Raw genomic sequence first — 208339 nt, 5'->3', positions numbered from 1 at the left:
CGCGGCTTGCGAGTGAAAGGTCGCCGCACAGTGGCCGGATGGCGCGTTGCGCCATCAAGGAGCTGACAGCTGCTTCGCGGCGTCGGAGTCCGCGTTGCGGGACTCCTGGTCCCGCTGCGCGGGACCCCGACGCCACCCGCTTCGCGGGTGCCTGGTGGGCCGCTGCGCGGCCAGCTGGCAAGTGGGTCCGGGCGTTGGCTTGTTGGTGGAGTCGACTTTGACGTAGGCGAGTTGCCGAAGTGGGCTTCCGTATACGGGGGTTGACGTCTCTTGTCTTTCCCTCGCTGGTGCGACGGAGCCCGGTGCCGGGTCCACCTCACCGCCACGGCCTCCCTCGGCGGCCGAATCCTCCGGGCGCGTCACCGTTCGAGACATCTCGAATCCAACATTCAGACACGTTCGTACGGAAGACAGGGACTAGCGGTGACTCAATTCTTCCACAGGTAAGATTAGACATGTAGCGGGCACCCCGGCAGGTACTCCGGAACCGAATGGAGAAGGTCCATGCGTAATTCCACACCACGGCTTCGACCGCATCAGGTCGAGGCCGTCGACGCCGCCGTGCGAGGCCTGGAAGGCCCTGTGGGGCCCGGAGGAAACCGCGGGCTCCTCGTCTCCGCCACCGGGACCGGCAAGACCCTCATCGCCGCCGAGACCGCCAGATGCCTCGCCCCCACCGGCGGCACCCTCGTCCTGGTCCCCACCCTCGACCTCCTCACCCAGACCGTCACCGCCTGGCGCACCCTCGGACACGACGAACCCATGCTCGCCATCTGCTCCCTCGAAGGCGACACCGCACTCGGCGCAGCGGGCGTGCGCGCCACCACCAGCGGACCCAGCCTCGCCCTGTGGGCCCAACAACACGCCCGGTACACCGTGTTCAGCACCTACGCGTCTCTCGGCGCCATCATCCACGCCCACACCGGGCCCTACGGAATCCCCGCCCTACCGGCTTGGACCCTCATCCTCAGCGACGAAGCCCACAGAGCCGCCGGCCACATCGACAAGACCTGGACCGACGTCCACGACAACACACTCGTCCCGGCGCAGCGGCGGTTGTACATGACCGCCACACCCCGCATCTACGAACCCTTCAAAGGCCGGCGCAGGCGGCGGCGTGGCGAGCGGCGGCGCGGTGGCGCCGGGCGTCCGGGTGGTCAGGAGGCGCTCTTCGAGGCGGGACACGTGCCCAGGGCCCCGAGCCTCGGTCTCGGGGCGGGAGACCACACCGAACCTCACACCCGACCTCACATCGAGCTCCCGCCGATCCCCGACGATATCGATCCGGAAATCGATTCGGAAGACGAGTATTTCTCGCCGGAACTGCAAACGGAAATGATCTACGAAACCGGTGAAATGTCCGCTTTCGCTGACGGTGCGTCAGATGACGACGGCGACGGCGATACGTCGCAGACCCGGGGATCGCGACGCTCGCGCGTCCCCGCACTGCCCGAGGAACTCGCCGTGTCCATGGACGCGATCGAGATCTACGGGCCGCGTTTGTTTCAGCTCGGGCTCGCCGAAAGTGTGCAGCGCGGTCTGCTCGCGAGGTTCGTGGTGCTGGTGGCCGACATCAGGGACAAGGAACTCAACCAGGCCCGGCGCGACGCGCGAAAGGCCCTCGACGACGAGAGCCCGAACGCGCCGAAGCTGGTCGAGGCCTGGCGCGGCAAACGCCTCGCCGCGTTGCAGACCGCGCTCCTCAAGACCGCGCGCGAGAACAACCTGCGCACCGTCATCACGTTCCACCACCGCGTCGCCGAAGCCAAAGCCTTCGCCCTCGGACTGCCCGACGTCGGCCGACGGCTGCGCGCCGAACTCCCGGACCAGGCGCCCGCGGACGTGCGGGCCCAATGGCTGCATGGCGATCACCCGGCCGAGCATCGGCGGCGAGTTCTCGGCCGGTTCGCCGAACCCGGCACACCGGGCGACCTGTCCGTGGTCTCGAACGTGCGGATCCTCGGCGAGGGGATCGACTGTCCCGCCGTCGACGCCGTAGCCATTTTCGACGAAATGTCAAGTATTGTGAGTATCACTCAGGCCCTGGGTAGGGCTCTGCGGCAGCAACCGGGGCAGGGCAAGGTCGCCGGCATCGTCGTCCCCGTCTTCCTCGACGACCACGAACACCCCGACGACATGCTCCTGTCGGATGGCCATCGCTACTTGGTGACGGTGCTCGAGGCCCTGAGGGCCCACGCCCCCGAGCTCGTCGAAGCCCTCGCCGTCCCCCAGGCCACCGCACACGGCGCAGCCAGGGCGGTCGTCGAGGACGAACCCGACGACGACGCGGACAGCGCGGCCGACGGCGGTACAGCGGAAGCCGGCGCAGCGGCGGGCGGCGCGGGGGCCGCCGAGGGCGTGGGAGGGGTCGTGGGAGGGGTCGTGGAGGGCGCGGCCGGGCCGGTGGGTCCGGATGTGCCGGGCGGCCCGGGCGGGGGCGTGGAGGCGGAGACACGGCCGTTCCTGCGGTTCTCCAGCCCACGGGACCCCGCGATCGTCGCCGACTTCGTGCGGCTACGGGTCATCGACCCCGACGAACGCGACTGGAACCGCGGCTACCTCGCCGCACGCCGCTTCCTCCGGACGCGGGGCCACCTCAGAATTCCGCTCGATACACGCGACGAGCACGACCACGACTACCCGGTCGGGCAATGGGCGGCAGTACAACGGAGGGAGTACGCCGCCGGGCGGCTCGACGCCGGCCGCGTCCGCAAACTCGTCATGCTCGGCATGGTCTGGTCACACCCCGACGCCGCCTTCGACGACGGACTCGCCGTCGCACGACGGTATGTCGAACGCGTCGGACACCTCGCCGCGCCACCGGGAGCCGTCCAGGACGGCATCCGCGTCGGCCAATGGCTCGCCAACCAGCGACGTGCCGGGGTTCTCGACGCGCACCCCGAACGCCGCCGGGCCCTGGAGGAGTTGGACCCGTGGTGGCAGCCCGACGGGTGGACCATCGCCTGGCAGCGGGCCGCCAACGAAGTACGCCTGCACCTCGCCCGCGGCGGAGCCCTCGAGGAGCTGACACCCGGACACGTCGCCGGCGGCCAGGACATCGGCAGATGGGCGCAGCGGCACCGGCGAGCAGCCGTGCGGGCACGGCTGGGGCCCGGACAACTCGAACAGCTCGACGCACTCGGCATCCGCCCCGAACACGACGGCGGCGCAGCGGACGGCGACGTGGCGGTGGCTGCGGGCGTCGATGTCGGCGGGTCTGCGGCCAACGACCTCGCGGACGGGCAGCGGCGCGCAGGCGCGGTCGGGGCGCGTGGGAGACGGCGTTTGCGGCGGCCGTCGCCTACCGCGAACGCGAAGGCGATCTCGAAGTTCCCCGCGCACACGTGGAGACCGTGGCGACACAGACGGCGACCGGACTCGGTGGTGGCGCGGGCAAGGGTGGCGGTGCCGTCGAGGTCCGGCTCGGCAAGTGGGTCAACAACCAACGCACTCGGCGCGGATCGCTGACCGAGGAACGGGTGCGGCTGCTCACCGAACTCGGCATGCGGTGGTGAGGGGCGGTGTCGGCCGGGGGGGGTCGTGTTTGGCGGGTGTGAGGTTCGGAGTGAGGTCGGGGGATGTCGGTGGGGGGTGTTTCGGGTCGCTCCGGTCGGGGGTGAGACGACGTGGTCGTTCATGGGCCGGGTCGCCGGGTGTTACGGGGTGGACGCCGATGCCCTGGCGGGGCACTGGGGGTGGCTCAACCACCGTCCCCGGCACCGGGGTGGAGGGCTGCGGGCGGACGCGGAGGTGGTCCTGGACGCGGCGGGGCGGCGGGTGTTGGTGGAGTTGTGTGGGGTCGGGGAGGAGGTGCTCGGGCGGGCGTTGCCGTCCTGGGGCCGGGAAGAGGACGAGGTTGCCGGGTGGGGCACGGCGGGGATGCCGCAGGGGATGTGGCGGGTGGGCGGCGCCGTGGTGGGCCCGGTGGCGTTCGGGTGTCGATTGTGTGCGGCGCGGCGTACCGGCGGGCCGGTGCGGGTGGTTCGCTACGCGGCGCGGTGGGAGCGGGTGTGCGTGCGGCACGGGCGGTGGGGTTTGGACGCGGACGCGGGTGGGGTTCCGGAACACCTGGACTTGCGTGAGGTGCCGGAGGTGGTGGCGCGGCGGCGGTGGGCGGGTGTGGCGCGGCGGGCGGCGCGGGCGGGGGTGGGTCCCGGGAAGGTGTTCGGGGTCGCGTGGGCGGTGGTGTGCCGGTGGTGGGAGTCGGCGTTGCACTGGGAGCGGGAGGAGGTCTGGCCGCAGCGGCTGCACGCGGTCGCGGGCGGGGACGCCGGGGGTGATTTCGGGTGGTGGCGGGTGGTGGGGCGGGACGCGGTCGTCTTCCCGGAGGTGGTCGCGGTGGCGGACGCGTTGCTGGATCCGGGCATGGTGGAGCGGTTGTGGCGCGACAGTGGTGCCGGGCGGCCTCGGATGTTGCGGGTGGACGGGGCGTTTTGCCGTGAACTCGGGGAGCGGGTCAGGCGGGCGTGGTTGGGGTCGGTGGTCGTGGTCGAGGACGGCGGGCCCTTGATCGCGTGGATGGGCGCCGTCGTCCGCCGTCGGCGTGGGGGCGCGGGTGCGGGTGTGGGGTTGGGGTGGGTGGACGATCCGTGGCGGGTGCGGCAGGAGGATCGGCCGGCGACCGCGGCCGCGCTGTTGCGGTCTCCGGGCAGGGAGCGGAAGGCGGGCGGTTCGGGGACGCTGTGGCGCACGATGGTGCCGGCGGAGGAACGCATGCTGATCGACGAGCTCGTGGGGGAAGCGGAGGAGCAGCTGCTCCCGTTGCGCGGGGCGCAGACCGGCAGCACCGCGGACGCGGCCCGGCACCTGCTGGGGAACCTCTCCTGGGGTGTCGAATTCCTCGAGCGGGCTTTGTGGCGGACCGCTGTCGCGGCGTTGAACGCCGGGGTGCCCGTGCAGGACGTCGCCGGCTGGGCCGGGTTGTCGGCCGCGGAGTTGACGGATGTGCTCACGGCCGGCCGGGACGAGAACGACGAATAGGCGCGTGGCCGGCCCGGGTCGGGTCGGACCGAGGTGGTCGGCGCGTAGGGGCGGGGGCGGACCTGTTGCGGCGCAGCGGTTATCACGGGCTCGGTGTGTGCGTGGGGTGTTCGTGCGGGGGTGCGCTCGTTCGGGTGGTGGTGGGGTTCTCTGTCTTTCTGAGGATTTCTCGCGTACTTGACTACGGGCATGGATGAGCGGTTCGCGGTGGGCGGGGCGGGGGTTCGGACCCCGGCGGTTGCGGAAGTGGCCGGTGTCGAGGCGGAGTTCGTCGACGCGGTGGGGGGCGTGGTGCAGCGGCCGTGGGTGGAGGCGGCGGGGTCGACGCGGTTCGAGGAGTTGGCGCCGGTGTCGGCGTTTGCGGTGGTGCCGGGGCGGCGGTGGGGGCCGGGCTGGTGGTGGTCGGCGACCACCGGCGGCCATGTGGTGCACGGGTCGGCCGTGATGCGTGATCGGTTGATGTTCTTGGATCGGGATCCGCGGGTGGTCGGGTTGGCGGGGCGGCCGGTGCGGTTGGTGTGGCGCGACGCGGCGGACGGGCGGGTGCGGTCGTGGGTCCCGCAGGTGTTCGCCCGGTACGCGGACGGCACCGCGCTGCTGGCCGACTGCCCGGGTTCGCCCGGTGCGGGTGGGGTGCGGGCGTTGCGGGCCGGTGGGGTGGTCGCGGCGGCGTGCGAGGCGGTCGGCTGGTCGTATCGGCGGCTCGAGCCACCGGACCCGGTTCTCGTGGCGAACGTGCGGTGGCTGGCCGGATACCGGCATCCCCGTCATCGGGGCTCGCCCGCCGTGGAGGCGGCCGTGATGGACGCGTTCGCCCGGGCGCGGCCGTTGATCGAGGGTGTGCGGGCGGTGGGTGATCCGATCGTGGTGTGGCCGGTGGTCTTTCACGCGTTGTGGTCGGGGCGGTTGTCGGTGGTGTTGTCGCGGCCGTTGCACGAGCGGGTGCCGGCCTGGGCGGGACCGGGGGTCGAGGCGGTGGTCGGCGCGGCGGCCGAGGGTGGGGTGTCGTGGTGAGCGGCGGGGGTCGGCGGCCGGTGGTCGCGGTGGGCGCGCATGTGGTGTTCGAGGGGCGTTCGTGGCAGGTGGTCGCTCTGGAGGGTCCGGTGGTGCGGCTGGTGGACGAGCGGGGTGTGGTCGGGTCGATGCTGGTCGGGTACCTGTGCGCGGCCCCGGACTTCGCGCTGGTGGGTGCGGCGCCTGTGGCGGGGGTGCCGCGGTGGGGGCTGTTCCAGACGGTGCCGTTGCGAGAGCGCGCGAGCGGGCGCTCGCGTGGCAGCGGCACATCCACGAGATCGAGTGCGGGTTGCCGGACGGCCCGGGCGGTGTGGGGGTGGCGCGTGCGCAGTACGGCCCGGGTCGGTCCATGGCGGAGCGGGAGCGGGCCAAGGTCGAGGAGATGCGGGCGTCGGGGTGGGCGGTGAGTGTGGCGACGGTGCAGCGGATGCGCGGCCGGTATCGGCGGCAGGGCCTGTGGGGGCTGGTCGACAAGCGCGCCACGCGCGGCGCGAGTGCGACCGGGCGCAGCGACGAGCGGGTGGTGGTGGCCGTGTTGGAGGCGTTGCGGCGGCAGCGGGGGCGGTCGAAGGGGACGGTGGAGGGGTTGCGGCGGTTGGCCGGGGAGATCCTGGACCGGGCGCATGGGCCGGGTGTGGTGGCCTTGCCGTCGCGGGCGACGTTCTATCGGTTGGTGAACGCTTTGGCCGATCCGGCGGAGTTGCCGGGGCGGCCGGCGCGGACCGCGAGCGCGACGACGCCGCCGTTCGCTCCCGTGGGTGCGTCGCGGCCGGGTGAGCAGGTCCAGGTCGACAGCACCCGCTTGGACGTGATGGCCGTTTTGGACGACGGGCGGTTGGGGCGGCCGGAGTTGACGATCGCGGTGGACGTGGCGACGCGGAGCGTCGTGGCGGCGGTGTTGCGGCCGGAGGGGACCAAGGCGGTCGACGCCGCTTTGTTGCTCGCGGAGATGGTGGTGCCGCATCCGATGCGCCCGCACTGGCCCGAGGCGTTGGAGCTGTCGCGGGCGAGCGTGCCGTATGAGCGGCTGGCGACGGTGGATGGGCGGTTGGAGGGCGCGGCGGCGCGGCCGGTGATCGTGCCGGAGACGATCGTGGTCGACCGGGGCAGGGTGTTCGTGTCCGAGGCGTTCCTGGCGGCGTGCGAGACGTTGGGGGTGAGCGTGCAGCCCGCCCCGCCGCGCAGGCCCGCGGCGAAAGGGGTGGTGGAGCGGACGTTCGGCGCGATCAACACGCTGTTCTGCCAACACGTGGCCGGGTACACCGGGTCGAACACGACCCGGCGCGGACAGGGTGTGGAGGACGAGGCGTGTTGGACGGTGCCGCAGTTGCAGGACCTGCTCGACGAATGGATCACCGTCGGGTGGCAGGGCCGGCCCCACGAGGGGCTGCGGCATCCGATGATGGCCAGGGCGGCGCTGACGCCGAACGAGATGTGGGGCGCCCTGGTGGGGGCGTGCGGGTATGTGCCGGTGCCGCTCACGGGGCGGGACTATGTGGAATTGCTGCCGGTGCGGTGGCATCGGGTCACCGACCGCGGGATCCGCATCGACCACCGCACCTACGACCATCCGGTCCTGGGGGCGTGTCGGGGACGGTCCTCGGGAGTGACCGCGCGGCAGGGCAGGTGGGAGGTGCACCACAATCCCCACGACGGCCGCCAGGTGTGGGTGCGCCTGCCCGGCGGGGAGTTCGCCGAGGTGCCGTGGATCCACCGCGACCACGTGAACGCGCCGTTCGACGTCCACGCGTGGAGGCACGTGAGGGAGAGCGTCGAACGACGCGGGGACCGTGAGCGGCACGAAGCCGACCTCGCCGGCGCCCTCGCGGCGCTCCTGCGCGAGGTCCGCCCCGCCGTGGGGCGCCGGCCCGGGCGGCGGGAGCCGAAGAAGTCGTGGACGCGAGGACACCGCGGGTCGGGCGGTTCCCGGGGCGCCGCGTCGTGGAGCAGGCGGGCACCGGGCACGACGGGCATGCCGCGAACTCGGAGGGGGTCGCGGGATTCGTCTTCCCGGGACGCGTACCGGGCGCGGCGGCGCACGACGGTGCCGGTGTTGGTGTGGAGAGTCTGGACGACCTCGACGGCGGCGGCGAGTTCCTCGACGAGGACACGGACTCCGAGTCGAAGTCGGGTGGGGCGTCCGGCGGAGCGGGCGGGTTCGGGTTGTACGACGCGCACGCCGAGGCCGAGTTGTGGTGACCGGCGCGGAGGCGGCGGAGGGCCGGTGGCCGTCGCCCGTGACGTGGGACGGGTTCCGGGACTTCGTCGAACGGCCGCCTGTCACACCGCCCGAAGCGGGCGAGGCCGGGCGTGGGGTGGAGGAGCGTTTGGCGTATCACTCGCGGTTCGCCGTCGTGCGCACCCCGACGATCGACGCGATCTCGCGGACGGTGCGCACCCTGATGATCCTGGGCCGCCACCAGGAGACGGGCGCGCGGCCGTGTGTGATCGTCACCGGGCCGCCGACCACGGGCAAGACCACCGCGCTGTTGCAGGTGGGTCGGGCATGCCACCTCGCCGAGGCCGCCCGACGCGGCGGAAGGGCGTTGGAGGGGTGGGTGCCGGTGGCGTACGTCCTGGTCCCGCCCGGTGCCAGCGCGAAGGCCCTTTCCACCGAGTTCGCGCGCTTCCTCGGGGTTCCGGTGACCGCGAGGGCGACCCAGGCGCAGATTGTCGACGCGGTGTGCCACACCTACCGCGAGGCGGGGGTGAGGTTGGTCGCGATCGACGAGATCCACCGCCTCAACCCACGCACCACGACGGGGGCGGAGGCCGTCGATTTGTTGAAGGATCTGACCGAACGCATCGGCGCGACGTTCGTGTTCGCGGGCATCGACGTGGTCGCCACACCGTTGTTCGTGCGGCAAGCGCACTCGCCGGGCGCGCCACGGTCGTCGACTGCGGGCCCGTCCCCCTCGGCGGCGGGGGCGGGCGGACGCCGTTCCGTGACCTGGTCGCGGCGATGGAAGCCTGTCTGGACCTGCGGGCACACCGCGCGGGGACACTCCCTCGCGCGGCGTCGTATCTCCACGCCCGCACCGGCGGACGCATCGGCAGCCTCGCCCGCCTGCTCCGCCAGGCCGCGATCGCAGCGATCCTCGACGGCACCGAGAAAATCACCAAACCGGCCTCGAGGGGATCGTGCTGGACCACACCGCCGAGGACCACTACCGCCCCCGCGTCACCGGACGCACCCGCACCGGTGGCCGCACACGGCGACACGACACGTGAAGGCGACCGGGACCGGCCCGCTCCCGGGAGCAGGGTCGGGGTCGGGAGCACTTGCAACACACGATGGCGCGAACCCTCGGGGCCCGGCTGCCGAACCCGCGTTGTGGGGCCGGACCGACACGCGACCGGGCGCGTTCCGTGTGGCTCCCCTGCCTTACGAGTCCACCGCCTCCTGGCTCGGTCGCGTCGCGGCGACGTATCGGCAGAGCGTGCCCGAGTTGCTGGACGGCATCGGCATCACCACCACGGGCGCGCGAGGCGCCGACGACACCGACACGACCGAGATCCACCTCGACGACGCGGCACGACACCGACTCGCCGTCTTCGCCCGAGTCCCCCACCACCACCTTGCGCGGGCGCTCCCCCACCTCGAACGGCCCCGGACGCGAACCCGGCCCGAACACCGGACGCCGTCGGGGCAACCGGGGCGGGCAGCGCCGCGTGGTATCGCCCCGACCCGTACGAACAACCTCGGCGTGCTCGGCGCCTCCCCTGCGCCACACCGCAGGCGCCACCGCACGCGCACGGATGTACCTGCCTGCCCATCGGGTGTGGTGCTCGCGGCATTCGTGTTGGAGCACCTGGGTGGGCGATCGCCGTGCTCCTGGACACCCGCCTGCCCGAACTCGCCCACGACACACCGGGAACAATTGCGGCTCCTGCGCCGGCCGAACGCGAACACCGCCTACACGTGGGCACAGGCCATCGTCACCCGCTGGTACGACCACCGGCTGTATCTCACCGGCCGGTGGAAGGCGCGAGGGCGCCGCCTGGCCGCCTTCAACCCCGACCACACGACCACGCAAGGCAGTTCCTGGGAACTCACCGCCCGGCCCGTGATCGTCCATCCCGAAACGGTCGTCCTCGCCCGCGTCCTCGCTCGTACGCGCCTACCGGCGACACCCCGGCCCGACCGGCACCCGGCCGTGACCACATTCCTCGAACACACCGCCCACACACTCGGACTCGCACGCCTGGCACCCGGACCCGACGACCTTTTGCGGTCCTGGATCCGCCACCACACCCGACCCTGAAAACCCCGGGCTGCGGGCCGATCCCCCGGGACCACCCGAGAAGAACCGCCAAACGCTGCCGCCTACGGCATTCCCATCCGAACCGCACAAAATCTCAGTGCATCCCACAACACCCGCGAAACCCAACGGAAGTGAGAAAACCCCAGCTCACAACCCCGCCCGAGCCCACCCGAACACCCCACCCGCACCCCGAAAACCACGCCCACCAACCCCACGCCCGGAACAACCATCCCAATACAACTGCGAAACCCCCGGCCCACACACCCCACACCACCCCACAACCAACGACCACTCACACTCGGACTCACACGCCTGGCCCCCGGACCCGACGACCTTTTGCGGTCCTGGATCCGCCACCACACCCGACCCTGAAAACCCCGCCCCGGGCCGAGCCCCGGGACCACCCGCAAGACAAGGCCGGCAACCGCCGCCTATGGCATTCCCATCCGAACCGCACAAAATCTCAATGCATCCCACAACACCCGCGAAACCCAATACAAGTGCGAAAACTCCCAGCTCACAACCCCGCCCGAGCCCACCCGAACACCCCACCCGCACCCCGAAAACCACGCCCACCAACCCCACGCCCGGAACAACCATCCCAATACAACTGCGAAACCCCCGGCCCACACACCCCACACCACCCCACAACCAACGACCACTCACAAACACGACCACGACTACCCCGTCGGGCAGTGGAGTGCCGTTCAACGACGGGAGTACGCCGCCGGGCGGCTCGACGCCGGGCGGGTGCGCAGGCTCGTGATGCTCGGGATGGTGTGGTCGCACCCCGACGCCGCGTTCGAGGACGGACTCGCCGTCGCCCGGCGCTGGGCGCAGCGGCACGGACACCTCGCCGCACCACAGAGTGCCTTCCAGGACGGCGTCAGGGTCGGGCAGTGGCTCGCGAACCAGCGGCGCGCGGGGGTGTTGGACGCGCACCCCGAACGGCGCCGGGCCCTCGAGGAATTGGACCCGTGGTGGAAGCCGGAGGGGTGGTCCATCGCCTGGCAGCGGGCCGCCAACGAGGTACGACTCTTCCTGGCGCGGGGCGGGTCTTTGGAGGAGTTGGCGCCCGGACACATCGCCGGCGGACAGGACATCGGAGCCTGGGCGCAGCGGCAGACCAGGCCCACCGTGTGGGCCAAGCTCAGGCCCGGACAGATCGAGCAGCTCGACGAACTCGGCATCCCGGCCGATGGCGGCGCGGCGGCGGACGAAGGGGACGCGGCGCGGGTCGGCGGCGGGGACGGCGTGGCGGTGGCCATCGGGGCCGGGGAGGCGATGGACGGCGCAGTGGTGGCTGTCGGCGACGGTGGCGCGGAAGGTGGCGGCGGGAACGGTGTGGTGGAGGGCGGTGCGCCGGTGGGCGAGGGCGGCGGGTCCCGGGCACCCAGGCGTGGCCGGGGCGCGTGGGAGACGGCGTTCGCCGCTGCCGTCGCCTACCGCCAACGCGAAGGACACCTGGAGGTACCGCGGGCGCATGTCGAGACCGTGACGACGGAGAACGACGCGGACGGACGGACCAGGCGGCCCGCCGGCGCCACAGCGGCGTCGAGGCGCGGTTCGGGAACGGACCTCGCCGCGGCGAAGGGCGGCGAGACGGTCGAGGTGCGGCTCGGCAAATGGGTCAACAACCAACGCACCCGGCGGAGTTCGCTGTCGGTCGAACGCGGGCGACTCCTGACGGAGCTCGGCATGCGCTGGTGAGATGGCGTGGTGTCCGGATGTGAGATCCGGGGTGAGGTTCGTGGTGGGGTCGGGGTTAGCCGAGTCGGCTGAAGGCCCAGCGGAGGGTGTCGCAGTCGACGGTGGTGCGGCCGGTATGGGTCAGTGCGGTGAGCGTGTGGGCAGTCAGGCGTGCCCAGGCGCGGAAGTTGCCGTGGGTGGCGTGGCGGTCGGCGTAGGCGATGTCGTCGGGGTCGGCGCTCGCCCAGAGGGGGTGGTAGGACGGTATGACGTCCTTGACCTCGGTGGGGGTCAGGCGGGTGACGTGCTGCCAGATGAAGATGCGTGAGGCGAGCATCGGCTGTTTGCGCAGCGTGGTGTGGCAGCCCTCGCCGCCGACGAAGACGATCGCGAAGTCGGTAGTGCGCTCGTCGTGGAGGAAGCGGAAATACTCCACCGCCTCGCCGTTGAGCCATTGGGCCTCGTCCACGAGAAGGGTGCGGGGATGTCGGGCGAGGGCCTGTTTGAGGAGATGGTCGAACTCGCTGGGGTGGCGGGGCGGGGTGCCGGGCAGGCCGAGTGCGGCGTGCAGTTCGTGGCGCACCGCTCGGGCCGTGGGCCGGGCTCGGAACGTGATGCGGCGGACGTCCTCGTCGGGTTCGAGTTCGCGCAGGCAGGCGTTCACGGCGAGGGTCTTGCCGACGCCGGCGCCGCCGTGGATACAGGTCATGGCTCTGGCGGCGATGGTGTCCCGGATGTTCTCGCGGGCGGTGAGCAGGGCGCGGGTGGCCACGATCCGGGCGTCGGGCAGGGGCACGTACTGGTCGGTGTCGGTGTCCGTCGGTGGGGTGGGCGGGTTCGCGGTCACGGTTGTTCCTCGGGTTCGGCCTTGTGTGTGGTGGGTGTGGCCCAGTGGGCGGGCGGCGGGGTCGGTGGAATCAGGTCCGGCAGGGCGAGGGTGGCCAGGTCGACGTGGTCGGCGTGGTCGAGTTCGCGATCGGCATCGAGAGCGGTGAGTGCCTGCAGGCGGCGGGCGTCGTCGGGGGTGGTGGTGGGGGCGAAGCGTTCGCGGCGCAGTTTCTCGGCGGCTTTGGTGTCGGCGCGCAGGCGGCGGGCTCGGGCGGCTCGGGCGCGGCGCAGGGCGTCGAGTTGTTCGTCGGTGGCGGCGTTGGCGAGGTATGCGGTGCCCAGGTGTCGGCCGGTGGTGGGATCGCACAGTTCGATCTCGTGGAGGTGGTGGGGCATGTGACGCACCCGGACCGTGCGGCCGAGGTGGCCGGTCATCCACGCGGCGACGTAGTCCCGCTTGCGGAAGCGCACCCCGTGGCTGGTGATCGGGCGGGGGCGGCCGTCGTCCTCGAGGGTCAGGGACCACAACTGGTCGGCGGGGATGTCGGTGAGTGGGGTGGGATCGGCGTTCCAGGCTTCGAGGGGGGTACGACCAGCGAGTGCCTGGGGGCGGTGCTCGGTGTTCCACCAGGTCACCCACCGCAGCACCTCGGTGGTGAAGTCGCGGAAGGTGAGCGGAGGTTGGGTGGGTCGCCGATCGCGGCGGCGGGGCTGGGGCGTGGGTGTGTAGCCGGGCAGCGCGGCGAAGAGCATCCGGTCGACGGCGCCGTTGAGGTTCTCGACGGTGCCCTTGAGGTGGGGGCTGTAGGGCGGGAGCGCGCGGGTGGTGACACCGAGCGTCCCCAGGGCGGTGGTGACCGTGGTCGACAGGAAGTCCTTGCCGCGGTCGATGCGCAGGTTCTCGGGAATTCCCCCGGCCGGGCCGTACGGGTCATGGCGCAGCACTGCGGCGCGCAGCGCGGTCAGGATGGACGCGCGGGTGGGGTGGCCGGGGGTGACGGCGACGCCGGTGACGACCTTGGTGGTGGTGTCGATGAACCAGGTGATGTGCGGGCGCACGGGGGTGCCGTCGGCGTCGACGGGCAGGGGGGCTTGGACGTGGTCGGCTTCCCAGGTGTGGTTGCGCCACGTGGGCGGGCGCCGGGCGAACACGTCCAGGGCGCGAGCGGCCTCGGGGCCCGCGCGCAGACCTGCCCGCTCCCCCGGGGTCAGGTCCCGACGCACCGCGCGAAGCAGCGTCGGGAGCGAGGGGACCGGGTCCAGCAGTGGCACGGCGGACACCGGGGCACCACCCGGAAGGGCGGACGACGTGGTTCGGGCGTTGGGGTATCGATCGGCATGGGTGGTGTGGGAGCACCGTCGGGGGTCGTTGTGGTCGAGGGACGGGTGGTGTGCGCTCGGGCTCGGGCGGTGAGTTCGCGGTGGACGGCGGAGACGTTCCCGTGCCAGTACGCGAGCAGGACTCGCAGTTGCGAGGTGACCTCGAAACGCGCGCCACGGCGCGCGCCCGGCGTGGCGGCGGCCTCGGGCGAGTGGGACGCGTCGGCGAGCCAGCGCCACATCGTGCGCTCGGACACGTCCAGACACTGCGCGGCCAAGCGCACGTGACCGCGGGTCAGGCGGCGTTGCGCGCGGAGAGCAAGCAGGCGCTGAACGGCCGGGACGCGCAGCGCGGTCAACGAAGCCGCGTCGAGCACGGGTGATGCGGATGCAGGGGTGGTCGAGTGCGCGGTGCCACTGAGAGTCATCGCCGGTCCTGTTCGATGAGGCGAAGGTGGGTGTGGTCGTGATCGGCGTGGTCAGGGGTGGGAGCCGAGGCGGGCGCAGGCCTGTTTGAGGAATTCGCGGTCGACGGCGGTATCAGGACGGCGGACGAGGGTGGCGTGTAGGTGGGAGGTGATCTTGGCCCAGGTACGGAAGTTGCCCGTGGCGACGGTGTCGTCGAAATGCCGCACGTCGTCGGGGACGGCGGTGTGCCAAACGTGGTGGAACAGGGCCAGGGTGTGCGGGAGTTGGGTCGGGTCCAGGCGGGTCACCTCGTGCCAGGTCAGGACGCGGGAGGCCAGCGCGGGGGCCTGGGCGAGGACGCGTTCACACCCGGCACCGCACAGGATGAGCGTCGCGATGGTGGTGGGGGCGTCCCACAACAGGCGCAGGTAGTCCAACAGCGGCGGTGGCAGGCGTTGGGCGTCGTCGAGGAAGAACACCCCTGGTTGTCGAAGCGCCTCGATCAGGGCTCGGTCACAGGCCTGCGCCCGGTGTGTGGGGGCGACGGACGACAGGTCCAACGCGGCGACCAGGGCCGCCCGCAGGTGCGGCAGCGTCGCCTGGACCGGAGTGACCGCCCGCCAGACCGGGACCCGCGAGGGCAACAGACGCAACGCGCGTTCCACCGCCACGGTCTTGTCGCGGCCGGCGTCCCCGAACACGCACAACACGCCCCGGGCGGCGGCGACATGCCCCACCGCCTCCACGACGGCGGCGACCTGGGTGGTGACGACCAGGCGGGCGTCGGGGGTGTACAGGCGCGCGCGCGAAACCACGGCGGGGACATCGGGGGTAGTGTCCGCATCGGCGGGTTCGGGTGGCCGGTCGTCGAAGAATTCCTCCAGACGCAACTCGGCCAGCGCACGGTCGTAGTGACCGGAGGGTGTGCCGGTTCGGGACCTGGGGGCAACCTCCAGCAGTCGGCCGGCGCGTATGTCATCACGGACCGCGCGATGCAGTGTGCTCGCCGACGGCACCGAGACGGCGTCCCACACGGCGAGCGTGCCCGCCGCCTGACGTTCCAGCATCGACCGGCGCAGGCCGGCCACGTTGCCACCCATACGGGCGAGTTCGGCCCACAACGCGTCGGAAAAGGTGAAGCCGTTCTTCCGGGGGCGTGCCTCGAGACGCCCTCCGCGTGCCTCACGCAGCCACCGCCACATCGTCCGTTCGGACACCCCGGCCGCCTCGGCGATGATCCGCACGTGCGTGCTGGTCACCGTCCCGGAGGCGTCGATGTCGAGCAGACGCCGTACCGCCCATGGGCGCGGCACCGAGGCGGCCCCGGGGCCCGGAGAAGAGGCGTTCCTGCGTGCGTCGGCCATATCCCGAGCACACCCCCGCTCGCGGGTACGTGACACAGGAACGGTCAACCATCTGACAAACCCCCGCCAGCGTGTTACAAGGCCCGCGGCACTGTCCTGATCACTTCATGACAGCCGACAACAGCGCCACCACCACGCCTCAAACACCCTCTGAACCCGCCGGACACTCCCACCGAGCGATGCCGACCAACACACCGCCACCACACCACCCACTCACAGTGACGGTCTCGATGAAGTCGCAGGCCAGGACGGCTTCTGCCTGGGACCGCAGGAAGGCGGCCCACGTCGTGGCTCCACGTCCGGGCGCGGGTTCGATGCCTGCGGTCTTGAGAATCTCCCAGACCGTGGAGGCGGCGATGCGGATGCCGAGCGCGGCGAGTTCGCCGTGGATGCGGCGGTAGCCCCAGGTGGGATTCTCGCGCGCGAGACGGACCACCAGGACACTGATGGAGCGGACCGTGGGAGGTCGTCCGGGGCGTTTCGGGCGGGATGCGGCTGCGTGGCGTCGGCGGACGAGGTCGCGGTGCCAGCGCAGGACAGTGTCCGGGTGCACGGTCAGCCGCAGCCGGCGCAGCACGTCGCGCGGCAGCGGGTGCAGCAGCGCGGCGAGCAGGGCCCGGTCGGGCGGGGTGAACCGTGGCCGCCGGTTCCCGAGTTGCCGTTCGAGGACGGTGACCTGGTGGCACAGGGCCAGGATCTCGGCGTCTTTGTCGCGGTCGGTCATGGGAAGCAGCCGCAGCGCGGCGAGCGCATTTGTGACGGCGAGGTAGGCGAGTCGGAGCAGCACGGACATCACATGCTGCCGCGGCCGTGACCACGCCCACGAGGCGGGCGGGCTGGCTGGCTGGATCAGTCGCGCGTAGTCCCGCAGGGCCTCCCACCTGCACGGATAGAATTTTCGGCACCCACAGGGGCAGGTTGGTGGCGAGATACCAGGTGGCCTTGGCCGGCAACGTCGCCGGGTCGGCGGTCGCCACCACCAGCCGGGTCGTGCCGTCCGGTCCCCACCAGCCCAGCGTCGCGTCGGCGGCCCACCAGGTCTCGGTGTGGCCGTCGCGGAAGGTGCGGGGCACCGCGCGCCAGTGGCCGGGATCCCGCCATCCGCCCCAGGTCAGGATGCGGGCGGCGTCGACGGGAGTGTGGGCCTGGTCGGCATGTGCCCAGATCCCGCGCCGTGGCTTCAGTGCCATGACGAACGGCATTCCCGCCTCTCGGAGTTCGCCGCGGAAGCCGTCCTGGTCGCCATACGCGCAGTCCGCGGCAACCGCCCGGAAGGACACGCCCGCCTGCTTCGCCTCACGGGCCAGAGCGGCTCCGATCTGCAGTTTCGTGCGGAAATCGGGGTCGGCCTTCCCCTTCGCGAAGTGATGGGCCGGCGTGTAGGGGACAGCGTGCAGTGGATGGTAGAGGCGCTCGTCCGCCCAACAGGTGGTCACCGTGACGACGCCGCGGTCAATCTTCCCGACGGATCCCAGGTACTGCTTGCCCACGTGCGCGGTCGCCGTCCCGTCCTTGCGGTCGCCGGAATCGTCGATCACCAGGACCCCGCCCGCGTGCGGCGCGGTCGCCGGATCCGCGAGCAACAACTCCACGCGGCGGGCGTTGACCCGCTCGAGGTCGGAAGAACTGGAGCCGCTGCACCGCCGGGTGTTGCGCGCCGACCACCGGCTCGGCCCCCGCCAGACAGGTCAGCGTCTTGTTCCGATCCCGCGGCGCCAACAAACCGACCAGATACTCCCGGAACCCCCGACGCTGCGCCAGCGTCCCGAACAGGTCGTCGAACCGGGCCGCATACCCCTCCAACGACCCCGGAGCGGGCGGACACGGCACACGAGCGGTCACGGCGCACCCCCGAACGGGCCGACAAATACTGCTACTTCACGGCATACTGCTAATCAGAACCGCCCTCAACAAACCACCGGTAAGTCTCGGCGGCGTCGGTCAGCCAAACCCCTGGTGGGCGTGATACACGCCCACCAACACTCCCCTGATCACCACATGGCAACCGCCAACAGCACCGACGCCACCACCACCGAATGGCCCTTTGAACAGGCCGAACACGCTCACGCGACGATGCCGACCTACACCGACACCACACATTCTTTACAACCAGCCCGCACAATCTGCGACAATTCGTGCAACTTCCACTCGCCGAGGCACATTGGATTGGATTTTCGCCAGGCGATCAAGAAAGGCAATACGCGGATCAGCTTGCGAAGCAAGAATTTCGAAATCCCTATCTCTCCAAATATCCTCCACGCCTCGAAGAGTTGTCTTGATGCCTACAAGTTCACCCCTCGAATACCCCTCGGTACGATGAAGAATATCATCACACGAGTCCCAGAAATTTGCGACGCTTGAAGAAATCCTCCAATTAACCTCCGTAGGGGTTATCTCGTGCGGCTCTGCAACAAGAATCGCAATCCCTGCCGCTGTCGACTGAAAATACTCCCGGGCCAGAGAGTCATCGAGCATCCCGATTCGACAACGCCACTCTCTCAGTGAACCCACTTCCGCCGAGAGATCTGGCGCTTCATGCATGCTGCATGCCGCAACGATAGAGTCAATCTCTACCAGAAAAGGCGTTGAGGCCATCTCAAGGATAGGCTTCATCCGCACTAGGCAAAGCGCTCCCCGGAGTTTCACGAGGTTCATGATCCACCTTCCACCGATCCGCCACCGAGAACCACACGCCATGGCGTATTTCCAGTCGAGGAAATCCCGTTACCTTTACCGATATCGCTTTGGGTCAGACCTCTCTGTCTAGCTTGAGCAAGGCAGCCCGGGCACATACGCGTCGAAGATGCCATTCCGATGATATTCCATTGACCATTCGTCGCGTTGATAATTGTTGCCTCCGCATGTCCTTCGCCAGGAATATAGCGCTCCCCGCGCAGAGGGGCCGCACCACCTCGCCACTCGTTAGGAAGCCCGGTGCGTTCAGTTGCCACCCAGGTTTCAATCTTATTCGGATCACGCACATTCTGCACTCGAGCAACAGCAACGGTAGAAACCTCATCTGCCCTCGTCCCATGAAGCTGGCGAGCCCTGGATAGCAGCTCGGCCCCGCAGTTATGAACGAGGACGTCTTGGTCTCCAACCCCGACATAGTAGGTGTGATCTGTGTCAACGGTCAGGTTGTACGTGCGGGCCGGCTGTCCGAATAGGCGAACAGCACTCACTCGAACCCACGTTCCGCCGGAGGCCAGGAGCCATTGGCCGGGCTTGAGGTCGCTGGCATCGACCCATTGCTTCAGGTCTGGGACCCAAAAAACGTGGTGCGCGGTGGCGATGATGGATGCGTCACCCTGGTCTGTCATGACAGTGACGTCGGCGAAATCCTTGTCATCCTCCGTGGTGATCGACGCCAGGACAGTACGAGGTTTGCTCTCTCCGGTTTCGGGGTCGGTGGCCAACACGACGTCGCCAGGTTTAATGTCTTGAATTGGCTGACGAAGTCCGTCCGCCATCAGAATCTGGGTTTCAGGCAAGAAGCTGTTGCAGGGGATACGAACGACAGTGTTCCCCGAGAAACTGGCCGCACCAGCCATCAAACTCAGGACACTGAATAGCTTCTTGCCATTACCGTAATCGTCTTCACAGTCCATGACACCGTCGCATCCGTACGGCGATTCATTCAGACCATTCCGAGCAGCCCAGTCATCGACCATATCGGATCCGCAACGTTTACCTACGAAATACCCGCTTGTCAGGGCGCATGGATCAAAGGCTCGATACCCACCCGCCAGGAGTCCAGCGCCTATTTGCACGTAGTCGTTGCGGTCTGGAGTCTTGGTGCCCTTCTTGAACTCCGGTGGCACGATGACAGTCATACTGGTGGCTGGTTTGCAAATCTCTATGTACTGCCTACACCCGCTGCCGCCGCCGGTCCTATCGGTTCCGCCGCCGGTTGTGACCGGTGCGCTATCACCGGTGCGCTCGTTCCGCTGCCTGTTTCCCAGGCTTCCCCCACCACCGGACTTGTCCCGCCGCCTGTTCCCCATCTGCCCCGCAAGCAATCCGGTCGGATCGCTCAGGGTTACCGGGGAATTGTTGCTGTACGTGTACCCGTGCATTTGTTGGGTATCAGACAAATCCATGAGCGGGTCGACGCTGATGAAGCGGCCAAGGGTGGGGTCGTATTCGCGGGCGCCGATGTGGGTGAGGCCGGTGGCGTCCATGGGCTTGCCGAGGAAGCCCTTGTCGTCGGGCCATTGGCCGTTGGCCTGGGTGGGCTGTGCGCCGCGGGGTTCGCCGAACGGCTTGGACTGGCGGCGGGTCGCGGTCAGGGTGGTGGCGTCGAGGGTGCTGTTTGCGGTGCCGTGGTTGTCCGCCGCCATGTAGGTGAGCGTGCCGGTGCCGTTGCGGATGACGGTGGCGCCGCCAGCTGTGGGGTAGTAGCGGGTGCCGATGACCGGGCCGGTGCCGTTGGTGTTGGTGGTGAGTTCGTCGCTGCCCAGGTAGAGGGTGGTCTTGCCGTTCTCGCGGCGGACGATGCGGTTGCCGTCGGCGTCGTAGAGGTAGCTGCTCGTGCTCGTCGCGGTGGCGACGGTGGTGAGCTTGTCCTCTTCGTTCCAGGTGAGGGTCTGGAGGTTGGCGTCGGTGCCGGGTCGGGTCTTGGTGTTGCCGTTCGGGTCGTAGGTCAGGTTGGTGGTGACGGCTTCGCGGGTGCCTGTCTTGACGGTGACCGTGTCCAGGCGGTGGGTGCGGTCGGTGGGCTTGGCGCCGGCGCGGTAGCCGTATTCGGTGGTGACGTTCTTGGCCGGGTCGTCGGTGACGTCGTGTTCGACGAGTTTGGTGCGGTTGCCGACGGCGTCGTAGTCGAACGTCTGCCAGTACGGGTCCGGGCCGCCGACCGTCGTCTTGGTCGGGGTCTGGGTGACGCAGCCGCCGATGCCGGGGACCTTGGGCGCGGGTTCGGTGGTGGTGCCGGCGGTGTCGGTCCAGGCCTGCTTCAGGCGACGGTTGCCGTCGTAGGTGAAGCATTGGGTGTCGGTGGTGTTGGTGTCGCGTTTGGTGCTGATCGAGGTGACGTCGCCGCTGGGCTTGTAGGTGTAGGAGGTGACGTCGACGGGGGTGTCGGCGGTGGATTTGGCCCATTCGGTGCCGAGGAGGCGGCCGGTGGCGTCGTCGTATTTGCTGGTGAAGGAGGCGAGGGTGAACTCGGAGCCCAGGTAGGCCCGGGTGTTGCGGCCGAGTTCGTCGTAGTCGGCCCAGAAGAGGTAGGGATCCTGCCCGGCGAGGCCGCCGAGTTGGCCGGTGGCCAGGTAGCTGTAGCCCAGGTCCTCGGCGGGCAGGCCGCCGTGGGCGGGCAGGGTGAGGGAGGTGGGCCGGCCGGTGAGCTTCTCGTAGGTGCTCGTGGTCTGGTAGACGCCGGCGAGCTTGCCCTCGGCGGCGGGGATGGTCACGCGGGTGCCGGTGGGGCGGTAGGAGTCGGCGTCGAAGCCGGTGATCTCGCTGACGTACTGGGCTCCGGCGGCGCCGCCGACGTAGCGGATCGACTTGTCCTGTTGTCCCTTGGCCAGGGTGTCGTAGAACCATCCGGCGAGGAGGTTCTCCGGTTTGGCGGTGGCGCCCTTGTACAGACTCGTCTTGCGGCCGAGTTGGTCGTACGCGTAGTGCAACTGTTGGCCGCGCGCGTCGGTGGTCGTGAGGACTCGGCCGACCTTGTCATAGGCGGTGTCCGAGGGGCCCTTGTCGGGGTCCTCGGTGTGGGTCCTGCGGCCGAGGAAGTCGTACGTGTAGGTCCAGGTGTTGCCGCCGGCGTCGGTGACGGACTTGAGTTCCTCGCGCGGGGTGTACGTGTAGGTGATCGCGGTGAAGTCGGTGCCCGTGGGGTCGTCGTTGCGGTACTCGCGCAGTTCGGTCGGCTTGCCGCGGGCATCGTTGGTCGACATCGTCTTGACGCCGCCGGCGGGGGGCGTGACGGTCACCTTGTCCGCGCCCTGGTAGGCGGTGCGGGTCTCCCATTGCTTGATCGTCTTGGAGGAGAACCCCTCGGCCGTCTTGCGGCCCTGCCCGTCGTAGGTGAAGGTCGTCTGCGCGGGAACCTGGGTGTCGGTGGCGACGAACACCGAGCCGTTCGGCTCGGCACCGGACTCGTAGTACGGCTGGTTGGTCTTGAGCGGGCGGCCGAGGCTGTCGTAGAAGGTGTCCGCGACCAGGCGTCCACCGGCCTCGTTGCCGGGGCTGGTCTGGCTCTGGCGCGGCTGCAGGAAGGCGCCCAGGATGCTGTTGGCGATGGTGTAACGGCCGTTGATCCGCAGTGTCCTGGTGGTGACCACCGAGGGCGCGGTCTTGTTGACCTGGTAGGCGAACTGGAGGTCCGCGTCGGCGGTCTTGGCGTGTCCGGGCTGCCACACCGCGATCAGGCGGCCGAGGGCGTCGTATTCCTGCTGCATGACGAGGCCGTTGGCGTCGACGGTCCTGACCGGCAGGTTGCGCGGGCCGGCGAACTCCTGGACGGACGTCCAGCCCTTGGCGTTGGTGACCGTCGTGCGGGTCGGCAGCGCTCCGGCGGCGGGTTCGTACGCGGTGGTGGTGACGTTGTTCTCGGCGTCGGTGGCCTTGACCACGCGTCCGTGGGCGTCGTACTCCGACTTCGCGGTGGTGAGCCACTCCGGGGCGCCGGCCTTGTAGTCGGTGGCCGCCTCGGTCGCCGTCACATCACCGACGGCGCCGACCTGGCCGAGGGCGAGCCCGTCGTAGTAGACGCGTGATTGGGCGTAGACGGTGCTCTGGGTCGGGGTCGTCGCGCAGTCGCCGACGACGGAGACGACCTCGGTGGGCTTGCCGATGATCCACGCGGTGGTGTTGTGCGCGTAGGTCGTGGTGGTGCAGAACGGGTCGAGGTTGTCGGCGAAGTCCGCGACCTCGGTGGGCAGCCCGTAGGTGGGGTCGTACGTGGTTTCCTTGCGGATCTTGCGCCAGGTGTCGTCGGCGAGGAGGTCGCGGGTGTGCGTCCGGTCGGTGCGCGTCATCTGCGCGGTGAGGTCCGGAAGATCGCGGGCGCGTTTGTGGGTCGCGGTGGTCGCGGACGTCCACGGCCGCAAGGAGGTGGTGGAGACGACCTTGTTGCCGACGTCGTTGCCGTCGAAGGTCTGCGTCTCGTAGGCGAAGCCCTGCAGGGGGTTCGCGTCGGTGATCACCGTGCCGGCGGAGTCGGTGACGGTGACCTCGCGCTTGGAGCCGTCCTTCCTGACGTCGCCGTCCATGCCGCGCAGGTACAGCGACTTGGACTTGGTGACCTTGTCCGGGCCGGCGCCGGAGCGGGTGATCACCTCGGCGTAGCCGCGGTAGTCGTTCCAGGTGCGGCGGTCCTTGGACTTGGGCTTGGAGGCTTCCTTGTCCTCGGTGAGTTCGGAGTCGTCGCGGTGCCAGGCCGCGCCGCCGAGGTATTCGTAGCGGGTGGAGGTGTCGACGGCGCCGTGGGTGGTGGGGTCGTGTTGGGTGACCTGGGCGACGGTGTACTTGTGGAACCAGTGCAGGACGGGTTCGGAGTCGCCGTAGCTCCACCATGTGGGGTGGCACGCCTTGGTGTTGGCGTCCGGGGTGGGCAGCGCGGCGGGGGTGCATTCGGGGTCGTTGTAGTCGACGGTCGTCTGGCCGCCGGTCTCGTTGGTGATGCCGGTGATGCGGCGGCGGTTCATCGGCGGGGCCATGTCGCCGCCCGCGTCGACGCGGTTGGGCTTGAACTTGCCGGTGAAGTCGACGGAGGGTGTGTCGATCTTCTTGGTGCCGTCGTAGGCGGTGTGGGTGATCGAGTTGAGCCACAGGGTGGCGGTGGAGCCGTCCTGGGGGTCGGGGTAGTCCTGGTCGAGGGCGTATTCGTCGACGGTCCGGTAGCCGGTGCCGACCCGGGTCTGGGTGGTGATCTTGGTGAGGCGGCGGGTGGAGAAGAACGTCTGGCCGTACTGCTCGCAGGTGCCGGTGGCGGCGCAGACCTTGTCGACGGGGACGTCGGGCCATTTGGCGGCGTTGGCCTTGGTCATCTTGGCCGGGTCGCAGTCGAAGCCGTCCTTCTTCAAGCAGCGCTCCGCCGTGTCGAAGAGGATCTGCGCGGTGGGCTCGGTGGTGTCGGTGGTCTTGGAGCCGTAGGTGATGGCGGCGAGGGTGCCGCCGCGGGTGTAGGGGGTGAGGGTGCCGGAGCCGACGAGGACGGCGCCGCGGGTGTAGTTGTTCTTCTCTTCGTTGTAGGTGAAGGTGACCAGGCCGCCGCGGGCGTCGACGACGTGGTCGAGGTTCCAGCGCCAGGCCTGTTGGCACCAGGAGGCGTCGAATCCGGATGCCTTGTTGCAGGGTTCGCCGGTGTTGTTGCCGTAGACGGGTGAGGTCCAGGTGGCGTTGGTGGCGGGGCCGGTGTTGCCGTTGCCGGGTTTGTGGCCGGCGCCGAAGTAGTACTGGACGCCGTCGGTGGCGGTCAGCCTCCAGTGTTCGCCGTCGTCGTCGCCGTTGCTCGCGCCGGTGAGGAGTTCGATGCGGGAGCCGTCGTCCTCCTGCAGGCGCCAGGTCTTGGAGACGTCGTCGCGAAGGAGGGTGGAGGAGCGGCCGTTGAGGGAGAGGGTGAGGGAGTTCTGGTCGGACCAGCACATCTCGCCTGATTTGTCCTGGCCGTCCTTGGCGCACGCCTGGTAGGAGCGCTCGACGAAGCCGGGCGAGTACTCCCAGCCCTCGCCGATCCAGGAGGCCTGGTTGTTGGTGGAGGTGGTGCGGCCGTCGACGCCGCCCGAGTTGTAGGCCAGGTTGATCTGGGGGGCGGTTCCGCCGATCGCGGGTGGGACCGGGATCGGGTAACTCCAGTTCAGGGAGCCGGAGTTGCCGCCGGCGGTCCAGGAGCCGGAGGCGGACAGCGAGGTCGCCTTGAAGTCGCCGGAGGGGCCGGCGTCCGCGGCGGTCGCGGCCAGCACCATGCGGCCGGTGGCGGCCGGGTCGGCCGCGGTGCGGGCGGGGAGGTCGATGTCGGCGGTGACGCGCTGGGTGATGCGGTCGTTGCGGGAGTTGTCGATCGGGGTGCGGGTGCGGCACTCGGCGCGGTCCGGGGTGGTCAGGGCGCATTCGGGCAGGGCGAACAGGCGAAGGCGTGTGGACCAGTCCGCGCCGAAGGCGTCGCGGAAGGCGGAGTAGTCGATGGAGACGGTGACCCGGCCGGTGTCGGTGCGGCCGTCGGTGCGGCCGATGCTCAGCAGGACGCCGTCGACGCCGGCGCGGTCGGTGGCCGCCCGGTCGGCGAGGGTGACCTTGACCTTCGCGGGCGCCGGGGCGGTGTTCGGGGCGAGCGCGGTGCGGGGCTTGAGCGGGGAGGGTGCGCCTCCGGCGGGGGTGGTGACGCGGATCGGGCTGTCGCCGACGCGGCCCTGGCCCGGGGCGGCGAGCAGGGCCGCCAGTCCCGAGGATCGGGTGGCCGATTCGGGAGCGGGGACGGTCTCGGCCTCCAGCGGCGCGGGCCACTGGGCCTTGGCCGGTTTCCAGGCGGGGCGTCCGTCGCCGGTCAGCGGTTGGATCTTGGGTTTCGGTGCGTCCGAGCCGCCGACCGAGGGCATGTGGTCGAGGGGGCTCGGGGACCAGGCCGGTTTGTTCCTCGGGTCGACGAGCAGGCCCTGCGCCTGGGCCGGGCCCACGGACGCGAACAGCGCCAGGACGGTGCCGACCACGACCAGAGGCCGGGCGATGCCCCGGCGTCCGCGCTTGTTTGTGCCGCCGATCCTCCAGGACCCCACGCTCATGCCAGCCACCCTGCGTCCCGCCGTTCCCGCCCCCGAGGAACGGGCGAAAGACCAAATGAGAGGCGCAGGCTATGGGCCAAGCGTTTTATTGACAATCAAGGTTCCGGCGTTGGATGAGATTTGAATCACTACAACGAAAAGGCGTCGTGGATGGTCGCAGGGCTGTGAGAAGTCGCGATCATCCCTTGCATCCGAAAGGCCTACCAGCGCGAATAACGGATCGTGATCACGGGATTGCATTCCGAATGAGTGTGAGTCGGGTCACATAAACTTTTCGGTTGTGGTTACTCGCCGTGACCCGCTACTTTCCCTCCGCCTATGCGCACTCGCGCCGGGCTCCCCGGCCTTGCAAGGAGCAGCCGCGATGGGGCTTCCACCCCGCCACGCCCGAATACGACCCCGAATCTCGGCCGCCGTGTGCGGCCTGGTCGGCCTCACCCTCACGTGCGGCGTGCTCGCGCCCGCCGCCCGCGCCGCCGTCCCCGACACGTCCGGGAACGTCCGGGCGTCCGCCGCGCCCGAGCACGCCGAGGCCTTTGGAGCGAACGTCGCGGGCGGTTCGACGAATCCCGCTCCGGCGGGCAGGCCGAACGCGCGGGCCGAGGAGAGCGCGGCCGCGACGGCGCGGAGCACGGGCAAACCCGTCGCGGTCCCCGCCCTGACGACCGACACCGACACCGTCACCGCGATGCCCGACGGGACCCTGTCGCTCAAGCGCACGGTCGAGCCGTCCCGCACCGACAAGACCGGGACCTGGGTCGACCTGGACCCGACGCTGAAGGTCTCCTCGGACGGGAAGGTGCGGCCGGTGGCCACCACCGGCGACCTGGTCCTGGGTGGCGGCGGGGACAACGTCCTGGCGTCGATGACCAGCGAGGGGCACGCCCTCTCGCTCAGCTGGCCGACGGTGCTGCCCCGTCCCGTCCTGGACGGCGCGGGCGCGTTGTATCCGGGGGTGTTCGCGGACGTGGACCTGAAGGTGACGGCCACAGAGAAGGGCGGCTTCTCCCACACGCTGATCGTCAAGACCCCCCAGGCCGCCGCGAACCCGGCCCTGGCCACGCTCAGGCTCACCGTCGCCACCGGCGGCGTCACGCTCGCCGAGGAGGGCGACGGAACGCTCGTCGCCAAGGCGGGCGACGGCTCCCCCGCCTTCATCGCCCCGACCCCGCGCATGTGGGACTCGCGCACCGTCCCCAAGGCCGCGGGCTCCGCCGCACGCACGAACGCCCGCTCCGCGTCGACCGCCGACGCCGAAGCCACGACGTCCGACACCGCAGGCGTGCCGCAGGGCGAACTCGTCTCCGACGCACACCGTCCCGGCGCGTTCGCCGAGACCGCGAACCTGGACACGAAGCTGGTCGGCGCCTCCCTGACGCTGGGCGCGGACACCTCGCTGCTCGCGGGCGCGGACACCGTCTTCCCCGTCTACATCGACCCCAGCTGGACACCGGTGAAGAAGACCGCCGGCATGTGGGGGTGGGTGCAGTCCGCGTACGAGGACACTCCCGGCTGGGGTCGCACCGACTACCAGCCCGGCATCGGATACCAGCACTGGCGGATCAAGACCGGCCTGGAACGCAGCTACTTCCGGGTTCCGGTCGGCCTTGACGGCAAGGTCGTCAAATCGGCCACGTTCAACGCCAAGCAGGTCTACTCCGCCATCGGGGAATGCGACAAGAACCCCCAGCCGGTCTACCTCAAGGAAGTCTCCGACACCCTGACCACGCAGACCACGTGGAACAACCAGCCCACCGCCGCCTCACAGTGGGCCGCTGGTTCGTACGCCTGCGGGAATCAGCTCCTGGACTTCGATGTCACCGGCCAGATCTCCGCGCGCACCCACTGGACCTCGGTGACCTTCGGCCTGTACGGCAACGAGACCAGGACCGATTCCAACAACGGTTTCAAGCGCGTCTCCCGCGAGGCCACCGACACATTCCTGACCGTGGTCTACAACACCCGCCCCGACCCGCCCACCAACCTGCGCACCGACCCCGCCCCCGTCAACGGCGCCGGGTCCGAGTCCGGGAACTGCGGCTACATCGGCCGCCTCAACCCCCACGTGGGCCGGCTCGACCTGATGGCCGACCGCAACGACCCCGACGGTGACGACGGCGACCTGTGGTTCGCCCTCAACGACCTCTCCGACGGCGGCAAGGAGGTGTGGAACAGCGGCTGGGTCGCCTGGGGACAGAACGGCGCCACCGGCCACGGCTACGCCCCCGTGGACGTGCTCGTGTCCGGGCACGACTTCCGGTGGAGCGTCAAGGGCGGCGACGGCAGCGGCGGCATGGAGTCCGCCTGGTCCGACAGTTGCGCCTTCACCGTCGACGGCACCGTGCCCGAGGTCACCGGCATCACCAGCACCGACTATCCCGCGAGCGGCAGCAACAAGCCCGCGGGCGACAAGGGCACCTTCACCGTCACCGCGCGCGACGGCGAATCGGGCGTGGACCGCGTCGAGTACGTCCTCAACGCCGTCATGCCGGTCGGGCCCGCCAACCAGGCCACCTGGAACGAACAGAAGCACACCTGGGAAATCGTCGACCTCCCGGTACCGGGATGGTCCGGGAACACGCTCACCGTGCGAGCGGTGGACCGCGCCGGAAACCAGACCCAGAACGCCACCTACGACTTCTACGCGCCGATGAACCCGGCCGCGACCATCCGCCTGGGCGACATCACCGGCGACACCCGCGTGGACATGCTCACCGTCGCCGACACCGGCGACCTGGTCATGTACGACGCCGGATCCGACCCCAGGAAGGGCGGCCGACTCGCCTCCCGCGCGGCCACCGGCCCGATGAACCCGGCCGCCCCGACCTGGCAGGGCGCCCTGTTCACCCACCGCGGCGGCGCCGGAGCACAAGCCGACGACCTGTGGGCGCTGGCCGACGGCCACCTGTACACCTACCGCAACAGCGAGACCAGGGCCATCCCCAACGCCAACCCCAAGGGCCTGGCCGCCAACGACAACCAGTACTACGGCCCCAGGAACCGCCGCGAGGTCACCCGGCCGCCCCACTGCGACAACCCCGCCGCCGCCGACCGGGTCTGCCCCGGCTACGACGCGAACACCTGGAACGCCGTCCGGCAGATGATCGCGGCCGGCGACGTCGACGGCGACCGCACCATGGACCTGTTCGTCGTCGAACAGACCCCCGCCGAGAAGACGGCCGGAACCTCACGCCTGTACCTGATGTCGGGCAACGGCGTCCCCGGCCAGTTCCGAACCACCGCCCGCTTCCTGGGCACCGGGGACTGGACGAACTACGACCTCCTCGCGCCCGGCGACGTCACCGGCGACCAACGCCCCGACCTGTGGGCCCGCGACCGCCGCGACGGCGCGCTCTACCAGTACCCCTCGCGCGTCACGGCCGGCGTCACCGACCCAGCCGCCCTGGCCGACAACTCCACCCGCGTACGCATCGCCTCGGACCTGACCGTCACCGCCTACCCCACCCTGCGCGCCGACGGCGACCTCGACGGCGACGACCGCGCCGACCTGTGGGCCCAGGCACTCGACGGCGGCATCTACATCGTCCTGGCCAACAAGCCCGGCAGTTCCACCGCGTTCGCTCCCGGCATCCTCCTCGCCAACCGCACCACCCCCGACGACACCTGCCGCACCTACCCCTCCGCCACCGCACGCACCACACCGGACGCGGTCAAACTGTGCGGGCCCGTCCTCGCCAAGTACATCGCCTCCGGCGAACTGACCGGCGAGCTGGGCTACCCCGTCACCGGCACCGTCCGCGACGGCGACGGCGACGGCTGGTGGGCCGACTTCGAAGCCGACAGCGGCGACGCCACCGCCGCCGCCTCCATCAACTACTCCCGCTACACGGGCGCCTGGATCGTCCGCGGCACCGTCCGCGACAAGTGGCTCGCAGGCGGCGGAACCCGCGGCATCCTCGGATACCCCGTCAGCGACGAGACACCGCTCCTGGACGGCGCCGGCACCAGATTCGGCGCGATCAGCCGCTTCACCGGCACCCCCGCCAACGGAGCCGGCGCCATCACCGCCGGCAACGCCGGCGTCCACGAACTCCACGGCGACATCTACGACCACTGGGAATCCCTCGGCGGCGCCCGCGGCTTCCTGGGCCTGCCCTCCACCGACCAGACCACCACCCCCGACAAACCGGGCGCATACAACCACTTCCGCCTCCCCGGCTCCACCACCGACGACGCCTCCATCTACTGGTCCACCGCCACCGGCGCCCAAGCGGTCTACGGCGCCATCCGCGACCGCTGGGCAGCCCTCGGCTGGGAGAACGGCTACCTCGGCTTCCCCACCAGCGACGAATACACAGCCTTCGGCGGACGCCGCTCCGACTTCCAGGGCGGCTACATCCACTGGACCCCCGGCGCAGCCGTCGACACCCCCTACGCGCCGCAGCGCGACATCGCCACCGCCGACCTCACCGGCGACGGCCGCACCGACGTCGTCACCATCGACGACAGCGGCTCGCTGTGGCTGCACGCCACCAACCCCGACGGCACCCTCAGGCCCCCCACCGGGCTGTGGCCCGACGCCGGATGGCAGGGCATGGCCGCCGTCACCGCGGGCAACTTCAACGGCGACGCCCACGACGACCTCGTCGGCCTCAGCATGAACGGCTACCTGTGGCTGTACGCCGGCCACGGCGACGGCACCCTCGCCCCCGGCGTCCCCCTGTGGCCCGACAACGGCTGGCAAGGCATGGGCGCCATCACCGGCGGCGACTTCAACAACGACGGCAAAAGCGACATCGCCGCCATCTGGGACGACGGCAGCCTCATGCTCTACCCCGGCGACGGCAACACCCACCTCGGCCCCGCCATCTCCATGTGGCCCGACCAAACCTGGAAGGGCATGCGCCTGACCGCCGGAGGCGACTTCAACACCGACGGCAAAGCCGACCTCGTCGCCGTCAGCGGCGCCGGAAACCTCTACCTCTACACCGGACGCGGCACCACCACCAACGGCGCCGCCCTCAACCCCGCCATCCCCCTATGGCCCAACAACAGCTGGAGCACCATCCGCGACATCACCGCCGGCAACCTCGACGACAACCCCCACGCCGACCTCATCGCCATCTGGGACGACGGCACCCTCCACACCTACCCCAACCTCACCCCATAACGGCTCAAGCCTGTAGCGACACCACCTCACACCGCGGCCCCTCACCCACACCGGGTGCGGGGCCGCGGTGCGACAGGCGACAGGCGCCAAACAGCCGCATGCCGGCAGCAACACCGAGTACGCCGACGCGCACACCGACCACCCCGCCGCGGAAACGGTCGAATGTGTCCACACACCGCAGAACGCGGCAGCCGGACGAGACAGCAAGCACGGGCGAAACCACAGAACCTTGCGGGGTCGATGGCCGAGGGGTACACCACCGTGGTGCGCGGCGAACGCGTCGCGCTGACAGGCGGCAGCGCCACGATGCGGAGTCGGCGCTGCGTCAAGCGACGCTCGCTGCCGCGAGCGGCGACGGCGGCGGGGTCGTGGTGGCCAACGGGAGTGGCTTGGGCCGGTGGCCGGCCGTACTGTTCGATGGTTGACGGCCATCGGGGCCGTTGCGAGGGGGCGAAATGAGTACGACGACGACGGCTGTGGTCGCGTGCGTATTACTGGTGGTGGTGTTGGCCATGTCCACGTCCTGGGTGGGCGTTTTGATCGGGCTGGCGCCGCTGCTTGTGCTCGGGGGGCGCGAGTTGTACGCGCGGTACCTGGTGGCGCAGACCGAGCGAGCCAAGAAGTAGCCGCCACGGGCCCGCCTCCCCAGTGGGTGGAAGTCCCCAGGCAAGGGCGTGAGCCGGTCCGGCGCCTGGATGGTGATCCGAGGCAGTGGGTGGTCCCGGGGCGCCGCGCGTAGTCCGCGATCGGGATGGGGCCTCGAACCGCGCCAGCGGTGGCTCGGGCCTCATCCGCCGCCAAGCCGTCGGAGAGGGCACAGGTCGGAAATGACACGAACGGCCACCGAGAGCGGCCCCGACCAACGAACACACCACCCACCACAGGGAATTCCCGATCGCGCTGCGCGGCCTTCTCAAACCCTGCGGCACCACAGGCCAACCGCCCGTCACCGAGCAGGCACCCATCGGGGCGCAGGTGGTCGGCAGCCCCTCACGCTCCGAACGGCATTCCGATGACGCGGGCACGACGTTCTGGTAAAAGCCGGACAACGGGCGACGCAAGGGGAAGTTGCAGGACGCCGACCTGCGGAACGTCGTTTCCATGACGCCGCGAAACCGCGCCGAAATGACGCGACCAGGACCCTACGTGGCTGTGACCAGGCAGATCTGTCACACCATCGACGACATACTCACGCGGCCACCACGACACCCAACCGCAACTTCACAACCGGACCCGGCCCGCTCCGCGGCCCCACCACCCGCACCCAACGGCGAACCGGCACCGACCCGCAGGCACATCGAACCAGTCCTCCACAGCTACCACAAGCCCGGCCCGGCAACCACCAGTAACCACTCCACAAGCGGCCTGGACGCCCTCCTGTGGCCCTCACGCCCCGATCCGCCACATACCACCAGAGACGCCTGGCAACACCACACAGCGCCATCGACAGGCCCGGGGCGTCATATCGACAACCCGACCCGAAAGTCGTGAGGAAAACCAGACAGGAAAACTCGACAGAAAACCGAGATGGCGCCGCAGGAACCGTCGCGCCCGCGACACCGGTTCGGCTCAACCGCGCCAAGACCCGTCGACCGGGCGTTCCAGGCCTCACCCGCCGGGGTGGCCATCGGAAAGAGGACACCGATCAGGAACGACACGAACGGCCACCGATAGGGCAACTTCGTCCTCCGTCCACGGGTTTTCCCAACGGAACTGAACATCCGTCCCAGATTCTGCAAAGCCTCGGGCCAGAGGTCAGACAAGGTCGAGCAAGGCAGCAAAACCCAGGCCACGCAGCCAAGATCCAAAGTCCCAGATTCTGCAAATCCAATGGTCAACACATGATCAATCGACAAGAGGCTTCAAAACAGCCAGGACGGGGCAGGCGACAGCCGGGCCGAGCCCGGTGGAGAGGTTGATGCAACGAGCGCCACCGCGGCCTCGGTGGGGACGCGCTCCACGAGTTCGCGGCAGGGAAGTCGGCTCGGACAGGATATTCACGAGTTGATGACGGGGCGTCACCCGAGTGCTCAACCGAAGGTCCAGACGCCGCCACCGAGTAGGTGGTCCAAGTCATTCGCGACCTGCTCGATGAGGTCCTCTCCGAAGACGACGAGGGTTTGTTCGGCGTAGTGGGCGAACGTGCCGAGGCGGGCGTCCGCGGTGGCGAGGAACTGGAACTCGTCGTCGGCGATGGCGCCACCCGGCCAGGGCGGCTGTCCCGGGCCACCGACGCGGTGCGGGTCGAACTCCCAGCCATTGAGATAGGGGCGACACTCGTAGACCCATTCGCCGGGCCGGACGCAGGCGCGCAGGCCCCGCTCGATGACGCCTTCGGCGGCTGCAATCGCCGGAGTGCCGCGGTCGAGCATGCCGTAGAACCAGCGGCGCGAGTCGAGCGGCGCGGTATACCGTCCACTCCCGCCGGCGTAGTCGAAGCCGACGCGGGCCTCACAGCGACGCGCTATCCGTCCGGACCCGGCGTCGTGGAGGGAATGCCTCGCGGGCGGGGCCGCAGCGGGTTCGCCCGGCGGGGTCCAGTGGTGGGACCGGACCGTCGTGACGTCCCGAAACCCGACGGCCGTGAGGGCACTGCGCAGCTGCCCGTCGGCCTCGGCGACCACGAACCCCTTCGCCGGCGACTGGAACCGCCAACGTGGCAGCTCGGCGAGCAGTTCGGGACGTGACGCGGTCAGGCCCCCGACGGCAGCGAACGCGGTGCCCCGAACGGACTCCAGCCAGCAGGCCGCGGTAACCCTTCCGCGGTGGGTCAACACACGGACGTCGACGTCCCAGTATGGGATCGAGCCCATCGCGTGCCAGGCCGACAGGGGAACGCGGTGCGGCCCGGAACCGGCGGACAGGTCCAGCGCCTGCCGCGCCTGCGGCTCGTCCCACCGGACCGATTCGACTTTCCACTCCGGCTCCGGCCGGGGAAGGTCGAGCTCGGCGACTTCGCCGACCAGGACACTGCGCTCCCATCCCGCGGTGAAACCCGCCGCTTCGAGCGAGGCCGTCAGCTGCGACGCTTCGGCGTCGTGGGCGAACACACGCCACTCCACAGGTTCCACACGCGCGGCCGCGCTCCGCCGCACTTGCGCGGCAAGCCGCGCGACCGAGGTCGAGGCGTCCAAAGCGCGGTGCTCGACGATGCAGTGGGTGCCGTAGTGAGTGAGGGTCAACGGTCCGATCCGCTCGACCACCGTGCCGAACCGCGGATGCGCCGAACCGGAGCCACGCAGGACGCGATCGTGCGCTGCCAACAGTTCCCCCACGTCCAAGACCACCGCGGCATTCAAGCACCGTAGTTCCCGCGAAACCATCGGTTAAATGCGAACGGGCCTCGTCGAACGAACGTCATTCCGCTCGGCCGGGATGATCGCGACCCGCACCGGCGGCGTCTCCGACGAAGCCCGCGAAGCCTTCGAGCACAACGCGTACCGCCGGGTGTTCTTCGCACGCGGGTCGGCCTCGCCGACGCCCCACAGGTCGGATCGGAGCCTGCCGACCCCGTCACGGCAGGCATCCAAGGCGTGCTGCGGTGCCCTGCGCAACCAGTCCCGGGACCGGAAGAGGATGCCGACGGCGTAGGCCACGGTGCACTCCGCGAGGTCGATGAAGCCATGCCGGGAGGAGGTCGGGTGGCGGTGCGGGCACGGCCTCCACCGACAGGCCGGCGTTGATACGGTCGATCACCTCCTCCATCTGCGGCCAGTGCGGGTTGCGGCGGTGGGTGAGGGCGACGGGCCGGCCCCCGACACACCGGGCTTCCCCGGCAACCACGGCCGACCCGCCGGGGTTGCGCCACGACCGCCGGGAACCGGCGACGAGGTGAGCGCCCGCAGCGTCGTGGAGAGCGGCGCGGGCGGTGATCGTCATCCACCGGGCGATCGGTGTGGTCGGTTGGGACAGGCGTCGGCGACGCGGCGCACCCCGCCGTGAGCCTCCTCGACCAGGGCGACCAGGAGAGAGCGATCGAACGCACCCGAAGTGCGGCCTCGAGGAGACCCCGGAGACGATCCGCAATCCGACCCTCGACGGCAAGACATGCACCATGGACCGAACCGGCCCTGACGCCCCCGGACCGAGGTCGGCCGAACCAGCAACCGACGCGAGAAGAACCGACCGCAGGTAAACGCCGCATCACATCAGGATCAGCATCCTCAAGGCGACCTCATCCCCCGTCTACGGGTTTTCCCAACGGAACTGAACATCCGTCCCAGATTCTGCAAAGTCACAGGCCACACAGGCCAGACAAAGTCGAGCAAGACAGCAAAACCCAGATCACGCAGTCAAGATCCGAAGTCCCAGATTCTGCAAATCCAATGGTCCACACATGATCGATCGACAAGATCTTTCAAAACAGCCGGGACGGAGCAGCCGGACGAGCCCCGATACGCTCGGGCGATGACCAGGTTCGACGATGCCCAGCGAAGGCAACTCCTCGTTGTGTTGCACGAGTACGCCGAACACGCCCTCGACGAGACGACCATGCTGCGGGCACGGACGAAGTACGGGAACGTGTACCTCGAAATGTTCCGCACGCTCCCCCCGGACACGACCGACGGCTACTTCCGCTCGATCGACCACCTGCTGCCCCCGCTCGGCGCGCGGGAGAACCGGTTCACCCCGGCCCACGAAATTCGACTCGCCGTCCTGGTCCACGCGTACGCCGAACACGACCTCGACCAATGGACCGCACTGCGGACACGAACCACACGCGGACCCGTCTACATCGGAATCCTCAACTCACCGCCCCCAGGCAGGACCCACGACGACTTCCGGTCGCTCGATCACCTCCTCCCCGCACTGGGTGCCGAGGACCGAAGCGACACCGGCTGAGCCCGCGGGAACGACACGGACCACGGGGCCGGGCGGAGAGGCATCAGGAGCACGAGTCGCCGCAGGGGTCGGTCAGCCGGCGGGTGTCCCGTCCCGGCGGAGAGGTCGTCCCAGGACGTGTTGCACGTCCTGTTCGATCTCGTCCAGGAGTTCCGCGCCGAACACGCAGAAGGTGTGTTCCCAGGGGTGCCCGAAGGTGCCGAATCGAAGGTCCTCCGCGAGGAAGACATGGTAGTCCCCCTCCGGGTACGGGCCGAACGGCCAACCCTCGCGCGAGCGCCCCTCAAGCACGCGCGGCAAGAACATGTCGGTCTCCGGGACGTCCGGGCGCAGCCGGTAGCAGGTGTGCTGCCGGTCCAGGATCCACAGCGACTCCCCCGGCCCGCAACGGTCGGCGAGCCCGTCCTGGACGACGTCGACCAGACGGTCGAGGTTCCGGTCGCCGGGGTCGTCGCGCAACGCGTCCAGGCTCCACGTGATCGACGGCGAGGGTTCCGTGATCCCCGGGAACTCGCACACACTGGGCCTGAAGGCGAACCGGGCACCGAGACGGTCCCAGATATCGGAGTATTCGGGACCGGACAGATGGCGCAGGCGTTCGACGGTCACCCGGCGAACCTATCGCCACGCGGCCCGTCCGCCGGTGGCGCCGGCGCCCCGGCCGGTCACCCGAACACGACTCGGTGCGGCAACTGACGTTCCATCGTTGACCATCGACCGGCCGCCGGGCGGCGCAGGACAACGCGAGGAACTGCCGACTGCCGTGTTGTCCCGGGTGCTCCAGGCAGGGTCGTAGTCGTCGTACTCGGGATCATCGTCGAAACCGGGACCCATGACAGCCATGGCCGAATCCTCTCCACAGCCGCGGCGGCGTACGCCAGACCCACTCGAACGAGCGGCACCCCGACCACCCGGCGCGCGGCGTACCGCGAGAGAGGGAATTCTCAAGGCGTTGCCCGACCTTCTCAAACCCTGCGGCACCCCAGGTCAACCGACCCCTCGGCCACAGGCACGCCCAACACCACACGCCAAAACCCCAGGCCACAAAACACAACACGACATTCTCAATCGGTGCCGCATCCCAGGTCGGAACACCGCACCCCTGACCCGCCATTGAGACGACGCAGACTCAACCGCGCCAGGACCCGCCGATCGGGGCTCGGTCGCGAGTACGTCGACATCGCCCTCCCCATGCGTGCGTTCACGGGTTTGTGATGGCGTCGATGATGTTCGGGTCGGAGGCCAGGCGCAGTTGGGCGGGTCGGAACTCGCCGGGTCCGGGTGTGGTGTAGCCCAGGACCACGACCCGAAGGCGGGTCCCGGCCGGGTACCAGCCGTCCGTGTCCCGCCACACCGGCTCCGCGTACTCCGGCTCCAGCAGGCCGACCTCGCCGTTGGGCATGTCGACCATCATTCCGAAGGGGCGGTGACGGACCACGACCGCCTCCGCCACCGCGCCCCGCGAGTACCCGTTCGCCATCGGTCCCCCAGCCCTCGTCGGAATCCCTCGCCGTACGATCCGCGAACGCCGCGACGGGCCCGGGACGTTCCCGGAAAGGGAATCCTCAATCGCGACGCGCAGCAGGTGATCACCGCCTCACGTCAAGATCAGCACCCTCAAGGCGACCCCAACCTCCACCCACGGGTTTTCCCAACGGAACCGACCATCCGTCCCAGATCCTGCAAAACCACAGCCCACAGGCCAGACAAAGCCGAGCAAGACAGCAAGACCCGGGCCACGCAGCCAAGATCCAAAATCCCAGATCCTGCAAACCCAACGGTCAACACATGATCAATCGACAAGATCTTTCAAAACAGCCGGGACGGAGCACCCAACCCGAAAGTCGTGAGGAAAACCAGACAGGAAAACTCGACAGGAAACCGAGAGGCACCACAGGAACCGCCGCACCCGCGAACACGCGAGGCCACCCGGTCCAAGAAGGTCCGCCGCTACCCCCTCTGCGTCGAAGGCACCGCCGTCTTCCAAGCTCGAACTCGCGTGCCGAGCCGGGTTATCGTCCGGTGCCCGTAGCCTCCCCGAGGGCGTGCGCGGATCAGCAGCGCGGCTGGAAATCGTCACACAGGCAGCGGAAGTTGGCGTAGGAACGGACGTGTAGGGGCGTGCAGGAGGAGTCGGAGCGGATGGTCTGCCCGTTCGCCCCGTTCGAGCACGTGGGCCCGCTGAGATTCGGCATGACCCACGAGCAAGCACTGGCAGCGGTCGACGGCGCCCTGAAGGCGATCGGAACCAGCTGGGACAGCCGGGGACGGGTGACAAACGCCGATCTGTGGCCCGCGCACGGCACCACGCGGGTGGGGCTGCCCGGAGCGCGGCGAACCCCCGGGCCTTCCGATCCTACGAGGAGCCGGAACGACCCACTCCAAAGGCTGTTGAGAACGCTCAGTCACACGGCGGATCAGCCGAATAGAGCGGCTTCGCAGGCCAAGGAACCACAGAGCCATGGAACGTCATTGCGGCACCACTTCCTGATGCCATCTGGGCAGCAAGAGCATCTGCCAAGTCGCCGCACGACAGCGAAGGATCGAAGTCAGGTAGGAATACTGTGTATTCCCCGACGCCCACCCGGACACTACAGAACTCCGACGGATCAGTCACGATCATTATGTCTCGCCGATCGTCCGAGGCGTCCGGCTCTTGCGCACAGATGGGCGGAGCAACGGCGTCGTGGTTCAGCGCATCCCTGATGGGGTCGAGCACGGTTCGAAGTATGTAGCTCCAGCCGAAAGCAGAAAAAGCGGCCAGGTACGCTGAGCGAGTGTAGGAGGTTATCGCCTTCGCCCTGTCAGCCCGATGCCCGCGCAAGCTCAGCTTGAAATTCTCGGGGAACATCCCCGCATCCAGCGCTATCAGATGGGCCTCCCAGTCCGTGGGATTGCTCCTCGTGGAAGCACCCTCCATCACAAACCCCTGTTCGAAGCGCCTGACCACCCCGCTGACGGTGAAATCCTCACCTGTAAGCGTGGCGTCTGACTCGCCCTGCCCTTCGAGGAACCGCATAAGTCGCGCTCGACCCGCAGCATGAGAGTCAAACTTTGATCCGGACGTGTTGTTGCACCTGCTGCATGTGAGAAGTAGAACCTTTCCGCCGACTGATCGCGGCGGAACGTGCTCCTTGCTCAGTTCTCCGTTGGCGATCGACTCCACACCGAACACATTCAGACAACACGGGCACGCGTAGTAGTCCCGGTCATCGGGTAGCGCATCAGTCCACCCACGAGCTTCGAGTACCGAACGCAGACGGGCTGCTCCTTCGCGAAACCAAGCTTCTTCTCGCTCGTACATACCTCAAGTCTGGAGCGGCCAGCAGCCAAATGCCTCCGCAGCCTACGAGCAAGCACCGTCACGGCCTCATACCACGCGCTGCCCTCCCAAGAATCTCCGACCGCAACGCGGCCTCCGGCACCCGGAAACGGGCCGTGTGAGCTCGTGAGCCGGTGGTGCACGCGGAGCCGCGTCTGCGTACGCGTCGTCGTGTGCCTGGCCTGGTCCGTGTCCATCGGATCCATCTCAGCTGGGGCAGGCTCGCGCGTCGATGATGAGGCGTTTGGACTTCACAACCGACTGATTGTCAGTTTTGCGCAGGTTTGATCACTGATCCGAGGCATGGCCGAAACCGCCCAGTGGAGGGGTGGCAGCGCGTCGAGCACCAACTCAAGGGAGGTGGCGATGTCATCGTTCTCCAAGGCCCGTAGGAGTGGAGTGCGATCGCCCACTCGCAGGCGCACGGGAATGGCCGTGGGTTCAGAGTCGGTGTCGGTCAGGCGGTATCGCGATCCGGCCAGTACCTCGAGGCCCTCGTAGAGAAGCTGCAGATCGGCCTGGTCGAGGCCGATCAGAGCCAGGCGCTGGCCCAAGTAGGCCACGAGGTCTTCGCCCGCCGGATCGGATTCCTCCAGCTTGTACGTGAGGATCTCCCAACCCAGGATCGCCCGGTGCTCGGAATCGGACAGGGCAAGTTGCGTCTGGGTGGCGCGGATGCTGGAGAGGCGACCGTTGTCGCGGGTCGATCGGCTCATCTCGCGCAGCATCAGGGCGGCGGCGGCCCATTGGGTTCCTCCGTCGGGTGTCGCGAGTCGTTCGAAGGTCATTTGCCGGTGGCGAGTGCCGGTGATGTGCAGCAGCGCCTCTGCAAGGCGGGTCAGTTCGACGGCGGGCGGTTGCTTGAGGACTGTGAACACGCTTTGGATCAGGGCTCGTTCAAAGCCGGGTCGGTTGTGGCCTGGAGGATGTCCGCTGCCAACGTGGGCGCCGTGGGGTAGCGGGCGTTGAGGCGGCGGGGGTCGGTGTCGAGGGACTTGAGCAGGTCGATGATCTGCTTCTCAAAGCGCTCCGAGGTCGTGAGGAGATGGCCGACGGCGAGCAACCAGGTGTTACGCCAGTGCGGGGGGTGGGCGATGAGTCGAAGTCGGGTGGCGATCTGGGTGTCGTCGCCTTCGGTCAGTGCCCGGGCAGCCATCAACTCTTGCAGCGTGCGGATGTCGAAGCCCACTCCGCCATCACGGGGTACGAGGAGGACCAATCGTTTCGTGGTGACGTCGACGAGTTCGGCGGCGTGGGTCTGGGCCTGGTCCGCGTCGAAGCCGCGGCCGATGAATCGCGCGGTCGCCAAAGCGTGAAGGTCCTCGGGGCTCAGGGACGCCTCGGCGCCGTTCGCGCTTTCCGACGCCGCCTGCAGGGTGATGCCAACCTGCGAACCACCGGATTCGCCTATGTACATGCCCGCACAGGCGTGAAGGGCACACCGAAATCTTCTCTCCGGCAGGGATGCTGGCGCACCACGACCAATCTTGGCTCAACCGCCCGATGATGACGGGTGCTGTGTCGGGTGGCCGAGTGTGATCGTGAGTAGGACTTTGTCCTGAGCGGAGAGTCGCCTCTTGCCTTCCGGCCGGGCCAAGGCGCCCGTGTCGGTGGCGAGACTGACGTGCACCGTGGGAGTGGGTTCCTCATCCAGGACGAGCGCGAGCGGGCGGGCGACCTCGCGGGCGATCCAGCCGAGGAAGATGCCCCGGTGCTCGACGTGAATCGCGTTTTGATCGGCGGGGTTGCTGCGATCGCGAACGAGATCGAGCGGGGTGCCGACGGGAATTGTGGTGAGGGTCTCTGCGCTGTCCGCGTGCCGAACGCCCCGAAGGGGACTGGTGAAGGTTCCGCGGCCGTTGAGGATGGCTGCCTGGGCGATTCGGGGGCTTCGGTGTTCGGCGCTGCGAATGAGGAGGGCCGCAACGGCCGGCGTCGTGATGGTGGTGATTTCGTCTGCGGTGAGGTGGCTGAGCCAGTCAAGAAAAACTGTGAAGGTGGGTTCGGGGTGGGGGCAGTGGCTGGCGAGGGATATCGCGGCGGTCCGATCGTGGACGCCGAGGCTGGCGGCGTAGCACGCGGCCGGGGTGTCGACGCCGTATTTGAGCATGGCCGGCAGGGCGGCGAGGTTGCCCTCGGCGGGGGTGTCGAGGCGGAGTTCGATGATCTGTAGGAGGGCCGAGACCACCCAGGCGAGGTCGTGGCAGACGACTTTGTCGATGACGGTGATGGTTTGGGTGATGTCGTTGGTCGCGAGCGTGTGCTGGTGGGTGGTGTGGATGTCGGTGGGTGGCATGCCCTCGATCCAGTCGAGGGCGGCTGGGGTAACGGATGATGGTGGGACGCCTTTTTGGTCGGCGCCGTGGCGAAGTTCGTGGACGGCGGTGGCGGAGGTCAGGATGTGTTTGCGTAGTTTCGGCCAGTGTTGTGGGTCGAAGAGTTCGGGGTGTGTGTGGAGGGTTTCGATGATTCGGTCGGCTGCGGCGAGTGCGTCCGTGCCGCCTTGGACGCTCAGTCCGGTGCGGACGACGGCGGCGCGGTCGCGGGGGTCGGGTAGGCGTTGGGCGATGGCGGCGACGCGGCGGGCGGCGAAGCGGACCAGGGGTTCAAGGGACCAGTTCTGCGCGCCGATCTGGTGGCTGCCGAGGGTGTCTGCGAGGAGGTTCTGCGCGGCCTGCTCCAGGAGGTGCTGGTCGGGTGTGTCGACTACTTCCTCGGCGAGCGCGGCCAGGAGTTGGATGTCCAGCCCTTCCGCCCACAAGGCGTGGTCGCCTTCGGGGTCGGCCAGATCGAGGTCGGTAAGGTTTTGCCCCTTGACGGGTCTGGTCCCGAGACGGGCTTTGACCAGGTCGTGGTAGAGCATGGCGAGGGTGGACAGGACCGGTTCGATCTTGTCCCGGTCCAGGTAGCGTTTGCGTAGTTCGCGTGCGTGGTGCGAGTCGCGGGCGATGAGGACGACGTGGCCCTCGGTTTCGAGGAAGGCGCGGCCAGCCCGGCCTGCGGTGTTCCAGAACTCCCGAACGCTGATCCGGCTGTCCTGTCCGCGGAAGGTGTCGGGGACGAGGACGGTCTTGACGGGCAGGTTCATGCCCTGGGACAGGGTGCTGGTGGCGCACAGGATGTGGAGTACGCCGTTGCGGTAGGCGCGCTCGAGGCAGTGGCGGACGGCCTGCGGCACCTCGGCGTGGTGATAGGCGTAGCCGTCGAGGATCATGTGGGCCAGTTCGTGGTCCGCGCCGACGTGTCGGGCGATCTCGTCGTGCGTCTCGCGCCGACGTCGGAGAAGTTTTGCTTGATCGGTGGGGTTGCCGATGTGGGATCCGAGTGCGGGTACGTTCGGCTTGCGGAGGGCCTGTCCCAGGGCAACGGCTGCGGCGCGGGCTTTGATTTTGGTGGGTGAGGCGATCAGGACGGGTCCGAGGCGTTCGAAGTGGAGGGCCAGGGCGGCGGCCACGTCTTTGGGCGCGGTGGGGAAGTACTTCGTCCTCTTGCGGTGGCGGGTGAGGACACGGGGCAGGAAGAATCCGTCGTTGTCGGTGGTGCCGTAGTCGATGGCGCCGTTTTGGCCTTCGTCCTCGCGTCCGCGCCATGAGAAGACGCCCATGCGGAGTTGGGACGGGGACCAATCGATGTGGGCGTGGTTCGTGCCGTCGGCGGTGGGGTCGAGCCAGCGGGCGAGGGTTTCCCCGTTGGGCAATACGGCCGACAGCAGCAGGATTCGCGCTCGCGGGGTGACACGGCGAAGGCGGGTCACGACCATCTCCAGGCGCAGTCCACGCTCGGATCGATCGAGGGTGTGTCCCTCATCGACAAGGACGAGCGCCAAGCGGGTGGCAAGTTCGGGCACGTTCCGCAGGAGGAGGTCCAACTTCTCGCTGGTTACAACCAGAACGTCGGTGGAGTCCAGGAGCTGCGTCTCGTAGCGCACGTGTTCGGCTCCGCCGAACAGCGACGACACGCGCAGTCCGACGAGTTCCAGCGTCTCGCTCAGATGACGCTCGACTTGGGCGGCCAGGGCCCGGGTGGGCACCACGTACACGGCCAGGTCGGGCGCGGACCACCACAGGTCTTCCTGGCCCGGGTGGGGGGCGAGCGCGTGCAGGATGGCCCATTCCGCGATGTGGGTCTTGCCCGCCGATGTCGGCATGGTCACCGCCATGTTCCGCGCCCGGGCGTCGACCAGGCCGGCGTTCAGTGCGGTGCGTTGGGAGGGCCAGACCTGGGTCATCGGCCGCTCCGCGACGATCAACGCTCTCAGGTAGCGCTCCCACGTTCGTCCCCAGGTCGAGGCGCGGCGCAGCAGCCGCCAGGGTGAGGTGGCGACGATGTCCTCGACTGCGTGGGCGAGCGAGTCGATCAGGGTCCAGGTGTCCACCACCGAGGCGTCCAGCAGAACGGACGCGGCCGTGCGCAGATCGGTGACCGCTGCGGCGCCGGCCGCGCGGTCGCCGTGGCGCCACAGGTTCGCGACGGAGCGGGCGGCGCGGCCGGCGAGTCCGTAGGCCGCCAGTACCGCCAGGTCTTCCCGGTCCGCGGTTCCTGCGTCGGCGGCGGAAATCAGTGCCCGTCCGAGTTCCGGCAGGGACGATGCGGCCTCCGCGCCCAGGCGCGCGACCTCGTCGATGTCCCGGCGCAACACGGCGCCGGTCAGCGCCGCGACGCGGTACGGGGCGGTTCCCGTGACCGGGGTGGTCTCGCCCCGAACGAAGTACTCGTTCACCTCGTCCAGGAAGGTGGTGGCCAAGGTGGCGGAGTTGGCCTGGTATCCGGCCAGGCTCCACATGGTCGCCGCGACGGCCAGCAGTTCGACGCGGGTGGGGTCCCCTACCCGCAGGCGCTGCGCGAGGTCGGCGTACGCCTCGGCGATCTCGGTGAGCGGGCCCGGGTCGGCGCGGCGCTCGCGTGGGGTGCGGGTCAACTGCCCCAGACGCGCCAGGGTCAGGCCGCGGCGCAGATCGTGGGGATCGTAGGTGTAGGCGGCGGTGGTCCCCTCGCTGTCGATTTGTTCGCCCAGGACGTGCGAGCGCAGTTGGGCGCGCAGTCCGGGGCGGGCGTCTCCTGCGGCGAGGGCCTCTTGGCCGAGGCGGTGCACCGCGCCGTTGTAGTCCCTCACGCCGCGCCGTCCTTCCCTGTTTCCTCACGGCGCCCGAGAGGTCCCGCCTCGGCGGCCTTGTAGACGCGGGCGATGAATTCCTGCAGGTCGAGGACCTTGACGACGGTCAGTTCGGTGCGTTCGGTGACCTTTTGTGCCAGGAGGTCGACGACGTCGTCCTTCCAGGTCTTCGCGTCGTGGAGAAAGAGCATGTGCCGTTCCACGGCCCGATCCGCGGACGGGCGCAGCAGAGCGGCAAGGTGCTTGGCGAGGAAGCGGTGGCCTTGTTCGGCACAGCGGTTCATCGCGAAGGCGATGCTCTCGTCCAGCCGGTCCAGGACCTTCTCCAGGCTGTCGTAGGCCTCCTCGCCCAGTGCACGCTTGCGGGTCGCGCGGGTCTTGACCTCCGGTACCGCGATCACCGGGGGGTTCTGGCGGAAGCGGAACGCCATGACGTCCGTGCCCTGGACCGCCTGTTCCGCTGTCTGCTTGTAGCGCAGCTTGAGGATCGGCACGCACCAGCGGCGGACGCGCCGGTACAGGGCGGCGGTAACGATCTCCCCGAAGTCGCCGTGCCGCACGCGGGTCGTGGACGGGAACTTGGAGACCCGCAGATAGTCCGCGACTTCTGGAGCGCCGAGGTCGTCGAAGATACGCGCCAGCTCGCCGGGAGTGAGGTAGTTCCGGGCGACCTCGCGCCCGAGCTGTTCCATGACGTCCGTGTCGGTCATCCGGCCCGACTCGGCGAGAGCCTCGTAGCGGAGCTCCCCTTCCGGTTGCTCAACGTGCTGCTGCTCCAGCCATTTGTCGATCACTCGTACCTCGCTCTCCCACCATCCCGAGTACTTTCGGGTCGTCGAATGATCACATCCCGCGGTTCGGCCCCAGGCTTGGTAGGTCGATGACTACTGCGCGAACTCGACCTCGGATCCGTTCGGTTCGGGATCCGGCGCCGTCGAGGTCGGTCGTGCGGGCTTCAGGTTCGGGTTCGGTCTACAACGTTCGCGCGGCGCACTCGTGGACCGTGGTCAACGCACGGCCCTGCCCTCGGGAGAACCGCCGTGTGCGCCGCAGGGCGGAGGTTGGCGGGCGCATTGGTGCGGAACGCGGGCGTGGGTGAGGCGTCGGGGTCAGCGTTGGACTGCGTTCAGGCGTTGTGCGTGGGTCGCGCGGGCCGGGATGCCGCGGGGTGTCACGCATCCGTTTTCCCCCTGTGCTCGGCATTTCGGGCAGGGCACCGCCCACGCCGGGTCCGGGCCCACGGCCACGTGTTCGGCCGACGGCACGAGGAGGTCCTGCAGCGCGGTGCGCAAATCGCACAGGGATGCGGTGGCACCGAGAAGCGGCAGGAACTCGTTGACGTGCCAGCCCAGCATGGCGCCCTGGCGGGACAGGTACAGGCTCACGAAGCGGATCCGGTGGTGGTCGTCGAAGTCGAGCAGGAGGTATCCGGCGAGTTGGTAGAGCTCGCGGGTGCCGAGGCGGGACGGTGCCACGGTCGCCTTGCAGTCGATCAACTCGCCCGCACACACCAGGTCCGCGTCGGCCCCGCCTACGTGCGCGCTGCCGGCGAACACCGCTCCGCACTCCACCTCCCGGCCGACCAGCCATCCCAGCGCCTCGCGCGGTTCGGCCAGGCGCAGTTGCGCGGTGATGTCCTCGACTGTCTCGTGCGGGACGTCGGCCAGGAGGGAGGAGAGGGTCGTGTGGGCGCCGGCCCGGTCCAGGAGGTCACCGCGGTCGCACCCTCCGGAGCGGTAGACGTGTTCGAAGTAGGAGGCGACCGCGCACAATCGGATCAACCGGTCGCCGTCCGCGCCGTCGAGCAACAGGGGTGCGCCGGTGAAGCGGTCGAGTTCGGTGAGGAGTTCGGCCCCGGCTCGCCCGATTGCGTCGCGCACGCCCGGGTCGTCGGGTCGAAATCGTTTGATGCCGAACCGGATGGGGTCGCCGTAGGGGGCGCCGAGCGAGACGCGGACGCGGTGGTCGATCGTGAGGCCCAACGCCCAGGGCGGTGTGGTGCAGCCGGGCGGAGGCCGGATCGGTTCCGGCAGGTGCGCGGTCCAGCGCCGCAGCGCCGCTTGCGCCCGGGCGGCATCCGGCAGGCGCGCGGCGAAGAACCGCGCGACCTCGGAATCGGTGTGCTTCAACTCGCCGGTCAGACTCATCCCCGGCATTGTGTATTCGTCGCCGCCTCCGCGGGGCCCTTTCGCCGTAACCGGACCCGGCGGACCAACGAGGACGCTGGCAGACCCCCCGGAGAATCGCCCCCGCCGGCCGGCGCTTTGCGCGACGACGAGGCGTCGTCTTCACCGCGCTCCGCGCCGCACGGGCAGCCGCTCAGCCGGAGGCCTGCTTCCCCTGGCAGAGCTTCGTTTCGATCGCGGTGAGCATGCGCCCTGCGACGACCGCCGCGGTCGCTTCGTCGTCCACCTGCTTGTCCTTGAGCATGTCCTTCGCCAACTCGTTGACAGACAGGTCGCGCATCGTCGTGAGGAGGCTCCCGGGCGCCCAGCGGCCTTGGCCGTCGCGCGTGCACAGACGTTCGCGCGTCGCCTTCGCGTTGAGCACCTGGTCGTCGAGGGTGCGCTTCTTGCCCTCTTCGGTTGCCCTGACCTTGTATTCAAGGGAGACGGCGATGGTCTCCCGGAGAAAGTCGGCGAGGGCCGGTTCGATGTCCGGCCGGGCCGCGATCTCCGCGAGACGCTGGTCGGCCTTGGTTTGGATGTCTGCATCGGATGCAGCAGGCACGGCCGATCCTCCGTCGCGGCTGCACGCCGTCGCGGCAAGACTGAGCACTGCGCACAGGACTATCGCGGCCGTGGTCGCTCGGTACTTCATGGTCCCCACCCCCTGGGTGCCGCCACGCGGTACGCCGACGGCTCGATATCCGCCCGATCGTAGGGCCGCGAGGCCGTCGGTGTTCCGGAAACACACAACCCAAACGTCCCAGTTGCCATGGGGCCGACTGGCCACAGTCACGCCCTTACCCTTGATGGCACCCAACGGGGCTCCCGGCCTTGGGAATCGGCATGACTGGCAAGCGGGTGGCCACGGCGTCGAGCGGTGCGCCGGGCCGAGCGTCCCGCGTGCGGGGCCGTCGGGCGGCGAGGGCTGCCGGCCGACCCGGGATGCGCCGCCGATCCCGCCTATCCCAGCCAATTCCTAAAAGCGGAAGCCGAACAGTCCGCCGGTTTCGAGGGCGTCGGTCAAACGCGCGCGAATGTGTGGCTCGGGGTCGAAGCCCCGCCGGGCGGCTTTGCCGAGGTCGTCGGTGTTGAGGGTGGCGATGTACTGCATGCGCTCCTCGTGGGCGACTTCGGCGGCGAGGGTCAGGGCTGCGGAGAGTTGGCGGTCGTCGACGCCGTCGAAGAGGTGGCTGTCGTGGATGAGGAAGTCTGGGGCGCGTCCGTGGCGGTGGGCCAGGACGGCGAGGGTGAGGTCGAAGCAGAACATGACCATGTTCCCGATGCCGCGGCTGTCGTCGCTGTGGATGCGGGGGAGGATCTTGAGGCTGTTGCGTCCGGCGTCGATGGCCAGGTACGCCTCGCGTCCCTCTCCGTACAGGCGTTGGGCGTAGCGGGAGAACAGCAGGGTCGCTTCGGCGGTCTGTTGGGCGCGTTCGTTGAGGTCGGTGGCGACGGCCTGTTCGAGTTCGAGTCGTTTGGTGGTGATCTGGCGTGAGCTGGCTTCGAGGGTTTGGGCGGCCTCGTAGCGGTGGCGCAGGGCTTCGAGGGTGGCTTGTTCGCGGGCGAGTGCCTGTTGGAGGGCGGTGAGTGCCTCGAGTGCGCCGCCTTCGTTGAGGGTGCGCAACAGGTGGGCTTGTTCCTCGCCCAGGCGGGCGCGTTCGGTGCGGCGTGTTTCGAGGCGTTGGGTGAGTTCGGTGATTTCGTCGTCGAGGAAGCGGCGTCGGTTGCGGACGACGGAGTGGTGGAAGGTTTGGACGTCTTCGAAGCGGCGGCGGACCTGGTCGTTGAGGATGATGCCGAGTTCGCGGTAGACGGATTCGAGGTAGTCGGTCTCGACGTCGGCGGTCTCGGTGACGGCCTTGTGGAGTTCCTCGAGGTTGTTCTGGTCGATGACGTCGTCCTGGGCGAGCTGTTTGATGGCTCGGGCGATCTCGTCGGCCTGGTTCTTGACGTGCTCGTACTGCGGGACGATCTGGAAGTCGGCGATCTGGGCGCGGAGTCGGTCGACCTGGGCTTGGGCGAGGGTGATCTGGCCGCGGAGGTCGGCGGTGGAGCCGACGATGCGTCCCCAGACGGGGTCGTTGACGGCTTTGCTGAGTTGGGTGCGGGTGGCTTGGCGGGCGGCGAGTTGGCGGTAGCCGTCGGCGAGTTGCCAGTCCAGGCCCAGGAGGTAGGCGAGGTTGGTGGTGGCGTCCGCTTCGGCTTGGCGGGCGAAGGTGCGGATGGGTTCGTTGAAGCCGTGTGCGGAGTCGCGTCGGGCGAGGAAGGAGAGCATCGTGCGTCCGCTGACGCCGGAGTGTTCGCCGCGCAGGCCGAACAGGTCGCGTTCGATGAGCCGGTTCCACTCGTCGACGCCCAGCTCGGTGGGGCCTTCGCTTGGGAACAGGTGGTCGCTGTCCGCGCCGGTGACGTCGGGGTCGATGCGGACGGTCTTGGGCTGGCTGCCCCGGCGGGCCACGCTCAGGGATTCGACGCCGGGCCAGTCCATGTCCAGGCGGAAGGTGGTGTTGCGGAGTGCCTTGTTCATGGCCACGGCGTTGGTGTCGGCGCGTGCGCCGAGCAGGAAGTGGACGAGTTCGATCAGGCTGGACTTGCCGGCGCTGTTGCGGCTGTCGGTGTCCGTGGAGTTGTCGGTGATGTCGGCGACGACGAGGTTCAGGCCGCCGGTGAGGGTGACGGTCTTGAACCTGGGGTCGTCAGCGCTCAGACGCTTGAGCATCGGCACTCCTCGCGACCAGGACATCGCGGCGCAGGTCCACGGCGCCCATGCTGTAGAGCACGTCCAGGGCCAGGACGAACCAGGCGAACGATACCGGGGAGTGGTGACCGTGTTCGGTGCGCCATGCCTTCAGTCGGGACCATGCCTGGCTGATGGAGCGGGGTTCGTCCAGTTGGAGGATGATCTGTGCGCCGACGGCCAGGAGGCAGCGGTCGGGGGCGATGCCCTTGGTGGGAGTGATCACGCCGGTACCCGCAGGGGTGTGTCCGGGTGCCAGTCGGGAGGTGGGGCGTCGAAGATGTCGCAGCGTTCGAAGAAGTGCGCCAGGACGACGCGTGCGTTGCGTTGGACCCGGCGGGGTTGTTGGCCGTTGCCCAGGACGTACATCTCCAGTTGCCACAGGACGTCCTCGGGGTCGTCCCACTCGGCGCGTACCTGTTCGTAGTACAGGCGGAAGCCGCGGGCGACCTCGTCGTGTTCGACGGCGAGCATGCCGCCGTCGTAGAAGGCGTCGACGAGGTGGCTGTGGCGCATGCCGCGTTGGAGGTCCTCGCGGGCCTCGCCGTGAAGCGCGTTGAAGTCGAGCTTGTCCTGAGGCACATCCGGCAGGTCCATGAACGGGTCCGCCGGAGTGCGCAGCTCCTGCAGATGCTTGAGGAGTGGGGCGAGGTCTTCCAGCCCGACGCCGTAGACGAGGTCCTTGATGGGGATCTCGCAGCCCAGGACGTCCTCGGCCAGGACTTGGTCCAGGCCGAGGCACTCCTGCCACAGACGGCGGCTGCCCATCTGTTCGAAACGCAGGGGTCGGTGGTCGACTGTGGCCTTCGCGAGCGCGCCGGCGATCTCCGGGTGCATTCCGCGGCGGTCGTTGTGGACGAACACGAACGTGTCGAACTGACCCCCGCGTTTGTCCTTCGCCTTCTTCAGGTCGGAGGCGAGCTTGGCCTGGACCTTCGAGGCGTCCGGGGTCTGGGGCGCGTAGCAGGCGTAGAGCTTGCGCGAGTGCAGGGACAGGCCGTCCGAGCCCTGATCGCCGATGTTGCCGTGGGTGCGCACGTCAAGGAAGTCGGGGTGACGGGCGCACATCAACTTGTGGAAGAAGTCCTCGAACGCGGCCTCGTACAGGTCGTACAACACGTCCAGAAACCGGATACGCGCGTACATGCGCTGTTCGAACTTCACAAGCGCCGCCCCCCTTGCCGCTCGGCCGCAAGCCTAGCGCTCACCGCCAACGCACCGGGACGTCCTTCGCGCGATCGAAGGATCGGGTTCGTTTCGTCGTCTGGTGGCGCGCACGGTGTAGCGCATGCGGGTGTGGTTCAGCAGGGTCAGGACGGGGTTTGTCAGGTTGGCGAGGTGTTCCTCGTCGAGGACCAGGGCGACCATGTGGCCGTTGTTGTTGGCGATCGCGCCGACGGGGGCTCCGACGCGTACGAGGGGCCAGTGGCGGCCGTGGGCGAATCCGGAGCCCACACGCCAGGCCGCGCGCACCGCTGCGGGGTCGAGGCCGGTCTCGGAGGCGGCGGATTCGATGATCTTCCTGACCTCGGGGCGCGGCAACGGTGAGAGGCCCAGTGTGGTGGCGAGGGCGTGGATTTCGTCGCGTCGCTGTGTGCCCGTCCTGGCGTTGGGGCCGGTGGGGGTGTGGCCGGTGTCGTCCTCGTACTGGCCGCGGTTGTGCATGTCCTGGGCCCACGATGCCAGGGCGCGGGTGCGGCGTTCGTCGCGGCCCGTGCCGGCGAGGAGCCAGGTCGAGGTGGCGAAGTTCTCCAACGCGCCGCGCAGGAGCGTCCACGGACTGTGGGGGTCGATCACGCGGGCCACGGTGATCTGCCGGGCGAGGGCGTCCACGTGGGACAGGCCCGCAGCGAAGGAGTTGCGGATCAACGTGCTCGCCGTCCAGCCGCCCAGGGGCCGGTCGTCGGTCGCGAGGCTGGAGCGCGGGGCCGGCTCGGGGAGCGGAGTGTAGGCGTGGGGGCCGTGGTGGGCGGCGACCGCGTCGAACAGTGGTTTCAGGAAAGCGAACTTGCCCTCGTTGTCGGGCTTAGTTGTCGTCATCGCGGATGCCACGCTAGGCCACGACGGCGGGCGCGCGCATCCGAATACCGGTGCTGTGCGTACTCGGCCCGGAAACGGTCACCGGGCGTGTCGTCGTCCGGAACTCACGATGCCGCGCCGGGTCGGTGTGGCGACGCCTACGGCGCACCATGACGCACGTCAAGCGTCCGAGGGCCGTCGCGCGGGAGGTGTCGCATTGAAGAAGTTCCGCAAAGGGGTCTCGACGAACGTTGTGCGGTCCGGGCCCGGGGTCATCGTCGTGGGTAGTCGCGGCACGATGTCGCTGCCGAGAGCGTGGGAGGTCACGAGCCAGCGCAGGATGGTGTCCCGTAGAAGGGTTCGTGCTTCCAGGACGGCGGTCTCGTCGAGGCCGACGACGTCGTCGCCGTGTGCGTACTTGCAGCGGAGTCCGTAGACCTTGTCGAACGTCGCCTCGGTGGTGTTTTGGGCCGCGGCGCCGAGCCACAGGGCCTTTCCGTTGTTCTTCATCGGACGTGAATTCATCTGTTGGCCGCCGGTGAGGATGGCCTCCAGGCCAATGACGCAGCGCAGCAGCAGTTCGTCGGCCTCGTGAGGGTCGACGTGTCCGGGGCCGTGGGTTCCGGCCGTGGCGAGGACCAAGTGGTCCATTGCCCTGCGGAATCGCCGCTTGCGCCCTTTGACGTCGGTGGTCTGTGCGTCTTCCGGCGCGACAGCGTCCACCATGTCCCACACGCGTGCGCAGAAGGCCGTGAATTCTGCGATTTCGGTGTCCCGGACGTTGAAATAGCCGCGCTCGTGAGCTTCGCCGACCTCGTTGCCTTCGTGGTCGGTCCTGATGCTCGTGTTGTAGGTGTTCACGAACATGTTGGTGCGGACGCATCGGCGGGGTTCGACGTGGAAGATGGCCTCTGCGTGTAGGGGTTCGTCGCGCCACAACATCAGCGGGGCGAGCGCTTTGACGTGCTCGAGCACCGGCCGGATGTCGAAGGACAACCTCAACCCCCCGCGCGCCAGGCGACGATCGGGACGAGGGAGGACCAGAAACGCGGATCCGCCCAACTCTCCGGGGTTCAGTGTGCGAGAACGCAGGGACGGCAGCGGATGCGCACGGCGCAGCTGTTCGACGGTGAGTGTCCGCAGCGTGTAGGGGCCGATCGGCACGTCCGTTCCGGCCGGCAGGTCCGCGTCGAGGAGGATCCAATCCTGTGCCTGGGGCGTGGGAGCCGCGCAGAGGTGCTCAAGATCGGCGGCGATCGCGTCGACGGGCACGGCCGCCCCCGACGCAGCCAGAGTGGCCACTTCCGACAGGCCGATGACCTTCAGGAGGATGTCGTGCGACGGCAACTCCTGCCCGTCGTAGAGATCCGCGCGCCTTTCGGGTGGGGCGGCAAGGGCGATGGCGGCACGCAATTCCTCGAACGCGGGGGTGTCAGCCGCCCGGGACCCTTGGGTGTCCGGGGAGATGGAGTCGATCCAAGCCTGCACAACGGAGCGCATGTCTCGACCGTAGACCTGCTAAGGGCGCGCTGCCTGCCGATGGTCGAGCTCCTGGGCGCAACGTCGCGCCATGTGGAAAGGCTGGGGTACGTCCAGTTGTCGTCTGTCGCGCGGAATGACGGGCGGCCCGGGGTATCGGGCGGGCGGGGGTCGGGGCGCAGCACGCCGACTGTCGCGCTCTTGCCGTCGCTCGTCGTGTGCGGACCGGACGCGACGTTCGCCGAGGTGGTCGTCGAAAGGCCCTCGGCGTCCAGTGTCGCGACGACGCGGTAGGTGCCCGCCCTCCCCACATGGCGGCTCGCGAACCGGTGCCTCCGCTGATGGTGGAGCAACAGTCCGGTCCGTCCGCGACGTTCAGCGCGGTCATTGCCCAGGCCGAGATCACCGCCTCCTCGACGACCCGGCCGACCCGGGAGTCGGACTCGTCCAGCGACGTCCGTCCTGGCGGAACGCCTGGTCCACACGTTCGGCATCCCCGAAACCGTCCCCGTCACCGCCGACGCCGGGGTCCGGCGGACCCTCATGGTCCACGGACTTGGGGGAAGTCGTGGGCTCCCGGGCCGACGAGCACGGCGTGCCGATCATCTCGACGTGTACGTCCACGTCGATCAAGCCGTAGCCGTTCGAGCGTCCCGGAAGAGTGTCCGTTTCGCCGAGGGTTCGGCCGGGCGACGTCAACCCGCGCGAACACAGACCGTTGGCACAGGCGCTGTGGTCGGTGGGGTGTTGCTTCGGAAGTTCCGGCGCGCCATGCTCGGATGACTGTCGGTATTCGAGGGGGTCGTGATGGGTGAGCACGAGAAGCCGAACGACGGGAAGCCGGACGACAAACCGCAGCCGACCCGGGACCAGGACGGGCAGAACCCGGACGTGCAGAAGCCCGGCGGCGGCAAGCACAAGAAGCCGTGAACGGTCACCACGAGGCGATGCGCGAACTCGACGCGGCGGGCGCGTTCTCCGGCGCCCCATGGGTGCGGGAGGCGATGCAGGCGGTGCCGCGCGAGGCGTTCGCGCCCAACGTGATCTGGCGCGACGACGGCGACGTCTACACCCGCGTGGACCGGCGCACCGACCCCGCCGGGTGGTCGGCGGTGGTGGGTGGGCGCGGGCCGGTGGTCACCCAGGTCGACGACGGCACGGACGCCGAGCGCGGCGAGGTGGCGACCAGTTCGATCAGCGACCGTCTCGCCGTCGTCAACTTCCTGACCGCCCTCGATGTCCACCAGGGGCAGCGGGTGTGGGAGGTGGGCACCGGTTCCGGCTGGACCGCGGCTCTGCTGGCCCACCGCGTCGGCCCGAGCGGGCGCGTGGCCACGGTCGAGATCGACCGGGCCCTCACCGACGCCGCCCGCACACGTCTGGCCCCCTGGGCGGCCGCCGTCGAGGTGATCGCGGGCGACGGCGAGGACGGTGCCCCGCCCACCCGTGTGGACGGGCCCTGGGATCGTGTCCACGTCACCGCCGCCGTCACCCGACACGTCCCCCACGCCTGGATCGAACACGCGGCGCCGGGCGCGGTGTTGGTGTTGCCGTTCTCCCCGCCGTTCGGATCCGGGAGCCTGCTGCGCCTGGTCGTCGGCGAGCACGGCGTGGCGAGCGGGCGGTTCGTCAAGAGCGTGGCGTTCATGCCCCTGCGCGGGCAACGCAGCCATGGGCACGACGTATTCGAGGAGATCCGTACCGCGCATCCGGACCACGACAGCACTGCTGTGGACTGGCACCTCGCCGGGCTGAGCGCGGACGGCAACTACAGCCAGGCGCTCGCTCTGAGGTTGCCCGACGTTCACCGCGCCACGAGCGCCGGCGGCGCGAAATGGTGGCTTCACGACGGCAAGGACTCCTGGGCCCTGGTCGACGACACCCCCGGTGCCGGGCACGCCCTCCAGGGTGGCCCCAGGCGGCTCTGGGACGAGGTCGCCACGGTCATCGCCTGGCAGGACGACGCCGAAGTGCACGCATACGACTTCGGCGTCACCGTCGAACCCGACGCCCAATGGGCCTGGGCAGGTTCCCCCGAGGAGCGCTGGAGGACATGAGGAACCGGGTACTCCGGGTATCGGCGTTCCGACAGAACGGCCCCGGGGCGGTCAAGGCCTGTCGTCCTGCGCCAGTGCGGTGAGCGGTCGGCGGGGGTGGGCCCAGTGGGCAGCGGGGCGCTGTCGCTGGCGCATCGCAGGGTTCGGGTGTTGCGTTTTTCGGCTCCGGTCTTGAGCCACGGCATGCGGGGTGTCCTCCGAGCTGGTTCAGTGCGAAACAGGCGGATCAGCCGTCCGTGGAGAACGGATCGGGCAGCGCTTGGAGGCGTATCACTTCGTCCACTGTGGTGAGGTAGTCGCCGAGGTTCGTGTTGGTGTCGAATCCTGCTTGGGCGGCGGCCAGGACGATCGATTCCGGTCGGTATCCGGCCACGACCGCAGCGTTGACCTGGCTGCGAAGGGCCTCTCGCTGCCCCTCGGTGGGAGGCGAATCCGCGGCTGTTTTGATCCAGTGCGTGTACCACTCCACTTGGGCGTTTTCGTGTACCGCTTCCGAGTCGGTGGTGCACACTTCCGCCAGTGCCTGGGTCGGGTCCGTGGACTCGTTGCGCCCGGCCTTGACGGCGGCCGTGAAGAGGTGGTCCGTGCGGATGGTGTCGTCGACTTCGACGATCTCGAAGGCGGCTTTGCGGAAGGCGACGTCCTGGTCGAGGGTCGGGCGGCTGCCGGAGCTTCGGGTCCAGGCGCGGGACCATTCTCCGGCGAGATACTCGATCAGGCATTCCACCGGGTCGTGCTCCTCGCATGCCTCGCATTCGACGTTCCGTTGGCGAGGGATGGGTGTCGCCGATTGCTGTACGTCGTGGCCGGGCAGTCCCCAGGCGAGTTCGCCGGTCTGGTTCCAGCCGGCGATGACCGCGGCGACGGCAACGTCTGCGGGCTTGGCCCCCGCCTCGAAGAGCCGGTCGCAGTGGTCGGACATCACCTCGTGTGCGGCCGGATCGGGCAGGTCATCGCCGCTGGAGAGTTGCCACGCCCTCCACCACGCCATGGGCGGCACTCGGCGCTCGTGGAGTTCCATGTCTTCCATGGTCAACACCGTCGACGCGTCCGTGTCGGCCACGCCCGGGTCCTGCCTCGGCGCGAGGGTTCGGGCGATTTCCTGAAGTTCGTGGACCTGCTTCCAGGCGATGCCGCACACGTACCGGAACTTGTCCTGGGGCTGCACCTTGTCCCGGCTCATGGCGGTGTCGACGATGTCCGCCCAAACGGTGGCCGGTAGCCCGGACAGGCGGAAGTTCTCGATGCTCTGCCTCCAGTCGTTGGGCAGCGGAGCGTCGCTGCGGCCGCCCCTCCACTGGGCCCACTGCGCATGGAAGGCGTCGCGGTACGCCTGTCTGGCTTCTCCCTTCGCCGCGAGAAGTCGGACCGCCTGCTCCATCGCGACCGACCAGCGCAGCGCGTCCTGGGCGACGTCGGCGACGAGCGGCGCGCCCGGGGCGGTGGACGTCTTCCCGCTGTTGCACGGCTCACAGGCGGTGACAAGGTTGTCGGGGAGGTCGGTGCCACCGAGCGCGACGGGGATGACGTGGTCGATGCGCAGCGGGACGTCCGGGGCAGCGGCGCCGCAGTAGCGGCAGGTGTGGTTGTCGCGGCGAAATATCTCGTAGCGCAAGCGCTTGCCGACTGCCACGGGTTCTCCGTTCTCGTGAGGCGATGTGGTGCTCGGACAGTGGCCGCCGAGACGACCCGGCCGCGAAGGCGGGCACTCGGCCGGGGCCGGCCGCAGGATCGGTGGTCAGCCTGGGAAAGAGAATGAACCGGGTCGTCCGTTCTCGGGCGGTCTTTGACGCCACCGGGCGGCGGAGGCGAGGTCGTCGGGGGTGAACACGTTGTGGAGGAAGCCGTCCGGGCCGAGTGCGACGTCCGCGGCAAGGCCGAGGCAGGCGATTCTCGGGGACGGCACTTCGTCGGTGAGCGCGAGTGGTTCCCCTGGTCCCGCGTCGACCGGCGGGCACGCGTCCAGGACGGTCCACTTCCAGTGGTCGCGGTAGAGGTCGATCAGATCCGTGCGCGGTGCCGCGATGAACGCGGTCATCAGCCGGTAGCCCGCCCGGCGGTGGACGTCGACGGCCGTCGCCATCAAGGCGGAGCCGATCCCGAGCCCGCGTCGATCACCCCGCACTCCCACAGCCCTGACGTGGACGACGCGGCGGGGTGCGAGCCGCGAGGCCGCGGGAAGACTCAGCGGGGCCGCCAGGAGCGCGCCGATCGGCCCGTCGCCATGGACGTCGTCGACGACCCAGGCCCACGCGAGGGGTGATCCGCCGGCATGCGTGGCGATCGCTTTGGGGTCGGCGATGTCGAAGTCCTCGGCCAGCCAGGCATGGACAGGTATCGCGTCGTCGAGGGCCATCCGCCGGACCGTGCCGTGGGCTTCGGGTGTAGGACGAGGGGCGTTCACGTGGACAGTGTGCCGTCCGGGCGCAAACCGCGTGTCGCGTTGCCTCGCACGCTGGTTCGTCGTGGCTCTCCCGCGCGCCGATCGGGACGGGCCCGCGGACCGCCCTCGGCATGGAACCGGCCCGCCGCCCCTGGCAGACCTCGTCGACGACAGACAACGGCAGCGGCAGCGGCAGCGGCCCGGCCGTCTGGGAGGAACACCCCGTCGTCGCTTTCGCTTCGGACGTCGTCGCGGGCGGACCACGAGCACTCGCGGGCTCAGCCCTCAGCGGCCCATGAGAATCGCTCACAGACTGCGGGCCGGGTTCGGCTTCGTCGACGGCGTCGAACCGGATACGTGCCCGCGGCAGCCGGAACGTCGGGTTGTACCGGCCACCGACGCTATTGGCGAGCGTCTGCGGCCGAGACGGCCAGGGAGCGTCCAGGCAGTCGAAGAACACCGACCACCGAGTGTGGAACGGGGCGTCGAAACGGGGCTTGACCACTCGGCCCGAGAAGGTCGCCGCGCGCCTGGGGCGTTGAGGCACCGAGAAGCCGTCGGCGTTCCGCACCGGTCGGGCCTCGGGGCCGGCGGCGGTTCTTTCCCGTCGACTGCCGGGACCGGGACACTCCGTTGAGTCCGCCGGTCCTTCGGCGTAGCTGCCAGACCGTGTATCGGCGTCCCGGCTCCGTGCAACCGCTGTGTAGTGCCGGGGGATCTGCCCGCGGCGTCAGTGACGGCGCGGGCCGCGGCACCGGACCCGTACAGCGCGCGTCCTCGCGGCACTGGGGACCTGCGCAATTCACTCGGTCTCGTCCTCGTTCGGAATGAGGTCTAAATCCGGTTCCCAGTCCGCGTAGAAATTCTCCGGTGACTCGTCGAGGACGATTTCGTCGCTGAGGTCTCCCAATTCCCAGAACTCCTCGCTCTCGACATCGAGGTCGCATGCGGAACAGGCGAAGATGTAGGGGGTGAACACCACGACGGGCTCGTTCGTCGCGTCGATGCGGGTATCGCCCATGAGCCAGCCCTTCGAACCACAGGCAGGGCAGGACCTCGCCTGGTCATGGTCCATGTACCGCAGCGGCCGGCCGGTGACCGTGGCGAGCACGATCTCTCGCTCTTTGGACGTCAGTTGACCGTAGCGCTGCTCGAAGGCGGCCCGCGCGCGGGCGAGTCGGGCCTCCAGCCGAACGCGGGCGGCTTTGACACGTTCCTCGATCAGCCTGTCGTGCAGCGACGTGTATCGGCCCCAGTAGGTCTCCGGGGTGATGCCCAGTTCTGTGAGCAGCGGGTCGATCAGCCTCAGGCATGTGGTGAAGACGGCCTGGACCTCGGCGAGCTCGTGGATGCCGCTGTGCGCGACACCGTTGCGTGCGTTCGCCACCGGCGCGAGGGCCCGTTGGTCGATCGGAATCTGATTGCGCAGGATCTTGTGGACTCGTGCATGGGCTTCCACGAGGCCGATTGTCTTCGCGCGGCTCTCGGGTGCGGACGCGTGCGCGCCGTGGCCGGTGGCGTGAAGGAGTGAGTCGAAGTCCCTGGCCTCGACTATGAGTGCCGGGTGCAGCGTCGCCAGGAACGCTTTGAGAAGGTGCTCGGCGGCGATCCCGGCGTGATGGACGGCGAAGTCGTACGACTCGGGGCCCTGCGAGAACGCTGTGAGCGCCGCGGTCATCCACTTCCGGGAGGAGAGCTTGAGTTGATCGGCATGCATGGCAGGACCCTAGGACCGCTGGGGCGGCGGTGGGACCCGATATTCGACACCCATCGAGAGACGCCGACGACGAACCACTCCGCCGCAGAGCGCCGAATGGGCGAACAGCCCTATCTGGTGGGCGGATCGGGTTGCGGCCGAGGGTCCGTGAACAGATACGCGTCGACGGCGACGAGCGCTCGTCGCCGCGAGGCCCGGGTTGCTCGCGCCCGTCCTCGAGAAGCCTCCGGGTTGAGAACCGTCCGCACCGAGCGAATCCTTGATGAGTCAGAGCTGTCGTTCGGGGTCACCGGGGTCCTGCGTCACGGTGTTGCGCTTGGTCCCACCCTTCGACTGACCCCACTACGGCACATGCTTCGCTCCCGCGCGGATCTCTGACGCGGCCTGTTGAGGCTAGGGCTGTCGTGCGCAGAGTGGACGTTCAGCGGTGGAAGGTGTCGCCGAGCTTTCCGTGAACGAAGGCCCGGATGGCCTCGGCGACCTGGTGGGCGCCGGCGGGGGAGGACGGGGCCATGACCGGCATACGGCGGAAGTGCGTGTCACTGAAGGCGAAGTACCAACCGCGGTCGTACGAGATGGCGACGAGGACGTCGGAGTCGCCGCTCCGTCCACCTCGCGGGGTGGCGGGGCCGCGGTTTACGACGACATGGTCGCGGCGTGCGCCGAGCTGGGCCCTGAGGCCGATCTCCTCGGAGACCAGAGCCCCGAACAGGAAGCCCGTCAGGGAGGTGACCTCCGCGTCGGTGCGCTCGGTCTCCAAGTCGCGCTCGTACGGGCAGGCGGCGAGGTCGAGCACGCCTTCAGCCATGTTCCCCGTCCAGCTCCACTGGGCGGGCGGCACGGAGTGGCGATCGCCGATGGCCCACAGGCTGGTGAGCAACTCGGCGGCGTGCTCCAGGACGCTCGGCACGTACAGGGCGGGGAGGCCCTCGGCTGCGGCCTCGACGGCGGCGTACGCCTCGGCGGAGAACATCGGGTGGTCGTCGGCGATGGAGCTGTAGGTGATGCTCATGCTTTCCTCTCATGTGGCCCGGAGCCGGTGCGGCGGCCCCGGGCTTCATGCTGTCGTCCCAGGGCCCCCGGGCGGGTCGAAATGCCCGCACCAGCACGATTGGGAGCGTTGGGTTCAACGGCCCCACCATGAGTGGTCTGGCGGAACTACAGCAGGCGGGGCCAGCGGTCGACGACTTCGCGGTGGACAGCACCCGGGCGAGGATGTCGTGTGGTCGAAAGTCTCATTCGGAGAGCATGTCGTCCACGAAGCGGCTGCGGCGGGTGTTCCATCGACGGTTGTAGTTGTCGGTGTAGTGGTCTCCCGTGAGGAGGATCATCTCTTGGCGGGCTCGGGTGACGTAGAACATTTGGCGGTCTGCTTCGAGGGCGCGCGGGCTCTTGTCGGCGGAGTAGCTGGGGACGATCCCGTCGATCAGGCAGGGTAGGACGACGAGGGTGAACTCGCGTCCCTTGGCGCCGTGGTAGGTGGTGAAGGTGACGCGGCCGGGAATGCGTCCGCCCGCCATTTCGGCCATGGTGATGCCTTCGCCGCATGCGTCCCGGAGCAGGGTGACGATGTCTTGGTCGCGTTGGTCGGGGCTGTCGGCGGCCATGCGTTCGAGTTCGATGGCGGACGCGAGGGTTGTGACGAACGCGGTGGCGTCGTCCTCGGCTCCTTCGCGATGGGGTGCGTCGATGACGTTCAAGAGGAGCCGGGCGGTGGCGCGGGGGTCGTCTGTGGCGAGGCTGTGGCCGGCTGCAGCGCGTTTGCGGTTCCAGTCGCGGGCGAGTGCGCCGAGTGTCGGGGCCCCGGCCGTGGATCGGTTCTGCGGTTCGGTGGGTTGTGGGTTGGTGATTCGTAGGGCCGCGCAGGCCGCCACGAAGTCGGCGAGGGGTCCCCTGGGGATGCGGCGCGCGATGGAGGTGTCGTAGGCGATGCCGGCTTGTTCGAACGCGTCTTTCATTCGGGGTGGGAAGGCCGCGCCGCCTCGGTGGAGAACGGCGATGTCCTCGGCCGGTGTCCCGGTGGCGATGCGGTCGGCGACGTAGCGGGCGGCGGTGTGGGCGTGGTCGTCGTTGCCGCCTTGAACGTGTTCGACGGTGATGCTGCCTTCCCCGTCTCCGGCGGCTCGGTGGCCTCGGTCGCGGCCCAGGGTGCGGTCGGCGGCGGCGACGAGGGTGCTGCCGCTGCGGAAGTTCACGCGAAGGCGGATCGTGGTGAAGTCGTCGCGGTCGCGGAGTCGGCGGAAGTAGCGCTTGTCGGCTCCTTGGAAGCCGTAGAGGGTCTGGTAGGGGTCTCCCACGGCGGTGATGCCCACTCCGGCGCTCAGGAGTTCGCCGACGAGGGCGTGGAGGACCGGTCCCAGGTCCTGGTACTCGTCGACCAGCACGTGCGGAAAGCGGGCCGCGAGCGTGCTCCGGGTCGGGGCGCTGGAGCGCAGCACGGCGAGGGCGCGAGTCGCCATGGCCTCGAAGTCGATGACGTCGTTGTCGATCAGCGCCTGTTCGTACAGCCGCACGGCCTCAAGGTATTGCGGAGGTGATTCCTCGAGGGATTCGCCTGCGGCGGACAGGCGACGGATCTTCATGAACTCGTTGGTGTCGGGCGCGACGCCGGCTCCATATGCGGCGTCCTTCCAGAGTCTTGCGGTGCTCGTGTCGTCCGTGTCCACCGGCCCCGGCGGTCCCCGGCCTGGGCGGCGGCTCTGGCGGTGTGCGTCGCGTCGCTCGTGACGGACGCGTTCCCGCGGTTTCCGGCGTGCGGTCGGGGATGGTCGGTGGCCGGGCGGTTGGTGTTCCGCCCGGCCCCGGTTCGCCCGGTGCTTCGGTCAGCAGCTGGTGGTGGTGTCTCCGGCGTCGGCGGTGCAGGTGTCGGAGCCCAGGCCGCCGTTGGCGGTGTCTCCGCCGGCGCCGTCCTGGACGTTGATGGTGTCGTTGCCGAGGTTGCCGCTCATGGTGTCGGTGCCGGAGGTGTCGACGAGGGTGTCGTTGCCGTTCTGGCCGTCCAGGTCGTCGTTGCCCGGGCCGCCGTAGATGTAGTCGTCGCCGTTGTCGAACAGGTACAGCAGCGAACCCAGCAGCGTCTCCCCGTAGTTGGTGTCGTTTCCGGCCTCGCCGTAGAGGTAGTCGGCACCGTTGCCGCCGCCCATGACGTCGTCGCCGTCACCCCCGTACAGCGTGTCGTCGCCGTTGCCGCCGTCGACGACGTCGTTCCCGGGCCCGGCGTGGATGAGGTCGGTGTTGTTGCCGCCGTTGAGGTCGTCGTTGCCGGTGCCTCCGTACAGCGTGTCGTTGCCGTTTCCGCCGTTGATGGTGTCGTTGCCGCCGAGGCCGCAGATGACGTCGTTGCCGTTGGTCCCGTTCAAAGTGTCGTTGCCGGCCGTGCCGGTGACGGTGCAGCCGTGCCCGTTGTCGACGGTGGTGTTCTCCACGGCGGTGTTGTTGCCCGGGGTGGAGTCGGCGACGGCTGAGGTGGTGGTGCCGGTGGCGGTCAGCGTGCCGGTGGCCTGCGGTTCGACGACCACGGTGATGGTCGCGGACGCGGCGTTGGTCAAGGTGGCGAGGGTGCAGTTCACGGTCGGGGCGCTGATCGTGCACGAGCCCTGCGAGGTGCTTGCCGAGACGATGCTGCGCGCGACACCGGACAGCGTCAGCGCCGACGTCGTCGAGGTGGCGGTGGCCGGGCCGTTGTTGGTGACGGTCTGGGTGTAGGTGACCGTGTCGCCGAGCGCGACCGGATCGGCCGAGTCGGCGACGGCGGAGGCCAGGTCGGCGTTCGGGGCCAGGTAGGTGAACCGGTCCGCGGCGCCGGTGGCGCTGGTGCCGGCCGGGGTGGTGACCTGGACGTCGACGACTCCCACGGCGTGCGCGGGCGAGGCGGCGGTGCAGGACGTTGCCGAACACGTCACGCCGGTGGCCGCGTTGCCGGGCCCGAAGGTGATGCCGGTGGCGCCGTTCAGGTCGGTGCCGGTGATGGTGACGACGGTGCCGCCCGCGGTCGGGCCCGTGGTGGGGCTGATGCCGGTGACGACCGGCGCCGGCGGCGCGACACTGCCGGGGGCGAACGCGATCGCGTACGGGAACGTGCCGAGCGGGAGGGTCGCGGTGACGGTGTTGGTGGCGGTGTCGATCACCGAGACGGTGCCGGCGTAGCCGTTGGGCACGTAGACGAAGGCGCCGTCGGGGGTGACCGCGGACTCGAACGGGCCGTTGCCGACGCCGACGGTGGCGACGACGGTGTTGGTGGCGGTGTCGATCACCGACACCGAACTCGCGCTGTTGTTGCTGACCCAGGCGCGGGTGCCGTCCGGGGACAGGGAGAGGCCGAACGGGCCGATCCCGACGGGGACGGTGGCGGTCACGGTGTTGGTGGCGGTGTCGATCACCGAGACGGTGTGCGAGTTCTGGTTGCCCACGTACGCGCGGGTCCCGTCCGGGGTCACCTTGATGACGTTCGGTTTCTGGCCGACGCCGACGGTGGCGACGACCGTGTGGGTGGCGTTGTCGATCACCGAGACGGTGTTGCCGTCGTTGTTGGAGACGTAGGCGCGGGCGCCGTCCGGGGTGAGCGCGACACCGAATGGGAGGGCGCCGACCGGGACGGTCGCGGTGACCGTCGCGGTGGCGGTGTCGACGACCGAGACGGTGTTGGCGTTCGAGTCGGCGGTGTAGAGGGTGCCGCCGTCCGGGGACACCACGAGCTTGATGGGGCCGGCGCCCACCGCGATGGTCGCGGTGACGGTGTTGGTCGCGGTGTCGATCACCGACACCGAATTGGAGCCGTTGTTGGCCGCGTAGACGGACGCCCCGTCCGGGGACACCACCACACCGAGCGGGGAGGAACCGACGGGGACGGTCGCGACCACCGTGTTGGTGGCGGTGTCGAGCGCGGTGACCGTGTTGCCGAACAGGTCGGCGACGTATGCCACCGGGACGGGCGGCAGCGCCTGCGCGGCGGGGGCGGCCAGCGTGACCAGCCCGGTCGTCGCGAGCGCGCCGGCGGCGACCAACGCGGAGAACCTACGCCGCAGACGCGACGGACGTAACGCGGAGCGTGAGGACATCGGGTGTCCTGTCCCTTCCTCGAGGTTCACCCCGCGTCAGGGTGTCGGAGGGGCGACCTCGAGGACGCCGCATGGACGCAGACCCCCCGGTCACCGCCACCGGGACGTACCCGCGACGGAGCGAACATCCCTGGCGGCCAACGACATTGGCCCCCTCGACCCGCCCAGCATGACAGCCCCGAGCACCCCGGAAGACCCGAACCGGCACATCCTCGAACCAACGCCGAAAAACGGGTACCGGTCTCCGCCGTCCGGGGGTGCATACAGGCGGCCTGGCCTGCGGTGATGTGGGCGGGAAGATCCGATTGGAACAGCCCCCACGGTGGCCCCGTGTCGCGCCGAGGCAAAGCCGCGGTCGGCTCGCCCGGCGTCCTGGGCGGGGACCTGTTCCGAGTGCCGGTCCACGTGCCGGTCGACGTGTGTGGGGTGTGGGCGCGGCCCGGGCGGCGGTCGCCCGTGCGCGTCCGCGCGATGCCGACCTGCGCGGTGCGAGGCTGCGCGAGGCGAAACCGATGGGCACCGACCTGGGCGTCGTGTGACGAGAACGTACGGCGCGGCACCCGGTGGTGCGGCGCCGTACGTGTTTCGCCCTCGACTACGGGGCGGGCCGGCACGGCCGGTGCCGGCCCGGAGGCGGGATTCCTCCGGGCGGGCCGACCGCTAGGCCTTTTCGAGGATGAACTTCTCGTGTCCGCCGCCGTTGGCGTTGACCTGGCCGTTCACCGTTCCGCCGGGGCCGGTGGCGGACGTCACTCCGCTGTCGGTGACCAGGCGCAGGAACGTTCCGGGGAAGGCCACCGACTCGAAGGAGAACGAGCCGTCGGCCTGGGCGCGGGCGTTGAACTTCTCCCAGGGGAGGGAGCCGTACTGGCAGTTGACCGTCCCGCCCCCGGCCTGGTTGGCGGGGACGCCGGTGCCGTCCATGCGCAGGAACACGTTCGGGAAAGCCGCCGACTCGAAGGAGTACGAGCCGTCGGTTTCCGGGTGGACCTTGAACGTGGTCCAGGGGCCGGTGCCGTACTGGCAGTTGACCTTCCCGCCGCCGTTGTCGGCGAAGGCGGTCACCCCGGTGCCGTCCATGCGCAGGAAGATGTTCTGAAAGAACGTCGAACGGATCGTGATCGTGTTTCCAGGCCTGGCGAGATCGGTCGCGGACAACGACACGATGCCCTCCTTCTTCGTCTGGGAGAATCGCGGACACGTTCTGGGCGTGCTCGAGCCGGAACACCCCGTCCGGACCGGGCACTTCGACGGGACCACCCCTACGGGGCAACCTGCGCGGCCAGGCTGACACGGCTGGCACACCCTCTGTGTCCGAACAGGTGAACTGGCCCGAATCCCCGACACATTGGCCGCAAAACACCGCCGAACCCGGCATGCGCGGGCGGTGTCCGACCCCGGAACGGAGCGGCGCGTTCTACGGACGTCGGGGAGTTCGCGATCCCCACCGCGACCACCATCACAACCAGGCCGACCGCCCACCCGAGCACCGCGCCGTAGCGCAGTGCCCGCACCCTGGTGAGGATCGCCGCCGTCCAGGCCACGGCGAGAATCGGCCCGCCGAACCACGGGATTTGCCAACACAACGCCGGGAGCTCATGGCCCGGCTCAACCGCGACCCGGACCGACGGTACCGAAGATGCAGCCGAGCCCGCCTCTCAGGACCGCAGAACCAGGCCGTCCCCGACCGGCATCGGTGGTGGTCACCCTGGCGATTCTTCCCCGCGATGGGTGGCGCTGCGGCGAAAGAAGGAAACGGCGGTCGGCCCCGCGTTCGGTGTGCCGGCTGTCGGACCCGCTCGCGGCGGGGCCGGCACAGCGGGACGGGGACCGGTTCACGAGTGGTCTCGGATGCGGTCCAGGTCGGCGTCGAGGACGGCGAGGTCCGGGTGGTCCCGCAGTTCCTGCTCGCGCGCCCAGTCCTCGAGGTCGGCCTTGTGCGCGGCCCGCACCCTGTCGGCGGTGGTGTCGGTGAGGATCGCGAGCAGTTCCGCGTCGGTGTCGTGGACGGTGATCGAGCCGTCCGGCCACCACCGCGTTCGGCGAGGCCTTCTTCGTCTCGGCGGACAGCCCCACGCGGCGGGCGAGTTCGGCCCGGGTGCGCCAGAGGCGAGCGGCTCGACGGTCCCCGCGGCGGCAACAACCCTCTCGTACGCATCCGCGACGAGGCGGAAGGCCGTGTCGGCCTCGACTGCGCGGGCGATCCAGGCCCGAGGAACGCGGTCGACCACGTAGGTGGCGATGAACCGGTCGAAGGCGGCGACCGGGGCCCAGCCGAGGGCGCCGTCGCCGACCCGTCCACGCGGGCTCCGGCACGGGTCACGGTCGCGGCCGCGGTGGTGGCGAGGGCGGGGTCGGCTTCGACGCTGGTGACCTTCCCAAGGGGTCCAGTCCGGTGGGCGAGAAGGGCGGCGTTCCATCCCGTACCGGTGCCCAACTCGGGGATCCGATGGCCGGGTTCGACGTCGAGGGAGTCGAGCATGTCCGCCAGGATCGACGTGCACGGCAGGCTTGAGGAGGGCCGGTCGTCGGTGATCTTGGTGATCGCCGCGTCGTACGGGCCCGCGTGGACCAGGCAGGCCCACCGGTCGGGGTCGACGGCCCGGTCCACGGGCGTCCAGGCGTGGCCGTCCCAGTCCCACAGCCGGTCCGGCGCGAACACGTCACGCGGCAAGGCGTCCATCGCGGCACGCACCCACGGAGAATCCTTGGGCCAGGCGCCGCTCGCGTCCATCACCGCGGCGGAGCGGCGGCGGTGCTCGGCCATGTCGTCGGGGCCGTCGCTCGACAGCACGGCGGGCCGCGGCACTGGCGACCGCTTGTATGCATGGCAAAGCGATGGCCCGTCCGGCCTCGAACTGCGAACCTGGTTCGGTGACTCCGTGGAACCCCGAGAACGCCGATCCCAACCAAGGCGTCGGTGCCCGACACCATATTCTCCCGAAGTTCCTCATCGAGAACTTCGCCGATCGGGGCCGGGTGTGGGTTCGGCAGCGATCCGCTTCCGTCGCCCCCGGCCTGCGGACGCCCAAGGACCTCGCGGTTAAAGACTTCTACACGTTCGTACACGTGAACGGACACGCCGATGGTCGCTTGGAGCAACAACTCTCCCAGATCGAGTCTCGCGCCGCGGCCTCCTTGAAGCGGATCACCGACCCGAGCGAGTGGGGTCGGCCGTTCACATACTTGGAGTACGGCGACATCGTCATGCTGGTGGCTTGTCAGCGCGTACGCGGGATGCGCGAACGTCGCAAGATCGAGTTGCTGACCGACGCAACGACTCGCATCATGGCCGTACCGCAGCCCGCCCCCGGACGCAAACTGACGCCGGCCCAGCGGGCCACCCGCAACGAGTTGCGCGACCTCGTGATCATCCCGACGCCCGAAGCACATCTGGGTCAACTGCTGCCACTGACCAAGGCGACCGCCAAACACTTGGCGCTGCGCCCGCTGACGGTGGTCGAGCTGACCGCCGGCGCCTTTCTGACGTGCGACGAACCGGTGACGCTGCTCTTCCCGGACGACTGGCGACCGACCCCGATGCTGCCGCCCCGGCAGCGAGTTCGTAGCCGTCGAAGAGACGGTGTCCGCGTACCTCGGACCAGGTCCGAGATCATCCATGTGCAGAACACCCAGGGCGGGCTGGAAGAAGCTGCCGAGATCGTGATGCCCATCGGTCCCCGAACCGCGTTGGTCTTCGGGGCGATCAACGGGACAGAGCCCACTCACGAACGGCTCGACGAGCAGGAGTCCCTCCATGCCGCCGCCGAACTCAACGCCCTACTGCGTGGACAGGCCCACTTCTTCGCGCTGTGCCGACCCGACGACCGCGACCTCCTCGATGACGAACTCCCCGCCATCGGGCCGCTACTGAGGATCGGTGGCGTGACCCCGGACCAGGCCCGGGTCGCCGCATCCGCAACCCCTTACCTCAAGCCGATGCTCCATCGCCATCGAAAGCCGTGAACGGCCCTGGGGCTCTCCGGGTGCCCAGCGACGGCGGGCGAGGTCCATCGGGCCGCCGGCTGGGAACCAGGCGAGGACCGGTGACGGCGTCCGGCGCACGCGCCCACGATCCCGGTGTCCGAAACCGTCCAGGCCGGAAGCGGCCACTGAAACCCTGGCCGCGTGGACATCACCGAGAACATCGTCGAGAAAGTCGTCGCGGGCCTCGTGCTCGCCGGGCTGCTCCGGCTCGCCCGCCTGGTGCGCGCCCGATGGCGCCTCCCGGTACCACCGTCCCCCCCTCCGTGTCCGTTGTTGGAGCCGTCGATGAGCAAGCCCCTGCACAAACGGGATCTGCCTCCGGGCGCCCCCCGCGAACTCAACGAGCTGCTGCACCGGCTGCACAGCCGGGCGAACCACCCCTCCATGCGCTCTCTCGAGAACGCGACCGGGCTGGGACACACCACCTTGAGCGACGCCATGACCAACAAGGCGAAACCGGTCACCAAGAACACCGTGGTGAGGCTCGCCCTCGCGCTCGCCGAGCAGGGCGTGCGCGGGTCCGAGGCCGATGCGGAACTCGACGAGATCGACCGGCGGGTCGCCGACCTGTGGGACCGGGCGGACCGCGAGGCCCGACCGCCGGAGCCCGACAGTGTCGAACTGGCCGCGCGGACGACGTGGGAGTCGTTCGCCGGCGGCCAGGGGCCCTGGCCCCGGGTATCCCACGAGGTCACGGCCGCGATGAGCAAGGCCACGTTCACGTGCACCAGCGTGCGAGGGAACGCGGTGGAGGTGTTCGTGACCGCGGACGACCAGGACACCTGTTGGGTCCTGGATTGCGAGACCGACGAGACGTTCGACTCGATGTGGCGGGAGGAGTTCGCGGCGCACCTGTGCCACCGGATCGGGAAACTGGTGGACGTCCATGTGCAGGTCCTCGAGAACTTCGAGATCGATCACCGGCCGCACCCGCTCCGGGTGACGTAGAAAGCGGCCCTCGATGTCACCGTTGCCCGGCCGTGGGGCCGCTTCGGGCGTGTCGCGAGGTCGACGACGCGGTCGAGTTCTCACCCATGGTCGTCAGTCCCGGCCCCCGGACACCGTGCACTCGCGAAAGCACCCCGACACGCCTACCGCGCGGGTACGGGTCGACGACGTCGCGTGGCGAGGTGCGTCGTCGCGTTCTCGACGAGGTCTTCGAGTTCCGGGGCCGGCCATGGGCGTGCCCGGGCCAGGGGGACGCGGTGTCGGCCGGAGGCGATGTCCTCCATGATGTCGGGGCGTCGACGGCCGCTTCCATTCCTCGGGTGGTCGCCGGGTTGCGGCCGGTCCAGGCCCAGCGGAACGCGGCGGCCCAGGCTGTAGATCGCAGCCGCGTCGTCCAGATCGACGTTCGCGTCGGGCGGGGTATCGATGAGTCGGCGGGCGATCTCCGGGGCGGTATGGAAGGGCAACGGCGCAGCGGGGCGAGCCTGACGCCGGCGTAGCGAGAGGCGCTGGCGAGGGTGGGCGTCGAGGTGGCGGAGGTGCCGGCGCAGCGCGTGGCGCCGGTGGATCGGTGGGCGCTCGCCTTGACCGCTGCGGAGGCGTTCCGGGAGCTGGAGGGGGCATCTGACCGTGCCGCGCAAGGACTCGAGACGGTCGTGGTGGGCGGCGAGGGTCACGCGGTGAAGTTGGGTGTGGCGTTGGCGAACGCGCGGCAGCGGCGGGCGACATGGTCAGTGGAGCGGCTGGAGGCTTAGACCGGGCTCGGGATGCGGTGGGCGTAGCGGGGTGTCGTGTTGCTGTGCCCCGCGCGCGGACAACATGCCTGGAGGCCGCCGGTTCCGCATCGGACCACTCGCCGGGCCGGGGCCTGGCAGGCGTAGCCGGCTGGGATCTCCTGGCTAGCTCGCGGAGGATTTCGCGGACGGCGGGAGGGCCATTTCGAGGAGCGCGTCGATGGTTTCCTTACCGAGCGCGCTGTCGAGGTGGAGGGATCGGCGGATGAATCGACCCACGATCTTTGGGTCCAGGTCCAGGCGCATGCGGGCGTCCAGGCAGATCTCGCTCAAGAGTCCTGCGGTGTGGTCCGGCTTTCGCTGGACGTACCAGTCGAAGACCTCGACCACGTCGTGGCGGAGGGTGCCGAGCCCGATCCCGCTCCTCTCCTCCTCGACGTCTTCGGCCAGGTGGGAGAGCACGGCCTCGATCAGGGTCGTGCGCAGCGCCCCCATGGGGACGAGGCTTTCGGTTCCCACGGTGAGGGAGGCCGCGGGCCACCAGGCGAGGGTCTTGGCTGCCTCCTCGGTCTGCTCCCCGTCGGCGTGGATGATCTTGGTGAGGCGATTGTGGTCGGCGACGAGCCCCCGGGGTTGCGGGGTGCCGAAAGAGGTGGTGGCGGACAGGAGGACGCCGGGCCCGTGGGTACGGCGATGCTCCTCGGCCCAGTCCCGGGCCACGGGCTGCGACCACAGGGGTCCGTTGGCGCCGCGGGCCTGTGGTTCGGGCATCTTGTGTTGCTCGTACTCGGGGTCCGGGAGATCGTCCTCGGCGATGTTCGCGATCTTCGCCAGCCCGGCGCGGTCCACCAGGAGGCCCGGCTCGAGTTCGGGGGCTTTCAGGTCGACGACGCACCGGTCCAACGGCCGTGCGTCCGGCACGCGCCGGCGGCGCTGCGCCCACAGCGCCAGATGATCACGCCAGTCGGGCAGGGTCGTCTTGGGCGCGGTGAACCCGGCGATGGTGGCCACGGTCGCGTTGCCCGGGTCGGCGCGGTGGAACAGGAGGTCGGCGGCCGTGACGGTGAGCGCGTCCCGGACGGGGCGGGCGTCGTAGCGTTCGTAGGCGCCGTCGAGAACCATGCCGGGCCGGTGCCACGTGGTGCCGTCCCACCAGTAGCCGCCGTGCCGGTAGAGGAAGCCGATGCGCCCATACACCCAGTCGTGGTGGAGCCCGCTCCAGCTGCCGTCGGTGACCAGCACGACCGTGCGGCCGTGATCGGGGTGAAAATGGACGGCCCACGCGTACGCGCGGTTCTTCGGCTCGGTGGTGAACGCCACCCAGCCGCCCTCGCGTAACCGGTCGGTGCGGCCCCACAGACCCTCGCCCTGGCCCCGGCCGGTGCGTTCGATCGCATCCGGATTGTCGAGCGGCAGCCGTTCATCGTTGATGAACGGCAGGCCCGGAACGGGATGATCGGTACGAAGTCCGTTGGCCACCGGACGGAACTCACCCAAGATCGTCTCTCCCTCGCAGCATGAGCCCCACAGCGCGGAGGCCGACCGGCGCTCGCGCCCCGGGCGCAGGACGTCGGCCTGCACCTCGGCACAGCATGCCGCGCCCGACGTGGAACCGGGAGTGGATTCGCCCAACGAGGGACGACGGCCGGCCGTGAGAAGAGGGCGCGCGACTCCTCCGTGCGGTTCACGGCGCTTCGGCCGCGAGGGACGACTGTGTCGTGGTGCCGTTCTTCTTTCCCGCTGAAGGCAGCGTCGCTGCGCTGTGCTTACCGCTCCTAATGGTGATGCGGAACGATGAGCCCTGTCGGATGATCACATTCGGGCTCCGGAACCGATGGGCACCCAGTAGAAGTTGGCTGTGGCCCAGCCGGCGCCGGTACTTCCGTACATCCATTCGGCCTTGATCGTGAATTCTGTCGCCGCGGCGACCGCTACCATCACGGTGTTATTGCTGGTGAGTTCGTTTCCCTGCACATCATCCGTGAAGTGTTGGCCTCCGATGAGAATGGTGATGCGGACGCGTTCCCGACCACCTTTCGCATAGCCGGCACCGATGACGAATCCGGATGTCTGGTACCGGAATCTTTCCTGCTTGGCCGTGCCGCGGAGGTCCCAGGAGGCGATTCGCACCGGGGTGCCAAGGATTCGTGTTGGCCCTTCCGCGCTCAGGGGCCCCTTGACTGCGAGCCCGCTCACTTCCGCCGAGCCCTTGACGGTGAGATGGGCGGGGGTTCCGGCGGGGAGGGCCCCGTCTTCAATCCAGACGGGGGCGTTGAACACCACGTGCTTGCGAGCACCCTGGGGGTCGGGGATCCGGATCGTGTCCACCACGAGCGGCTTCTGGGAGGGAATGGTGATCCCGTCATTGGCTTTGAGGGCATTGGCCACTTCCGCCGAGCCCTTGACGGTGAGATGGGCGGGGGTTCCGGCGGGGAGGGCCCCGTCTTCAATCCAGACGGGGGCGTTGAACACCACGTGCTTGCGAGCACCCTGGGGGTCGGGGATCCGGATCGTGTCCACCACGAGTTCCTTCTGGGAGGGAATGGTGACCCCGTCCATGCAGGTGACCTTTCCGGTGACGACGAGGTCTCCGACGATCTCTACCGTGCCCGTGTGGAAGGTGGCGCTGTCGGGGGTGATGGTGGCGCCGCGGGGGGTGGTGGTGATGTCGAAGGAGCGGATGGCGATGCGGTACGCCTGCGGGTTCGTCATCGTCAGACGCAGGTAGCGGGCGGTCCGGGCCGTGGTGCCGCAGTACTCCGGCCGCCCCGCCGGGATGGTGTCGTAGTGGGTCCAGGTTGTGCTGTCCGCCGATGATTCGAGAGTGCAGGTTGGCAGGGTGTATTGCCCCGTGTCGATGCCGAGGCAGAGGTCGATGTCGGTGATGTCGCGTTGGCTGCCGAGGTCGATCTGGACCCAGTCGCCGGTCTTGGGGTGGAGGTTGCTCCAGTAGTAGGTGTTGCGGTCGCCGTCGGTCATGTTGGAGGGCAAGTAGCGGACGGGGGGCAGGGCTCCTGCCGGCACGGTGGTGAATCCGAGGTTGGTGGTTGCGGTGCCGGGGCCGTTTCCGATGTCGAGTGTGCGGTGGACGGTGACGTCGCGTGTGGTGAGGTCTTGGTTGGCGACCATGACGGCGGTGGTGAGGGTGTGCGTGAGTGTCCTGTTGTTGCCGATGGCGACGGTTGCTTGGAGCATGAAGCCGGTGGAGCGTTCGAGGGGCGGGGAGAGCCACTTGATGGTGTTGCTGACGGGTTCGGATTCCCGGTCCCAGTACATTCGGTAGGTCGTGTTCGGGCCTCGTGATGTGTCCCAGTCCAGTTGGACTCGTTCGCCGTTTTCGACCATGATCCGGTCGGGCATCAGGTTCCGCATGAAGAAGCCGTCGGGGAACTTGTCCATCCGGAGCGGGGGGACGGGGCTTCGGTCCTCGAATTGACCGTTCGTCGGTGAGGTCCGCTCGGTGGCTCCGATGACCGCGGAGCCCTCCCGTTGGTTCACCTTGAATCCGGCGATGCGCATGGTGAGCTTCCAGCCGCTGTCGAGCCGGGAGACCAGGAACGGTGTGAAGGTGATCGCGAGGACGCTGTCGCCGTCCTCCAACCTGAGCCGTCCCTCCCAGCCGCCGGGCCCGCCTCCGGTCTCCTCACTGCTGAACGTGACCGCCTTGTCCGCCGTCAGATCTTCCGTCTCCTCGCCGATGGGGAGGCGGATCGTGATGCTCTGGCAGAACACCGAGGCGTCCTTGACTTCCACGGTGATGTGCAGTTCCCCGGGGCTGTCCTTGGAGGGGGTGCTCACGGTCAGGAAGTCGGGTTCCAGCGCGTAGGAGAGCAGTGTGTCACCGTTTTGGGCGTGGACGGCCATGGGGAGGTCTCCTCCGGGTCAGGGTCGGCGGGGGCGCAGTTGGAGGTAGCCCGCTCGGGCGGTGGGGGTGGGGTCGTCGAAGGAGGCGGAGGTGTCGGCGGGCAGGATCGGCAGGCGCGCCCAGCTGGGGACGGGGCCGCTGTGGTCGTTGGGTTCGGCCCAGGTCCAGTCGCCGAACCAGGCGGCGGGGCGGGGCATGACGAGTCCGTTGTCGCCGGCGTCGGTGGTCGCGGTGAAGGAGCGGATCGCCACCTGGGCCGTGGAGTTGTCGGTGAAGCGGACCCTGATGTGCCGGGCGGTCACCGGCTCTGCCGGGGTGGCGTGGATGTCCTGGCCGGCCGGGTGGCTGCCGAGCGGCGTCCACTGTTCGCCGTCGGTGGAGGATTCCAGATCGCAGGCGGGCAGCCGATGCGCGCCGATGGTGTCCGTGGGGTAGAGGTCCACGCGGCTGATCGCGCGTTCGTCGCCGAGGTCCAGGGCGATCCAGTCGCCGGCCGTGGCGGGGGCGTGGCTGAGGTAGTGGGTGCCCAGGTTGCCGTCGAGGAGGCGGGCGAGTGGGTGCCCGGGGGCTTCGCCGAGCAGGGGGGAGGCGGTGGCGGTCTGGTCGCCGGCCCGGGTGGGGGCGAGCAGGGGGTCGAGCCGGAAGGAGACTTCGATGCGGTCCAGTGCCTGCTGGACGAGGTCGGCGTCCAGGGCGAGTGCGGTCACGGGGAGGATGTCGGTGGTGGCGTGCACGGCGGTGTGCGGGTCGGCGAGCAGGGTGAGGCGGTGGACGACCGCCTGGTCGCCGGGTTTGGCGGGCAGGGCGAGGTCCGCGCCGTTGGTGATGGGGCGTAGGTAGGGGTCGGTGGCGAGGTCCGCCTCGACGATGTTGAGGGTGTCGTAGTCGGTGTCGCCGCCGGGTCCGTCGGCGCTGGCGTAGTAGCCGATCAGGCCGTCGGTGAGTCGTTCGGGGGCGCCGAGTTTGACCGGCCATTCATGGCCGGGGTAGTCCGCGGGTGGTGGGCTGAGGATCCGGTCCCAGGCGGGGCTGGCCGGTGGCGGGCCCTGGAGCTGGATGGCGAGTTCGGCGCGGATCAGGGCGAGGGGTCGGCCGATGAGGCGGGCGGGGCTGCGGTCGGCTTCGGCGCCGGGGTCGGTGACGGACTGCAGGCTCTGGTCGATGGCTGTCAGGAGGGCTTCGAACGCGCGTGGCCCGTGGCCGTCGGGTGGGAGGAGCGCGGTGAGCATCTTGGACAGCTGCGGATAGGCGCGGGTGAAGCCCGGGTCGTCGGGCCCGGGGTGGGGCGCGTGTGGCAGTACGTTCCAGGCGAGGGTCGTGTCGGCGGCGACCACGCGCAGTTCGCCGAGCGGGGAGCCGTCGGGGGCGTAGACCAGCAGGGTCCGGTCGAGGTGGTTGAGCATCAGCCAGCCGACGACCGGGGTTGCCGCGGGATCGGTGGCGGGTGGCGCGCCGGTGTAGCGGGTGTTGTCGGCGGCGCGGACGGGCTCCAGGCGGACTCTGGCGGGTTGCAGGAGCCGTGGTGGGAGCTGGATGAAGCGGTGGGTGTCGAGCGGGTCGGGGTAGAGGGGCTTGGTCGGGTCGGGGCGGACGCTGGGGGCCGGCCAGTGCCGCAGGGAGCCGGGTTCGTCGGGGTTGGACATGAACTGGCTGGTGCGGCCGAAGCGGTCGGTGATCCGCAGCTTGTCGAAGAAGAACTGGCCGGCGCGTACCGGCTGGAAGCGGCCGGGGCCGGGGGCGGCGTCCGGGCGGCCCGGGTCGGGCACTCGCTGGGGGTCGCCGAGCAGTTCGGGGTCGGCGCCTGTGGGGATGAGCCGGGCGGAGCCGTCCAGTTCGAGGAGCCAGTCGTTGAAGCCGTCGAGGGTCTGCGACAGCACGTCCAGCTCGGCGTAGTCCTCCAGCAGGTGCGCCAGGCCCTCGCTCTGGTGGCCGGTGAAGGTGTCCAGGTAGCGGCGTACCTGCTCGCGCAGCACGTAGGCGGTGGTGGGGGTGAGGTAGGAGCGGCCGTGGAAGGCGGGCCACCGGCGCTCGTTGCCGTCGTGGGACTGGGCTCCGGTGCCCTTCCACCGGTAGGTGTTGGTCGTGCCGTCGAAGGTCCAGTGGTCGGTGTCGTCGCTGCGGAAGGGGGTGGGGCAGTAGCGGATCTCCCACTGCAGGTACATCGGGGTCCAGGGTTGCTGCCACATCCCGGTGTACTCGGGCAGTGCGCCTCGGATGTGGGTGTCCGGGTTGGCGAGGGCGGTTTCCAGGGCGTTGGCGCCGCCGGCGGCGGGGGTGTTCGCCGCGGTGTCGAGCAGCGCGAACTCGCCGACGAGCGTGGCGCAGACCGCGGGCAGGTCGGTGAGGTTGGGTGTGGGCGCCGTGCCGGGGTCGGGGGTGGTGGGGGTGTCGTCGATCAGGATGGAGGTGAGCAGTGCGGAGGGGAGGCGGCAGGGCAGCGGGTCGTCGAGGTCGCGCCCGAGTGCCTGATCGCCGCCGGCGCCTGTGATGACCACGACCGGGTCGGCGGGGCTGTAGTAGGGGTCGCGGGCGGTGCGTTTGAGTTCGAGCCCGGCGGGGAGGTCGTGGTCGTCCGCGTACCGGTGGATGGCGGCCTGCAGGTCTTCGGGGTCGTCGCCGTGGGGCAGGCCGTCTTCGCCTCGCGTCAGTTCGGCGAGGCGGTCGAGGCAGCCCTTGACCTCGGCGGCCGGGGTGCCCTCGTTCGCGGGGTCGAGCTGCCGGTCGGCTTCGGCGTCGAATCCCTCCGGGCGTTTGCCGTGGGCGTCCTCGGGCAGGTTGCGCATCCACCACAGGTCCCACAGCCGGGGCCGGGTGCGGGCGAGGCGCTCGGTGAGGTCGTCGTACTCGGCTTGGGCGCGGTTGAGGGCGTCCAACCAGGCCGGGGTGGGCGGCACCGGTTCCGGGTCCTGGGAGGGGCCGGCGACGATCTCCCACAGGTGGCCGCCGTCGCTGCCGGCGTACCAGGCGCGGCGGGTGGCCTCGTCGAGTTCGACGGCGCCGTCGGGGAGGCCGTACGTTTCGATCGTGCCGTTGAACAGGGCTTTGACCAGGTCGCCGGTGAGGTTGGAGCGGGTCTGGCGGCGGATCAGCTCGGACGCGGCGTCGGCGGTGCTGTGGCCGACGGCGAGCTTGAGGGCGGCGGGGCCGACGGGCTGGGTGGACTCGGGGGGGTTGCCGTCGGAGCGCCATGCGATGCCCAGGGAGCTGCCGAGGTACCGCGAGTGGCGCAACGCGGAGGTGTCGCCGGGTGTCTTCCACTCCAGCGCGTGCAGCAGGTCGTCCATCGTGTCGGAGCCCGGCGGCAGCAGGCCGGGGATGTCGCGGGCGCGGGTCAGGAAGTCCGCGCCCACCTCGGAGTACCAGCCGACGACCAGGTAGCTCAGCTCGTTATCGGCGGGGTGGTTGAAGCCGGGCTCGACGAGGTCCTGCAACGTGTCGTGGAAGCAGAACACGTTCTTGTGGTAGGAGGCGAACGCGGCGAAGGCGGGCAGACCGGGGCCGATCGCGGTGAGGAACGGTTCGCGGCGCTCGGGTTCGATCCACGGCGCGGTGGAGCTCAGGGTGTGGTGGCGCCCGATCAGGTCCAGGTGCAGGTCCACGCTCGAACCGCCCGGGCTGCGGTCGGTGAGGTACCTGCTGGTTCCGGGGCCGAGTGACGGGTCGTAGTCGCTGAGCTGGAGGTAGTCGCTGTGCACGACCCAGCCCGCCGCCTGCCGCGTGCCCTGGCGGGTGTCGGAGTAGCGCACGACCAGCCAGCGGTTGGGTACCAGGGGGAAGGTCGTCTCGCCGCCGGCGGCATCGTAGTGGCCGCGGGTGAGGACCTCGGGCAGCTCCCACTGGACGTGGACGCCGAACATCTTCTCCCGCTGCTGGGTGGGGTTCGGCGGTTCGGGGTTGCCGGCGTCGTTCAGCATGGCCCCCAGATCCGGGTACCAGCGGTCGAACGACTCGTCCGGGACACGCTTGTTGGCGACGAGGGTGTGCAGGCGGATCGGGACGATCAGGTCGGTGTCACTCAACGCGGGAACCTCCGGGGGCGGGCACCAGCTTCTGCTCGAGTGGCGCGTTGATCATCTCGATGGCGAACTCGCTGGGACTCAGCCGCTCGGTGTGCTCGAACTCGCCGGACAGGGCGGGAACGAGACCGCCTGGGCCGAGCAGGTTCAGGACACCGTGCGGCCCTTCCCGCAGGAAGCTGTCGTGGATCGAACCCGCGTCGGGCCAGGCGCGCTCCAACGGCGCGCCGAGGTCGCCGTCGTCGGGGTCCAGGCGCCGCAGCGCGATCCTGCCGTTCGGGTCGGTGCCGAAGTGGATGCCCTCGCCGGGTTCGCGGATCACGACGGTCTCGGGGACGTCGTCGAACAGCAGCAGCAGGACGTCGGGCGCGGGGTGGGCGCGCCGCAGCTCGGTCAACACCCGCTCGCCCCGGCGGGCGACGAGGTCGAACTCGGGCCAGGCCGGGACCAGAGCCGAGCGCAGCAGCAGCCCGGCGGTGGGGGCCGCCGCCGTGCTGCGGGCCGCGAGGGCGGCATGCAGGGTGGAGTCGAGCTGCTGGTCCAGGCTGGTGTGCAGGCCGACGCTGCGGGCCCCGTTGCGCAGCGCGTCGAGCCACTGCGGGTCGACGCGGAACAGGCGCAGCGATTCGGGCGGCAGCATGCGCGGGTCGGGGACGAGGTGGTTGAACGGGATGCCGTACAGGTGGTCGAGGCGGTCCAGCCATGCGGGCATGCCGGCGGTGCGATCCTCGGCGGTGCTGCGCAGGGCGGCTTGGCGGGACCGGGTGCCGAGGAGGAGGCGCCGGTCGGCGCGGCCGAGCGGGGCGGGAGCCGGTTCCTCGGGCAGGTCGGCGTGGGGCTGGGGTGCGGCCATGGCCCTGGGGAGGTCGCGGCTGGCGGTGGCGAGGGTGCGCAGCCAGCCGAGGTTGGGGCGTAGGTCGGTGTCGGGGTCGGCCGCGGTGTCGCCGGTGCGTGGTGTGTTGGTGCGGGCGCGGGCGGGGTCGGCGGCCAGGGCCATCAGGGCGACGGCGTGGTTGGACAGTTCGCGGCGGGCGCGGGTCAGGTCGGCGCTGTAGTCGGGGTCGGCCAGCGCCAGGGTGCGCCCGAGCGTCCAGGCGCAGGCGTAGCCGACGTCGTAGACGCCGTAGTCCTTGTCGTAGACGAGGGCGTGGTCGGCGGTGGTCTGCGTCTTGGGGTCCGCGTCGTACCCGTCGGGCAGCGGCTGGGTGGTGACGGGGGTGCAGGGGCCGCGGTACCAGGCGTAGCCGAGTTCGCCCGACAGCAGGCGTTGTGGGAGGGGGACGTAGCCGGCGGCGAGCCGGTCGAGGGCGTATTGCTCGTCCGCGTCGGGGTCGTGATCGGGTGCGATGGCGGGCTCCAGGCGCAGGGCGAGGCGCTCGGCGTTGGCCGGGTCGGTCGGATCCTCCAGACCGGGGGCGACCAGTTGCTGCAGCAGGCGGGCCGGGTCCAGGCCGGCGGGGTCGTGGGTGAAGTTCCAGGACCACAGGGATGCCAGGCGTATGTGCGTGGTCGTTGACCCGTACTCGCCTTTGAGGGGCTCGTCGTGGCCTTCGAGGGAGACCAGGTGCGCGGTGCGCGGGCCCGGCTCGCGCAGGAAGCGGTTGCCGGTGACGACGGCGAACGAGCCTTCGGTGAGGACCTCGCCGTCCGCCCGTGGGCGGGGCTGGTACACGTCGCGGACGTGGGCGAGGTAGTAGAGCTCGTCCTCGGTCGGGATCAGGGCGGTGAACAGTTCCGTGGGGACGTCGATGGTGCGGCAGCCGGACGTCAGGGTCTTGGGGTCGAGGTCGTTCGGGTCGATCGCCGGGGGCCGGACGGCCGGTTCGCCGGTGGTGCACAGCTGGGCGACGGTGCGCGAGGTGGCGATCCCCAGGGCTTCGGGGTCGTCGGGGAGTTCGCCTTCCGCGAAGACCAGCAGGGCCATCCACGGCGCGCGGGCGGTGGCCTTGGACCAGGGGATCTTGCGTTCCCACGGCAGGACGGACCGGGTCAAGGTGATGTGCGGCAGGACGGTGTCGTAGCGCCCGGAGGATCCGCGTGGCGGGTACACCGTGTGCACGGCGCTCTCGTCGAGCATGAACTGGGCGGCCCGCACCTCGAATTCGGCGTCGGCATCGGGCAGCCCGTCACCGCCGGTGATGTCGGTGGTGCCTTCCAGGAGCGTGTGCTCGGCGTGGATCCGGTAGGTGCCGGCGGTGAGGCGGGGAGCCAGGTAGTCGTAGAAGGTGATGTGCAGGTTGGGTCCGGTGGCCAACGGAGGGCTCCCTCTCTACTGCGCTGTGGTGGTCAGGGGCCTGGAGACGAGGTAGCTGCGGGCGTTGGCGGCGTAGATGTCCAGGGACGCGCCGTCGGCTCCGGGGGCCAGGCCCAGCCGGTGCAGTGCGCCGTAGGCGGCGGCGCGCCGGGTTTTGATGGCATCGGAATCGATGCCCTCGGTGATGACCTCGACGCTGTCGCGGGCATCGACCGCGGGGAGGGAGCCCTGCGGCTGGTCCTCGCGCAGCGGTGTGCGCCCGCTGTCCAGGGGGGTGACTTTCAGGGCCTGGGTGGGGACCGGGCCGATTTCGCCGTCGGTGAAGGGTTCGAGGACCTTGAACCGCAGGCCGGTGAGCCGGTCGGGCAGCAGGGCGGGCTGGTCGAGTGCCTGGGCGGGCTTGTCGAGCGGGCGTCCCCACAGGGCCGCGGGGGCGTCGCGCTTGAGGACCTCGATGGTCCAGTCCTGATCGTCGAATGCCTGGGTGCCCGTGACGGTGACCCGGAACTCGGAGGTGACGGAGGCGTTCTTGCGCATCGGCCGGATGCTGATCAGGTCGCCGTCTTCGTCGTTTGGCGCGAACGGATCGTCGTTGAGGTGGATGCGGGTGGCCGGGACGACCGTGTCGACGGTGAAGGCGAACCCGGCGGAGGCGACCAGCATCGGTTCCCGGTCGGCGCGGCGGGCGGCGAGCTCGCCGGCGTCGACGTCGGCGAGCAGCCCCTGAAGTGGGGTGATGCTCAGCGGATCCGGGAGTTGGTCGCGTACCTCCGGCCAGTTCGCCGCGTCCAGCTCGGGGCGCTTGGAGCCGATGTCGAAGCTGAACGAGATGAACCAGACCTTGACGGTGACACGGCCGCCGAACGGCGGGGTCCACAGGGCGAGTTTGATGCCGACCTCGATGGAGACCCGGACCTTGACGAACAAGATCTTGATGGTGAACGCGACGCCGATGCTGATGCCGAGTTCGGCGTCCAGCAGGAACGGGCGCCACTGGATCAACACGTCCAGGTAGGCGGTGAACCAGGCGGACAGCAGGCCCGCGTCGTAGGTGGCGGCCAGCCGCCCGCCGACCATGAACGCGCCGGGCGTGAGCGCGGTGTAGCCCTGCGCCTTCACCATGATCTTGTCGTCCGGGGACCAGACGAAGCCGAGGCGGGCCGGGCGGGGGTAGTGCGCGGGCAGGTTCTTCTCGAACCGCGGGTGGTAGCCGCCGGCGGTGACGACGAAGTCGCCCGCGTGTCGGCCGGCGGTCCAGATGTAGACGGCGATGCCGCCGGTGAGCCGGCACGCGGGGTCGAAGACGAACGAGCCGGCGCCGACCGCCACATCGAGGGAGAGCAGGCCCTGGGATTGCTGGTAGGCGAGTTTGAGGTCGATGTCGATGCGGGCGTGGACCTTCTTTGCGCGGTCCGCGTTGCGCGGGAAGGTCACCGAGGTGCGGCCGAGCAGCGCCAGTTTCAGGTCGTCGCCGAACTCCGCGACCGCGAGCGCGCGGGTGGCGATGAACTTGAACAGGGTGAATTCCACCCCGGCCGCGGCCCAGTAGCGTCCCTGGGCGGGAGTCACCCAGTCCGCCAGCGCCTCCAGGGCCTCCTGCGGGGTGCTCCCGGAGCCCCCGCCGGCCAGGTTGGACACCAGCGGGAAGGCTTCCAGTTCGTCGACGGCCGGGATACGCAGCGTGCTGTTGACGCCGAACCCGGCCGAGACCGCGGTCACCGTGAACGGTGGGGCGACGAACAACGCGGCCCCACCAGTGGCGGCGATCTCGCCGAACAGGAACACCGACGACCAGCCGTCCACACTGCGGGCGTAGCTGCCGGCCGCCTGCATGGCGAAGAACCCGGCCTCGACCGTGATCAGGCCCGCGATGTAGATGGCGAATCGGTCGTCGTCGCGGACCTCCAGAGCGCCGGTGATCTTCAGCGGGGCCGCGTCGACGCGCAGGCCCGCGCCCTGCAGCACGGGCGTGGGCGTGAAGTCCTCGTCCAGGCCCAGGCCCAGGCCGATCGTGTCCAGTTGGACGGGGCCCAGGGAGAACGTCGCGTCGACGGCGACGAACAGCCGGCCGCGCGCGTAGCCCAGGCTGATCCGGCGGATCCGTACCGGGCCGAAGACCAGGTCCACCTGGCGGGCGGCGTCGCCGCGTTCACGCCCGAGCACGACCGCGCCCTCGACCGCGTCCGCAGGCGCGGGCGCGGGTGTCGGGTTCGGGGGCGCCCCGGGCGAAAGCGCGGGCGACCCGCCGGGGTTCGGCCGCAGGACCAGCGGCGACAGCACCTCCTCGCCGACCGTCACCGTCACCCAGATCACCAGGCCGCGTTGCAGCGCCTGTTCCGGCAGCGTGGGCAGCAGCCCCTCGTCGGCGCCGGGCATGCCCGCGACGACCGCGTTCAACTCCCGGACCCGGTCCAGCGGCAACACGCGGTCCGCGTACAGGAAATGAGCCCCCGTGACGACGACGTCACGATCCGCGGGGATGCTCTCCCCCACCAGCGGCAGATCCGACGCCCGGGCCCCCACCGCCCCACGCACCGCCACCAGGCGGGCCACGGGGCTCCCCGCGCCGCCGGTGGGCATCGACGCCGCCACCACCCCCACCCGTCCGACCGCCACCGACACCACCAGCGAACCCGGCCCCGGGCTCGCTCCCCGCTCCCAAACCAAGGACGCCCCCACAACCACCGGCAGCATGCCGTGCGGCAGGTTGTCGACCAGTTCCTCGACGCCGTCCATGCCCAGAGCGTCCAGCAACACCGGAAGAGCCACCGGGTCCTGCCCGGTGCCCGCCTGCCAGGTCGCGGTCAGCGTCGTCCCGGGGTCCGACGATCGGAACGACACCGCGAATTCCAGCGGGATCGGGTCCTGCCCATCGACGTCCGCCCATACCGTCAGGTCGCCGTCGAAGGTCACCGGCCGGGCCCCCGCGGGGGGCTTGGGTCCCACGGCCGCCCGCAGGGTCAGCACCGCGTCGGCATCGCCCAACGGGAACTCGCACATGCACACCACGTCGAATTCGCGGCCGGTGCCGTCGAAGGACATCGAGGTCTCGCGAACGACCAGATCCGCGAGCAGCGCGGGCGGCGAGACGCCGAACAGCGCGAACAGGTCGGCGGGGACCACATCCGCGGCGGTGCCGGAGAAGCGCCACAGGCCGTCGTCGTATCGGGCCTGGACACGAAGCGTGGCCCGGCCCACGGCCACCTCGGCGGCCAGCCCCGCGGTGGGCCGTCCCGTTCCGGTGCCCTGGACGGACAACTCGATGCCGGTCAGCGCGAAGACGTCCCCGATGTCCCAGGGGCCGGCCAGGCTCAGCTCGACACCGTAGTCCTTCGACCGCGCGTTGACTCACGCGCCGAACGCCTCGACGTCCCCGGCGGAGATCTCGACATCGGGCAGGAAGAGGGCGACGACGTCGGCGAGCGGGAGCGGCTGGAGCAGTTCGGCGTTCAGGTCGAGTTCCGGCACGGAGACCGACACCCCGACGAAGGCTTCACCAATACGCAGGACGCCGCCGATCCGGGCGTGCACGCTCGCCCCGGGGGTGCGCGGGGACGCCACGCCGAACTCGACATCGATGTCCTCGATCTCGAACACGCCGGGGATCAGGGACCAGCGGGCGGGGATGTCCACCCGTACCGACGCGGCGAGCACCGGGTCCAGCCCGGCGGCCGCGCGATGGACGTCGGGGGTGAAGACGATACTCAGACCGGCGAGTTCGACGGTTGCCGGGAGCGGAAGGCCGGGAAGATCGGGCAGCGCGAAGCCTCCGGAGGAGGCTCCCGGCACGAGTTGGCCGAGATCGTCGAGGGAAGAGAAGGCCACTTCGGAAAATGCGCCGTTCAGGGTGTACGTGGTCGCGGCCGGGCCCTGCTGGGGCAGTGTCCGCAGCCTCAGTGCCGCTGTGCCGGCGGCGGCGAACGGCAGGTCGCCGCCCACGGTCGCGGTTGTGCTCACCACATCGTCGGCGCCGGGTTCGGCGCTCAGCACCAACAGCAACCGTTCGAAGCCGTATTCGCGGAGGAAGTCGGCTTCGAGCCGTAGGTACGGCAGGTCGATTCTCCACTCGCCCGGGTCCGGGGAAGTGGTCAATGTGACGTCGACGGTCAGGCCGGTCACGACCTGGGGCGAGGCCGTGGTGTTCGCGGAGAACGTGACCGTCGCCTCGGCCTCCGCGGGGACACCGGGAACCGTGACCACTCCGCAGAGCGTGAGGCGTTCCGGGTCGGTGGCGGTCACACCGGTCACGGACAGGGGTCCGCCCAGGTACGTGCCGAACAGTTCCTCCGTCCCAGGTATGGCCAGTTCGTCCGCCGTCAGCCGGAACTCACCTTCGACCGCCGTGAATCTGCGCCGGAGTTCCTCTGTCGTCAGCGCCATGATGCATCCCCCTCGTGGTCCGTCAGAAGCCGGTCATGACGTTGCCGGCGGCGTCGACCGTCAGATGCCAGTTACCACAGAAGAAGCGATCGTCCTCCGGCATCGGGCGCTTCCACTCCGGGTTGCGCATTACGTGCGAGGTGAAGACCGACCGGTCCGTGGGTTCGGCGTCGAAGTCGTCCAGGCCACGGTCGTCGAAGAAGATGTACTCGTGCGGGGTGGCCGGGGCGATGGCGGCCGACCACCCCTCGACCCGGTCCAAATGGCTTCTCTTGGGGATGCCGACAATGCCGCCGAAGCGCTTGGTGCCCGAACTGACGGTGAGGCGCTTCGGCTTGAGCAGCTTGATCCACCTCTCGGTGGACGACGTGTCGCTGCCGTGGTGCCCCAACTTGAGGGTCACGTCGAACGGAGGAAGCGCGGACACCGCCCAGACGTCGAGGATGAAGTCCTCGGTCGCCCTCGTCGCGTCCCCCATGAACACCATCACGTTCTTCTTGTAGACCAGCGCCAGAACCAGGCTGTCCGGATTCGGGTCGTAACGGGAGAGTTCTTTCCACAGGCGGGTCTTCTCGTGCGGATCGACCAAGGAGGACAGGTACTTCTGCCAATCGGCCCTGCGTTTCGCGGACTTGCCGGTGGCATTGGCCGCCAGGGCATACAGACCCTCGTCGCTGCCGAGGGGAACGATCGGCCGGCCGTACTGCCAGGGCGTGGTGGGGTCCGCACCTGCCGGGGGCCCGCTGTACACGAGGCAATCGGGGAGCGGCTCGGCGTTGTGGCTCCGGAGCCACTCGTATGTGGCGTTCTCGATGCCGCCTGATTTGTCGCGGCCGTTCCGGTAGTCCTCCAGAGCCCCGGTGTAGTAGCTGTCCTTGACCGTGAACCCCTGCAGCGCCCGGATCAGGAGGTTGTAGTGGTCCTCGTCGGCGTGGGTGAGAAAAAGGTGGTCGATCACCTTGCGCGGCACGAAAGTGTTCAGGTTGTGCCGGACGTTTTCCAGCGCTTCCACAATTCTCTGCGGCTCGCCGGGAATGAGGCATTTCGCGCCCTTGGTCGATCCACAATCGATCAGCACCACCTCGCCGGTCCCGTGCGGTGGCTCCGGAAAGACGATCAGAGTGCAGTCCCCCTGGCCGACGCCGACGAAGATCACCCTCGCGTGGGGACCGGGCGGAACGGGAATGCCCATCGCAGACTCCAAGCTCTCGGTGTGAAGGACGAGGCAACTGCATACCGCTCGATGGCGGGTGATCGTTCACCCGGCGCCCCGGGCTTACCAGGGCGACCGAGGCCCGGCACGGCAAGCACGTGACGCCCAAAGGGGGCTCACTCGTGACGACCGGGCCGGTCCGGCCGCCGCTGCGCCGAAGGGCCATCTCCCACACGCCCCGGTCGCCCACGGCAACGCCCGAGCCCGGGACGCATCACCTGCGGGCAGGTTCGGTCGGCGCCGTGAAGCGCGGCCCCGTGTCGTGAGGGGTGCGAACGACACCCCCGCTCGACCCCGAACACCGGAACCACCCGATCCGGCTGCCGAAACGGCGAACCCTCGGCCTGGTGTGCATCGGCCGTTGGAGGCATCCGAGCCCTGCGGCAACGTCGACCGCCCCCACTCGTCGAATCGGAACGGGTGCGGGGATCACGGGCGGCCTCCTGTGAGCTGATACAGGCGAATCGGATCAGGACGAACCAGTCGTCGGTGAACCCGCACACGTCAGTCGGTGTCGCTCATCCCACTCCCCGGCTACCTGACGACGACCAAGGCGCCACACCACAGTCCCTTTCCAGTCGGCGATCCTGTCGACAAGCGAGAACCCGTGACGTCCGCCCACACACGACACCGCCCCGGCCTCGGCGTCGCACACGCCCCCACCGGCCGGCCACCCCACGCGATCAACCATCCCGACCGATCGCGATCGTGACACACCACCAACCGGGCGGGAACCCGCCGGCAGAAGCTGACCGGAACTCTCCGACACATGACCGGATCAACGACCCCGACAAAGCGGCCGTGTGTGTCGTCGAGGCGTCCGGCCGCCGCTCCGGCGTCGAGGTGGCCGGAGTCCCCGCGCAGCGCGCGGCGTCGGTGGACCGGTGGGCTCTGACCCTGGCCGCAGCGGCGGCGTTCCGCGAGCGGGAAGGGCACTTGACCGTGCCGCGCAAACACGTCGAGACCGTCGAGGCGGGCGGTGAGGAACACCAGGTGAAACTGGGTGTCGCGCTCGCCAACGCACTCCAACGACAGGCCACATGGCCGACGGAACGCGTCGAGGCCCTCACCGCACTCGGGATGCGGTGGACATGGATGGAGGCTGTCCGGCGGGGATTCGTGAGTTCTCGTGAGGGTCGGGTGCCTGGAAGGCGTGTCCTGGTCAGCGGGCGACGAGTTTGGCGACGGGGTGACCGGTGGCACCGACGGGGACACCTGGTAGGTAATGATGGCGACGCTCCCGACCTGGGTGATCCGGTGGTCGTCGATCCCGCCGCCCGGGTAAGGCTTCGAGTCGGCTCCGTACGGGTCCCGGGCGACGGCGGTGATGCCGCCTGTTCCACACCACCGGCCGTCCGGCGCGCGGTCACCGGCACACACAGCACACGCCGGAGCGCAACGAACCGAAGACGGGTTCCTCCGGGCAACCTCGTCGGCCGCCGTGGCGTGGAGCCCGATTTGAGGGGCGGGACGCCGGCGGTCGAACCGGCACCCGTCGTCGCCGGCGCCGAATCGGAAGGGCAACGGGAGCCGTTCGAGGGAGAACTTTTCGCTCGCGCCGTTCAATCCGGCGAGCATGGTGGACGACGCGGAGCCGTCCTCGACGGCGGCGCCCAGCGTGGCGGGGTGTCGGTGGCGTCGGTGCTACTGCCGGGGGAGATGCGGGATCGGGACCTTCAGGTCTCGGGCGACGCGCTCCGCCGGGACGGTGGGGTCGTTCGCGGTCCACTGGTGCGCCGTCCCGATCGCGTCGGCGCCTTTGGTGCGGGACTTGCCCTTCATCGGGAACGCGCCGGACTGGACGCGGGCGGTGAACGTCGACGGACCCGGCGGCCTCGGCAGGAACAGCAGGGGGTGGTGCGGGGTGAATCCGAAGTGGCCGAAAGGTCGACGCGGGTTCCTCGTCGAAGAGTTGCGGTTCGGTCCACAGGCCGACGCTCACGACCGTCCACGAGTGGGGCGGCGGGGAGTCCCGATCACGCACAACCACAGGTCGAACGTGCCCACCAGCAGCTTCTCCTCCCACTTCCAGGCCTTGGCCCGCGGGTCGAATTCGTCGGCGCCGTCTACGCGTAGCGACATCAGGGCGCGTTCGAACGGGCCGATCAGGTCCTCGTACAGGGCCCGCATGTCGCTCGAGGCCGCGTGGTCGATGGTCTGTTCCGGGGGTGATCTCCCACTCCAGGCCCGCGGGCAGCTCCGCGGCCAGGTGGCGGCGCAGCGTTTCGAGGGCGTGCGGGATACCGTCGGTGCCGCGTCGGGCGTGCTCGACCTGCGGGACCCGAACCACCAGGCGTAGTACGGGACGCCGTCCTCGGAGGAGTCGAAGTCCACGCAGTTCTCGTACACGCAGCCCGATGTGGCGGCGAGCTCGGTCATGGCCTGGTCGGTGCGCTCGGCCAGGTCCGGCTCCTCGCTGGCCGATCGGTTCGGGTCGTCGACGTTGATCCGCCACACCACCCATGCCAGGTTCTGCCAATCGATCATTGTTTCCGCGCCCGCTCTCCGCGTCGTTGCCTCGCGACCAGTACGGCAGCGGCCCAGCAGCGACGTGCCGGTTCACCGATACCGGGCCTTCCGGCCGACGCACAGCAGTCGAAGACGACCGACCGACAACGCGAGCGCTGCCGGGAGACAGCGTCGGTGGCCGGTGCGCCCACTCGTCGCTTCGAGAACACGCGGCACCGCACGAGCAGTGCCCGGCGGGGACCATGCCTCGTCGGTCAGCCCTGCGGGTCGAACCGGTCCAGAAGCCGGTCGCGTTGTTGGACGCCCAGGCCGCGCACACGGCGGCTCTCGGAGATGTCCAACTCGCCGAGGAGCCTCGCGGCCCGCGCCTTGCCGATGGCGGGAAGGGATTCGAGCAGGGCTCGGACCGGCATCTTGCGCACGGCGTCGGATTCGGCGGCCAACACCTCGCCCAGCGACAACCGGCCGCGCTTGAGCGCCTCCCTCACCTCGGCCCGCTCCCTACGCACGGCGGCGGCCTTCGCAGGCGCGGCCCGGCGCTCCTCGGGACTGATCGTCGGCACGGCCGTCGGGTACTCCTCGCGTCGTCCATCCGGAACGGGCCCATCATGGTCGATGCCACCGACGACGCCCGGCACGGCCGTCCGCCCCGAACCTTGTGGCCACGCACGCGACTCGGCGCGAGGCGTCGGCCCCGTCCTACTTCCCCGACGTGGCGGTCGCCACCAGACAGACCACGTTCGGCCGGGCACACATCGCCGCGAGGTCGGAGGCGCTCGGGGGCGGCGACGTCGGGGAGTCCGCGACCGCCGGCCGCTCCGCGGGGGCGGCGGAGGACCCCTCGGCGAGCACACGCGTCGCCGACCACGCCGCCAAGACGACGAGCACGTAGACCACGACGTGCTTCCGGTACCGACGCATGACTCCCCCGGTGGATGCGAACGGCGACAGCGTAATCAGGGCCTCCGACACCGGCGTTCGCCGACTCACAGGGCTTCGCGTTCGCCCCGCGGACTCCGGACCCGCCCACCGACGGGGCCACCCGGACGGCGAAACCCCTCGGCCCGTGTCCCCGGGGCGCCCATCGGGCGAATGCCGTCCACGCGGCGGCGTGGCGTCCCCGGCGTCGACGTCCCGCCCCGGCATCGTGGCGGGTGTCGCGACACGTTCGTGTGTGGGCCCGAACGCCCTCGTCGACGAACCGGCCGGCCGCCTCTTCCCCTCGGGGCGCCGGCCGCCCCCGGCACGACGGAACACGCCGACGTCCCGACCGACAGCGCGAGACATCCCCGAGGGCTCAGCCGGCGCTCCCCCGGCTTCGGTGCCCGTAGCGGCTCAGGTCCGCGGAACGCTGCCCCGGGGGTTGGAGGTCGGCGTAGGGGTGCCGGCGGGCGCCGGTGCCGTGGACCAGGACGCGCCGCGGTTGGGCGGGGGTGGGGTGTGGGGCGGGCGCGCCGAGGAGGTCGAGCGCGGCGCGGGGTCCGTGGTCGCGTCGGGTGGCGGCGATCTCGTCGAGGTCCCAGGCCATGGCGGCGACGATCGTGCGTCGGCGGCCGCGGACCTGGACCTTGCCGCGGATCAGCAGCAGGCCGGAGTGGAAGACGGTGTGGGCGCAGGCGGGGTGGGAGTCCTCGAAGAAGGCGATGTCGACGAGTCCGGAGCCGTCGTCGAGGGTGACGAAGATGATGCGGTTGCCGGAGGCGATGGGTGGGGTCTGGGTGGAGGCGCGGACGCCGGCGACCAGGACGGTGCGGCCGGGGGGTGTGTCGGCGAGGTGTCGGGCGTCGACGGCGCCGATCTCGCGCAGGAGTCGGTGGTGGTGCTCCATGAGGTGGCGGGTGACGTCGATGCCCAGGATGCGCAGTTCGGCGCCGACGGCTTCGCGGGTGGTCATCTCGGGGAGTCCGCTGGGGTGGGTGGCGTCGAGGAGGCTGTCGGCGAGGGGGAGTTGGCCGTCGCCGACCGTGCGGGTGCGGCGGTGGAGTTCGGGGAGTTGCAGTTGCAGGTCGCGGCGGGTGAGGCGGCCGTCGTGAACTCCGTCGAGGGCGCCGATGCGGGCGAGGTGTTCGGCGGTGGGCAGGCTGGGGCGGGCGCGTTGCCACAGGTCCGTCAGGGAGGTGTAGGGGCGGCCGGCGGCGATGCGGGCGCATTCCTCGTCGGTGATGCCGCGCACCGCCGACAGGGCCAGACGCACACCCCACGTTCCGTTGGCGGCCTGTTCGAGGGTGTGGTGGGGGTGGGAGTGGTTGACGTCGACAGGCAGGATCGGCACGCCGTGGCGGCGGGCGTCGGCGACGATCACCCGGCGCGGCCACATCCCCGGATCGTGCTCGAGCAGGCCGGCGTACAGCGCGGCGGGATGGTGGGCCTTGAGCCAGGCGGACTGGAGCGCGGGGACGGCGAAGGCGACGGCGTGCGCGCGGCAGAAGCCGTAGGCGCCGAAGCTCTCGACGATGCGCCACACCTCGTCGCGGACGTCGGGGGTGTAGCCGCGGGCGGCGGCGTGTTCGTGGAACCAGGCGCGCACTTGTGGCATGCGCTCGCGGTCGGACAGGGCCCGGCGGGCGACGTCGGCCAGTGCCAGGTCGCAGCCGGTCATGGTCGCCAGGAGTCCCATGATCTGTTCGTGCCAGATCGTGACGCCGTGCGTGTCCGCGAGGACGGGTTCCAGGTCGGGGTGGGGGTAGGTGGGGGCGGCGCCGTGGCGGGCGGCGATGTAGCGCTCGGGCATGCCGCCGGCGACCGGTCCGGGGCGGAACAGGGAGATGTCGGCGATGACGTCCTGCACCCCCCGCGGCTGCAGACGGCTCAGCAGGTCCTGCTGCCCGGGGCTCTCCAACTGGAACATCCCGATCGTGTCGGATGCCTGGATCAGCTTGAACGCGAAGAAGTCGTCGAGCGGCACCCGGGCGGGGTCGTCGAGGTCGATGCGCTCGCCGGTGGCACGTTCGACCTCGGCGACGGCGTGCGCCATCGCCGACTGCATCCGCACCCCCAGCACATCGAGCTTGATCAGCCCCAGGGCTTCGACCTCCTCCTTCGCCGCCTGGACCATCGGATAGCTCCCGCCCGGGGTGGGCTGCACAGGGAGGCGGTCGAGCAGGGTGGCGTCGGTGATGATCACCCCGCAGGGGTGCATCGCCATCCCGCGCGGCAACGCGTCCAGGCACTCGGCGAGGGTGAACAACGGCCCGTACCGCGCGGACTCCGCCGCCAGGGACCGTAGTTCGGGCAGCTCCGCCAGCGCCGCGGTGATGCACGCGGCGCGGATGTGCGGGAAGGATTTGGCGATGCGGTCGATGTCGCTCGGGGCCAGGCCCAGGGCGAGGCCGGTGTCGCGCAGCGCGTGCCGGGCCCGGTAGGTCTCCGGCATCGCGGTGACCGCGACCCGCTCCGGGCCGAACCGCTCGAAGATCTTGTCGTAGACCTCCAACCTGCGCGCGGACTCCACGTCGATGTCGACGTCCGGCAGGGCGGAGCGCCGCTCGGACAGGAAACGCTCGAACAACAGGCCGTGGTCCAGGGGGTTGGCGGTGGCGATGTCCAGCGCGTGGCACACCATCGACCCCGCCCCCGACCCGCGCGCCGCCACCCGGATCCCCAACGCGCGCACGTCCGCGACCACCTGGCCGACGGTGAGGAAGTAGGTGTCGCAGCCCAGCCGGCCGATCACCTCGAGTTCCCGCTCCAGCCGCTCGATCGCCGCCGGGTCGCGGTCCAGGCCCCGGCGCACCATCCCGGCCTCGCACCGCTCGCGCAGGACCCGCCCGACCGAGGTCGGCGTCGCGCCGACCACGGTCGGCTCCGGCAGATGCACACCACCCAGGCCCAGATCCCGCGCCGGGTCGATCCGGCACGCATCCGCGGTGTCCGCAGTCCCGGCCAACAGGGCCGCGGCTCGACCGGCACCGCAACCTGCGGCCTGCGCGATCCGGGCCGCGGCTGCGGCCATCGCCTCCGGGTCCTTCAGCCACCGCTCGCCGCAGTCCAGCCACGCCCGGTGCCACCGGATCGGGCGCAGCAACCGGGCCGCGTCCAGCACGTCGGCGACCTTGTGCAGACCGGGATCGGCGTAGCGCACCGCGTTGGTCGACACGGCCGCGACCTTGTTCGCGTCGGCGAGCTGCATCGTGCGGGCGGCCAGGCGCAGCGAACCCGGGCCGGTGCCCGAGAGCCCGTAGTACACGCACTCCAGGCGGAGCGCGTCACCGAAGAGTTCGCGCCACGGCGTCAACAGGTGTTGTGCGGTGTCGGGGCGGCCGTCCGACAGTGCGCGGCCCGGTTCCGATGTCGGTCCGAGGAGTGCGGTCAGGCCGGGTCCGGCGTGTTCGCGCAGCGCCGACCACTCCAGCAGGGGCGGCCCGCCTGGGGCGTGTGCCGTCGAGATCAGACGGCACAGCCGCGACCAGCCCGTCTTGTCCCGGGCGAGGGTGGTCACGCGCAGCGGTGGTTCGGCCACGTGCGCGCCTCCGCGGGCAGGGGTGCGGCGTCGCCCGGCCCGGGGCGCTCGGGGTGCGGCGGGGGCGACGGCCACGTCGACGCCGAGGATCGGGCGCACACCGTGGGTCGCGCACGCCTTCGCGAACCGGACGGCCCCGGCAACGGTGTCCCGGTCCGTCAGCGCGAGAGCCGTCATGCCGCGCTCGGCGGCCCGTGCCACCAAGTCCTCCGGGTGGGAGGCGCCGTATCGGGCGGAGTAGCCCGAGGCGGTGTGCAGGTGCGTGAAGCTGGCCATCGCGCGCCTCCGCCCTTCGACTACCCCTTTGTCCGAAAACCGCCCTCCTTGCTCGGACACTAGTTCGAATGGAGCGGCTTTGCCAACCCGACTGTTCGGCGGTCAGGGTTCGTTGGCCGTGCACGGCCATCGTTGGGCGCGTGGCTCTGTCGGCGCCTGCTCGGTCGTTCCCCACCTCGCGAGGCCGCCGGGTGGCGTCGCCCACCGGCACACCGCGTGATCGCCGCCGCCGACCAGGAGCGATCCGTCCGGGGAGAACGCCACCGCGAGGACCAGTCCGGGGTGTTCGAGGGGGACGCCGACCCGGCGGCGGGTAACCGGGTCCCACAACGAGACTGTTTGCTCGGTGCTGCCGGTGGCCAGCAGGGTGCCGTCCGGGGAGAACGCCACCGCGCGGACGCCGGGGTCGTCGAGCGGGGCGCCGAGGTGCCGGCGGGTGGCCGGGTCCCACAAGCGCACGGCCCCATCGCGGCCGCCGGTGGCGAGCAGGGAACCGTCGGGGGAGAACACCACCGCGATGACGCCCCCGGGATGGTCGAGGGGGTCGCCGACCTGTCGGCGCTTCACCGGGTCCCACAACCGCACGGCCCCGTCGGCGTCGCCCGTGGCCAGCAGGGAACCGTCGGAGGAGAACGCGACCGCCGAAGCGCCCTCGGGATGGTCGAGGGGGTCGCCGATCTGTCGACGCGTCACCGGGTTCCACAACCGCACGGCTCCGTCGGCATCGCCCGTGGCCAGCAGGGAACCGTCCGGGGAGAACGCCACCGCGCGACCCCGGTGGGAGTGACCGAGGCGGTCGCCGATCCGGCGGCCGGTGGCCGGGTCCCACAACCGCACCGTGTCGTCGTACACGGTGGCCAGCAGCGACCCGTCCGGGGAGAACGCAACGGCGAAGACGGGTCCGGGCCGGCCGAGGGGGTTTCCGACCGGGCTTCGGGTGACCGGGTCCCACAGTCGCACCGTCCCGTCGGCTCCGCCGGTGGCCAGCGTCGAACCGTCGGGGGAGAACGCCACCGCGTGGACCACGCCGGGGTGGCCGGTGATCGGTAGCAACGGCACCACGCCGGCGGCCTGGTCGGCGCAGAACGCCCGCTTGGCGAGCGTCGTCGGGGTGAGTCGGGTGTACAGCCGTACCGTTCCGTCGTCGCTGCCGAGGGCCAGCAGCGAGGCGTCGGGGGAGAACGCCACCGGGAGGAGTCGGCCGTGGGGTCCGAGGCTGTCGCCGAGCGGGTTTCGGGTGGCCGGTTCCCACAGTTTGGCCACGCCGTCGCCGGTGGCGGTGGCGAGCACCGACCGGTCCGGGGTGAACGCCACCGAGAAGACCCGGCCGGGGTGGCCGGGAGCATGGGCGACCCGACGACCGGTGGCCGGATCCCACAACCATGCGGTTCCGTCGTCGGAGCAGGTGGCCAGCAGGCAGCCGTCCGGGGAGAACGCCACCGCGACGACCGTGTCGTCGTGGCCGGTGGGGGAATCGGCCGCGGCGCAGGTGGCCGGGTCCCACAACCGCACCCCGTCGCCGGCGCTGGCGAGCAGCGACCCGTCCGGGGAGAACGCCATCGTGAAGACCCGGCCGGGGTGGTCGAGAGTGTTGCCGACCCGCCGGCCGGTGGCCGGGTTCCACAACAACACCGCCTGGTCGGCGCCGGCGGTGGCCAACTGCGACCCGTCCGGGGAGAACGCGACGGCGAAGACGCGACCGCGGTGACCGAGGAGATCGCCGACTCGCTCGCCGGTGGCCGGGTCCCACAACCGCACCTGTCCGTTCTCGCCGCCGGTGGCCAGCAGGGAGCCGTCCGGGGAGAACGCCACCGCGAGGACCGGGTCGGTACGTCCCGGCGGGTCGGTCCGCCCCAGGGGGTCGCCGACCCGCCGGCCGGTGGCTGGATCCCACAGCCACACCTGCCCGTTCTCGCCGCCGGTGGCCAACAGCGACCCGTCCGGGGAGAACACCACCGCGACGACTCGGCCCGGGTAGCCGAAGAGGTCGCCGACGGGGGCGTAACGAGTCGGAAGACGAGGGGGCCAATGAGGCGGTGCCACTTCGTCGTCGACTTCGACGTCCGCATCCGCGTGTCCCGAACCCGGCGCCCGGGAGCGGACGGCCGGCAGGGCGCCGCGCTGCGCCGCCCACAATCCGTGGAAGCGGTCCACCTGTGCCTTCACATCCGGGCGGGGGTCGACGGCGGAGGCGGCGGTCAGATACCGGACCACCGATTCCAGGCGCTGCCAGTCGGGCACGGATCTTCCGTGCAGCAGTTGGGCGAACGTCTCGCGGCTGACGGTCGACGGCAGGGCGTTGTCGGCGGAGATCGCCCTTTGCACCTCGTGCGTACTGGGCGAGCCGGCGTTGGTGTACAACCCGTGCAGCGCCGCCACGAGATCACGCCGCGCACCCGCCGGCAGTTGCTCCTCCCCCGGCATCGAGATCGAGTTCCCCATACGCCCCCCTGCCTCGTGCGGACGCTCCCCCGGTCCGCGGCCTGCCCAGAATTGCCAAGTCTCCTCCTCGGCGCAGGGGTTGCGTGGCGAAACGCGCCCCACAGCCGCCCGGCGGTGCCCGCTTCCGGCCGGGCGCGGCAGGTTTCGCCCGCGCCCGGCAGGTGCCGCCCGAAATCGGCCTTGGCGCTCCCACCGGGCCCGACAGTGGACATCCGGGGCCACTCCAGGTCCCCGCCGACATCTCAGGGGGATCGCCGTTGACCAGCCCGCTCACCGCCACCGCCGCGCCGGTCCTGGCGCCTTTGCTCTCCGCCGCCGTACGCGCACCGGTGTGGATCACCGTGCCGCTGTTCGCCCTCGGTGCCGCCGCGGTGGTCATCCATCTGGTCCTGCTTCTGCGCGCCGCACGAGAGCAGGAACGTGCCACCCGACACACCGAGCAGCGCCGCACCGCCCTCGAGGAGGAAGTCTTCCACGCCGCCCGCACCATCACCGATCCCACCGAACGCACCGACGCCCTTCTCGGCCTCGCCAGCCTGCACACGACAAACACCTCGCCGTGAACGGCCCACCCCCATCACAGGGGGCGCGACCGTCGGTCGCGTTCGAGGCTCAAAACCTCGACAGCGCCCGGGAGAAGTCGCGGATGCGAAAACGCCTGATCGAGCCGCGTAATTCGCGGAGCACCTCCCCCTCGTGTCGAGCTGCCGAACACCACCCACCGGCAGCCGCACGCACACACGGCGGGAAGGCACGAACCGGGCCCGCCGTCGACCCGTCGATCCTCCGGCCGGGTCGGTGACGCGGTGGCGTGCGCGTGCCGGGTTGTCGCCCCGTGCCCGTAGCCTCCCCGACGTCGGACGCGCGTCGGCCGCGCGTCGCGGGATCGACGGACGAGCGGCGGAGGTTCGGTATGGCGGGTGTGTGGGACGTGGTCGAGGAGTCGCAGCGCGCGGTGTGGTCGTTCACACCGTTCGAGCACGTGGGCCCGTTGAGGTTCGGCATGACCCACGACCGGGCGGCGGCCGCGGTCGACGGAGTCCTGAAAACCATCGGATGGCGGGGGCGGCGGCACGACGCCGAGTGCCGCGAACCCCAACGACTTCTTGGGACGGAAGAGATACGTCAACCGGGCGACGACCGGTTCCAGCGCGACGTAGGCGTCGGTCAGTTCGGCGCAGGCGTCAGGGTCGTCGTCGAACCCGGCGAGTTCGACTTCGATGCGCACCTCCACGCTTGGGCGAGCGTGGAGCCGCCCTCGTGGACGTCGTCGGGCAGTAACAGACGCCGACGATCGGACAGATCCGGGTCCAAGACCAAGCGCAGCGCGTGCAGGAGGTTGCTCTTGCCGATCTGGTTCTCGCCCACGATCACCGCCGGGGTCGGGAACGGATCGATCTCCAACGACGCGAAGTTGCGGAAGTTCTCCACGTAGACCCTCGAAAGGCGCACGACGCTCCAAGTCCCTCGGATCGGGGAATGGACCGAAACCGCCCCGACATTCGCTCGATGGACCGAAGCCTAGATCGTCACACCGGAACACCGGTGGACTTTGGGATCGTGGGCTGCCTCGGACGATGCCGCGTGTGGAGAACAACTGCCGAGCGAGGTGGTGCTTGGACGCCCCCGTCACCATCCGACAAGGTTCCTTACCCAGCCGCGTGGTGCCGTCCCATAACCTGACGGCCTCGGCGGGACGATATGGCTCCGTGAGATGCGGTGGAAGCGGAGCCGTACCCCGTCGGCCATCGGATGCGCTGCCGAGCATCGGGGAATGAGCGCCTCCGGGACGCCTATGCTGGCGCCATGCCGCGTACTTGGACACGCTTGCACGAACACCTCGGTGAACCTCCGGGGGCAGTCACCGCGGCTATGGTGCGACGTGCCGTCGCCGATCAGCTGCGCGAGACGGACGACCTCGACTGGAAGCAGGCTCTTCCCGTCGCGCCCGTCGACGGACGGTGGAACGAATTCGCCAAGGACGTGGCGGCGATGGCCAACACCCGCGGCGGACTGTTGATCTACGGCGTCAGCGACGACGTGCGCGAGATCGGGATCGATCCCTCGCATGTGAACGAGCAGCAACTGGGCCAGTGGGTACGCAACCACGCTCAACCGTACGTGCACGGCCTGTCGTTCACGCCTGTGAGTGACGGGCCCGTGAGCTTCCTGATCGTCGACGTGCCTGCCAGTGCGTGGGCGCCGCACTCGGTGTACGGGACCGCGGCCAAGGACAAGGACCAGATGGCTTCGGTTGTGCCGTATCGCGACGGCCCCCACACCGACTGGATGGCGGAGCATCAGTTGGCGCGGGCCTACGCGGACCGCTTCGCCCGCCAGGACGCGGCCGAGATCGAACTGAGGCAGCGTCTGGAATTCGTGTCCGACATGGTCGTCGGGTCCGGTGAGCTTCGGGCCGCTTGGGTTGTCGTGGCCGCTCGCCCGCAGCGTCCGCTCCCGAGAAACGTATCGGCGCCCACCCGCGAACAGATCCAGGCCACACTCAGCGCCTCGCTGGCCAAGGCCTCCACGTTGCATGGAATGCGGTTCGGCCTGGTGCCGGTCCTGAGAGACCTGCAACCCACGGTCCGTGTAGGCCTTCGGCGATGGGTGGTACACGAGTCCAACGGTCGTCCCCTCCTGCTCGAGCTCCACCACGACGGCACAGCGATCCTGGCCGCGGACATGTCCTGGAAGGCCTTCAACGCCCAGGGGGTGTCCCCGCCGCTGGCAGTGCGCTGCGGCGCGATCACCGGCGCCGTGTTCGACGCCGTCGCACTCGCGACGGAACTACGACGCACCCTGGTCGGCGACAGCGCCCTGGACGTCACCGCGATCGTTACAGCAGGCCCCGACAACACCGCCCCGTTCGTCCCGGTGACCTCCCGCAACGGTGTCGTCGAAGTCCCCGAACACGCCCGCCGCCCCTCCAGGATGCTGCCGGTTTCCACCACGCTCCCCCAAGCCGTCGACCGCGACGGCTTGATCGCCGTCGCCGAGGAGTTGAGCGAGGGGCTGCTCAATCAATTCGGGCTCACGTCATGAGCGGCGTGGCACCGCGCATGAAGGACGGGTGTCGCGCCGGTCCACCGGTCGAGGTGGGCAGCGCCGTATCAAGGAGTCACTTGTCGAGGGGGATCAGCCACGACGGGCCGTCCGGTTCGTCGTACCGGATCGTCTGTGTGCCGTCCGGGTCGATGTCCAGGCCGAATCGGTCGAAGGCCGGGCGGCCGGCCGACGTCCACCAGGTCCAGGCCGCCGCCACCTCGTCCCACAGGCGCCGGGGGCCGTGTTGACGGACGCGGAACGTCTCGAGTTGCTGCCCGTCGTAGTCCACGGTTGCCCATGACGTCAGCGCGTCGTCCCAGATCCACAGGCGGGAGCGGAAGTCGTCGCCCGTCCCGGGGTCGTCGTTCCAGTGGGTCCTCAGGCCGGGCAGGACCAGGCCCATGACCGCCTCGGCGTGCCGGTCGCCGCCCGCGACGTCCCACGGCGACAGGGTGGTGGTGCTCGTGTCGGGTACGTCCGTCGGCCGGACCACGGCCGCGACGTCGCGTATGCGCGAGCGGTGGCCGCGCATCGACATGAACGATCCGCCGTGTACGAACCGGCCGCGGGCCGTGCCGTCCTGACGCGGTGTCAGGACGAGGTTTCCGTAGGTGGCCCACGCGGTGGTCCACGGCGTGACGATCAGGCCGCCCGGTGCCGACTGTTCGAGCCACGCGCGCGGGACGCGTGCCACCGAGCAGGTACCGAGGATCCGGTCGTACGGAGCCCGCTCTGCCCACCCCTTCGCCCCGTCGCCGGCCACGACTGTGGGACGCAGCCCGAGGGCGTCGAGCCGTCCGCGAGCCGCCGCGGCCAGCACGGGGTCCACTTCGACCGTGACGACGTTCGCGCCGCCCAGGCGCCGGGCGAGCAGGCCGGCGTTCCAGCCGCCGCCGGTGCCGATCTCCAGGACCCGGTGCCCGTCCATCACATCCAGGGTCAGGAGCGTGCTCGCGACGATCGAGGGCTGAGAGACCGACGACGACGGCCACGCGGGCTCCCCGGGTTCGGGTTCGCGGCCGTCACGAACCTGGATCACCGCCGGCACGTCGGACCAGGCGATCTCCTCCCAGCCATCGGGGTCCACGGCGCGGTCGACGGGCGCGTGATCAGGCATGCCGTCGACCAGCCGCACCCACACCACATCGGGTAGGAACGCACTACGGGGCACGCGCTCGAACGCCTCGCGCCACGGCCCCGGCAGGGGACCGGTCACGCGTTCGACGAGACGAAGCAGGCCCGAGGGAGCCCGCTCCGTGATCCCACTCGTCACACTATTTGTCCTTCTTCGGAGTGCCAGGGTTCGGCGGCTTGTCCGGGAGGATCGGCGGGGGCACCGGCCTCCCGGGCTGGTTGCCGTCGCTCGGGATGGGGCTCGAATGCTCACCCATGTCGATTCCCTTCGGCGTGATATCGGTACCGACGCAGCGGAAGCCGCCGCATGTCGAATGCATCCATATCGCTACGGTCGGTGACGGACGTACGCGTCCACGGTACGACCACGACGCCATCCACGGAATCCCCATCGTCCCGTAGGAACTGCGGTCGGACCTTGGCCTCCAGCACTGGGAGCATGTCGATGTCGAGTATCCGAACGGCCCGTGCCCATGGCAATCTTCGTCGCAATGCCTCGGTCATACGAGACGGAATCCTCGGCGCGCCCCGTCGCCGACGCCGCTGCCCGAGGTGGAGTGGGTGCTGGACTCGCTGTACCGGGACGGGAACTTCACCCACGCCGTCGCGCTGAGACTCCCCGACGTGCGACGGAGACGCTCGGCGGTGTGGCGGTTGTGGGACCGGGCGCGGTCCTGGGCCCTGGTCGACGATCGACCCGGCGCGGTTCACGGTCTTGGGTCGGGTGCTCGGGACCGGCCGGGCGGCATGGCGTTGGTAGGCGCGCAGGCCCGGGCGTCGGGGCGGCCTTGACGAACACGCGGCGCCCACCGGTGAGGGTGACGACGGCGGCGAGTCGGTGGCCGAAGCCGCCGGCGGGTCCGGCGAACCCGATTGATTTCGCTCGGCGAAATCTGTTGCGATCATCGCAATTCATTGCGCAGACTGAACACCATGAGCGTGTACGAAGACATCGCCGCGATCCTCCACCCGATGCCCGAACCGGGCGCCGTCGATCCCGAGTTCCACAGCGACGTCCGCCACGACGTCGACGCCGCCCGCAAAGAGACGGTCCTCAACCTCGAGGCCGCCTCGGACGCGGACGCCGAGAACAACGAGCCGTTGCTGTCGGCGATCGCCGCCGCCAAGTGGCGCCGCGACCTGGCCGAGGCCGAGATCCGCCGCCTGGTCGCGTACGGCCGCGAATTCACCCGACCCCGCCCCTACCGACTCGCCGACCTCGCCGACGCCAGCGGCATGTCCATCTCCGGCGTCCGCACCACCTACGACCACGCCGACGTCGCCGACGTGCAGCACGCCCTCGGCCGCAAGCCCCGCGAATGGCGCGCCACCACCCCCGACGACCCCCCGGACGACGGAGGCACCCCGTGAACACACCCCCGGCCGAGCAACCGCCGCCCGACTGCACCTGCCCGAACCCGTGGACGAACCTGGTCACCGTCGTCGAGGGCCGGCGCCTGCGCGCCCACCCCGCCACGACCCCGGGACCGGCCTCCGCGCTCTACATCGCACACTGCGCCCGCTGCGGCGCCCGGTACCCGGGCCCGTGGCGACTGGCCCCGACCGAACCCCGTAGCCCCGAAGGCACCTTCGGCCCCGACACCGGCCCGCGACGCAAACGACCCCACGCCGACCCCGACAACCTCCCGCGCGAAGGATGACCGGCGCTCCGGGACGGAGCATGCCCGACGCACGACGCACGCACCTCCGCGAACGCCTACCATTCCGACAGCCCCCGTCACCCCGACCCGAACACCCGGCTCGCACACGCGGAGACGTCACCGATGCGGAACCCCACAACCCCCTCCACACGTCGTCCCGCACGCAACACCACGCCGGCACTACGCCCCCACCAACGCGATGCCCTCACCGCCATCGTCCGCGAACTCGAGAATCCCGACCCCCACACGGTCGGCACCGCCCGATACAGCGGACGCCGCGCCACCGCCGTCATGGCCTGCGGCACCGGCAAGACGTGGGTCGCCGCCGCAGCAGCGGCCACCCTCGCCGCGCACGACCGCGTCCTGGTCCTGGTCCCCACCCTCGACCTCCTCGTCCAGACCGTGCGGGCGTGGCACCGGGCCGGGCGGGTGGGCGGGACGCAGGTGGCGGTGTGTTCCCTCGGCGGCGACGCGGCGTTGAGCGGCGCCGGGGTGCGGGCGACCACCAGCGCCCCGCAACTCGCCCTGTGGGCCGGGGCCGACGGGGCGTTGACGGTATACGCCACCTACCAGTCGCTGGGCACGATCCTGGACGCCCACACGGGCGTGTACGGGCTGCGCTTGAAGCCGTGGCGGCTCGTGTGTGTCGACGAGGGACACCGCTCCAGCGGATCGCTCGCGAAGGAGTGGGGGGCCGTCCACGACGACCGACGCCTCCCCGCGCAGGGGCGGTTGTACCTGACCGCGACCCCGCGCGTGTGGGAACCACCCGCCAACAGCACCTACAGCGAAGGCACCGGCGAGGGCGAGGCCGAACGACCCTCGGTCCTCGCCGACGACGCCGCGTGGGACGACCCGGACGCGGCGGGTCCCGGTGGGCTCGACAACCTCGCCGAGGACGACGCCGGCCGGGACGACGAAGGCGATGAGGACGACGAGGGCGGCGCCGGGCCGCCTCGGGTGCGTGGTGGACGTCCGGTCCACTCGCCGCTGCCGCTCCACGCCGTCGCGTCCATGGAGAACGAGGAGATCTTCGGCCCCACCGTCCACCGCCTGGAACTCGCGGCCGGCGTGCGCCTGGGCCTGCTCGCCAAGCCGCGCATCGTGGTGGTCGACGTCGCCGACCCCACCGTCCAGGACTTGGCCGCGGCCGGCGGCCTCGACCTCAACCGCGGCCCGGGCCGGCGCACCCTGGAGGAGGTCGAGGAGTACCGGGCCGCGCGCCTGTCCGCCCTGCAGACCGCCGTACTGCGGGTCGCCGCCGACCAGGAACTGAACACGGTCATCGCCTACCACGCGCGAACGGCCGAGGCCCAGGCGTGCGCGGAGACCCTGCCCGACGTCGCCAAGCGGCTCCACGAGACGGACCCGCAGCGGTATCCGGCCGGGGTGTGGGCGGAGTGGCTGTGCGGGGAGCACGAGGCAGAGCATCGGAGGCGGGTGTTGGGCGAGTTCGCCGCGCACACCGACCGCGAACCCGCCGCCCTCTTCGAAGTTCCCGACCGGAGTGGGGTGGTGACGCGGCGGGCGGTGCTGTCGAACGTGCGCGTCCTCGCCGAAGGCGTCGACCTGCGGGCGGACGCGGTGGCGTTCATGGACCCCAAGCTGAGCGTGATCGAGATCGTCCAGGCCATCGGGAGAGTCCTGCGCCAGGAACCCCACGAGGGCCGGATCGCGACGATCATCGTGCCCGTGTTCCTCGCCGCCGGCGAACAACCCGACGACATGCTCGTCTCCGACTCCTACCACTTCCTCGTCCGCGTCCTGCACGCCCTCGCCGCGCACGACAGCCGGGTCCTGGACATGCTCGCCACACCCGCACCCAGCGGCAGCCACTTCCGACTCACGGCCCCGACGGACACCGACGCCGAGGGCGACGAAGACGGCGAAATCGAGCCGGCCGAGGAGGACTTCGAAGGGGGCGGGGGCGAGGAACCCGAGGACGACGAGGAACGATTCCTCGTGAGGTTCATGACCGAGCGCGATCCCGCCCTCCTCGCCGACTTCATCAAGTTGCGCGTCATCGACCCCGAGCGGCGGGACTGGCGCCGCGGTTACCTCGCGGCCCGACGCTGGCACGCCGCGCACGGCGACCTGAGGATTCCGCTGGAGGCCATCGACTACGACACCGAAACCGGCACCAGCCATCCCGTCGGGGCGTGGATCAGCGAACAGCGCAGGGCGTGGTCGGCGGGGACGATCAGCGCGCGGCGGATCGAACTGCTCGAGGCGCTGGGGATGGTGTGGAGCCCCGACGACGCCGCGTTCGAGGACGGACTCGCCATGTGCCGCGCGTACCACGCCGTCCACGGACACCTCGCCGCCCCCAAGAACGCCGCCGTCAACAACTACCCCGTCGGCCAATTCCTCGCCAACTGCCGCCGCCCGTTGGAGTCCCGCAAGAACCCCGCGCGCTGGGCGCAGCGGTGGGAACGCCTGGCCGAGATCGACCCCGACTGGAACCCCACCGGACGCGAGGACCCCGCCCGGCGGTGGTCCCTGGAGTGGCAACGCATACTCACGGCGGTACGACTGCACACCGAAAGCAGCGGGAACCTCCACGAGCTCTTCCCCGGACACACCATCGGCGGCGAGGACGTCGGAGCATGGCTGGAACGGCAACGGCGCAGCGGCGCAGGCCTGTCGGCGGCGCAGCGGGAGGCTCTGGCCAGGGTTGGCGTCGAGGTGGCCGAGGTCCCGGCGCAGCGCGCGGCGCCGGTGGACCGGTGGGCTCTGACCCTGGCCGCGGCGGGGGCGTACCGCGCGCGGGAAGGGCACCTGGTCGTGCCGCGCAAGCACGTCGAGACCGTCGAGGCGGGCGGCGCGGTGCACCGGGTGAAGTTGGGTGTGGCGCTCGCCAACGCACGCCAACGACAGGCTTCTTGGGCGGCGGAGCGGGTCGACGCCCTCACCGCGCTCGGGATGCGGTGGGCGTAGTGGGTGTCCCCGTCGTGTCGGGATTCGGCCGTCTCGCGGGTAGGCGAAGCGTCGGCCACCCCCGATCGGGAGATGCGTAGCCCGAGCCGTGTGCCTCGCGGTTCTGGGCGACCGAGAGGCATACGCGCGGTTGCATGGCTGGGCAGCTCAGGCTTCGCGCGTACGGTGCGCGTCCCGCGCGCCGGACGCGTGGGTGACCCGTGCCGCGTAGTCTGCGCCCGGTCGACGTGTCGGCCGAGATCATGTGCGGACTGCTCCGGAGTGCTTGTCCGCAGTCGCGTCTGGGTGTGAGAGCGCTGCTGTGGGACTCGAAGGGGCCGGGCGGCGGTATGTGGAAAGGGTGCGGTTGATGCAGCGCAGGGAGTACCTCGGTCAGTTCCCGATGCGGGTGGCGGTCCTGCCGTCCCGGGTGGTGTATCTCATCGAGGAGGGTGGCTCGTCGGGGTTTCGTCGGGCCGTACGCGAGGCGAGTTCGCGCTGGGGCGGAGTCACGGAGCCGATCGTGGAGGTTCCGGCCGATGGACAGGTCACAGAGGCGGTCCGAGAGATCGTCGCCGCAGCCGACGTCCAGGTCGCGGTGAGTGTCGAACTGGACGAGGGCCGGGCACAGCAGGCCGCGGAACAACTCGGGCTTCGGGTGGAGCCGTTGGCGGACATCGATCGTGTGAGGTCGGTGAGTGGGTGTACGTGCCCTCCGTTCGCGGTGGCGCCGTCCGGTCGGACCGGGGGGAGCCTGGTCATGGCGCAGAACGACGCGCCGCTGTGGCAGGTCGCCGCCGCAGGCGACTTGGACGATGCCCACCTTGTCGATGCCGAGCCCCGGCTGTCGGTGTACCGGCCCATGACCGATGCCGAGATCGGCAGTGCTCAGATTCATGGGACGACTTTGCTGGAACGGACGGCGGCGCAGTTCCACGAGAACGCGGCGACGGGGGTCGGCGGTGTGGTCGGTGGTCCTGTCACCATCGTCGTCACCGATCCCGACGACGTGGGTTCGTGCGTGTGGTTCTGGAATCTGCGGGCCCTGCGGGCGCGGACGATCAAACCCACTCACGTAATGCTGGTGCCGCGGGGTGGTGTCGAGCCCTGGATCAACTTTCCCGAGCAGGTGAGGGAACTCGTTCTGACCGGCCATGACCGTTCACCCGATGTCGCGTTGGTCTCCTCGACGGCGCCGGAAGAGGAGTTGCACCGGCTCGGTGAGCACCTGGGGATGACGCACACGCCGGGCGCCGACATCAGGGTGGTCGTCGGGGCGGGTAATCGGCCGCGCCCTCCGGGCTTCTCCTACATCGTCAATCAGGATCCGCGAACGTGGTTGGTGTTCGACCGGTCCTGGGGCGCCACCACCCATGTGGATCTGCATCTGTACGCCGGGGACAACAGGATCGAGTTTGCTTCACCGGTCTCGTTCGACCGCCCTGGACGTGCCCTCGTGAGGTTGACCAGCGTGGCCTTCGACGGCCTTCCTCGACGTCCGGCCGTCGCCGAGATGGTCGCCGCGTCCGCCACCTGGCACAGGGACAGCCTCCAACTCCAGAGGTCGGCTGAGGGGCGGTACCGCCTGAACCTGACAGTCCCCGACCTTTCCACGGTGACCGAGCGCCTGCTGAACGACGCGACCGATCGGTGGGAGGTGTCGGACAAGGGCCACATCGGGCAGGGGGTGCTTGCCCAGCACGCCCCGGGCGCTCTCCTGCGTCCCGGAATGTACGAAACGATCATCGCCCTGCACACCAAGCGATCCACGGCCTTGGACAGGCGTCTCAAGAAAGCGCGTGTCGACGGCGACTACGACGAGGTGGCGGACTTGGAACTCGGCAGGTGGGGCGGTCGCGCACGGAGGACGTATCGATCGGTCACTGACCTGACGGCCCGGGAAGGACTGTCCCGACACAAAAGTGAAGTTCCCGGGGTGCTGGAAACGATGTGCGCAGCGGGTTGGGCGCAGCGGGGGCTCGAATCGCAATGCGACCGTTGCCGCCAACGGATGTTCGTTCCTTTGGTGGAAACCACCGGTCCCGCGCCCTGCCCGGGTTGCGGAACGCCGGCGACGTATCTTTGTGGCGCCGCGGGCCCGACGGTCGTGTACCGGCTCAACACGTTCATCGACCTCGCCGCCGATTTGGGGATCCTCCCGTACCTTCTGACGGTGGCCGCTCTGGCCGACGAACGCCCCGACTCCCACCTGATCCCGGGGGCGAACGTGTACTTCCCCGGCATGAAGCGCGAGGTCGACATCTATGGGGTCTGGGGCGGGGATCTCCTCGCCGGGGAAATCAAGACCGACCCGAAGCAGTTCGACACCGAGCAGCTCCAGCACGACATCGACGTCAGCGTTCGTCTCGGCGTCGACGTCCACGTGATGGCGTCGGTCGGTGTCGTCTCGCGAGAGCTTCGAGACGAAGCGCAGAACTTGTGCGATCAGGAGAAGTTGCGTCTGGTCGTTCTCGACAAGTCCCAGTTGCGACCGAGCGCGGAAAGCCGCGAGTGAGTGGGGCTCTTGCGCCCGCCCCATTTCCCGCGTGACGGACCTCGACCAGCAGGGCAACATCAGCGCGGGGCAGCGCTGGTCCCGCCGCCGACGGTAGCGGTCCGCGCCGCCGCGAGGTACTCGAATCGGGTCTGCCGTGTCCCGGGGCCGACGAGCTGCTCGCCGATGTCGGACCTGACGGTTGTCGCCGTCGCGCGCTCGGGCATCGGTGTCGATAGGAGTGGATCGGCGGCTACCGTGTCAGCGACGGGTGTCGCCGTTCGGTCGCGGCCAGGGTCATCGCGTCCTCGACGAGTGCCTCGAACTCGGGGAACCGCCAGGGGCCGACCTCTTCCAGGGGGACACGGTGTCGGCCGGTGGCGATGTCGCTCATGATGTCGAGGGCGGTGACGTCGGGTCCCATCCCGCGCGTGGTGGAGGGATTGCGGCCGGTCCAGGCCCAGCGCAGGGCGGCGCCGAGGCTGTAGGTCTAGGCGGCGTCGGTGAGTTCGAGGTGGACGTCGGTGGTGGTGTGGAGGAGGCGTTCGGCGATCTCGGGGGCGGTGACGTGGTCCATGCCGCCGCGGTAGGGGTAGGGCAGGGGCAGCAGGGTGGGGTGCTGGGTGAAGTCGAGGTCGATGAACTCCACGTCCCCGCTCTCGGTGACGACGATGTTCGCGGGCTGAACGTCCCCGTGGTGCCAACCGGCGGTGTGCAGGCGCGCGAGGGCGTCGAACGCCGCATGGGCGACGTCGAGGAGTTCCTGCTCGAACCCGGGCGTGGGAACCCTGCCTTCGCGAGCGGGGGCGCACAGGTCCCACACCGTGGTGCCCGGCCGCCACTCCACCGCGGTCCACACCCCCTCCCCCAAGTGACCGTGGACGCCGCGGGCTGGGTACAGGCCGGCGGCGTGGAGCAGGGTCACCGCGTGTGCCTCGTGGTGGGCGCGGGCGACCCGGTCTCCGGTCGCGGTCTTGATCTTCCAGTGTGCGGTGCGCCAGCCGGTGGGATGGTCCGGGGCGAGGCGTCGTGGGGTCTCGTCGAGGTCGAGCACGTGGGCGGCGGCGGCCAGGAGCGGGTTCATCGTGACATCCTCGCGGGTGCTGGGGCCGGATCGGCGCGGAACGGGCGAACGCGGCCGCGGGGGCCGCGGACGAGCAGGTGGGCGATCTCCCGGGCGATGGGCAGGTCGGTGCGGGCCTGCACGAAGCCGAACTCGCCGGCGGGGTTGGTCTCCAGGTAGTTCCACTGGTGCTCGTCGACCACGAAGTCCAGTGCGGCGTAGGTGAGTCCGAGGTCGCGCACGTGGTCGACGCAGGCGGCCTCGACGTCGGCGGGTGCGGCGATGGGCGTGTAGTGGCAGGCGGTGCCGGCGGTGCGCCAGTCGAGGTGGCCGTCGGTGGTGATCGCCGCGGTGAAGACGCGGTCGTCGACGACGGTCACCCGGGCGTCGAAGCGGCGTTCGCCGACCAGGGCCTGCAGGCAGTGGATCGTGCCGGCGATCGCGCTCGGGTCGTCGGTGCGGCGCAGGCGGGTGGTGGGGACGAACGTGGTGTGGCGCTGGGTAAGGGCCTTGACCACCACGCGGTCGTCGTGTTCCTCGATGAAGGCGCGTGCGGCGGAGGGGTCGCTGGTCAACAGGGTGTCGGGCACGGTGAATCCGGCCCGGGCCGCCGCGGCGAGCTGCGCGGGCTTGTGGCGGGCGGCGCTCACGGTGGTCGGGTCGTTGCACCAGATGCGCAGGGGTTGGGCCTTGAGCAGGCCCAGTAGGGCGGTGGTGTTCTCGTCGGCGCGCCACCGCTCGTCGGGGTCGGCGTGGGCTTGGGGGCGGGTGGGCTTGCGCCAGTAGACGGCGCAGTGCTCGTCCACGGGGGCGGCGCGTTCGCGGTGTCGCAGTGTGCTGTGCCACCGGGCCGTGTGGAAGCGGCCGGTAGCCTCGAACTTCCCGTCCAGGTTGCCGGGGTCCAGGCGCAGGACGGTGGCGTGGCCGACGAGGTGCGACACCACGAGGTCTGCGGTGAGGTCGGTCTCGGCGGCCACGACCACGACGGTGGGGTGGGGGTCAGTCATCTGCCTTGAGCCCGGAGGGCTCCTGGGTGGAGGTGTAGTCCGCGACCAGGTCCGCGTCGGCGGCGTGGACGAGCAGGGTGCCGTCGGGGAGGACGTTCGCGCACTGGTCGGGGTCGTAGTGGTGCGCGGGCAGCGGAAGCGGACCGTCGGCGGGGGCCGCGAGGCGGCGGGTCAGGAGCAGCGGCATGACCATGAGGGAACCCTCTCAAGCGCGTCGGGTGGTGGCTGTTGGATGGTGCGAACTGCCTTGCTTTTCAAGGAGACCGTGCCGGGGTGGCGGTGGGAAGGGTGTGTGCGGTTCGTGCATTCGGTGTGCGTGTTGTGCACATGGCGTCGACGCAGGGTGATTCGGTGGCTACCGTGAGGGCGGACATCGTCTGCGCGCTCCCTGGGGGGTCGTGATGGCCGAGCTCCGCCCGCCGTGGGACGCGCCGCGTGTCAGGATCCTGGCCGCGCAAGGTGACGTCGGTGGCCTGGTGCGGGTCGGTCGGTTGGCGCGGAACTGGCGTCAACGCGACCTGGGTTCGATCGTGGGCTACTCCGCGTCGACCGTGTCCCGGTTGGAGTCGGGCGCTCGCGCGGGCGTGGACGTGGCGGTGTTGCGCAGGTTGGCCGACGCGGTGGACATGCCCGCCGGGGTGCTGGGCGCGGCACTGGGCGTGAGCGCGCCGCTACCGGCTAGGGTGGCCCGGACCGCCGTGCGGCGGGACGAGGAGGACGACTCGATGCGCCGACGCCGCCTGCTGACCGCCTCCCTCGCGGCCGTCCCCGTCACGATGCTCGGCGGGGTCGACCAGGCACTCGCGTCCATCCCCACCCGCTCCTCCCCCACCACCGGCACCCAGCTCGTCGCCCTCTTGGGGCGCGCCCGCCGGCTGTACGACACGGGCGACCACCCGGCCCTGATCGCGGCGTTGCCGGAGTTGCTCGCTGCCGGACATACCCACGCCGACACCACCGGTGATCAGGCTTCGTTCACGCGCCTGGCCGCGTGCTACGACCTCGCGACCGAAACCCTGTCCAAGATCGGCTTTACTCACCGGCCTCCGGTGTGCATGTCACGTGTGTGAGCGCCTGATGATCATGGTCCCTATGATCATTAGCCGCACACTCATTCGACGTGTGTGACGTTCGGGGATGTCGGGGTACGCGTGGCGCGCAGGCTGGTGTTGGGGGACCTTCGAGTGCAGGAGTTGGAGCACTCGTCGGGGCGTGTGTCCTACACGATCTTGGAGGCGGACGGCTCGGTCCGCCGGTTGGCTGACGGGTTCCTACGGTCCTGTGGGGGTGGGACTGATCGGACCTACGCCTACTTGCTGGTCGACCACTTGAGATGGCTGGAGTTCGAGGGCCTGGCGGCCGAGTCGATCTCCCTGCAGGATCTCAAGCGCTACATGGGGGCGGTGGGAGCGGAGTTCAGGGGCCCGTACGGACGCCCCTGGCGGGAGGGAAAGCGTCCGTACGGACAGAGCGCGTTGGACACACCGCAGCGGCTTGCTTGAAGGGCTTCTACCTGCACGCCGGCTCCCACGGAGGAAGCCGGGAGCTTGCCGAGGAATTCTCGCGGACGCGGCTGCCGACCAAGGCTGACCGGCGGCGTCTCCTCCTTGGTCACGCGGTTCAGGAGATGCCGACCAACCCGTTGCGCCCGACCCGGTCGGTCCGTCGACGGCATCCGAAGATGCCACCCGAGGGCGCCCGGGGAGCGCTTTACGAGGAGTTCGGTTCGGCGCGGGACCGCATGATGGTGACCTGGTTGGCGGACGGCGGGTTCCGCATCGGAGAGTTCTGCGGCCTGCACCTCATCGACCTTCATCTGCGGGAAGGGGCGGCCTGCGGCGAGTGCCTCGTGCCGCACGTCCACATCTGCCACCGGGAGGTCAACCCCAACCGGAGCCGGGCGAAGACCAAGCTGGACTGGGCGACCAGAGACGGTGTGGTGACGGGAGGGGCCGTGCGCCGGGCGAGCCCGACGATGATCCACACCTACTTCGACTACATGACGACGGAATACCCCCGTCAGGCCGGACACGGCATGCTCATGGTCCAGTTGCATGGGAAGAGCAAGGGCCAACCGTGGTCGACGGCGGGAGCCCGGCAGGTGCTCAAGAGGGCGGGCCGCCGCCTCCAGCTCGGGAAGATAAATCCGCACGAATTCCGTCACCTCTTCGCGACGAACGTCCTGGACGCCGCCGACGGCAACACGCTCATCGCGCGAGACGCCGGCGGCTGGGCCTCGGCGACGACAGTCGACCAGATCTACGGCCACGCCGACGTACATGATCCAAAGTTCGCAGCGGCGCTGGACCGGGTCTGGGAGGAACAGCGGTGACCGCTCTGACACTGCTCACTGAGCCCAGCAGCCGAATCGGGCGGGATCGCCTCGAACTGCTGACCGCAGTGATCGAAGGGCCCGGTTTCGACCCGCTCTATCGGCCCGATCTGATAGAGATCCCACCCGACCACGCCGTCTATGCCTGGCGCTGCGACGTCGGGAAGTGCGAACGCTATCGACGCTGGGGCACCCGGTTTTGCGATGCCCACCATCGCGAGCGGAAGGCCACAGGGATGGGCCAGGCCGCGTTCGCCCAGGCAGCGCTGCCACTCTTCCCGAAGGAGGGCGTCGATCTGGGCATCTGCCGAATCTGTCCTGGACTGCCTGCAAGTTCCCGAACCACGCAGCTCTGCAAATCTCACGACGGCCGATGGAGTCATCAGCAGGAGCTCGACCCTCATGCACGGTTCGAGGAGTGGCTGGAGACCGCGACGCCTCTGCAGAGCTTCGGCATCTGCCGGGTGCCGGCCTGCCCTTATCTGGCGTCCTCTCCGACGAGATTGTGCGAGCCGCACCAGGACCGCTACTACCGGGATCGAAAGCCGGGAGGTGCATCCGTCCCGCCGCAGTGGCGACGGATTGCGGCCTTCCGAGGAGAGCCGGTCCGGGTCTCCTTTGATGACAAGGCGGCCTTTCTCCGGTGGTGTTCGAAGCAGAATCCGGTCCATCGGATGGGTTTGATCAACCTGAGTGGGCTGCACCCCCTCATCAAGGCGGAGATCAAGTGGGGGCTGCATGCCCATGCCCAGCTCAAACACCGCAGCCACTGGGATGCCGGAGCCATCCAGCGACTGGCGAACCATTGCCGACAGCAGAAGATGACCTCGCTGGCCGACTTCGCCAGCACTGGCGAGAACGATGGGCAGTGCTGGCAGGACTTCGACTCACGACTGCGGATGATCATCCTGGGGATTTCCAACGGGCTGCGCTGCATCTACTACAGCCCTGCAGACACCAAAGAGGCCGGCTTCGTCGAGACCGAGCACTTCGGCCGCCGATTCTCCAAAGCCCAGAGCCATTTCGACCTCACCGCCATACCGCAGAGGTGGCTTCGTGACCTGCTCTGGGAGCATATGGCCGGCCTGCTCCGTTCGGCCCAATGCCCGCGCTCTCGCGGCCCGTTCGACTATGCGCGACGAGCCTGCATCGAACTGGGCGCGTTCCTCGAAATCGACGCGCCGGAAGGCGGCCACGACGCCACCGTGCTGGGCGCCGAGCACGCCCAGCGGTTCGCCACCGATCTGCTGAACCGGGAACGGCACGGCCTGCCCTCCCTGGGCATCGTCCGATCCGACGGCCAGCCCTCGACCGTCACCTTCGGCACCCGCCACACCACGTTCGTCTACTCCCGCAAGCTCATGCTGGAAGCTCTGAGCTCCGGCCAGTGCGCTCAGGCCGGTCTGGACCACACCTTCGTCTCCGCGCTGCCCGCAGGTGGCAAGGTCCGCAAGATCTCCCGGAACCCGTTCACGGACGAAGTCGCTCGGGCTCTGGCCGACGACACCAATCTGAAGGTGTTCGCGGCGACCTTCGATCCGAACGACCGGGGCATGCGCGATATCTGGGAGGCGATCGTCGCAACCGGCCGCCGTTGCAGCGAGATCATCGAACTCAGGCTGGACTGCACCGGCCGCTACCGCGGCCTGCCGATGCTATGGCACGACCAGACCAAGGTCGGCAACTACAACGAGGGCATCCGCATCCCCGAATATCTCTACACCCGGCTGGGCGAGCGCCGCGCCAAGACCCTTGCCTATTTCGAGGATCGACACGGCCGGGCTCCTGGCCCGGATGAGCGCAAGCAGGTGGCACTCTTCCCAACCGACATCCGCAACCCGTCCGGAGACCTGTCGATCTCATACGGCCACTTCAGCGCCTCCTTCAGGGAGTGGGTAAATGGGCTGAACCTCGGCGGGCACGTCATCCACCAGGCCCGCCACACCATGGCCACCAAACTCCTGGCAGCAGGAGCCAGCCTCGCCCACATCCGTCGCTACCTCGGACAGATCAGCGACCGGATGGCCGAGCACTACGCGAAAGTCGCTCCCTCCGACCTCGACGACCTCCTCAGTACTGTCTGGGTCGCCGGGCCGGGAGCACCCGAACCAGGCGCACCCCTCTCCGCAGCACTCGAACCTCTATCTCGTGCGGAAGCGCAGGTTCTGGCGATCGACCTCAGCAGAAGCAGTACCCCGGCCGAAGGCGGATTCTGCACCTACCAGCCCGTTGTCAACGGCGACGCCTGCCCCTGGAAGATGAACTGCGAGGGGTGCGACAAGTTCGTCCTTTCGGGTGCTGACCTGCTCTATTGGCGCCGCAAGCAGGAGCAGTGGCGGTCGGTCGCCGAACGTGCTCCCACCGATGAGATAGCCGATTACCTGCACCAGACCTTCGAACCCACCGCCCGCGCCATCGAGGGACTGGAGAACGCTCTGGCCGGGCTCGGACTCCTCGAACAGGCCCTTGCGCTGGATCTCCGCCGCCCACAGGACTACTACCAGCGGATCTGGTCGATCAACTTCCGGGCCTCCGACCTCGCCGCGGCCGACAACGACCTGCTCCAGGAAGCAACATCATGAGCAGCCCCGCACCCCAGACCGCAGCCGCCAACGAGGCCCGCCGGCAGTCGACCGAGGCGATGCTCGAACGCATCCAGACCGCTCTTTGCCACATGCGACGCGAACGGACCCCGATCACCAAGGCCGCCGTCGCCCGCGAGGCCGACGTCTCCCGAAGCTTCATCTATCAGAACGACCGAGCCGGCGCGCTGATCGCCCACGCGGCGGAATCCACCGATCGGGCACGAAGCAACGACCGCGCAGGACACGCCGCCCAAGTCGAGGCAGCCTGGAAGAATCGCGCCCTCAACGCCGAAGCCGGCCTCAAAGCCGCCTACGCCGAGATCTCCACCCAACGACGCCAGATCGGTCAACTCCTTGCACAAATAAGCGACTTCGAGACCGACCTCCCCGCCGAGGCTCACGGACGAGTGGTCGCTGAGAACACCACCCTCAAGCAGAAGGTCCGCCGGCTCACCACAGAGAATCGAACTCTGAGCGACCGACTTCAAGCAGCCCGAGCCAACGCCAGATTCGCTGACAAGCGCATCTCCGAGCTGGAGATGTTGCTCCTCGACTCCGGGGCCGTCCCTGGCGGCGGCTCTTGACCCCGGCCGCGCTCAGCCAGCAGCGGAGCCCAACGGGAAATCCGGCACTTGCGACCAGGACAGTGTCTTCCCCAGCTCCGCTGCGACCTGGTTGGCGACGGCTTCAGCCCCGTCCCGAAAAATCCGGGCGCAGGTGATCGCGCCATGCACGACCAGCGAATGCTTGCCCTTCGGCATGGCCCTCAGCACGTCCGAAGCGGACGGGACAGAGTTGTTGGCGTTGTTCCCCTTGGTGACAGGCCCTGGCCAGACCTCGGTCCGCCACCCGCTCGTCAGCCCATGGGTCAGGCAATGCCGCACCTGGATCCAGGACTGAGAAGCCGCAACCGCGTCATCCCAGCCGATCATGCCGTCTTTCCACCAGCTCGCACCGATAGCGGGAGGCACCCAGACCTCCAGGTTGAAACTGCTGACCAGTCTGGCGCGCACGGTCGGGAAGCTCTGGCTCACCAGCTTCTGCACCTCCGCCAAGCTCGGGTTCGTGAGGTTCACGTTCTTTGCGATCTGCGCGAAGCTGGCCCCCTGCAAATAGAACGCCGTTGCGAAGAAGTCCTCGGCGAACCCTTCGAAGGCTGAAATCGCGCCGAGCGCGATCGCAGGCGCCAACGCCCCGTAGTTCCCCGGGTTGCCCCTCTTTCTGGGATGAAGCTGCAGTAACCGAGACGGCACGCTCAATGAGCGCGCGAACCGATCGACACTCAGTTGCAAGCTCGGAGCAAGCGTCGCCGTTGCCAAAGTGCACTCCTCAAATCAGAGATCGATCAAGTGTCGGTGTACACCCCGGTGTGCTCAGTCAGATACGTGGCTACGTGCTCAGCCACACTGACCTCGACCCGGCGGGGGTGCCGGGGCCACCTGACGGCGGCAAGCGGGAAGCGCCGCAGCCTTCAAGAGCGTTGGATGGTGGGCGTCAGCCACACCGTGTGACGCGCACTGAAGCGCACGGTCTGTTTTACGGGTCAGCCGTGGTCCTCCCAGTCCGCTTGGCAGAACCGGGCCCCGCTGACCATGGTGTCCCCGGCTCGGGTTGCTCGTACGTACATGTTGAGGCCGGTCGGACCGGGATCTCCTCCGCAACCGAAGGCCACGCCCAACCCGCTCCCCTCCAACTGCTGGATCAGGGACGCATCCACGGCCTGAACCGGCATGCCGATCAGCCGGATGCCCTCAAATTCCACCTGCGGCCCAGTGCGTCCGTCAACGGTGACGGCGCCCAGTGTGGGGGGCCGACCTGGGCCGCAGACGTAGTGAGCGGTCACGCCGGCTTGGTCGAACCGGTCGTCGGGCAGGATCCACGCTCCGGGGCCTTCCCATGGCTGCTCGAAGGGATACCCGCCGAGACGGACGGCCGGCTTCTCGTCCAACGCCCTCGACACCTGCTGCGGGTTCATGCCGAACCGAAGGGGACCGATGCTCTGCAGCGGTGTCCAGTCCCAGCGCGGCCGATCTTGCTCGGCTCTCACCGGCCACGCCCCTGGGTTCGGCCGCTCATCACTGACATCGCGCCAGAAGACGACCGGCTCGGCTCCGTAAGGATCCTCGGCCAGCTCACTGCTGACGAGCAGCGCATGGGTGATCATCGTGTCCTGCCGCTGCAAATATCCCTCGGGTGACAGCCCCAGTTCCTGTGCGGCGCCCATGGAAACGCCCCACGCCTCGACCTCCGGATCACCGCTCCAGTTCACCCGCACGGAAGTCCCCTCCCGGCGTGCGAGGTCCTGAATATCCGCGCGCGCCTCGGACGGCACTCGGGCAATCAGCTCAATGTCCCGCAGACGCACCAGCGGTCCATCCATCGCATCGATCGCTACCGCGACCAGGCCCGAATCCTTCCCATAGATGCCGGTCACACCCCAGCGGGTGTAACGGCCCCAGCCGGTTCCGCTCCCCAGTCCCTGTGAGACGTGGGCGATCGCCCCGTCCAGAGCCGATGCCACCTGGTCTGAGGTCATCCCGAACCGCAACGGCCCCACCCCCACCAGCGGCTCAAGCACCCACTGCGGCCGTTCCCCGGGCTTCCCGTTCCACCAGCGCACCCCGACCCCCAAGATCATTCCGGACAGTCCCGGCGCTTCTGCCGGTGATCAGGGAGCCACCCTAAAGCGCAAGGCCATGAAGTTAAGCCGTTTCGCCTGATGGCAAGTGGTTCGAGTCAACTGAACGGCAGACGCAGACAGCGGAACTCCGGTAGAACGACCTGTCCGCCAAGACGAGTCGAACCCACTTGGAGTTCCGCTGTCCGGTCAGTGTGTCATCAGCCGTGAAATCACGGTAGCCGAGGGCCTGTTCGCCCCCGGGCATCTGGGGGAGCTCACCCGGATCGTGCCGTTCGAGATGGTCGACGCGGTCCTCGCCGAGGCCGGCGCCGTCGAGCGGCGGTTGCGCAAGCTGCCCGCCCGGGTGGTGGTCCATCTCCTGTTGGCCGCCGGTCTGTTCGAACAGCAGGGCCACCCGGCCGTCTGGCGCAGACTGACCGGCGCCCTCGGCGACATGTACGTTCCGAGCGTCACCGCGACGGCCCTGTGGCACGCGCGCACCCGCCTGGGCGTGCGACCGTTGCGGGCCCTGTTCGATCTGTTGCGCGGTCCCGCCTCCGCGATCCGCACCGGCGGGGCCCGTTGGGCGGGTATGTCGGTCTGCGCGATCGACGGGACGTACCTGGACGTGCCCGACGACCCCCGGCTGCGGGCCCACCTGGGCAAGGGCGCCAACCAATACACCGCCGCTTCCGGCTATCCGCAGGTCTGTCTGAGCGTGCTCGTCGCGTGCGGCACCCGGGCCGTCGTCGACGCGGCCTTCGGACCGCGCGCCCCCGGCGGCGAGACCCACCACGGCAAACGCCTGCTGCGCTCCCTGCACCCGGGCACGATCGTGCTCCTGGACCGCGGATTCTCCGGCAACGATTTCCTGCGCTCCGTCGCCGCCACGGGCGCCGATCTCCTGGTCCGGATCACCGCGAACCGCAAACCACCCGTCCTCGCCCGATACGCCGACGGCTCGTTCCTGTCCCGGATCGCGGGCGTGGAGGTCCGCGTCGTCGAGTGCGAGATCACCATCTCCACCACCGCAGGCCGGCGGACCGGCGTCTATCGCCTCGCCACCACCCTCCTCGACCCCCACCGCCACCCGGCGTTCGAACTGGTCGGGCTCTACCACGAACGCTGGGAAGTCGAGTCCGCCTACTACGAGATCAAGAAGAGCATGCTCGGCCGCCGGGTTCTGCGCGCCCGGACGCCGGCCGGCATCGCCCAGGAGATCCACGCCCTGTTGACGGTCTACCAGGTGCTTCGGATCGCGATGACCGACGCCGTCGAGACCGTTCCCGGCGTCGACCCCGACCGCGCCGGCTTCAGCGTCGCGCTGGAAGCCGCCCGCGACCAGGTCGTACGGGCCGCCGGCGTCATCGCCGACACCACCATCGACCTCGTCGGCGCCATCGGACGGGCCGTCCTGGACCACCTTCTGCCCGCCCGACGCCTGCGCGTCAGCCCCCGCTCGGTCAAACGACCCCTGTCCCGCTACGCGTACAAAAGCCTCAACGTCGACCGTCGCAGCTACAAATTCACCCTCACCATCGACATCTTGACACCAGCCCCAAACTCTTAACTTCATGGCCTTGCCCTAAAGCGCGACCTCCAACAACGGACTCCAGCCCGCAGGCTCACGAGGATTGCGAAGGAACGTAGGGCCACCGAATCGAGACAAGCGGCTACGGGGAACCGCAATGAGCACCGACCCTGCGGCAAGGCCTTACGACGTCCCGGCCATGAGGCAGACCCGCGCAGGGGCACGAGGCTGAGCACGTAGCCGTGTACTGGGCTGTGCCCTTCACACGAACGCTGACATCAAGTGCCCTAAGGACGCCATCAACGTCCTCGGCCAGCGCGGTGACCTCCCGATACCCGCGTCACACACATGCCCACGACGTAAACTCGCAGGTCAGCCCCCAAGTTGAGCCCCACACGTTCGGAAAACTCGACGACACCCAATTGGGGTGGATGGCCGCCGACCGCGCCCGCACCACCGCCCACGCAGGCAACAGCCCCCTCGTCGCAGCGGAGGCCGCCCGCAACCTCGCCGTCCTCGCACGCAAGGCCGGATGGCACGAACAGGCCATGCGCATCGCCCTCGACGCCGCCGACCATCCCACCCTGCACAGCCCCTCCCCGCGCTTCGCCGCCGAACGTGGACTGCTGATCCAATCCGCCGCGTACACCGCCGCCCGCGCCGGGGACCGCGACGGGATGCGTGAACTCACCGACGAGGCCGCCGCCATCGCCGCCCGCCTGGGCGGGGTGATGCTCCGCGACCACGGCGGCGGCTTCGGAACCTCCACCGTCGCCCTCCACCGGATCTCCGCCGAGAACGCCGCAGGCGACCCCGGCGCGGCCATCACCGCCGCCCGCACCATCGCACCCGCGGGCCTGCCCACCGTCGAGCGCCGCTGCCGCTACTTCACCGACGTCGCCACCGCCTACGCCCACTGGGGACACCGCGACCAAAGCCTGCACGCCCTCCTGAACGCCGAACGCTGCTCCCCCGAGGAAACCCACACCCGACCCGCCGTCCGCGCCCTCGTCACCGGACTCCTCATCGACGGGCGCACCACACCCGAACTCCGCGCACTCGCCACACGCTGCGCCATCGCCTGACCAAGGCGGCAGACCCAGTGAGTGAGGCGTCCCGAGCCTTTCCGCGAACGCCCGCGACGGACCCGAGCGCCGACGCCCTCGAGGAACGCCGGCCGGCCGACGTTTGACCTCGCTCTCACGAGAGCGGCACGCCACGCGGGATGAATGCACCGTTCCGGTCCGGGGCAGCGTTGGGGGCCGCCCGCTCGGACGCGATCGTGGGCCGTGTCGCGGATTGTTCGCCATGCTGCTCGCCCCCTCCGGCCCTCACACTTCGCAGCGCCCCGCCCCACCGGACCTGTCCAGCGGGGCGGGGCGCGAGGGCGTTCGCCAAAGGTGTCCATCCGCTGGGGCGAAGTGCTCCCGCGTCTTGTTTCACTCCACTTCCCGCCTCAGGGGAAGTCCTCCGGCGAGCCTGGTCTCGATCCGTCTTGAGACCGGCCCCTGGCGTGTGGTGGCGGTTCTCCGCGTCCCCGACGGCTTGCGTGGGTGGTGGCTACGGTCGACGGCGTGAAGCTCATCGAGTACGAGAGCCGCGGAGTCCCCCTGGAGGAGTACACCCTGACCCGCCGTGATCACCACGATCAACGGCGGCTTGAACAGATCATCGCGCTCGCGCGCGAGCAGGTCGACCGGGATGTGGCCCGGATCGACGCAGACCCGGTGATGGCCGAGCGCCGCCGCCGGTCCGTCGCGAACGCCCTGCAGCTGTTGGCATCCTTCCAGAAGCCGGATCACGAAATCATGCGGTGGCGTGTACGCCTGTACTGCGGGCACATCACTGAGACCAGGCGCCACCGCGAAGGCAAATCCCCCACACTGCACGGTCCGTCCTGGGAGAAATGCCCAGTGTGTGGCCAAGACCCCTCCGCCATCGTCGCGTTCCAGCCGATCGCGCCGGCCGCGGAACCTCCGACCGTCACCTCGCCAGTCCCCCCGCCGCCGCCACGACGACCGACCCGCGCCGCCCTGGAGCACCGACTGGCCGAACTGGAAGCAGAGAACGAACGCCTTCGCTCCCTGACCGATGAGCCGGCGACCTCGCAACCGAACAAGGCGGTTCCGCCGAGAATCGAGAACGCAGCGGCGACAGACCGACCGGTGCGGCGCCACAGGCGCTGTTCGACAATCTCCCACCCGCCGCAGACGCCGACGCAACTTTGAAGTCCGACGGCAAGACCGCGTTGTAGACGCGTCCGGCGGTGGTGTCGCGGGCGGGATCGACCATCAGGCGAGCATCGCTTCCACGGTGGGATGGATGAGGGACAGGGCGCCGAGGTCGTGGGCGGTGCGGCGCAGGGCGGCGACGTCGCCGGGCCGTCCGCGGCGCAGGTAGCGGCTCAGGGCCGAGAGGGCGAGGGATTCGCCGATGCGGGCGCGGTGGCGCATGGCGTCGACGACGCTGCGGGCGGCGTCGTAGACGGGGATCGTTTCGCCGGGGGCGGCCTCGAAGCGCTCGATGCCCAGGTCGAACGTCGCGGGGGTGTACTGCGCGACGACGGTGGGTGGGTAGGAGATCGTCGGTCGGGTCGATCCGCGGGGCACCGCGATGTGGACGGCGGCGGGGATGTCGTCGATCAGCTCGTGCAGCGCGAGGGCCGATTCCCCGCACACCACCGCCCGGGGCGCGCGCAGACACACCGCGAGCAGGTCCGCGTGGGCGGTCTCCGCCGCGTCGGTGCGCCGGTACACGCCCCGCGACAGTTCCTCGACCGCGCCCTCGGCGACCAGCGCCGCCAGGTCCCGGGGCGACAGGGACACGGCGCGTGCGCGGGCCGTGGTGAACGTCGCTTCCAGCCCGGCCAGCCGCCGTATCCGACGACCGTCCTCCCCCAAACTCGTCATGCATCCAATCCTACCCATGGATAGACTTGGTGGGGATGATTCGATACATCGGATGCCCGGCGTGGACGGGACCTCCGGCTCGACGGCGCACGGTGATCGCTTTGTCCAAGGCCCCAAAGCCAAATGAACGCCTTGCCGATCAGCGTGCTCGTGCTCGGCCCCATATGACGCGACACCCGCGAAAATACCGGTATCACCGGAAGCCACACCGAGACGACAGCACGACCACGGGTCCCGGAGCCGGCGACGTGAAGAGAGAAACCGTGCAGCATTCCTTGCCACTTTTCCCACCCGAGACCGCACCGCACCCAGCGCGCCGGCCCGTGTCAACCCTGCGCCCGCACCAGCGCGAAGCCGTCGACGCCATCGTCCGCGCCCTGGAAAACCCCGACAGCGACGCGGTCCCGGATGGGCCGCACGGCGGCGCGCGGGCCACCGCGGTGATGGCCTGCGGCACCGGGAAGACAAGGATCGCCGCCGCCGTGGCCGCCGCCCTCGCCCCACGCGGGCGGGTGCTGGTCCTGGTCCCCACCCTCGACCTCCTCACCCAGACCGTCACCGCCTGGCGAAACGCCGGACGCACCACCGGAACCCAGATCGCCGTGTGCTCCCTCGCCGGCGACCGCACCCTGGACGAAGCCGGGGTGCGATGCACCACCAGCGCCCCGCGAATCGCCCTGTGGGCGGCCGATGCGGGGCTGCTGACCGTGTACGCCACCTACCAGTCGCTGGGCGCCGTCCTGACCGCCCACAAGGGCGCCTACGGCCTTGCCTTGGCCGGGTTCGACCTCGTGATCGTCGACGAGGCGCACCGCACCAGCGGATCCATCGGGAAGGAATGGGCCGCCGTCCACGACAACACCCGACTCCCCGCCACACGACGCCTCTACCTCACCGCCACCCCTCGCGTCTGGGAGCCGCCCGAGAACAGCGCCTACAGCGAAGCCGGCACGTCGGACACCGACGCCGAACTGCCCCCGGCCCTGGCCGAGGACGACGTGTGGGAGGACCCCGACCTCGCCGCCGGCCGCAACGATGCCGGCGGCGACGCCCCGGACCGGGAGTGGGACGACGAAGGCGAGGACGATCGGCCGGTCCGCGTACGGGGCGGCCGGCCCGTGCACTCGGCCCTGCCGGCCCGCGCGGTCGCGTCCATGGACGACGAGGCGATCTTCGGCACCGTCGTCCACCGCCTGGAACTCGCCGCGGGGGCCCGCATGGGCCTGATCGCGAGGCCGAGGGTCGTCGTCGTGGAGATCACCGACCCGGAGGTCCAGGAGCTCTCGCTGACCACCGGCAGCGACCTCAACCGAGGCCTCGGCCGACGCCGCATCGAAGAGGTCGAGCAATACCGGGCCGCACGCCTGGTCGCGCTCCAGACCGCCGTCCTACGCGCCGCAGCCGACGACGACCTGGACACAGTCATCGCCTACCACTCCCGCACGATGGAGGCCCAGGCCTGCGCCGCGAGCCTGCCCGACGTCGCCGCGCACCTGCACCGGGACGACCCGGGGCGTCACCCCGAACTGGTGTGGGCGGACTGGTTGAGCGGCGAACACCCCAACGACCACCGCCGCGACGTCCTGACCCGCTTCGTCCAACGCGCCGACGCACAAGGGACCATCGCCCGGCGCGCGGTGCTCAGCAACGTCCGCGTCTTGGCCGAAGGCGTGGACCTGCGCGCCGACGCGGTGGCGTTCATGGACCCCAAGTTCAGCATCGTGGAGATCGTCCAGGCCATCGGCCGGGCACTGCGCCAACACCCGGGCGAGGGACGCACCGCCACCATCATCGTTCCCGTCTTCCTCGCCCCCGGGGAACGACCGGACGACATGCTCGTCTCCGACAGCTACCACCCTCTGGTCCGCACCTTGCACGCCTTGGCTGCGCACGACGCCCGCGTCCTGGACATGCTCGCCACACCCGCACCCAGCGGACCCAAGACCTGGGCGCGGGCGATCGACATCGAGGACACCGACCGCCAAACCGCCGACGCCGGCGAGCACATCGAGGACCAGGACGAGGTCGAGCCCGGTGACGGCGACCAGGACGACGCCGGCGTCGAGGAGCGGTTCCTCGTCCGGTTCATGACCGACCGCGACCCCACCCTCCTGCGCGACTTCATCAACCTGCGCGTGATCAACCCCGAACGGCGGGACTGGCGGCGCGGCTACCACGCCGCCAAACGCTGGCACACGGCCCACGGCCACCTGCGGGTCCCGCTGGAGAGCATCGACTACGACACCGAGACCGGGACGTCCTACCCGATCGGGCAATGGGTCGGCGACCAGCGACGGGCCCGGGCGGCCGGATCGATCACCCCGCACCGCATCGAGCTGCTCGAGCGGCTGGGCATGGTGTGGAACACCGACGACACCGCCTTCGAGGACGGACTCGCCATAAGCCGCGCGTACTTCGCCGTCCACGGACACCTCGCGGCACCCAAACCCGCCGCGATCAACGGCTACCCCGTCGGGCAATTCCTCGCCAACTGCCGACGCCCGCTGGAGACCCGCAGGAACCCCGACCGGTGGCGCGAACGCTGGGCACGCCTGGCCGCGATCGACCCCGACTGGAACCCCGCCGGACGCGACGACCCGGCAAAGCGGTGGTCCCTGGACTGGCAGCGCATGCTCGCCGCGGTACGCCTGCACACCGAAGCCGGCGGCCGCGTCGACGACCTGGTGCCCGGACACACCATCGGCGGCGAAGACGTCGGAGCCTGGCTCCAGCGGCAACGACGCAGCGCGGAGAGTCTGACGCCCGCGCAGCGGGCCGCGTTGGCCGAGGTCGGCGTCGACGTCACCGAACAGAACGCGCAGCCCGCTGCGGTGGCGTCGGCGGCGCGGGCGGACCGGTGGACGCTCACCCTCGCCGCAGCGACGGCGTTCCGGGAGCGCGAGGGGCATCTGACCGTGCCGCGCAAGCACGTCGAAGCGGTCGAACACGGCGGCGAGGCACACCAGGTCAAACTCGGGATCGCCCTCGCCAACGCGCGGCAACGCCGGGCCACCTACCCGCCCGAGCGGCTCGACGCCCTCTCCACACTCGGCATGAGATGGACCTGACTTCGGGCACCGGACCCGGGTTCGGGGCCCGATGTCACGCTCGCCGAGCGCGCGGTGACGCCGACTGGAGGAATTCGCCCGCGTCGGGGCGGCGGGTTTGCCTCGTTCGGGCGAACCATCCGCGCCCATCCCCCGAGGCCGCCGGGCCGGGAACGGGTGGCGCCGGTCGGCACGACACCGGCGCCGCCCGCGACCAGCACGAACAACAGCGGACACCGACCGCAGCTTCCGCGACGGCGCCGAGCGTTGCGACGGGTCAGTGGTGGGTGATCCACCACACGACCCACGTACCGGCTGCGGTGCCAGCGCCGGTGGCCAGACCCCGCGCGGTGCTTGCGGCGAGGGATCGGCCGACGCGCATGAGGCGGCCTCGGCTCGCGGTGGTCGCGTTGTTGGCCGGCTGGTCGTCGTTCACGGTGGTCTCCCCGAGTGGGTGCGAACCCCGGGTGGGTTCGTGTCGTCCCATCGAGCGCCCACGGACGTTTCTCCGGCGACCACCCCGGGGCCGGTCGTCCGTCTCTAGGCTGCTGGGTCCGGGGGCGTGGGTTATCCGGTGGTCGTCCGGACCGGATCCGGACCGGACGGGTCGGGTCGGGAAGGTCGGGTTCGTGATGGGGGATACGGGCGGCAAGGCGGCGGAACTGGCGCGGTCGCTGAGGAAGCTGTGGGAGCGGGCCGGGTCGCCCACGTACGCGACACTCGTTCGCCGAGGCGCCGGGCAACGACCCGCAGTGAAGCTGAACACCACTTCCCTCGGTCAATGGTTCACAGGGCAGGCCGTACCGGACGATGCCGACCGGTTCGCGTTCCTGGTGACCTGGCTGGAACACGAGGCCACCCGCCGCGACCACACCTACGTCGCGATAACGACCGCAGCCTGGGAACACCTGCGCGGCGCGGCCGTGCGTGAACGCTGCCCCGCCGGACGCCCCCACACCCCGCAACCGCGAACCCGCGGTCGTGGGCGAGGGCTTCGCAGGGCGGCCGGTCCGCGAATTCACGGATCCGTTCGCGTTGGAGGTGCACCGCGCGATCGACGCCCCCGAACACACGCGGGCCCGGCTGCCGCTGTTGCCGGTGTACGTGCCCCGTGCCCACGACCTGGCGCTGCGCAAGGAGGTCGACCGCGCGGTCGGCGGGAAGAGCGTGATGGTCACGTTGGTGGCCGGGTCCTCCACCGGCAAGACCCGCGCCTGCTGGGAGGCACTCCGGGGTGTGCCGGACGGGTGGCGGTTGTGGCATCCCATCGCCCCCGGACGGCCAGAGGCCGCCTTGGCCGAGTTGTCGGCCGTCGGGCCGCGCACAGTCGTGTGGTTGAACGAGGCCCAGTTCTACCTGGGAGCTGACGGGGTCGGCGAACGTGTCGCGGCCGAGGTGCGTGAACTGTTACGCGACCGGTCCCGCGGCCCGGTGCTGGTGCTGGCGACGCTGTGGCCCGACCCCCACTGGACGACCCTGACCGCCACCCCCGCGGCTGGGACGCCGGATCCGCACGCCCAGGCCCGGGCCCTGCTGGGCACCGATCTGCGGGTTCCGGAGGCGTTCACCGGCACCGACCTGGACGCCGTCCGAGAACGCGCCGTGGAGGATCCGCGGTTGGTAAACGCCCTGGCGGCCGGTGACGACGGGCGGGTCACGCAGTATCTGGCGGGGGCACTCGCGCTGCTCAAACGCCTTGAGTTGGCGCCGGCCGCCGCCCGGGCGGTACTCGAAGCGGCGATGGACGCCCGACGCCTCGGCCACGGACCCGTCCTGCGACAGGCGTTCCTCGAGGACGCCGCCGACGCCTACCTCACCGACCACGAATCCGACACCCTCGACGACGACTGGTTCGAACAAGCCCTCGCCCACACCACCGAACGGGTCCACGGCGCGACCGCACCCCTGACCCGCATCCGACCCCGCAGACGCACCCGCGACGCCACCGGCGACGGACCCACCTACCGCCTCGCCGACTACCTCGAACAACACGCCCGCCGCACCCGCGCCTCCCGGTGCCCAAGCACCTCCTTCTGGACCGCCGCCCACGACCACGCCCACACCACCGACGACGACCTCAACCTCGCCCACGCCGCATACGACAGGCTCCGCCTCCGCCACGCCGAACACCTCTACGCGAAGGCAGCGAACGCTGGCGATCCACGCGGACGAACCGCACTGGCCCGTTCGCGACACGAGGCGGGAGACCTTGAGAGCGCCGAGCGCCTGTACCGCCAAGCTGCCGACACCGGAGACGTTGAGGCACTGGAACGGCTGGTTCTGGTACAGGCGGATGCAGGGAATTCGGCGAGCGCTGAACGCCTGGCCCGCGAAGCCACCAACGCCGGCTCCCTCAACGCGCTGATGTGGGCAGCCACAGCTCGAGAGAGGGCGGGCGATCGCAAGGCCGCCGAACACCTGGCTTGCGAAGCCGCCGACGCTGGATACTTCTACTCGCTGTCATGGTTGGCCGAACTACGGGAACAGGCAGGCGATCATCAGGGTGCTGAAGATTTGGCCCGCAGGGCCGTTGGCATCGGTCACCCGGAGGTACTTAGGGACCTGGCCATGCTGCGCGAGCAGGCGGGCGACCACAAGGGCGCCGAGCGCCTGTACCGCGAAGCCGCCGACACTGGGGACGTTGGGGCACTGATGCGGCTGGCCGCGCTGCGCAAGCAGGCGGGCGACCATGAGGGTGCCGAGCGCCTGTACCGCGAAGCCGCCGACGCGGGAAACACTGACGCACTGACACGGCTGGCCGCGCTGCGGGATGAGGCAGGCGACCAAGAGAGCGCAGAACGCTTGGCCTGCGAAGCCGCCGCCACCGGGAACCTTGGGGAACTGCCGTGGCTGGGCGCGCCGCAGGAGAAGACAGGCGACCATGAAAGCGCCGAGCGCCTGTACCGCGACGCCGCCGACACCAGGAACCTTGAGGCACTGACGTGGCTGGCCGCGCTACGCGAGCAGGCGGGCGACCATGAGGGTGCCGAGCGCCTGTACCGCGAAGCCGCCGACGCGGGAAGCCTTGAGGCTCTCGCAGGGCTGGCCATGCTGCGCGAGAAGGCGGGCGACCATGGGGGCGCCGAACACCTGGCCCGCCAAGCCGCCAGCAAAGGACATCCCTATGCCCTGTCATCCCTGGCAAAGTCACGAGAGAAGGCGGGCGACCATGGGGGCGCCGAACACCTGGCCCGCCAAGCCGCCAGCAAAGGACATCCCTATGGCCTGTCATCCCTGGCAGAGTCGCGAGAGAAGGCGGGCGATCACATGGGCGCGGAGCGCCTGGCCCGCGAAGCGGTCGAGGCCGGAGACAGGCATGTGCTGATGATCTTGGCTCGGTTGCGGCAAACGGCGGGCGACCACGACGGCGTCAAACGCTTGCGGGTGTGGTCGCAGCGTGGCTTCGATGCAACGGACGAGATGTGAGAGAAGTCGTCCAAGGCGCTCGGGCGTGGCAATACGAACGGCAACATGGTAGGCAACCGACGCCATCACAGGCGTGGTTCCCACCGCTCCCCGCCGAGGGCTTCCTCGACCAGGCGGACCGCGTGTTCGGTCGCCGCGGCGCGCGTTCCCTCGTACTCGTAGACGCGCAGCATCGCGTCGACCTCGGCGGCCGGGAGCGTCGGGCCGATCTCGGCCCGCGCGGTGCCGTACCCGTGCCGCGCCGCGGCGAGCGCGGCCGACACGTGCTGTCGTGCCATCCGGGCCAGGAACAACGGGTGCTTCCGCAACACGTCGTGGCCCCGGTAGCCGGGCGGGCACAGGTCGAACAGCCACGCGGCGGCGGTGTCTTCCCAGCCGGGCACGCCGGGCGGGCGGACGCCCCGGGGCCACCCCGGCGGCGCGGTCCCGTCCCGGCCCCGGAGCCGGGTGCCAGCGCTCTCGGCGATCGCGCGCGAACCGGCTCGGCGGCTCCCACGCCGGAGTGCCGTCCGGGTCGCTCTCGTACATACATTCGATCATGGGGTCAATCGGAATCACTCGCTCCGATCAGGCGGCGTCGCGATCCGATGTGGAGATGTGCCGAGTACAAAGTGCGCTGACGCAGGCCGCTGGCAACACTGGCCGTATGTCCATGCAGAATTTTTCGTACGACGACGACCAGGCCGTCATCGTCGCTGGTTCAACGACAATCCCAGTCGATGCGCACCTCCGAAAGCGTTCCGGAGAGCCTGGAAACGAGTGGTGGGGAGGCACAGTGACAGCCCTCGACCCGAACGAAAACTTCTCGGTACTGCACGACCACGACACGTGCCGCCTGAGAACGGACAGAGGAGAGGCCAGCTTCAGGCCCCTCGACTATGTCGCCCGTATGGGCGTGATGACGACTATGCCGATTGAGGGGTACGGAAGCGCTCCGTTCTAGTTGCTTCGTCGCGGCTATGACGATGGCCGCTCAACCCGATCAGGCGTACGGGTCGTCACGGCGGCGGCGCGGCCGGTGCACCACCGCGTCCCACTCGGTGCGGGTCGGCCTCGTCGTCCTCGGACCAGGCGTTTGCCGCCGGTGGCGCGGCGGGCCGGGTTCGCCCGGGTGCGGCCGACGCGGACGCGGCCGCGACCAGCTGGGCCAGGCGCACGCGGGGCGGCTGCGCGTTCAGGGGCAGCCACAGGGCTTCGGCCGGGGAAGTGCCCGGTGTCCACACGCCCGTACCGCTTGTTCCATCGTGGGCGGGTCGGGGGTGTGCGGGTCGTGCCGACGCACGAGGGTGGGCGGGACGGGCACGTGTTACCTACGCGGCCGGTCGCGGGCAGGTCTTCGTTCCGCCTGCGCAAGCGGGTTGTGGTGTACGAGACTTGGCAGGAATTGGCGTGCGGGGCGGCGGGGGGCGTGGATGGCGATCGGAATGCCGGACGAGCAGCGGTTGCCGGCGAGTGCGCGGCGGGAGCTGGTGGTGGCGTTGCATGCGTTGTACACGGACGCGGGGCGGCCCGGGACCCGCGCGGTGGCGACCATGAGGGGCCTCGCGTTTTTCGGACAGGGTTTTGACCGTCAATTCATGCGGCGAGTTGCAACTCCTCGAACTCGGCATGTACTTCGCCTGGGGGACGGTAACCCACGGCCGAGTGAAGACGTTTGCGATTGTACCAGAATTCGATGTACCTGACGATGTCCCGCCGGGCTTCCTTGCGAGTGGGGTAACTCATGCGCGAGACCCGCTCGTTCTTCAGGGCTCCGAAGAACGACTCGGCCATGGCGCAATGCCGTTTAGCTAAGCGGCCGGGATGAGTAGGCGGATCGTTGGCGGCGAGTCATGGGTGATGTTGCTGTCATCTTCTCGTTTTACCCGGTACGAGTTATGTCTTGGCCTCTTCAGTGCGCGGGGACAGGAGCGTTGCCGTCGTTCTGGGTTCGGTCGTTCGGTGATTTCTTCGATCGCCTCAGCGAGCCTCTCTGCGAGCCGCTGAGGGGGAAAAAGCCGCCTGGTTCGAGACCTGGCGGCGCACTACGCGGAGGGAGCGGACGAACGAGATCCGGTCGGGGTCGAGGTCGGCCTGGTCTGCCGCCTCCCGCATGAGGTCGCGGATTGCGTAATGAGTGAGCAACATCCCCCATACCTCTTGTTTGACAAGGTCCGGTTTTCTCGATCTGAGGATCACCGCCGGCCCGCGCTGATGAGTTTTTAGTTCATCCACTACCAGTTCGACCTCCCACCGTTCGTGATATGCAGTGGCCAGATCGACAGCGTTGAGATCATTGGGATCGAGGACATTGGTGACGAGAGCGATCAACTCGTCGCCATCTCCCCTGTCCGGAACCTCGTACTCGACAACACGTGCATAGAACCCTGCCAGATCCGTGACCCTGATCCGCCCGGAACGGATTTTGGTCGACGCCTTTCGTTTCTCATCGGAATCGGCGATGTAGGTCAGGTACGAGCCGTCGGGAAGCCACTTGATAATCGGCAGATGGACGTTGGCTCCAACACGAAACAGCGCGTCGGCTCCGGCGTCGAGAACCATGCGAAGGTGCCGGTAGCTGTACAGGCCGGCGTCGACCATCACGAGTATTCCGGGCTCGATCACCCCTGAGGAAAGAATTCGACCGGCCAGCGTCTCCTCGCCCTCGCCCTTGCAGCCGATCTCCGCGGCAACAACGGCATGCGTTCCACACTCGGCCAGACCGGCGAGTCGCACGAAGGGGAACGTGCAGCGTTCCTTCTTGCCCGCATAGCCAAAGTACGCGGCGTTCTCCTCGCTATCAGGGGCTTCCATGCCGAATCCGTCCAGAGACATCAACCTGCGCCCGCCCACCCACGCGCCTTGCGTTGAGCGCATTGTGCATGGGACCGCTACACGCTCATATAAATCGCGCATCACTTCCGAACCCAGTCGTTGCCGTGCCAGACACAACGCGCCCGGAGTCGGCACACTCCATCCGCGTCGCCACGTGCCCATATAGCGCAACCCATCGACGAGCTTACGCATGACCTCTTCGTAACCATCTCCATAGAAAAGCGCCAAGGCCATGACGAAATAGACCATCACGCGAGCCGGCAGCTTGCCGTTCCGCTGCTCTTTCCTGTCCCGAGAGATTACAACCTCATCCACGAGCTCACGTGGCACGAGGCGAGTCAATACGCCGACGCCGATATGGTCGGTCATGGAAGACGACACGGAAATCTCGTCGCCTAAATCTTGGATCACACCGGCAAGATAGGCCACTCAAACACAGGATCTCAATCGATTCCAATTTTTCATATCTACACACCGCAAGCACCTGTGGATATGTGGATACTCAACGGCCGACTTTCTTAGCTAAACGGCATTGCGCCATGGCCGAGTCCTTCTTCGGGGCCTTGAAGAACGAGCGGGTCTCGCGAGTGAGTTATCCGACCCGCGAATCGGCCCGGCGGGACATCACCCGGTACATAGAATTCTGGTACAATCGCAAACGCCTTCACTCGGCCGTGGGTTACCGCCCTCCGCGCGAAGTACACGCCGAGTTTGAAGAGTTGCGACTCGCCACATGAACTGACAGTCAGAACTCTGTCCGAAAAACGCGGGGCCCCTCACACTCACAGCGATGAACCGCCACCCTACGCCGCTGGCGTCCGCTGACGTTGCCGTCAACTACTGCCGTCAAACATCAGATTAGCCCCGCCAAGCACAGCTCGGCGGGGCTAATCTTTGCCACTGCATGGCCCTTCTCATGGCGCGACCGGGTCGAATCGGATATCGAATCCCATGCGACCCATAAGCGCCCAACGCTATGGAACCCCTTACTTGAGATCCATCAGAAAGAACCGAAGAACCGGTCCCACCAACTCGGCTCCCCAGAACCGTGGAAACGTAGGAGGGTGGATCCGTCATAGCGACTTGCGAGAAGTTCTTCCGGAATCGCAACGTACCCCGATCCAGCAAGAACTTGCTCTATCTTCTCAAGGTCACTCGGGTCGAGCTCGCCTTCAGCGCGTGCTTCATCCGTACCCAAGAAGGCGCCAGGGTTATCGGCCGCCACCATTGCCAATGGCTTGAACTTGCTCACCAGGACAACGATCCTCGTCCCGCAAACTGTGGATTCCCCCGACACTTCGATTCGTCCGTACTGAGCGGAGTCCTGGATGTCTCGATCGATTTCACAGCGCGTCGAGAAGCGAGAACCAACCTGCACAGCCAGACGGCTGAATGAAGCTGCAGCATCGGCTGCATCGTAGTCAGCCGGCGCTTCTGGCCATTCGGGATCATCCAGGCGATGCAACATTTCCATCAGATTCGCATTTCTCTCCATGATCCTCCAATCATCGAAGATGCCACACACGGATCGATTGAGTTTTTTCCTCACTGTGGGAACGCTGTGAGCACCTTTCCGGTGAGAGGTTCGTAACGCACCAGAATTCTCACCCCTCCCACGGTCCCGATCACATTCTGCACCGCAGGTTCGCCCTTCCTGGTCATCAGGGTTCTCTCTGCGTGCACAGCAGATCCCTTGTACCAGGTCCTTTGGCTATTTGGACTCGTCACCACGTCAGCAACAGCATCCAGGATCTGGTTATCAGACCACCCCTCCGGGAAAGCGCCCTTACCTGCCGCCCCCGGGTACCTGTGACCATCAAGGATGTGATCCGACGTCTTGTCACCGATCAGCTCCCGACCAATTCCGCAGTTGCTGTTGTGAACAAGTACCGGAGTCTGCCCTGCCAGCACATAGTACGTGTGGATGTCGTCGATGGTGAGGTTGTGCGTGCGCGCCCGTTCTCCGAACAAGCGGATTTTCTCGACTTTAACCCAGGTCCCATTGGGGGTTTGGAGCCATTGACCGGGCTTGAGATCGCCAGCGTCCACCCATTGTTCGACGCTGGGAACCCAGAAGGGGTGGTGGGTCGTGGCGATGATGGAGGCGTCACCCTGGTCGGTCTCGACAGTGACGTCGGCGAAGTCCTTGTCGTCCTCGGTGGTGATCGAGGCCAGGACGGTGCGGGGTCTGCTTTCCCCCGTCTCAGGGTCAGTGGCGAGGACGGTGTCACCCGGCTTGACGTCCTGGATCGCCTTGGTGGTGCCGTCCGCCATGAGAATCCCGGCGTCAGGTAGGAAGCTGTTGCACTTTCTTGCAACTTGCGCTGCTTCCGCTCCGACCTTGCCTCCTCGCACGAGACGGCCCACCGGAATGATGCTGGCGATGGTCCAGGCGCATCCGGACCAGCTTCCATGGGTGCAGTCGACCGCGTCGTTGTATCCCGTGATTTCTTTGAGCACGCCCATGAGTGATATGGGCTCGCTTTTCGGTCGGCCCGTGCATGAGGCGTTGCCGTCTTCGTCGCCGCCCCACAGTTGTCCGCACAGGACGTTCAGCGCGGTCGTACCTCCTATGTCCTGCTGAATCCACTGGAGGGCTTCCCGCCAGGTGTACTCGGGGCTTCCCTTGTACCCCATGTTCTTGATGGCCTTATACCTGTAGTCCTTATCCTTCGAGGACAGGGGCTTGGAGGTCGGGACTGGACGGTTGCCCGGATCCGTTTCCGCGCTGCTGGCGCCGCCGTTGCGTTCGGCGGCTGCTCCCTCGTGCCCGGCGTTGTTGTACGGCGGAACGCCACCCGGGCACATGCTGCTGGGGCAGTAGTCCAGGCCGGTGGGGTCGCTGAAGGTGGTGGGACTGTTTCGGCTGTAGGTGTAGCCGTGCATCTGTTGGGCGTCGGTCAGGTCCATGATCGGGTCGACGCTGACGAACCGGCCCAGGCTCGGGTCGTATTCGCGGGCGCCGACGTGGGTGAGGCCGGTTGAGTCCATGGGCTTGCCGAGGAAGCCCTTGTCGTCGGGCCATTGGCCGTTGGCCTGGGTGGGCTGGGGGCCACGGGCCTCGCCGAACGGCTTCGACTGGCGGCGGGTCGCGGTCAGGGTGGCGGCGTCGAGGGTGCTGTTGGCGGTGCCGTGGTGATCGGACGCCATGTACGTGATGGCCCCGGTCCCGGTGCGCACGACGGTGGTGCCGCCGCCGGTGGGGTAGTAGCGGGTGCCGATGACCGGGCCGGTGTTGTCGGTTTTGGTGGTGAGTTCGTCGCCGCCGAGGTAGAGGGTCGTCTTGCCGTTCTCGCGGCGGATGATGCGGTTGCCGTCGGCGTCGTGGAGGTAGGTGCTCGTGCTTGTCGCGGAGGCGACCGTGGTGAGTTTGTCCTGCTCGTTCCAGGTGAGGGTCTGGAGGTTTGCGTCGGCGCCGGGGCGGGTCTTGGTGTTGCCGTTCGGGTCGTAGGTCAGGCCGGTGGTGACGGCTTCGCGCGTGCCCGTCTTGAGGGTGACCGTGTCCAGGCGGTGGGTGCGGTTCGTGGGTTGGGCGCCCGCGCGGTAGCCGTACTCCGTGGTGACGTTCTTGGTCGGGTCGTCGGTCGCGTCGTGCTCGACGAGTTTGGTGCGGTTGCCGACGACGTCGTAGTCGAAGGTCTGCCAGTACGGGTCCGGGCCGCCGACCGTGGTCGGAGTGGGGGTCTGGGTGGTGCAGGCGCCGAGGCCGGCGGCGCGTGGGAGGGCCGGGGTGTCGGTGCCGGCGGTGTCGGTCCAGGCCTGCTTCAGGCGGCGGGCGCCGTCGTACGTGAAGCACTGGGTGTCGGTGGTGGCGCCGCCGTCGCGAAGGGTCTTGATGGAGGTGACGTCGCCGCTGGGCTTGTAGGTGTAGGAGGTGGCATCCACGATTCGCGGTGTCACTCCTTCCCGCTCCCAAGCCGTCCCCAGCAGGCGGCCGGTCGCCGGGTCCCACGTGTTGGAGAACGCGGCCTGTCGGGGGAACCCGCCCAGGGTCGTGGCGGTGTTGCGGCCGAAGGCGTCGTAGTCGGCGAACTGCAGGTACGGGCTCGGGCCTTCGCCGTTGAGTCCGTTGAGGAGGCCGCCGTCGTTGTAGTAGTAGGACAGGCGTTCGGCGGGGAGGCCGCCATGGGCCTGGAGTTGGGTGTGGATGGGCAGGCCGAGGAGGGGTTCGTACTCGGTGCTCGTCTCGTAGGTCCCGGCGAGTTTGCCCTCGGCGGCGGGAATGGTGACGCGGTTTCCGGTGGGTCGGTAGGTGCCGGGTTCGAAGCCGATGATCTCGGTCGTGTACTTCGCGCCGCTCTTGCCGCCGACGTAACGGGAGGAGCCGTCCGCCTGCCCCTTCGCGTGACGGTCGTAGGTCCAGTCGGCGAGCAGGTTGGTGTCGGCGACGGCGTCCTTGTACAGGCCCGTCTTGCGGCCGAGCGCGTCGTAGGTGTACGCGAGACTCTGGCCGCGGGCATCCGTGGTGCCGGTGACGCGGCCGACGAGGTCGTAGCGCGTGTCGGAGGGGCCCTTGTCGGGGTCCTCGGTGTGGGTCTTGCGGCCGAGGAAGTCGTACGTGTACGTCCAGGTGTTGCCGCCGCCGTCGGTGACGGACTGCAGTTGCTCGCGGGGGTCGTAGGTGTAGGTGATCGTGGTGAAGTCGGTGCCGGTGGGAGTCGGGCCGTTGTACTCGCGCAGTTCCTTCGTCTTCCCGCGGGCGTCGGTCTTCGCCAGGGTCGCGGTGCCGCCCGCGGGCGGGGTGACGCTGGTCTGGTCGGCGCCGGTGTAGGCGGTGGTCGTGCGCCACAGTTCGATGCCCTGGTACGAGGACACCTGCGCGGTGGTGCGGCCCATGCCGTCGTAGTCCACCGAGGTTTGGTTGGTGAGGCTGCCCTCGTCGGGGACGAAGACGGTGGTTTCCGGGCCGGCGTCCGCGTTGTGGTAGGGCGCGGTGGTCCTGGATGGGCGACCCAGGGTGTCGTAGAACGTGTCGCTGATCAAACGATGCCCCGGTTCCGCGGCGGCGGTGGTGCTCTGTGTCTGGCGCTCCTGGAGGAAACTGTTGAGGATCCGGTGGGAAACGCTGTACTGGAAGCCGTCGAACATCAGGCTCCGCGATGTCACCACGGAGGGACCGGTCTTGCTGGGCGCGTACGCGAACTGCAGGTCGGCGTCGTCCGATTTGGAGCGTCCGGGCTTCCAGACCGCGATCAAGCGGCCGAGCGCATCGTATTCCTGTTCCACGACCAGGCCGTTGACGTCCACGGCCTTGACCGGCAGGTTGCGGGCACCGGCGTAGTCGGTGGTGGCGGTCCAACCGGTGGGGCCGGTGACGGCGACGGTGGTGGGCAGGGTTCCGGTCGCCGGCTGGTAGGCCGTCGTGGTGACCTTGTTCTCCGCGTCGGTGGCCTTGGTGACGCGCCCGTAGCCGTCCGACTCCACGGTGGACGTGGTGACCCAGTTCGGGGTGCCGTCACTGCTGTATTCGGTGACCGCCTGGGTCGAGGTGGTATCGCCCACGGCGCCCACGGTCCCCAGTGGTTGGTCGTCGTAGAGGGTGCGCGACCAGGCGTACACGCGGTCCTCGGTCGCGGCGGTGTCGCAGGCACCGCGGACCGAGACGGCTTCGGTGGGCTTGCCGATGATCCACACGCTCGTGTTGTGTGCGTATGTGGTGCGGGTGCAGTACTCGTCGAGGTCGTCCGCCCGGTCGGAGATCTCGGTCGGCAGGCCGTGTTCCGGTTCGAACGTGGTGGTCTTCGAGGTCTCGCGCCACGTTGTGCCGTCGGCGAGGAGGCCGAGGTTGCGGGTCTTCTCGGTCGCGGTGCGGCGGGCCGTCAGCGCGGGCAGGCCGCGGACGCGGTTGTGGGTGGCGGTGACCGCGGAGGAGAACGGCGTGTTGAGCGTCTTGGCGACGATGGTGCCGCCGTCGCCGGTGAACGTCTGGCTCTCGTAGGCGAATCCGGCGTGGTGGTCGGCGTCGACGAGGGTTTCGCCCGTGGAGTCGGTGAGGGTGACGGCGCGCGGGGTGCCGTCCTTCTTGATGTCGGCGTCCATGCCGCGCAGGTAGAACGTGGCCGCCTGGGTGACGGCGTCCGGGGCGACGCCTGTGCGGGTGACGACCTGGCCGTAGCCGCGGAACTGGTTCCAGGTGCGGCGGTCCTTGGACTTGGGCTTGGACGCTTCCTTGTCCTCGGTCAGTTCCGCGTCGTCACGGTGCCACGCGGCGTCGCCCACGTATTCGTAGCGGGTGAGGCGGTCGGGCCCGGAGGAGGCGGTGATGTCGTGTTCGGTGACCTGGGCGACGGTGTACTTGTGGAACCAGTGCAGGACCGGATCGGCGTCCTCGTCGTAGTTCCACCAGGACGGGTAGCACGCCTTGGTGTTGCTGTCCGGGGTGGGCAGCGTGGCCGGGGTGCATTCGGCCGGGTTGTAGGCGACGGTGATCTGGCCGCCGGTCTCGTTGGTCACGCCGGTCAGGCGGCGGCGGTTCATCGGCGGGGCGAGGTCGCCGCCGGCGTCGACGCGGTTGGGCATCAGTTGGCCGGTGAAGTCGACCGAGGGGACGTCGATCTTCTTCGTGCCGTCGTAGGCGGTGCGCGTGATCGACTTGAGCCAAAGCGTCGGGGAGGAGCCGTCGAGGGGGTCCGGGTAGTCCTGGTCGAGGGCGTACTCGTCGACCGTCTGGTACGTCTGGCCGACCAGGGACTGGGTGATGATCTTCGTCAGGCGGCGCGTGGAGAAGAACGTCTGGCCGTACTGTTCGCACGTACCGGTGGTCGCGCACTGCTTGTCGACGGGGACGTCGGGCCATTTCGCGGCGTTGGCCTTGGTCATCTTGGCCGGGGCGCAGTCGAAGCCGTCCTTCTGCAGACAGCGCTCCGCAGTGTCGAAGACGACCTGGGCGGTGGGCTTGCCGGTGTCGGTCTTCTTCGAGCCGTAGGTGATCTTGGCGAGGGTGCCGCCGCGGGTGTATTCGGTCAGGGTGCCGGAGCCGACCAGCACCGCGCCGCGGGTGTAGCGGTTCTTCTCGGCGTTGTACCAGTAGGTGACCATGCCGCCGCGCGGGTCCACGACGTAGTCGAGGTTCCAGCGCCAGGCCTGCTGGCACCAGGACGCGTCGAAACCGGACGCCTTGTTGCAGGGCTCGCCGGTGTTGTTGCCGTACACCGGGGAGGACCAGGTCGAGTTCGTCGCGGGGTCGGTGTTGTCACCGCCGGGCTTGTGGCCGACGCCGAAATAGTACTGGACGCCGTCGCCGGTCGTCAGTTTCCAGTGCTCGCCGTCGTCGTCGCCGTTGACGGCGCCGGTCAGAGGTTCGATGCGCGAGTCGGCGTCGTCCTGCAGGCGCCACTTCGTCTTGTCGGTGTCGTCTTGGAGCAGGGTCGAGGACTTGCCGTTAAGGGACAGGGTCAGGGAGTTGAGCGGGGACCAGCAGCGCTCCCCCGACTTGTCACGACCGTCCCTGGAGCACGACTGGTAGGAGCGCTCGACGAAGCCGGGCGAGTACTCCCAGCCCTCGCCGACCCAGGACGCCTGGTTATTCGTGGAGGTCGTCCGCCCATCGACGCTTCCCGAGTCGTAGGTCAGGTTCACCGTCGGGGCGGTGCCGCCGAGCGCGGGCGGCACACCGATGGGATAAGTCCAGTTCATCGAGCCGGCGTTGCCGCCCGCCGACCATTGGCCGGACGGGGAAAGCGAGGTCGCCTTGTAGTCACCGGAAGGGCCCGACGCCGTCGCTGTGGCCGCCAGCACCATCGCGCCGTTCGCCGAACCGGCGGTCGGCGCGTTGCCTGCCGGGAGGTCGACGTCGGCGCTCACGCGGCGCTTGGCGCGGTCGTTGCGGGTTCCGGTGACCGGGGTCTTGACGCGGCACTCGGGCAGGGCGGGCGTGGTCAGGGCGCAGGCGGGCATGGCGACCAGGGTCAGGCGGGAGGACCAGTCGGCGCCGAACGCGTCCTTGAACGTGGTGTAGTCCACCCCGACGCTCACTCGGCCGGTGCCGGTGCCGGTGTCGCCGTCGGCGCGGCGGACCGAGAGCAGGACGCCGTCGACGCCGGCGTTCTCGGCTGCGGCGTGGTCGGCCACGGTGACCTTGACCCGGGGCGCGGCGGCGGGCGTCGTGCCGGTGGCGGCGAGGGCTCCGGTGCGCAGTGGGCCGGGGGGCGTGGTGGCGGGGGTGGTGATCCAGATCGGGGTGCCCGGGGCGTTGCCGCCGGCGGGGGCCGCGAGAAGGGCGGAGCCGCCGCGCGCGACGAAGGGGGAGGCGGGGGCCGCGAGGGTCTCGGTCTCGGCGACTTTGGGCCAGGTCGTCTTGGCGGGCTTCCAGGTGGGGTGGCCGTCACCGGTCAGCGGGGCCGTCTTGGGCTGGGTCGCCTTCTTGCCGTGGATCGAGGGTGTCGTGGCGGGCTTGCTAGGGGCGAACCTGTTCGCGTCAGGGGTGTTCCTGATCCACGGAACCGCTTGAGCAGGGGCCACCGTGGCGGTCATGGCCAAGACCGTGGCGCCTACGACGGCCAATCGCGCCGCGCGCGTTCCTCGTCCCCATCGGGGCTTGAATCCCCATGACCGACCACGCACGACGAACCCCCAGCAGAGCAGGAAAGACCCCGCCCCCGAGCAGGGGACAGATCATGGACCGAGCGCACCGTACGAGTCGAAGTCCCCTGTCGGCAACGGCAGTTCCCGGCCATGGAGTGATGTCCGTCACTACAACTTTCGGGGTGGTCCGGGCGTCCGCGAAGGCAGCGAATAACCCGTTGTCGCCCACACGGGGACAAGCGGGCATCACATCGGGATCACGTAGAGCCTTGTCGACATCATGACCGTTGGGTGTGAACTGGGTCACCGTTCAAAGTCGTTGCCGGTGTCGGCGCCAACCCGTAGGTTCCGTGCGCCCATGCGTACGCGCCGTGACGTGCCGCGCGCCCATCCACCCCGGGAGCCATCCCCTATGAGGCAACCGCCTCCCCGCACCCGACCGCGGCTCGCCGCGGCGGTGTGCGGACTCCTCACCGGCGCACTCGCGTGCACCCTCCTCACCTCACCCGCCCTCGCCGCGGCCGCGCCCCACAACCGCACCGACACACCGCCGAGCGCGGGGACACCGGCCGCCCTTGAGGCCGCGCAGACGTCCGCGATCGAGCAGGCCAAGCGCACGGGGCAGCCCGTGGCCGTGCCGGAGTCCACGACGACGACGGACACCGTCACCGCCCAGCCGAACGGAACGCTGACGCTCAAGCGCACCGTCGAGCCCTCCCGGACGAAGAAGACCGGGGCCTGGCGCGAGCTCGACCCCACGCTCGCCCGGGCCTCTGACGGGACCGTGCGCCCTACGAGCACCACCGCCGACCTGGCCTTCGGCGGAGGCGGCACGAATCTGCTCGCGTCGATGACCCACGACGGGCACAAGCTCGCCTTCACCTGGCCCACCGCACTCCCCCAGCCGGTCCTCGGCGGGAAGGGCGCGCTCTATCCGTCCGTACTGCCCGACGTCGACCTCAAGGTCACCGCGACCGAACAGGGCGGGTTCTCGCACACCCTGATCGTCAAGAACGCGCAGGCGGCGAGCAATCCCCAACTCGCCACGCTCAGGCTCGGGATGACCACCGACGGCGTCACCGTCACCGAGGCCGCCGACGGCTCCCTGGCCGCCACCGCGGCGGACGGGTCGGTCGCGTTCCGCGCGGGCGCGCCGATCATGTGGGACTCGCGCACCACGCCGAAGCCGAGCGCGAGCAGGTCCGGGTCCGCGCCTTCGGGCACCGACGCGGCCGCCGCCGGGGCGATACCCGAGAGTGAACTCGTGTCCACGGCCGACGCACCGGGGGCTCTCGCCACGACCGCGCCCGTGGACACCACGCTGACGGCGGGGGCTCTCACGCTGGCCGCCGACCGGGGCGTGCTCGCCTCGCCGGACACGGTGTTCCCCCTCTACATCGATCCGGGCTGGGCTCCGATCCAGAAGTCGAACGCCGGAAAGTGGAACTGGGTCTGGAACGCGCATCCCGACACGCCCGGTTTCACCAGCCAGACGTACAAGCCCGGGGTCGGCTATCAGGGCTTCGAGCCCGAGAAGGGCATCGAGCGGACGTACTACAGCGTCGCGCTCAACCTGCCCGGCCGGCAGATCCTGGACGCCAAGTTCTACGCCACCCAGGTCACCTCCTCCGCGTGGGACTGCGCGAACACCGCCACCCACCCCGTGTATCTGCACCAGGTCACCAACACGCTCACCGAGCAGACCACCTGGAACACCAAGCCCGGCGACTGGGGACTGTGGTCCACCGCCCAGGTCCCCAACTCCAACACCACCGGCCAATGCGGCACCCGCCTGGCCGACTTCTCCATCACCCCGCAGGTCGCCGAACGCGCCGACGAGGAGATCCTCACCTTCGGGCTCTTCGGCAACGAGAGCAACGCCTCCGCGTTCAAGCGCTTCTCCAAGGTCGCGGCCGACACCTACCTCACCGTCACCTACAACACCAAGCCCGACAACCCCTCCAACCTGCGGATGACGCCCGAACCGGTCAACGGCGACGGAGGCGACAACTGCGGCTACATCGGCGCCCACAACGGGGTGACCCTGTACGCCACCCTCGGCGACGCGGACGACGAGCAGACCCTGGACGCGCAGTTCCACGTCCGCGAGGTCGGCAACGGCAACCCCCTGGTGTGGGACAGCGGCTGGATATCCGACGGCCCCAACGGCCACGAGGCCCCGGCCCAAGTCCCGGCCGGCGTCTTCCAGAACGCGAAGACCTACACCTGGGGCGTCCACAGCGGCGATCACAACACCGACTCCGAATCCGACTGGGTCGACGGGTGCACCTTCACCATCGACAAGACAGCGCCCGCGCCCCCGACCATCACCAGCACCGACTTCCCCGTGAACGGGAGCGGGAAGCCCGTCGGCGAGAGCGGCACCTTCACGGTCACCACCACCGCCGCCACCGACACCCAGTCCGGCGTCGACGCCATCGAATACTCCCTCGACGCCACCATCCCCGTGGGCGGCGCCCCACGCGCCACCAAGACGAGCGAGGCCGGCGGCGTCACCACCTGGACGATCACCGGCCTGAGCATCTCCGACTGGCGCACCCACCGCCTGTACGCGCAGACCGTCGACCGCGCCACGAACCGCTCACTGCCGGCCGTCTACGAGTTCTACGTCGCCAGCGATCCCACCCGCACCGTCGAGCTCGGCGACATCACCGGCGACCACCGCCCCGACCTGGTCACCGTCGACGACAGCGGCACGCTGCGCATGTACGGCTCAGACACCGACCCCGCCACCGGCGGAAAGGTCGTCTCCCCCGCCCTGCACGGCCCCGCGATCGCCGCCGGGAAATCCACCTGGTCCGGGGCGCTGGTCACCCACCGCGGCGGCGCGGGCCTCCCGCGGGACAACCTCTTCGCCTACGGCAACGAACGCCTGTACCTCTACCTCAACAACGGCGCCGACACCAACGGCTACTACTTCACCGCAGGCGCCCGCCGCAAGACGATCCTGCGTCCCTCCGTCAACCTGTGCGTGGACCCGACGGCACCGCTGACCAAGTGCGCCACCACCACCTACGCTCCCGACTGGAAACAGGTCAAGCAGATCCTGGCCACCGGCAACGTCGACCCCAAGGTCGACGGGACGGACGCCTCCCGTCTGGATCTGCTCACCGTCGAGCGCAACGACACCGACCCCGCGAACCCGATCACCCGGCTGTGGCTCTTCCACGGCGACAACGGCAACGGCCTCGAACGAGCCACACTCCTGGGAACCACGGGATGGGACAAGCTCGACCTCATCGCCCCCGGCGACGTCACCGGCGACGGCCTGCCCGACCTGTGGGCCCGCGACCGCGACACCGGACTCCTCTACCAATACGCCTCCAAGCGCAACCCCGACAACAGCGTCGACGTCGCCGCCCTGGGCAACCACGCCACCCGCACCCTCCTGGGCACCGGCACAGGCGTACACATCGACAAGACCGCCTACCCCGAACTGCGTTCCGAAGGCGACCTCGACGGCGACGGCAAGGTCGACCTGTGGGCCCGCGCCGGCGACGGCCGCCTCTACCTCTTCCTCGGCAAGACCCCCGACCTCGACGGCAGCGCCTTCTCCCCCGCCACCCTCATCAGCGACACCCTCACGCCCTGGACCGAATGCCACGACGTGACCTCCGGCACCAACCCCGCCACCACGATCGCGCTGTGCGGACCCATCTGGGCCAAATACAACCTGCTCCGCACCGCCAACGCGATCGGCCTGCCCCTGACCGGCGTCCTGAGCGAACCCGACAGCGTCGGCAAGTACGCGAACTTCCAGCACAGCACCGGCGGCACCACCGCACACGCGTCCATCCACTGGACACCCGACACCGGCGCCTGGTCCATCGAAGGCGACATCCGCGAGAAGTGGCTCGCCGACGGCGGCACCGCCGGTCCCCTGGGCTACCCCGTCTCCGACGTGAGCCAGGTCAAGGACGGCGCCGGCACCCCGATCGGCTACATCTCCCACCTCACCGGCACCCCCTCCACCGGGGCCGCCGCCATCACCGACGGCAACAACACCGGCGTCCACGAACTCCACGGCAACATCCACGCCCGCTGGCAGGCCACCGGAGGCGTCCGCGGACCCCTCGGATTCCCCTCCACCGACGAAACGCCCACCCCGGGCGGAGGCGGCCTCTACAACCACTTCCGCACCCCCGGCGCCGACACCGACACCGGATCCGTGTACTTCAGCTGGGACACCGGGACCTGGGCGCTGTACGGCGCCATCCGCGAACGCTGGGCAGCCCTGGGATACGAGAACGGCTACCTCGGATACCCCACCGGCAACGAGTACGACTTCCTCGGCGGCCGCCGCCAGGACTTCCAGCACGGCTACGTCCACTGGATCCCCGGCACCACCACCGACACCCCCTACGCACCCCACCGTGACATCGCCACCGCCGACCTCACCGGCGACGGCCGCACCGACGTCGTCACCATCGACGACAGCGGCTCGCTGTGGCTGCACGCCACCAACCCCGACGGCACCCTCAGGCCCCCCACGGGGCTGTGGCCCGACGCCGGGTGGCAGGGCATGGCCGCCATCACCGCCGGCAACTTCAACGGCGACGCCCACGACGACCTCGTCGGCCTCAGCATGAACGGCTACCTGTGGCTGTACGCCGGCCACGGCGACGGCACCCTCGCCCCCGGCGTCCCCCTGTGGCCCGACAACGGCTGGCAAGGCATGGGCGCCATCACCGGCGGCGACTTCAACAACGACGGCAAAAGCGACATCGCCGCCATCTGGGACGACGGCAGCCTCATGCTCTACCCCGGCGACGGCAACACCCACCTCGGCCCCGCCATCTCCATGTGGCCCGACCAAACCTGGAAGGGCATGCGCCTGACCGCCGGAGGCGACTTCAACACCGACGGCAAAGCCGACCTCGTCGCCGTCAGCGGCGCCGGAAACCTCTACCTCTACACCGGACGCGGCACCACCACCAACGGCGCCGCCCTCAACCCCGCCATCCCCCTATGGCCCAACAACAGCTGGAGCACCATCCGCGACATCACCGCCGGCAACCTCGACGACAACCCCCACGCCGACCTCATCGCCATCTGGGACGACGGCACCCTCCACACCTACCCCAACCTCACCCCATAACGGCTCAAGCCTGTAGCGACACCACCTCACACCGCGGCCCCTCACCCACACCGGGTGCGGGGCCGCGGTACGACCACCGACAAACGACGAACAGCTGTGTGGGGGCTGCCGACACCGGGGCGGCCACGCGCACACCGACCACCGGCGCGGAAACGGCCGAGCATGTCCACGCACCGCAGAACGCGGCAGCCGGACGAGACAGCAAGCACGGGCGAAACCGCAGACCCTTGAGGACACCCCCCGAGGACACCGAACGCCGGCGGCCCCGACCACGACGCGCCGGCCCCGCGGCCGGTCGGCTCCTCCATCGCGTTCGTCGTCGACAAGGACAGGCAGCTCGTCCTGATCCCGGACCGGTTCGCAAATGTAGGGCGGAGTTCGGATCGGCCAACCGTCCCAGTCACGGGGACAGACGGACCACCTACCGGCCCCCCCAATCCCCACCAGGCGCAGCGACTGTCGCGGCGTCGGCTGCATCGACGCTCTCATGCCCCGGCCGGCCGACCGGGCCTGCGTCCCCGTGCGCGCCTCGCGCTTCTTCGGGCCGATCACCCCACCGGCGAGGCCCTGTTGGTCGGGCCGTAGTCTCTGGCGGTCTCCCGTCGCCGACGCCGCGCCCTCGGGGCGCGGGGGGCGCGAGCGATCGGGAGGGGTCCTGTTGCCGAACTGCTCGGCGCTCGCGCCGTCCCGGGAGTGTTCATGCGCGGAGTTGTCTTGCCTGTCGCGTTGATTGTGACAGCGTGTCTGGCCGGTTGTTCGTCGACCCGTTCGGATGATGTCGCGTCGTCCGACGGTGCCAGGCCCACGGCCTCGGGGCAGCATCCGACGGCCGCCGGTGCCCCGTCCGTGGCCACCTCTGCGGGGGCGACCGCGAACCCGCCGTCCGGCATGGCGACGGGCTCGACGACCCAGGCGCGTGATACCCCGGCCGGAAGTCTCCGGAAGGCCCTCGAAACCGTGCGGGCCGCACGCTCGTTCCGGCTGGTCGTCACCGTCCGGCGGCCGGGCGAACCCACCCACGTCGAGGACAACCGCATCGTCCGCGGCGCGGGCGCCCGCATCAAGAAGGCCGACGGGGACACCGTCACGGAGGAGACGGTGTACATCGGCGGCAACGTCTACCGACGCGCGAACACGGGAACATGGGAACAGGGCACGGTCCGAGAGGATTCCGAGCCCGCGAGCAACCTGCTCTACCGGAACACGTCCTCCCTGCTCGGGGAACTGTACGACGCCACGGCCGAGCCGGACCACTTCACCTCGATCGAGCCGCTGACCATCGACGGAACGGCATGCGTCGCACTGGCCGAACCCGACGGCACCCGCATCTACCTCACACCCGGCGAACACGCCCACCCGCGCCGCCTCGTAGTGAACTCGAGCGGCGCCACCGTCATCTGGGACTTCACCGAACTCGACACCCACATCGACCTCACCCCACCGACCCCCACCCACCCCACGACCCCACGGTGACGACGGCGAACACCTCGGCTGCCTTCGTAACTCCACGGGCAGCGCATAGGCCGGAGAGGGCCGGCAAGTCGTCGAACGGGTCTGCGTCGTGTCCACGGACGTGGCGAACTCGCACCGCCGGGCCGCGCAGCCGGATCAGGTTCGGGCATCGCCGGACCCGGTGGGCGAGGCGGCGTGCCACCATGTCGCTGCGAGACGCCCACGCACCCGCCTGGCGCGCGTGGGCCGAATCCTCCGGGTGAAACCCGCAGCCCGACCGAGTACCGGAAACCGCGTTCGGGAGGACGTCACCTCCGCCGACGAAAACCGCGGCGGGTCAGGTCGTACCCGCCACCGTCATCCCCGAACTGCTCGCCGACGACACCGAGAACTTCCCCCCGTAAGCGCACCGCACGCCCCACCACGACACGGCCGTTCACGAGCTGGGATGACCTGCAGACATGAGTCGAAGGTCAGTTCGGTTTCCCGCGAGCGGAATGATCGTTACCCGTAGGGGCGAGGCGTCGGGGATCGGCCTCGCCTCTGAGCGTGACTACGGGCTCGGCTCGGCCTCGCCGAGGGAGGCGATCGTGGATATCAGCTCGTGGAGCGTCGTGACCGTGGCCATGGGGAGTTCGTCGAGTTCCCCGCGGTCGAGCGCGACCGCGTAGATCGTCTCCAGCGTTGCGGCCAGTGGACGCAGGTCGTCACGTACCGGTCCGGGGTCCAGTGATTCCACGGTGTACTCGATGTCGTCGACGAGCCGACGGAGGGAAATCTTTCCCTCTCGGAACTCGGCCACGCTCTCCCGGATGTAGCCCAAGCGCGCCTGATGTGTCGCCACTTCACGGTTCTTCGGTCTCGTGATCGTCCGGGCGGTTCGGTCCGGACACGCTCACGATATGTCTCGGAGCCTGCCGTTTCCGGGCCGGCTGACCGCAGGACCGGGCCCTGAACATGCCGTCTTGTCTGAGGGTAGGGCAGGGGATGGCAGCCGCAGCATGCCCGGACGTTGACGTCGGGGCACGGCTGGATCGTCGCGGAGTTCCTCGACGTCGGGCACAGCCGTTCGCTCCCGTGGGCGCGACGTCCCGACGCCGCCGCCCTGCTCGCCGCGCGATCCAGCACCTGATCACCACTCACCTGGTCGATGAGGACGGCGACGCTGCCATTGCGCCGCGTTCCAGACCACGCACCGGCCCGCGAATCCGTTCGGCGCGCCGCTGTGGACGCTGGGCGGCAACCACCGCTTCGCCCTTGCCGTTCCGAGGGCGGCCGGTGCGTCACCGGCGTGGTGACGACCGTTGTCTGGGCGGACCAAAACAAGGACCTCGTCACGCCGGCGGCCGACAGCCAAGGCGGCAACGAAGTAACGGGACGGGACACACTACGCGAACGCCGAGCCCCGGACCCGGCAGCGCGGAGTGGCTGCGTTTGGTGGCTGGTGATTGGACAGGTGGGAGGGGGTGCCGGCATGATCCCGAGGTTGTCAGTGCTACGACCGGGATGGGCATGGAGCCTCTGCAGTACGACGATCCTCGTCGGGTCGGGCCTTTCCATCTTGTGGGACGTCTGGGCGCCGGCGGCATGGGCCGAGTGTATCTGGGGCGCGAGCCCGGCGGGCGGGCCGTTGCGGTCAAGGTCGTACGGTCGGACGTGCTCGATGAAGAAGGCATCTTCCGCCGCCGTTTCGCCCGCGAGATCGCGGCCGCGCGGGCGGTCCGCAGTCCGTTCACGGTGCCGGTGGTGGCGGCGGATCCGGAGGCGGGTACACCGTGGCTGGCCAGCGCGTACCTGCCCGGTGTCACGCTCGCGCAGGCGGTCGCCGCGCACGGGGCCCTGCCGGTGCGGACGCTGCGGCATCTCGCGGGCGGGATCGCGGTCGCCCTCGACGACATTCACGGCGCGGGGCTGGTGCACCGCGATCTGAAGCCGTCGAACGTGCTGCTGACGGTGGACGGCCCCCGGGTGATCGACTTCGGCATCGCACTGCTGTCCGGCGCGACCACGCTCACGCGCACCGAGCAGACCGTGGGATCGCTCGGGTTCATGTCGCCCGAGCAGTTCGAGAGTGCCGATGTCGGGCCGGCGAGCGACGTCTTCTCGTGCGGCGTCGTCCTGGCGTACGCGGCATCCGCCCGGCTGCCCTTCGGGGAGGGACCACTCGCGGTCCTAGTCGCCAACATCACCATGCGGGACCCGGATCTCGAAGGCGTACCGGGGGAGTTCACGGAACTGGTCCGGGCCTGCCTGGCCAAACGACCCGAGGACCGGCCGAGCCCGCGCGAGCTTCTGGCAGGGCTGGACAACTGGGCCGAGGCGACACGGGAACATCTCGACGAGGCATGGCTGCCCGGCGACGTCGTCCACCACATGGTGCGCATCGCCACGAGCGTGCTGGGTGCGGACGGGGCGACCGCCCCCGTCGCATCGGGCACCGCGACGAACTCCAACCCTTGGCTGCGCGCCGCCGCAGACCTACGCTTGCCCACCGCCGACGTCCCGGCCGACAGTGGCCGCCACCCGAGGATTCCGCCGCCGCCGCGGAACGCGACCCCGACCGGCCACGGTCACGGCCCGCAACCAGGGCACGCCCCGGAACCGGCCGACCGGATCATCAGCCGCGAGGGCGGTTTCGTCGTCGGCGCGCTGAGCCGGGTACGGAGTCGCCGCGGCGTCCTCGCCGGCTGCGTCGCGGTGGCCGCCGCCGCGGCTTTGTGCGTTTTCGCGGTACTCAGGACAAACGACGCCGCGACGAATCACCCTTCAACGAACGCCGGGCCATTCACAGGCCCGACGCAACTGCCGACCGGCGCACCCTCGGAAACCGGCACGCCGATGGAACAAATGGCCAAGACCCTGGACCGGCTGCTGCCGCCGGGCACCGGCCGTGTGGAGATCGACCCCCTGGGCAACGCTTATGCGAACACCCACGCCTTCGTGATCATCGCGGACGAACACCAATTCCACGTGATGCTCCGGCTCGACACCAAACGGGAACGCCCGGCACCGGACGACGTCAAGTGCGACAACACCGCGACGCCGGCCGACCCCCATCGGGCTCCCTGCGTGACCGGGGTGCTGCCCACCGGGGAGAAGGCCAGGGTGTACCGCATGGAGGGATCCAGCGCCGATATCGCCGTCCACGACATCCCGCATGTGTATCTGTGGCATAACGACCGCGATATAGAACTGTCGATCTGGCCGGACGCCCGGACCCCGAAAGTGGTCCCGGTCCCGCTGTCCGACCAGCAACTCCTGGCCATGGTCGGAGACGCCACATTCCTCTCCCTCACCCAAAAGATCCCCAACAAGACAGCAGACGAGGACTCCTGACGAGCTCGTGCACGGTTGGCGGTGACGCGTCGAGTACTGCGGTCCGGTCGGTTTCACATCTGCCCGGCGCGATCGGTCGTTGCTGGTGGGAGAGCAGGCCGGCGACGGCTTGGATCATGTCTCTGCCACGTTCGCGACGGCCGAGGTGTCGGGCGAGTGACCGCCGGTTCCTCAGGTGTGCGATGCCGTCTCGACCGGTATCCGGCGTGAAAGAGCGTTTTGTCCTGCGGATCGTGTTTGCTTCCGGGTTCAGGTGCCGCGCCAGTTCGGGGTCGATTCGCGGGTGAGTCGTCGGCTCACGAGGTCGATCATCGTCCGTCATGCCCTGGTGTGGTTGGAGCGCGGTGAGACGCCACCGGTCCGCATCGCGGTTGTGCCGCTTCAGAGCACGCCTTACAGCTCGTCCGAGATGACTCAACTCCATGCGTGGGCAGGGATGTTGCCGGGCCGACGCCGTCTGGACGCGCTTGCGTTGATGGCGTTGGCCGCCGGCTGCGGAGTTCCGCACGACATGGATCGTCGAGTTGATGCGTGATCACATCGACCCGGTCGTGATCGCGTACGCGGCCGGGATGACGTCGACGGCGGCACTGGGCCCGCTACCAACGCTTCGTCCCACCCATGGAACCCGCCCGCCGGACGGCCCTGTTGCAAGGGCACCGTCCGTGATAGGCCGCCCGCGCGACGCGGGCAGGGCCAAGCGGCTTCGCCCCGCACCGTGTTCCGACGCCCCGAGACGAGTACCGGACTCCAAGGTCGGCCAGTTCCTGGCGCTGCTGGAGCGCTCCGAAGTCCCCGGCTTCCTCGACGAGTTGTCGCGGGGACGGCCGGGACCGTCCGGGATCCGGCCGCGGACCGTCTTGGTCGGTCTCATGTTGGCGGCCCACTACACCGGACGCGCCACCGTCGCCGACGCCTGGTGGATCCTCGACTTCTGCCTCGGCCCAAGGCCCGCGAATGGCTGGGACTGCCCGAGCACACACCGCACGACGCCCACACGAGGATCGCGGCGAGCCGCAGGCTCTACCGGGCCCTGGACCGCGTCACCACCGCGGGCGCCGCGAGCGCCCGCCACCGTTCGCGACCCCGCCTCGCGCCCGACGGCGGCTCTCGACCTGAGCGACCGGCGACAACGGGCGGCCCACCCGGCCGCCCGCCCCACCGTGGTCCTCCCCGAGAGCGAAAGCGCGCGGCCACCCGCAATCGAGGGTCTGCCGACGATCTGCCGGCAGACCACGATGACGGTCCACGCGGACGCCGCCATCCCCAAATACCGGCAGGACTTTCCCTACCTCTCGCCGACCTGGGACGCCACCTACAAACCGATCCGCAGCCACAACGAAGGCATGAACGGGCAGCTCAAAGGCGTCCGCATCGACATCGGGAACAAGAAACACCGGCCCGTGCGCGGACGCGTCGCCCAGCACCTCCTGGTCGCGATCCTGCTGATGATCGCCAACCTCGACACGCTCGGCCGTTGGCTCGACCGGAACACCGATCCGACGGACCTCGACCACCACCACCACGACGACGCGATGAACACGGGACGACCCGACTGGGCCCTACTCGTCGACGGCAGACCACCGCCACACATCGACTGACCCGGCCCACGAACCACACACCGGCGACCAGCCCCGACGCCCACCGGCCTCAAGGTCCACACGCACGCCCGCGACAGCGGCACGAACAACGCCAGCACCCACGAGCACCCGCCCCAGCCGGTCTCGGAGCCCTCAACAAGCCCCTGAACGCCGAAATCCCGCCCACCCTCACGGGCTGAACGGGATCTCGTCAATTCAACTCAGGCCATCTCAAGAACGGCCCACGACACAGGCCCCGGTGGATCGCGTCCTGAACCGGCGGCGCACAGCGTTCGGCGCAGGGGCCTGCGGGTCACGTACAGGGGCGCCCTCGCCGTCGCGGCCACTCCCGACAGGTCCCGGCGCCTCCGTCACGGACCCGGGCCACGACGCGACGCCCCGGGGACCCCTGTCCTTCGGCTCCGACCACTTGTGAGTACGGGCCCGCCAACCGCCTCCACAGCCGGAGCAAACGACCTCAAACGGTCAAATCGCCACACGCCGTGGACCGGGTCGAACCCCGCCACATGGTCGACTCGCTCCGGCGGTTTTTGACCAAGGCGCCACCGCTGCGACAGGGCCGACAACTCGACGGTCACCATGGCCCCGGAGACGGTGCCGACGACACCGATCCAGTGAGGGCTCTCACCGATCAGGTGCTCCATCGCCGCACCGTCCGGCTCCGGCACTCGCACCGAGGAAACGCCACCGACATCGGTCAGCGCGGAACCGACCAGCAGGGCCAACAGCCGACCCAGGATCGATGCCGGCAGGGCCGGATCCGTCGACTCGATCGCCACATGGCAGTCGTCGTGCCCGGAAAACCAGAGCCGCGAGCCTTCGAGACCCGGCAGGACCGGCTCGCCGCCGGCGGCGGTGCCGACAACCAGAGCGATCTCGTCGAGCTGCGCCGGAGTCGGCACCGTCGGAACGTCGACCAGCGACAGCTCGTAGGGCGACCAGCTCCCGTCCAGGAGTCGGGGCAGGCACTCTCGGCGCAGCACCAGAAGCTCCTCGCCGAGCCCGCAGGTACCGGAGGCCCACTTGCCGAGTCGGTGGACTGTGCAGTCGACCCCCTGCTCCGCCGCGATCAGGGACGGCCGCCGTTGCCGGAAGTCCTCGTGCAGGAAGCTGTTCGTCGCCAGATCCACGACGACGACCGTGTCGTGTGCCTTGCGGACGAGTACATCCACCAACTCGCCGACCTGAGCCGCCGCCGCGTCGACCATCCACGACCCGTCGGCCTCACGGACGCTCAAGCTCAACGGGAAGGACAGGCTCTGCAGCCCGACACCGTTGACGCTGAAGGCCCCGTGGCGCTCCACTTCGATCACTACCGCATCCCCCGCAAGCACCGCACGCCTCTCCGAACCGGAACCCCGGGGCGCGGATGGCATCTGACGTGGCGCGCCCCCGGGCTCCGCCGCCGGGCACGGGTCGGGGAAGTGCGACGGCCCATCCCGCGCGGATCACTCCGCGGACCACCGTCGTACACGCTCACGAGCCACCCGGCGACACGCGCCACACGACTTCGGCCACGGCCACACGCGGACCGGCCGCGGCTTCCAGTAGTGCCGGTAGGCGGCCACCGACCCGGCATCCATTCCACACAGCGTCGTGGCACCGTCGTGTGCGTGCTCCACCCGGGCCGACCGCAACGGATGTTCCGCGGGCACCGAACACGCGGCCCACCGCTGCCCGATCACCGGCAACGGCGGACGACGGAACCCGCCCCCCCTCCAGACACACGTACGACGCGTCGCAGAAGCCACACCCCACGACGAGGAGTACCGGCCTGCCGTCCCGCCCGAGCGGCGCTCCACCCACGGGAAGATCCGCATCGCACATGTCACACCGAGACATCCTCACGCTTCCCGTGAACAAGGTCCGAACCACTCGACACCGCGCAAAACCTACAACATCCCCGGCATCCACTCCCGAGCCCGCGCAGCGGGCACAGCCGCAGAACGATCAGAACGGAGGGTCGTCCGCGCATCCGCCGGCCCAGGGATCGACGGGGACGTCGTCGGAAGTCGTCAGGTCCGACGGGTCGTGCCCCCACGCCCGCAGGCCCCGGATCGCCTGACGCCGGTGGGCGGGGTCGCCGCCGGCGGCAAGGAGTTCGCGGGCGAGCGGGACCAGTTCGAGGCGGTGCCCGGCCAGGGCCGGGTCCTCCACCAGGGAAACGGCGACGGCAAGCGCGGCATCGCGCACGTCCTGGTCGCCGTCGCGCAGGAACACGGCCACCGCGCGGAAGAACACCGGGCGCAGGGCCCGCAAGGCCTCCGACTCGGGGTGGGTTTCGGAGCCGAATCGGCGGATGGCCTCCACGCACGCGTCGTCGACGTCGAGCGCGAGGGAGCACAGCCAGTCCAACAACGCCGCACGGAACGGGAGTTCGCGCGACTCGGGTGGCCGACCTCGTTCGAGGTCGTACGCGCCGACCGCGAGGGTGCGCGGGTCGGACAGGATCGAGGCGACGTACAGGGCCGCGGGTGGCGTGGCGGGGTAGACGCTGTTCTGGTGGCGAACCGGCTCCAGACCACGCTCCAAGGCCTCGGCACGGATCGCGGGATCGGGATCCAGAAGCGCGACCAACGCAGCGGGAATGTCCTCGGCGGAGCCCCTGGCGTCGTCCAGAGCCGCCCAGTCGGTGCCGCACAGCAGCGCCTCGGGCTCGGGCAGGCAGGCCGCGATCGACCGGTCCGGGTGGTCACTTCCGATGGTCACCGACAGGCCCGCTCCGCGGCCCCACCACCACACCCAACGGGCCGAACCGGCATCGACCCGCAGCCGCATCGACTCAGCCCTCGGCCAGCCACCATAGCCCGCCTTGGACATCACCGAGAAAGCCCCGGCAAGCAGCCTGAACGCCTTTCTGCGGCCCTCATGCATGATCCCGCGACCAACCCACCATCGGGCCGGCCGACACCACACAACGCACTCCCCGGCACCGACGCCCCGACCACAACCGAGCCCGAAAGTCGTGAGGAAAACAGGACAGGAAAAATCGACAGGAAACCGAGAGGCACCGCACGAACCGCCGCACCCGCGACACCGGTTCGGCTTCAACCGCGCCAAGACCCGCCGACCGGGCGTTCCAGGCCTCACCCGCCGGGGCAGCCGTCGGCAAGGACGCGGGGCAGGAATGACACGAACGGCCGCCGAGCACGGTTCCGAGCACGAACACACAGCCCGCCACAGGGAATTCTCAATCGCGTTGCACGGCCTTCTCAAACCCTGCGACACCGCAGGTCAACCGACCCATCGCCGAAAGGCACGCCCACCACCACAGCCCGAAATCCCAGGTCGCCAAGCACAGGCCAACATTCCCAATCGGCGCCGCACCCCAGGCCAGAGCACCGCACCCCGAACCCGCCATTGAGAAGGCGCAGCCGATAGCGCAACGCCCCGGGCAGGGGCGGGGCCGCCGCAGGAGTGGGAGCCCGAGGAATTGGTTCCCCTTCCGGGCGTTGCCCAGGAGGACCGAGGGCGGTCGCGGAACTCCACAGACGAGGCGACCCCGACCGGAGCGCCTGCGCCATCCGAGTCCCGAAACGGGCTTACAGCCCCCGCCAGTTCGTGAACACGTGCCGCTCGTTCGCCTCGAACCCGGCGCTGAACGGATTCACCTCGCCGGTCAGGACCGCCATGAGGAACGACGCCATACCGCCGTCGAAGACCGGCCAGCGGTTCGTCCCGTACGGTGCCTGCCTCCGGAAGACGACCACCCGCCAGTCGTCGGGAGCGCCCTCGCACAGCCAGAACGCCACATCGCCGTGCATCGAGTCCACGAAGGGCAGCAATGGCGGAAGGTCACCCCCCGCCCCGAGGGCGCGGAAGTCCTCGTCCTGGTCCGGGTCCGGGAGAGCGGGATTGATTCTGTCCAAGACGTCCCCGTACGGCGACCCTGGGGCCGGAGGCGTCTTGACGGACAGGTACTCGTCGATCTCGCCGCCGCCGTACGTCTCCACGAACTCGCGGTAGTCGTCCGGGAATCGCAGGAGTGTCTCCCGCTCGATCGCTCCCCAGTCCACGGCGTCGCCCCCGGAGACGGGCGGTGGCAGCAACAGCCGCCGCAGCCGAGCAACATCGGGGTGCGACATTCGGAATTCCCCTTCGGGTATAAGCGTGCGGACAGACTCCCCGGCCGGTGAAACCTTGTACCGGTACCGCGTTCGGACGCGGTGGCCAGGTTTCCTTTCAGCCGCCGGCAGTGTAAACGCAGACCATGACAGACCCCGGGCGGCGGTGTTGTTGGCGGGAGTCCTCAACGAAGTGCGGCCGTCGGAACACCGGCTTCCTCCAGGAGCACGGAAACCGCGTCACCGTGACGCCGAAAAAAACGGCATTCCGATGACGCGGGCACGACGTTCTGGCAAAAAGCCGGACAACGGGCGGCGCAAGGGGAAGTTGCAGGACACCGACCTGCGGAACGTCGTTTCCATGACGCCGAACAACCGCACCGGAACGACACAGCCAGGCCTTACACAAACCATGACCAGGCACGACCTGTTACACGACCGACGACACATTCATGCGGCCACCACGACACCCAACAGCAACTTCACAGCCGGAGCCGAGGCGGCTGAAGGCCCAGCGCAGCCTCCTGGTCGACGCGGGCGCGGCCAGTGCGCTCGAGAGCGGTGTAGGCGACGTGCTGGTCCGCGTAGGACGACGTCCGCCGCTCACAGTCCAAGTCAGGCGTGGCGGGCGGCGAGCCGGTCGAAGAAGTCCGCGAGGCGGCGGCGGTTGCCGGGGGTGTCCGTGAGTTCGGCGCCACCGAAGCGGTAGACCTCGTATCCACGCAGTTTCAGTTCCCGGTCCTCGGCCACCATGGCCGCGTACTCGACGGGATCGGCGTAGCCGTCGGCGGCGGAGTAGTGCTGCTTGCCGTCGACCTCGATGACGACACGGGCTTGTCCGGGGAACAGGAGCAGGAAATCCATGCGTTGGCGCCGCAGCGGGCCGGTTCCAGGTGCGTGGTCGCGTCGGGTGTAGGGGTCGTAGTGCAGGTAGATCTGCGGAAGCAGCGCGGGGATGCCGGGGCCGAGGCGGTCGTAGCGGTCCATGTAGGTGTCGAGGAGGCGTAGTTCCGCGCCGTTGCCGGCGAGTGAGCTTTGCAGGCGTCGGCGGAGGCCGCGGTCGGTGGCGTGGGTCGGGGCGTCGGTCGTGTGCTCGCGGTCGGCCCACCAGGCGGTGAGGTCGCCCCAGGTCAGGCCGTGGGCGGGGATGGGATTGTCGTAGACCAGGCAGAACTCTGCGTTCTTGTCGATCCGGATGTCGTTGTTGAGGGCGTCGGCGAACACCAGGGTGGGCTTGGGGCCGTTGCACGCGAAGATCAGGTTCTTCACGTTGCCGGGGACACCGGTGCCGATGGTGCGGTGGGAGAAGATCGGGGCGTCGCTGATGGCGTCCACTTGGACGAGTTCGTAGCCGTCGGGTGCGAGGCATTCGTTGAACTTGGCGTGCAGACGCTGTACTTCGTGCTCGTCGGTGCGAACTTCGGGGTGCAGGGTCTCGGCGAGGAACCGCAGGACTGCGGTGTCGTCGTGGGCCAGGCCGAAGCGCGCGTTCCCGAAGAGCCACTTCACGTCGTAGTCGCAGTTGTTGATGTAGTGCTGCCACAGGTCGCCTGCGGCGGTGGCGTACCGGGGGTCGTCGCTGGGCATCCGGTCCAGGTCGTACAGGCGGGAGAGGAACTCCACCTCGTCGAGGACACCGCACCATTGTTCCCCGATGGCGTCGCGTAGGCGCCGGCGGGTGATGTGTGTGATTCGCTCGGCAGCCATGGCTTGCGTTCCTTCCGCAGTCCCCCTGTGAGGGCATCAGCCTGGCATCTCGTGGTCTCACCCGCCCCGAGAACGGGGCAGGAGGCGTGTGTGCGGCGGCCGCCGGTGCGCGTGTGCTGGTTTGCATGTGTGACGTCGGACCGGCGTGTCAGGGTACGACGGTGGAGCTGAACGAGTTGTTGTCGGCGTTCGACCGTGCGGCTGCGAACCTGGCGAAGCTGGAGGGGGTCTGGGAGCGTGCCGAGCCGTTCATCCCCGACGGCCCGGCGCGCGGCACCGACCCGGTGTACGACGACCTGTGCCGGGCGTGGCGTGATCTGCTGGTCGGGCTGCCCCCGATCGACGGGTGGACGGTGACGTTCGAGCTTCCGGACATCGATGCGGTCGGGCAGATGTTCCTCGACTACGCCGAGATCGGCGAACTCCCCGACTCCGCATGGGAGCTGGCCGGAGCGGCGGGCAGGGAGTTGGCCGAGTACCGGTATCGGCTGCACCGGGCCCGCAGGCGAGCGATCCGAGAGCGGCTGCGGGACCTGACAGGCTTGGTCGACACCGCGCTGGCGCAGGTCGTCGCAAGTGCCCCGCCCTCGGACCATGATCAGTGCGCCGGGTCGCGTGTGACGGGGCCGCATGTCGAGCGAGTGGTCGATGCGGTGCGGGAGATTGAGCGCCTGGTGGGTGACACGATGGAGCGCCGCGGCGCCTGGGCGGACCTGCACCGCTCCTTGGACAACGGGCGGTGGCTCGACTGGCTCCTGATCGCCGACGCCTTGTGGCCGGGCGTCCGTGAGGGCATCGCCGACGCGGTGTTGACGGACATCGATCCGCTGCCGGTCCCGGACATCGACCTGGGCGAGGCGGCGACCGGCCACATCACCGGAGCGGCGACCGCGGCACTGGCGTGGAAGCACCTGGACGACGACGGTTTCGAGAGACTGTTGTACGACCTGCTGCGCAGCTTTCCCGCGCATGAGAACGTCCAGTGGCTGACCCACACGCGGGCGCCCGATCGAGGCCGTGACCTGTCGCTGGACCGCGTGTTGAGCGATGCCACCGGGGGCGTGCGCCGCGAGAGGGTCATCGTGCAGGCCAAGCACTGGCTCACCCGCTCCGTGGACGTCACGGCCCTGGCCGGGACCGTCGCCGCGGTCAAACTGTGGGAGCCGCCGATCGTCCGGGGGCTGATCATCGTCACGAGCGGACGGTTCTCCGCGGACGCGGTCAACTGGGCGGAGCAGCACAACGACAAAGGCACAGCCCCGCTCATCGAACTGTGGCCGGAGAACCGCTTGGAAACGTTGCTGGCCCGGCGACCGTACCTCGCCGCCGCCCACGGCCTGCGCTAGCCGATACGTCAAGGTCGCCGAGCCGGACCGGCGGTCACGTGGGGCGTTCGGCCGTGTCGGCGGCGATCTTTCGGCGCGGGCGATAGTCGCAGTGGTGCCCTGTCGTAGACCTCTCTCCTCCGTGTTCGCGCCGCCGCGCAACATGTCGGCGGATGTACCACCCACCCGGTACTCGATCGGCGGGACGCTACCGGCGCGGTCGTTGCCCAGCGCTTCAATATCGGGTAGTCGCCCCGCTGTCCGATCCCGTGTGAACCGTGCGTCGCGTCCTCACCGCCACCGGACCGCGGGCGCGAGATCCTCGCGTGTGAAGACGTTATACAGGACGCTGTCGGAACCAACCGTAGTGTCGCCGGCGAGTCCCAGGCAGGCTGTCTTCGGCGGCGGCCACGTGCATAAGTACGACGATGGCCGCAGACTTCTCTGCGCCGATGGGATCGTCGCCAATGTCGCCGTCGGCGATCTCGTTGCCCCTTCGCGGACTTCGCGAGCAGCAACCTCTCGACTCGTAGGCTCCGGACTCGTCCCTGAGCACGCCGGCGAAGTGGCATCTCTGGCGGTTTGCGAGCTGTGCGGGGTCTGCCCGGGGGTGGTGGTGGTTAGGTTCGTGTCATGCGATCTGGGAATGTCGTCGACCTGCGGGTGGAGTCGGTCGAGCAAGCGTTGGATCTGGTCGAGCACGGCCTGCGGGTGCGGCTGGACCGGGGGTCGGTTGTGCGCAAGCGGCGGTCGGTGGGGGCGGCCACGGATCGGGGGACGTGGGTGCGGATCGAGCGCCGTGCCTTGGAGCGGATCGACGGTCAGGGCTGGAACGGCGTCGAGAGCGCGGCCGTGTTGACGGGGATCGCGAAGCCGGAGTGGTTCGCGGGGATGTCGTGGCGCGAGACCGGCGCCGACGCCATGTGGCGTGTCGACGAGACCGAGCTCGTCACCGAGGCCCCGGTGAAGCCCGGCGGCCGACTGGTCGTCGACCCCGACCTGTCGCGGGCGTGGTGGGCGACGCTCAACACCTCGTTGGACGCGTTGGCCGCGCAGGAAACCACCCGTGTGGCGACACCGGACACGGTCACCATCACCGCGGGCAAGGTGGCGCGGGCGATCCGCGAGACGTTCGGCGACCGGGTCGACCCGGCTCTCGACGAGTGGGTGCCCGCGCACGCCGACTTGAACTGGGCGAACCTGACCGGCCCCCGGTGTTGGCTCCTCGATTGGGAGGACTGGGGCCTCGCGCCCCGCGGGTTGGACGCCGCGACGCTGTGGGGCAACTCCCTGGCTCTGCCCGCGCTGGCCGAGCGGGTGCGCGCGGAGCGGCGCGCCGACCTGGAGTCGCGGTCGGGGCGGTTGATGGCGCTGTTCGTCTGCGCGAAGGTCGTAGGCCGTCACGCGGACCCGGCCGACCCGCTCCTGGAGCCGGCGCGACGCGAAAGCGCGAAGTTGGTCGAAGCCCTTCAGACGGCCCGCTGACGGGCGGCGCGTTCGCCCAACAGGGCCCGGTAGCGGGCGACTTTGCCCGTGTCGATCTCGTGGTCGAGGGCTTGGACGAGTTCACGCAGGTGTTCGGGGTCGTCGGAGCCGACGGCCACGGTGTCCACGCGGGGCAGGTGGTGGGCCACCCGCAGCGCCGCCTGGACGCGGGACGCCTCCGCGGGGGCGGCGAGGAAGATCCGGGGGTCGACGCCGCCCCACACGGGGTCGGTGATACTGCCCCCGAACGGGCTCATGCCCCGAACCGATGCGGGGGTCAGGCCCCAGCGGGCGGCGAGGGTGTCTGCGGCGTCCAACACCTCGACCCCGGCGAGCAGTCCCGCCCGGACCATCAGCGCACGCGGCACCGGCATGTCCGTGCTCACGGCCGCGGGCAGTCCTCGCGGGTCCCACGAGGCGATTCCCCAGGTCCGGCACAGCCCGGCCGCGGCGGCTTCCTCGAGGACCAGGCATGCCGCGGTCAGGGACCGCCGGGCGTGTGGCGGGGCAAGGCGGGTGAGGGAGCGTTCGGGGTTGTGGAGGAACACCGTGTCCGGTGGCATGCCCAGATCGCGGCAGGTCTGCTCGATCGCGCCCCGCAGCCGGTGGGGGTCGAGGGAGTGTTCCGCGTGCCCCGACGTCGGGAAGAAGCCGACCTTGGTGGAGATAGTGAGGCGGGGCAGGAGGTCGCGGACGGTGTCCGCGAGGCGGCTGTGCGAGGCGAAGTCGGCGTAGTTGTAGGCGGTGTCGATCGCGTCGATGCCCAGATCCAGCGCGGTTCGGATCAGGGGGCGTCGGTGACGAGATCGGTGTAGCCCGAGGACAATTCGGGGGTGAGCGTCGCGCACAGTCCCTCCCGGGTCAGGATCTCCGCCAGCCGTCGGGTGGGGTCGTCTGCGGGGGTGTCGCCGTCGAGACGGACGGGATGGCCGCTGAGGAGTCGGCGGGCGGCGGGCAGGGCTCGTGTGGTGAGGGTGAGACGTTTCCCGGCGGCGGTGATCTCGACCGTGTCGTCGACCACGGCGACGCGGGGCGGGAAGTCGGTGACGCACACCACCGCGGTCATCGGGGCGAAGATCTCCAGGAACGGGACGCGCCGGGCGGCCACCGCGTCCTGTTCGCGTTCCGCGAGGAAGTCGTCGGGGTCGCGCGCGTCGATCAGGCGCGCGGCCGCGGCGCGGAGTTCCGCCTGTTGGTGGTCGCGGTCGGCGGGCGGTCCCCAGCGGTCGAGGTCGTGGCGGAAGACCTCGTCCTCGCGGGACCGGTCCGCCAGCCAGTTCAGCCAGTTCACGCCGGTGCGTTGGGCGAACCCGAACGTCATGTGCGTGCTGTGTCCGGTGCCCCGGCCGGCGCGGGTGGCGCGGTGCCAGTGGCCGCGGGGATGTGCATGACGTCGCCGGTACGCATCGTCCCCGACCACACGCCGTCTCGTGCGGGTTCGTGGTTGCGTTCGGCGTCGCGGAACATCGGCGCGACCCGGGAGGCGCCGCGCACCTCCCACTCCTTCTCCCCCGCCAACTGCACCACCAGCACGTCGTGGTCGTCCCAGTGCAGATCGAACCCCGAGGCGTCGTTGGTGGTGACGTACACGTTGACCTGGACGCGTTCGCGCGACCACCACTGCATCGCTCGACACGCCACCTCCAACGTCGCGTCGAACATGTTCGCCCCGTCCAACACCAACGTCGCCCCGCCGTCCAGGAGATCACCCAGTCGCCGCATGTTCACCATGCGGATGCTCTGACCCCGCCGGTTCACGTCCTGGGAGAAGTACGCCTTCGGATGCAGTTCCTCGCCGTCGCGGAAACATCGGAACTGCGGGTTGTCCAGGCTCCGGCGCATGACCAGGTCCAGCAGCCTGTTCGGTGTCAGAAGGCGTTCCGGGAGGAAGGTGTCCTCCACGTGGCCGCGGGCGAAGTCCCGGCCGAGCCGGGTGGGGCCGTCCCAACCCAGGGCCTTCTCCACGGCGGTGATCAGGCGGTGCTCCACGACTCCTCCTCGGGGGCGGGACGCGTCCAGGGACGAAGAAGGGCCGCGCGACGCACCACCGCGCGGCCCCGCGTGCGGGAACACCCCACTATTCGGGGTGATTGAGGCCGTCGCCGTCCGGCTGGGTGTCACCGGTGGCGTCCGGCGGCGGATCCGAACGGTCGCTGTCGTTGCGGTCGTGGACACTCGCCAACACCTCGACCGCGACCAGCAGGTCGTCGTGGACATCCCGGGCGGCCGCCGGGCGGGGATCACTCATGCGGGTCACTCCCTTCGAAAAAAGGGCGGGCAACACCAAATGCGATTACGCGTCGTCAAGGCTCGAACACCATCAGCGAGCCCCGACCTCGTCATACTCCGCCCCCACCCATCCGGGCACAAGACAACGACCGGACAACAACCGGCCCGAAATACCCCACAGACGGACGCTCCTCCGAACCGACCCCCGATGACCGACCGGCCGCCCGTCACACCAACCCGACGACGACCCGGCATCGCCAGACGCGTGCCGCGAAGACATCGGCTACGACGGCGCGGCGGCCGGGGCGATTGGTCGGGTCGGCCGCAGCGTGGCAAGGGTGCGTGGGAGAGCGCGGTCACGGCTGCGGTGGCCTGTCGGGAACCGGACGGGAGTCTCGACGTGCGATGCGGACGCGTCGAAACCGTCGCGGCGGCGGAAGATGGGAGGCGGCCCAGCGGCAGTCGACGGCGCGGCGAAGGAAGGCGACGGCGGGGCGGGGCTCCGGGTCTTGTTCCTCAGGCCGGGTGCCGCATCGGTATGGGTCGTCGGCTATGTCGCGCAGGCGATGGCGATGTCCGTGTCCTTCCGTCCGCAGGTCGACATGCTCGCAGGGGGAGCCGACACCTCGAAGGTCGAATACAGCGCCCCGGGCGACGGCGTCTTCTTCGTCGACATCGATCGCTCAGGTGGCCGCCTCCACCGTGCACTCCTCGATCCATCGCGCGATCACGCTGAACGTCGCCAGGTACTCGAGTGCCTGCTGTTCCTCCCAGCCGACGGCTTCCTCGTGGGCGGCGAGGTAGGGCGAAGGAAAGCGGTGATCTCGTCCTGGAAGCGCGCGCGTCCCAGAGCCTGGATCGCCGCGTGCCGTGCCACCACTCAGTTCTCGCGTGGGTTTCCCGGCGGCTCGTAGTCACCGAGGGTGGGTACGTAGGCATTCTCGATCAACCGCGCGCGCACCTCCTGAAGCTCCAGTTCGTCCGATGCCTCAGGCCATTGATATGGGCCGCTTCGATCGATCTCTTCCAGGAGGGCATTGATGTCGCCCACGAATTCGGTCAGTTTCTCGACGGCGTAGGCGTGGTCCACGCTCGAAGCGTAGAGGCGGCTCGACACGGACATGAGTGGTTTCGGCGGAGCGCGCAGTCGAGCAAACACGCCGTGGCCGGACCTCGTCGATCGACGGCTCCGACAAAGTCGGGGAAATGCCCGGCGCGACCGCGCGATCGGCGGGATGATCAGCGTTTCATCGGTGTCGGGCCGGGTCGGCCCGCAGGCGATCGTCGTTGCCGGTTCGGGGTCCGCCGGCGACGGATGGGAGCGGGTGCTCGTGCGGCGCAGGGAGTATCTCGGGCAGTTTCCCGTGCACGTGGCGGTGTTGCCTTCGCGTGTGGTGTACCTGATCGCGGAGGGGAGCGCGGAGGGGTTTCGTCGCGCGGTGCGCGAGGCGTGCACGCGGTGGGGCGGGATCACCGAGCCGATCGTGGAGGTCGGGGTCGAGGGCGGGCTCTCGAACGATGTCCGGAACGTCATCGAGACGGCGGACGTGCAAGCTGCGGTCAACGTGGACGTCGAGGCCGGGCGGGCCGCGTCGGTCGCCCGGCTGGTGGGGCTTCCTCTGGTACCGATCGCCGGTATCGACGACGAGGACTTCGGTCTGGCTCCGTGCAGTTGGGGCGCCGTGTTCGCAGACGCGGGGGTGTCAGTTTGGTCGTGGCCGAGGAGCATGCCCCGTTGTGGCAGGTCGCGGTCGCGGGTGACCTCGACGACGAGGTCCTCGAGCGGGCCCAGTCTCTGTGTGCGGTGCGCAGGCCCATGACCGACGCGGAGATCGGCCCCGCCCAGCTCCACGGGGCGACCCTGGTGGAGCGCACCACGAAGCAGTTCCGCGAACACGGCGCGGAGGTCACCGCACTCGCCGGCGGTCCGATCACCCTCGTCGTCGCCGACCCGGACGACACCGGGGCCTGCGCGTGGTTCTGGAACCTGCGGGCCCTGCGCTCTCGGGTCCTGGCGCACTCGCACGTGTTCCTGTTGCCACGCGCGGGTGTCGAACACTGGGTGGGGTTCGCCGAGCAGCTGGTGGGTTTCGCGCGGACGTGTGGTGGGCGTTCTTCGGAGGTGGCCGTGGTCGGTCCCGGCATCCCCGTCGATGAGCTGCACGCCTTCGCCCGGTCCCTGGGGCTGACACCCAGGGACACGCCGGAAGCACCCAGGGGGTTCACGCAGCCCGGGGGGCCGGTCACGTTTGCCGTCGACCGGGATCCCCGCGCTTGGCTGTTGCACACGCGATCGTGGGGTCTGACGACCGAGGTCGACGCCCACTTCTACGCCGAGGGCACGACGATCGAGATCCCCTCCCCCGTGAGGTTCGACGGCGAAGTGCTGGGTTCCGTGCTTGTGCGCCTGCGCAGTTCGGCGTTCGACGGGCTGCCGCAGCGCCCCGGTGTCGCCGACATGATCAGTTCGGGTGCCCGCTGGCACCGGGGGCGGATCGAGGTGGAGCAAATCGCCACGGGTAGCTTCTCGCTGCGGTTGACGGTGCCGGAGCCGGTCGAAGCCGCTCGCCGCCTGCTGGGCGACGCGACCGAGGAGTGGGGGCTGTCCGACAAGGGGCGTATCGCCGAGGGGGTGGTCGCTCGGCAGGATCCCGGTGTCCTGCTGCGACCGGGTGTCTACGAGGCGATCATCGCGCTCTACACCAAGCGTTCCAAAGAGTTGCTCAAAGAACTCAAACGAGCTCGCAAGAACGACAGCGACGACGCCGCGCTCATCGAACTGGCCCAGGCGTGGGGCGGACGCGTCCGCAGGACGTACCGCTCGGTCGCCGAACTCAAATCCGACCACGGACTGCGCGAACACCGCGACGAGGTGCCCGACGTCCTGGAGCTGTTGTGTTCGGTGGGGTGGGCCGAACGCGGACTCGAGTCACGATGCGGCGACTGCGGGCACCACACGTTCGTCCCCTCGACGGAGACGTCCGGCCCCGCGTCCTGCCCCGGTTGCGGCGCCCCGGCGCGATACTCCCGCAGCGACCAGGGCCCGACCATGGTGTATCGGCTGGGCACGTACATCGACCAAGCCGCCGACAACGGGATCCTCCCGCACCTGTTGACCGCCGCCGCGGTGAGGGCCGACGATCCTCTCTCGCACCTGATCCCCGGGGTGAACACGCACTTCGCCGAGGGCGTGCTGCGCGAGGTGGACGTATACGGCATCTGGCACGGGAAACTCGTCGCCGGCGAGGTCAAGACCAACCCGGGCGCATTCGACGACGAGCAACTGCGCCACGACATCGACACCAGCGCCCGACTCGGCGTCGACTTCCACCTCATGGCCTCGGTCGGCACCATCACCCACGAACGACGCGACACGGCCCAGGCACTGTGCGACGAACGGGGCCTGGAACTCGCCGTCCTCGACTGCGAAGGCCTGCGCCCTCAACCGAAGGCAACCCCGTGAGGCGCCCGGCGGCGGACGGTACGGACCTCGTCGCGTTGCGGGACCTCCTCGAAGCCGCAACAACCCGCCGCTGGGTCACTGGAGGACATCCTGTAGCTCCTCGACACCCCCGGCGAGCTACTCAAGGGCGTCGACCAGTGGTCGCCACAGGGCGTGGGACGCGTCCGGGACGACGATGTGCGCCCGGTGACGAGCGCGAGTCATGACGACGTACAGCAGCCGCGAACCGTCCGGGAAGGGCTCGCCTTCACTTCCGTAGTACTCCTCGGCTCCCAGCAGGACGATGGTGGTGTCCGCCTCACGGCCCTTGGCCTGGTGCAGGTTCATGACCTGGATCGACCGCCGGCGCCCCACCCGGTTCCCGACGAGGGACTCGTCGCGTGCGCCGAGCAGTTCGGCGGCCACCGGGTCGAGGTCGAGGTCTTCGCCCAGACGACGCAGCGCGCTACGAGCGCGTCGGGCTGCTTGGTTCCAGGTCTCCTCGCCGCAGACAGTGCCCACGCGCGACCAGGCTCCGGTGACAGTGTCGCCCGCAGCGTGCGCAGCAGGGCCGCGAGGGTGCCGTCCTCGGCCAGGAACCCGACCTCGGCCGCGGTCAGGGGCGTGTCACCCACGCCGGCGTTGGGGGCGGCGGGGGCGAGCATTCATCGGGTGTGGTCGGCCAAGGTGGCCAGGAGGTGGGCGGTCTCGGGTCGGATGTGGTCGGAGTGGGCGCCCGCCGGGTTGAGGTGGCGACCCTTGCGGTAGACGTCGGTGGCGTCGAGGTTGACGAACCGGTGGTCCAAAACCGCGCGCGGATACGGCTCGTCGATCGGGAGCATCCGGGTGGCCGAGGGCGGTTCGGGGGCTGTGAGCATGCCGCCATGTCCGATGCCGGGTTGCCCTTCGGCGCGGGTGTGCCAGAAGCCGACGGCGTGGTCGTGTCTGGTGTGGGTGGCCACAACGGGGCCGCGCAGCGGCGCGCCGTCGTGTTCGTCGGTGGGGAGCAGGTGGGTGAACATGGTGGTGAAGGCGTCGCGGGGCGCGGCCATCTGTAGTAGCAGCACGGTGTCGACGGTGAACGGGCGTGATGCGATCGCGGGTGGGGCGGTCCATTCGAGGGTGTCGCCGGCGTGGGTGTCGGCGGCCCATTGGACGGCCTCGCACAGCAGTCGGCAGCCGAAAGAGTGCCCCACCAGGTGGAGTTGGTAACCGTCGCGGGTGGTGAGGTCGGGTGCGGCGTCGGGGTCGGGGCGTTCGCTGTCGAGGTAGCCCAGGAGGGCGCCCATGACGTGGGCGGCGTGTCCGGTGGGTCGGGGTGCGCCGATCGTGTGGGCGCGGTCGCGGATGCGATGGTTGGGCGCCTTGCCGATCCGGCTCGCGGAGGGCCAGCGCACCAGCACCGTCCACGGCTCGAAGCCGCCGTCGGTCAGGTTCGGGTACAGGCGATCGGCCGTGGTGACGCGTTCGCGGGTCAGGGTGTGCAGGAGTTGGGCGTCGCGTACGGCAGCGTGGGGTGGGGTGCGCCAGCCGTGGGCGTACACGATCACGTCGGTGGTGGCGGGCGGCGGCGTGAGGTGTTCGGCGTAGTGGTCGCGCAGGCGGTGGTGGGGTACCGGGGGAGCGGGTGTCGGGGTCCAGGATCCAGCCGGTGGTGTCCAGGTCGACGACGGTGATCGGCGCGGTCACGGGTGCTCCGGTTCCGGGTGCGGTTCGGGGTCGGTGGGCCCGGGCAGGGCCGGCGGGTCGGTCGCGGTGGTGGGCGGGGGCGGTGCGGTGTGCAGGCGGGTGTCCATTCCGCTGTGCAGGGCGTAGGCCAGGGCCAGGGGGTTGCGGTATCGGGCGGCGAAGTCGCGCGTCAGTGCGTGGGTCACGGCGCCGGCGGTGGCGGTGCCGTCGAGGTAGCGGGTGACGAATGCGAGGGCGTATTCGGCGGCGAACGCCTGGGGCATGCGGATCTGCGGGCCCAGGACTCCGCGGGCGCCGTGCCCGATGAGGGCGCGGGTGAGGTGGCCGTGATCGGCGGCAGCCGGGATGCCCGTGCGGCAGGCGCTGAGGAGGACGAGGGGATGGAAGGTTCCGGTGTTGTGGTGTTCGGCGCGGGCACCGCGGATGGTGTCGGCGTGAATGGTCCTGCGGTCCGTCAGGCGGATCACGATCCGGGCGCTGTCGGGTTCGAGGTGGCCGTGGCACCAGAAGTACATGAACTGGTCGTGCATGTCGCGTGCGCTCAGGTCGCGGTCGAGTTCGGCGTAGGTGGTTCGTTCGACACAACCGGGTGTGTCCATGAGCGCCTTGGCGACCTCGTGGGCGCGGGTCTTGCCTCCCACGGTGGTGTCGTGGTTGAGACTGACCGTGGGTCGGGTGCCCGGGTTCGTGGCGGGGGGTCGGATCCAGGGGTAGGCGTCGCCGGTGTGCTCTATCTGGTGGCGGTGACCCAGGAACAGATCGAAGAGGTCGCGGAGTTCGGGTTCGGGTGGCGATTCCGGCACCGTTGTGGCGTCGTGGGGTGGGCCGGTCTGCGGAACGGGTGCCGCGGCCGGCCGTTCCCTTGTGCGGGTCGCGTATTCGGCGAGGACGGCGGTGACGATGGAGGCGGCTGCGGCGGTTCGGAGTAGTTGGCGAGCCGCGTCCGGGAGGTTCCCCGCCAATGGTAGGGGCCCGGTGAGGTGTTGGGGTCGCAGGCACAGCATGGGCCAGGGCAGGTGCAGGTCCGGCGAGTCGAACCGCACGCGCAGTCCTTCGCAGGCGAGCGCCTGCGTGAGGTACGAACGGAACAACCGGGTGGGCTGGTCGTTGCCGGCCAGCAGGGTGTCGAAGAGGACCGATGCGCCGGAGCGGGCGAGTTCGCCCACGATCGCACGAATTTCGTCCGGTGGTTCGTTGCTCAGGTCCGCCGCCGTGGCGAAGGGCCGGATGCGGTCGCGTCGAGGTCTGTGGAGCGCGTCGGTGGGCTGATGATCGACGAACGCCGGCCACAACCGCAGGTGGGGGTCGGTGACCCGGTAGCGGGTGTCCTTGTTCGCCGGTTTGGTCGACAGGGGCGTCTCGGCGGCGACGATCCGTTTGTGGACCAGGAGCGTGAGGGCCCGGGTGAGGCTGGCACCGGCGATGTCGCCGGCGGCGCGGGCGATGTTGGTGAAGGTGCGTTCCCCGCTGCCGATCGCCTCCAGGACCCGGCGCGCCTGAGCCTGAGTGGGGAACTCGGTGGCCAAGCTCCGTTCACCCGAAACCACCAGGGCCGAGAGCGGGTCGGCCAGGCAGGTGGCGAGGTAGGTGTCGGTGTCCATGCCCGGCTCCCACTCCGCGCACAGCAGCGGCAGGCCGCCCGTGGCCAGGTACGCGTCGAACGCCTCGGCCGCGGACAGATCGAGCATCGCGGCGACCTCGCGCGGGTTCAACCGGGGGACGACCATCTCGGTGGCGCGCTGGTAGAACGGGCGCCCGTAGGTGCCCATCTCCTCCATCATGGCCAGGTCCGAGCCGATGCCGATCAGCAGCACCGGCTTGCGGGACAACTCGCGGTCGAAGAGCTTTTGCAGCGTGCCCTCGAACGCCGCGTCCTTCTCGACGAGGTACGGCATCTCGTCGAACACCACGATGCTCGGACCGTCGGCGGGCAGCGCGGCGGCCAGCAGGCGCAGCGCGGCGTCCCAGCCGTCCGGGTGCGCGCCCGCGAACAAGGCGGCGCCGGGCAGGTCGGACGCCGCGGCCTCGGCGACGAACAGGTCGATCTCCTCCCGGGTGGTCCGGGTCGAGGCGGTGAAGAACACACTCGGCACACCGGCGCGATCGACGAACTCCTCCACCAGACGGGACTTTCCCACCCGACGCCGCCCGCGCATCAACAACGCCGTCCCCGGCCGCCCGCCCGGCCCGGCCCGTCGTTCCACGCGCCGCAGCATCGGTGGTTTGGTGGATGTGATCGTGACCTGGGACGGTCCTGCAGGGCGTCGATATGTGTCCGGGCTGTTGTTGACTGCCGATCATTGTGTGCGCGGTGACGCGGACTTCGTCAATCAGGCAATCCTCAAACCCGAACAACCCGCCCTGACCAGCTAATCAACACCTTCCACGCAACGGGGGAAGCTCACCCACGTCGTGCGGCCGGACCGGACCGAACGCGTCAGGTGCGGCGCACATAACGGACCGACAGCTTGTATCGGGGAGGGAATCCGACTCCCGTATCGACGGACACCGTGTTGTCGCTGAATTCCGTGCAACACCCACGCTCGGCCGTCCAGTAGTAGCCGTACTGGCCCTGGTCTTCGCATCTGCCGGTCTCGTCGCAATAGCCACCGAGCCGCGCGTCGAAGCCGGACACGCCGCCGTCGATCAGTGCCGCGTAGGAGCCGGCACCCCGGTCGTAGGACGCCGTCAGTGCCTTCCAGTCGTCGGTGGTGGGGAGGCACCAGCCATCCGGGGCGTGCACATGGGCCGCCTCCCAGTCGTACAGCCGGCCTCCGAAACCGCCGTCTCCACCGTCACAGACCGAGCTACCGGTCGTTTCGTAGGCGTAGTCCCGCAGCAGCCAGAACGTGTCGCCGACCAGCCTGATGCGGTAGACGGCTCCTGCGGGATCGAGCAGGTACCGCAGTTGCGCGTATGCGGTGAACTGGAGGCTGTTGAGGTACCCGCCCCCACCGTCGAACGCCTGCAGGGTGGCGAAGATCGCCTCGCTGTTCTGTGGCGGCGGTACCTTCAAGACGACCGAGTCGTAGGCCAGGGGTTTCGGATTGGAATAGGTCCTGCGCACTGCGGGAATCGCCGGGTGTGACGTGATGAGGTTCACGGCGGCGACGTCGAACATCGCCCAGCGCAGTTCCAGGGCCACCGTGCTCTTGGGATCGTCGACGTCGAGCACCGGAGCGGGGCCGGCAAAGGCGACAACCCCACGTGTGGGCGGCGCGTTCTGCTTGGAGATGTCCAGGACGAATTGGTGATCGTCGTACTTGGTCCGCGCGTCTTTCGCGAACCCGCTGCACAGGACGATCATCTGCGTATGCCCCACCGGGGTGAACGAGGTGATGCGTGAGAACTCGAACGTCACGTTCGCGTGGTCACCGGCGGCTGCGCCCAGGATCTCCGTATTGGTCGAAGAGGGCCGCAGTGTCCACTGCGGGCTCCGGGACTGGCCGGTCGGTTGCGGGTTGACGGCCGTCCAAGCGGTCTGTGCCGGGCCCAGGCCGACGTGGATGTTCCAGGCCGAACCGGTGGGAGGGGTACCGCTGCCCGCCTCGTCGGATGCGAGCGCGCCGCTTGTGCCGCCGTAGACGAACGACACGAGAATCTGCGGTGTGCCGAGTGACGACGCGTCCGAGGTGGCGAGCGCGGTTGCCCCGACGTTCTTGAGGTTGAGGAACAGCGTGTTCGTCAGCGGGTCGGCCGCCGTCGACCGGTAGACGATCCCCTGGCTCTCGAGGCCGACCTGCAGAGTGTCGGCCAGCGAGAGGTTGCCGGGCGCCGGAGCACCGGCCACGCTGAACGGCGCGAGGATGGACAGCGGCGCATCCGGATCGACGTTCACCGGTGCGATCTGGATGGTGCCGTTCGCCGGTGGACCGTCTGACACGACGTTGCCGATGCGCAACACGAGAGTCGCGCCGTCGGTCCAGGTGATTCCTTGCGTGCAGGCGATGTTCACGACCTTGGTCGCGACATCGACGGCCCCTTTCCAGCCGGGGGTCGTCACGGTCATCGCCGAGAGCCGCGCGGCGGAGAAGAGAGCCGGAACGGGCAGGTGGACGGCGAAGGCGGACGAACCGGCGATGAGCGCGATGTCGTGCCCGGACCGGTTGAGCAGCGTCAGGTTCAGCGATGTCGCCGACGCGATCGCAACGAACGGCTTCCCGGTCCCGGCATCGGTGACCGTCCCGGTGATCGTCGCAGTCATGAGCCGTCCGTTCCGTCGCCGATGGGGGTCGGCGTCAGATCGAGCCGGCCTTCGAGCAGGCGCTGCGGCGAGTAGCCGTAGAACGGCTCGTCGGGCGACGCGCCGGAGAGTGCCTTCGCAGCTGCACCCGGCGCCTGCCACGACCACTCGTGGCCGGGCTCGACCGGCAGCGGAAGCGTCCAGCCGCGAGGATCCTTCAACACGGGTCGCGTGATGAACGTCAGCGCAAGCTGCCGCATCGCGCGTAGGTAGTGCTCGGGAGGGAGTTTCAATGCGACGGTCGGCAGCAAGGGGGTGGTGACGTGCAGGGCTGCGCGCGGATCGACGAGCGCGGTCACCGTGAGCGGAGGCCCGTTGAGCGTCGGCGGCAGGGTTTCGTGACTCGGCCGGGTCACGCCGTTGGCGCCGTCCTCGGGCGCGGTCGGCGCCGACACCGTCGTGTACGGCGTGTTCGAGGCCGTCTCCGGCAGGAATGCGACGAGACCGTCCTCGATGTTCGTCAGGTCGCCCAGCCGCAGCGGGATCGTCAACCGGTCCAGTCCGGCCGCGGTGTCGGCCTGGCGCGCGGCGTAGTCCGTCCAACCGTTGTGCACGGCCCTGGCCAGCGCGTCGGTCGGCGAGGTGTTGGCCTGGCTGACGGGCAGCAGGCCGCCGGCGGTGCTCACCCCGAGGACGCAGCGCACGACGGCGAGCGGACGTCCCGTGAGCACGGCCGACGACACGTCCTGGGCGGCGGTCGCCGGGTTGATGAACCGGTCGGAGCGCTCGATCGCGTCCATCAGGTCGATCAGGAACCCTGCCGGGCGGTCGTGGATGAACCACATCAGCGCCGCGATGTTCGGGTTGACGTGCTCGGGCGCGCCGGGCAGGCCGACATCCGAGGCGAGATCCTGCCCACCCGGGTCGGTGAGGTTGTCGCCGGCGCCCGTGCGGTAGACATTGTCGTCGTGCTCCAGGCCGAAGGAGCCGATGACGCTCCCGTCGGCGTCGTGGAACCGCAGGGCGAGATCGAGGTGGTCGGCAACGATCCAACCGCAGACCGGCGATGTGGCGGGATGTTCGTTGGTCGTGACGACCTCGCCGGTGTTCCCGGACGTACCGTCGTTGTGGGCGGCCGAGAGCCAGTGCGCGTCGATCCGGCTGGGCGCCAGTACCCGTGGCGGCAGATAGGCGCGCTTGGCGTTGACCGAGTCGCCCGCAGCCGGCGAGAACGCGACCGCCGTCCGCACCTCGAGCGCGCCGGTGTCCGTTCTCGACTTCGTGGTCAGTGTGATCCGCCGCCCGAACACATCGATGACCTTGAGATCCTCGATCTCGAGGAAGCCCGCGCGAAGGGGCCCGAAGTTGTACTCGGCGAGCAGACCCGTCGAGATCGGCGACAGTGTGTTGAAGCCGGTGTCGTACCAGGTGTCGCCAGGGTTCGCCGTCGCCCCGGCGGCGATCGCGTTGGTGAGCACGTCGAACTTCACGAGGTTCTCGACCGGGATCTGCGGGATCGGGGTGCGCAGCGTCTGGGCGAGGTTGAAGCCGCCGAGGGCCTGCGACATCACCCGACGCCCGGCGAAGTCGTCGCGTGCGCTGCGCAGTCCGTCGTCGGTCGTGTCGGTCGTGTCGGTGGAGAGGTCGGTGAGGTAGCGGTCGATCTGGCGGGTCAGACCGACCATCGGCTTCTTGGACAGTACGACGGCGCCCGAATAGGCAACGGGGGCGCCCGTGGTGAAGGCGGCCGGCACGGGATAGGTGAGGTCTCCCGCCGCGCCGTCGGGCACGAATCGTTCGACGAGCGTGCCCGGCGAGTAGCGACCGTCCACACCTCGGGCGAGTGGGTCGAGCATGATGTGCCAGGTCAACCACACCGGAAGAAACGGGTCCTCGCCCCTGGGTGACGAGGCGGGCAGGGACGCCTGCGCGTTCCAGCCGACGGCGTCGGGCGCCAGTGCGTGGCCCCCGGAGTTGGTGAACGCGATCGACAGCGGGGACGGGCTTCGGACAGAGGCGACGGGATTGGCCGTGCGGACGTACCCCGGTGCGTGCACGGTGGCGTACAACCCGCCGTCGGGGGCGCCCTGGCCGCCCTGGCAGCCGGTGATCGCGACGGCCGGCGCGGCCGTGGCCGCGGCGATCTCCGGCGCGTAGAGCGGATCGAGCAACGCCGCCTCGGCGAGCAGCATCGCGCACGTGCGGGCCGCGGGCATCGCAGCCGGCGGCTCGGGGAGCCCCGGCAGGCTTGCCCCGTCCACGCTCCGATCGCCGCTGCCGCCGCTCAGCACAAGCTTGTCGATCAGCTGGGTGTCCGTGCGAACAGCGATCGAGGTCGTGGGTCCATTGCGCCGCGCGGGCTCGACCCGGCTGCCCTCCATCACGAGCACCGGGTCGGTGGGCATGGCGAACGGCCGGGCGGGCACCGCGTCGAGCCGCCACTGGGCCTCCGCGGTTCGCAGCGCGGAGGCCACCGCGTCGAAGGCCACGACGACCTGCGCGGCTTTCGACGTCTTTGCGCTGCTCGTCGACACGCCGGTGCATTCGTTCGAGGCGTCGACCGCGTAGTGCAGCAACCCGACGGCGGCGTCCGCGGCGAGGACTGCGTGCATCTCGCCACCGGTTGTCGTGGCGAGGAAAGCCGACAGCGAGGCGGTGTCGACCACCGGGTCGCCTTGGGCGACGAACTGCTTGACGTAGATCAGCCAGTCCATGAACAGCTGCCCGCGGATCGTCGCCAAGCGCTCGCGGTCCTGGTCGTAGACGCGCTGCGCCCGGTTGAGCGCGGCCAGCCGCTCGGCGAGGCACAGCGGGAGCGTGGGCTCTCTCGTCGTGTCGGCGCCGTCGGTGGAGGCCGGCTGCACGATCCAGGTGTGTCCGCCGTCGACCTGCGCGAACGCCCTCGTGTGCAGAGCCTCGTCGAGCGCGGGCAGCGAGTTCCCGTCGGCCTCGAGTTCGTGGAGCAGTCCGAGCTGAAGCGCGTTGAGCGACGCCTCGTAGTCGTCGAATTCGTCGCGTTCGCCCCGCAGGGCGGCGAGGTCGCCCCTGATCAGGGCCGAGACGGCCTCGACGGTGGTATTGCCCAGGGCCAGGTTCACCTCGTCCGACCGGTCCACCACTCCCTCGGGGGTGGCCAGGAACGACGTCTGTGCGCAGTCCCAGACGATGTCGTGGATCCCGCCGGAGCACAGTGTCTCCGACGGCGCGTCGAGCGTCACGATCGTCTTGTCGGCGGCCTGCGTATACGTGATCGCGGCAGCGTCGAAGTCCCATCCGAAGGAGTGGGCGGCCATGCTCACGCAGGCGTCTGCGGGCGTTTCGGTGACGGTCACCCGCTCGGCCGCGCAGTGGGCCACGTAGGCGTCGTAGCCGGCGGTGACGGTGGCGGCGAAGCCGGTCAGCGGATCGTCGTGAGGTGCGAGCCAGCCGGTGACGTTGTAGGTGAAACGAAAACTGATCGGGGAGGCCGACTCGGGCACCTGCCACACCTCCGGGACATCGGCGAGCGTGTCCCAGAAACCGAACACGCTGTTGCAGTCCGGGTAGTAGCCGGCGAAGGCGGGGCCAACGAACCCGATCGAGGTCAGCCGGTGCGCGGCGCCGTCCCCGGCGGTGTACGCGCCGAGATAGTCGGTGGGCCGCTCGGTTGCCGGGTCCCAGGCTTCCGCGCTCACCACGCGGCCCATGTACATGTACGGCACGTCGTCGGGCGAAGTCAGCGGCACCGTCACGGCGGGTCTCGGCCTTCCTCCGTCGGCGGGTGGGAGTGTGGCACTCACGTAATCGCTCTCGACGACCCAGCTCGCGTGCGACAGCGCGCCGTGGCTCCCGGTCTTCTCGTCGAACGCCCTGAGCGAGCGCACCACGAGCCAGCGACTCGGCGCGGTCGGGAACTCGATCGCGCCGGTGTCCGGGTTCCGCACGCCGCGCTTGAAGTATTCCGGGAGTTCCCAGTGCAGGTGGATGCCGGCCCCGAGGCGATCGCTTGGCGGGTCGTCGCTCTGCAAGGGTCGCCACACGGTGTCGCCCGTGCCGGCCTCCGTGGCACTGTCGGTGTGCGGGAGGAGGTCGAACGCGGCGGTGCGACCGGCGAAACCGCCGGTGACGTTCGATTCGTCCGTGGTCGACACGCGCATGGCAGTGACGTTGAGCGGGACGATGGCCTTCAAGATGTGCTCCCGTGCTCGAAGGAGAACGTGCCGACTCCCTCCGTCATGGCGAAGCCCATCTCCGCCGAGTCGAGCGTGCGCATTCCCGCACCGTTGGCGGCGGCGAGCAGCGATGCCAGCCGGGCGAACTGGACCACCCGAGGCGAGCGGGTGCGGAATACCTCGCCGATGGGCACCTCGCGCACCTGGCCCTCGATGGTGATCACGCCGTCGGCCGCGCGGCTGAAGGTGCGTAGGTTCTTCGTCGCGGTCGGCGTCGGGGAAGCGGGTCGCGAGCTGTAGGAGTCGATGCCGTAGTGCAGCAGTTCGGGGGCCTCGTGCACCTCGACCCGCTGGGCCTCCCCGCCGGCGATGCACAGTAGCGTGTCCGTGTTGGGACCGAGCCGGTCGAGGCGGTGCACCGGCAGCAGCCGCGCCGAGCCGCTCTCGTGCGACGGCCCGTAGACGTTCACCCCCAGCCCCGGATACTCGGTGACCACGCGCGAGCGCAGCAGGAAGCCTGTCCAGGCGATCGGCGTGCCCGAGTCCGCGGGCGCGGCCACTTCCGTCGCGCCTGCGCGTCGCGTGGGCGCCGCCGCGCGGGCGCTCGCGCACAGCGCCGTGGACACGGCCGCATCGACGTGAGCCCCGGCGCCGCTCGTTCGCGATGTGAGGTTGCGGCCGAGGCTGAAGGCGCCGTCGAGGAGGGCACGCGTCCAGTTGTCGTCGAGCCGGAAGAAACGGATCGATTCCGGCGGCAGCATCGCCTCGTCCGGAACGAGGTAGCGAAACGGCACGCCGAAGAGCGTGTGCAGCCGGCCGAGCCAGGCGGCGATGTCGCCGGGCACGGCGACATCGCCCAAGGCGTCGGCGACACTCGTGGAATTCGCGAACGCGGCCTCGATGCGCCGCTCCCGCAGGTCACGCATGCGCAACGTCATGTTTCCTCCTCCAGGCCCAGCAGGCGCATGGTGTGCCACAGCAGCGGGATGCCGACCGCGGGCGCGGACTCCTCGGCCGCCATGGATGGTGCCGGAAGCAGGCCGGCCAGGGCATCGTCGACGATCGAGCGCTCGACGCCGTCGACCACGGACCGCGCGAGGTCCCTCTTCCAGGCGTACAGCGCGTTCGCGAAGCTCTTGTCCTGGAGCGCCACCAGCCGCCCGATCGTCCAGGCAGCCGACAACGACACGTCGAACATCCCCGTTGTGGGGTCGAACACCATCGCTTGGTCGGGCGAGGTGATCGGAAGCTCGATCGGCGTCGCCACCGAGCCGACCGGCGACAGCGGCCCGCGATACCACGACACGGTGTTCTCTCCTGTGCGCAACTCGTGGTCGAGCGGCACGTAACCGCCGGCCAGCGCGCCGCTGATCGGGGGCGCAGCCCCTTCCTTGACCAGTCTGAGGGTGGTGTTCGGCGGGTCGTCACCGGAGTTGAGGCGCTTGAGCCGGTCGACGAAGGCGGCGATATCGCCCGTGCTGTCGAAGCTCCAGTGGTGCAGCACCGCAAGGCGCAGGGATCCTCCCGTGTCCGCGGTCGGGTTCCGCGGGGATCCGCCCTGGTCGGTGGCCGGCAGGAAGTTCTCCAGCCCCTCCAGCGAGACGAGGTACGCGTGACTGCGCGTGTCGGGCTGCGGGAGTCGATTGGCCACCACGATCGAGAAGGAGCCGAGCGGGTCGGCAGCCGGTCGACTGCCGAGCGTCAGCGGCTTGTTCTCGACGGCGACACGCCGGACGTGCGCACTGAACGCGAGGTCCTCCAGAGCCGGCGCGATGTCCACGAACAGGTCGAGCGGGATGTCGATCGTCTGCACCGGATCGTCGGGCGTCTCGCCCACGTCGAGCCGCGGCGTGCCACCGGCACGGTCGAAGTAGCTGTGGATCGTGGTCCCGAGCGCGGCCGGGAACAGCTCGCGCACCCTTCGCGTCACCGGCTCCAGCACCAGCCCCGGGTGGGCGGCGACATCATCTCCGTCGAGCACGAGGACCGCCAACCACGTCGGGACGTCGACGCCGGTCTCCGGGTCCGCGGGCGGCTCCGACATCGGCGAGCGTGCCCACGGAAAGCTGGTGTTGGCGAACACCACATGCGCGAAGACCGTGCCGTAGTCGCCTGACGCGTTGTCGGCCGGAAACGTCGACGCGATCGTGGCGCCGGGATCGGTCAGCCGCAAGCGGTCGCCCACGACGCCGAAGCGGTAGCTGCGGGTGAGGGTGTCGCCGGCGATCGAGGCGCCGCCCGCGTCGTTCACGCGCTGGTCGACGCGGACCTCGTAGGCGCCTGCCCTCAGCCCCGGCAACTGGTGCTGAATGAACGTGACGACCTCGTCGGCGGCGGGTGGATCCAGCGGTGAACGGCTCATGCGCCGGCCCCGATCAGCGCGACATCCGGCCAGTCGGTGAGCGCGGTCGCGGCCATCTGCCGTAGGTGAACCTCGTCGCCACCGGCCGTTGCGAAGCCGAGTTGCCGGAGGTTGTCGAGCACCGTCGAACGCCGCGTCGAGACCCACGGATCCGTGAGCGCCGACAGCCGGTGGCCGCGCTCGGTCAGTGTGGCGGTGTGGTCGCCGCCGACCTCGATCCTCAGCCCTTCGTCGTCGATCGTGCGATCGACGACGAAGCGGGTGTCCGGCGCGGGCTGCTGGTAGGCGAACGTCGTCGAGGTGCCGGCGCCGTAAATCAGTGAGAGCAACCCGACCACGCCGACCGCGTCCGGGTGACGCGGCACGGGTGAGATCGCCAGGCCGGTGAGGGTCGCCGGGATCAGCCGCTGCGCGTTGGGATCCCGCCGGGTGCGCTTCGGGCCCCACAGCGCGGTGTTCGACGGGGCCGGCTGTGGCGTGAGGGTTACCCCGCTGACGTGGTTCGCGTAGCCGCCGGTGTGAGTGTCGAGCGCGCGCAGCGCGGTCGTCAGGGAGGACTCGACGCCCGTCAGGTCCATCGGTCCGATGCTCAGCACCGGTTCCCAGACCTGGTGATCCGTGGCGGTCGTCGTCCCCGGGTCGAGCCGCAGGACCATGCCGACGGGCGCCTTGTCGTGCGCGGTCGCCGCCGACGTCTGCCGGTAGGCGGCCACGACGTTGGGCAATTCGGCCGTCTCCCCGTCGGCGGTGGCCCACAGCGCGTGATTCGCCGGGATCGTGCTCTGGACGAGGATGCGGAAGTGGTCCGGATCCAGGATCCAGTCGAAGTCCGCCGGGGCACTCGGGCGCCGGCCGGCGGTAACGGTGGCCTTGAGGATGTTGGTCGTCGTGGTCGCAAGGGCACGGTGCGGCGTGACGGCTCGCGCGGCGGGCATCGCCGCAGTGGGCTGCACCGTGTCCGGCGGCAGGAAGCTCCCCGCGAAGGTGCCCCAGCCGACCGGCAGCGGCAGTGTGCGGGGGGCACCGAAGCCGATCGTCAGGGACACCACGTCCAGGTCGATGGTGACGGTCCCGCCGAATGCCGGTCCCCAAATCTGTAGGTACCCACTGATCTGGACCTTCTGGGTGAGCAACCCGAGGTCGACCGAGCAGCCGATCGCCACCCAGGCGCCGGCCTCGTAGTGGAACGGCGCCCATGCAATCAGGAAGTCGATGCCGGCGTCGAACCATCCCCGCACCGGGCCGCTCGCGAACGTAGCGCTCAGCCGCAGGCCCACCATGAACCCGTTCGGAACCAGCGCGAAGTACGCCTTCCCCAGACACTTCAGCGGCCCGAGCGAGAACTCGAGCCCCAGGCGCGGAACATCCGGGTAGTGCGCGGGCTTGTGGAAGTCGGGGTGGTAGCCGCCGAGACTGACGACGAAGTCGCCGCTGTGCTCACCGGAGAACCACGCGTGGAAGGCGAAGCCGCCCGTCAGCTTCACGAAGCCGCCCAACACGTACGAGGCCGGTGAGAGCTTGCCGTCGACGGCAAGCAGTCCCGTCGACGGGGTGAACGAGGCGACGACGTCGATCTCGACATAGGCCATCGGGTACGGCTCATCGCCCGGGAAGGTCATCGAGCACGTGCCCACCACGCCGATGTGCGTCTCGACGCCGAAGGCCACCGAAAGCACGGCCTGCGCCTTGATCATCTCGAACGACGTGAACTCGATCCCGGCCGCGACCCAGTACTCGTTCGCCTTCGGCCGGAACGCCTGCCGAAGCGCCGGGACAACCGTCGCGATCGTCTGTGCCGGAGTCGACCCCGCCGGCGGCGCGTTCGCCGGCAACAGGGGGTATCCGCTCACGCCGTCGACCGTCGGCAGCGTGAGTGCGGAGTTGATCCCGCAGCCGCCGGCCAGCCCCGTCACATACAGGAAGGGTGGTCCGCCGATCGGCGCCTCGACCCTGACGTAGAGGAAGAACGACGCGGGGTCGACGTCGGGTGCCCAGCCGCCCAGCGCATGCAGCGAGAACTGCCCGACCTCGGCGATCACCTCGCCGAAGTAGGAGCCGACCGTCTTGTCGGCGATCTGCTCGTCGACGCGCAGGAACGCGCCACCGATCTCGATCGGCGCGCGATCGAAGATCAGCACGAGTCCCGCGAGGCTGAACTTCGGCTGGAAATCCGTCAGCGGCGAGCCGATGGTCAGCGCCTGCATCGAGAATGCGAGCGGTCCCATCGCCACGGACGCGTCGAGTGCCAACTCGAGCACGTTGTCCTGGTAGGCGACGCCGACGCGCTCGAACGAGAAGATCCCGAAGTGTTTGTTGATCTCCAGCCAGGTCACGGGGTCCGAGGAGCCGGCCGGCGCGGAACCCGCCGAAAGCGCGGGAGTCGGGGACACCGCGGGCGGGACGGGTGCGGGTGCAGTGACGCCGGCGTGGAGGTGCTTCGTTGTGGCGCCGAGTTGGACGTCGGCGTCGAAGGCGATGCCCGCCGCGAGCCGGTCCGGCAGCTTCGCGATGCCCTGTGGCATCACTTTATTGACGATTGCCGTCTGTTCCGCGGTGAAGTCCGTCGCGTACATGAGCTGGAGGTTGCGCACCGCGAGCGTCTCGCCGGCCGGGAGCCGAGAGCCCACGATCGGCAGTTCGTCGAGGGCGATCTCGGTGCCCAACCGCAAGCCGAACGCCCAGTGCGCGCCGACCTGTTTGAGGAAGACGAACCTGGCCTCACGAAAGTCCACACCGATGCCGCGCGGAATCGGCGCGGCCAGGTTCGGGTCGATCTCCGCGACGAGATCGTGAAGGTTCGTCCGCCCGCTTCCGTCCACCGGGGCGTAGGCGGCGATCAGGACGTCGGCGTTGTTGTCGGTGACGTCGAAGACGAGATCGAAACGAATGTTGTCGAACGTGACTCGGCCGGTGAAGTTCGCGGAGCAGCCCTTGGTTCCCGCGACCGTCGAGTGCGGGTCGGTCGGCGGGAGGCTGCCGGGCTCGGCGACGTCGATCGTGAGCACGAGCGCGACCGGCTTGGCGGCGACCTTGAAGTCGACCTCGCACGTGAAGGTGAAGCGGCCGGCAGCGGTGTCGTAGGTAACGCCGAGCGCCGTCAGAACCAGCGATGCGATCGGCGCCGGCACCCGCTCGATACCGAAGGTCTGTGCCAACTCGGTCAGCAGTTCGCCGATCGAAATCGTGCTTCCGGGGTCGGTTCGGCCCTTGAACAACGCGCCGCTCCCGGCGCCGGCGCCGCCGGAGCCCATGCCCATGTCCGCCATCAGGGTCAACCGCGTGTTTCCGATTCCCAGCGCGGTCACGAAGCTGCCCGCGGGAACGTGACCCTTGCGGCAGTCCAGCGCTGCGGTGACCTCGAACAGCTCGATCTCGGCGTCGCCGATCGAGCCGACCTTCCAGTTGGCGAGCGTCACGAGCAGCCCGAAATCACCAGAGGCGTGCGCCGAGATCGAGGCCGCGACGACATCGAGCTCCGGCAGCCCGCTCACCCGCGAACCGGTGACCACGGTGGCGATCTCCCGGAGCGTTGTGCGGTGCTTGAGCCCCCCCGAGATCGCGTACCCGCCTGCCGATGTCGCGAAGATGTCGAACTCGAGTTTCGAGTCGCCCGTGCCGAGCGCGAGTGTGCCCGACAACGTTCCGGATACCGACCGCGCGGCGGAGTCGAAGGGAAAGACGATCGACCAGCCGATCGTGAGCCCATCCACCTCGACCCCGTCGATGATCGACCATGCCCGGCCCGGGCCGACGGCCAGCACCAGCCGCTGCACGCCGGGTGGATCGAGGTCGACCACGACGGCAATCGACAACAGCGCGAAGCTGTGGAGTACGTCCGGCAACGAGGGCAGCGCGAACTCGCCGGGGTCCAGGCCGACAACCTCCGCCACGGCGGCGATGCCGCGCTCGAACGTCAGCCCCTCGCGGCCGAAGTCGGCGGAGAGTTCGAGCACGCCCGACTTCTCGTGGATCGGAGCAGTCAACTCGACCTTCACCGGCTTCGTCTTGCCGACCGCGAGCGTCGCGTCCAGGTCGAGCCGGGTCAGCGCCGTGCCGGTGGCGGGGTCCTTCAGCACCGTGCGCAGGCGGATGCCGGGCCTGTCGAACGTGAGCAGGTCGCCGATCACCAGGCTCCGCGAGTTCGGGGACCCGCCGGTCACGGTCAAGTCCAGCGTCGCCGGATTGCCGCCGTTGAGCCGGATACTGCCCGTCAGCCGCGGCTGCTCCGGAAGCTGCAACGCTGCCGCCAGGAACGACACCTGTGAAACGTTCCGGAGCACGCCCTCGAACGTGAGATCCATGGAAGCGCTGGTGGCGGTCAACGACGCGGACACCAACTCGAGGTCATAGAGGATGCTCGGCCCGAGCCCGACCAGGGCCCTGTGGTCGGTGAGGTGCTTGTAGGACTGCGGCAGCCCCGGAAAGCCGTCCGCGAAGCCCCAGCCCACGGGCAGCGTGAACAACAGCGTCGCGGTCACCGACTCCGCGCCGGTCACCAGGAGGCGGGCGGCGCCGGGCCTGGTGCCGAACATCGTCACCGTGCCGTCGACGGTGACCCTGCCCGGCGTCTGCGCAAACGCCACTTGGGCAAGCCCGAGCCGGGCAACTCCCGCGGCGCTGAGCACCGACGCCAACTCGGGGAACATCGCCGACTCGAGCAGCAGTCCCCTGTCGTGATCGATACTCCCGCCGAGGAGGCGAGCGATGTCGTCGAGGCTCACGAGGCCGCCGGAGACGAGAGGGTGAGACCCCAGTCGCACTCGGTGGGGTAGATCTTCAGCGATCCATCGTCCCAGATCGACACGCGGTATTGCACGCCGGCATCGGCAGCGCCGGGATCATTCGGGTCCTTGGAGATTCCCATCGTCGCGAGCGTCGAGAAGATGCCTTCGGTTCCCGACTTCTGGATCCACTGGTCGGCACAGGCTGGGATTTCCAGCGGCTTGTCATTCGGGATATCCGGGGCCGAGTTGTATTGCTCGTAGTCGGACCGCTGGTACGCCACCACGTACGAATGCCGGCCACAGTCACGACACAGCGCCGGCGCGTATCTCTCCAAGAGCTCCATCGTCAGCGCCTGCGGCAACCGGTGCCCCGTCGGTTTCTCGGTTTCGTCCAGGGAACCGGACCGATCGGACGAAATGAACGCGAACGTCGGGTTGACCAATCCCAGCCAAACCGCGCGGTTGGACGTCCGATGCGAACCGTGGTGAGCGATCTTCAGAACGGCCGCGCCGAGAATGCCCTGCGGTGTGAGGGCACGGTTGTTTTGACAGAGCCGGCTCGTCTCGCCGATGATCTGCTCCTCGGTAACCCCGGTCGCGTCACCGGTAAGCATGAGCCCGACGCCCTGGTAGACAATGCGGAGCACGACGCTGCGGGTGTTCTTCTTGTAGGCAATGTCAGTCGAGCCGGCCTCGACGCCGAGCGCCAATACGGTGACGTCCGCGCCCAAGCCGAGCAGGGGGAAGAACCCACTGTCCGCCGTTCCGGTCTGAATGTACGGGTACGTTCCATCCTGGTTCTGGCGTTGACGCAGCCGACCGATCAGCCCTCCGTAGTCCGCCTCCAAGCCGCCGTGCAGGACGTTGCGCACATCGACCTTGAACCGTTCGAGAAACAGCTCGACCATGTTGTAGTGGTCCCGGTCACCGTGGGTCAGGACCAGCCATTCGAGGCCCACCGGGTCACATTGCCGCCCGAAGTCCGTGTGATCGTTGAAGTACTTGAAGATGTCGGCGGTGACGAGGTCCTTGTTCTTGGTCGAACCCAGGTCGACCATCATCACCTTGCCATTGGGTAGCCACACGACCATGCCGTCACCCTGGCCGACATCCATGATGTCCAAATGCAACGGCATGGGAGCACCTCATCCATCATTCTTACGTTTTTGACGACTGATTTCCTTGTGCAGTCGGTTGGTTCCGTGCCGGTCGAACTTCGGCGCGACATCGACACTTCAACCGGCATGGACCTTCCGCCCACCCGACCAGATGGACCACAAGCCGTCACCGGGTATTGCCGATCATCGGACCTGCGGAAGGATGGACGCTGCTTTGCCATAGATTTTCCCATTGGCGCCTTGCCCTCCGGCCGCACCCTGCCCTCCGCCGCCACCATCTCCCCCGTTCTTGCCTCCCTTGTGCCGCTGGCCTCCCACGCCCCCCGCTCCTCCTTGGCCTCCTTGTCCGGGTTTTCCCGCAAGACCCGGGGGCGCGGGCGCGTACAGCGACAGGACCTTGTGCAGGTCGTCATGTGTCGGTACCCGGACGACGATGTTTCCGGCGGCATCGACTCCGTCGCCGCCGTCACCGGCGTTACCACCGTCACCACCGGACCCGCCGTTGCCCCCGGGGCGGCCGTCACCGTCCGAACAGCCCGAGGCCGTGCTGTCGCCGCCGATGCCACCCTGCTGACCGAGTCCTCCCGTCCCTCCGTCTCCACCTGGACCTCCTGCCCCGGACATGGTGTAGACGGTCAGTTGCTCGGCCTTGAGTACGGAACCGATCGTGATCGTCGTCACCTGACTGGCAGCGGAGAACGAGGCGGAAACCCCGTTTGTCCCCTTGGCCCCCTTACCTCCCGCTGTCCCGGACTGGCCGTTCGCGCCCTTGGCCGGCTGCCCCGCCGCACCGGGCGTCGTCGGAGTCGGGGGTTTCTGCCCGGGTCTGCCCAAGATGTTGAAGTCGGCGTTGTCGGTACCGCTGTTGCCGACGCGGGTGAGGCTCGCGCACGTGAAGATCAGCGGCGTACCGCAGCAGGTGATGTATCCGCCTTGCTCGATGGTGACGTCCTCGAATGTCACCACCTTGGGTTGGCCATCCGGTGTGCTGAGATCGACGGGCCCGTTGACGGTCAGGGATTTTCCCATGAGCAGCGCGACGGAGAGCGGGAAGATCGGCCGGATCACCGCGCGGTCCTCGTCTGTGAGGGTGTCGCCACCGATCAGGTAGGCACTCACCCGGCGCACCACCGCCGAGAGTTCGTCCTCGTCCTCGATTCCGGAGAACAGCGCTTCATGAATTCGTTCCGCGTTGTCCCCGCCGAGGCCGAGAACCTCCTGCAGCTCTTCGAGATCACGAACGGCGACCGTGGTGTCGCGTACCTCGCCGCGCACCTCGACCCCTTCGGGGAACCCGCGCGGTTCAATGGGACCGCTCGAAGCCATGTGTCCTCCTTGCCGTGCTCTTGTCCTCATGGCACTGAACCGGTCGCTCGTTGACGAATACGGGCGGGCAGGGACGTGCCCGTCCATCCCTGCCCGGTGCGCCGTCCGTCCCGGGGATGCCCGGACGGCCATCGGGTGCGGTGCCTCCGGTGCCCCCGTCGGCGCCTGCCCGGCGCCCGACACCGCCGGAGCCTCCCCGCCCGCCCCGTCCGCCCTCCCCGCCCGCGGCCGGCTCCGTGCGGATCCGCACCCGGGCGGCCGCCTGCGGAGGCAACGAGATGAAGATGTTGGAACCGATGCCGCCGTGGCCGCCGCGTCCGCCGCGTCCTCCGTCTCCGCCGTTCCCACCGTTGCCGCCCTGGCCCGGCGGGTGGACGCCGCCGATCGTGCGCTGTCCCATCGCGCCTTCGCCTCCGACGCCACCCACGCCGCCTTCGCCTCCGGCCCCACCGTTTCCGCCCCGGCCACCCGCGGCCAACACGGTGAAAACGCCGTCGAGTTCACGGATGGTGATTTCGGCGATCTTCGTGGCACCGCCGGTCCTACCGCAGCCCCCGTCCCGGCCGCGGCCTCCGTCGCTCCCCGGTTGCCCGCCTGCTGTTCCGGCGATCACCGGCCCGACGGTTCTGGGCCCCAGCAGTGTCGGGCTGGTGCGGACGGGAAGGCCGCTGGATCCGGCGGATCCCGGGTTGCCCGACATGCCGTCCTGCCCGTCGAACGGGCCATGCCCGGCGTCTACGGAGAACGGTGTGGGCAGCACCGCAAGGTGCGGCGTGCGCGCGTCGCGCGGTTCACACACCAGATGCTGGACCACAAGAATCAGCAGATTGCCACGGACGACGACCACGGCATCGGGTGCAAGCCGCAACTCGCCGACGTTGACCACGCTGAGAACGTCGTCACGGTAGTCCAGACCCCAGTGATCGCCGCGGACACTGAGGTCCCAGATCTCGCCGGGCCCAAGGTGCTTGCGCCGAACGCTGAGGGCGCGTACCGGAAACGGGAAGTGGGCGGCAGCCGGTTCCAGGTCATGTTGCTCGATCACCCCGTCGGCGAGCGCGTGTGCCTCGATGCGGTCGTGGACTCCCTGTCCGAGGCCCCGACGGACCTCGATCTGCGGGCTGAAGAACACTCGCCCGCGCCGTCTGCGCTGCTCGTCGGTGGCCATGGCCAGTCGCCGAAGCCCTGCGACCGTCTCCACGGCGGTGTGCGTGACCAGTTCCTCGCCGCGTTCGAGTGCGAGCAAGTCATGATCGAAACAGGCGGCGCGACGCGCAAACTCCTCCCACTGCACGACCGACCCCAAGCCGGCCGACAAGGAAGCCTCACCCATGGCTGACGCAACGAATGGACAGCGCCGCCCGTGGCGGGGACGAGATGCCCGCAGCGTCCCCCGACGCGACGTGCACGACGGAGTTGTCGAGCCTCGACGGGAACTGCTCGGCCGCCGGCATCGACAGAACCCGGTCCCGCCGCCGAAGGCGCCGAGGCCCGGTCTTGGTCGTCATGACGACATCATCGCGACGGCCGGGACGAATCACCCGAGACTCACGGGGCCGGTCATCCGGATGGCCCACACCGACCGGCGTGTCGCGGGTCGATCGAGCCGACTCCGGTGACGGGCCGCGCCCATCCGGTGGGAGCCGAACCCGAGCAGGCGGGCAATCCGGCCTGCCCCACGCACAGCGCGGGGCACCGCGTGCGGCGAGCCCGCTCGGTGGTGCCGCGTCCGTCGGTGCAGGCGTCGGCAGCCGTTTCAGGTTCGCTCGACGGTGAGGTCGAGGAAGTGGTGGTGTCGCAGTTTCGTTGAGAATGCTCGGGTGTGTTGTACATACCTTCTCCGTCTCAGTAGGGTCGGGGACTGGCGCGGTGGCCGATGCTCCGTTTCCAGTCCCCGCCGCTTCAAACCGTGCATGCAGTTCTCCCGCACACGGCTTTCCGACATCGTTCACCGGCCGGCATGCGCCGTCGCCCAGTGCACGTTTCCGGTAAGACGGTAGACACCGAGCCGAGTGATCCACTCATATGTAAAGCGAGTGGTCCAGTTCCTGCCCGCGAGTCTGTGTTTCGTACTGGCGAAAATCGCCAGCCGCTCGTGGACGTAGCCGTCGACCACATTGAACTTCCGCCCGGAGTTCCCGTTTCGGAAGTACGCGGCCCAGCCCCGAAGAACGGGGGTGAGATCGGCCACCACGGCGGATACCGGCCGCTCGGTCCTGGAACGAGCCGTCAGCGTGCGGATTTTCTCCCGCAACGCCCGCATCGCCCTTGCCGAAGGCCAGCGTTGCAAGTAGTACCTGCCCCGCCATTTCCACGATTCCATCTTCCGGTGGTGGAAGCCGAGGAAATCGAACCCCTGCCCGCCTCGGTTGAGGCACACGATGCCGGTCTTCTCGGGGTACAGACGCATCCCCAGCTTCTCCAGCACTCGCTCCGTCAATTCACGGGCCTGCTCGGCCCGTTGTTCGGTCGGCGACAGGACCACGAAATCATCGCAGTACCTCACCAACGTCCCGAGTCGACGTCCTTCGCGCGTTGGACCACCGTCAAGGCGATGTCCAATGCGTCGGCCGCCCAGTCGACCAGGGGCCCGGTGTAGGAGCCGTCGGCCCAGACCAGCCGGATGCGGCGGTGCCGGGCCCGGATTCGGGCGAGCAGGGTGCAGGCTGCGGCGCGGTCGGTGGTGTCGGCCCCGGTGACCAGCACCTGAAGCAGCAGGCCGAGCGTGTCGACGACGATGTGCCGTTTCTGCGCGATGTCGGCGGGGTTGGAGAAGGAACGGCCTGCCAGGGCAGCCTTGCGGAAGATGCGCCGCGGCGATGGTGCTCGGCAGCGGCTCGCCGAGAGCGGAGGTCACGACCTCAAGGATCACCGAAGGCACTTGGCCACCACGACCGCGCGACCCTCGTAGCCGTCGTCGTTCACAACGCGGTCGCCGATCCCTGCCCGTCCTGCTGCGAGTCGAGCGAGCCGGCCACCGTCCGAAGCAACTCGATCGCTTTGCGTACGTGCGGGTTCTGGTCGGCTGTGCGCCGCACGGCGAAGACACGCCGGACGTGCGCCGGGGCGGCGAGCCTGATCGCGTGGAGGCCGCCGAGTTCCTTCATCGCCAGCTCGGGCACGACGGCGACGCCCAAACCCAGCCGTACCAGTGCGAACGGCAGGTTGTAGTCGTTGGTACGAAACAGCACCTTCGGCGAGAACCCGGCCGTCGCGCAGATACGGAAGAGATTGTGGGACGCGTCGGTTTTCTCGCTGAAGCAGATCCATCGCTCGTCCGCGAGATCGGCCACCCGCACGTGCGCCCGACGGGCGAGCGGGTGGCCCGGCGGAAGCAGGATGTACAGGGGTTCTTCGAGGACGAGCGTCCGGTCCACGTCGCTGGGCCAGTTGTGCGGCACCATGCCGTACTCGAAGACGAGCGCCAGATCGAGCCTGCCCTCGACCACGGCGGGCAGGATGAACGACGGATCGCCTTCCTCGTAGCGCACGTCCACTTGTGAGCGATCGCGCAGGAATTCGGCCAGCACCTCCGGCACCAACCGGAAGCCCGCCGACCAAAAGCTGCCCAGGTGGAGCCGGCCCCGCTCCCCCGTGGCGTAGGACAGGATCTCTCCTTCGGCGGCCTTCAGATCGGACAACAGCCGTGTGGCGTGTCGAGCGAGCTGAACTCCGGCCGCCGTCGGTCGCACACTGCGCGCGGAACGCTCGAAGAGTTGGACGCCGAGCGTCCGTTCGAGGGTCGTGATCTGCTGCGACACCGCCGAGGGCGTGTATCCCAGGTTCTTGGCGGCGGTCCTGAGGGAACCGGTCGCGACCACCTCGCGCATCGCCTGGAGCTGGATCAGAGTCAGCATCAGCGGAACCTAACACTCTGCGGCCGAAGCATCACCTGAGGTCTCCGGGCGTAATCAGCCGGTCGCCGAGTGATCTCACCGCGTGTTCGGCAGCCAGACCGCCCTGACCTGCGACGGAACAGCTAACCACCTCTGACCCCATGGATGTCAAGGATCAAAATTTCCGAACAAATACGCCGTGAACGCTTACCCAATTTCATCTTGTCCGAGGTGTTCCACAGGTCCACATTGGAGGCCGGTGATCAAGAGCCGCCGCTCCAGGCGCGGCATCGCGCCCACCGCGGTCGCCGCGGCGCCCGGAGCACGTCCGGCCCGTCCCACACGAGAAGGAGTCCTCCATGGACACACCGTTCGCCCATGTGCGCAGCCGTCGGGCGATCCGCGTCCTCGCGGCTTGCCTGACGCTGTCGGGAACCCTCTCCCTCGCGGCCTGCGGCGGAAGCTCACATCAAACCTCGAAGGCGACCGGGCAGGTGGACTCGCGGTTGCACGACCTCCTGCCGAGCGCGATCAAGAAGTCGGGCACCCTGACCGTCGCCACCGGCAAGGACTACCCGCCCCTGGTCTCCCTCGGCTCGGACAACAAGACCCTGGTCGGTCTGGAACCGGATCTCATCAAAGCCATCGGGGGCGTCCTGGGCGTCAAGGTCCAACTCACCCCGGCGAGCTTCGACAGCCTCATCGCGGGCGTTCAGTCCCGCCGCTTCAACGTCGCCATCGAAGCCATGCTGGACAAGCCGGAACGTCGCCAGGCGGTCACCTTCGTCGACTACTTCAAGACGAGCAGCTCGATCCTCACCGACCAAAAACACGCCGACACGATCTCGTCCCTGGACAGCCTCTGTGGCACGTCGGTCGGCGTGGAACAGGGCACCGCTCAGGTGGACGACGTCCAGACGCAAAACCGCGTGTGCGCGGACTCCAAGCGTCCCGGGATCAACGTCCTCACCTTTCCCAACTCCGTGGACTGCTTCCAGGCTCTGTCCACCGGACGCGTCGACGCCTTCGTCGGAGGGACGCCGACGATCGCCCACCAGGCCGACAATTCCGACGGGCGCTTCAAGCAGGTCGGGACCCCCTACCGCTTCCTGCCCTACGGCATCCTCATCAACAAGGATGACGGGCCGTTGGTCCAGGCCGTGCAACAGGCGCTCCAAAAACTCGTCGACAACGGCGAGTACGGCAAGCTCCTCGTGAAGTGGAAGCTGGAGTCGGGCAACATCGGCAGTGCGACCGTCAACGGCGGCCAACAGTGAAGGTCCGTCCGGCCGACACCACGGCCCCGCACGACGGGCCCGTCGTCCGACGACCGCGCACCGGACAGTGGATCGCCACCGCGATACTGCTGGTGGTCTTCGTCCAACTGGTTCAGGGCTCGGCACAGAACCCCCGGATGCAGTGGCCGACGGTCGGCGAGTACCTCTTCGCTCCCGTGGTCCTCGAAGGGCTGCTCACCACCCTGCGGCTCACGGCCGGCGCGATGGCCATCGGAGTGGTCGGCGGAATCGCACTCGCGGTCATGCGCAGGTCGCACAATCCGGTGCTGGCCAACCTCAGCCGGATCTACGTCTGGGGCTTCCGCGGGACGCCGCTGCTCGTCCAGTTGCTCTTCTGGTACTTCCTGTCGGCCGTCATGCCCACGATCGGCTTCGGCATCCCGTGGGGACCCACGTTCGTCGAATTCGAGACCAACAGTCTCATCACACAGACGACCGCCGCGCTCCTCGGGCTCGGCCTCAACGAGGCCGCGTACATGGCCGAGATCGTCCGCTCCGGCATCGCGTCCGTCGACGAGGGGCAGAGCGAAGCCGCGCACGCCTTGGGCATGACGCGCCGATTGACCATGCGACGGATCATCCTGCCCCAGGCGCTGAGGATCATCATCCCGCCCACGGGCAACCAGACGATCTCCATGCTCAAGACCACCTCGCTGGTCTTCGCGATCGCGGTTCCCGAACTGCTCACCTCCGTCCAGGGGATCTACTCCCAAAACTTCCAACAGATCCCCCTGCTGACCGTCGCCTGCATCTGGTACCTGGCCATCACGTCGGTGCTCAGCGTCGGGCAGTACTTCCTGGAACGTCGATACGCCCGCGGATCGAGCCGCGTCGTCGCGACCCCGACGCCGAGGCGACTGCTCGCCGCGGTCCGGCTACCCCTGACCCGACTGCTCTCCACCAGTGCCACTCCCGCTGCCGCTCCCACCGCCACTGCCACTGCCACTGCCACCGGACAGGAGTCGCACCGATGACAGCCTCCCTCGTGAGCGCGCACGGCGTGCGCAAGCGCTACGGATCGGTCGAGGTCCTGTGCGGTATCGACCTGGACGTGGGCCGCGGCGACGTGGCCTGCCTCATCGGCCCTTCGGGCTCGGGAAAGTCGACGTTCCTGAGGTGCATCAATCATCTCGAGACGATCGACGCGGGACGGTTGCACGTCGGGGGCCAACCGGTCGGCTACGAGCAGCGGGGCGGGAAGTCGTACGAACTCAGCGACAAGCAGACGGCCCGCCGACGCCAACGGATCGGCATGGTCTTCCAGCGCTTCAATCTGTTCCCGCACCTGTCGGCGCTGGAGAACATCATGGAAGCCCCGCGCCGGGTCCGGAAGGAGAGCAAGGCCGTGGCGAGGGAGCGCGCAGAGCGACTGCTGGACCGGGTGGGACTCGCCGACAAGGCGCACAGCTACCCCACACAGCTCTCGGGCGGGCAGCAGCAGCGCGTGGCCATCGCTCGCGCGCTGGCGATGGAGCCCGAACTCATGCTCTTCGACGAGCCCACCTCGGCACTCGACCCCGAGTTGGTCGGGGAGGTCCTGGACGTCATGCTCCAACTCGCCGCGGACGGAATGACGATGATCGTCGTGACCCACGAGATGACCTTCGCCCGCGAGGTCGGCAGCACCCTGGCCTTCATGGACAACGGGATCATCGTGGAATCGGGCGAGCCCAGGCCGATGCTGGCAGCGCCGGAACACCGACGCACCCGGGCATTCCTCAGCAACGTCCTTTGATCGAACGGTCTTTGGCAAAGTGCTTTGAGCGAAAGTCCTTCGACCGCGTCGGAGGAACAACCGCATCGCCGCTCCGCTCCTCGCGAACATCCGGCCGCCGGCCTCCCCGCAGAGGGCGAGCGTGCCGGCTCCACCCTGCCCGACCGCCGTTCGTCCGGTGTGTCGTGGAAGCCCTCACCGCGATGCCCTTCCTCGTCCGAAGGCAAGCCATCCACGCAAGGAGATTCGATGACTCGCGCAATCGTTCTCGGCGCCGGCGTACTGGGCGCCTCCGTCGCATACCACCTGGCCCGCGCAGGGTCCGAGGTGACCGTTATCGAGGCGCGCGGCCCGGCCGGCGGCACCTCGAGCGCAACCTTCTCCATAGACGTCACCCACCTGAAGACCCCCCGTTCCTACTACGAGTTCAATCGGCGCAGCGCCCGGAAACACCGCGAACTCGCGCAAGAGGACGACGGCCCCACCTGGTTGCACCCTCTCCCCCTGATCCAGTGGGGCGGCTCCGCGGCCTCGCAGCAACTGATCAAGGACCGGCAGAGGCGACTGGAATCCTGGGGGCATCCGTGCCGTCTGGCGGACCGCAGTGAACTCGCCGCGCTGGAACCCAATGTGGCGCCGGACGCGTGCACCACCGACGACTTGGTCGTGCACGACGAGTGCGCCTGGTACGACGCGCCGTTGTTCACGCGTCGCATGCTCGAAAGGGCGGCTGCCTTGGGCGCGGACGTCCGCTACGGGCTGCCGGTCGACGCCCTGATCGTGGCGGGCGACCGCGTCCGCGGCGTGGTGACCGGAACACGCCGGTGGGAGGCCGACTGGGTCGTCAACTGTGCCGGGACCGACGCCGGGCGGATCGCCGACCTCGCGGGAACCACCCTCCCGCTGAAGCAGATCCCGGGTCTGGTGGGCGAGAGTGGCCCCCTGCCGGGACCCCGACTCGGGGCGATCCTCGCGACACCGGGTGTCGACCTGCGCCCTGCGCCCGGCGGACGAGTCTGTTCGATCTCCTGGTCGGTCGACGCAATGCTGTGGTCGGGCGACGGTCTCGGAGAGCACAGCCTGGAGCAGGAGTTGCACCACCAGGGAGAACAGGTTCTTCCGGCGTTGCGGCAGGCCGGTCCCGCATCCGTACGTGTCGGCGTGCGCCCGGTGCCCGACGACGGCCTCCCCCTCGTCGGTACACATGCCGAGGTCCAGGGCTTGTACAGCGTCGTCAGCCACAGCGGCGTGACCCTTGCCCCGCTCCTCGGTGAACTGGTGGCCGATGAGCTGACCAACGACCGGCAGGTCCCGGACCTCTCGCCCTACCGCCCGACCCGGGACATGGCCCACTCGGTGCAGGACGAGAGCCTGCGTGTGATGAGCGGCATGATCTCGGCCGAACACCGAGTCCCGGACGACGTCCAGTCGGCATCGGTGAGTTCCCTGGGCACCGAGGAGGTCGAGATACGGGACCTGGGTATGGGGGGCGACCGGGATCGCGGCTGAGAAAGCGTTGTGCAACTGAGGGCTATCCCGATCGGCCTCGTCGGCGAGGCCTCGGGCGGCCTCGGTTTCGATGGGGCCGTGGCACGTGGTTTCCTCGCCGGTGAGGCGGGCGGCCATCCATCAAATCATGGCAACCTTGATCATGGCCTCGGCGTGCGCCGTCTTGCGTTCGTAGTCCCTTGCCAACCTTCTGTACCGCCCCAACCAGGATGGCTCCAGCAGCCCACACGTGTCGAGGAGGATGTGACGCCTACGCCCACGGGTGCGCTTTCCCATGTCGAAACCGATCGCCTCACCACCCTGATGACTGTGCGCGGTCTGTGCGTCCAACACCGCCGCCGACGGCTGCGGATCACGCCCGTCGGCACCACGGACCCGATCCCGCAGCGCGTCGTGGACCCGATCCGCACGTCCCGTCCGCAGCCCACGCAACCACACGCTGGAAAGCAGCCCTCAACGCCTTCGAAATCACCTTCGACGGACGCCTGTCCGCCGGACGACACTGACCCCAACAACCAGGAGTTACACCGTTCTCTCTACAGACCCAACCCGGACGCCGACGAGGACCCGGCGCGACCGCCAAACGCAGCCGAGCCGGCGCGGGCCGTGCGATGTTCGAAGGCGGGCCCGGCCTCCCGGCCGGGCCCGCCTAGTGTCGGTGATGTTCACCGGTGGTGGTGAGTCCTGGTCAGTCGTTGTCGGCCGGGGGCGTCGTGGGCTCCGGCAGCGCACCCTGGAGGTGTGCGACGCGGGGACCGCCGGGTGCGGACATGGGTCGGGGTTCGGGTCGGGGATCGCTTCGGGGCGGTCGGGGAAGGTCGGGGAGGGGTTCGCCGGCGAGCCTCTTCGCGGCTTCGAGTCCGTGTCGTGATTCCTCGCACAGGCGAATGAGTTTCTCCTCTGCCATGGGGGCCTGCCAGAGCTGGAGGAGAAAGGAGTCCCCGCTTCCGCGGCCGGCGCGTTCGTCGCCGCGGTTGTTCGCGTACACCCGCACGCGGTAGTCCCCGGGGCCGAACGCGGCGACGTCACCGAACAGGAACGGATGCCGGGACTCGAGAACACGCAGTCCTCCCGAGGGAACCGCGACGGAGACCTCCGCGACGTCCTCCCAACCGGGCTCCAGGGGCGGTTCCCGATCGAGGGTCTCGGTGGTCAGCGGCACTTCCCCCGTGCGTGTACCCGTGGTGATGCGCACCTCCTCCCCACGGGCCGAGACCAACCCCGTCGTCAAGGACTGCGGCCAGCCCCCTAGAGGGAACTCCAACCCGGGCACGAGGTAGAAGCTCCCGTATTCCGTGAAGACGGTGCCCTTTGTTCTGTCGGCCATGCCGCCTCGCCTCCTCAGGTACCTGCTCCGACATTGAACCTATCCCCCGCAAGGACGCGTTCGTTGCCGTAGAAAACCCTGAGGGCAGCGCCGCCCTTGTCGTTCTGGCCTTCCGGAATGTTGCAGCGGCCCACCCCTCGGGGCCCACGTAGCTGTTGACCATCGGGGTGTTCGGCCAGTTGAGCTGACACCAGTCCCATGTGCGCGGGGCGAACGGTGTACCGCTCGTCGCCGCGCCCTCCTCCGTGGAACGGAACGAATACTCGTTCGCATTCGTAGCCGGGCGGTCGGATGTAGGGGTCACCGCCGGGGCAGGCCCGGTCACCGTTTTGTTTGGACTTGGCGGCGTCGCCGTGCCGCGTCAGTTTGCTCGGCAGACCGGACTGCTCGCGTTCAGGGTGGTCGTCGTTGTTGCCGAGCAGCAGCACCATGTGTTCGTTGTTCGGATCGACGGGTTGGGACATCTCCGCGGCGACAACCACCAGGTCGATCAGGCCTGAGTACTTGTTTCTGGAGGCCGGTTTTGGTGTGGAGTCCGAGAGCGCCGGGCGGGCCGGCGGGCGGGGATGCCGGGGCTGCGATGAGCCGTTGAGGCCGGATGCGCGGCCGGAGGCGGTGTATTGCTCTGCGGTGTGTCGTGCCAGGTCATGGCGCAAGGACCGGCGGTTGCGGTTGCGTCCGCGCGGCGGAGACGGTGGGCAAGGACTCGCGCGGATGCGACGCCGCGAAGCGCTGGGCCGGTGGCCGGCCAACAGCCCCATGCGGCAGTCTGGAACCGCTGCCGAGCCTCGCCCGTGTGGGGTGTGGGGTCAGCCGACGGGATGTTCCCGGTGGACGCCGGGTTGCGCGCGTCGACACTTCACGGGGATCCGTTCCCGAGCGAACCGTGCGGATGCTCAGCGCGTCTGGGCCTTGACGAGCTTGTCGAACTGGGCGCGGACCAACTCGCTCGGCACCGCCTTGTCGGGCGCCTTCGCCTGGGACCCGGACGCGGACAGGTTGGCACCGAGCGGCACAGCCTGGAACAGCACGGTGCCGCTGCGAACGAACGTGACCGTGACGATGCTCTTGTCGTCCGCCTCGATGTCCAGGACGAGGGAGCCGTCGCCGAAGCCGAGCTTCGCGCCTTCCTTCAGCGGGTTGCCTTCCGAGGTCCGCGTGCAGGTGGACAATGCGGCCCTGGCGGCGCTGAGGAGTTGCTCCGCGTCGACTCCTCGGTACTGCTCAAGGGCGAGCTGGTAGCCGCTCTCCGCGGCGCCGCCGTCCTTGCGCAACTCGGCGGATACGGCTACCTGAGGCAAGACTTCGTCGTTGCTGACGAACAGGTCGGTCATGCCCAGCAACCGCGCCACCGGTTCGCATTCCGGGGAGCTTTCCTCATGACCACCCTCGGCCATGTCCCTCCCGGTGAACACAGGCCCCGGCTCCACCGTGTGCCCGGGGACATCCCGCGCGGCGACGAGGGCCGCAACCAACTGCTCCGCGTTCAGCGGCTTTCGCGCCTTCGCAGAGGGAACCGCGGAAGGCCCCTTGGACGAGCTGCCTCCTGCCCCTCCCGACGCGCCGACGCCAACGACCGGGGCTCCTGTACCGCCGGAGTTCTCCGCACCCCTCTTCTCGTCGGAACCGCAGGCCGACGCCAGCAAGACCAGAGGGACGATGACCGCAGCCGCCGAGAATGTTCTGGCCTTACGCATGCAATGGACCGCTTTCCGTAGATTCGGGCGGGTGCCCTGTCGATATACCAAGCCGGAGGGTACGGATCGCGGCGCGGCCTGGTCGACGAGCTTTCCACATTGCGAAGCATGTCGTGCGTGCCAGGAGCGCAGGCAATCGACGAGGCTCCAGGGCTTGGTGGGTGGTGTCAGAACTCATCACCACTTCACGACACGACGAGCAGCTCCTGGTGTTCGAACTCATCGCTATCCGGTGTCGATCGTCACCGACATTAGCCGGCCTCACCTTCGGCGGCAACATCATCGAGACCGGCACCGACTCCTACCGCTACGCCCAGACTCGGGCCCAGGCCGAACGCGCAGGCAACGGATCAGAAGGGGACAGGGTGTCACTTGGATCGGTCCATGACGTGACTACTCGCCAGTATTTGTCATGCTTCTGGTGTGGCTGTCATGTTCTTGGAGCATGCGCATGACGGTGGCGGCGGAGGGGTGTCGGCCCTTCTTCGTCACCCGGGCGAACAGAACGAGGGATCGGCCGTGCCGCCGCCGGACAACTCGCCGAGCGGGGCATGACCGTCCTGATCGGCGCCCGGGTCCGGCGGCAGGGCGATGAGGCCGCCGCGGGTCGGTGCGGGTCAGGCATTCCCTCTGAGGTGCTGCACCCTTGTCATTTCGTTGGATGGACGTGGTGTTCGGGCTGTCGGCGCGGTAGGAGCCCGCAGGAGGTCTCGCCAGTCGGCGGGCCAATTGGCCAGCGCGAGGATGCCCATGATGAGAAGGTGGGTCGGCGCGGCCCAGCTCTCCACCGCCGGGTCGTGGTTGACGATGTGGGTGGTGACCGCGCCGGTGAGCACGAACATCAGCGTCGTGGCACCCAGGAAGCGTGTTCGCTTATTGGGGATCACCAGCAGGACGGCGGCTGCACCTTCCAAGGCGCCGACCACGAAGCGCATCCAGGACGGGTAACCCCAATCGACGAACTTCGCGGAGTACGCCGAGCTGAATATCGTGTCGCCCGGCCAGTACTTGGTCACTGCGCCCAGCGCGAACTCAAAGGCCAGGAACCCGTACAGACCGGTCATGATTCGCTTCGACATGCTTGTCCCTTCAGGGGGAATTGGGCAGGGTCGGGCCTCCGCGCGGCGATTTCATGGCCGGCGGAGTCTCGCTTCTCGGGGGTCAGCCCCGCAGGGTGGTGATGGCCTTCTCGATACGCCGTTGGCGCGTCTCGGGCTTCTTCGCGCTCTCGATGGCGCGCACATGCTCGCGCCTGTGGCTGTGGGCGAGGTTGTCGTACGCGGCGCGGGCGACCGGGTCGTCGTCCAGAGCCTGGGCGAAGTCCGCAGGCTCGACGACGACGCGCGGCTCGGTGTCGAGCTCCAGCTCGACCTCGACCTCCTCGCCGATCGCGACATCGGCGGCCTGCCGGTTGGCGTTGCCGAGGCCGAGCAGGTGGCGGCCTCTCAGGATGGCGACCCGGCTTTTCCAGGAATGCCCGTTGACCGTGATGGTCACCGGCGGCCGCGCGCCCCCGCCGAGCGCTGCTACCACCTCGGGCGGAACTTCCAGGCCCCGCATGGGCTCGGGTGGCTCGACGAGGGTGCGAAACTTCATGATCTTTCTCCTCATTGTTCTGCCGGCTCACCGCGGATCCGGCCCGCCCGGCTCCGATAGCCGCTCCCACTTCCCACACCGGGACCATCGCCGTGCCCGGGACGGCTGCGGCAGGCGCCGCGCCGTCCCGGACGGCTGTGAGGCAGGAGATCGCGGCTACTCGGCGTAGGGCTGGTCGGCTCCCTGGGCGCTGTAGCCGAGGCTCCAGATGTAGCCGTCCGGGTCGGCGAAGGTGCCGCCGTATCCGCCCCACGGCAGAGCGCCGGCGGGCTTGAGGATCGTGGCGCCGGCCTTGTGGGCCTCCGCGATGATCTCGTCGACCCGTGCCTCGCTGCGGACGACGTAGGTCAGGACCAGCCCGCTGAAGCCGTTGCCTTCCGGGGCCGTGCCCACCTGGTCGGCCAGACCCTCGCGAGCGTAGAAGCCGACCGGCGAGGCGCCGTCCGAGTCGAAGAACACCGAGATGCCGTAGTCGTTCTTGATCTTCCAGCCGAGCCCCTCGGTGTAGAACTGCTTGGCCCGGTCCATGTCCCGGACACCGAGGAGGATGGAACTGACGTGCGCCTTCATGTCTTGCTCCTTGCACTGTGGATGTGTACGTGCCGGACATCCGGGCCAGGGCCCGGCTGTCACATCGGCGCGTGTTCGCCGGTCGATCGATATGACCGGAGGGTCGAGCGGGGTGGGAGTGGGGGCCGGGCGTCAGGACGGCGTGGGGGCGAGCGGCGCGGCAGCCTCCCAGGCGAACTCGTCCGGGTCGGTGAAGGCTTCGGCGGTGCTGCCGAGGACGATGCGGTGCGAGCCGGTGCCGTCGGCGGGGACGCCGAGGTCCTTGGCAAGGGCACGGCGCTTGTACAGCGCCAGCGTGATGCGGCTGGACCGACCGGGGGCGAACTCGGCGTACTTGCCACCGAAGCTCTTGGCCACGGTCAGGCCCCGGCCGACGTAGAGCTGCTTGGTGGCCTTCACGCTCTCGACGCCGATCAGCAGGACGACCTGGTCGATCTCGCGGGTGGCGGGGCCGGTGTCCTTCTTCGCCGAGGTCGCGATCTTCCAGATCGTCCCGTCCGGGGCCTGGACGACACCGCTGTAGCCCCACAGCGACTTCGCGGCGGGCTTGAGCACCGTGGCGCCGGCGTCCACGGCGGCGCCGACGAAGTGGTCGACGGTGGCCGGCCCGGACACCGTGAGCGCCAGGGTGAAGCCGCGGAATCCGGTGGAGTGCGCCTCGGACGCCCGCAGGCGTATGTAGGTGTCCACGCCGAAGGCGCTGTAGAAGCGGCGAGCGGCCTCGAGGTCGGCCACCTCGAGGGTGACGGACGCGAGGGACGTGTCGGCTGTGGTGGAAGCGGTGGTTGCCATGACCATCACGCTAGGGGCAGCGCGGCGGCCGGGGCTTCTCGATTCCTGACCGGTCTCGAGACCTGCCTCGCCACGCACGCCGGCACCCCCTCCAGCCTGATCGCCGAACCCGCGTCGTGGGCCGTACCCGCAGCATCGCCCGCGATCACCGCCATCGTCGACGGCAGCGAAGGCATCACGAGAACCGGCCTCGACAACATCCGTCTGGATCACCTCGCGGAAACACACCATCGCCCGCAGAACACCCGGTCCCGCACGCCCAAGCGGTGGACACGTCCTGGCCCTGCGACCAGGCAAACCCTGGGACCAGCACAAACACGGTCCGGCCCTTAGCTAGTGCCGCGCCCGGCAACGTTCACCCCGTCGCGGCGCCCGGCACGGCCCCTCGACGCACCGCCGAAACGTCCAAGTACTCCAGTACGAGAACGTTCCGGCGCCACGCCGAGGCACCGCACCGAACACCGCGACGGGGTGAACGTTGCCGGGCGCGGCACTAGCCGGCCAGTAGGTCGGAGGGCGCGGTCTCGAAGAAGGTCGCGTTCGCCCTGGATCCCGACTGCCTCAGCGCCTTGAGCTCCTGGTAGTCGGGCGCGTCGTACCAGCGGTGAGCGGTCTCCAGGTCCGGAAACTCGATGAGGACGGGATAGGTCAGCACGGGCTCCCCCTCCACCGTGTCGGCCTGCCCGCCGACGGCGAGGTAGCGGCCGCCATGCTTCTCCACCATCTCTCGCACGCGCGCGGAGTACTCGGCCAGCTTGGCCGGGTCGGTGACCTCGACGTTGTCGAACAGAGCGAAAGCGGTCATGGCAGTCTCCACCGTTGTGGCAAAATCGTCCCGGTCGGGACAGTCCCGAATTTACTACCGATCGGGATGATCCCGCAAGGAGGAATCGATGAGCGAACTCTTCAGTGATCCCCGGTGGGACGCCTACGGGATGCTCCGCGAGGCGTATCTGGCCGTGACCAAGTGCATCGACGCGGACGTCAGCCCAGCCGGCGACACCGACGCGTCGATCTCCGACCTGCTCTTCCGACTGGCACGAACCCCCGGCCACGCCCTGCGCACGGTGGACATCACGCGCGCGTTGGCCACCAGCACGACCCGTACCACCCGCCTCCTGGACACGGCGGAGAAGCGCAGTCTCGTGACCCGCAGTGCGCATCCGAACGACCGGCGCGCCACCCTCGTCACACTGACCGAGGAAGGTCTGGCCGAGGCACGCAGGCGGGGCACCGTCGGGCTGGCCTCGGCCCAACGCCATATCCACGACATGCTGACGGCCGACGAGGTAGCCGCGGTGACCGAGATCCTGCGAAAGCTCCGCGACGCCAATCAGCAGCCCCACTAGGCTAGTGCCAGGTTCCGCTTTGGGCGGGTAAGTACTGTTCAAACAGTGGTGTTTCGGCTGCTCGGGGGCGAGTGTGGTGCCGAAGTTTCTGATGGCCCGTCAACCCGTGGACAGGGACGAGGAGGAGAGGATCCGGCGGTTGGCCGGGGCGCGTCACGCGCCGGGCGACTGGATCCTGCGGGCGAGGATCGGGGAAGGCCTGCGGACTGCGTTCGCCGGTCGGATTCATGCAGCGGGGGCGTCCCCCGGCCACCATCGCCGCAATCAAAGCGCGGCTGGAGCAGGCGACACCGGTGGTGATCCGCGCGGCTCGAGCCCGGGACCACTTTGAGCGGGTCGCCACGCTGATGTTGCGCGACATCCGGCAGATCCGAAGCCGGCTGCGGGCGTTGCACGGCTCCGAGCGCGTAGACCTCGACGGCGCGTCCCACTTCGGCCGTACCCTGTTCCACGACTCGCCGGCGGATCACACCGACGACGATGTCCTGGAAGCCGCGAGCCGAGAACTCGCCGAGTACGAGGAAGCCGTTGCTGTACGCACCCGGCTCGCCCGCCCGCCCGCCGGGTCGGAGCGAAACCCGGTCCGGCGACCGGTGGCAACCTGCGGACTTCCTCACAACTCCCGGCATCGGCGGCAGTCGTGTGCGGAGCGCACCGGCCACCCGTCGAGTCGGAGAGGGGGCATCGTCCACGCCTTCGCGACCCGAGGATCGAGGGGACGTCGTCGGGGTCGTCACGTCCGACGGGTCGTGTCCCACGCCCGCGGTCCCGGATCGCCCGACGTCGGCAGGCCGTGTCGCCGCCGGGGGGGCGAGAGGGACCGGGCCCGCCTACGGACGTCCCTCCGGGTCCGCTCGGCGAGTTGTCGCCTCCCTCGGAGGGTGGATTGGATGTTCAATCGGTCTGCGGCCGGCTCCAGGCGCGCAGGGTTCGGGCGACGTCGGTGAGGGAGTGCTTGCGTTCGCGGATGTCGCGGGTCAGCTGCACCCAGCCGCCGGGGGGAACGGTGAGCGGTTCGTCGGAGCCGGCCATGTAGCGGTCGGCGCAGGCGCAGCCGACGACGGCGTTGAAGTCGGCGAAGGGCTCCAGGACGATCATGGAGTGGACGAACGTCGCGGCGCGCGCGGCGGTCTCCTCGTAGTACAGCTCGCCGCGGAAGCGTTCGTAGCGGTGGCGCTCGACGCAGAACGCGAACGATCCCCAGTCGGTGAGCGGAAGGTTCACCGGGGTGTTCGCGGTCTGGATGTCCAGCACCCATCCGGCGTCCACGCGCAGGATCAACGCTGCCCCTCGGGGAAGGCGTCCTGGAACTCGGCCAGGTGCTCGGTGACGAACGTGGCGGCCCCGGTGACGAAGTTGCGGCGGGCGGCCTCGGACACGCTCAGGTCGTGCACATGGGCCTTCACCGACTTGCCCCCCAGCCGCGCGGCCTCGCGCACGGCGGCCAGTTCCTCGTCCGTGTACTCGATGTTCAAAGCTGGCATGCCCGACAAGGTACCAGGCAGGTACCACCGGCGGTACCGGGCCGGTACCAAAACCGCGAGCGCCCCTGGGAACCGCCGTCGTCGACCGACGGGCCGGGGCGCGGCCGCGCCAGGGGCAACCGACCGCAAGGGAGCGGCGCTGCATCCCGCCGGCGACACAGGGCACCGGTACCGGCATGGCCCGAGGGGTCACCGTGCGGCCGGGAGGCTCACGCGCGGGGTGGTCGGGGTGGGCGCGGGGGCGGTTGCCTCGGCCGGGCGTTCGCGCAGCAGCAGGCCGGCGGTGAGCGCCACCAGGCAGGCGGTCAGGCCGTGGACGCCGAAGGCCGTGGCGGCGGAGCCGTCGTTGCTCAGCACGACCGTCATGTCGCCGGCCGGGATGAAGGTCATGGCGAGCATCGTCCAGCCGAGTGCCCGCCGGTGTCCGGTCAGCAGGAGGGCGAGCATGACCAGCCCGGTGCCGATGTCGCGGACGCCCTTGACGGCCAGGAACCCGGTGCCTTCGTGCTCGGGCCAAGTGGGCAGGCCGAAGCCGGACGCGGTCGACTGCGGGGCGAGCAGGTAGGCGAGGCCGACGTAGATGATGAAGGCGCCACCGAGGGCGGCCAGGATGGTGGTGAGGGTCCTGAGCTTCATGGTGTTCTCCCGAGTGTCGGGCCGGTGGGACCGGCCGTCGTCGCCTTGTGGGGAAAACACTCGCCGGATGGTCCTGGAAGGCACATGGAAGCGACTTGGAGGCGACCCTGGCTTTGTTCACGAGAGGCGGTTCTGGCTCAGATTCCGAATGCTGTTGGTGATCTTCAGGCCGGGAGCCCTCGCGGTGCGCATTCACCGGTGAGGACGCTCGATCCCCGGCCGGGGGCCTCTTGCTTCGTCGCGTCACGAGTGGCCGGCCGCGTCCTATCCGCTGGTCCACGTGGGCCACGGGTGGACCACGCGAGGGGCCCGGGAAGATCACCAACAGCATCGATTCCGTGGAGCCGTGGCGGAGTGTCGCATCGGCGGGTCGAGGGGTGGGGGCAGCCACGGGTGGTCTGCGGACCAGTGCGCCGTTTGGGCGCCGAGGCCCTCATGCGGTGTTCGGCTTGCGGTCGTACATAACCCGGGCTGATGCCGAGAGTTCAGCCACCTGGTCGCGGGTCAGGCGCCGGCATTCCCATATCAGTTCCGCCAGTACCTGGGCGTCGGGGTGCAGCGGGGGCGGCGGCTCCGGCAAGGCGATCCCGGCAAGGGCGGCCATCACTGGTATCGGCTGGTTCACCACTCCGGCGCAACCCACCACGAAATCCGGGGGCAGCTTGTCCGAGGCCACGCCCGCCAGGTAGGGGATGGTCGACCCGGACAGGTAGACCTGACCAAGCGTCAAGTGATACAGAGCCTTCGCAGCTTTGCTGTACCGAAGGTTCCGGTTGGCGAGCAGCCGTACGAGGACCGCTCCCGGGCCCGGCGGCCTCTGGTATGCCGCCTGCCTCGGTTCCTGGGCCCGGCGTGGTGCCCGAGGCATGGCCCGAGCAGCGGCGAGCACCTGGTTCCGTGCGTCGGACGGGATGTCGGCCGTGTAGTACAGGACCCCGTCCACGTCCGTGGTGCCGAGTGGCTCCAGCGGTGCCAGGTCCTCGGGCACAGGCATGTCGGCTATCGCGAACATATCGGAGGCATTCAGGCCCAGCACGGGCGCCAGTTGCCGCAGCAGTTCGCCGCACGGTGCGGCATCGCCGTCCAGGACGGTGCGCAGGTGGGACTCCGAAATCCCCGCGAGGTGGGCGACCGCCGCCGGTTCGAGCCCCAGGACGTTCAGAAGCCGCGCCAACATCACGTCGAACCGGGGTGGTTCGTTCATCCGTCCAGGGTAGGACCCGAGGCCGCAGCGGGGGATGGATCATCGTAGTCAGCGAGTTCCGCAGTCACCGACGCCCCGGTTCTCGAGCCAGCCCAGGACCTGGCCCCAGTACCTGGCGCCCTCGCCGACCCACAGCCCGAGGACGTCGCGGTAGCCGTCGACGGTGACGCCGAGCGCGAGCTGATGGCCCAGCTCAACCGCGGACGCGACGCACTTCGGCATCCGGGCTGAAACACCAGTTCACGCGCTCCTTGCGATGGCGGACTCTGGAGACGGAGGCCGCGATGCCGAACAAATGCCCCTGCGGGCCGCAGCCGCACTGGCGGCCCAAGCGGAAGACCCTCCGGGTGCGGACCGCTGTCGATACCCGGACGGCCTCCCGTCGAGCGTCGCACCGATGTCTATCTCCGTGGTCAGGCTGCCGGCACACGAGGATCCCGGCTCGGAATGAGACCCCGCTCGAGTTACCACCTGCGCTGGGTTGGGTGCACCGTCACTGCGGCGCCGGCTCGCTTCAAGGCGGTCTCGGCCTTGGCCGCAGCTTCGGCGCTGACCGCCTCCACAATCGGCCTGGGTGCCTTGTCGACAAGGTCCTTGGCTTCCTTCAGCCCGAGCGATGTCACCTCGCGCACGACCTTGATGACCTGGATCTGCTTGTTCCCGGCAGAGTCGAGGATGACGTCGTAGCCCTCCTCCTCTTCCCTGCGACCGTGTCGCGTCGGCGGGTTGGTGATTTCCACGAGGGTGGTGGGTGTCGCTGACAGCCCCCTCAGCGCCGCGATCGCGTCGCTTGCGTCACGACGGTGTTCGGGCTTCTTCGCCAGCAGTTGCTCGATCAGCGCGGTCAGCGCGCCCGCGTTCCGCAAAGGCGGATGTGGCTCGAAGGCTACTGCCGCCATGATCGCCGTCGCCGACATACGTCGAAACGGCGAGGTTCCCTCGACCGTCTCGAACAACGTCGCGCCGAGAGAGAAGAGGTCTCCCGCTGGGTCGTCTGCGTCTGGGGCCGCGCCGAAACGCTCGGGAGCCATGTACTCGAGGGTGCCGACAACCATGCCGGTCGAGGTGAGCGAGATGTCGTCGCGGTGCTTCGCGATACCGAAATCAGTCAGCAGCACCTGCCCAGTTGCACGTCTCGCCGTTCACCGTGAAGACGCATGCGGTGCGGGCCATGACGAAGGTCGGCGCACGTGACCGAGCACAACTCGTCTCGTTCACCTTCCGGGCCGGCCTCTACCCCTGAGTCTGCCGAACAGGACCGCGAAACAGTAGTCACAAGCCGACGTTTGCGCCCCGACGCCGACGTCCCTCGCCAGTATCGAGAGGTGATCATCGAAGCCGGAACCGCGTACTGGGGGTGCCGACGTTTCCCTGCCCGCGGCTGCACCCGGTGTGCGCTCGGCAGGGCATGCCCGTCGCCTTCGCCCTGGCCGGTGCCGAGGAGCCCGAGACCCTGCTGGACCTCCTGCCGTTCCATGACGGGTTCAGGCCCAGGCCCAGGACCTGAGCGCCAGGGTCGCCACCGCTTCCAGTTCATCGCGATTGGCGCCGTCGCGTGCCTGGTGGGCCATGCCCTGCAGCACCACGCTGGTGAACAGTGCCAGCGAGTGGACGTCGGCGTCGGCGGGTAGTTCCCCCGTGGCGATTGCGGCGTCGATGAGGCGTTCGAGGGCCTGGACGTCGGAGGTGCGCAGCGCGCGCAGTGCCTGTTCGACTTCGGGTGAGCTGCAGTTGACGGCGGCGCTGATCACCAGGCAGCCGGGCGGCCGGTCGGGGCGGGTGTACTCGGCGGCAGCCTCACGCAGCAGGCGCTCCATGCCGCGCCTGAGGGTCGGTTCCTCCATCAGCGCCTTGGCCATGAAGGCGTGATAGGTCCGGCCGTAGGACTGCACGACCTCGTCGAACAGCTGCCGTTTGCTGCCGAAGGCGGCGTACAGGCTGGGGGGGCCCATGCCCATCGCCGCGGTGAGCTCGGCGATGGAGGTGGCCTCGTAGCCGCGTTCCCAGAACAGCACAAGGGCCCGTTCCAGGGCGGCGGTTCGGTCGTATTCCCTGGGGCGTCCTCGTCGCGTCGTACTCATCTCCGAATTATAGATCGATCGCTAGAGAACGTGCTACGGTTCGACTTCTATAGCGATCGCTTGAAAAAGGGAGCAGGGATGGGAACGCTAGAGGGCAAGACAGCGCTGGTCACGGGCGGCAGCCGCGGTATCGGGCGGGGGATCGCCAAGCGGCTGGCCGGCGAGGGAGCGCTGGTCGCCGTCCACTACGGAAGCAACCAGGTCGCCGCCGACGAAACACTGACCGCGATCAAGGCAGCGGGGGGTACCGCGTTCCCGGTCCGTACCAGGCTCGGCGAGCCTGGCGATGCCGAGGCGCTCTGGGAGTCCTTCGACAAGGGCGTCGCGGAGTTCACCGGCACGCCCGGCGTGGACATCGTGGTCAACAACGCCGGCATCGTCACGTACGCGCCCATCGGCGACACCGCCGAGAAGGACTTCGAGGAGAGCTTCGCCGTCAACGTCAAGGCGCCGTTCTTCATCCTCCAGCGGGGCCTGTCCAGGCTCCGCGACGGTGGTCGGATCATCAACATCTCCTCTGCGGCGGCCCGGATCGCGGTGCCGGTGACCATCGCGTACTCGATGACCAAAGGTGCGCTCAACGTCCTGACCCACACCCTGGCCCTGGAGCTCGGGCCGCGCGGCATCACCGTCAACTCGGTCGCACCCGGCGTCGTCGACACCGACATCGCATCATGGCTGGCCGACCCGCAGCTGAGAGAGCGGGCCGCCGCGATGTCGGCCTTCCAACGGATCGGGGCTGCGGCCGACGTCGCCGATGTCGTGTCCTTCCTCGCCTCGCCCGATGCGCGCTGGGTCACCGGCCAGACCATCGATGCGACCGGCGGCACGCTTCTCGGCTTCACCCTCTAGCGCCATGACTCTGCACGGTGACTACGAGCCCAGCTCGTTCCGGCAGATCCGCGACCAGGTCGCGCTGTATGAGGCGACCGACGGCCAGGAGGGCGGCACGCTGGAGAACAGGCCGGTCATCATCCTGACCCATCGGGGCGCCAAGACCGGAAAGCTCCGCAAAACACCGCTGATGAGGATCGAGCACGACGACGGCTACATCGTCGTCGCCTCCTACGGCGGTGCACCCGACCATCCTGTCTGGTACTACAACCTGCTCGCCCATCCGCTCGTCGAGGTTCACGACTGTGCCACCACGCGGGTGTTCCGCGCTCGCGAGGTATCCGGCTCGGAGAAGACCGAGCTGTGGAAGACGGCAGACGCGGCGTGGCCGCACTTCCCCGAATACCGAGCCAGTACCGACCGGGACCTGCCCGTGTTCGTCCTCTCCCCGGCACCTGACCAGGAGGTCTCCCATGCCCGTGACCAGCCGTGAATGGCACCTTGCCGCCCGCCCGGCCGGCGAACCGAAACCCGCCGACTTCGCACTGACCACGACGACGGTCCCCGACCCGGGACCGGACCAGATCCTCGTCCGCAACGACTGGCTGTCGGTCGACCCGTACATGCGCAGCCGCATGAACGACGGCGAGTCCTACCTCCCGCCGTTCGAACTCGGCCAGGCCATGACCGGCAGCGCGGTCGGCACCGTGATCAGTACCGGAGCCGACCGCGTGCCCGTCGGGTCGATCGTCTCCCACTTCCTCGGCTGGCGCGAGTACGCCCTGCTGCCCGCAGCCTCCGTCCAGGTACTCGATCCCGAACTCGCACCCGTCCAAGCGCATCTCGGCGTACTCGGCACCACCGGACTCACCGCCTATGCCGGGCTCAAGGTGATCGCCCCGGTCAAGGCGGGCGATGTCGTCTTCGTCTCCGGCGCCGCAGGGGCCGTCGGATCCGTCGCAGGCCAGATCGCCAAGCGCCTGGGCGCCTCCAGAGTCATCGGCTCGGCCGGCGGCCCCGACAAGGCCCGGCGCCTGGTAGAGGATTTCGGGTTTGACGTCGGGCTCGACTACCGGGAGGGAGATCTGTCCGGCCGGCTGGCCAAGGCCGCGCCCGACGGCATCGACGTGTACTTCGACAACGTCGGCGGCGACCATCTCCAGGCCGCCCTCGGCGTGATGAACCTCCACGGGCGCATCGCCCTGTGCGGCGCTATCTCGGTCTACAACAGCACCGAACTCCCACCGGGCCCAAGCAATCTGCCGCTCGCGATCGGCAAGCGCATCTCGCTGCGCGGCATGAACGTCATCGACCACTTCGACCTCGCCGCCGACCACCTCCAGCAGACCACCGAGTGGCTGCAGGACGGATCGCTGCGCACCGCGGAGACCGTCGTCGACGGCATCGACGACGCCGTCGAAGCATTCCTCGCCATGATGCGCGGCGCCAACACCGGCAAGATGCTCGTCCGCCTGGCACCGGCCGACCTCTAATCAGACTGTCCAGCAGGCTGCGTCGCCGCTCCGGGTGTCCTATGCGTCCTCAGGGACCTGCATCGGCAGTCATCCGTTCCACCCACGCGCGCTGGGTCTCGGCGCGCCCTACGCGGTTGACGATGTCCTTCTTGGACTCTGCGTCCAAGGCCTACGAGGCGGAAGGGAGTGGGACGCGACAGCTGTACGCGTAAGGCGTCCGGCGGTCGACGGCGTTCTCAGTCGTCGGACAAGGGCGTACGCGGTGACTGCGTGCCGAAGGGGCTGCGGCCCACCCGGGGATCAGGGGCGGCGGGCGGCACCCACCCCGCGAGGGGATCGCGCCCGGACGCGACCTGGTCGTGCGCCGCGCCGCCGACCGTCTGCTCGGACCGTCGCCGCCGCCTGCCACGCACCCGCAGAGCGATAAAGGCGACTACAAGCAGGACGAGGAACACGATCTGTGCCTCGTCGGCGATCGAGTCGGGCAGGAGGAAGAACGCCACACTGGCGACGATGTCGGCGAGGAAACTCCCCACACCGGCTTCGGACATGACGAATCCCCCCAGGGCGACCGGTTGTTGACTGGCGATCAGGTGACGACGGGTCAGCATAGGCGGGATACGGGTCGCGCCGCGAGCGGATAATGTTCGCCCGACCGGTGTGGTGGGTGATCGTTTTCGGGGAGAAACCCCGAACCACCCACGTGGTCGCGAGTTCGCGGGCACATGCCGCCTGGAACACCACGGATCCACCGCCGCAAGCGCGTCACGATCGGTAGGGCCCCGGCCGGCTTCGTCACCACAGGCGAGACCGGCACCGACAACACCGGCGAGGCCGCCCGAGCCGGGAACCGCGAGGCCCTTGTCGGAAGCGGTCCTCGCTCCCCCGATCAGACACAGATGCCGACCCGACAAGACCCCCTCCGGACGGCGGGGCCACTGTTCAGGCGACACCTGAACTTCGACGGCCACACCGAACATCCCAACGAGACCCCGAAAACAATCGATGCGCCACCAGTAGAAAGACCGCGCGCCCCACACGTCGGGTGGGTTCGGGTGGGCGATTCATTCAAGTGACTTTCTCGGCGTAAATCGTATTTACGCCACCTACCAGTCACTCGGCGCCGTCCTGACGGCCCACGCAGGCGCCTACGGCCCGGCCTTGGCCGGATTCGACCTCGTGATCGTCGACGAGGCCCACCGCACCAGCGGATCCGCCGGGAAGGAATGGGCCGCGGTCCACGACAACACCCGACTCCCCGCCACACGACGGCTCTACCTCACTGCCACGCCCCGGGTCTGGGAACCACCCGGGAACAGCGCGTACAGCGAAGCCACGCTGTCCGACGCCGACACCGAACTACCCCCGGCCCTGGCCCAGGACGACGTGTGGGAGGACCTCAACCCCGCCACCGACCGGACCGGCGGGGGTGAGACGGAGGAGCGGGACGACGAAGGCGGGGACGATCGGCCGGTTCGTGTGCGGGGCGGACGGCCTTTCCACTCGGCGCTGGAGGCCCGCGCGGTGGCGTCGATGGACGACGAGGCGATCTACGGCCCCGTCGTCCACCGCCTGGAACTCGCCGCCGCAGCCCGCATGGGCCTGATCGCCAGGCCCAGGGTCGTCGTCGTCGAGATCACCGACCCGCAGGTCCAGGAACTCGCGGCGGCCACCGGCAGCGACCTCAACCGAGGCCTCGGCCGACGCGGCATCGACGAGGTCGAGCAGTACCGCGCCGCGCGCCTGGTCGCGCTGCAGACCGCCGTCTTACGCGCCGCCGCCGACCACGACCTGGACACGGTCATCGCGTACCACTCCCGCACGGTGGAGGCTCAGGCCTGTGCCGCGAGCCTGCA

The 208339-nt window shown here is 69.3% G+C and carries 145 protein-coding genes and 11 pseudogenes (1 of these 156 running past the window's edge); 54 read left to right on the top strand and 102 right to left on the bottom strand.

Going from position 1 to position 208339, the window contains the following annotated elements; translation table 11 throughout:
- Positions 1–504: 504 nt before the first annotated feature.
- The 4 genes and pseudogenes from OG928_RS47330 to OG928_RS47315 form a co-directional block, all read left to right on the top strand.
- Positions 505–2919, top strand: a pseudogene (locus OG928_RS47330) (Helicase associated domain protein); the annotation flags it as partial.
- Positions 2856–3515, top strand: a complete 660-nt coding sequence (locus OG928_RS47325; RefSeq protein ID WP_406292146.1) for a helicase associated domain-containing protein — start codon at positions 2856–2858, stop codon at positions 3513–3515. The pseudogene OG928_RS47330 and the gene OG928_RS47325, both read left to right, overlap by 64 nt.
- A 148-nt stretch (positions 3516–3663) precedes the next feature.
- Positions 3664–4980, top strand: coding sequence for a DNA-binding protein (locus tag OG928_RS47320; RefSeq protein ID WP_406292069.1), 1317 nt, complete (start codon positions 3664–3666; stop codon positions 4978–4980).
- A gap of 189 nt (positions 4981–5169) precedes the next feature.
- Positions 5170–5994 (top strand): TnsA-like heteromeric transposase endonuclease subunit, encoded by an 825-nt coding sequence (locus OG928_RS47315; protein WP_331768204.1) that lies wholly within the window; start codon positions 5170–5172, stop codon positions 5992–5994.
- Positions 5995–6657: 663 nt separating this feature from the next.
- Here the strand turns inward: OG928_RS47315 and OG928_RS47310 are convergent.
- A complete protein-coding gene (locus OG928_RS47310; RefSeq protein ID WP_331768203.1) occupies positions 6658–7476 on the bottom strand; it encodes a hypothetical protein in 819 nt (272 codons plus the stop codon).
- A 411-nt stretch (positions 7477–7887) separates the two neighbouring features.
- Between OG928_RS47310 and OG928_RS47305 the strand changes: the two genes are divergently transcribed.
- From OG928_RS47305 to OG928_RS47290, 4 genes and pseudogenes are all read left to right on the top strand, one after another.
- Positions 7888–8193 carry a hypothetical protein gene (locus OG928_RS47305; protein ID WP_331768202.1) on the top strand — a complete coding sequence of 102 codons (306 nt, stop codon included), beginning with the start codon at positions 7888–7890 and terminating at the stop codon, positions 8191–8193.
- A 203-nt stretch (positions 8194–8396) separates the two neighbouring features.
- Positions 8397–8774 (top strand): annotated as a pseudogene (locus OG928_RS47300) (TniB family NTP-binding protein); the annotation flags it as partial.
- 591 nt (positions 8775–9365) lie between these two features.
- The gene (locus tag OG928_RS47295; protein ID WP_331768366.1) at positions 9366–10259 is read left to right on the top strand and encodes a hypothetical protein; all 894 of its coding nucleotides are present in this window, start codon (positions 9366–9368) and stop codon (positions 10257–10259) included.
- Positions 10260–11009: 750 nt separating this feature from the next.
- Complete coding sequence (locus OG928_RS47290; RefSeq protein ID WP_331768201.1) at positions 11010–11969, top strand: helicase associated domain-containing protein; 960 nt, start codon at positions 11010–11012, stop codon at positions 11967–11969.
- A 55-nt stretch (positions 11970–12024) separates the two neighbouring features.
- Here OG928_RS47290 and OG928_RS47285 read toward each other — a convergent pair whose 3' ends face one another.
- From OG928_RS47285 to OG928_RS47260, 6 genes and pseudogenes are all read right to left on the bottom strand, one after another.
- Complete coding sequence (locus OG928_RS47285) at positions 12025–12795, bottom strand: ATP-binding protein (RefSeq protein WP_331768200.1); 771 nt, start codon at positions 12793–12795, stop codon at positions 12025–12027.
- On the bottom strand, positions 12792–14057 hold the full coding sequence (locus tag OG928_RS47280) for a transposase family protein (protein ID WP_331768199.1): 1266 nt from the start codon (positions 14055–14057) through the stop codon (positions 12792–12794). The genes OG928_RS47285 and OG928_RS47280 overlap by 4 nt, the downstream gene beginning before the upstream one ends.
- Complete coding sequence (locus OG928_RS47275) at positions 13985–14524, bottom strand: hypothetical protein (RefSeq protein ID WP_331768198.1); 540 nt, start codon at positions 14522–14524, stop codon at positions 13985–13987. The genes OG928_RS47280 and OG928_RS47275 overlap by 73 nt, the downstream gene beginning before the upstream one ends.
- Positions 14525–14575: 51 nt before the next feature.
- On the bottom strand, positions 14576–15868 hold the full coding sequence (locus OG928_RS47270) for an ATP-binding protein (protein WP_331768197.1): 1293 nt from the start codon (positions 15866–15868) through the stop codon (positions 14576–14578).
- A 208-nt stretch (positions 15869–16076) separates the two neighbouring features.
- Positions 16077–16655, bottom strand: a pseudogene (locus OG928_RS47265) (helix-turn-helix domain-containing protein); the annotation flags it as partial.
- 394 nt (positions 16656–17049) lie between these two features.
- Positions 17050–17460: pseudogene (locus OG928_RS47260) on the bottom strand (transposase); the annotation flags it as partial.
- A gap of 406 nt (positions 17461–17866) precedes the next feature.
- Between OG928_RS47260 and OG928_RS47255 the strand changes: the two are divergent.
- Entirely contained in the window at positions 17867–18229 is a 363-nt protein-coding gene (locus OG928_RS47255) for a hypothetical protein (RefSeq protein ID WP_331768196.1), read from the top strand.
- A 290-nt stretch (positions 18230–18519) separates the two neighbouring features.
- Here the strand turns inward: OG928_RS47255 and OG928_RS47250 are convergent, their stop codons facing one another.
- A complete protein-coding gene (locus OG928_RS47250) occupies positions 18520–25590 on the bottom strand; it encodes a polymorphic toxin-type HINT domain-containing protein (RefSeq protein WP_331768195.1) in 7071 nt (2356 codons plus the stop codon).
- 364 nt (positions 25591–25954) lie between these two features.
- On the opposite strand from OG928_RS47250, the gene OG928_RS47245 reads away from it, so the two are divergent.
- Both OG928_RS47245 and OG928_RS47240 read left to right on the top strand, forming a co-directional pair.
- Positions 25955–30721 carry an FG-GAP-like repeat-containing protein gene (locus OG928_RS47245; protein ID WP_331768194.1) on the top strand — a complete coding sequence of 1589 codons (4767 nt, stop codon included), beginning with the start codon at positions 25955–25957 and terminating at the stop codon, positions 30719–30721.
- 455 nt (positions 30722–31176) lie between these two features.
- Positions 31177–31347 carry a hypothetical protein gene (locus tag OG928_RS47240; protein ID WP_331768193.1) on the top strand — a complete coding sequence of 57 codons (171 nt, stop codon included), beginning with the start codon at positions 31177–31179 and terminating at the stop codon, positions 31345–31347.
- Positions 31348–32751: 1404 nt separating this feature from the next.
- On the opposite strand, the gene OG928_RS47235 is transcribed toward OG928_RS47240, so the two are convergent.
- A complete protein-coding gene (locus tag OG928_RS47235) occupies positions 32752–34008 on the bottom strand; it encodes a DUF2716 domain-containing protein (RefSeq protein ID WP_331768192.1) in 1257 nt (418 codons plus the stop codon).
- 1120 nt (positions 34009–35128) lie between these two features.
- On the opposite strand from OG928_RS47235, the gene OG928_RS47230 reads away from it, so the two are divergent.
- The gene (locus OG928_RS47230; RefSeq protein ID WP_331768191.1) at positions 35129–35563 is read left to right on the top strand and encodes a hypothetical protein; all 435 of its coding nucleotides are present in this window, start codon (positions 35129–35131) and stop codon (positions 35561–35563) included.
- Between the two features lie 72 nt (positions 35564–35635).
- On the opposite strand, the gene OG928_RS47225 is transcribed toward OG928_RS47230, so the two are convergent.
- From OG928_RS47225 to OG928_RS47160, 14 genes are all read right to left on the bottom strand, one after another.
- A complete protein-coding gene (locus OG928_RS47225) occupies positions 35636–36172 on the bottom strand; it encodes a DUF2716 domain-containing protein (RefSeq protein WP_331768190.1) in 537 nt (178 codons plus the stop codon).
- Positions 36173–36764: 592 nt separating this feature from the next.
- On the bottom strand, positions 36765–36965 hold the full coding sequence (locus OG928_RS47220; RefSeq protein WP_331768189.1) for a hypothetical protein: 201 nt from the start codon (positions 36963–36965) through the stop codon (positions 36765–36767).
- Between the two features lie 999 nt (positions 36966–37964).
- Positions 37965–38729, bottom strand: a complete 765-nt coding sequence (locus OG928_RS47215; RefSeq protein WP_331768188.1) for an HNH endonuclease — start codon at positions 38727–38729, stop codon at positions 37965–37967.
- 407 nt (positions 38730–39136) lie between these two features.
- On the bottom strand, positions 39137–39763 hold the full coding sequence (locus OG928_RS47210; protein WP_331768187.1) for a hypothetical protein: 627 nt from the start codon (positions 39761–39763) through the stop codon (positions 39137–39139).
- A gap of 8 nt (positions 39764–39771) precedes the next feature.
- Positions 39772–40302, bottom strand: coding sequence for a hypothetical protein (locus OG928_RS47205; RefSeq protein WP_406292063.1), 531 nt, complete (start codon positions 40300–40302; stop codon positions 39772–39774).
- Positions 40303–40377: 75 nt separating this feature from the next.
- Positions 40378–43998, bottom strand: a complete 3621-nt coding sequence (locus OG928_RS47200; RefSeq protein WP_331768185.1) for a DEAD/DEAH box helicase — start codon at positions 43996–43998, stop codon at positions 40378–40380.
- Positions 43995–44792: a Hachiman antiphage defense system protein HamA gene (locus OG928_RS47195; RefSeq protein WP_331768184.1), complete on the bottom strand. Its 798-nt coding sequence runs from the start codon at positions 44790–44792 to the stop codon at positions 43995–43997. Before OG928_RS47195 ends, OG928_RS47200 begins: the two co-directional genes overlap by 4 nt.
- A 315-nt stretch (positions 44793–45107) precedes the next feature.
- Positions 45108–46145 (bottom strand): hypothetical protein, encoded by a 1038-nt coding sequence (locus OG928_RS47190; protein WP_331768183.1) that lies wholly within the window; start codon positions 46143–46145, stop codon positions 45108–45110.
- A gap of 172 nt (positions 46146–46317) precedes the next feature.
- Complete coding sequence (locus OG928_RS47185; protein ID WP_331768182.1) at positions 46318–46728, bottom strand: hypothetical protein; 411 nt, start codon at positions 46726–46728, stop codon at positions 46318–46320.
- Between the two features lie 414 nt (positions 46729–47142).
- Positions 47143–48885, bottom strand: coding sequence for an ABC-three component system protein (locus OG928_RS47180; protein WP_331768181.1), 1743 nt, complete (start codon positions 48883–48885; stop codon positions 47143–47145).
- A complete protein-coding gene (locus tag OG928_RS47175) occupies positions 48863–49129 on the bottom strand; it encodes an ABC-three component system middle component 6 (RefSeq protein WP_331768180.1) in 267 nt (88 codons plus the stop codon). The genes OG928_RS47180 and OG928_RS47175 overlap by 23 nt, the downstream gene beginning before the upstream one ends.
- A complete protein-coding gene (locus OG928_RS47170) occupies positions 49126–50067 on the bottom strand; it encodes an ABC-three component system protein (RefSeq protein WP_331768179.1) in 942 nt (313 codons plus the stop codon). Before OG928_RS47170 ends, OG928_RS47175 begins: the two co-directional genes overlap by 4 nt.
- 33 nt (positions 50068–50100) lie before the next feature.
- On the bottom strand, positions 50101–50943 hold the full coding sequence (locus OG928_RS47165; RefSeq protein WP_331768178.1) for a hypothetical protein: 843 nt from the start codon (positions 50941–50943) through the stop codon (positions 50101–50103).
- A gap of 159 nt (positions 50944–51102) precedes the next feature.
- Positions 51103–52422 (bottom strand): hypothetical protein, encoded by a 1320-nt coding sequence (locus OG928_RS47160; protein ID WP_331768177.1) that lies wholly within the window; start codon positions 52420–52422, stop codon positions 51103–51105.
- Positions 52423–53208: 786 nt separating this feature from the next.
- On the opposite strand from OG928_RS47160, the gene OG928_RS47155 reads away from it, so the two are divergent.
- Both OG928_RS47155 and OG928_RS47150 read left to right on the top strand, forming a co-directional pair.
- Positions 53209–53331, top strand: a complete 123-nt coding sequence (locus OG928_RS47155; RefSeq protein ID WP_331767677.1) for a hypothetical protein — start codon at positions 53209–53211, stop codon at positions 53329–53331.
- The gene (locus tag OG928_RS47150) at positions 53328–54458 is read left to right on the top strand and encodes a methyltransferase domain-containing protein (RefSeq protein ID WP_331768176.1); all 1131 of its coding nucleotides are present in this window, start codon (positions 53328–53330) and stop codon (positions 54456–54458) included. The genes OG928_RS47155 and OG928_RS47150 overlap by 4 nt, the downstream gene beginning before the upstream one ends.
- Before the next feature lie 226 nt (positions 54459–54684).
- Here OG928_RS47150 and OG928_RS47145 read toward each other — a convergent pair whose 3' ends face one another.
- From OG928_RS47145 to OG928_RS47120, 6 genes are all read right to left on the bottom strand, one after another.
- Complete coding sequence (locus tag OG928_RS47145; protein ID WP_331768175.1) at positions 54685–56091, bottom strand: HNH endonuclease; 1407 nt, start codon at positions 56089–56091, stop codon at positions 54685–54687.
- Positions 56092–56196: 105 nt separating this feature from the next.
- On the bottom strand, positions 56197–56814 hold the full coding sequence (locus OG928_RS47140) for a GNAT family N-acetyltransferase (RefSeq protein WP_331768174.1): 618 nt from the start codon (positions 56812–56814) through the stop codon (positions 56197–56199).
- 829 nt (positions 56815–57643) lie between these two features.
- Positions 57644–58558: a hypothetical protein gene (locus tag OG928_RS47135; RefSeq protein ID WP_331768173.1), complete on the bottom strand. Its 915-nt coding sequence runs from the start codon at positions 58556–58558 to the stop codon at positions 57644–57646.
- Between the two features lie 421 nt (positions 58559–58979).
- Positions 58980–59570: a hypothetical protein gene (locus OG928_RS47130; RefSeq protein ID WP_331768172.1), complete on the bottom strand. Its 591-nt coding sequence runs from the start codon at positions 59568–59570 to the stop codon at positions 58980–58982.
- A gap of 223 nt (positions 59571–59793) precedes the next feature.
- Positions 59794–61224, bottom strand: a complete 1431-nt coding sequence (locus tag OG928_RS47125) for an ATP-dependent helicase (RefSeq protein WP_331768171.1) — start codon at positions 61222–61224, stop codon at positions 59794–59796.
- Between the two features lie 156 nt (positions 61225–61380).
- On the bottom strand, positions 61381–63615 hold the full coding sequence (locus OG928_RS47120) for a beta-propeller fold lactonase family protein (protein ID WP_331768170.1): 2235 nt from the start codon (positions 63613–63615) through the stop codon (positions 61381–61383).
- 285 nt (positions 63616–63900) lie between these two features.
- Here OG928_RS47120 and OG928_RS47115 point away from each other — a divergent pair.
- A pseudogene (locus tag OG928_RS47115) lies at positions 63901–64041 on the top strand (chaplin family protein); the annotation flags it as partial.
- A 234-nt stretch (positions 64042–64275) separates the two neighbouring features.
- Here the strand turns inward: OG928_RS47115 and OG928_RS47110 are convergent.
- The 3 genes and pseudogenes from OG928_RS47110 to OG928_RS47100 all read right to left on the bottom strand — a co-directional run.
- Positions 64276–64779: a hypothetical protein gene (locus OG928_RS47110; RefSeq protein WP_331768169.1), complete on the bottom strand. Its 504-nt coding sequence runs from the start codon at positions 64777–64779 to the stop codon at positions 64276–64278.
- A 671-nt stretch (positions 64780–65450) separates the two neighbouring features.
- Positions 65451–65846, bottom strand: a complete 396-nt coding sequence (locus tag OG928_RS47105) for a hypothetical protein (RefSeq protein WP_331768168.1) — start codon at positions 65844–65846, stop codon at positions 65451–65453.
- Between the two features lie 86 nt (positions 65847–65932).
- Positions 65933–66298, bottom strand: a pseudogene (locus OG928_RS47100) (protein-L-isoaspartate O-methyltransferase); the annotation flags it as partial.
- Positions 66299–66489: 191 nt separating this feature from the next.
- Here OG928_RS47100 and OG928_RS47095 point away from each other — a divergent pair.
- Both OG928_RS47095 and OG928_RS47090 read left to right on the top strand, forming a co-directional pair.
- Entirely contained in the window at positions 66490–67581 is a 1092-nt protein-coding gene (locus OG928_RS47095; protein WP_331768167.1) for a DUF4238 domain-containing protein, read from the top strand.
- Between the two features lie 162 nt (positions 67582–67743).
- Positions 67744–68550 carry a hypothetical protein gene (locus OG928_RS47090; RefSeq protein ID WP_331768166.1) on the top strand — a complete coding sequence of 269 codons (807 nt, stop codon included), beginning with the start codon at positions 67744–67746 and terminating at the stop codon, positions 68548–68550.
- A 143-nt stretch (positions 68551–68693) separates the two neighbouring features.
- On the opposite strand, the gene OG928_RS47085 is transcribed toward OG928_RS47090, so the two are convergent.
- The 14 genes from OG928_RS47085 to OG928_RS47020 all read right to left on the bottom strand — a co-directional run bounded on the left by OG928_RS47085 (position 68694) and on the right by OG928_RS47020 (position 94658).
- Positions 68694–69017, bottom strand: a complete 324-nt coding sequence (locus tag OG928_RS47085) for a hypothetical protein (protein WP_331768165.1) — start codon at positions 69015–69017, stop codon at positions 68694–68696.
- Between the two features lie 432 nt (positions 69018–69449).
- The gene (locus OG928_RS47080) at positions 69450–70781 is read right to left on the bottom strand and encodes a hypothetical protein (RefSeq protein ID WP_331768163.1); all 1332 of its coding nucleotides are present in this window, start codon (positions 70779–70781) and stop codon (positions 69450–69452) included.
- Between the two features lie 315 nt (positions 70782–71096).
- Complete coding sequence (locus tag OG928_RS47075) at positions 71097–73082, bottom strand: discoidin domain-containing protein (RefSeq protein WP_406292057.1); 1986 nt, start codon at positions 73080–73082, stop codon at positions 71097–71099.
- Between the two features lie 84 nt (positions 73083–73166).
- Entirely contained in the window at positions 73167–77168 is a 4002-nt protein-coding gene (locus OG928_RS47070) for a discoidin domain-containing protein (RefSeq protein WP_331768161.1), read from the bottom strand.
- On the bottom strand, positions 77161–79419 hold the full coding sequence (locus OG928_RS47065) for a hypothetical protein (RefSeq protein WP_331768160.1): 2259 nt from the start codon (positions 79417–79419) through the stop codon (positions 77161–77163). Before OG928_RS47065 ends, OG928_RS47070 begins: the two co-directional genes overlap by 8 nt.
- 15 nt (positions 79420–79434) lie before the next feature.
- Positions 79435–82677 carry a DUF6603 domain-containing protein gene (locus OG928_RS47060; RefSeq protein ID WP_331768159.1) on the bottom strand — a complete coding sequence of 1081 codons (3243 nt, stop codon included), beginning with the start codon at positions 82675–82677 and terminating at the stop codon, positions 79435–79437.
- Between the two features lie 90 nt (positions 82678–82767).
- Positions 82768–83799: a hypothetical protein gene (locus tag OG928_RS47055; RefSeq protein ID WP_331768158.1), complete on the bottom strand. Its 1032-nt coding sequence runs from the start codon at positions 83797–83799 to the stop codon at positions 82768–82770.
- 22 nt (positions 83800–83821) lie between these two features.
- Positions 83822–84955, bottom strand: coding sequence for a ComEC/Rec2 family competence protein (locus OG928_RS47050; RefSeq protein ID WP_406292055.1), 1134 nt, complete (start codon positions 84953–84955; stop codon positions 83822–83824).
- Positions 84956–86656: 1701 nt separating this feature from the next.
- Positions 86657–86794, bottom strand: coding sequence for a hypothetical protein (locus OG928_RS47045; protein WP_331768156.1), 138 nt, complete (start codon positions 86792–86794; stop codon positions 86657–86659).
- A 156-nt stretch (positions 86795–86950) separates the two neighbouring features.
- A complete protein-coding gene (locus OG928_RS47040) occupies positions 86951–87499 on the bottom strand; it encodes a hypothetical protein (protein WP_331768155.1) in 549 nt (182 codons plus the stop codon).
- A 236-nt stretch (positions 87500–87735) separates the two neighbouring features.
- A complete protein-coding gene (gene mihF / locus OG928_RS47035; protein WP_331768154.1) occupies positions 87736–88044 on the bottom strand; it encodes an integration host factor, actinobacterial type in 309 nt (102 codons plus the stop codon).
- A gap of 136 nt (positions 88045–88180) precedes the next feature.
- A complete protein-coding gene (locus OG928_RS47030) occupies positions 88181–88402 on the bottom strand; it encodes a hypothetical protein (protein ID WP_406292052.1) in 222 nt (73 codons plus the stop codon).
- 376 nt (positions 88403–88778) lie between these two features.
- Positions 88779–92216: a DNA polymerase III subunit alpha gene (locus OG928_RS47025; protein WP_331768152.1), complete on the bottom strand. Its 3438-nt coding sequence runs from the start codon at positions 92214–92216 to the stop codon at positions 88779–88781.
- Positions 92217–92318: 102 nt separating this feature from the next.
- Positions 92319–94658, bottom strand: coding sequence for a WD40 repeat domain-containing protein (locus OG928_RS47020; protein ID WP_331768151.1), 2340 nt, complete (start codon positions 94656–94658; stop codon positions 92319–92321).
- 257 nt (positions 94659–94915) lie between these two features.
- On the opposite strand from OG928_RS47020, the gene OG928_RS47015 reads away from it, so the two are divergent.
- Positions 94916–95221 (top strand): hypothetical protein, encoded by a 306-nt coding sequence (locus tag OG928_RS47015; RefSeq protein ID WP_331768150.1) that lies wholly within the window; start codon positions 94916–94918, stop codon positions 95219–95221.
- 604 nt (positions 95222–95825) lie between these two features.
- Here the strand turns inward: OG928_RS47015 and OG928_RS47010 are convergent.
- On the bottom strand, positions 95826–96089 hold the full coding sequence (locus tag OG928_RS47010) for an AAA family ATPase (RefSeq protein WP_406292144.1): 264 nt from the start codon (positions 96087–96089) through the stop codon (positions 95826–95828).
- Between the two features lie 441 nt (positions 96090–96530).
- Between OG928_RS47010 and OG928_RS47005 the strand changes: the two genes are divergently transcribed.
- Positions 96531–97703 carry an ATP-binding protein gene (locus tag OG928_RS47005; protein WP_331768148.1) on the top strand — a complete coding sequence of 391 codons (1173 nt, stop codon included), beginning with the start codon at positions 96531–96533 and terminating at the stop codon, positions 97701–97703.
- 76 nt (positions 97704–97779) lie between these two features.
- On the opposite strand, the gene OG928_RS47000 is transcribed toward OG928_RS47005, so the two are convergent.
- Complete coding sequence (locus tag OG928_RS47000; protein WP_406292050.1) at positions 97780–98922, bottom strand: methyltransferase domain-containing protein; 1143 nt, start codon at positions 98920–98922, stop codon at positions 97780–97782.
- 851 nt (positions 98923–99773) lie between these two features.
- On the opposite strand from OG928_RS47000, the gene OG928_RS46995 reads away from it, so the two are divergent.
- The 4 genes from OG928_RS46995 to OG928_RS46980 all read left to right on the top strand — a co-directional run bounded on the left by OG928_RS46995 (position 99774) and on the right by OG928_RS46980 (position 105932).
- Complete coding sequence (locus OG928_RS46995) at positions 99774–100211, top strand: hypothetical protein (protein ID WP_331768145.1); 438 nt, start codon at positions 99774–99776, stop codon at positions 100209–100211.
- A complete protein-coding gene (locus OG928_RS46990) occupies positions 100208–100501 on the top strand; it encodes a hypothetical protein (RefSeq protein ID WP_331768144.1) in 294 nt (97 codons plus the stop codon). Before OG928_RS46995 ends, OG928_RS46990 begins: the two co-directional genes overlap by 4 nt.
- A 123-nt stretch (positions 100502–100624) precedes the next feature.
- Positions 100625–103438, top strand: coding sequence for a Helicase associated domain protein (locus OG928_RS46985; protein WP_331768143.1), 2814 nt, complete (start codon positions 100625–100627; stop codon positions 103436–103438).
- Between the two features lie 739 nt (positions 103439–104177).
- Positions 104178–105932 (top strand): hypothetical protein, encoded by a 1755-nt coding sequence (locus OG928_RS46980; RefSeq protein WP_406292048.1) that lies wholly within the window; start codon positions 104178–104180, stop codon positions 105930–105932.
- A 232-nt stretch (positions 105933–106164) separates the two neighbouring features.
- Here the strand turns inward: OG928_RS46980 and OG928_RS46975 are convergent, their stop codons facing one another.
- The 4 genes from OG928_RS46975 to OG928_RS46960 all read right to left on the bottom strand — a co-directional run bounded on the left by OG928_RS46975 (position 106165) and on the right by OG928_RS46960 (position 108174).
- Entirely contained in the window at positions 106165–106335 is a 171-nt protein-coding gene (locus OG928_RS46975; RefSeq protein ID WP_331768141.1) for a hypothetical protein, read from the bottom strand.
- Positions 106336–106401: 66 nt separating this feature from the next.
- Positions 106402–106995, bottom strand: coding sequence for a hypothetical protein (locus OG928_RS46970; RefSeq protein ID WP_331768140.1), 594 nt, complete (start codon positions 106993–106995; stop codon positions 106402–106404).
- Positions 106992–107981, bottom strand: coding sequence for a hypothetical protein (locus OG928_RS46965; RefSeq protein WP_331768139.1), 990 nt, complete (start codon positions 107979–107981; stop codon positions 106992–106994). The genes OG928_RS46970 and OG928_RS46965 overlap by 4 nt, the downstream gene beginning before the upstream one ends.
- Entirely contained in the window at positions 107974–108174 is a 201-nt protein-coding gene (locus tag OG928_RS46960) for a hypothetical protein (protein WP_331768138.1), read from the bottom strand. The genes OG928_RS46965 and OG928_RS46960 overlap by 8 nt, the downstream gene beginning before the upstream one ends.
- Positions 108175–108382: 208 nt before the next feature.
- Here OG928_RS46960 and OG928_RS46955 point away from each other — a divergent pair, with 208 nt between their 5' ends.
- From OG928_RS46955 to OG928_RS46935, 5 genes are read left to right on the top strand one after another with little or no spacing between them, the layout of a single operon-like run.
- Entirely contained in the window at positions 108383–109051 is a 669-nt protein-coding gene (locus tag OG928_RS46955; RefSeq protein ID WP_331768137.1) for a helix-turn-helix transcriptional regulator, read from the top strand.
- 54 nt (positions 109052–109105) lie between these two features.
- Positions 109106–109483 (top strand): hypothetical protein, encoded by a 378-nt coding sequence (locus OG928_RS46950; RefSeq protein WP_406292046.1) that lies wholly within the window; start codon positions 109106–109108, stop codon positions 109481–109483.
- On the top strand, positions 109480–110313 hold the full coding sequence (locus OG928_RS46945; protein WP_406292045.1) for a tyrosine-type recombinase/integrase: 834 nt from the start codon (positions 109480–109482) through the stop codon (positions 110311–110313). Before OG928_RS46950 ends, OG928_RS46945 begins: the two co-directional genes overlap by 4 nt.
- Positions 110310–112895 (top strand): tyrosine-type recombinase/integrase, encoded by a 2586-nt coding sequence (locus tag OG928_RS46940; protein ID WP_331768134.1) that lies wholly within the window; start codon positions 110310–110312, stop codon positions 112893–112895. The genes OG928_RS46945 and OG928_RS46940 overlap by 4 nt, the downstream gene beginning before the upstream one ends.
- Before the next feature lie 59 nt (positions 112896–112954).
- Complete coding sequence (locus OG928_RS46935) at positions 112955–113482, top strand: hypothetical protein (protein ID WP_406292044.1); 528 nt, start codon at positions 112955–112957, stop codon at positions 113480–113482.
- A 12-nt stretch (positions 113483–113494) separates the two neighbouring features.
- On the opposite strand, the gene OG928_RS46930 is transcribed toward OG928_RS46935, so the two are convergent.
- Both OG928_RS46930 and OG928_RS46925 read right to left on the bottom strand, forming a co-directional pair.
- The gene (locus tag OG928_RS46930; RefSeq protein ID WP_331768132.1) at positions 113495–114217 is read right to left on the bottom strand and encodes a hypothetical protein; all 723 of its coding nucleotides are present in this window, start codon (positions 114215–114217) and stop codon (positions 113495–113497) included.
- Between the two features lie 224 nt (positions 114218–114441).
- Positions 114442–115332, bottom strand: coding sequence for a hypothetical protein (locus OG928_RS46925; protein WP_406292042.1), 891 nt, complete (start codon positions 115330–115332; stop codon positions 114442–114444).
- Between the two features lie 385 nt (positions 115333–115717).
- Here OG928_RS46925 and OG928_RS46920 point away from each other — a divergent pair, with 385 nt between their 5' ends.
- The 3 genes from OG928_RS46920 (at position 115718) to OG928_RS46910 (ending at position 119277) form a co-directional block, all read left to right on the top strand.
- Positions 115718–117088 (top strand): IS4 family transposase, encoded by a 1371-nt coding sequence (locus tag OG928_RS46920; RefSeq protein WP_331768350.1) that lies wholly within the window; start codon positions 115718–115720, stop codon positions 117086–117088.
- A 392-nt stretch (positions 117089–117480) separates the two neighbouring features.
- On the top strand, positions 117481–118134 hold the full coding sequence (locus OG928_RS46915; RefSeq protein WP_331768130.1) for a hypothetical protein: 654 nt from the start codon (positions 117481–117483) through the stop codon (positions 118132–118134).
- Between the two features lie 489 nt (positions 118135–118623).
- Positions 118624–119277 carry a hypothetical protein gene (locus tag OG928_RS46910; RefSeq protein ID WP_331768129.1) on the top strand — a complete coding sequence of 218 codons (654 nt, stop codon included), beginning with the start codon at positions 118624–118626 and terminating at the stop codon, positions 119275–119277.
- A 63-nt stretch (positions 119278–119340) separates the two neighbouring features.
- Here the strand turns inward: OG928_RS46910 and OG928_RS46905 are convergent, their stop codons facing one another.
- Entirely contained in the window at positions 119341–119958 is a 618-nt protein-coding gene (locus tag OG928_RS46905; protein ID WP_331768128.1) for a type IV toxin-antitoxin system AbiEi family antitoxin domain-containing protein, read from the bottom strand.
- Between the two features lie 323 nt (positions 119959–120281).
- Here OG928_RS46905 and OG928_RS46900 point away from each other — a divergent pair, with 323 nt between their 5' ends.
- A complete protein-coding gene (locus OG928_RS46900; protein ID WP_331768127.1) occupies positions 120282–123026 on the top strand; it encodes a Helicase associated domain protein in 2745 nt (914 codons plus the stop codon).
- Between the two features lie 256 nt (positions 123027–123282).
- Here OG928_RS46900 and OG928_RS46895 read toward each other — a convergent pair whose 3' ends face one another.
- Positions 123283–123441, bottom strand: coding sequence for a hypothetical protein (locus OG928_RS46895; protein ID WP_331768126.1), 159 nt, complete (start codon positions 123439–123441; stop codon positions 123283–123285).
- Between the two features lie 545 nt (positions 123442–123986).
- On the opposite strand from OG928_RS46895, the gene OG928_RS46890 reads away from it, so the two are divergent.
- Positions 123987–126431, top strand: a complete 2445-nt coding sequence (locus OG928_RS46890; RefSeq protein ID WP_406292040.1) for a transcriptional regulator — start codon at positions 123987–123989, stop codon at positions 126429–126431.
- Between the two features lie 65 nt (positions 126432–126496).
- On the opposite strand, the gene OG928_RS46885 is transcribed toward OG928_RS46890, so the two are convergent.
- From OG928_RS46885 to OG928_RS46875, 3 genes are all read right to left on the bottom strand, one after another.
- Positions 126497–126814, bottom strand: a complete 318-nt coding sequence (locus OG928_RS46885) for a hypothetical protein (protein ID WP_331768124.1) — start codon at positions 126812–126814, stop codon at positions 126497–126499.
- 1192 nt (positions 126815–128006) lie between these two features.
- On the bottom strand, positions 128007–128204 hold the full coding sequence (locus OG928_RS46880; RefSeq protein WP_406292039.1) for an IS3 family transposase: 198 nt from the start codon (positions 128202–128204) through the stop codon (positions 128007–128009).
- A 186-nt stretch (positions 128205–128390) separates the two neighbouring features.
- Positions 128391–129614 (bottom strand): IS4 family transposase, encoded by a 1224-nt coding sequence (locus OG928_RS46875; RefSeq protein ID WP_331768349.1) that lies wholly within the window; start codon positions 129612–129614, stop codon positions 128391–128393.
- 170 nt (positions 129615–129784) lie between these two features.
- Here OG928_RS46875 and OG928_RS46870 point away from each other — a divergent pair, with 170 nt between their 5' ends.
- Positions 129785–129982, top strand: a complete 198-nt coding sequence (locus tag OG928_RS46870) for an IS3 family transposase (protein WP_406292038.1) — start codon at positions 129785–129787, stop codon at positions 129980–129982.
- A gap of 263 nt (positions 129983–130245) precedes the next feature.
- Here OG928_RS46870 and OG928_RS46865 read toward each other — a convergent pair whose 3' ends face one another.
- A complete protein-coding gene (locus OG928_RS46865) occupies positions 130246–130794 on the bottom strand; it encodes a hypothetical protein (RefSeq protein WP_331768123.1) in 549 nt (182 codons plus the stop codon).
- A complete protein-coding gene (locus tag OG928_RS46860; RefSeq protein ID WP_331768122.1) occupies positions 130791–137717 on the bottom strand; it encodes a polymorphic toxin-type HINT domain-containing protein in 6927 nt (2308 codons plus the stop codon). The genes OG928_RS46865 and OG928_RS46860 overlap by 4 nt, the downstream gene beginning before the upstream one ends.
- A gap of 463 nt (positions 137718–138180) precedes the next feature.
- Between OG928_RS46860 and OG928_RS46855 the strand changes: the two genes are divergently transcribed.
- Both OG928_RS46855 and OG928_RS46850 read left to right on the top strand, forming a co-directional pair.
- A complete protein-coding gene (locus OG928_RS46855) occupies positions 138181–142887 on the top strand; it encodes an FG-GAP-like repeat-containing protein (protein WP_331768121.1) in 4707 nt (1568 codons plus the stop codon).
- Positions 142888–143844: 957 nt separating this feature from the next.
- The gene (locus OG928_RS46850) at positions 143845–144360 is read left to right on the top strand and encodes a hypothetical protein (protein ID WP_331768120.1); all 516 of its coding nucleotides are present in this window, start codon (positions 143845–143847) and stop codon (positions 144358–144360) included.
- A gap of 532 nt (positions 144361–144892) precedes the next feature.
- Here the strand turns inward: OG928_RS46850 and OG928_RS46845 are convergent.
- Positions 144893–145183: a hypothetical protein gene (locus OG928_RS46845; protein ID WP_331768119.1), complete on the bottom strand. Its 291-nt coding sequence runs from the start codon at positions 145181–145183 to the stop codon at positions 144893–144895.
- Positions 145184–145845: 662 nt separating this feature from the next.
- On the opposite strand from OG928_RS46845, the gene OG928_RS46840 reads away from it, so the two are divergent.
- Together OG928_RS46840 and OG928_RS46835 are read left to right on the top strand one after the other, a co-directional pair.
- Positions 145846–147675: a serine/threonine-protein kinase gene (locus OG928_RS46840; protein WP_331768118.1), complete on the top strand. Its 1830-nt coding sequence runs from the start codon at positions 145846–145848 to the stop codon at positions 147673–147675.
- 527 nt (positions 147676–148202) lie between these two features.
- Complete coding sequence (locus OG928_RS46835) at positions 148203–149276, top strand: hypothetical protein (RefSeq protein ID WP_331768117.1); 1074 nt, start codon at positions 148203–148205, stop codon at positions 149274–149276.
- Between the two features lie 350 nt (positions 149277–149626).
- Here the strand turns inward: OG928_RS46835 and OG928_RS46830 are convergent, their stop codons facing one another.
- From OG928_RS46830 to OG928_RS46815, 4 genes are all read right to left on the bottom strand, one after another.
- A complete protein-coding gene (locus OG928_RS46830) occupies positions 149627–150589 on the bottom strand; it encodes a hypothetical protein (protein WP_331768116.1) in 963 nt (320 codons plus the stop codon).
- 637 nt (positions 150590–151226) lie between these two features.
- The gene (locus OG928_RS46825; protein WP_406292034.1) at positions 151227–151985 is read right to left on the bottom strand and encodes a hypothetical protein; all 759 of its coding nucleotides are present in this window, start codon (positions 151983–151985) and stop codon (positions 151227–151229) included.
- Between the two features lie 833 nt (positions 151986–152818).
- Positions 152819–153361, bottom strand: a complete 543-nt coding sequence (locus OG928_RS46820; RefSeq protein WP_331768114.1) for an SMI1/KNR4 family protein — start codon at positions 153359–153361, stop codon at positions 152819–152821.
- A gap of 594 nt (positions 153362–153955) precedes the next feature.
- On the bottom strand, positions 153956–155047 hold the full coding sequence (locus tag OG928_RS46815; RefSeq protein ID WP_331768113.1) for a hypothetical protein: 1092 nt from the start codon (positions 155045–155047) through the stop codon (positions 153956–153958).
- Positions 155048–155208: 161 nt separating this feature from the next.
- Here OG928_RS46815 and OG928_RS46810 point away from each other — a divergent pair, with 161 nt between their 5' ends.
- Together OG928_RS46810 and OG928_RS46805 are read left to right on the top strand one after the other, a co-directional pair.
- Complete coding sequence (locus OG928_RS46810) at positions 155209–156393, top strand: restriction endonuclease (protein WP_331768112.1); 1185 nt, start codon at positions 155209–155211, stop codon at positions 156391–156393.
- 612 nt (positions 156394–157005) lie between these two features.
- Entirely contained in the window at positions 157006–157857 is an 852-nt protein-coding gene (locus OG928_RS46805; RefSeq protein WP_331768111.1) for a hypothetical protein, read from the top strand.
- Here OG928_RS46805 and OG928_RS46800 read toward each other — a convergent pair.
- From OG928_RS46800 to OG928_RS46790, 3 genes and pseudogenes are all read right to left on the bottom strand, one after another.
- Complete coding sequence (locus OG928_RS46800; RefSeq protein WP_331768110.1) at positions 157842–158705, bottom strand: aldo/keto reductase; 864 nt, start codon at positions 158703–158705, stop codon at positions 157842–157844. The two genes, OG928_RS46805 and OG928_RS46800, sit on opposite strands and share 16 nt — an antisense overlap.
- Positions 158642–159846 (bottom strand): annotated as a pseudogene (locus OG928_RS46795) (JmjC domain-containing protein). The gene OG928_RS46800 and the pseudogene OG928_RS46795 overlap by 64 nt, the downstream one beginning before the upstream one ends.
- An 88-nt stretch (positions 159847–159934) precedes the next feature.
- Positions 159935–160105 (bottom strand): hypothetical protein, encoded by a 171-nt coding sequence (locus OG928_RS46790; RefSeq protein ID WP_331768109.1) that lies wholly within the window; start codon positions 160103–160105, stop codon positions 159935–159937.
- Between the two features lie 421 nt (positions 160106–160526).
- Between OG928_RS46790 and OG928_RS46785 the strand changes: the two genes are divergently transcribed.
- Positions 160527–161000, top strand: a complete 474-nt coding sequence (locus OG928_RS46785; protein ID WP_406292030.1) for a hypothetical protein — start codon at positions 160527–160529, stop codon at positions 160998–161000.
- On the opposite strand, the gene OG928_RS46780 is transcribed toward OG928_RS46785, so the two are convergent.
- Positions 160967–161176: a hypothetical protein gene (locus OG928_RS46780; protein WP_406292028.1), complete on the bottom strand. Its 210-nt coding sequence runs from the start codon at positions 161174–161176 to the stop codon at positions 160967–160969. The two genes, OG928_RS46785 and OG928_RS46780, sit on opposite strands and share 34 nt — an antisense overlap.
- Positions 161177–161321: 145 nt before the next feature.
- Between OG928_RS46780 and OG928_RS46775 the strand changes: the two genes are divergently transcribed.
- Entirely contained in the window at positions 161322–161906 is a 585-nt protein-coding gene (locus OG928_RS46775; protein WP_406292027.1) for a hypothetical protein, read from the top strand.
- Complete coding sequence (locus tag OG928_RS46770; RefSeq protein ID WP_331768106.1) at positions 161801–163549, top strand: hypothetical protein; 1749 nt, start codon at positions 161801–161803, stop codon at positions 163547–163549. The genes OG928_RS46775 and OG928_RS46770 overlap by 106 nt, the downstream gene beginning before the upstream one ends.
- A gap of 117 nt (positions 163550–163666) precedes the next feature.
- Here OG928_RS46770 and OG928_RS46765 read toward each other — a convergent pair whose 3' ends face one another.
- From OG928_RS46765 to OG928_RS46700, 14 genes are all read right to left on the bottom strand, one after another.
- Entirely contained in the window at positions 163667–164050 is a 384-nt protein-coding gene (locus OG928_RS46765; protein WP_331768105.1) for an ATP-binding domain-containing protein, read from the bottom strand.
- Between the two features lie 143 nt (positions 164051–164193).
- A complete protein-coding gene (locus OG928_RS46760; protein WP_406292025.1) occupies positions 164194–165078 on the bottom strand; it encodes a hypothetical protein in 885 nt (294 codons plus the stop codon).
- Between the two features lie 135 nt (positions 165079–165213).
- Positions 165214–167421 carry a CHAT domain-containing protein gene (locus tag OG928_RS46755; protein WP_406292023.1) on the bottom strand — a complete coding sequence of 736 codons (2208 nt, stop codon included), beginning with the start codon at positions 167419–167421 and terminating at the stop codon, positions 165214–165216.
- Positions 167422–167654: 233 nt separating this feature from the next.
- Positions 167655–169421, bottom strand: a complete 1767-nt coding sequence (locus tag OG928_RS46750; RefSeq protein ID WP_331768102.1) for an FISUMP domain-containing protein — start codon at positions 169419–169421, stop codon at positions 167655–167657.
- Positions 169418–173569 carry a hypothetical protein gene (locus OG928_RS46745; RefSeq protein WP_331768101.1) on the bottom strand — a complete coding sequence of 1384 codons (4152 nt, stop codon included), beginning with the start codon at positions 173567–173569 and terminating at the stop codon, positions 169418–169420. The genes OG928_RS46750 and OG928_RS46745 overlap by 4 nt, the downstream gene beginning before the upstream one ends.
- Positions 173566–174489: a hypothetical protein gene (locus OG928_RS46740; RefSeq protein WP_331768100.1), complete on the bottom strand. Its 924-nt coding sequence runs from the start codon at positions 174487–174489 to the stop codon at positions 173566–173568. Before OG928_RS46740 ends, OG928_RS46745 begins: the two co-directional genes overlap by 4 nt.
- Positions 174486–175913: a hypothetical protein gene (locus OG928_RS46735; protein WP_331768099.1), complete on the bottom strand. Its 1428-nt coding sequence runs from the start codon at positions 175911–175913 to the stop codon at positions 174486–174488. The genes OG928_RS46740 and OG928_RS46735 overlap by 4 nt, the downstream gene beginning before the upstream one ends.
- A complete protein-coding gene (locus tag OG928_RS46730) occupies positions 175910–180634 on the bottom strand; it encodes a DUF6603 domain-containing protein (protein WP_331768098.1) in 4725 nt (1574 codons plus the stop codon). Before OG928_RS46730 ends, OG928_RS46735 begins: the two co-directional genes overlap by 4 nt.
- Positions 180631–181773, bottom strand: coding sequence for an MBL fold metallo-hydrolase (locus OG928_RS46725; protein WP_331768097.1), 1143 nt, complete (start codon positions 181771–181773; stop codon positions 180631–180633). Before OG928_RS46725 ends, OG928_RS46730 begins: the two co-directional genes overlap by 4 nt.
- A gap of 165 nt (positions 181774–181938) precedes the next feature.
- Positions 181939–183081: a hypothetical protein gene (locus OG928_RS46720; protein WP_331768096.1), complete on the bottom strand. Its 1143-nt coding sequence runs from the start codon at positions 183079–183081 to the stop codon at positions 181939–181941.
- A complete protein-coding gene (locus OG928_RS46715; protein WP_406292019.1) occupies positions 183059–184375 on the bottom strand; it encodes a hypothetical protein in 1317 nt (438 codons plus the stop codon). The genes OG928_RS46720 and OG928_RS46715 overlap by 23 nt, the downstream gene beginning before the upstream one ends.
- Positions 184376–185029: 654 nt before the next feature.
- Positions 185030–185566 (bottom strand): group II intron maturase-specific domain-containing protein, encoded by a 537-nt coding sequence (locus OG928_RS46710; protein WP_331768094.1) that lies wholly within the window; start codon positions 185564–185566, stop codon positions 185030–185032.
- Between the two features lie 17 nt (positions 185567–185583).
- Positions 185584–185820 carry a transposase gene (locus OG928_RS46705; RefSeq protein WP_331768348.1) on the bottom strand — a complete coding sequence of 79 codons (237 nt, stop codon included), beginning with the start codon at positions 185818–185820 and terminating at the stop codon, positions 185584–185586.
- 182 nt (positions 185821–186002) lie between these two features.
- The gene (locus tag OG928_RS46700; protein ID WP_331768093.1) at positions 186003–186938 is read right to left on the bottom strand and encodes a LysR family transcriptional regulator; all 936 of its coding nucleotides are present in this window, start codon (positions 186936–186938) and stop codon (positions 186003–186005) included.
- Positions 186939–187276: 338 nt separating this feature from the next.
- On the opposite strand from OG928_RS46700, the gene OG928_RS46695 reads away from it, so the two are divergent.
- From OG928_RS46695 to OG928_RS46680, 4 genes are all read left to right on the top strand, one after another.
- A complete protein-coding gene (locus tag OG928_RS46695) occupies positions 187277–188194 on the top strand; it encodes an ABC transporter substrate-binding protein (RefSeq protein ID WP_331768092.1) in 918 nt (305 codons plus the stop codon).
- Positions 188191–189189: an amino acid ABC transporter permease gene (locus OG928_RS46690; RefSeq protein ID WP_331768091.1), complete on the top strand. Its 999-nt coding sequence runs from the start codon at positions 188191–188193 to the stop codon at positions 189187–189189. Before OG928_RS46695 ends, OG928_RS46690 begins: the two co-directional genes overlap by 4 nt.
- Positions 189186–189950, top strand: a complete 765-nt coding sequence (locus OG928_RS46685) for an amino acid ABC transporter ATP-binding protein (RefSeq protein ID WP_331768090.1) — start codon at positions 189186–189188, stop codon at positions 189948–189950. The genes OG928_RS46690 and OG928_RS46685 overlap by 4 nt, the downstream gene beginning before the upstream one ends.
- Before the next feature lie 228 nt (positions 189951–190178).
- Positions 190179–191438 (top strand): FAD-binding oxidoreductase, encoded by a 1260-nt coding sequence (locus OG928_RS46680; RefSeq protein ID WP_331768089.1) that lies wholly within the window; start codon positions 190179–190181, stop codon positions 191436–191438.
- Positions 191439–191474: 36 nt separating this feature from the next.
- On the opposite strand, the pseudogene OG928_RS46675 reads toward OG928_RS46680, so the two are convergent.
- From OG928_RS46675 to OG928_RS46660, 4 genes and pseudogenes are all read right to left on the bottom strand, one after another.
- Positions 191475–191955: pseudogene (locus OG928_RS46675) on the bottom strand (IS5/IS1182 family transposase); the annotation flags it as partial.
- Positions 191956–192126: 171 nt separating this feature from the next.
- Positions 192127–192765 carry a hypothetical protein gene (locus tag OG928_RS46670; RefSeq protein WP_331768088.1) on the bottom strand — a complete coding sequence of 213 codons (639 nt, stop codon included), beginning with the start codon at positions 192763–192765 and terminating at the stop codon, positions 192127–192129.
- Between the two features lie 14 nt (positions 192766–192779).
- Positions 192780–193421, bottom strand: a complete 642-nt coding sequence (locus OG928_RS46665) for a hypothetical protein (protein WP_331768087.1) — start codon at positions 193419–193421, stop codon at positions 192780–192782.
- A gap of 240 nt (positions 193422–193661) precedes the next feature.
- Complete coding sequence (locus OG928_RS46660) at positions 193662–194162, bottom strand: hypothetical protein (protein WP_331768086.1); 501 nt, start codon at positions 194160–194162, stop codon at positions 193662–193664.
- A 560-nt stretch (positions 194163–194722) separates the two neighbouring features.
- Here OG928_RS46660 and OG928_RS46655 point away from each other — a divergent pair.
- A pseudogene (locus tag OG928_RS46655) lies at positions 194723–194803 on the top strand (AAA family ATPase); the annotation flags it as partial.
- A gap of 276 nt (positions 194804–195079) precedes the next feature.
- On the opposite strand, the gene OG928_RS46650 reads toward OG928_RS46655, so the two are convergent.
- The 6 genes and pseudogenes from OG928_RS46650 to OG928_RS46625 form a co-directional block, all read right to left on the bottom strand.
- Positions 195080–195541 (bottom strand): DoxX family protein, encoded by a 462-nt coding sequence (locus OG928_RS46650; protein ID WP_331768085.1) that lies wholly within the window; start codon positions 195539–195541, stop codon positions 195080–195082.
- An 82-nt stretch (positions 195542–195623) separates the two neighbouring features.
- Entirely contained in the window at positions 195624–196058 is a 435-nt protein-coding gene (locus OG928_RS46645) for a YdeI/OmpD-associated family protein (protein WP_331768084.1), read from the bottom strand.
- 156 nt (positions 196059–196214) lie between these two features.
- Complete coding sequence (locus OG928_RS46640; RefSeq protein WP_331768083.1) at positions 196215–196628, bottom strand: VOC family protein; 414 nt, start codon at positions 196626–196628, stop codon at positions 196215–196217.
- Positions 196629–196760: 132 nt separating this feature from the next.
- Positions 196761–197426 carry a glyoxalase gene (locus OG928_RS46635; RefSeq protein WP_406292016.1) on the bottom strand — a complete coding sequence of 222 codons (666 nt, stop codon included), beginning with the start codon at positions 197424–197426 and terminating at the stop codon, positions 196761–196763.
- Positions 197426–197557 (bottom strand): annotated as a pseudogene (locus OG928_RS46630) (AraC family transcriptional regulator); the annotation flags it as partial. The pseudogene OG928_RS46630 and the gene OG928_RS46635, both read right to left, overlap by 1 nt.
- A 356-nt stretch (positions 197558–197913) precedes the next feature.
- Complete coding sequence (locus tag OG928_RS46625) at positions 197914–198225, bottom strand: DUF1330 domain-containing protein (protein ID WP_331768081.1); 312 nt, start codon at positions 198223–198225, stop codon at positions 197914–197916.
- An 88-nt stretch (positions 198226–198313) separates the two neighbouring features.
- Here OG928_RS46625 and OG928_RS46620 point away from each other — a divergent pair, with 88 nt between their 5' ends.
- Positions 198314–198769 (top strand): MarR family transcriptional regulator, encoded by a 456-nt coding sequence (locus OG928_RS46620; protein ID WP_331768080.1) that lies wholly within the window; start codon positions 198314–198316, stop codon positions 198767–198769.
- An 894-nt stretch (positions 198770–199663) separates the two neighbouring features.
- Here the strand turns inward: OG928_RS46620 and OG928_RS46615 are convergent.
- The 6 genes from OG928_RS46615 to OG928_RS46590 form a co-directional block, all read right to left on the bottom strand.
- Positions 199664–200050, bottom strand: a complete 387-nt coding sequence (locus tag OG928_RS46615) for a hypothetical protein (protein ID WP_331768079.1) — start codon at positions 200048–200050, stop codon at positions 199664–199666.
- Positions 200047–200253 carry a hypothetical protein gene (locus tag OG928_RS46610; RefSeq protein WP_331768078.1) on the bottom strand — a complete coding sequence of 69 codons (207 nt, stop codon included), beginning with the start codon at positions 200251–200253 and terminating at the stop codon, positions 200047–200049. The genes OG928_RS46615 and OG928_RS46610 overlap by 4 nt, the downstream gene beginning before the upstream one ends.
- Positions 200254–200442: 189 nt before the next feature.
- Entirely contained in the window at positions 200443–200889 is a 447-nt protein-coding gene (locus OG928_RS46605; RefSeq protein ID WP_331768077.1) for a DUF4267 domain-containing protein, read from the bottom strand.
- 433 nt (positions 200890–201322) lie between these two features.
- The gene (locus OG928_RS46600) at positions 201323–202093 is read right to left on the bottom strand and encodes a hypothetical protein (RefSeq protein WP_331768076.1); all 771 of its coding nucleotides are present in this window, start codon (positions 202091–202093) and stop codon (positions 201323–201325) included.
- A 48-nt stretch (positions 202094–202141) separates the two neighbouring features.
- The gene (locus OG928_RS46595) at positions 202142–202315 is read right to left on the bottom strand and encodes a transposase (RefSeq protein WP_406292014.1); all 174 of its coding nucleotides are present in this window, start codon (positions 202313–202315) and stop codon (positions 202142–202144) included.
- A 242-nt stretch (positions 202316–202557) separates the two neighbouring features.
- Positions 202558–203211 (bottom strand): ribosomal protein L7/L12, encoded by a 654-nt coding sequence (locus OG928_RS46590; protein ID WP_406292012.1) that lies wholly within the window; start codon positions 203209–203211, stop codon positions 202558–202560.
- Between the two features lie 2 nt (positions 203212–203213).
- On the opposite strand from OG928_RS46590, the pseudogene OG928_RS46585 reads away from it, so the two are divergent.
- Positions 203214–203336 (top strand): annotated as a pseudogene (locus OG928_RS46585) (LuxR C-terminal-related transcriptional regulator); the annotation flags it as partial.
- Between the two features lie 241 nt (positions 203337–203577).
- Here OG928_RS46585 and OG928_RS46580 read toward each other — a convergent pair.
- Positions 203578–204174: a TetR/AcrR family transcriptional regulator gene (locus tag OG928_RS46580; RefSeq protein WP_331768075.1), complete on the bottom strand. Its 597-nt coding sequence runs from the start codon at positions 204172–204174 to the stop codon at positions 203578–203580.
- Positions 204175–204252: 78 nt separating this feature from the next.
- Here OG928_RS46580 and OG928_RS46575 point away from each other — a divergent pair, with 78 nt between their 5' ends.
- From OG928_RS46575 to OG928_RS46565, 3 genes are read left to right on the top strand one after another with little or no spacing between them, the layout of a single operon-like run.
- Entirely contained in the window at positions 204253–205026 is a 774-nt protein-coding gene (locus tag OG928_RS46575) for an SDR family oxidoreductase (protein WP_331768074.1), read from the top strand.
- Positions 205027–205030: 4 nt separating this feature from the next.
- On the top strand, positions 205031–205501 hold the full coding sequence (locus tag OG928_RS46570) for a nitroreductase family deazaflavin-dependent oxidoreductase (protein ID WP_331768073.1): 471 nt from the start codon (positions 205031–205033) through the stop codon (positions 205499–205501).
- The gene (locus tag OG928_RS46565) at positions 205482–206501 is read left to right on the top strand and encodes an NADP-dependent oxidoreductase (RefSeq protein ID WP_331768072.1); all 1020 of its coding nucleotides are present in this window, start codon (positions 205482–205484) and stop codon (positions 206499–206501) included. Before OG928_RS46570 ends, OG928_RS46565 begins: the two co-directional genes overlap by 20 nt.
- Positions 206502–206719: 218 nt before the next feature.
- Here the strand turns inward: OG928_RS46565 and OG928_RS46560 are convergent, their stop codons facing one another.
- Positions 206720–207034, bottom strand: a complete 315-nt coding sequence (locus tag OG928_RS46560) for a hypothetical protein (RefSeq protein WP_331768071.1) — start codon at positions 207032–207034, stop codon at positions 206720–206722.
- Positions 207035–207644: 610 nt separating this feature from the next.
- Here OG928_RS46560 and OG928_RS46555 point away from each other — a divergent pair.
- Positions 207645–208339, top strand: the 5' end (the start) of a protein-coding gene (locus OG928_RS46555; RefSeq protein WP_406292010.1) for a Helicase associated domain protein. Its footprint extends 1255 nt past the window's final position; the window shows 695 of its 1950 coding nt (coding positions 1–695); the start codon lies at positions 207645–207647; the stop codon falls past the right edge of the window.

It is taken from the genome of Embleya sp. NBC_00896 (genome assembly GCF_045207785.1).
Taxonomy (GTDB): Bacteria; Actinomycetota; Actinomycetes; order Streptomycetales; family Streptomycetaceae; genus Embleya.
Note: the sequence above shows the minus strand (reverse complement) of the source record. Positions and strands in the feature narration are given on the sequence as shown.

Coding starts and splice junctions, on each gene's coding strand:
- OG928_RS47005 (WP_331768148.1), top strand. CDS start 96,531: ATGGTGCGACGTGCCGTCGCCGATCAGCTGCGCGAGACGGACGACCTC.
- OG928_RS46975 (WP_331768141.1), bottom strand. CDS start 106,335: ATGGGACCCGACGTCACCGCCCTCGACATCATGAGCGACATCGCCACC.
- OG928_RS46600 (WP_331768076.1), bottom strand. CDS start 202,093: ATGAACGAACCACCCCGGTTCGACGTGATGTTGGCGCGGCTTCTGAAC.
- OG928_RS47130 (WP_331768172.1), bottom strand. CDS start 59,570: ATGAGCATCACCTACAGCTCCATCGCCGACGACCACCCGATGTTCTCC.
- OG928_RS46635 (WP_406292016.1), bottom strand. CDS start 197,426: ATGGTCATGGCAACCACCGCTTCCACCACAGCCGACACGTCCCTCGCG.
- OG928_RS46870 (WP_406292038.1), top strand. CDS start 129,785: ATGGCCGAGTCCTTCTTCGGGGCCTTGAAGAACGAGCGGGTCTCGCGA.
- OG928_RS47250 (WP_331768195.1), bottom strand. CDS start 25,590: ATGAGCGTGGGGTCCTGGAGGATCGGCGGCACAAACAAGCGCGGACGC.
- OG928_RS46840 (WP_331768118.1), top strand. CDS start 145,846: ATGGGCATGGAGCCTCTGCAGTACGACGATCCTCGTCGGGTCGGGCCT.
- OG928_RS47120 (WP_331768170.1), bottom strand. CDS start 63,615: ATGTCCTCACGCTCCGCGTTACGTCCGTCGCGTCTGCGGCGTAGGTTC.
- OG928_RS46820 (WP_331768114.1), bottom strand. CDS start 153,361: ATGTCGCACCCCGATGTTGCTCGGCTGCGGCGGCTGTTGCTGCCACCG.
- OG928_RS47275 (WP_331768198.1), bottom strand. CDS start 14,524: ATGACTCTCAGTGGCACCGCGCACTCGACCACCCCTGCATCCGCATCA.
- OG928_RS46605 (WP_331768077.1), bottom strand. CDS start 200,889: ATGAAGCTCAGGACCCTCACCACCATCCTGGCCGCCCTCGGTGGCGCC.
- OG928_RS46700 (WP_331768093.1), bottom strand. CDS start 186,938: ATGCTGACTCTGATCCAGCTCCAGGCGATGCGCGAGGTGGTCGCGACC.
- OG928_RS46775 (WP_406292027.1), top strand. CDS start 161,322: ATGATCAGCGTTTCATCGGTGTCGGGCCGGGTCGGCCCGCAGGCGATC.
- OG928_RS46915 (WP_331768130.1), top strand. CDS start 117,481: ATGGCCGCCGACCGCGCCCGCACCACCGCCCACGCAGGCAACAGCCCC.
- OG928_RS47180 (WP_331768181.1), bottom strand. CDS start 48,885: ATGCTCAAGCGTCTGAGCGCTGACGACCCCAGGTTCAAGACCGTCACC.
- OG928_RS46995 (WP_331768145.1), top strand. CDS start 99,774: ATGAGCGTGTACGAAGACATCGCCGCGATCCTCCACCCGATGCCCGAA.
- OG928_RS47055 (WP_331768158.1), bottom strand. CDS start 83,799: ATGGCGCTGACGACAGAGGAACTCCGGCGCAGATTCACGGCGGTCGAA.
- OG928_RS46815 (WP_331768113.1), bottom strand. CDS start 155,047: ATGGCTGCCGAGCGAATCACACACATCACCCGCCGGCGCCTACGCGAC.
- OG928_RS47045 (WP_331768156.1), bottom strand. CDS start 86,794: ATGAAGGGCAAGTCCCGCACCAAAGGCGCCGACGCGATCGGGACGGCG.
- OG928_RS47315 (WP_331768204.1), top strand. CDS start 5,170: ATGGATGAGCGGTTCGCGGTGGGCGGGGCGGGGGTTCGGACCCCGGCG.
- OG928_RS46650 (WP_331768085.1), bottom strand. CDS start 195,541: ATGTCGAAGCGAATCATGACCGGTCTGTACGGGTTCCTGGCCTTTGAG.
- OG928_RS47025 (WP_331768152.1), bottom strand. CDS start 92,216: ATGGCCAGCTTCACGCACCTGCACACCGCCTCGGGCTACTCCGCCCGA.
- OG928_RS46580 (WP_331768075.1), bottom strand. CDS start 204,174: ATGAGTACGACGCGACGAGGACGCCCCAGGGAATACGACCGAACCGCC.
- OG928_RS46880 (WP_406292039.1), bottom strand. CDS start 128,204: ATGGCCGAGTCGTTCTTCGGAGCCCTGAAGAACGAGCGGGTCTCGCGC.
- OG928_RS46725 (WP_331768097.1), bottom strand. CDS start 181,773: ATGCCGTTGCATTTGGACATCATGGATGTCGGCCAGGGTGACGGCATG.
- OG928_RS46790 (WP_331768109.1), bottom strand. CDS start 160,105: ATGAGTGATCCCCGCCCGGCGGCCGCCCGGGATGTCCACGACGACCTG.
- OG928_RS46875 (WP_331768349.1), bottom strand. CDS start 129,614: ATGACCGACCATATCGGCGTCGGCGTATTGACTCGCCTCGTGCCACGT.
- OG928_RS46735 (WP_331768099.1), bottom strand. CDS start 175,913: ATGAGCCGTTCACCGCTGGATCCACCCGCCGCCGACGAGGTCGTCACG.
- OG928_RS46595 (WP_406292014.1), bottom strand. CDS start 202,315: ATGCCGAAGTGCGTCGCGTCCGCGGTTGAGCTGGGCCATCAGCTCGCG.
- OG928_RS47255 (WP_331768196.1), top strand. CDS start 17,867: ATGGCAACCGCCAACAGCACCGACGCCACCACCACCGAATGGCCCTTT.
- OG928_RS46620 (WP_331768080.1), top strand. CDS start 198,314: ATGAGCGAACTCTTCAGTGATCCCCGGTGGGACGCCTACGGGATGCTC.
- OG928_RS47220 (WP_331768189.1), bottom strand. CDS start 36,965: ATGCCCAACGGCGAGGTCGGCCTGCTGGAGCCGGAGTACGCGGAGCCG.
- OG928_RS47165 (WP_331768178.1), bottom strand. CDS start 50,943: ATGACGACAACTAAGCCCGACAACGAGGGCAAGTTCGCTTTCCTGAAA.
- OG928_RS47135 (WP_331768173.1), bottom strand. CDS start 58,558: ATGCATGCCGATCAACTCAAGCTCTCCTCCCGGAAGTGGATGACCGCG.
- OG928_RS46985 (WP_331768143.1), top strand. CDS start 100,625: ATGCGGAACCCCACAACCCCCTCCACACGTCGTCCCGCACGCAACACC.
- OG928_RS46560 (WP_331768071.1), bottom strand. CDS start 207,034: ATGTCCGAAGCCGGTGTGGGGAGTTTCCTCGCCGACATCGTCGCCAGT.
- OG928_RS46740 (WP_331768100.1), bottom strand. CDS start 174,489: ATGACGTTGCGCATGCGTGACCTGCGGGAGCGGCGCATCGAGGCCGCG.
- OG928_RS46575 (WP_331768074.1), top strand. CDS start 204,253: ATGGGAACGCTAGAGGGCAAGACAGCGCTGGTCACGGGCGGCAGCCGC.
- OG928_RS47245 (WP_331768194.1), top strand. CDS start 25,955: ATGGGGCTTCCACCCCGCCACGCCCGAATACGACCCCGAATCTCGGCC.
- OG928_RS47190 (WP_331768183.1), bottom strand. CDS start 46,145: ATGAGTCTGACCGGCGAGTTGAAGCACACCGATTCCGAGGTCGCGCGG.
- OG928_RS46680 (WP_331768089.1), top strand. CDS start 190,179: ATGACTCGCGCAATCGTTCTCGGCGCCGGCGTACTGGGCGCCTCCGTC.
- OG928_RS47240 (WP_331768193.1), top strand. CDS start 31,177: ATGAGTACGACGACGACGGCTGTGGTCGCGTGCGTATTACTGGTGGTG.
- OG928_RS47020 (WP_331768151.1), bottom strand. CDS start 94,658: ATGGGGAACTCGATCTCGATGCCGGGGGAGGAGCAACTGCCGGCGGGT.
- OG928_RS46960 (WP_331768138.1), bottom strand. CDS start 108,174: ATGGTCATGCCGCTGCTCCTGACCCGCCGCCTCGCGGCCCCCGCCGAC.
- OG928_RS46905 (WP_331768128.1), bottom strand. CDS start 119,958: ATGACGAGTTTGGGGGAGGACGGTCGTCGGATACGGCGGCTGGCCGGG.
- OG928_RS46980 (WP_406292048.1), top strand. CDS start 104,178: ATGGCGCAGAACGACGCGCCGCTGTGGCAGGTCGCCGCCGCAGGCGAC.
- OG928_RS47030 (WP_406292052.1), bottom strand. CDS start 88,402: ATGCGTCGGTACCGGAAGCACGTCGTGGTCTACGTGCTCGTCGTCTTG.
- OG928_RS46695 (WP_331768092.1), top strand. CDS start 187,277: ATGGACACACCGTTCGCCCATGTGCGCAGCCGTCGGGCGATCCGCGTC.
- OG928_RS46610 (WP_331768078.1), bottom strand. CDS start 200,253: ATGCCAGCTTTGAACATCGAGTACACGGACGAGGAACTGGCCGCCGTG.
- OG928_RS46955 (WP_331768137.1), top strand. CDS start 108,383: ATGGCCGAGCTCCGCCCGCCGTGGGACGCGCCGCGTGTCAGGATCCTG.
- OG928_RS47040 (WP_331768155.1), bottom strand. CDS start 87,499: ATGATCGATTGGCAGAACCTGGCATGGGTGGTGTGGCGGATCAACGTC.
- OG928_RS46640 (WP_331768083.1), bottom strand. CDS start 196,628: ATGAAGGCGCACGTCAGTTCCATCCTCCTCGGTGTCCGGGACATGGAC.
- OG928_RS46625 (WP_331768081.1), bottom strand. CDS start 198,225: ATGACCGCTTTCGCTCTGTTCGACAACGTCGAGGTCACCGACCCGGCC.
- OG928_RS46805 (WP_331768111.1), top strand. CDS start 157,006: ATGCGATCTGGGAATGTCGTCGACCTGCGGGTGGAGTCGGTCGAGCAA.
- OG928_RS46720 (WP_331768096.1), bottom strand. CDS start 183,081: ATGGCTTCGAGCGGTCCCATTGAACCGCGCGGGTTCCCCGAAGGGGTC.
- OG928_RS46785 (WP_406292030.1), top strand. CDS start 160,527: ATGGGAGGCGGCCCAGCGGCAGTCGACGGCGCGGCGAAGGAAGGCGAC.
- OG928_RS47160 (WP_331768177.1), bottom strand. CDS start 52,422: ATGCGCTCCGTTGTGCAGGCTTGGATCGACTCCATCTCCCCGGACACC.
- OG928_RS46860 (WP_331768122.1), bottom strand. CDS start 137,717: ATGACCGCCACGGTGGCCCCTGCTCAAGCGGTTCCGTGGATCAGGAAC.
- OG928_RS46835 (WP_331768117.1), top strand. CDS start 148,203: ATGCGTGATCACATCGACCCGGTCGTGATCGCGTACGCGGCCGGGATG.
- OG928_RS46750 (WP_331768102.1), bottom strand. CDS start 169,421: ATGACTGCGACGATCACCGGGACGGTCACCGATGCCGGGACCGGGAAG.
- OG928_RS47155 (WP_331767677.1), top strand. CDS start 53,209: ATGGGTGAGCACGAGAAGCCGAACGACGGGAAGCCGGACGACAAACCG.
- OG928_RS47230 (WP_331768191.1), top strand. CDS start 35,129: ATGACCAGGTTCGACGATGCCCAGCGAAGGCAACTCCTCGTTGTGTTG.
- OG928_RS46660 (WP_331768086.1), bottom strand. CDS start 194,162: ATGGCCGAGGGTGGTCATGAGGAAAGCTCCCCGGAATGCGAACCGGTG.
- OG928_RS47140 (WP_331768174.1), bottom strand. CDS start 56,814: ATGGCCCTCGACGACGCGATACCTGTCCATGCCTGGCTGGCCGAGGAC.
- OG928_RS47205 (WP_406292063.1), bottom strand. CDS start 40,302: ATGTACATAGGCGAATCCGGTGGTTCGCAGGTTGGCATCACCCTGCAG.
- OG928_RS46645 (WP_331768084.1), bottom strand. CDS start 196,058: ATGAAGTTTCGCACCCTCGTCGAGCCACCCGAGCCCATGCGGGGCCTG.
- OG928_RS46570 (WP_331768073.1), top strand. CDS start 205,031: ATGACTCTGCACGGTGACTACGAGCCCAGCTCGTTCCGGCAGATCCGC.
- OG928_RS46935 (WP_406292044.1), top strand. CDS start 112,955: ATGCTCGAACGCATCCAGACCGCTCTTTGCCACATGCGACGCGAACGG.
- OG928_RS46565 (WP_331768072.1), top strand. CDS start 205,482: ATGCCCGTGACCAGCCGTGAATGGCACCTTGCCGCCCGCCCGGCCGGC.
- OG928_RS47270 (WP_331768197.1), bottom strand. CDS start 15,868: ATGGCCGACGCACGCAGGAACGCCTCTTCTCCGGGCCCCGGGGCCGCC.
- OG928_RS46670 (WP_331768088.1), bottom strand. CDS start 192,765: ATGGCCGACAGAACAAAGGGCACCGTCTTCACGGAATACGGGAGCTTC.
- OG928_RS46965 (WP_331768139.1), bottom strand. CDS start 107,981: ATGACTGACCCCCACCCCACCGTCGTGGTCGTGGCCGCCGAGACCGAC.
- OG928_RS46970 (WP_331768140.1), bottom strand. CDS start 106,995: ATGAACCCGCTCCTGGCCGCCGCCGCCCACGTGCTCGACCTCGACGAG.
- OG928_RS47325 (WP_406292146.1), top strand. CDS start 2,856: ATGGCTCGCCAACCAGCGACGTGCCGGGGTTCTCGACGCGCACCCCGA.
- OG928_RS46855 (WP_331768121.1), top strand. CDS start 138,181: ATGAGGCAACCGCCTCCCCGCACCCGACCGCGGCTCGCCGCGGCGGTG.
- OG928_RS46685 (WP_331768090.1), top strand. CDS start 189,186: ATGACAGCCTCCCTCGTGAGCGCGCACGGCGTGCGCAAGCGCTACGGA.